This window comes from Allorhizobium sp. GW101-3B10 (genome assembly GCF_059424725.1).
The window spans coordinates 508,617-734,194 of the sequence record NZ_JBWKZR010000001.1 but is presented as its reverse complement, the minus strand read 5'-3'; the positions used below and the strand labels follow the sequence as shown (position 1 = coordinate 734,194).

Genomic DNA, 225,578 nt, shown 5'->3' with positions numbered 1-225,578 from the left:
GCGGCCGCCAGACGCCATCCTCCTGCTCCGGATAGCCGGCGCGCAAGCCCATGACGAAACCGGCGGCAGCAAAATCGGCATGGCCGTCGCAGACATATTGCGACAGCATGCGCCCGCCGCCGGAATAGCCCGAGGCGTAGATGCGGGCCGGATCGACGCAGAAGGTTTCCTTCGCCGCCTCGACCGCGTCGCGGATGAAATCGCCCTCGTCCAGGCCATTGCCGCGGCTCACACCCGGCAGCGGATTGACCCCCGGCACGTTCCACGCATGGGTGCCCGGCACGCTGCCGTCGAGGCTGCCCTGAAGCGCCATGACGACGAAGCCTTCGCGCTCCGCGACCTCGTCCCAGCGGCTGCGGTTCATCTGCCCGTCCGGATGGCTGTTGGAGCCATGGAAGTCGAAAACCAGCGGCAGCTTGCGCTTGCCGTCATAGGCCGAGGGGATGAAATAGACCGCCGAACGGTCGACACCGCCGGACCGGATGTCCAGGTCGTGCCGGCCGGCCGGCAGCGCCGTGCCGCATCCCGAGGCCGATGCGCCTCCCGCAAGACCAAGAAGGGAGAAGATCGCCGTCGCGAGCAGGCCAACGGATTTGCCGCCCCGCCGACGGCGCAAGGCCGTGCTGGTTGTCATGGCTATGCCTTCTGTTAGCAGATACGTGTCCTTACCACGCTGATTCTCAGCATCGACCATATTTCACTAATAATTCATCAACCCTGCTGTGCAGGATCATACCGTCAGGTGGCGCCGCGCTTCCGCCGTGTCCAGCGTTTCGGCCGCGCCTTCGTGAACGATTTCCCCGCGATCCATGATGTAGACATGGTCGGCAAGCTCCCGGCAGAAGTCGAGATATTGCTCGACCAGCAGGATCGCCATGCCGGTCGAATCCCTCAGATATTGGATCGCCCGGCCGATGTCCTTGATGATCGACGGCTGGATACCCTCGGTCGGCTCGTCGAGCACGAGGATCTTCGGCCGCGTCACCATGGCCCGGCCGATGGCGAGCTGCTGCTGCTGACCGCCCGACAGGTCGCCGCCGCGCCGCGACAGCATGGTGTTGAGCACGGGAAAGAGACTGAAGATCTCGTCGGGGATGAACCGCTCCTTGCGCGGCAGCGGCGCATAGCCGGTCTCGAGGTTTTCCTTGACGGTGAGCAGCGGAAAGATTTCCCGCCCCTGCGGCACGTAGCCGACGCCGGCCCGCGCCCGGTTGAACGGCGCCATGCCGTTGAGCGTCACGCCGTCGAAGGCGATCGTGCCGGCCGAGACGCCGTGCTGGCCGGTGACGGCGCGCAAGAGCGACGACTTGCCGACACCGTTTCTCCCGAGCACGCAGGTGATCTTGCCCATCTCCGCCTTGATGGAAACGCCCCGGAGGGCCTGGGCTGCGCCGTAGTGGAGGTTGATGTTGTCGACGACGAGAGCGCTCATGATGCTGTCTCCTTGAGGAAGCCCCTGATTGCGGTGAACATTTCCGCATTGTGTCCGATCCAGACATGGCCGCCGGTCGGGTAGAGAAGCAGTCTTGCGCCCGGCACGCTGGCGGCGATGTGGCGCGCCGCGTCGGCGGTCAGGTAGCGGTCGTCTTCGACCGAAATGGCAAGCGTCGGGGCGGTGATCCGCTCGAGCGGCATCGGCTGGGGATCGCCTGCCAGCCGCATGTCGTTCAGAAGTCCCTGCGCCCGCTCGCTGACTGGCAGGATCGCATCGAGAATCGCCTGCACGCGGCTACGCTCATCTGCGCTGGCGGCGGCCAACAGCGCTGGATCCGTCGCCAGGACCGAGCCGATCATCATCTCGGGCATCGCCGAAATCGCCGCCCAGAAAAGGAAGTCCGACCCGAGGGCCGCCTCGACCACGTGTTGCTGGCCCGGCGACCAGGGGCGCGCCGACGGTCGGTCCGGGACATAGGTGGCAGGAACGACCGGGATCAGCGCCGAACAGCGATCCCGGTGACGGATGGCGAAAGCAATGGCCGAGAGCGCCCCGGCCGAGCCGCCGATGACCGCGATCCTGTCGACGTCGAGCGCATCGAGCAGATCGACAAACGCATCCGCCTGGTTTTCCGAAGAAGGATCGGCCGGAAAGGCCGAGCCGAGATAGCCGAACCGCGACGGGGAAATCACCCGCATGCCAAGTTCGACCAGCGGCGCGGCAAACAGCAAACCCTGATCGCATCCCCCGCCGCTGCCATGGATCATCAGCACCGGAACACCGGTGCCGGCCTCGGCATATTGAAGCGGGCCGAAGCGGCTATTGATCGTCGTGGCGCGATAGCCGGCGATGCGCGCCCGCGCAGCATCGAGGGCCTGCGAATAGCCGCGGTGCAGCCAAGCGGCCGCAAGCCCGGCCGCTGTGCCACCCGCGGCCAAGGCGAAAAGCGTTCTGCGCGTCAACATCGTCCCGATCTCCGCAACCCCATCCACGACGCCCTGCCGCGCCGCAGAGAGCGAGACCAGACTACCAGCGGGGCGGGTGGCAACATTGACCGTGATCAATTTTATCGTCCCAGATAGTTCTCGATCACCTTCGGATCGGCCGAGACAAAATCGATCGAGCCCTCGGCCAGTACCGAACCTTCGGCTAGGCAGGTCACCTTGACGCCGAGATCGCGGATGAAGCCCATGTCGTGTTCGACGACGACGACCGAACGGGTCTTGGCGATCTGCTTGAGCAGGATCGCCGTTTCAGCCGTCTCCGCGTCGGTCATTCCGGCCACCGGCTCGTCGACGAGCAGGAGCTTGGGTTCCTGCGCCAAGAGCATGCCGATCTCCAGCCATTGCTTCTGGCCGTGGCTGAGATTGGCGGCGAGGTCCTTGGCGCGGGCGGTCAGCCGCACCGTTTCGAGGATTTCCTCGATGCGCAGCCTGTCTTCCGAACTCAGCCGGTAGAACAGCGTGCCGAACACGCCGCGGTCACGGTTGAGCGCCAGTTCGAGATTGTCCCACACGGTGTGGCTCTCGAACACGGTCGGCTTCTGGAACTTGCGGCCGATACCGAGCTGGGCGATTTCGGCCTCGTCCTTCTTGGTCAGGTCGACCTCGCCGTTGAAGAAGACCTCGCCGCTATCGGGCCGCGTCTTGCCGGTGATGATATCCATCATCGTCGTCTTGCCGGCGCCGTTCGGGCCGATGATGGCGCGAAGTTCGCCGGGCTCGACGACGAAGGACAGCGAATTCAGCGCCTTGAAGCCGTCGAAGGAGACGGACACGCCATCGAGATAAAGAATGCTCGTCGGTTTCCTGTCGTTCATGACCTTCGCTCCGCCGCCTGGCCGACCGGCAGCGCCGCGTCGGATGCCTTGTCATTGTTGGCGGCATCGTCCGCCGCCTTGCGCTCCCGGCGCACGGCCAGCCGCTGCTGGATCGTGCCGACCACGCCCTTGGGCAGGAACAGCGTCACGCCGATGAACAGGCCGCCGAGCGCGAACAACCAGAGTTCGGGAAAGGCCCCGGTGAAATAGCTCTTGCCCGCATTGACCATCAGCGCGCCGATGATCGGACCGATCAGCGTGCCGCGCCCGCCGACGGCGGTCCACACCACCACTTCGATCGAGTTGCCTGGTGCGAACTCGCCCGGATTGATGATGCCGACCTGCGGCACGAACAGCGCGCCGGCGATCCCCGCCATCATCGCCGAGACGGTGAAGGTGAAGAGCTTGATGTTTTCGACCCGGTAGCCGAGGAAGCGCACGCGGCTTTCGGCATCGCGCACGCCGACCAGAACCTTGCCGAACTTGGAGCGCACGATCGCCGAGGAAATCACCAGGCAGAGCGACAGCATGATCGCAGAGAGCGCGAACAGCACCGCACGCGTCCCGTCGGCCTGGACGTTGAAGCCGATGATTTCCTTGAAGTCAGTGAGGCCGTTATTGCCGCCGAAGCCCATGTCGTTGCGGAAGAAGGCCAAGAGCAGCGCATAGGTCATCGCCTGGGTGATGATCGACAGGTAGACGCCGTTGACGCGGGAGCGGAAAGCAAACCAGCCGAAGACGAAGGCGAGCAGGCCGGGCACGACCAGCACCATGACCATGGCGAACCAGAACATGTCCATGCCGTGCCAGAACCACGGCAGTTCCTTCCAGTTGAGGAAGACCATGAAGTCGGGCAGGACCGGATTGCCGTAGACACCGCGGCTGCCGATCTGGCGCATCAGATACATGCCCATGGCATAGCCGCCGAGCGCGAAGAAGGCGCCGTGGCCGAGCGAGAGAATGCCGCAATAACCCCAGACCAGGTCGAGCGCCAGCGCCAGCAGCGCATAGCAGAGATACTTGCCCATCAGCGACACGGCATAGGTCGGGATATGGAAGAAGCTGTCCGGCGGGGTCAGCAGGTTGAGCGCCGGAACAAGAATCGCCACACCGAGAAGAATGGCGACGGCGGCGACGATCTTGCCTTCGAGTGCCCTGAAGATGAAGCCCGTGATCATGCTTCCACCGCCCTTCCCTTGAGCGCGAAGAGCCCGCGCGGCCGTTTCTGGATGAAGAGAATGATCAGCACGAGCACGAGGATCTTGCCCAGCACCGCGCCGACCGAGGGTTCGAGGAACTTGTTGAGGATGCCGAGCGACAGCGCGCCGACGAACGTGCCCCAGAGATTGCCGACGCCGCCGAACACCACGACCATGAAGCTATCGATGATGTAGGCCTGGCCGAGATTGGGCGAGACATTGTCGATCTGGGAAAGCGCCACCCCGGCAATCCCGGCAATGCCGGAACCGAGCGCGAAGGTGAAGGCATCAACCCAGGGGGTGCGGATGCCCATGGACGACGCCATGCGGCGGTTCTGCGTGACGGCGCGCATCTGCAGGCCGAAGGCCGAGCGCTTCATCAGCGTCAGGAGGGCAAAGAAGATGGTCAGCGAAAAGAGCACGATCCACATGCGGTTCCAGGTGATCGTCAGCCCGCCGAGGGCAAACGAGCCGGACATCCAGGACGGATTGCCGACCTCCTGATTGGTCGGGCCGAAGATGGAGCGGATCGCCTGCTGCAGGATGAGCGAAATGCCCCATGTGGCAAGCAGGGTCTCGAGCGGCCGGCCGTAGAGGAAACGGATGACGCCGCGCTCGATCACGAGGCCGATGACGGCCGTGACGAGGAAGGCGACCGGCAGCGCGATCGCCAGCGACCAGTCGAGCAGGTCCGGATAGGAGGTGCGGATCACCTGCTGGACCATGAAGGTCGAATAGGCGCCGATCATCACCATCTCGCCATGCGCCATGTTGATGATGCCCATCACGCCGAAGGTGATCGCAAGTCCGATGGCCGCCAGCAGCAGGACGGAGCCGAGCGAGATGCCGTACCAGATGTTCTGCGCGGCGTCCCACAGCGCCAGATCACCCTCGATGGCGGCGATCGCCTTGTCGAGATCGGGTTTGAGGCTCTCGTCGATCGACGAGGAGACAGTCATCAGGATGCCGATCGCCTCGCGCCCGCCAAGCGAGGCGACCATGTCGATCGCGGCACGCTTCTCCTCGACGGAACGGCCGGAGGCCAGCAGCGACACGGCGCGCGCCTCTTCCATACGGGCCTTGACTTCCGGATCGGTCTCCTTGGCGAGCGCCGTCTCGACGAGGTCGAGATTTTCCGCGCTCGGCGATTGCAGCACCTGCTGCGCCGCCTGCAGCCGGACCTCACGATCGGGGCTCAGCAGTGTCAGCCCGCCAAGCGCGGAGCGGATGGCGCGGCGCAGCGTGTTGTTGACCTTGATCTTGGTGAAGGCGCCCTTCGGCTCCTCGCCGATCACCTCGCCGGTCAGCGGATCGATGGCGGAGAGCCTGGCGCCGGCGGCCTTGGTGATGACCACGACACCATCCGACTTGCGGACATAGAGATCGCCCTCGGCAAAGGCCTCGAGCGCGGGAACGACGCGGGCATCGCCGGTCGCGGCGATCTGCGTCAAAAGCTCCTCGGCCTGCTTGAAACTGGCCTTGCCGAGCGCGTCGATCAGGTCCTTCGGATCGCTCTGCGCCAGGGAGGGCGCGGCGAAGCCCATCGTCAGCAGGATAAAAATGAACTGTAGCAAGTATCGCATCGTCATCACGCAGCCCCTCGTTCGTGCGCGTTGCCGTTCGCCCGCTCACCTGCGATTTCTAACACTTAGCTACGCTAAGATGTTGAAACCGCTTCCTCTCCCACAAGGGGAGAGGAGAAAGCGGCGAACTCGGCACCCCGCCTCTCCCCTTGTGGGAGAGGATACAAAATCGCGGTCTTAGCGTTAGCTAAGGCGCAGATTTTGTTGGTGAGGGGGAATTACACCCCTCACCGGTCCTTCGGACCACCTTCTCCCCGAAGGGAGAAGGGGATGATCAGCTGCCCTTGCCGCCGCACTTGCCGGTAGCGACGTTGAAGTTGCCGCATTCCATCGGCTTGCGCCAATCGGAGATCAGGTCCTTCGAGTCGGCCAGGTAGTCCGACCATTCGTCGCCGACGACGGCTGGCGTTTCCTGGACGATCTCGAACTGGCCGTCCGCCTGGATTTCGCCGATCAGCACCGGCTTGGTGATGTGGTGGTTCGGCATGACTGTGGAAGTGCCGCCCGACAGGTTCGGAACGGCGACACCGATGATGCTGTCGAGAACAGCGTCGGTGTCGGTGGTGCCGGCGGCCTCGACGGCCTTGACCCAGGCGCTGAAGCCGATATAGGCGGCTTCCATCGGGTCGTTGGTGACGCGCTTGTCGTTCTTGGTGAAGGCGTGCCACTGCTCGATGAACTCGGCATTGACGTCGGCGTCGACGGACTGGAAGTAGTTCCAGGCGGCGAGATGGCCGACCAGCGGTGCGGTGTCGAGACCGGCGAGTTCTTCTTCACCGACCGAGAAGGCGACGACCGGGATGTCTTCAGCCTTGATGCCCTGGTTGCCGAGTTCCTTGTAGAAGGGAACGTTGGCGTCGCCGTTGATGGTCGAGACGACGGCGGTCTTCTTGCCGGCCGAGCCGAACTTCTTGATGTCGGAAACGATCGTCTGCCAGTCGGAATGACCGAACGGCGTGTAGTTGATCATGATGTCCTCTTCGGCAACGCCCTTGGACATCAGATAGGCCTTGAGGATCTTGTTGGTCGTCTGCGGATAGACGTAGTCGGTGCCGGCGAGCACCCAGCGCTCGACGCCTTCCTCGGCTGCCAGGTAGTCGACGGCCGGGATCGCCTGCTGGTTCGGGGCGGCGCCGGTGTAGAAGATGTTGCGCGAGGATTCCTCACCCTCGTACTGGACCGGGTAGAACAGGATCGAATTCAGTTCTTCGAAGACCGGCAGGACCGACTTGCGCGACGACGAGGTCCAGCAGCCGAACACGGCGGCGACCTTGTCCTGGGAAATCAGCTGGCGGGCCTTTTCGGCGAACAGCGGCCAGTCGGAGGCCGGGTCGACGACGACGGCCTCGAGCTTCTTGCCCAGAACGCCGCCCTTCTTGTTCTGCTCTTCGACGAGCATCAGCATGGCATCCTTCAGCGTCGTTTCCGAGATCGCCATGGTGCCGGAAAGCGAATGCAGGACGCCGATCTTGATCGTGTCGTCGGCGGCAAACGCGCCGCTGAATGCCGTCGAGGACAGCATGGCGCCGAGCATCGCGCCGGTGAGTTTTGCCTTCAGTTTCATCTGGTTGAACCCCTCTTCTTGTTCCCGCAACCGGTGGGTAAAGAAAACTTTAACCGTTGCTGGGAGGGACTATCCGATGCTGCGGCGCAAAACCGTATACGTCGTTTGACGTATGCCAGGGGGGAAAGACGGCGCGGGCCGCCGGGACCGCGCAAACGAGAAACGCCGGGCTCCACGTTGGAACCCGGCGCAGCGGCCGCCTGTCAGGCGGCAAAGGAAGATTGACGGCTCAGGCGAGAGACGCGACCGCGTAGGGCCATACCTCGACCAGGCCATGATAGATCATGGTGACGGTGACGTAGGCGATGACGCCAAGGCCGACATAGGCGATCCAGCGATGCCTGTGCAGCAGGCGCGCAACCAGATTGGCGGCGAGGCCCATAAGGCCGATCGACAGGATCAGGCCGATGATCAGGACGCTGGTGTGTTCCTTCGCCGCGCCGGCGACGGCCAGCACATTGTCGAGCGACATGGAAACGTCCGCAACCACGATTTCGGTGGCGGCCATCATGAAGGTCTTCTGCTTGACCGTGAATTCGGTGTCGTCGGTCTCGCCCTGCTTGTGCGGCTCGTGTGCCACCGCACGCAGTTCGGTCCACATCTTCCAGCACACCCAGGCAAGCATCAGGCCGCCGATCAGCTGCAGGCCGACGACGCTGAGCAGATAGGCGGTGGCCGTGGCGAAGGTGACGCGCAGAACGGTCGCCGCGCCGATGCCGACCAGGATGGCCTTCTGCCGCAAGTGGTCCGGCAGACCGGCGGCCGCGAGGCCGATCACGATGGCATTGTCGCCCGCAAGCACGAGATCGACCGCGATCACCTGAAGAAGTGCCGCGAAGCCCGCAGCGGTAAAGATTTCCATCATGACAGTTGGTCCGTCCCCACATTTCAGCAAAGTCTGGACACTCGTTACAATCGGAGTGTCCGGAAAGAAAAGGGGAAATGCGCAACTGAGGCGGAATTTCCGCAGTTTTCACGGTCTGGGGCGCTCTTGCACCCCGTCACGCCGGCATTTCCCGCACCGCCAAACAGGCGGGAGCCACGACCGGGTTACGGCATCTCGCCTTCGCCGACGGGAGCCCTCGCCCCTTGCATTTCCCGCCATTCCCGTGAAAATGCCTATTCTGCAATCACATCCTCAAGAGCGTTAGAAATTAGGCATGGCCGCACGCCAACGCATTATTCCGGTCCGGCGCGAGTACAATCGCTGGGTCGCCAACCAGACGCTGGAAGACTACGCGCTACGCTTCACCGCCAAGAGCGCCCGGCAGTTCTCCTCGAGCCGGATCTCGCAGACGGCGATCGGCGCGATCTCCTTTCTGGCGCTTGAGGCCATCGGCGGCACGATCACGCTCTCCTACGGCACCACCAACGCCTTTTTCGCCATTATCGCCGCCGCCGTCCTGATGCTGCTCGTCGGCCTGCCGATCAGCCGCTACGCGATCCGCCACGGCGTCGACATCGACCTTCTGACCCGCGGCGCCGGCTTCGGCTATATCGGCTCGACGATCACCTCGCTGATCTATGCCAGCTTCACCTTCATGCTGTTCGCCATCGAAGCGTCGATCATGACCGGCGCTCTGGAGCTCGCCTTCGGCATTCCGCTGTGGATCGGCTACATCATCTCGGCCATGGTGGTCATCCCGCTGGTCACCTACGGGGTGCGGCTGATCTCGAAATTCCAGCTGTGGACCCAGCCCTTCTGGATTGTGTTGAACATTTTGCCCTTCATCTTCATCGCCTTGTCCGACTGGGAGAAGATCGATCTCTGGCGCGCCTTCGCCGGCATCGGCCACTCCAATGCGCAGGCCGGAGGGGCAGCCCCCTTCGACCTGATCGAGTTCGGCGCCGCCTCCGCGGTGATCCTCGCACTGATGCCGCAGATCGGCGAACAGGTCGACTTCCTGCGCTTCCTGCCACCCGAGGGCGGGCGCAAGCTGCGTCATCGTTTTGCCGTCTTCCTCGCCGGCTCCGGTTGGGTCGTGCTCGGCGTGCCGAAGCTGCTGGCCGGTTCCTTCCTCGCCGTGCTGACGTTGTCGACCGGCGTTCCCGCCCGCGAGGCGGCCGACCCCGCCCACATGTATCTCGCCGCCTTCGGCTACATGATCCCAAACGAGACGGCAGCCATGCTGCTGATGGCCTGTTTCGTGGTGATCTCGCAGCTCAAGATCAACGTGATGAACGCCTATGCCGGCTCGCTCGCCTGGTCGAACTTCTTCTCGCGGCTGACCCACAGCCATCCCGGCCGCGTCGTCTGGCTGGTGTTCAACGTGGCAATCGCCCTGCTGCTGATGGAGCTCGGCATCTACCGGCTGCTCGAGGAAACGCTCGGCATCTTCTCGATCATCGCCATGAGCTGGCTCTGCACGCTGTCGGCCGACCTTTTCATCAACAAGTCGCTGGGCCTCGCTCCACCCGGCATCGAGTTCAAGCGCGCCCATCTCTACGACATCAATCCGGTCGGCTGCGGCACGCTGGCGCTTTCCGCCGGCATAGCGCTCGCCGCCCATTTCGGCCTGTTCGGGCCGCTGATGGCCTCGCTCGCCACCTATGTGACGCTGATCGCCTTCGTGATCTCGCCGCTGATCGCCTGGGGCACGAAGGGCAAGTACTATCTCGCCCGCAAGCCGCGCCACAGCTGGAAGAACCTCACCTCGATCACCTGCTCGATCTGCGAACACCCGTTCGAGCCGGAGGACATGGCCTGGTGCCCGGCCTATGCCGCGCCGATCTGCTCGCTGTGCTGCTCGCTCGACAGCCGCTGCCACGACATGTGCAAGCCGCACGCCAAGCTCAACGCGCAGGCGACCTTCGTCGCTGCACGCTTCCTGCCCGAACCGGCGCTGGCATGGCTCTCCACCCGCCTCGGCCGCTATGCGGTGACCGCGGTCGTCGCCGTCTCGCTGATCGGCGCGATCCTCGCGCTCATCGCCCACCAGGTCTCCACCGCATCGCCGGAGACGGCCGATGTCGTCAACCGCACGGTGCTGATCGTCTTCATCGTCTCCGCCGTGATCTCCGGCGTGGCCAGCTGGTTCTACGTGCTCGCCCATGACAGCCGGGTGGTGGCGGAAGAGGAATCCTCACGCCAGAACACGCTGCTGCTCAAGGAGATCGCCGCCCATCGCAAGACCGACGCCGCCCTGCAGACGGCCAAGGAAACGGCGGAGGCCGCCAACCGGGCGAAGAGCCGCTATGTCGTCGGCCTGTCCCACGAACTGCGCACCCCGCTCAACGCCGTCCTCGGCTATGCCCAGATCCTCGAGCGCGACGAGACGATCCCGCCTGCCCGCCAATCGGCGATCAAGGTCATCCGCCGTTCCGCCGACCACCTCTCCGGGCTGATCGACGGGCTGCTGGACATTTCCAAGATCGAGGCCGGCCGCCTCCAGGTCTTCTCCAACGAGCTGAACATCCAGGATTTCCTCGACCAACTGGTGGATATGTTCACCCCCCAGGCCGCGGCCAAGGGCCTGACTTTCGAGCATCAGCGCTCGCGCGCCCTGCCGCTCTATGTCCGCACCGACGAGAAGCGGCTGCGCCAGATTCTCGTCAATCTGCTGTCCAACGCCATCAAGTTCACCGAGCAGGGCACGGTGCGCTTCGAGGTCGGCTATCGCAGCCAGGTCGCGACCTTCACCGTGTCCGACACCGGCACCGGTATCGCGGAGAAGGACCTGAAGCGCATCTACGAGCCGTTCCAGCGCGGCGAGGCGGACAATATCCGCCCGCGGCCGGGCCTCGGCCTCGGGCTGACCATCACCAAGCTCCTGACCAATACGCTCGGCGGCGAGATCTCGGTGGAAAGCGAGCGCGACAAGGGCTCGACCTTCAAGGTCCGGCTGATGCTGTCGGCAATCGACCGCCCGAGTACAGCCCCTGCCCCCGAGCGCAAGATCGTTTCCTATACCGGCCCGCGCCGTACCATCGTCGTCGTCGACGACAACGAGGACCATCGCGACCTGATGCGCGAGGTGCTGGGCCCGCTCGACTTCGTCGTGCTGACGGCGGCCGGCGGGCCGGAATGCCTGACGCTGATCGAGGGGGTGCGGCCCGATCTCTTCCTCGTCGACATCCAGATGCCGGGCATGAACGGCTGGCAACTGGTCGAGAAGCTGCGCGGCGCCGGCCAGACGGCGCCGATCATCATGCTGTCGGCCAATATCGGCGATGCACCAGGTCCCGGCGGCGAGGGCCATGATGATGCGATCGCCAAGCCGGTCGACGTGCAGCGGCTGCGCGACAAGCTCGCCATGTATCTCGGCCTCGACTGGATCTATGCCGACGAGCTGGCCGCCCTGCCCGCGTCGGTGCCAGAGGCCGATCGCCCGCTTGCCTCGCCAGGCACCGCCCATCTCGCCGAACTGTCGCGCCTCAGCGAAATCGGCTATGTGCGCGGCATCGAGGCCAAGCTTGCGGACCTGTCGAAAATCGAGGAGAACGGCGCCTTCGTCGACGCCTCGCGCGGTTTCGTCCAGGCCTTCGACCTGGCCGGCTTCGCTGCCTTCCTGAAGGACGTCGACCGCGGGGAGGAAAAGAGCCATGGCTGACGTTAACCGTCCGCGCGACATCGTGCTGCTCGTCGACGACAGCCCCGAGGCGCTCGGTTTCCTGACCGACGCGCTGGAGCAATCCGGCTTCTCCGTGCTGATCGCCACGTCGGGCCAGGCGGCGCTGTCGATCGTCGACAAGATCAGCCCCGACCTCATCCTGCTCGACGCCATGATGCCCGGCATGGACGGCTTCGAGACCTGCCGCAGGCTGAAAGCCGACCCGGTCGTCGCCCAGGTGCCGGTGATCTTCATGACCGGGCTGACCGAGACAGAGCATGTCGTCCACGCGCTCGATTCCGGCGGGGTCGACTACCTGACCAAGCCGATCAACATCGACGAGCTGCGCGCCCGCATTCGGGTCCATCTGTCGAATGCCCGCTCGGCCCAGAGCGCGCGCGTGGCGCTCGATGCGGCGGGACGGCATCTGCTGGCGGTTCGGGCCGACGGCACGATCCACTGGTCGACGCCCCAGGCCACCCGGCTCGCCGACAGCGCCACCGGCAGCGCCAGCGGTCTCGACCTGGTCGCCGGCGCCATTGCCGGCTGGATGGCGCGGCGCGGCGCGCTCGCCCACGGCGCAGAAACCGCCTTCTGCTTCACCCATGCAGGCGGCACCGAGCTGCAGCTCGGCTTCCTTGGCGGGCTCGGCCCGGACGAATATCTGTTCCGCCTCACCGTCGCCAACCGCAAGCACGAGGACGAGATCCTGCGCGGCCAGTTCGGCCTGACGCAGCGCGAGGCCGAGGTGTTGCTATGGATCGCCAAGGGCAAGGCCAATCGCGACATCGCCGATATCCTGGGACTTTCGGCGCGGACCGTGAACAAGCATCTGGAACAGATCTACGTAAAGCTCGGCGTGGAGAACCGTGCTTCCGCGGCCGTCAAGGCGGCGCATGTTCTGCATGTGGATTAGGGGCTGAGTTAACGGCTTGCCCCTCACCCTAACCCTCTCCCGCATGCGGGGAGAGGGGATGCCAAGGCGGTGCCGCTTGTCCCTTCTCCCCGTCGAGACGGGGAGAAGGGACAAGCAGGCGGATGAGGGGCGCCTCTGACACTCCTTCTCGGAACTAGAGCAGTGGTGCCTAACCCCTAAAGCGCCTTGGCCTTCTCGCGCAGCACGTATTTCTGGATCTTGCCGGTCGAGGTCTTCGGCAGTGGCCCGAACACCACCGTCTTCGGCGCCTTGAAATGCGCCATGTTGGCGCGGCAGAATGCAATCAGCTCCTGCTCGGTCACCGTCGCGCCGGGTTTGAGCCCGACGAAGGCGCAAGGGGTTTCGCCCCATTTCTCGTCCGGCCGCGCCACGATCGCGGCTTCCATCACGGCCGGATGGCGATAGAGCACGCCTTCCACCTCGATCGAGGAAATGTTTTCGCCGCCGGAAATGATGATGTCCTTGGAACGGTCCTTGATCTCGATATAGCCGTCCGGATGGCAGACCGCGAGATCGCCCGAGTGGAACCAGCCGCCGGCAAAGGCCTTGGCCGAGGAGGACGGGTTCTTGAGATAACCGCGCATGACATTGTTGCCGCTGAAGAAGATCTCGCCCATGGTCTCGCCATCGCGCGGCACCGGTTCCAGCGTTTCCGGGTCGGCGACCATCAGCCCGTCGAGCACCGAATAGCGCACGCCCTGGCGAGCCTTGAGCCGGGCCTTCTCCGAAATGTCGAGCTCGTTCCACTCGTCATGCCAGGCGCAGACCACGGCCGGGCCGTAGGTTTCGGTAAGGCCATAGGCGTGGGTGACGTCGAAGCCGAGTTCCTCCATCGCCTGGATGACGGCTGCCGGCGGCGCCGCCCCCGCGGTCATCACGCTGACCTTGTGATCAATGCCGGCCTTCATATCGTCCGGCGCGTGGGCGATCAGGTTCAACACGATCGGCGCGCCGCAGAAATGCGTCACCCTCTCGCTCTTGATCAGCTCGTAGATCGGCTCGACGCGCACCGCGCGCAGACACACCGAGGTGCCGGCCGCCGCCGCGATCGTCCACGGGAAGCACCAGCCGTTGCAGTGGAACATTGGCAGGGTCCACAGATAGACCGGGTGATTGGCCATGTTCCAGGTCAGGATATTGCCGATGGCGTTCAGATAGGCGCCGCGGTGATGGTAGACGACGCCCTTCGGGTCGCCGGTGGTGCCGGAGGTGTAGTTGAGGCTGATCGCGTCCCATTCGTCGGCCGGCCGTTCCCAGCGGAAATTGGCGTTGCCATCCGCCAGCAGCTCGTCATAGGTGGCCACGCCGATGCGGTGACCACCCTCGAAGCTCGGGTCGAGAATGTCGATCACCTCGATCGGCCGTCCGGCAATGTGCACGGCGCGCTCGGCGACATCGGCGAATTCCGGATCGACGATCAGCATGCGCGCTTCGCCGTGATTGAGGATGAAGGCGATCGCCTCGGCGTCGAGGCGGGTATTGATCGCATTGAGCACGGCCCCGACCATGGGCACGGCGAAATGGCATTCGAAGATTTCGGGAATGTTGGCGCAGATCACGGCAACCGTATCGCCCTTGCCGATGCCGCGCCCGGAGAGCGCGCTGGCCAGCCGCCGCACCCGGTCATAGGTCTGTGCCCAGTTGCGGCGGACCTCGCCATAGACGATCGCTGTGCGGCCCGGATAGACCGACGCGGCGCGTTCGATGAAGCTGAGCGGCGTCATCTGGCAAAAGTTCGCGGCATTCTTGTCGAGTTCGCGATCGTAGATCCCGTCGCCGGGCGCCACTGCTGAAACCTGCATGCTGGTCGAGCCTCCCACTCCATTCGAGGTGGGCAGTATTACCCAAACAGCCGCCGCCGCAATCCCAATATTCGCGGCATGCGACCAAGGACGGATGCCGCGCGGGATAGTGCCAAAAAACAGATGGCCCGGCACAAGGCCGGGCCATCCGATGCAGGTGATACGGTCAGGCCGAAATCCGGTCGACGCGATTACTTGTTCTGCAGGTAGGTGTACTTGCCGTCGGCACCCTTCTGCCAGGTGTACATGACGTAGTCCGGACGGGTGATGTCGCCCTTGGCGTCGAAGCCGAGTTCGCCGATGACGGTCGTGTACGGACCCTTTTCCTTCAGCGCTGCGGCAACGGCTTCGGCATCGTTCGAGCCGGCCTTCTTGGCGGCTTCGGCGATGACCTGGAGAGCTGCGTAGGAATACAGCGTGTAGGCTTCCGGTTCGAAGCCGGCGTCGCGGAACTTCTTGACGGCTTCGGCAGCGTTCGGGTTCAGGCGCGGATCCGGCGGGAAGGTCATCAGGGTACCGTTGACTGCGTCGCCAGCGATCGAAGCAAGTTCGTTCGAGGTGATGCCGTCGCCCGACATCAGGACAGCCTTGAGGCCGCCGTCAGCCATCTGACGCATGATGAGACCGGCTTCGGTGTGCAGGCCGCCGAAGTAAACGAGCGTTACGCCGGCTTCCTTCATCTTCGAGATCAGAGCCGAGTAGTCCTTGTCGCCGGCGGTGATGCCTTCGTACATGACTTCGGTGATGCCGAGGCCGTTCATGGCCTTCTTGGTCTCGTCGGCAAGGCCCTGGCCGTACGGGGTCTTGTCGTGAACGACGGCAACCTTGCCGTCCTTGAAGTTATCGGCGATGTACTTGCCGGCAACGGCGCCCTGCTGGTCGTCACGGCCGCAAGTACGGAAGGTGTTCCACATGCCGCGCTCGGTGAAGACCGGGTTGGTTGCGGCCGGGGTGATTTCGAGAATGCCGTTTTCGGCGTAGACTTCCGAAGCCGGGATCGAAACGCCCGAGTTGAAGTGACCGACAACGAACTTGACGCCGTCCGCTGCGAACTTGTTGGCAACCGAAACGCCCTGCTTGGCGTCGGAAACGTCGTCGCCGAGGACGATCTTGACCTGTTCGCCGTTGATGCCACCAGCTGCGTTGATGTCGGCAGCAGCCTGTTCAGCACCCTTCTGGAGCTGTGCGCCGAAAGCGGCGTTCGGACCCGTCATCGGGCCGCCGACGCCGACCAGCAGTTCGGCCCAAGCGGTACCGCTGAAGGCAACCATTGCCGTCAGCGCCACGGCCGAAAGAAGAGACTTCTTCATTTTGTTACTCCCAATTTTTTAGGCGGGTTAGGTTTCGAACCCCTGCGCAATACCCACCATGACTGCGCCGGAAAAGCTGTTCCACTCTTATGAAAGCTCACGCTCTTGCCACCCATGTGAGGCAAGAAAAACGCGGCTGTCAATCTTTCTTCTTCCAAGAGAAGGCCGAGGTCTTCTCGTAAAGCCAATAGTAGTTATCGGCCATCTGCGTGGTCCGCCGCGTCCGGAAGCCGGCCGTGGAAAACACAAGCAAAATCAACACGTCAAGCCCGTATAGCAGCGGGCTGAGCATGGGTCCCTGGAACAGCGCGTAATGCAGAAAACGCATCACGAGGCCGAGCAGCAGGGTGTAGACAACGACCGTCGCATAGCCCTGCCAGCCCTCGGCCGTCGCCTTGCCGGCCCGCCATGCGGTCCAGAAGCCGAGGAGAAGAACCAGGACGCGCAAAACGTAGCGGACGCCGGTATCGCTTTCGAAAAACAAGCCTTGCATATTCTATACTCCCTGCCCGCTCAGTGGTGGCCGCCTTCGAGATAGGCTGCCCGGACCTGCGGATCGGCGAGCAGTTCCTTGCCGGTTCCGCTCATGGTGACCTTGCCGTTGACCATGACATAGGCACGGTCGGAGAGCTTGAGCGCCGCGAAGGCGTTCTGCTCGACGAGGAAGACGGTCAGCCCCTCTTCCTTGTTGAGCTTCTTGATCGCTTCGAAGATGCCCTTGACGATCAGCGGCGCAAGGCCGAGCGACGGCTCATCGAGCAACAGCAGCTTCGGCCGGGCCATCAGGGCGCGGCCGATCGACAGCATCTGCTGTTCGCCGCCCGAGAGCGTGCCGCCGCGCTGGCTCTGGCGTTCCTTCAGACGGGGAAACAGCGTGAAGATCTTCTCCACGTCCTCGTTGAAGTGCTTCAGATTGTCGAGGCCGGCGCCCATCTGCAGGTTTTCCAGCACGGTCATGCGCGGGAAGATGCGGCGGCCTTCCGGCGACTGGGCGATGCGGCGGCGGGCGATCAGATGGGTCGGCATCTTGGTGATGTCCGTCCCGTCAAAGGTGATCGTGCCGGTGCGTGCCTGCGGGCTGCCGCAGATGGTCATCATCAACGTCGACTTGCCAGCGCCGTTGGCGCCGATCAGGCTGACGATTTCGCCCTGGCGGACTTCGACATCGACCCCGCTGAGCGCGCGGATATTGCCGTAATAGGTCTCGACGCCCTGTACTTTGAGAAGCGGTTCAGCAGACATCAGACCTGCCCTCCCGCAACGGCTTCGACCTCAGAGATCGCTTCATCCAATTCTTCATCCTCGACACCCAGATAGGCCGCGATGACCTTCGGGTCGTTCTTCACATGATCCGGCGTGCCGTCGGAGATCTTCTGCCCGTATTCCAGCACCACGACGTGGTCGGAGATTTCCATGACCACCGACATGTCGTGCTCGATCAGCAGCACCGAGGTGCCTTCGTCGCGGATGCTGCGCAACAGGGCGTTGAGCGTCAGCGACTCTTTCGGATTGAGACCGGCGGCCGGTTCGTCGAGGCAAAGCAGTTCGGGCTCCGTGCACATGGCGCGGGCGATCTCCAGACGGCGCTGGGCGCCGTACGGCAGATCGCCGGCGGGATCGTCTGCACGCTCCATCAGATCGGCCTTGTCGAGCCAGTATTTGGCCTTCTCGACCGCGGCCGCTGCCGCCCGCTTGTAGGCGGGAAGGCCGAGCAGACCGAGAACGGTATAGCCGGACGCCCGCATCAGGGCGTTGTGCTGGGCGACCAGAAGGTTTTCCAGAACGGTGAGGCCCGAGAACAGCCGGATGTTCTGGAAGGTGCGGGCGACCTTCGCCTTCTTGGTGATCTCGAAGTCGGGCAGACGCTCGAGCAGAAACTCGGGCCCCGCCTTCTGGCGCAGCGTGATCATCCCCATCGTCGGCTTGTAGAAGCCGGTGATGCAGTTGAACACCGTCGTCTTGCCGGCGCCGTTCGGTCCGATCAGCGCGGTGATATCGCCGCGCCGAGCTTCGAAGGAGAAGTCGTTGATGGCCATCAGGCCGCCGAACTTCATCGAGAGATGTTCGACCTTGAGAAGGATGTCGTTGGTCATCGTGTTCGTTCCGGAAGTCATCAGCCGTGACCTTCCTTGGTAAAGCTTCCCGAGACGGCCTTGCTCTCCTTGAGGAAGGCTGTCGGTTGACGCGAGCCGACGAAACCGCGCGGCTTGAACAGCATGACCACGATCATGGCCAGGCCGAAGAGCAGCATGCGGTAAAGCTCCGGCGTGAAGTCAGGCCCGAAGACGTGCTTCAGGAACTCCATTTCGCGCAGCAGTTCCGTGCCGCCGACCATGACGATGGCGGCGATTGCGATACCGGTGAGCGAACCCATGCCGCCGAGAACGACGATGGCGAGGATGACGGCCGATTCCAGGAAGACGAAGCTTTCCGGAGAGACGAAGCCCTGACGGGCGGCGAAGAAGGAGCCGGCGAAACCACCGAACATGGCACCGATGGCGAAGGCCGTCAGCTTGGTCGTCACCGTGTTGATGCCGAGCGAGCGGCAGGCGATCTCGTCTTCACGCAGCGCTTCCCAGGCGCGGCCGATCGGCATGCGGCGAAGCTTGATCGTCACATAGGCGGTCAGCATGCAGAGCGCCAGGATGAGATAGAAGAGGAAGATCTTGTAGTAGGCCGAGGACATCGGCAGATCGAAGAGCTTGGCGAAGCCCGTCGGCGAGGCATCGAACTTGATGCCGAACAGAGTGGCCTTCGGGATGCCGGAGATACCGAACGTACCCTTGGTGACGTCCGTCCAGTTGATCAGCACGAGGCGGATGATTTCACCGAAGGCAAGCGTCACGATGGCAAGGTAGTCGCCCCGAAGCCTGAGGACGGGGAAGCCGAGGATGATGCCCCAGAAGGCTGCGAGAATGCCCGACAGCGGCAGCAGGATCCAGAAGGACAGGCCGAAATGCTGGGACATCAGCGCGTAGGCATAGGCGCCGACAGCGTAGAAGGCGACATAGCCGAGGTCGAGCAGACCGGCCAGACCGACGACGATGTTGAGCCCCCAGGCCAGCATGACGTAGATCAGGATCTGGATACCGAAGTTGTCGACGAACTTCAGCGCACCCTGGATACCGGTCAGCCAGATGATGACCGGCGGGTAGAGCACAAGTGCGAGAAGCGCGATCTTCAGGAAGTGCTGATGGAAGAACGAGGGCTTCGCCTCGACTTCATGCACCGGCATTTCCGAAAGCCGCTCCTTGCGGGCGCGGCTCCACGGATGGAAGAAGCCAACGATCAGGAAGCGGCCGACGGCGGCGACGGCGACGAAGATCGCCAGCAGCCCCCAGCGCGGATACCAGATCGGCGCGTTGTTGATGTCCTGGTCGGTCTTGATGCCGACATAGAGGACGAACAGGCCGAGCGCGAGAACACCCGCGAAGAGGCCTTCCTTGAGCGCGCGCGCAAGGGTACCGGATTGAGACGTGCCGGTCACGTTTGCAGGATTTGCCATGGGATCAGACCTTCTCGACTTCCGGCCGGCCGAGGATACCGGTGGGCTTGAAGATCAGCACGAATGCCAGGAGACCGAAGGTCGCGACATCCTTATAGGCGATGCTGAAATAAGCCGACCAGAGCGACTCGATGAGACCGATCAGCAGACCGCCGAGCACAGCACCGGGAAGCGATCCGATGCCACCGAGAACCGCGGCAGTGAACGCCTTGACGCCCGGAATGAAGCCGTCGTTGAACGAAGCCACGCCGTAGTACATCAGGTACATCGTACCGGCGACCGCAGCGAGTGCCGCACCCATCACGAAGGTGATGGAAATGGTCTTGTCGACGTCAACGCCGAGGAGAGCCGCCATCTTGCGGTCCTGCTCGGTGGCGCGCTGGGCGCGACCGAGCGGCGTCTTGTTGACAATGTACCAGAAGGCGGCGAGCAGCACCGTGGTGATGACGACGATGAGCAACTGCTTCAGCGAGATGGTGATCGCACCGAAGTGGAACACATCATTGACCAGCGCCGGGATCGGCTTGTTGCGCGGCCCCTGCGTGACCTGGATGAAGTTTGACAGGGCGATCGACATGCCGATCGCCGTGATCAGCGGCGCCAGGCGGAAGGATCCGCGCAGCGGCCGATAGGCGACCCGTTCGATCGTCCAGTTCCACAAACCGGTCATCAGCATCGCGATGACCAGCATGATTAGCAGCGCGAGCGCCACCGGAATGCCGGCAAAGAACGATGTCAGGATGAGATACACGATAAGAGCGGCGAAGCCGCCAAGCATGAAAATGTCGCCATGGGCGAAGTTGATCATGCCGATGATGCCGTAAACCATCGTATAGCCGATTGCCACCAGGCCATAGATGGATCCAAGAGTCAGCCCGTTGATGAGCTGCTGGATGAAGTACTCCATTACCAATCCCCCGGACGCAAATTTTTGGAGCGTCCCTTTTTATGTTGTCCCTTAGCGGGGTTCTTAACATGCTCGGATTTGATAGCGTTTTCGGCAAAAATGTGAAGCCAAAAAACTAGGCAGCGCGCATTTTACCGTCAATTGCTCACAGTTTGGTGCTTAAATCGGCAGAATCATCAAAAATGCGGCACAAAATGGCGAAAAATTAGAAGCCACCGTGCTTTTCACTGTCGGGGGTTGGCCCTCATTCGGCCGTGACGGTGGCCGAATTCCGCCTGAAGTGTGATCGCGCCGCCGCTCACAACGGGAGGTCGTACCAACGGAACCGCCACACCGGCGCTAACATAGCCACGAAATCGCCGGCAGGCCAATCACAAAGCGACGGCGAGCATCGCTGAATCCGCCGCGGGCAACCCGAAACGAGAGCCGGGAACGGCCCGCATCGCGATTTCCGCCCACGGTTTCATGACCCGCGCTCATCCCACCACAGAGTCGGCAACGGGAAAGACGGTGCGGCAAAAACCTGTCTTTTCAATGCGGCGTCCGCCATTCGTCCCCGCAGCGACAAACCGGTCCAAAATCTTGGCATCGGATCGGTCGAAGCGGAGAAAGCGATTATGTCGGATACAACGGTCAACCTTGCCCTGCCCTATATCAAGCCGGCACAGGCCCAGAAGCACGTCACCCACAACGAGGCCCTGCAGGTGCTCGATGCCGCGGTCCAGCTGGTGATCGCCGCGCGGCTGGCCAGTCCGCCCGCAACCCCGGTCGAGGGGGAATGCTTCTGGGTTCTGCCGGGAGCGACGGATGCCTGGGCGGGCCGATCGGGACGCCTCGCCTTTCGCCAGGACGAAGCCTGGATCTTCATCGCACCGGGTCTTGGGTGGCGCGCCTTCGATCGTGCGGAGGGACGGCTGAAGGTCTTCTCCGGAACGGACTGGGGCGACATCCCCCTGCCCGCCGCGCCGCAGGTATCCGCACTCGGGATCGACACCACGCCCGATGCGACCAACCGGCTGGCGGTATCGGCGCCGGCCACCCTCTTGACCCATGCCGGCGGCGATCATCGCCTCAAGATCAACAAGGCCGCGGCATCGGATACGGCATCGCTGCTGTTCCAGTCAGGCTGGCAGGGCAAAGCCGAACTGGGTCTCGCCGGAGACGACCGGTTTGCCATCAGGGTCAGCGGCGACGGCACGGCATGGACGACGGCGCTTTCGATTTCGCCTGACGGCATGGTGCGGACGGACAAGCGTCCGCTGGTCCGCGCCTCGCGCGCCGCCGGCAGCCTCTCTCCGTCCGCGGGCATGGTGACGGGCTTCGACGATCTTCATCTGGCGACGGGAGGATTTGCCCTGGGCGCGGCACTGGCGTCCGGTCAGGGGCGTGAACTCGTCGCTCCGGCTGACGGGACCTACCTCCTGACGCTCAACGTCGAGGCACAGACATCATCGGGCCACGGCGTGGTGCTTCAGAGAAACGGGGCAAGTGACATCGTCACGGTTTCCGGCGCGGTCGGCACGCAGTCCTCGACCGCGCTCGCCACGCTGACGCAGGGCGACATTCTGGCGCTTCGCCATTCCGGAAGCGCTCAACTCCTGTTCGGCTATGGCCACACGGAAGTGTCGGCATTCCTGTTGTAGCCGCACGAGGGCAGGACGCGCGGTCGGGTCGCCCCGGCCGCCGAAGGAACCGGCTCGATCAGAGCAGCCGGAAGCGGCAGGCGCGGGCCACCGCCTGCATGCGGTTGACCGAATCCAGCTTGCGCATGGCGCTCTTCAGATAGCTGACGACGGTGTGGCTCGAGATCGACAGGATGATGGCGATCTCGTCGCTGCTCTTGCCGGCGGCCGACCAGCGCAGGCACTCGATCTCCCGGGCCGACAGCTTCTCGCGCGGACCGTCCTTCTGGGCGATCTGGCTGGAACAGCTGTCCAGCAGTTCGAGGCATTCGAAGTAGAAGCTCGCGATCTCCTGGCGGTCCAGTTCGGCCCGCTCGCCCGAAAAGACGAAGAGATAATGGGCAAGCTCGGAATCGTGGATGGCGAAGGCCAGGCTGACGCCCATGCCGAAATCGCGGAATGCGCCGGAGATGCCGCCCTCCGCCTCCTTGTCCTTGCCGTCGGCGAAGACGCTTTCGTCGGACTGAAACGGCAGGATGCTCTGCTTCAGCCGCGCCACCAGCAGGCTCGTGGCGAATTGGTCTTCCGTGCGATAGCGCGCCTTGAGGTCGATCGGCCAGTTGCAGAACAGGATGTTCGCCGAAAATTCCGGCTTGTCGGCCTTCGGAAAGGTGCTCACGAGAAAATAGTCGAAGCCATAGCGCCGACCAAGGGCTGCAAACTGCCGGCCCAGAGGGCAGAGGCCGGCGTCGTCGACCGCGATCGCCGAAACGCCTTTGCCTTCGTCTTCACGGCAGATGGACTCGGACACCCTGAACATTGCGCTCCTTTCGACCGAAGCTATTTCGGCCGCACCTGAGAGAATAAGCATCGAAGAATATGTCTGGAACGGTAGAGAACGGAACTGGCGCCGGTCTTTCGGTTCTGGCTCGGGGCGGGATATTTTCGCACGCCCGGAGTTCACGGCGGTGAATGAATCATCAGACACCCACGTCATTGTCCGGGCCTTTTACTACATTTTTGAATCTGGAATATTTCTAAATCAGCATAACTCCTATGCAGTTGCCGCAAGTTTACGCAACGGCAGACAAGAATCGTGCGCGGCGGCCATTTTCCCTCCGCTGCAGGTCGAGAAAATTATTATCAAATGCTTACAAGGCGCTTAGGCAAATTTTAAAGGTGGGCAGCTACGATGCGCTCGTGTGGTCTTGAGTATGTATAGAGAGTCCAATGACCGAAATGATCCGCCCCCGAGTGAAATATGTCATCGGCCCCGATGGCAGCCCGCTTACCATAGCCGATCTGCCGCCGGCCAATACGCGCCGCTGGGTGATCCGCCGGAAGGCAGAGGTTGTCGCCGCGGTGCGCGGCGGCCTGTTGAGCCTGGAAGAAGCCTGCGAGCGCTATACACTGACGGTCGAGGAATTCCTCTCCTGGCAGTCCTCCATCAACGACCACGGCCTGCCGGGCCTGCGCACCACGCGCATCCAGCAATATCGCCATTGACGAGGATGTCGGGTCGGCGGTAGCCGCCCTTCGCCTCCGATCGAACCATTGTGCGCGCGGGAACCCTTCCTTGCGCGCACTTTGTCTATTCTGCCCGCCCCTGCGTCTGCAGCAGATGGTGAAGCACGCCAGCCAGCAGCGATGACGCCGCGTAGAACCACAGCCCCGGCTGCGTGAAGGCCTCGGCCAGACCGCTGGACTTGGCCGCGAAGATGACGATCGCCACCAGCAACACGTCCATCATCGACCACTTCGACAGGAACGGCACGAGAGCATGCAGCAGTCCGCTGCGCGCACCGGCGCTCGCAGCGGTGAAGGCCTCCGCCCCAAGGCCGACCAGCTTGATCGCCGGAAAGGCGATCGACAGCAGGCCCACCAGCACGGCAAGCTCCGCATTGCCGTCCTGCCAGAGTGCGGCGACGATCTCGACCAAGGACGGATTCTCGGTGAAAAAGTAGAGCTTCTCGAAGCGTACCAGCGGAAGCACGATGCCGAGCGCCAGAAACATCGGGGCCAGCACCAGCATCGCCGCCTTCACCCAGATCATTCCCCATGCCCCTCGATCGAATCGCCACCGGGACGGCCGGCCGCGCACCCGGCCATCATTGCCGTGAAAAGCGACCGGTGTTAAGCCATCGGCATATCGATTTCGAAAGGACACCTATGAATATTGCAAGTGAGGAAGCCGGCTCGGGCGGCCGCTATGTCGGACGGTTCGTCGAAGGAGAGACGCCGGCGGCCATGACCTATTCTCGCGCTTCGCCGAGCCTGATCATCGTCGATCACACCGAAGTGCCCGAGAGCATGCGGGGCAAGGGTGCCGGCCAGGCGCTCGCGTTGTTTGCGATCGAGCAGGCGCGCAACGGCGGCTGGAAGATCATCCCGCTCTGCCCGTTCTTCCGCGCCCAGGCGCAACGTCACCCCGACTGGGCCGACGTCATCAAGTTCTGATTCTGTCCGGCCGGCGACCCGCCGCCCGGACAAGTTTCGACGAACGGGTCGACAGCGGTCGCGGATCTCTCCGCACCGCCACCGGCCGCGCCTTGTCTAGAACGCTCCGGGGCCTAGGCCCGGATACGCATCTGGCCGTCGCGCTCCTCGAGCGCCGCGGCCTTGGCATGTTCGGCCTCGGCTTCCTCGAGCAGAAGCTCGGCCGCTTCCTGCTGAACCTTCAGTTCGCGAATCGAAACCTGGAGATTGTCGGCCCGCTGCCGGGCCGCCTTGGCAAAGGTTGGATAGGCGAAATGGTTCGGATCGGTGATCCCGGACTTCTTCTCCTCGATGGCGATCTGGTTTTCCAGCTCCTTCGCCATCCGCTCGAACTCCGCCATCATTGACTGCAACTGCTGCAATTGCCGACGTTTTTCTGTGACCTGAAATCCTTTCAGGCGCACTAGGCTCTCACGCGACTTCATACGCAATACTCCCGTGATGCGAGACCCCCCGCCACACTTACTGACAAAATGCCAAGCCGCTTTTCCCGACGAATCATTCTCGAAAAAAAACGGCGGCGTTAACAAAAAGCTACCCCTGGTAACCTTTCGTTTACGGGCATCGTTAATGATAGGTGAGATCATTTAAGGGTCAGTAAATGCCACGGCCTTAAAAAGCCCATGACAATGATGAGTCAAATGAATCGGTTAGGGGGAAAATCTCATCTTCTGATTCAATTGTGGCGATGCCGGAAACAGATGAAAAATCAGGAGACTGGTATCTTTGTTTAATAAATTCGATACACCTTGCCAGAAGGAATCAGAATTTGTTAACCATTTGGTGGCAGCCTTCAAATCAGGCAACGACTGGATCCGTATCGCGTAGGGGGCCAAGTACGACCTTTCGGCGGCGGTAAAGGGGATAATTATGCGGGTTCTACTCATTGAAGACGATAGCGCCACGGCGCAGAGCATCGAACTGATGCTCAAATCGGAGAGTTTCAACGTCTACACGACCGACCTGGGCGAGGAAGGCGTGGATCTCGGAAAGCTCTACGACTACGATATCATTCTGCTCGACCTCAACCTCCCGGACATGTCCGGCTACGAAGTGCTGCGCACGCTGCGGCTTTCCAAGGTCAAGACGCCGATCCTCATCCTCTCCGGCATGGCCGGCATCGAGGACAAGGTTCGCGGTCTCGGCTTCGGCGCCGACGATTACATGACCAAGCCGTTCCACAAGGATGAACTGGTCGCGCGCATTCATGCCATCGTCCGCCGTTCCAAGGGCCATGCCCAGTCGATCATCACCACCGGCGAACTGATCGTGAACCTCGACGCCAAGACCGTCGAAGTCGGCGGCCAGCGGGTTCACCTGACCGGCAAGGAATACCAGATGCTGGAGCTGCTTTCGCTCCGCAAGGGTACCACGCTGACCAAGGAAATGTTCCTCAACCACCTTTATGGCGGCATGGACGAACCGGAACTGAAGATCATCGACGTCTTCATCTGCAAGCTCCGCAAGAAGCTCGCCAATGCCGCAGGCGGCGCCAACTACATCGAAACCGTCTGGGGCCGCGGCTATGTGCTGCGCGAGCCGGATGGCGCCGAATACATGGAAACTGCCTGACACCCCGCTTAGGCGCTTCCCCCGCGCTGCATTCGACCTGCCCCTCACCCGGGCAGGTTTTTTGTTTTTGTGTCCCCAGACACTCCCATCCCCACGCCGTCCCAGCGGCCGGCGCGAGGCAATGAAAAACGCCCCGGACGGGCGGGGCGTGGAGTTCAGTGCCGAATTTCGGGGGGTGTCAGGCGGCAATGGCCTTGTCGGTGAACATCTGGGTCAGGATCTTGCGATCGAACGGCTTCAGCAGGAAGTCGTTGGCGCCGGCCCGTTTGCCCGCCATCATCGTCTTCAGGTCGGCCTCGACCACGCAATAATAGATCAGCACGCTCTTGCCGTCCGGCAGCGCGCGAATGTTGGCGATGAGGTCCAGGGCGCCGTCCAGGCCGGCATCGACGATGATGATGTTCGGCAATTCCGTTTCGCTGCGCGTCAGGGCTTCGCGTGCGGTGCCTGCTTCGAGGACGAGAAAACCGATCTCCGACAGGATCTTCTTGCCGACCTTGCGGACCACATCAGAACTGTCCGCAATCATCAAACGCTGCATCGTGAACCCCCATGTCACTACCCTTCCCGTCATAGGAAGCGCGAAACCTGACTGCGACAATAAGCGCTTTCGACTAATGAAACGTTACCGCTTGCGATGCGCCGTGCACGCAAAACGAGAAGCACGCCGACGTGGCGTGCTTCTTCAAGGGGGTGCGATGGCAGTGGAAAGGCGAGCCCGTCAGGCCGCGGCAACGGTTTCCGCGGTGAAGACGATTTCGTCGTCCGTGGCGAAATACTTCAGCTCCATGCCGCATTCGTCAGCGAGCAGGACCGTGTAATAGGGCTGGATAGAATGGGCGTCGATCGCTTCCTCGATGGTGCCGCTGCAGATCTCGGCGAACTTCGGCGGCACCCGCATCATCCGCCCCTTGGCGGTCAGCTTGAACTTGGCCTCGTATTCCGGGTTCTCCAGCGTGATGTCGATCTGGCCGCCCCGCGGGATCGCGCCGTAGGCGACGAGGAAGAGGTTGAGCAGCAGCTTGACCCGGTTCTTCGCGATGATCGCGCGCGGACCGTTCCAGCTGACCTCGGTCTTCTTTTCCGCCGCAGCGAAGTCCTTGGCGGCCTTCTCGGCCTCGCCGGTGTCGATAGAGGCGCCGACCGAGCCCGACGCGCCGAAGGCAAGCCTGGCGAATTTCAGCCGGACCGAGGCGTTGAGCGCGCTGGTACGGATCAGGTCCATCGCGTCGGCGTCGGCACCGCCCTCGTCGAGCAGTTCGAGGCCGTTGTTGATCGCGCCAACTGGCGAAATCACGTCATGGCAGACGCGGCTGCACAACAGCGCCGCGAGGTCGGGACCGGCAAGGGTCAGATTCGGATTTTTCGGCATCGGTCGCTCCTGAAGATCGATCCCCACGGAAGGGCCGGATGCGCAATAGAGGGCGCCCGGTGTGGTCGGATTCCTTTCGGCCATAGTGACACCATATTTGGTAAACCGATTATTAATAGGATGCTCGCTAAATAGCTTTACCCGCATTGGACATGCCAATTGTGCCGATTACGGATGGAGGAGACCCCATGCGCCTTGTGACGACCCGCGATTTCGCCGCCTTCCGGATGTTTCTGGTGGCCATGTTTCTCTCCCTTGCCGGCTTCGGCCTGGCGACCGGGGAAGCGAAAGCCGAAGGCGAATACAGCATTCAGGAAATCGTCGATGCCGGCCACGGCTTCTTCGGTTCGACCAGCGGCGCGCTGGCCAAGGTGATCGAAGAGGCCTTCCAGCAGCACGGCCTGCCGAACGGCTATATCCTCGGCCAGGAAGGCTCCGGCGCCTTCGTCGCCGGCCTGACCTATGGCGAAGGCCAGCTCAACACCAAGAACGCCGGCCAGCACGACGTCTTCTGGCAGGGTCCCTCGCTCGGCATCGACTACGGCGGCAACGGCACGCGCGTGATGATGCTCGTCTACGACCTGCCGTCGGTCGACGGCCTCTTCGCCCGCTATGGCGGCGTCAGCGGATCGGCCTATGTGGTCGCCGGCGTCGGCATGACCGTGCTGAAGAGCCGCAATGTCGTCCTCGTGCCCATCCGCACCGGCCTCGGCGCCCGTCTCGGCGTCAATGTCGGCTATCTGAAGCTCACCCGCGCGCCGACCTGGAATCCCTTCTGAGCCGCACGTCGCAGGGTCCGCGCAAGCTCGCGCCGCTCTTCTCCTGGCGGCAAAAAGATTCATGATCCGCGAAAGCGCGCCGCTTGTCCTGACAGGCGGCGCATGTTTATTGATTGCGGAACTTCGAATAAACTCAGAAGTGGCTGACCCGTGATTGAATACGCCCTGCTTTTTGGATTGGGTTTCCTCGCCGCCGCCCTGCTCGTGATGCTGGTCGCACCGGCCATCCACAAGCGCATCGTGCTCTACACGGAGAACCGGCTCAAGGCCACGATGCCGCTCAGCCCGCAGGAAATTCGCGCGCAGAAGGACATGGTGCGCGCCGTCTACGCCGCCGAGAACGCCAGGACCGCCCAGGAACTGCTGCGCGAGCGCGAGGCCTCCATTGCGCTCAGGCTGGCCAACGAGACGCTTTCCAAAGATGCAAGCCACCTGGTCGCGGACAATCAGGACCTCAGGGCGCAGATCCACGACATGAGTGTCGAGGCCGCGGACTTCCGCTCGAAGATACGGCGCGCCGAGGTCGAAGCCGACAATCTCAAGGAGGCGCTGCGCCGCACGGAGGAGTCCGTCGTGGCCAAGGACCTCGACATCCAGGCGCTCGGCCGGCGCATCGAGCGCATCATGGCGGACGTCGACAATCTGAAGATCGAACGGACGACACGCGAGACCGAAATCGAGAACCTCAAGATGCGGGTCCAGGCCCTGCGCGACGAACGCGAGGAACTGCGCCGCGAGGCCAAGCTGGTGACCAAGCGGGCCAAGGACGCCGAAATCCGGCTTGCACAGGAGGAACACAAGCTGCTGCGGCTCGATGACCGCCTCGCCCGAGAAATGGCCGACAATGTCGACAAGGACGCTCTTCTCGAGCGCCGCGCCAAGGAAATCGCGCGCCTCAAGCAGGGCGTGAAATCAGCCAACAGCCAGGTGCGCGCCGCCGTCAAGTCGTTGCGGGCGGCCAATCTTCCCGTGCCGGATTTCAAGGAGATCGCCATCGCCGACGACGAGCCTGTCGCCGCGGCAGTCGCAACGACTGCGGTTGCCGGCGCCGGAGACCTGGAGGACGAACTGCGCCACCGCCACACCGCGCTGACCGAACGCCTGCTCAAGGCGAAGACGGCGACCAACGACAAGGCTTTGCGCGAAGAGATCGCCGACATCGCCGCCAAGATGGTCGTGCTCACCGCCGCCCGCGAGGGTGAAAAGTCGCCGATCCCGGAACTGCTGCGGGCCAAGTCGGCGAAGGGACCCGGCAAGGGGCTCACCTTGGCCGAACGCGTGCTGGCGATCGATCCGTCGCTGGCCGGCTCGGCTTCGCAGCAGGGACCGCTCGCCGAATAGAACTACACGCCTGCCCGGCGGCAAGCCCCGCCTATCCCTGCAGGCGCCCCATCGACTTCGCCAGGCTGTAGAGGGCAATGCCGCTTGCCGTTCCGACATTCAGGCTGTCGAGACCCGGCATCTGGGCGATCCGCGCCGTGTGGAAACGCTCAAGGATGGACTTGGGCAACCCCTCGCCTTCCGTCCCCATGACCAGCGCCATGCGTCGCGCCGGCGAAATCTCGCCGATCTCGGCCTCCCCGGCCGGAGAAAGCGCCCATATGGCAAATCCCGCCTCCGCAAGAGCGCCGAGCAGCGCCTCGCTGGAGCCGTCCCGCGCATAGGGCATTGTCAGCACCGAGCCCACCGACACACGCAGCGCCTTGCGGTAGAGCGGGTCGCAGCAGGTCTCGTCGAGCAGGACGGCGTCCGCGCCAAAGCCTGCGGCATTGCGAAACAGAGCACCGATATTGTCATGATTGGAAATGCCGCAGCCGACCAGCACCAGCGCGTCCTGCGGCAGGTTCGCGATCAATGCGCCCGTTTCGGCCGTGCCGTCGCGCCGGCCGAGCGCCAGCACGCCGCGATGGAGGTGAAAGCCGGCAATGGCATCGAGCACCGGCGCCTCGGCCACATAGACCGGCACCTCCGCGGGAAAGGCCGCCAGCAGTTCGGACACACCGTCAACCCGGTTGCGCAGCAGCAGCAGCTTCTCCGCCCGGATACCCCGCCCGGCCGCATGCGCAGCGGCGAGCATCCTGAGGACCACCGTGCCCTCGGCGATGAACCGGCCACCGCGACCGGTGAGGTCGCGCTCGCGGATCTGCGAGAACTCGGCGATCCGCGGATCGGCCGGGTCCTCGATGGCGATCAGCCCGCGTTCGCTCATCGACGGCGACGCGCTCAGTTGCCGGACACGGCGACGTCGGCGATGATGCGTCCGACGGAGAGATCATAGACCAGCGCCTTCCTGGCACCGTCGGCCGTCGTGCCGAAGAACAGGATCTGGTTGTTCGACAGGTCTGTCGACAGCACGGTGAAGCCGGCCGGCAGGTTGGCCGTCAGGTTCAGCGGCTGGTCGGCGGGAATGGCAAGGCCGGAGGAAGCCACCGGCGTCTCGCTGCCGTCCGGCCGGGTCACCTTGTAGACGATCGCCGCCAGCACGGCCATGAACATCAACAGCATGATGCCGCCGGAGACCAGTTGCAGCTTCACCATCTTCCGACGGACGTTCTCCATCGCCGGATCGAGCGGCTTTTCTTCCTGTTCGTCGGGTTCGACATGGGCCATGGCGGTCGTCTCTGTTCCTGAAGTCCGCAAGGTCTGGTCTTTTTCCCTGATGCGAACCATTGTTCAGGGAAAAACAGCCATGAAACATGGCTGACGATTGTCGAAGGCTGCAGTCTGTGCCAAGTGGCAGCGAAACCTATGAGCCGCAACGCCGGTGGTTCTACACGCGGGATGACAGAATGACAGACCCCTTTAACGAAGCCGAGCCGGCAAGAAAAGACCTGATTGCCGGGGAAGACGCCGAAGGGCGGCTCGATGCCTGGCTGGCGGCGGCACTTGAGGGCGAGTTCTCGCGCAATCGGGTCAAGGCGCTGATCGAACAGGGCGCGGTCACCATCAACGACGTGGCCGTCACCGAGCCGAAGCGCAAGGTGCGCCCCGGCGACCGGCTGTCGATCGTCCTGCCCGAGCCGGAGGATCCCGAACCGAAAGGCGAGGACATTCCGCTGGAAGTGCTCTACGAGGATGCCGACCTGATCGTCATTGCCAAGCCGCCGGGCCTTGTCGTCCATCCCGGCGCCGGCAACTGGACAGGAACGCTGGTCAATGCCCTCATCCACCATTGCGGCGACAGCCTGTCGGGCATCGGCGGCGTCAAGCGCCCCGGCATCGTCCACCGGCTCGACAAGGACACGTCCGGCGTCATGGTGGTCGCCAAGAACGACCTCGCCCATCGCCACCTTGCCGACCAGTTCGCCGACCATGGCCGCACAGGCCCTCTGGAGCGCGCCTATCAGGCGATCGTCTGGGGCCGTCCGCGCGGCCTCACCGGCACGATCGACGCCCCCTTGGGGCGTGCCGGCGACCGCACCAAGCGCACGGTCAAGAAGGAAGACACCGACGACGCGCGCGAGGCGATCACGCACTACCAGGTGCTCGAACGCTACGGTGAGAAGCCGGACGCGACCTGCATCGCCTCGCTGGTCGAATGCCGCCTGGAGACCGGCCGCACCCACCAGATCCGCGTGCACATGGCCCATATCGGCCACCCGCTGATCGGCGACCAGGACTATGGCGCGGCCTTCAAGACCAAGGCCAACCTGCTGCCCGAGCCCGCCCAGACGACGGTCAAGAACTTCCCGCGCCAGGCCCTGCACGCCTACCTGCTCGCCTTCGAACATCCGACCACCGGCGAGACCATGCATTTCACCGCGCCGATCCCGGCCGACATGCAGGAAATCATCGACGCGCTGCGATCGATCTGAAGGCTCCGCGAGGGTACCCGCCTCTCACGGCCTCGTGATACGAAGGCGCTCTTGTATCCGGGTTTTGCCACACTTATCTGTTAGCCGGGTTTCTGTGGGATTTTGGGAAATCCACGGAAATCAGGCTCGCCCACTCGCCACGGGGGGCCGAAACTTTTAAGGGGGTGCTCTATGGCCCGCAATAATTTGCCTTCCATTACCGCCGGCGAGGCCGGTCTCAATCGTTATCTCGACGAAATCCGCAAGTTCCCGATGCTGGAACCGCAGCAGGAATACATGCTCGCGAAACGCTACGCCGAGCATGGAGACCGCGACGCGGCCCACAAGCTCGTCACCAGCCACCTGCGCCTCGTCGCCAAGATCGCCATGGGTTATCGCGGCTACGGCCTGCCGATCGGCGAAGTCGTGTCCGAGGGCAATGTCGGCCTGATGCAGGCGGTCAAGAAATTTGACCCGGAACGCGGCTTCCGTCTGGCCACTTATGCCATGTGGTGGATCAAGGCATCGATCCAGGAATACATCCTGCGTTCGTGGTCGCTGGTGAAGATGGGCACGACCGCCAACCAGAAGCGGCTGTTCTTCAACCTGCGTCGCCTCAAGGGCAAGATCCAGGCGATCGAGGAAGGAGACCTCAAGCCCGACCAGGTCACCGAGATCGCCACCAAGCTGAAGGTCTCCGAAGAGGAAGTCGTGTCGATGAACCGGCGCCTGTCCGGCGACGCTTCGCTAAACGCACCGATCCGGGCCGCCGAAGGCGAGTCCGGTCAGTGGCAGGACTGGCTGGTCGATGACCATGAAAGCCAGGAAGCGGTGCTGATCGAACAGGACGAGCTCGAGACCCGCCGCCTCATGCTGGCCAGGGCGATGAGCGTGTTGAACGACCGCGAACGCCGCATCTTCCAGGCGCGCCGCCTGGCCGAAGACCCGGTGACGCTCGAAGATCTTTCCGCCGAGTTCGATATCAGCCGCGAACGCGTCCGCCAGATCGAGGTTCGCGCCTTCGAGAAGGTGCAGGAAGCCGTGCAGAAGGAAGCGCTGGAGCGCGCCTCGGCGCTTCGCGTCGTCGAGGCTTGAGCGCGCGGCGGTCAAGCGGTCTACATTGCCGACAAAGAAAAACCCGGGTCTCGCGATCCGGGTTTTTAATGGGTGAGCCAGTGACGGCGAAGGATCAGTTGCCCGGCTTGCCGAGCGCTGCCCATTCCTTGATGACCTGGTCGAACACCGCTTTGCCCGCCGCGCCCTTGTCGAGCGTCAGCAGGGCGCGCCGGCCGTTGCGATAGCTGATCGGCATGTCGATCCATCCGCGGGTCGACAGCAGGTCGAGGTTCGCCTTCATCACGTCTTCGAAATCGTTCAGCGCCACGAGATAGGTATCGTCCGTAACCTTGGCGGAGACGGCGACCAGCGGATCGCCGCGGTCCTGCTCGGTCCGCTTCATGGCGATGCGCTCCAGCTTGTCGATCGCACCGCCTTCGAAATCGGCCGGCAGGGAGAACACGACCTCGATCAGGTGGCTGGCGGGCAGCGAGCTGTCGGCGTTGCGCTTGATGGTGATCAGCGCCGTCAGCCCACGATCCGGAATGGTGATCTTGCCCTGGATCTCGGGATTGGGCTTGCCGTCCTCCCCGGTTTCGCGCAGCGCCGTCCAGGCCACCGTACCGGGCACGGCCGTCGGCGAAGTCTGGCCGAGGCGTTCCTCGTAGAGGAAGACCCGTTCGCCATTGGCGGCCGCAGCAATCGTATCGCCCGCAGCCGGGGTGGTCCCCGCCGGGGTCGTGCCCGCGGGCGTTGCCGCCTGCGGAAGACCGGCATTGGTGCCGACGGCCGGCTGATCTGTCGGATCGACGGTCGAGGCGACGTTCTGCTCGGCAACCGACTTGCCTTCGCTCGAAGGACCGCCCGGTGCCGTGGTGCCCACTCCTTCGTCGACCTCGGTGCCGTCCGGCATGAGGCGCTGGGTGAATTTCTGTCCGGTCACCGAACCGTCGTCCGGCGTGCCGTTGACCGGCGCATTGGTGTCGGCGGCGGGTGTCGGCTCACTCGTCGCGGTCTCGGCCGTCGGCGACGTCTCGGGCGTGGTCGGCTCTGTGACGGCCGGCGTCGAGGATCCGGTCAGGCTGCTGACGAACTGGGTGACCTGATCGCGATAGGTCCAGGCCGCGAAGCCGCCACCGGCGACCAGCGCGATGCCGAGGAGACCCAGGACGATCGGGGCATAGTTGCGGCCCTGCTTCGGTTCGATCCGATAGGCGCGCTGCTGCGATTCGGCGAGGAACGCATCGACGTCCTCGATGCCACGCGTCGGCTGGGCGGGAGCCGCGGCCACGGCCTCTGGCGGCACGCTCGTCGGCGCGACGGGGGGCGGTGCGGTTCCCGCGGCTTCCGCAGCGGGGGTCTTCGGCTTGTCGTATTCCGCAAACCAGTCGGAGAAATCGTCGGCAGCCGGCAGGTCGCGCGACTGGCTGTCAGACGCCGCAGCGACGGGCTCGGCATAGGCCGGGCTTTCCCAGTCGAGAAGGTCGAGCGAGGCCGGCACGGGCGGCTTGGATGTCGCAGCAACGTCCGTCGCAACCGGCGGCGTCCACTCCGAGGTCTCAGCCTGAGGCGCGGTTGCGGCAACCGACCAAGCCGGCGTCTCGGCCGGGATCTCCCAGGATTCGTAGGCCGGCGCCTGCGCCGGTTCCGCCGCGGCTTCCGCCTGCTGCGGCGCGCCCGTGGCCGGGCCAGCGCCGAAATCGGTCCCGCGCGGTGACATCCAGCCGTCATCGCTGGTGAGCGGCATTTCGACGAGGCGATTATAGGCCGGGACGGTCGGGGCAGGTTCGGCGGCAATCGTTTCGGCTTCGGCAATCTCCGCCTCGGCCTCGTCCGCCCTCACCCTCTCGCGATGCTCTTCCGGTTCCTCGTCCGCGACCGGTGCAGCATAGGCCTCTTCCGGCTCGACCTGTGGCGCGGCAGAGTGGTCGACGTCCACATAGACGGGTGCTGCGGGCACGGCCGGCTCCTCGGCCCATTGGACCGTTTCCTCGCGGGCGGGTTGCTCGACGAACGGCTCGGGCGCTGTGGCGGGCTCAGGCTCTGGCTCCTGCGCATAGACGTCTTCCGGCGCGGCCAGGGGCTCCGGTTCGGGTTCGGGTTGCGGCCGGTGTTCCGGCTCTGCCGGTTCGGCCCAGGGATCTTCCACTTCGTCGGCCGGCGTCTGGGTCCCGGCCTGCGGCGCGGCTTCGGCCACGGGCTGCGGTTCCTCGGCAGGAGCCTCGGAAACCGGCGGCTGTTCCTCGCGCCATTCTTCCTCGGCAGCCGCAGGCGTCATCGCCTCCTCGAAGGTGGCGGCGGCTTCCTCGTCCGGCAAGGCCTCGGCGTATTCCGCCTCGACCTCGAGGATGGCGGCATCCAGTTTTGCCAGCTGCCGCTGGAGCATCTGCTCCGGCGGGCGCGGATTCATGTTCTCCAGCTGCCGCAGGACGGCGCTGCGTGCCTTGTCATAGACCTTGGCACGCATCTCAGGTGTATTGTTCGACAGGCCGTCCACGGCACGCCGGATAACCGCTATGAAGTCAGCCATCAGCACTTTCTCGTTGGCACCGGCGCGCGCCGGCGGGCAAAAGCTTAACGAAATCCAAGCTTAGTCTTCAAATGGATCAGTCACAAGTATGGTGTCGTCGCGCTCCGGGCTGGTCGAAAGCAGCGCCACCGGCGCCCCGATCAGTTCTTCGACCTGGCGAACATACTTGATCGCCTGGGCCGGGAGATCGGCCCATTTGCGGGCGCCGACCGTCGATTCCTTCCAGCCTTCCAGCGTGATGTAGATCGGCTCGACACGGGCCTGCGCCGCCTGGGCGGCCGGCAGATGCTCGATTTCCTCGCCATCCAGCTTATAGCCAACGCAGATCTTCAGCTCTTCGAGACCGTCGAGAACGTCGAGCTTGGTCAGCGCGATGCCGGTGATGCCGTTGGTGGCGACCGACTGGCGCACAAGCGCGGCATCGAACCAGCCGCAGCGACGCTTGCGGCCCGTCACGGTGCCGAATTCATGGCCCTTCTCGCCGAGGAACTGGCCGATCTCGTCGGTCAGTTCGGTCGGGAACGGGCCTTCGCCGACGCGAGTCGTGTAGGCCTTGGTGATGCCGAGAATATAGCCCAGCGCGCCCGGGCCCATGCCCGAACCGGCCGAAGCCTGGCCGGCGACAGTGTTCGACGAGGTGACGAAGGGATAGGTGCCGTGGTCGATGTCGAGCAGCGAGCCCTGGGCGCCTTCGAACAGGATGCGCGACCCCTTGCGGCGTTCCTTGTCCAGCATCAGCCAGACGGTGTCGCGGAAGGGCAGCACGCGATCGGCGACGGAGGTCAGTTCCTCCATGATCGTCTTGTGCTCCACTTCGGGCGCGCCGAAGCCGCGACGAAGGGCATTGTGATGCGTGAGAATGCGCTCGACCTTGCCTTCCAGCGCTTCAATGTCGGCGAGGTCCATCAGGCGAATCGCGCGACGGCCGACCTTGTCTTCATAGGCCGGGCCGATGCCGCGGCGGGTGGTGCCGATCTTGGTGCCGCTGTTGGTCGCCGCATCCTCGCGCATGCCGTCGAGTTCGCGATGCAGCGACAGAATCAGCGTCGCGTTGTCGGCGATTCGCAGGTTGTCCGGGGTGACCGTCACGCCCTGCGCCTTCAGCCGCTCGATTTCGGCCAGCAGCGCATGCGGATCGACGACGACGCCGTTGCCGATCACGGCCTTCTTGCCCGGGCGCACGACGCCGGAGGGCAGCAGGGAGAGCTTGTAGCTGATGCCGTCGATCACCAGTGTATGGCCCGCGTTGTGGCCGCCCTGGAACCGGACGACGATATCCGCCCGCTCGGAGAGCCAGTCGACGATCTTGCCCTTGCCCTCGTCTCCCCACTGCGAACCCACAACCACGACATTCGTCATTTCGAAATCCTGTCTATCGCGCAAACGCTCTGCGCCTTATCCAAACCCGCGCATCTATACTGTGTTGTTTTTATGAAATCGACCCGTTTATGAGAGGAGAATCGGCTTTTTGCGTGACAATGCACGGCCCCTCGCCTATCCCATGCGGCAAATCAACGCCTCCTCGCGCCCATCTTCCCAACCCTTCGGTGAAATCCATTGCTTCTCAGAGCCTATTTCTTTCTGACTGTCGCAACGCTTTTCTGGGGTGGAAATACCGTGGTCGGCAAGCTCGCCGTCGGTCATGTGAGCCCGATGGTGCTGAATTTCTCCCGCTGGACGATCGCACTGATCATCATCTGCGCCATCTCGGTTCCGCAACTGAAGAAGGACTGGCCGGCGCTCAGGCGCAACTGGCTGCTGATGCTCGCCTTCGGCGCGATCGGCTATACGGCGTTCAACGGCTTCCTCTATACGGCGCTCAAATACACCAGCGCCGTCAACGGTGCGATCGAGCAGGGCGGCATTCCGGTGCTGATCTTCATCCTCAACTTCCTGCTGTTTCGCATTCCGGTCTCGGCGATCCAGATCGTCGGCTTCGCCATCAGCTTCGTCGGCGTGGCGCTGACGGCGACCCGCGGCGACATCGAGGTGCTCCTTTCGCTGTCGATGAACTTCGGCGACGCGCTGCTTCTGCTCGCCGTCGTCGCCTATGCGGTCTATACCATCGCGCTGCGCTGGCGCCCGCCGATCCACTGGAAGAGCATGATGGCCGGCTCGGCCCTCGGCGCCTCGCTCTCCGCCATCCCGCTGGTCGCCTGGGAAGAGACCAACGGCAACCTGATCCTGCCCGACCTGATCGGCTGGGGCATCATCGCCTATGCCGCGCTCCTGCCCTCGCTGATCTCGCAGGTCTTCTACATCATGGGCGTGGAAGGCATCGGCGCCAACCGGGCCGGCCTTTTCATCAATCTCGTTCCGGTGTTCGGCACGCTGCTGTCGCTCGCCCTGCTCGGCGAGGCGCTCCAGCCGCTGCATCTGATCGCGCTGGCGCTGGTGCTCGGCGGCATCGCCATCGCCGAATGGGGAAAGCCGAAGCTGGCGAGCTGAGACGGCGGCCAAGCCGCGACCCCGCGCCCGCTCCATCTCGCCACATCGCGCGCTTTAAGGCAGCGCCCTGCACGCATTATGATGCTTTTCCAAGCCCGCAATATTGCCTACTCCATTGGCTGACGCTCATATGAGGGAAACAGCCATGGCCAAGCCATTCTTCTGGAACGAACTGAACACCGCCGACTTCGCCGGGCTTTCCCCCGAAACGACCATCGCCATCCTGCCGATCGCCTCGACCGAACAGCACGGCCCCCATCTACCGATCGCCACCGACGTGGCGATTGCCAACGGCATGCTGGCGGAACTGAAGAACCAGCGCCCCGACGACCTCGACTTCCTCGTGCTCCCGACCCAGGAGATCGGCAAGGCCAATGAACACATCTACGGCCCAGGCACCCTGTCCTTCGGCCCCGAGATCCTGATCCCCGCCTGGACGGCGATCGGCAGCAAGGTCGCAGAGGCAGGCATCCGCAAGATGGTCATCGTCAACTCGCATGGCGGCAATGTCGACGTGATGAGCATCGTCGCGCGCGAATTGCGCGTGCGCCACCAGATGGCCGTCGTCTCTACCCAGTGGGGCCGCTTCGGCAATCCGGACGGCATGATCTCGGAACACGAGACCCGATACGGCATCCATGGCGGCGAGGTCGAAACCTCGCTGATGCTCTATTTCCGCCCCGACCTGGTGCGCATGGACAAGGCCGAGAACTTTGTCTCGCGCGCGGAGGAGATGAAGGCGAACTCGAAATACCTGACGCCGCTGCCGCCGCATTCGCTCGCCTGGATCGCCCACGACCTCAATCCGAACGGCGTGGTCGGCGATGCTTCCAAGGGCACGGCGGAAAAGGGCGAACAGATCTGCAAGCACCAGGTGAAGGGTTTCGTCGAGCTGCTGCGCGACCTCACCCGCTACCCCCTGTCGAACCTTTACACGCGTTAGTCCTCGTCACGGACGGCAGAGGCCCGTTCGCCCGGCTTTTCGCTCGGCGGGATATGGCCCTTGCCCTGCAGCTCGAGGACCAGGACCAGCAGTTCCTGCATCAGGTATTCGACGAACAGGCTGGTCGCCGCATCGAGCGGCGCCCGCGCCCGGGCAAAGAGTTTCATCGGCTGGTGACGCAATTGCCCTTCGAGCAGCGGCCGGAACATCAGTTCGCCGGCACGACACTCGCTGATCACGTCGAGCGGGTTGAGCAGCGTCAGGCCGGCCCCGCATTTGACCAGTTGCTTCATCAGCTCGGACGAATTGGTCTCCAGCACCGGCTCGACCGGCAGCGGCACCGGCGCCAGCGCGAGGTCGATGATGTTGCGCAGGCTGGTACCGGATTGCGCGAGCACCAGTTTTTCCTGCACCACGTCGACGAGGTCGATCGGCCCGGCCTCATGCGACAGCGGATGGCCGGGCGGCAGCACGACGCCGACCGGCACGTCGAAATTGGCAAGCGTCCGGATGCCGGGGGTGGCGGGAATGTTGAAGCCAAGGCCGATATCGACCTCGCCGGTCAGCACCGGATTGATGGTCGTCGAACCGCCGTCATTGCGCAATTGGATGCGGACCCGCGGATGCGCTTCGAGGAACCGGGCCAGGATCAGCGGCAGTGGCCCGGAGGCCAGACCGACCGTCGTCACCAGCGTGACCTTGCCGGCCTGCGGCATTTTCAGGCCGCGAATGCGGGATTCGAGCTTTTCATAATTCTTCAGCACGTCGCGGATGTGTTCGACGCAAAGCTCGCCGGCCGCCGTCAGCCGAAGGCCGCGCGGCAACCGCTCGAACAGCGGCGCGCCGAGTTCCTCCTCGAGCGCGAGGATCTGACGGTTGACCGCCGAGGAGGCGACGTTGAGCCGGGCCGCGGCCTTGCGGATCGAGCCGCAGCGGACGATCTCGTTGATGTACTGGAGTTTTCTGGAATGCAGCACGGGTCACCATTGCATAAAATTTGTTCAACAAGCATTATTTGTGCATCGACCTTCGATATGATGCAAAAAAGGCATCAATGCGGACGAATTTTGATGCTTTTCAAAGCGCAAGGCAACCGCTCAAATGAAGGAAATGGAGCCCCATGGCGGAGCTCCAGACCATGGACAGGGGAACCCGATCGATATGCGCGACACTCTCAGCAAGACCACCTTCCTCGCCCTTCTCGGGCTCGGGACGGCGCTTTCGGCTTCGCAGGCCTATGCTCTTGATGAAGTCAGCTACGGCACCAACTGGCTGGCCCAGGCGGAACACGGCGGCTTCTACCAGGCGGTCGCCGACGGCACCTATGAGAAGCATGGCCTCAAGGTCACCATCGTCCAGGGCGGCCCGAACGCCGCCAACCGCGCGCTCCTGATCGCCGGCAAGGTCGATTTCTACATGGGCAGCCCGCTCGGCGAGATGGACGCCGTGAAGGAAGGCATCCCGCTGGTCGACGTCGCCGCAATCTTCCAGAAGGACCCGCAGGTCCTGCTCGCCCATCCCGACCAGGGCGTGGAAAAGTTCGCCGACCTCGCCAAGCTCGAATCGATCTTCATGGGCAAGGACGGCTACGTCACCTATTTCGAGTGGATGAAGAAGAACTACGAAGGCTTCAAGGACGAGCAGTACAAGCCCTACACCTTCAACCCGGCCCCCTTCATCGCCGACGCGAAGTCTGCCCAGCAGGGCTACCTGACCTCGGAACCCTACGAAATCGAGAAGCAGGCCGGCTGGGCGCCGAAGGTCTTCCTGCTCGCCGACAACGGCTACAATCCCTATTCGACGATGATCACCACCACCGCCACCATGGTCGAGACCAAGTCCGACGTGGTCCAGCGCTTCGTCGATGCCTCGCTCGAAGGCTGGTACAACTACCTCTACGGCGACAACAAGGCCGCCAACGACCTCATCAAGAAGGACAATCCGGAAATGACGGATGGCCAGATCGAATACTCGATCGCCAAGATGAAGGAATACGGCATCCTCGAATCCGGCGAAGCGCTGGACAAGGGCATCGGCTGCATGACCGAAGCGCGCTACAAGGAGTTCTTCGACGACATGGTTTCGATCGGCGTCCAGCCTGCCGATCTCGACTACACCAAGGCCTTCACCACCAAATACGTCTGCAAGGGTGTCGGCATGGCGCTGAAGAAGTGACGCGGGGCCCCTCTCCCCAGCGGGGAAAAGGGGCGAACTGATGCGAGGCGATGAGGGGGAGGCCGGAGGCCTTGCTGACGCCCCCCTCATCCGGTCCTTCGGACCACCTTCTCCCCGATGGGGAGAAGCGGGAATGCGCCGATCCCGACCAACAAGAAGCAATCAAGGCCCGCAATGACATCTCCAGACGCCGAGACGGCAACCTCCTCCGCCCAGAACGGCGCATCGCCGGCCGATACGCGGCGGCGCCCGCTCGTCGTCATGGATCAGGTGACGAAGATGTTCTCGAGCGGCACCGTGGCGCTCTCCGACATGTCGCTCACCGTCAACGGCGGCGAGTTCGTCAGCCTGCTTGGCCCGTCGGGCTGCGGCAAGTCGACGGCGCTCCGGATCATCGCCGGGCTCGGCGACGTCTCGAGCGGCACGATCGACTGGCCGAGCTCGCGCATCAATTCCAAGGGCCTGCCGGAAGGCGACATTTCCTTCGTCTTCCAGGAGCCGACGCTGATGCCGTGGCAGACGGTGTTCGGCAATGTTCACCTGCCGCTCAAGCTCAAGGGCATTTCCAAGGCCGCCGCCCGCGACGAGATCATGGCGACGCTGGCGACCGTCGGCCTCAAGGATTTCGCCGACGCCTATCCGCGCGAGCTCTCAGGCGGCATGAAGATGCGTGTCTCGATCGCCCGCGCGCTGGTCACCAAGCCGAAGCTGCTCTTGATGGACGAGCCCTTCGCAGCACTCGACGAAATCACCCGGCAGAAGCTCAACGACGACGTGCTGCGGCTGTGGAAGGAGACCGGCATCACGGTCATCTTCGTCACCCATTCCGTCTTCGAGAGCGCCTATCTCTCCAGCCGCATCGTCGTGATGAAGGCGAGGCCCGGCCGGGTGCACGCCGACTTCCCGCTGCACACCAGCCTCGAACGCGACGCGCATTACCGAACCTCGGAAGAATATCGCCAGGCCTGCGAGACCGTATCGGAGACCCTGCTGGAAGCCATGGGCGGAGAGGACGCACACTGATGACCACGAGCCCCCACTCCCCCGCTGCCATGAAGCCTGCAATGCCGTCGCGGACCCGCGAGACGCTGCTGAAGATCTTCGTGCCGATCCTTGTCGTCTTCACCCTCCTGGCGCTGTGGCACATCGGCGTGACAGTCTCCGGCGTGCCGCAATACATCCTGCCGAGCCCGCTTGCCGCGGCGACCGCGCTGGTCAAGGACTGGGGCACGCTTTCGCCGGCCCTCTGGGTGACCACCAAGATCACGCTCGCCTCATTGGCGCTGGCGCTGATCGGTGGTGTCGGCATTGCCGTCTTCCTCGTCCAGTCGCGGTGGATCGAACTGGCCTTCTATCCGATCACCGTCATTTTGCAGGTGACCCCGATCGTCGCCGTCGCCCCGCTCATCCTCATCTACGCGCCGTCCACCCAGGTGGCACTGCTGATCTGCGCCTTCCTCGTCGCCTTCTTCCCGATCCTCTCCAACATGGTGCAGGGCCTGAAGAGCGTTGACCACAACCTGTTGAACCTCTTTGACCTCTACGGCGCCTCGCGGCTGCAGACCCTGCTTTACCTGAAGCTGCCGGCATCGCTGCCCTATTTCATGACGGGCCTCCGGATCGGCGGCGGCCTTGCCCTGATCGCGGCCGTGGTCGCCGAATTTGCCGCGGGCTCGGCCGGCGCCGGTTCCGGCCTCGCCTTCCGCCTGCTGGAAGCGCAATACCGCCTGAACATTCCCCGGCTCTTCGCCGCCCTCTTCCTGCTGTCCTGCCTCGGCGTGATGATCTTCGCCGTCACCTCGTTCATTTCCTGGCTGGCCCTGCACCGCTGGCACGAAAGCAGCCTCAAGAGAGAAAACTGATGCCGTTTCCCGCCTTTTCCCTGCCCGCCGCCGACCGCTACGTCCTGACGAACGCCACTCTGCCGGCAGTGACCGTCGACGGCTTCGCCGGACCCGCCGGGCGCGAGGGCCTGATCGGCGCGGATATCGTCATCGCAAACGGCAAGATCGAAGCCCTCCTGCCGGCTGGCACCGCCCCCCACGACCTGCCGGCGGCCGATCTCGACGGCGGCATGGCCTGGCCGCGCTTCGCCGACATGCACACCCATCTCGACAAGGGCCATATCTGGGACCGCCGCCCCAACCCGACCGGCGATTTCTCCGGCGCGCTCGATGCGGTCCGCACCGACCGGGAGAGCTGCTGGTCGGCCGCCGACGTGCGCACCCGCATGGAATTCTCGCTGAAGACGGCCTATGCCCACGGAACGGGCCTCATCCGCACCCATCTCGACAGCCTGCCGCCGCAGCATCGCATTTCCTTCGAGGTCTTCTCCGAGATGCGCGACGCCTGGAAGGACAGGATCGCGCTTCAGGCCGTCGCCCTCTTCCCGCTGGACATGATCACCGACGAGGCATTCTTTCGCGACCTGACCGACGTGGTGGCGAGCCATGGCGGACTGCTCGGCGGCGTGACCTATCTGATGCCCAACCTCGAAGCCCATCTCGACAAGCTGTTCCGCACGGCCTCCGAACGCGGCCTCGACATCGACCTGCATGTCGACGAGACCCAGGACCACGAAGTCCTGACCCTGAAGACCATCGCCGAGGCGAAGATCCGCAACGGCTTTGAAGGTGCCGTCACCGTCGGCCATTGCTGCTCGCTCGCCCGCCAGAACGACGAGCTTGCCAAGGCGACGATCGATGTCGTGGCAAAGGCCGGGCTCTCTGTCGTCTCGCTGCCGATGTGCAACATGTACCTGCAGGACCGGGCACCGAACCGCACCCCGCGCTATCGCGGCGTGACCCTGTTTCATGAACTGGCCGAGGCCGGCATCCCGACCGCGATCTCCTCCGACAACACCCGCGACCCGTTCTACGCCTATGGCGACCTCGACCCGGTCGAAGTGTTCCGCGAGGGCGTGCGCATCCTGCACCTCGACCATCCGCTTGACGAGGCTGCGCGCGTCGTCACCCGCTCGCCGGCCGACATCCTCGGCCGGGCCGACCACGGGCGCATCGCCGCTGGCCTCCCGGCCGACCTCGTGCTGTTCTCGGCGCGGCGCTGGAGCGAATTCCTTTCCCGTCCGCAGGCTGACCGCATCGTTGTGCGGAATGGCAAGGGCATCGACCGTAGCCTGCCGGATTATCGTGACCTGGACCCGCTGATGAAAGACTGACCATGCCGGACTACCAGCAGATCAAGAAGGAACTCGAGGGCATCGCGGTTGAAGACAATCCCGCGCTCGTCAAGCAGAAGAGCCGCGACTTCTATTGGTACTCGCCGATCCTGAAAGCCCAGCTCGACAACGTTGTCGGCGACCTCGTCGTTTCGCCGAAGAACGAAGAGGAAGTGATCCGCACGCTGAAGGTCGCCTATGCCCATGGCGTGCCGGTCACGGCCCGCGGCGGCGGCACCGGCAACTACGGCCAGGCCATGCCGCTCTCCGGCGGCATCATCCTCAACCTGCTCAACATGAACAAGATCAAGGCGATCCATCCGGGCCGCGTGATCGCCGAACCCGGCATCATCACCGCCGAGCTCGACCGCCTCACCAAGGCGCATTCCGGCCAGGAGCTGCGCTTCCATCCCTCGACCACCGGCACGGCGACGCTCGCCGGCTTCATCGCCGGCGGCTCCGGCGGCGTCGGCTCGATCACCTGGGGTGGCCTGCGCGACCTCGGCAACATTCTGCGCCTGCGCGTCGTCACCATGGAAGCCGAACCGCGCGTTCTGGAACTCTCGGCCTGGGACCTGCAGAAGGTCTCTCACGCCTACGGCACCAACGGCATCATCACCGAAGTCGAAATGCCGCTCGCTCCGGCCTATGACTGGGTGGACGTCATCGTCGGCTACGACGAGTACATGGACGCCGTGCGCTTCGCCGATGCGCTGACCCACCGCAACGGCATCCTGCTCAAGGAAGTCGCCCCGATCGCCGCTCCGGCGCCATTTGAATACTTCACCCGCCACAAGCCGTGGCTGAAGGAAGGCCAGTCGGTCGTCGTGCTCATGGTCGCGCCGCACTCGATGGAGCCGTTCGCCGCCTATGTCGAGAAGATGAAGGGCGAGATCCGCTTCCGCTCCGACCAGGTCGACAGCATGAAGGGCATTCCCCATGCCTATGAACTGGCCTGGAACCACACCACGCTGCGGGCGCTCAAGATCGATCCGGGCTTCACCTATCTGCAGGTCCAGTATCCCGGTCCCGACCACGTCGAAAAGGTCGGCAAGCTCGCCGCGATCTTCGGCGACGAGGTCATCGGCCATCTCGAATTCATCAAGTTCGACGGCGCCGTCCAGTGCGCCGGCCTGCCCATGGTGCGCTACACCACGCCGGAAAGGCTGGAGGAGATCATCAGGATCCACGAGGATCACGGCTGCCCGATCTTCAATCCCCACCGCTATACGCTGGAAGAAGGCGGCATGAAGCAGACCGACACCGTCCAGCTCGCCTTCAAGAAGGAGACCGACCCGAAGGGCCTGTTGAACCCCGGCAAGATGATCGCCTGGGACAATCCCGATTTCGACTTCAAGGCCGGCAAGAACTACCTCTTCCCCGGCCTCCAGGCATTCCAGGAGGCCTGACACCGCCACGACCCAATCCACTTCCGAAGGTACTCCCGACCGGGGCTGGCACGCCTGCCCCGGTGCATGGAAACAACCATGGTGATCGAGGGCCCGGCTATGGCGGCGGGTTCCCGCTCGTCGGGACAAACGGCGCGGAAAATTTTCACTCAACGCCCGGCGGCCGCGGCCGCCGGGTCACGACATGGAGCTTTTCTGAAATGCGCGTACTCGTTCTACATTCCCATCCGCTCGACGAAAGCTATGGCCGGGCGCTCTATCGTCAGACCTGCGAGAGCCTGACCAAGGCGGGTCACCAGGTCGATGGCTGCAATCTCTACGAAGAAGGCTTCGACCCGGTCCTCTCGGCCCACGACCGCACCGTCTATCACGACTATCCGGAAAACACCGTTCTGGTGAAATCCTATGTCGAGCGGCTGAAGGCGGCGGAAGGCCTGGTCATCGTCACCCCGGTCTGGAATTTCGGCTTCCCCGCCATGCTCAAGGGCTATTTCGATCGCGTCTGGGTCAAGGGCGTGTCCTTCGACCTGGAAGACGGCAGACTGACGCCGACGCTGCGCCACATCAGGAAGCTCGCCGCCGTGATGACCTATGGCGCAACCCCCTGGCGCGCCTTCCTGGTCGGCAATCCGCCGAAGAAGATCGTTACGCGCGTGCTCAGGGCGCAGATCAAGATCGGCGCACCGGTCAGGTACATGGCGCACTACGACATGAACAACTGCACCGACGAGACGCGCGCCGCCTTCCTCGCCAGGGTCCGCCGCGAGATGGAACGTTTCTGATCCGCTGCCGCCCTTGTCCGGCATCTCGTTTTCCGGCAGAAAACTTGTGTTTTGTCAAAGCGAGATGCCCATGGCCGCCCTGATTCCTGCCCTCCGCAACCTCATGTCCCCGCTCAGGCCGCGCGATCCGGAGGAGCATCACCGGGCGGCAACCCCGCTGGAACTGCTGTTTGACCTGGTGTCGGTGATCGCGATCGCGTCAGCGGCCGTGGGTCTCCATCACGGCCTCTCGGAGGGGCACGCGCTCGAGGCGACGATCACCTTCGGCATGGCCTTCTTCGCCGTCTGGTGGGCCTGGATGAATTTCACCTGGTTTGCCTCGGCCTACGACAACGACGACACGACCTACCGACTGCTGACGATGGTCCTCATGGCGGGGTCGCTGGTCATGGCCGCCGGCCTCCCGAGACTGTTCTCCGCAACGCCCGACTTCACCACGGTGATCATCGGCTATGTGGTGATGCGCATCGCCATGGTGGTGCTCTGGCTTCGCGCCGGCTGCGCCGACACGGCCCACCGCAAGACCGCCGTCGCCTATGCGATCGGCATCGCGCTGGTGCAGCTCTACTGGGTGTCGTTCATGCTGGTTCAGCCGCTTTCGAGCGGCCTTTCCTACGGCCTATGGGCAATCGGGGTCTTGCTGGAAATCTCCGTTCCCGCCATCGCCGAATCGCTGACCTCCAGTACGCCCTGGCATCGCCACCACATCATGGAGCGCTACGGCCTGCTCAACATCATCGTCCTGGGGGAAACTCTGCTGGCCGGAACGCTCGCACTGCGCGAGACGGTCGAGCACTTCGATGTCATGCTGGTCCACACCGCGCTTTCCGCCCTGATCATCGTCTTTGCGCTGTGGTGGGTCTATTTCCTGCCCGAGGAACATCTGCCGACGCGATCGCTGCGCCGGGCCCTGGTGTGGGGCTATGGGCACTTCTTCATCTTTGCTTCGGGCGCCGCGGTCGGGGCGGGCTTCGCCGCCCTTGTCGATATCATCACCCATCATTCCAAGGTCTCGCTCATCGCCGGCGAATATGGCGTAGCGATCCCCGTGGCGGCCTATTTCGTCAGCCTCTGGGCGGTCCGCGATCGTTATACCTGCAAGGGTGCCTGTGTCGCCGTCCTGCCCGCTTTCGCCTTGCTGGTTCTCGTCGCGCCGGCCATTGGCCTTGGCCTGGAGGGCGTTGCCGGCGCGGCCGCGATGAGCGCCGTGGTGCGCAGTCGACTGGCACAGCCGGCGCCTGCCGCCCATGAACGCGCGGCGACCAAACCCGTGGGCATCAAGAAGACGTCGAAGGCCAAGGTCCGCGGAACTGGCAAACCCCGCTGACCTGGCGGCAAAATGAGAAGACCGGCCCTCCCGAGGGAGGACCGGCTTTCACACGCGACGGGCAGCAAGAGGGTTTACTGGCCGGCCGGTGCGGGGGTCGTGGACGGAGCCGGAGCAGCGGGTGCCGGGGCAGCTGGAGCCGCATCGGTCGACGGTGCCGGGGTTGCCGGAGCAGCGGGGGTCGCAGGAGCAGCCGGAGCCGGAGCCGCATCAGTGGCCGGGGCCGGAGTGGCCGGGGCCGAGGTGGTCGGTGCGGTCGTATCCGCATCACCGGACTTTCCGGTCAGCGAAAAGTCGGTGAACATGAAGACGGCGCCGATGCCGAGCGCGACGGCGACGAGAAGGGCGATGGCCCAGCCGGCGCTGCTGCTGCGGTCATTGTTGACGACCGTGGTTCCGCGGTCTGCCGTAGTCCGGGTATCCTGCGGCTGGACGGGGCGGGTCGTGGTCGTGGTGGTGTTGCCCGGATATTGATCGGTCATTTGAGGTCTCCTCGGTTTCAGCGCCCGAGATCGAGCGCGTTGGCCGGATCGGGCAAGAAACGCGGCCCGACCCGACGAATGTTCAGTCTGTGCTCAGGAATCGGACGCGGTGCGAATACATCGACCGGCCGATTGTTTCCGGCATCCAGGGGCTCCTCATGAAGCACCGCCTCGACCGTCCAGCCGGCGGCTTGCACCTCGGACTGAACAACGACCGCTCCTGCGGAACGGTCGTTCGATTGCGGCGCGGCCTTCACCGAAAAGGCGATGGAAACACCGATGACTAACGCACTCAGTGCGAGAACCGACGTTTTCATCGCCCACTCCTTGGTCAGGTTGCCGAAAGGGTTGCGGATGATGCCGGGCAGCCAAGCTGTCCGGCATCATTCAGATTGGTTATTCGACGACCTGAACGACCACATGGGTCTGCGGGTCGACGATCACGCGCTGGTTGTTGACCACGGCGTAGGCGTAGGTCGGGTCTTCGGCGACCGGCGTGAGCACGACGGTTTCCGGGATCGGCTTGCCCACCACGACCGGCTGCTCGATGACGACCGTTTCGGCCGGGACCGGCTGCTGGCGCACATAGGTGACCACCTGGGTCGGCGGCGGAGCGATGGCTGTACCGGCGATGGCGCCGACGACACCGCCGACTGCGGCTCCGACCGGACCACCGACGATCGCGCCGGTCACGGCACCACCAGCGGCGCCGGTGACGGTACCTTCCTGGGCAACGGCCGGAGCGGCAACGGAGCCGAGGACGACGGCGGCGACTGCAAACATCTTGGTGTTCATGACGGTATCCTTTCCTGTAAGCGTGTCATTGACCGTAGAACTTGCGGAACGCCCTTTTGTTCCTGCGGCCATTTCTTCAATACGGACAAGGATCGGCATCACCGCCCGGGCATAGCCCCCCGCGCAGTCGCTCACTGGAATTGGAAAGCCGGTAATTCAGGCGCTTCAGGCGAGCTTTGCCGCCGTTACCTCAACCTCGACCAGAAACTCCGGACGGGTGAACCCACCGACGACGATCAGCGTCGAGACCGGCTTGGGTTCCAGCGTGTAACGGTCGCGTACCGCCATGTAGGCGGCAAAATCCTCCCGCCGGGTGACGAAGCCCGAGATGCGGATCACGTCGGCGAAGCTCATGCCGGCTTCGTCGAGGATCGCCTTGATCGCCTCGAAGCACAATTCCGCCTGGCCGGTCACGTCGGACGGAATGCTGTCGTCCGGCCGGATGCCCAATTGCCCGGACGTTACCAGCAGGCTGGCGCCGGGCGGCACCAGCAGCCCGTGATTATACTGGCCGAAGGGCGGACGAACGGAGGGCGGATTGAAGACGCGTTTCATCAGGACAGATACTTCCCTAAGGTTCAGGAGGGGAACGCCCCGCAGTTAATCGGCTTGCGACAGTCGTTGCAAGGTTCGGTCAGCCGCGAGGGCGACGGAAGTCAGCCTTCGTAGCCGTCGAGCATACGGTACCAGGCGATCAGGGCGCCGACACCGATCTGCCGCAGGGCATGCAAGGGGATCGGCCGGATCGGCGAAACCGGAAACGGCAACGCGGCGGGATCGCCATGTTCGATATAGTCGGCGAGGCGCGGCCCGAGCGCCGTCATCAGCCCGACGCCCCTCCCCTGGCAGCCGGCAACCGCGAGCAGCCCCCTCTCCGGTTCATGGACATGCGGCAGATGGTCGGGCGTCATCGCCACCCGGCCAAACCAGCGATGCTCGATGGCAACGCCTTCGAGTTGGGGAAAGAGCCGGATCATCGCCTGCTGCAGATGCCCCCACTCCTTTTCGCTGCGCGGTTCGCTCATTCGGCCACGCCCGCCGAGCACCAGGCGGCCATCCGGGCTCTTGCGGTAGTAGACCGAGATGCGGCGGCTGTCGGAGACGGCCTGCCCGTGCGGCAGGATACTCGCCTGCATCTGGTCCGACAGCGGCACGGTGGCGATCTGGAAGGAATGCAGCGGGACGAGGCTGCGCGCCAGCCCGGGCACCAGCCGGTCGGAATAGGCATTGGTGGCGACGACCACGGCGCGGGCCGTAACCGCGTGACCGGCCGACGTTTCGACCTGCCAGTCGGCGCCTTCGCGCCGCAATCGCGTCGCCTTGACGCTGGTGGCGATCCTGACCCCGACCTCCGCGGCAAGACGCGCGAGCTCAAGGGTGAAGGCCAGCGGATTGATGGTGCCGCCGCGGCGGTCGAGCCAACTGCCCAGATAGCCGTTCACCCCGGTGAGCAGCGCCGTCTCCGCGTCGTTGAGCAGCACGACGTCGGCGCCCCGCGCGCGCCATTGCCGGTTTCGCTCCTCGGCGACGGCCAGCGCCGCGTGGGTATGCACCGCTTGGATCCAGCCGGTCCGGACGTGTTCGACATCGAGCCCTTTCGTCTCGATGAGGTCGAAGACCGCATCCGCGGTCCCCGCGGCGAATTCGATCAGAGCCGTGCCCCGGTCTTCGCCAAAATGCTGGAGCAACGACTCCGGATCGTATTTCAAACCCGGGATCACCTGTCCGCCGTTGAGCCCGGACGCCCCTTCGCCCACGGCGCGTGCCTCGATGACGCGAACCGACATGCCTTTGCAAGCTGCGGCATAGGCCGTCGAAAGTCCCTGCAGGCCGCCACCGACGACGGCCAGGTCGACGCGCTCCGGCGCAGCTATCGGCTGGTCCGGCAGCGGCGCGCGATCGGGCCATCGCCAGACTGGCCTCGAGAAATGCGAGGGGTTCATGCCGCTACGTCCTGAAAAATGCCTTGCAAAGGCAGTGGGCATGCTGGACTCGGCGACATTGAAAATCAATAGAATTTTAGGGAGTATACGGCGTGCACCACACGCTAGAGGGCCGCCACTCGGGGTGCCTCGGGCAACTGCCAATCAATCGGATCGAGCCCGCGCGAGACGAGGAAATCATTCGCCTTCGAAAAGTGGCGGCAACCGAAAAAACCGTTATGGGCGGACAGCGGCGAAGGATGCGGCGCCTTCAGCACGAGGTGGCGCTGGCCGTCGACGAAGGCCGCCTTCTTCTGCGCATAGGAGCCCCAGAGCATGAAGACGACGTTCTCGCACTCGTCATTGACGGCCCGGATGACCGCATCGGTGAAGCGCTCCCAGCCGCGCCCCTGATGCGCGCCGGCGCGCGCCTCCTCGACGGTCAGAACGCTGTTCAAGAGCAGCACGCCCTGCCGCGCCCAGCTTTCGAGAAAGCCGTGCGCTGCGGGCGGAATGCCGAGATCGCTCTGCATCTCCTTGTAAATGTTGACGAGCGAGGGCGGAATGCGCACGCCGGGCTGGACGCTGAAGCACAGGCCATGGGCCTGTCCCGCACCGTGATAGGGATCCTGGCCGAGGATGACGACCCGCACGCGCCCCAGCGGCGTCAGGTCAAGCGCGCGGAAATACTCGGTCCCCTTGGGAAAGATGCGCTTGCCGTTGCCTTTTTCGGCGATCAGAAATTCCCGCAACTGCTGCATGTAGGGGCTTTCGAATTCCCGGCCCAGAGCCTTCTTCCAGCTCTCCTCCAGACGAACATCAGACCCGCTCATTGCCGCACCATGCCTTTTCCGTTTAGATGACCCGGGCCGATTGAAAGCCAGCGGCCGGAGCTGTCAAGCCCGGCCGCGATCGATACGGAGAATTCAGTGGGGAACGACGGTTGAAGGCTCCTGCAATCCTGTGGCAACGCCATCGCCTGCTGCTCGGCGCCTTCTTCGGCGCGACGCTGATCGCGCTGTTCTTCGGCTCCCGCTTCCTGCTGTCGGTCCTCTATTGGAGCGATCCGGCCCATCGCAACCAGCCGCTCGAAGGCTGGATGACGATCGGCTACGTGGCGCATTCCTACGACGTGCCGCGCGACCGGTTGGTCGAGATCCTCGGCCTCCAGCCACCGGACAGTCCCGACAGGAAAGCGCGGCCGACCCTGGAGCGGATCGCCCGCGACCGGGGCCAGCCGCTCGAGGCCTTCGAGAACGACATCGAGGCCGCGATCGCGCGACTGCGTGCCGAAGAGCCGCATAAATGACGGATCAATTGCTGGCGCTGCTCCCGCTCTATGGCCTGCCCCTGCTCGCAGCGGTCACCGGCTTTAGCTGCCTCGGCCTGCCGCTGCCCGCCTCGATCGTCATGATGCTGATGGGCGCCTTCGCCGCCGCCGGCGATTTCAACCTCCTCGCCGTCTTCGCCACGGCCCTTACCGCCTCCGTGCTCGGCGACCAGACCGGCTTTGCCATCGGCCGGCTGGGCGGAGCGGCCATCATAGCGCGGCTGGCGAAGACGCCGTCGCGGCAGGAAACGCTCGCCCGCGCCGAGGCACGGATCAACAGCCACGGCCCCGTCGCGGTCTTTCTCACCCGCTGGCTGCTTGCCCCGCTCGGTCCCTATGTCAACCTGATCGCCGGCGCCACGGCCTTTTCCTGGGCGCGCTTCACGTTCTACGGCGTCACCGGCGAGCTGTTCTGGGTCGGCGGCTATACGGGCCTCGGCGTGATCTTCAGCGACAATGTCATGAATATTGCCGAGATCGTCGGCGACCTGAGCGGCTTCCTCGCTGCCGGCGTCGTCGCGCTGTACCTGGGCTGGCGCATCGTCAAGATCCTGCGACACGACCAAGTGGAAACGAAACCATAGCGCAAGGACGGAACCTTCCCGTCTTGGCGCCCCGACCACGCGGGTCTATGGTTGCCGAACTGTCATATGCCGATGCTATGCGGGAATCGCCCCGCAACGAGGATGTGCCATGACCGTTTTGATCTGGACCTTAGCGATCGCTCTCTCCGTTCATCTCCTCAGCATGCTGATCGTGCTGGTGCGCAAGACACGGACCGAGCCGGAGACGACCGCGACGGTCCGACCTCCCGTCACCATCCTCAGGCCGCTGTGCGGGGTCGAGAACAATCTGGCGGAAACCCTGAATTCCGCCTTTGCCCTCGACTGGCCGAACTACGAGGTGGTCTTCTGCGTCGCCTCGCCGAGCGACCCGGCGATCGAAATCGCACGCGGCTGCATGGCGGCCCATCCCGAAAGCGCCGCGCGCCTGCTGATCGGCGAGGACGTCTTCAGCGTCAACCCGAAGATGAACAACCTGATCAAGGGGTGGCGCTCGGCCCAGCATGACTGGATCGTCATCGCCGACAGCAACGTGCTGATGCCGGCCGACTATCTGCAACGCCTGTTCGCCCGTTGGACCCCGGGCACCGGCCTCGTCTGCTCGCCTCCAATCGGCTCGGCGCCTGAGGGCTTTGCCGCCGAACTGGAATGCGCCTGGCTGAACAGCTTCCAGGCACGCTGGCAATTGCTGGCCGACACCGCAGGCTTCGGTTTCGCCCAGGGCAAGTCCATGCTGCTCAACCGCCAGGTCATGGCGCGGGCCGGCGGGTTCGAACGCCTCGGTGGCGAAATCGCCGAGGATGCGGCGGCAACGCATGTCATCCGCCAGATCGGCCTGAAGGTGAGGCTGGCGCGTGAGCCCTTCGAACAGCCGCTCGGGCGCCGCTCGCTGGCGAGCGTGTGGAAGCGCCAGTTGCGCTGGGCGCGGCTACGCCGCTCGTCCTTCCCGCTTGTCTTCGCGCCGGAACTGCTCGCCGGCGGCGCCCTGCCGATCCTCGCGCTGGCCGGACTCACCGCCTCAGGCGTCTGCTCGCAGCTGACCTTTGCGCTCTATGTGCTCGCCTGGTACGGCGGCGAGATCCTGCTGAGCAAGGCCTTCCACTGGCACATCGGCCGCATGACCCCGCTTGCCATGATCCTGCGCGATCTGGCCCTGCCCGTGCTGTGGGTCGCCGCCTGGTTCGGCGACAGCTTCGTCTGGCGCGGCAATTCGATGACGGTCGCCTCGGGCACCCAGGCCAGGGCACCCGCCACCATGCGCATCCGCCGCCTCGTCGACAAGACGAAGGAACGCGCCAAGGCGCTGGCGACCTTGCGCCACTGAGCCGGATCAATCTGCGGCGCGTGAGCGTGCCAGAGCAGAATGGCGCGAGATCCCGTGGCACAACGGCGGCCCGGACGCAGAACGGGGGCGGCACCGGAAACCGGCCACCGCCCCCGCCCGCAGGGAGGTTCCTGTCAGATCGAACCGGCGCCCATCTGTTCCGCGATATAGTCGGCCTGGCGGATCGCCAGCGTCACGATGGTGAGCGTCGGATTCTCCGCCGCACCCGTGGTGAACTGGCTGCCGTCGGAGACGAACAGGTTCTTGATGTCGTGCGTCTGGCCATGCTTGTTGACCACGCCGTCCTCAGCCTTCTCGCTCATGCGGTTGGTGCCGAGATTGTGGGTCGACGGATAGGGCGGTGTCGGGAAGGCGCGGGTCGCCCCGACCGCCTCGTAGAGCTTGATGCCCTGGCTGTAGGCATGGTCGCGCATCGCCACGTCGTTCGGATGGTCGGTGAAGGACACGTCCGGGATCGGCATGCCGTACTTGTCCTTGAGCTCCTTGTGCAGGGTCACCCGGTTCTGCTCCTGCGGCATGTCTTCGCCGACGATCCACAGACCCGCCATGTTGGCATATTGGTCCATGGCCGAGGCAAACGACCGGCCCCAGCCGCCCGGATCGAGGAAGGCCGCCATGAACGGAATGCCGAGCGCCAGCGTCTCCAGCTCATAGCCGCCGACGAAGCCGCGCGACGGATCATGCCGCGCCTCGTCGCGGATGATGCCGGCCATGGTCGTGCCGCGGTAGAAGTGCACCGGCTTTTCGAACACGGCATAGACCGAACCGGTGGTGTGGCGCATGTAGTTCTTGCCGACCTGGCCGGACGAGTTCGCAAGCCCGTCGGGGAACATGGACGAGGCCGAGTTGAGCAGCAGGCGCGGGCTTTCGATCGAGTTGCCGGCGACGCAGATGATGCGCGCCTTCTGGCTCTTCAGATTGCCGTCCTTGTCGGCATAGACGACCGCCGTCACCTTGCCCGACTTGTCGTGCTCGATCTTGACGACATGCGAATTCGGCCGCACTTCCAGCTTGCCGGTCGCCTCGCCCTTCGGGATTTCGGTGTAGAGCGTCGACCACTTGGCGCCCCATTTGCAGCCCTGGAAGCAGAAACCGGTCTGCTGACAGCTGTTGCGGTCGTCGCGCGGCGCCGAATTGATCGCCATATTGCCGGTGTGACATTCCTTGTAGCCGAGCTTGTCGGCGCCGGCTTTGAGGATCTTGAAGTTGTTGTTGCCCGGCAGGCCCTCGATGCCGTTGGTGCGGGTCACCCCCATCTTGTCCTCGGCCTTGGCATAGTAGGGCTCGAGATCGGCCAGCGTGATCGGCCAGTCGAGCAGGTTCGCGCCCTCGACCTTGCCGTACGTCGTCAGGTCCTTGAACTCGTGCTCCTGGAAGCGCAGCGAAGCGCCCGCCCAGTGGGTGGTGGTGCCACCGACCGCCTTGACGATCCAGGCCGGCAGGTTCGGGAAGTCCTTCGCTACCCGCCAGCCGCCGCCGGTGGTGCGGTTGTCGAGCCAGGCGAGCTGGGAAAAGCTCTCCCATTCGTCGTTGATGAACTCCTCGTATTCGTGCCGGCTGCCGGCTTCGAGGATGACGACGTCGATGCCCTTCTGGGCGAGTTCGTTGCCGAGCGTACCGCCGCCCGCACCCGAACCGATGATGACGACCACGCTGTCGTCGTTGAGATCATAAGGCGCTGCCATGATTTCCTCCCAGGAATGTCAAATCGGCATATCTTCGAGAATGCGCCGCCGTTCCCATCCACGATGGGCCTCCTCGGGCGGCGATACTGTTGTCTTGCGCGAGCGGCGGCGTCTAGAGCCACTCGAGATCGTCGAAGCCGCGCTCGATATAGCCGCCCTTGGAATAGGACTCGCCCTCGTAGCCGAAGATCGGCCACAGCTCCTTCTGGTTATAGAGGCTGACGACGAGGTCGCCGCGCACCGCCTGGAAGAAGGGCGTCGTCTCGATGTCGCGCAGGATGGCGACACGATCGTCCTCCCAGCCGAGGCCGCGATAGCCGACTGGCCCTGCGCGCTTGTCGAGATCGGCGATACCGTCCTCGATCAGCGTCTTGTGGACTTCATCCTTGCCGGCGCGATCGTCCTGCCCCTTGACGGCGATCGCATAGAAGCGGTCGGCCAGCTGGTCGTGCGGATAGATGTCGCGGGCGAGCTTGATCAGCGTCGCCATGGTTTCCGGCTTGAGCGCCTTGGCCTCCAGTGCCCAGGCGGCCTGCGGACAGATCACCGCCGAGCCGCTGATCACCAGCAGCGCGCCGACGCTGCCGCTGCGCTTCAACAGGTCGCGGCGGGAAATCCCATTCGATTTTTCGTAAAGCGTGACCACGTCATTCTCCTCCCAGGATCGTGTGGCATTGGCGGCGGCCCTTCCCTTGCGGGCCGTCGGTGGGCGGCGCGGAGCCCGCGCCCTCCCCTGTCTCGGCAGCGCCCGGCAGGTCCTCCAGCCCGCCGGTCCGCGGCCCTTATTTGAAGCGCCCGTGGCGCTGCAGAACCTCGATCTTGTAGCCGTCGGGGTCCGTCATGAAGAAGAAGCGCGCGAGCAGCGCCCCGTCGCGGTTGAATTCGACGATCTTGCCAGGGGCGAGCCCCAGATCGGTCACCCGTTTGTGCTCGCCGTCGAGATTGGCGACGCTGACGGCGAGGTGGCCATAGCCGGTGCCCAGATCATAGGCCTCTTCCCGCCCCTTGTTGACGGTCAGCTCTAGCTCGAACTCGCTCTCGGCATTGCTAAGATAGATCAGCGTGAAGGTGTCGAAATCGAGCCGTTCGGCAATAGCGAGGCCGAAGGCCTTCCGGTAGAAATCGACGGAACGGGCTTCTTCCATCACGCGGATCATCGAATGGATCATCTTCGCCAAGGGCTGCTCCTCGTATATGGCAAACATCGAATGATCGAAGTTTCCGACACCGGTGGCAAATCGGGTAGCAGCCCGCTACCGCACCGACGATTTTTGCCCGATCGGCCCCGGATTTATTTGCGCCTTGCGCAGAAACCGCCACGTTTTGGGAAATTGACCGGCAATCCATCGGGCCGCATAATGCGTATCAAAAGAAAAGCCGGAGGAGCATGCCATGTGTGAAGTCTTTGCGGGACAGGACCCCGCCCGTTACCGCGCGGTCAACCGGTCGGTCCGGATCGCCGGCCATTCCACCAGCATCCAGATCGAGGCCGCCTTCTGGGACCTGATCGACGAAATCGCCGCCAGCCAGTCGATGTCGACGTCGCGCTTCCTGTCGACGCTCTATGACGAGGCGCTGGAGATCAACGGCGCGGTCTCCAATTTTGCGTCGCTCCTGCGCACCAGCTGTCTGATCTACCTGATGGGCAAGGCACAGCATCCGGAAGCCCGTCACGAGTTCCACATCCTCGCGGCGGAATAAGCGGCACCGCCCGGCCCTTCGCTTCTTAGGCCCGCGGAAGCCAATTCGGTCGCGCCGGCAGACCACGCAGGATGCGCGACCGGCTCGGGTTGCGCACGAGGGAGGCGCGGGCAAGCTCGCCACCTCCATCTTCGTTGACCGTTATCGGCGCGCGAGGCGAGGCCTCAAGCCTTCCTGACCTCGGCGAGAAGCGACTGCGCGCCTTTCGCCAACACCCCCACATCGGTGCCGACAGCGATGAAGCAGGCGCCGGCCTCGCGGGCAAGCTGAATCATCGTCGGATCGGTGGTCATGATGCCGGCCGGCTTGCCGAACGCCACGATCGTGCGGATCAGCGCGTCGACTGCCGTCATGACATCGGGATGGCGCGGATTACCGGTATGGCCCATATCGGCGGCGAGATCAGCGGGGCCGATCAGGACGCCGTCGACGCCCTCGGTGGTGACGATCGCCTCGGCATTGTCGATGCCGAGCCGGCTCTCGATCTGGACGATCAGGCAGATCTGATCGTTGGCGGTCTCCACATAGTCGGCGATCCGGCCGAAATCGGCGGCACGGCCGAGCCCTGCCCCCATGCCGCGAATGCCCTCCGGCGGATAGCGGCAGGCACGGGCGAGCCGCAGCGCCTCCTCGCCCGTCTCCACCATCGGGATCAACAGCGACTGCGCGCCGATGTCCAGCGCCTGCTTGATCAGCCAGGTTTCACCGACCGGAAGCCGGACCACCGGATGGGCCGGATGACGCGCGACCGCCGCGAGTTGCGCGGCCACCAGCGGAATGTCGTTGGGACCGTGTTCCGCATCGATCAGGATCCAGTCGAATCCGGAGCCTGCCGAAACCTCGGCCGCATGCGGGCTCGCCAGCGCGACCCAGAGACCATAGAGCGTCCGGCCATCGAGGATGGCCTGCTTGAAGACATTGACGGGTGCGGGCATGAAGGGATTCTCCTCAGGCAAAATAGCAGCTGACGGTGCCGTGCGGCCCGAAGTCGCTGGTGATGGTGTCGCCGCGCCGGCCCTAGACGGGACGGATGAAGGAACCGGTCGGCACAACCTGTCCGGCTTCGATCTTCGCATCATACTGGTGCAGCCGATTGGCAGGCCAGGCAATGCCGCGGGCCGGAAGATCAAGCACGGCGGCGCCGAGTCGGGTTTCCTCCACTTCCGCATTACGCGAAACGATCGCCTCCATCCAGCGGATGTCGACGTCATCCTCTTGGCATGACGGACCCGGTTGCGGATCGCGCCCTCGATCACCTCCTTCAGCGTCGGTCATCGCGCGCCGAAACGGACCGAAAGATCGAGGGCGCATAAGCGGCGCGGCCGTCGATCGCCAAGCTTGTGAGCTTGGTCGTCATGGTCTTTCCTCCTTCATTCCTCCGGCCAGGATGGGGCGTATTCTCCTCATCCCTGCCGGAACAGTGTCCCGGCGTGCGGGGAGACGGTGGCGGTACCCGGATGCGGGGCGTTCACCCCCGGCCTCACGGCGCAATGGTCGGCTGGGCCTTCACGATCGCCTCACTGACCTCGGTGCCGGCAAACGGACTACCATGCTCGAACCACGCGCGCGGCGCCGGCGCGCGGCTGTCACGCCAGTGGCCGGGCGGGTCGCCGGTGCGCTGCCTGAAGAAGCGCGAGAAATAGGCCGGATCCTTGAAACCGGTCTCGTAGGCGATGTCCTCGACCGTGCGCAGCGTGAAGAGCAGCAGGCGTTTCGCCTCCAGCAGGCGCCGGTCGCTGATCAGTTCCTTGACGCCCTTTCCGTGGACCTCACTCGCCGCCTTGGCCAGCAGATGGGGCGTCGTGCGGAGCATGGCGACATAGTCGCCGACGCTCCGGTCCTCGCGGAAATGCAGGTCGACAAGCCGCTTCAGTTCGCTAGCCAGCGGCACCTGAGCCGAAGACCGCATGATCGCCGCCTGCGAGGAGAGGCGCGCCATATAGGAGAGCACGGCGGTTGCCAGCGGCAGGATGACCTTCTCCATGCCGGGCTGGCCGGTCATGTACTCGTCCCGCGCCATCATCATCAGCGTGCCGATCCGGTCCCAGATCGGGTCCGGGCCTTGCGAGCGCAGCATGACGGGCCTGTCGAGCCCCAGCAGGCTGTTGGCCGCCACCAGCGGCAGCACGCCATCGGCTATCGAGATGACGGCGGCATCGGAATTCGGCCCGACATCGAACCCATGCACGACATTGCTCGGCACGAAACTGATGGCCGGCGCCGAAAAATCCAAGGACTTGTCTTCTATCAGATAGGTTCCACCGCCCCTGATCCAGAACGTCACCTGCGCCATCTGCTCGTGCTTGTGCGGCTCTGCCCGGCCATGATGGATATCCTGCCGCTGCGAAATCAGCTCGACATGGAGGAACCCGATATCGAGCGGGCGCGGTGTCTCACCATAGATGAAGTAGTCGGGAATCTCGTTCACACGTTAAATTCCGGAAAAAGTACAATCGATTTTTCCATTCTGTGCATGGGCCACCCTGACCGCAAGACCTAATTTTCAATCGAGGACCAGGGAGGAAGCCATGAGATCCGAAGACTACCGCGCCGACACCAAGCGCCCGTTCACCGGAGCGGAATATCTCGCCTCGCTCCGCGACGGCCGCGAGGTCTACATCAACGGCGAACGCATCGAGGACGTCACCGCCCATCCGTCAATGCGCAATTCGGCGCGCTCGCTGGCGCGCCTCTACGACGCCCTGCACGATCCGGAAAAGAAGGACCTGCTGACCACGCCCACCGACACTGGCAGTGGCGGCTACACCCACAAGTTCTTCAAGATCGCCCGCTCCGTCGACGATCTGGTCGGCCAGCAGGCGGCGATCACCGAATGGGCCCGCATGTCCTACGGCTGGATGGGCCGCACCGCCGACTACAAGGCGGCGCTGATGAACACGCTGTCCGCCAATGCCGAATGGTATGGCGACTACAAGGACAATGCGATTGCCTGGCACAAGCGCACTCAGGAAGCCGCCCTCTTCCTCAACCATGCCATCGTCAATCCGCCGATCGATCGGCACAAGCCGGCCGAGCACGTCAAGGACGTCTTCGTCCACGTGACGAAGGAAACCGACGCCGGCATCTACGTCTCCGGCGCCAAGGTGGTGGCGACCTCGTCGGCGCTGACGCACTACAACCTGCTGGCCCAGGCTTCGGCGACCGTGACCGAGGACCCTTCGCTGTCGATCACCTTCATCGCGCCGATGAACGCGCCCGGCGTCAAGATGTTCTGCCGCACCTCCTATGAGGAAACCGCGAACACGACGGCCGAGCCCTTCGACTATCCGCTGTCGTCGCGCTTCGACGAAAACGACGCGATCCTCGTGCTCGACAATGTCTTCGTCCCTTGGGAGGACGTCCTGATCTACAAGGACTCCAAGCGCATCCTGTCCTTCACGGTCATGTCCGGCTTCATGCACGGTTACTGCTTCCAGGGCTGCAACCGCTTCGTCGTGAAACTCGAATTCCTGGCCGGCCTGCTGGCCAAGGCGCTGCGCGCCACCGGCGGCGACGCCTTCCGCGGCAACCAGGCCATGCTGGGTGAGGTGATCGCGCTGCGCCACAAGTTCAAGAGCTTCGCCGACACCATGGCCCGAAACCCGATCGAATGGGTGAACGGCACCAAGCTCCCCAACCTCGAAGCGGCGCTGTGCTACCGCACCTTCATGTCGGATGCCTATCCCCGCATCATCGACCTCATCCGCCGCACCGTCGCCTCCGGCCTGATCTACCTGCCCTCTTCGGCCAAGGACTTCGCCAATCCGGAAATCAACCGCTACCTGGCGCAGTATGTGCGCGGCTCGAACGACATGGGCCATATCGAGCGCATCAAGATCATGAAGCTCCTGTGGGATGCGACCGGCACCGAATTCGGCGGCCGCCACGCGCTCTACGAGCTCAACTATGCCGGTGCACCGGAAGACGTGCGGCTGCAGGTGCTGAAGGGAGCGGAAAAGGGCACGATCCTGCGCGACATGGAAGCCCTCGTCGATACCTGCATGAGCGATTACGACGAGAAGGGCTGGACCGGCGACACCTGGCTCGGGCCGATCGGCAAGCAACCGCCGCTGCGCAACGCGGCAGAATAGGGAGGGCGCCATGCCGGCCGGTGTTTCCAGGACCGAGTTCCGCAATGCCATGGCGCGGGTCTGCGCTCCCGTCAACATCGTCACCACCAACGGACCTGCCGGACGCGGCGGGTTCACCGCCACCGCCATGTGCTCCGTCACCGACGAACCGCCGACCCTGCTGGTGTGCATGAACGGCCGTTCGGCCCAGGCTCAGCTCTTCCTCGCGAACAAGCGCTTCTGCGTCAATGTGCTGACCCCGGAGCACCGGGATCTGGCCAACCTGTTCGCCGGCGGCACCGCCGACATGGGCGCCCGCTATGCCGCCGCCAGCTGGATCACGATGGCCGGCGGCACCGAGGCGCTGGCCGATGCCATCGTCTCCTTCGACTGCACGCTCGAGGATGTGCAGCGCGTCGGCACCCACCATGTCTTCATCGGGCGGGTGGAGAGCCTGCGCGCCCGCACCGACGGCAACGCCCTCGCCTATTTCGACCGCAACTATGTGCAGGTCCCGAGCCTGCTGGCGAGTTGAACGGGACCCACCCGGCAGCCCACGAATGCGCGAACGATGAGAGCCGCGGCGATATCCTCGCCGCGGCTCGTCTTTCATTGCCCGTCGATTTCGCCTCAACTGCCGAGATAGTGCGGCAGCCAGAGCGAGATGGCCGGGAAGGCGACCAGCAGCGCCAGCCGCACCAGCTCCATCAGGAAGAACGGGAAGACGCCCTTGAAGGTCTCGCTCATCGGAACGTCCTTGGCGAGCGAACTGATGACGAACACGTTCATGCCCACGGGCGGCGTGATCAACCCGAGCTCGACGACGATCAGCGACAGGATGCCGAACCAGATCTTCACGTCGTTCGGATCCATGCCGAAGTCGAGTTCGCTGATGACCGGCCAGAAGAACGGCATGACCAGCAGGATCATCGACATCGAGTCCATCAGGCAGCCGAGCACGATCAGTGCGAGCAGAAGCAGGACCAGGATCACCATCGGCGACAGGCCGGAATTGACCATCATCTCCGCCGCCGCCTGGGGCACGCCGCCGCGCGACATGAATATCTTCAGAAGCTCCGCGCCAAGCAGGATCAGGTAGATCATGCCGGTCGTCTTGGCAGTCTCGAGCAGCGCCCAGCGGTAATCCTTGAGGCCGACCCCGCGCCTGAGCGAGCCGTAGACGGCGACCAGCGCCACGCCGACCGCCGCCGCAGGCGTCGGGTTGTAGAAGCCGACATAGATGCCGCCGATGACGATGACGAAGATCGCCAGCACCGGCACCACCCCGAAGGTCGCCGACAGCCAGTCGGCCCGCGAAATCTTCTCGCCGGCCGGGCCGGCATCGGGATAGATGCGGACGAAGATGGCAATGGTGATGATGAACAGGGCCACCGCGATCAGGCCGGGGAAGAGTGCCGCCGCAAACATCGCGACGATATTCGCCTCCACGATGATGGCGTAGACGACCAGCACCACCGAGGGCGGAATGAGAATGCCGAGCAGGCCGCCGGCGGCAAGCGTGCCGGTCGCCAGCGAGCCCGAATAGCGATAGCGCTTCAATTCCGGCAGCGCCACCTGGCCCATGGTCGTGGCGGTGGCGAGCGACGAGCCGCAAACGGCGCCGAAACCGGCACAGGCCGCGATCGCCGACATGGCGACACCGCCGCGCATCCGGCCGAACCAGGCGTTCGCCGCCCGGAACAGGTCCTGTGACAAGCCCGCCCGGGTGGCGATGTAGCCCATCAGCACGAACATCGGGATGACCGACATGTCGTATTTGGAAAACTGGCTGAAGCCCAGCGTCTTCAACTGGTTGAGAAATACGTTGGGGCCGTTGAGCGCGATCGTGCCGACAGCGCCGACGACGATCATGGCATAGGCGATCGGCACGCGGATACCGATCAGGAAGATCAGTGCCGCAAGGCCGACGAGCCCGAGAAACAGACTTTGGTCCATCAGTGATACACATTCCTGCTGGGGTGGACGACGTCCTCGTAGCTCTCGATGAGAGTGATCACCGCGGCGGCGGCGACAAGGATGAGGGAGACGACGATCGCGATGAAGGCATAGCCGATCGGGATCTGCAGAATGGCAGTCTGGTAGTCGTATTCGAACTGGTTTTGCGCCCCAAGCCAGGTTCGCCAGGCCATGACCGAAGCGAACACCAGCGCGATGATCGCCGACAGCAAGGCGAGGATCGCCTGACCGCGCCGGCTGAGACCGGAGGTGAAGATGTCGGCCGTCACGTTGGCGTCCGTGATCTGGCAATAGGGGAGGAAGGCGAAGGCAGCGACGGCAATGCCGAGCTCGGTCAGCTCGAAATCGCCCGGCAAGGGATGCCCGAAGGCTCCGGTGATGACGCTGAGCGTCTGGACGGCAACCACGACGAGGGTGAGAACCCCGCCGAGCAATGCCCATCCCTCGATCAGGCGGCAGGTGAGGCCTCTCAGCCCCACCCGTCGGTTGATGATGTTGTTGTCTTCAGAGGCCATCGCACTTACTTCTTGGTGTGGGCGGCGACGGCTTCGCGGGCCTTGACGACGAGCGCTGCACCATCGACGCCCTTGCTCGACACTTCCTGGATCCAGCGGTCGATGACGGGGTTGAGTGCCGTCTCGAAGGCCTTGGTTTCGTCGGCCGTCAGCTGGATATGCTTGTTGCCGCTGTCGATCGCGACCTTGATGCCGGCATTGTCGGAATCACGCCAGACCTGGGCGACCTGGGCGATCCATTCGGGACCGGACTTTTCCATGAAGATCTTCTGGATGTCCTCGGGCAGCGAATCCCAGCGGTCCTGGTTCATCGATACCTGGAACGTGGTATTGCCGAAGCGCGTCATGTCGATGCCTTCGATCTGGTATTCGGTCTGTTCCTGGACGGAGAGAACCGGGATGATTTCCCACGGAATGAACGCACCGTCGACGACGCCCTTCGACAGCGCCTGCGGCAGGTCCGGGACCGGCATGGCGGCAGGGGCGGCGCCGAGCGCCTCGATCACCCAGGCGCCGGTGCGGGTCGGAATGCGCATCTTCTTGCCGGCGAGATCGGCCGGCTTGCGCACTTCGTCCTTGGCCATGTGGATCGCCTGGCCGGCATGGACATGCAGGAACATGACCTTCACGCCCTTGTACTCCGGCGCGAGATATTCGTCGAACATGTCGCGCATGGCGAGGTCGGTGGCCAGGATGTCATTGGTGTGGATGAAGGGCAGTTCGAACACTTCCGTGCGCGGGAAGAGGCCGGGCGTGTAGCCGTTGACCGTCCAGACCAGATCGACGACGCCGTCGCGAACCTGGCTGATCAGTTCCGGCGGAGCGCCGCCGAGCGACATGGACGGATAGATCTCGATCTTGACGCGACCACCCGAGGCCTCCTCGATGCTTTTTGCCCAGGGCTCGAGCATCTTGGTCTGGGCCGGGGACTTCGGCCCGAGAAAATGGTGCAGTTTCAGCGTGACTTCCTGGGCCAGCGCCGAGGCGCTGAGCGCGGCCGTTGCCAGACCGGCAAGCAAGAGTGTCTTTAAGGTATTCATAGGCGTTTTCCTCCCGTTTAAATGCCTGTGATAGCTACCGCCCCTCCCAGGGCGGGTTACCTGTCACGCCACCCGGATATCGAGCAGCGCGGTACGCTTGTTTTCCAGCACCTCGGCGATCGCCGCCTGAAGAGCGGACATGAGTTCGCCACGTTCCGTCACCTTTCGCGCCCAGGCATTGCTGGCCTCGGCGACCTTGGTGAAATCGGGACTCGGCGAAAGGCCGGTGAGCGGCATCCGGTTCGCCTTGGCCGCGTATCCGTCCGGATAGAGCATGGTCACGGACTGCCGCACCGCACCCCACTCGGCATTGTTGAGGATCACGATCAGCACCGGGATTTCGTAGGCTTCCATGATCTGGTGGCAGGCCACCGGATTGGCGAACATGTAGGACCCGTCACCGAGCGTGGCGATGACGAGCCGCTCCGGCTTGGCGAGCTTCATGCCCATGGCGCAGGGCAGCGACCAGCCGAGGCCGCCCGAATGCGGCTCCTGGTACCAGGCCTGCGCATGGTCGAGTGTCATCGGCGCCAGCGGGCAGCCGAGTTCGGAAAGCACTGTGGCCTTCCGGTCGGCGATCGCCTTCGACAGGCAAAACGCGACATGGGCCTTGCTCATCACCGGCCCATCCTCGTCTTCGGCGGCGCAAATCGCCGCCTGGCGGACCGCCCCAGCCCGCGCTTCGACCGTGGCGCGCCGCGCGGCACGCCCCTCCGGGTCCGGATCGCTGCGCGCCCGGAGGGCGGCGAGCAGAGCGGCGATGCCGGACGCGGTTTCGCTCGCAATCGACAGGTCGGAGCGGAAATTGCGCACCGGGAAACGGCTGAACAGAGGATTGGGCCCGAGCTGGATCACCTTTGCGTCGGCGCGCGGCCCATGCATGTCCGGTGCCCAAGGCGCCAGCGCATCGATCACCAGGACGACATCCGCCTCCGACAACCAGGGCTCCGGGCTGAAGCCCGCGAACATCGCATGGTCGGTGGCGATGCCGATCTGCGTCGCCCAGTAGTGCACGACGGGAATGGCATAGTCCTCGGCCAGCGCCGAAAGGGCGGCGAAGCCCGCCTCGTCGCCCGCGCCGCGCTGTACGAAGATCACCGGACGCCTTGCCGAAATCAGCCAGTCGGCCGCCATGCCGATCGCCGCCGCCGGAGCTTCCGCAACGGCTGGCGCCATCAAGGGTCTGTCGGCGATCCCGCTCGCATCGATCTGCTCGGACAGGACCTCGCGCGGCAGGCTGATATAGATCGGCCCCTTCGGCGTCGAATTGGCGATCGCATGGCCGCGGTCCAGGATTTCGGCGATCTGTTCTGGAAAGCGCAGCTCGTAGTCCCACTTGACTGCCTCGCGGACCAACGCTGTCTGGTCGCGCATCTCCTGCCCCCAACCGATCGGCACGGTGCGCGCGCCGAAACGGCCGCGCTCCACGGTCGGCGTGCGGCCCGACATCAGCACCATCGGCACATGATCGGTGGCGGCGTTCAGCGCGCCGATCGCGCCGTTCGCCAGGCCGACATTGGTGTGCAGCATCACCGCCTGCGCCCTGCCCGACAGAAAATAGTAGCCGTGCGCCATGCCGAGCGCGGCATGTTCGTGCGGAATGGTAAGCGCCTGCGGCAGCGCGATGCCGGATGCGGCGGCCTCGGCCAGCCCCTCGATGATCGGCGGAAAATCGGTTCCCGAGTTGGCGAAGACATAGTCGACACCAAGCGTCTTCAAGCGGCTGAAGATGACGCTGCCGGCACTGACCTCCCCGGGCTTTGCATTCCGAACATCCAAAACGCGACCCTCCCAAGCCGGCTTGACATTTCAATAATTGAAATACAAATTTCAATAACTATCACATTCTTGAACTTGAACGTCAAGGCATCGTGATTGATGAGATTTTTGAATGAAAAGATGAGCGCGAGCGATAGAATGGCAACCCCCACCAACAACTCCATCGTCAAGGCCTTCGCCATCCTCGACCTCTTCGACGACCAGCGCGGTGAGGTCACCACGGCCGACGTCTCCGACCTCGTGGGGTTGAACACGATCACGGCGCATCGCTTCCTCAAGACTCTCGTCTCGGTCGGCGCCCTTCACTCGCCCCGCAAGGGCATCTACCGGCCGGGCGGAAAGCTGATCGAATATGGCGAACGGGCCCGGAGTGCACGCCAGCTGGCGGTACAGTTGCAGCCCTTCCTCAACTCACTGGCCAGTGAATCGGGCGAAGGCGCCATGGCCACCACCTTCGACGGGACGATGATAACCTGCATCGCCGCCGCACATTCCAACAATGCCTATGTCTACAGCGCCCGCGTCGGCGCCCGCATGGAGGCCTATGCGACGGCCAACGGCAAGCTCTGGCTTGCCTATTCGGGCCGCGAGGCTGTCGAGAGCTATCTCAACGCCAACAAGCTGGTGCCGCTGTCGCGCGCCACGCTGATCGACCGGGACGCCCTGCTGCGGGAGACGGAAGAGATCAGAAAGAACGGCCATGCGGTGAATCACGGCGAGCGCGAAGCGGGCCTGAGCGCGGTGGCAATGCCGCTCTTTGCTCCGAACGGCGCGATGATTGCCGGCCTTTCGATCTTCGCCCCGATCGCCGCGCTCGATCGGGCGACTGAAGACCGCTTCGTCGCGCTGCTGAGCGCGACCATCAAGGCGGCGGTCAATACCCTCTTCCCACCGGTGGCGGGCTGAGCAACGCCACCCGCAGGGAAAGGCGCCGATTGATATCCGGCGCCCCGTCGTGATACGTGAGCCAACGTTTCTCGACATTGAAAGAATGCCATGCTCCCCTGGATCCAGCTCGATTCCGCCGTCATTCCCGGTGGGGGTGGCGAATTGCGCCTCAAGCAGCGCGGCACTGAGTTCTCGATCATGCTCGGCACCAACGAGCTGATGAACAGCCGCCTGAGCGGTTCGGAAGAGGCGCTGGCGACCCTCGCCTGGCAACAGATCACCCCGCGCAAGCGTCCGCACATCCTGATCGGCGGCCTCGGCATGGGCTTCACCCTGCGCGCCGCCCTCGCCGTCCTGCCGGCCGACGCACGGGTGACGGTCGCCGAACTCGTGCCGGCCGTCGTCGCCTGGGCGCGCGGCCCGATGGCGGAGATCTACAAGGGCAGCCTCGACGATCCTCGCGTCAAGGTGCATGTCGGCGACGTGGCCTCGCTCATTCACACCTACCGCCACAGCTATGACGCGATCCTGCTCGACGTCGATAATGGACCGCAGGGACTGACCCGGTCGGCCAATGACGGTCTCTACGACTATGCCGGCCTGCGTGCGGCCAAGGGAGCGCTGCGTGCCAGGGGCGTCCTGGCCGTCTGGTCTTCAGGGCCCAATCCGGGCTTCACGCGCCGCCTGGGTACCCTCGGCTTCAAGGTCAAGGAAGAGCATGTCCGCGCCGGCAAGAAACGCGGCGCCCGTCACGTCATCTGGCTGGCGAGCACGGATGGCGGCGACGGTCCCGCGCAGCCATAACACCTTGCGGCCACGGACTTCATCACGGCGAGGCCGTCCGGTGTGGGATCAGCCCCAAAGTGCCGGATCCGGCACCTGCATGGTCGAACCCTCGTAGCGGATCGGCACCTCACGGTCGGCGGCGAGCAGCAGCGGACCGTCGAGATCGGCGAATGCCGCCCCTTGCGCGACGAAGAAGGCCGGCGCCATGGCAAGCGAGGTGCCGAGCATGCAGCCGACCATGATGTCGAAGCCCTCGGCGACCGCCGCATCGCGCATCAGAAGCGCCTCGGTCAGCCCGCCGGTCTTGTCGAGTTTGATGTTGATCGCATCATACTTGCCCTTCAGATGAGAAAGCGATGCCCGGTCGTGGCAGCTCTCGTCGGCACAGACCGGCAGCACCCGCTCGATGTCCCGGAGGGCATCGTCCTTGCCGGCCGGCAGCGGCTGTTCGACCAGTGCAACGCCGAGCCTGACAAGCGCCGGCGCGAGCGCCAGGTACTGCTCCACCGTCCAGCCCTCGTTGGCGTCGACGATGATGCGGGAATTGGGCGCGCCGGCCCGCACCGCCTCGATGCGGCCGAAATCGTCGTCCGTACCGAGCTTGACCTTGAGCAGCGGACGTTCCGCATTCTTCGCCGCCGCGTCGCGCATGCTCTCCGGCGTGCCAAGCGACAGGGTGAAGGCCGTCTCGATCGGCTTCGGGACGGTGAGGCCGGCCAGTTGCCAGACCGGTTTGCCGGCGCGCTTGGCTTCGAGGTCCCAGAAGGCGCAGTCGAGCGCATTGCGGGCGGCACCCGGCGCAAGCCGGTCCTCCAACCCCTGCCGGTCGAGACCATCGCGCAGATCGTTCGCCGCGCCGAGGATCGCCTCCATCACCCCGTCGACCGTCTCGCCATAGCGGGCATAGGGCACGCATTCGCCCCGACCGGCATGGACGCCGTCTGAGAGCGTGACGGCCACGACCCGGATTTCCGTGCGCGAGCCGCGCGAGATCGTGAACGTCCCGGCGACCGGAAAGACATCCTCGACGACCGTGAGCCTCAAACCATTCGCCATTTTATCGTGTCTCCTTCGGCGGCACCGAACCCCGTCGCGAATCGGCGCCCCTTGCGCGTTGCGACATTCCTTTCTATATCCGTCAACAATTAGGTCGAGGCCTGAACAGTCGACGGACTGCAATTTGCCCAGATCCCATGCCAGCACGCTGGCGATGGCGAAAGGGCGTCCCGAACCTCGCCTTCGAACGCATCAGATTGGCGGAAAAGCCCGTGAACACGCTGGATTTTGACAAGAAGCCGGAAGATACGCGCGTCGTCGTCGCCATGTCGGGCGGGGTCGACTCCTCGGTCGTGGCCGGGCTGCTGAAACGCGAGGGTTATGACGTTCTCGGCATCACCCTGCAGCTCTACGATCACGGCGCCGCCGTCCACCGCGCCGGCTCCTGCTGCGCCGGCCAGGACATCGACGATGCCCGCCGCGTCTGCGAAACGCTCGGTATCCCCCATTACGTGCTCGACTACGAACAGCGCTTCCGCGACACGGTGATCAACCCGTTCATGGAAAGCTATGTGGCCGGCGAGACGCCGATCCCCTGCGTCGCCTGCAACCAGACCGTCAAGTTCGCCGATCTCCTGGCGACGGCCCGCGAACTCGGCGCCGATGCGCTCGCGACCGGCCATTACATCCGCTCGAAGGCCGTTCCGCTGCCGAACGATCCGGGCCACCGCGCGCTGTTCCGCCCGATCGACAGCGAACGCGACCAGAGCTATTTCCTCTTTGCCACCACGCAGGAGCAGATCGACTATCTGCGCTTCCCGCTCGGCGCCATGTCCAAGGCCGAAACGCGAAAGCTTGCCGAAGACATGGGCCTCGTCGTCGCCCAGAAGGCCGACAGTCAGGACATCTGCTTCGTGCCGCAAGGCAAATATGCCGATGTCATCAACAAGTTGCGACCCGATTCGGCGCTGGCCGGCGAAATCGTCCATCTCGACGGTCGCGTTCTGGGCCACCACGACGGCATCCTCCACTACACGATTGGCCAGCGGAAGGGCCTTGGCGTCGCCACCGGCGAACCGCTGTACGTCGTCTATCTCGACGCCCGTTCGCGCCGGGTCATCGTTGGTCCGCGCGAGGCGCTGGAAACCCATCGCGTCTATCTGCGCGACATCAACTGGCTGGGCGACCACGGGCTGGAAGAAACGGCCCGCGACGGCTTTGCCTGCTTCGCCAAGGTCCGCTCAACCCGTCCGCCCGCCCCGGCCGTGCTGCATGCGGACGAGCGCGGAGTCTATGTCGACCTCGAGATCGGCGAAGCCGGCGTCGCGCCGGGCCAGGCCTGCGTGCTCTATTCGGCGCCGGGTGCGGATGCGCGCGTCTATGGCGGCGGTTTCATCGAGCGGTCGGAACGCGCGCCGAGCGCCGAAAGCCAGCTGAAGGCCCTTCTGGCGAGCCCCGTCGCGGCCTGAAACCGGGGCCGCGCCCAAGTCCACAGAAGTGCTTCGGTTTTTGCTTGCCTCGCGCTTGACACTGGCAGGATCATCGCCTTATAAGCCGCCCATCGCTTCGGACGGCTCCGCTTTTCAGCAGGCCTTCGCGATGTGTGGCGGGGTAGCTCAGGTGGTTAGAGCGTGGGATTCATAACCCCAAGGTCGGCGGTTCAAGTCCGCCTCCCGCTACCAAATCTCTCTCTTTGTAAAACCTAGAATTCCGCACCGAACGCGGCGCGTCGTTCGCCGCGGAGCGCACTTTCACTCGCCTTGATCTCCGGTGCGGAAACGGTCGAAGCCTTTGGCAAACCTGCCATCGTCGAACGGATAGAGCCAGCGGCCGAGCCGCCTGAGCGCGGGGTCGGACTGTTCGCGGAAAAAACCGATCGGGTCGCGGCGATAGCAGGCGGCATCGTCGACATTGCCGATGCGCGCGATGAGCGGCGCGATGACCAGCGGCAGCATGTGGCGCCAACCGAGCATTCCATAGGCACCGAAGGGTCGCCACGGCGCCGACCGACTGCGCGCCGACAGCAGCCGGCGGCTGTCGGCGGGTAGTCCGTTCTGCTGCCATTCGACCATCTCGGCGAGCGTCGTCTCGAAGCACCTCGGCGTGCCGGTGCGCGGATCGAAATAGCGCGGATAGAGCAGATAGACGCCGGCAAACAACGCCTCCAGACTGAGCGTGCGGCCCCGGCGCGGGTTGGGCTGGCGGTCATCTGTCAATCCCCAGCCGGCATAGAAGGGCGAACCTGAGACCGTCAACCGCTTGCCCCGCATCAGCGCTTCGAAACCGGCGAGCGAGGTGATCGTGTAGACGTGATCGACGGCATCGAGCACGTCGGGCAAGGCCATGGGTGCGGTCAGGACATGGCAGAGATCCGCCACCTCGGCCGGATCGGAGCTCGGCTTTCGCACGCCCTTCAGCACGTCCGGATGCGGCTTGTAGAGGATCGTCGCGCCGGGATTTTCCCGCGCCGCCAAACGCACCAGATCGTTGTTGAGGATCGGCCGCTCGGCCCCGTAGCGGATGGAGGCGTCACTTTCGACCTGGCCGACCACCAATACCCTGCGTCCCGGCCCCTGCGGCAGGTCGACCATGCCGCGCGCCGGCTGCCCTCCGTACTTTCCGATGCGATGCTCAAGCATGGCGGCAATCCCGGCCCGCGCCCGCTCGATCAGCGCGGGGTCGGCATCGAAGTCGTAGGTTTTCAGCAGGTCCTCCAGGTCGGACGGTCCCCGGCTGTCGAAGAACGGTCGCTGCCTGTCGATGGTCAGTGAAAACGGCGCGCTCTGGCCGGCACTGCCGCCGACCGAACGCAGGAAACCGTCCTCGATGAAGTGGACCGGTATGTTGCGTCTGGCGCAGAAGTCCGCCGCCGCCTGCGGCAGGTTCGGTCCCCAGACGATCACGTTCGGATTTTCGAGCGCGGCGATCCGCGCCTGCCAGACGTCGACGAACGCCTTGTCGCCGACGAAGAACGGCATGTAATGGAAGTCCCATTCCGGGAAATACGCTTCCAGCACCGACCGCTTCCACTCATGGATATGGAAGGCGACGACGGGCGGGCGATCGGTCGGGGTTCGCGGCATGGGCCGGGTTCAATCCTCGTTGGCGGGCAACCGTTCATAGCCCGACATGGCCGGGTCGACAATTGCTGCGCGCCCATCCTTCCCGCACCCCGTCCGGCCCATGCGAAACCCGGGTTCCGTCCACCCGATCGGGTGGACGACGATCATTAAGGATCCGAAAACCTTTCGTTAAATTTTAAGTAATATCCTCGTGGGCCTGAGTGAGGATGAACGATGCGTGGCGTAATTGTCGTTGGCCTTCTGCTGGCATTGACTGCTTGTGCGAAACCGCCGAGCCAGACCAAGAATGCCTGCGCGATTTTCGAACAGCGTGACGGCCTGTTCAACAACTGGCGGCGTGCAGCCGAAAAGACCGAGCGTGAATACGGCGTTCCGGTGCCGATCCTCATGGCGACGATCTATACCGAATCCGGCTTTCGCCATAACGCCAAGCCGCCGCGCAAGAAGCTGCTGGGCTTCATTCCGTGGAAGCGCAAGTCGAGTGCCTATGGCTATTCGCAGGCGCTCGACGGCACCTGGGATCGTTACCAGCGCGAGACCGGCCGATGGAGCGCACGGCGCACCGACTTCTCCGACGCCATGCAGTTCATCGGCTGGTACCACCGCCAGACGGCGGAGAAGACCGGCATCCCGCTCAACGATCCCTACAAGCTCTACCTCGCCTATCATTCCGGCCATGCCGGCTATGTGCGCGGCAGCTGGCGCACCAATTCGGAGGCGCTCAACGGCGCCAAGCGCTTCACCGACATCACCTATACCTATGCCCGGCAGCTGAAGACCTGCCCGAACTGAGCATCCACCGCCGGAAGACGCGAAAAGGCCCGCGCGAAGCGGGCCTTTTTGTCTGTGGCAAAGGGATCGTTATTCCGGGTCGCCGACGGCCTGGATGGCGGAAATCTGCCAGTCCGTGCCGGGACGCCGAACGAAGGTCCAGATCTCGGTGGATTCCGATACATTGTCCGGATCGCCGCTGACCACCTTGCCGCTGGTGCGGTCGCGCAGCACGTCGATGCTCTCGTAGCGCATGGCGACGGTCGCATAGTCGACATTGCCCTCGCGCCAGCTCTCGGACACGTCGCCCTGGACCAGATGCACGTCACGCACCTCGTTCTTGAGGCCCCTGGTGGCATTCTCGCTGAGTTCCTCGGCGAGATAGGACATGGCTTCCGGCGTGGTGATGCGGCGCAGGCTCGCATAGTCCTCATCGGCATAGGCCGCCTGCATTTCCTTCAACAGCCGCTCGAAACGCTCGAGATCCTTCTGCCCGATGCCGATCTCGTCGGCAGACGCCGAAGGACCGCGCGGCATGGCGGAGGCCGAGGCGGACGAGCCGCCGAGATTGATGCCGCCCATGCGCGGGATCTGGAAGCCAGGGCCTGTCGCCGCATTGCTGCGGGCCGAAGGACCGGCACCAGCGCCCGAATAGGCCGTCTGACGGTTGCCGAACATGCGCATGGCGAAGCGGACGAGGAAGAAAATCAGCACGCCCTGCAGCAAGAGCCCGAGGAAGCCGAAGCCGCCGCCGAAGCCAGAGCCCATCAGCATGCCGAACAGGCCGCCCATGAGCAGGCCGCCCATGAGACCGCCGGCCAGGCCGCCGAACAGGCCGCCGGGGCGTCCTGCCTGGGTCTGAGCGTTCGGCGCGGTAGCCGGCCGCGTGGTCTGGCCCTGCGGCGTCATGGTGCGCTCGATCGGCGCTGCCGGTGCCGGAGCCGTGCGGGTGGCGGCGGGCGCCTGGAAGGTGCGCGTGCCGCGGCTGCCGAAACCACCGCTGGCGCGGCGAGCTTCGGCAAAGTCGGCCAGCGTCAGCATGGTCGCCAGGCCGATCGCCAGAACTCCAAAAAACTTGCCGTAGCGCCGCATTTCATCTCCTCGTTTTCAATGCCTGAGCGGATTTCAACATCCGTTGCGCCTTCATATGGCGTCCCCTCGCGGAGAATTGAAGCCTCGGCCGCCTGTTTTTCGATCACGATCGCGCCATCGGCCAGGTCAGGCCCCAAGCGCCAGCTTGATGGCGTAGGCGACGACCCCGACCGCGAGCACACCGGCAAGCCACAGACCGATGAACCAGCCGAGGCGCTTGATGAGGGAAGCCTGCGCCATCAGTGATAGCCCTCCTCCGGGTCGACCTTGCCGCGGAACACCCAATAGGCATAGGCCGTATAGGCCAGGATGATCGGCACCAGTACCGCCGCTCCGACCAGCAGGAAGGCGAGGCTGGACTGCGGCGCCGCGGCATCCCAGATGGTCAGCGAGGTCGGCACGATATAGGGGTAGAAGCTGATGCCGATGCCCGCATAGCCGAGCACGAACAGCCCGAGTGCGGCGACGAAGGGCTGGGCATCCTTGCCGGCGCGCAGGCCGCTGAGGATCAGGTAGAGGCATCCCAGGACCAGCAGCGGCACGACGAAGGAGAAGACCGCCGTCGGATAGCCGAACCAGCGCTCGAGGTAGAGCGGTTCGAGCCAGGGCGTCCAAAGGCTGAAGACGCCCATCGCCCCGACGGTCGCCAGCGCCGCGCCATAGGCGAGACGCCGTGCCTTCTCCGCCAGCGGGCCGCGTGTCTTCATCACCAGCCAGGTGGCGCCGAGCAGCGCATAACCCAGCACCAGCGCCACGCCGGTCGCGATCGAGAACGGCGTGAACCAGTCCCACCAGCCGCCGGCATAGGCGCGGTCGACGACCGGGATCCCCTGGACGAGGGCGCCGAGCGCCACCCCCTGCGCGAAGGCCGCGATCGTCGAGCCGCCGGCAAAGGCATAGTTCCAGAGATGCTCCGCCCTCTTGGTACGCCAGCGGTATTCGAAGGCGACGCCACGGAAGACCAGCCCGAGCAGCATGGCGATCAGCGGCGCATAGAGCGCCGGCAGGATCGTCGCATAGGCGAGCGGAAAGACCGCCATCAGACCTCCCCCGCCGAGCACCAGCCAGGTCTCGTTGCCGTCCCATACCGGGGCGACCGAATTCATCATCTGGTCGCGGTCGGCCTTCTCGGGAAACAGCGGAAAGAGAATGCCGACCCCGAGGTCGAACCCGTCGAGGATGACATAGGCGAGGACGGCGAAGGCGATGAGGGCCGCCCAGATGAATGCGAGATCAAAGGCCATGCTTGCCTCCCTCGGTTTGCGCCGCCGGCGTGATGCCGGACGTGCGGATCGGTCCGCCGTCGAGATCCGGCATCGGATCGCGCGGCAAGCGCGCCATTAGCCTGAGGATGTAGAAGGTCCCCGCCCCGAAGACGAGGAAGTAGACGATGATGAAGGCGATCAGCGAGGCCGCGACGGCGGGAGCGGCGATCGGCGAAAGAGAATCGGCGGTCAGCAGGTGACCGTAGATCGTATAGGGCTGCCGTCCGACCTCCGTGGTGATCCAGCCGGCCAGCACCGCCACGAATCCGGCCGGCGCCATGGCCAGCGCCACGCGATGCAGCAACCGGTTCTCGAACAACGTGCCGCGCCAGCGACACCAGAGGCTGAACAGGCCCACGCCCAGCATGGCAAAGCCCAATCCCACCATGACCCGGAACGACCAGAACACGACGGCAACCGGCGGCTCCTTGTCGTCGTCGATCGTATCGAGGCCGGCCAGCGGCGCATTGAGATCGTGCTTGAGGATGAGGCTGGAAAGCCTGGGGATCTGCACGGCATAGTCGATCCGCTTCTCCGCCTGGTTCGGCAGACCGAACAGGATGAGCGGCGCGCCGTGCGGATGGCTGTCGAAATGTCCTTCCATGGCCATGACCTTGGCGGGCTGGTGCTCCAGCGTGTTGAGGCCATGGGCATCGCCGACGAGGATCTGGATCGGCGCGACGATCGCCGCCATCCACATCGCCATCGAGAACATGGTACCGGCCCGATCGGGAGAAGTGCGGCGCAGCAGATGGTAGGCGCCAACGCCGCCGACGACGAAGGCGGTCGTCAGATAGGCGGCGATCACCATATGGGTGAGGCGATAGGAGAAGGACGGGTTGAAGACGATCGCCCACCAGTCGACCGGCACAAACTGGCCCACATCGTTGATGGCAAAGCCGGCCGGCGTCTGCATCCAGGAATTGACCGAGAGAATCCAGGTGGCGGAGATGAGCGTGCCGAGCGCGACCATCAGGGTGGCCAGATAGTGCAGTCCCGGGCCGACGCGATGGCGGCCGAACAGCATGACGCCCAGGAAACCGGCTTCGAGGAAGAAGGCCGTCAGCACCTCATAGCCCATCAGCGGCCCGATGACCGGCCCCGCCTTGTCGGAAAAGACGCTCCAATTGGTGCCGAACTGGTAGGACATGACGATGCCGGAAACGACGCCCATACCAAAGGCGACGGCGAAGATCGTCTTCCAGAAGTCGAACAGTTCCAGATAGACCTTGTCCTTCTTCCACAGCCAGAGGCCTTCCAGCACCGCCAGGTAACTGGCAAGTCCGATGGAAAAGGCGGGGAAGATGATATGAAAGGACACGGTAAAGGCAAACTGCAGCCGTGCCAGCAATTGCGCGTCGAAGATCTCGAACATCGTCCTGTCGCTCTCGTTGCCGTCTTGATCGAAGGTCCGAGAAAGCAAATAGGCTTTGTTCCCTTGCGATCAATGCGACAAGCCGCCCTGCGTCAACTTGACTTCCATCAAAACCCACCGGCCCGAAGAACGAAAAAGGGCGCGGACGTTGCCGCCCGCGCCTCTCGTCTGTTCTGGGAGGACCTAAGTTCAGTCGACGTTGAAGCTCAGCGGCTTCGCCTGGCGGATTGCCGAATGGGCGATCAGCTTGTCGAGCACGTCCTGCTTGATCGGTTCATCGACATAGAGCAGCGCGATCGCATCGCCGCCCTGCTTGTCACGGCCGAGCTGGAAGTTGGCGATGTTGACGCCGCCCTCGCCGAGCGTGGTGCCCATGAAGCCGATCATGCCGGGCACGTCGGTGTTGGCGATGTAGATCATGTTGGCACCGACATCGGCGTCCATGTTGATGCCCTTGATCTGGATGAAACGCGGCTTGCCGTCGGAGAAGACCGTGCCGGCGACGGAACGGGTCTGGTTCTCGGTGGTGACCGTCAGCTTGATGTAGCCGTCATAGACGCCGGTCTTGTCTCGCTTGACCTCGGAGAGCACGATGCCCTTTTCCTTGATCATGATCGGCGCCGAAACCATGTTGACGTCGGACACCTGGCTGCGGATCAGGCCGGCCAGCAGCGCCGAGGTCAGCGCCTTGGTGTTCATCTGCGCGGTCTGGCCGTCGTAGAGGATCTCGATTTCCTTGATCGCGCTTTCCGTGACCTGGCCGACGAAGGCGCCGAGCACATCGGCAAGCTTGATGAAGGGCTTGAGGATCGGCGCCTCTTCGGCAGTGATCGACGGCATGTTGATGGCGTTGGAGACGGCACCCTTGATCAGATAGTCCGACATCTGCTCGGCAACCTGAAGGGCGACGTTCTCCTGGGCTTCCGTGGTGGACGCACCGAGATGCGGCGTGCAGACCACGTTCGGCAGGCCGAACAGCGGGCTTTCCGTGGCGGGCTCGACCTCGAACACGTCGAAACCGGCGCCGGCCACATGGCCCGACTTGATGGCTTCGGCAAGCGCCGCTTCGTCGACCAGGCCGCCACGGGCGCAGTTGACGATGCGAACACCCGGCTTGGTCTTGGCCAGCGCTTCCTTGCTGAGGATGCCGCGGGTCTTGTCGGTCATCGGCACATGCAGGGTGATGAAGTCGGCCTTGGCGAGAAGCTCGTCGAGTTCGACCTTGGTGACGCCCATTTCCTCGGCGCGTTCCTTCGACAGGAAGGGATCGTAGGCGAGCACGTGCATCTTCAGGCCGATGGCGCGCGAGCAGACGATCGAACCGATATTGCCGGCACCGATGACGCCGAGCGTCTTGCCGGTGATCTCGACACCCATGAACTTCGACTTTTCCCACTTGCCGGCCTGGGTCGAGGCGTCGGCCGCCGGGATCTGGCGGGCGACGGCGAACATCAGGGCGATGGCGTGTTCGGCGGTGGTGATCGAGTTGCCGAACGGGGTGTTCATGACGATGATACCGCGGCGCGAGGCAGCCGGGATATCGACATTGTCGACGCCGATGCCGGCGCGGCCGATGACCTTCAGGTTGGTCGCGGCGGCGATCAGCTTCTCGGTCGCCTTGGTGGCGGAGCGGATGGCGAGACCGTCGTAATTGCCGATGATCTCGGCGAGCTTTTCCTTGTCCTTGCCGAGCTTCGGCTGGAAATCGACTTCGACGCCGCGGTCACGGAAGATCTGGACGGCGGTTTCCGACAATTCGTCGGATACGAGAACGCGAGGTGCCATGTGAGGCCTCCTTCAAAGGGGTTCAGGTCTGGTACGGGTATGGGAATGGGCGGCCTCGCCTCAAGGGCGAAGCCGGATCAGTCTCAGGCGGCCTTGAGCGCGGCCTTCTGGGTCTCGAAAGCCCAGGTGAGCCAGGGCATCAACGCCGTCATGTCGGCGGTCTCGATCGTCGCGCCGGCCCAGATCCTGAGGCCCGACGGGGCGTCGCGATAGGCGCCGATGTCGAAAGCGACGCCTTCCTTGTCGAGCGCCGTGACCATGCCCTTGGCAAAGGCGGCCTGGGCGTCGGCGTCGAGAGCCGCCACGTCCTTGTCGACGATGGTGAGGCACACCGAGGTGTTGGAGCGGGTCGCCGGAACCTTGGCGAGATTGGCGATCCAGTCATTGGCCTCGACGAAGTCGAACAGCACCTTGGCATTGGCATCGGCCCGCGCCATCAGGCCCTTGAGGCCACCGATCGACTTTGCCCAGAGGAGCGCGTCGATATAGTCCTCGACGCAGAGCATCGACGGGGTGTTGATGGTCTCGCCGGTGAAGATGCCCTCGATCAGCTTGCCGCCCTTGGTCATGCGGAAGATCTTCGGCAGCGGCCAGGCTGGAACATAGGATTCCAGACGCTCGACGGCGCGCGGCGACAGGATCAGCATTCCGTGGCCGCCCTCGCCGCCCAGCACCTTCTGCCAGGAGAAGGTGACGACGTCGAGCTTGGCGAAATCCATGTCCTGGGCGAAAGCGGCCGAAGTGGCGTCGCAGATCGTCAGGCCCTTGCGGTCGGCCGGAATGAAGTCGGCGTTCGGAACGCGGACGCCCGAGGTGGTGCCGTTCCAGGTGAAGACGACGTCGCGGTCGAAATCGACCTGGGCGAGATCGGGAAGCTCGCCGTAGGGCGCTTCGAACTTGCGGATATCCTTGAGCTTCAGCTGCTTGACGACGTCGGTGACCCAGCCGGCGCCGAAGCTTTCCCAGGCCAGCATGTCGACGCCGCGCTCACCGAGCAGCGACCAGAGCGCCATCTCGACGGCGCCGGTGTCGGAGGCCGGAACGATGCCGATGCGGTAGTCCGCAGGCACGTTCAGAATTTCGCGGGTGAGATCGATGGCCTGCTTGAGCTTGGCTTTGCCGACCTTGGCGCGGTGCGAGCGACCGAGCGGGGCATCGGCGAGCGCTTCGAGCGACCAACCGGGGCGCTTCGAGCAAGGGCCAGAAGAAAAATGGGTGTTGTTCGGACGCAGGTCCGGCTTGGCGAGTGTCGTCATCGTGCTACCCTTCCAGGTATATGGCCTCTCGTTGGGGAGAGGTGTCCCGCCGCTGGAACTACGCCTGTGGAAAATCCGCGTCAAGAAAATTCTATGTCGCAGAGAGAAGATTTTTTGGCGCACCGGTGAAACTGCCCCGCCCGGCCGAATTGCAGCCGGAACGCGAAAAGGCCGCCCACTGCCGGGCGGCCTTGTGCAATTCGAAGGGTGGAGAAATTACTTGTAGACGATCGGCTGCGGCGGGGGCTCGTAGGCCACCGGCTGCTCGCAACCACCGAACAGGTAGCGGGCACCGACATGCGCCTCGTGGCTGTAGAAGCCCTTGTCGCGGCCCGGTCCGCCGTTTTCCTCGAAGCCGAACATACCGCCGGCAAGCGTGTGACGGAAGCGGTAGCCGATATCGGCCTTGACGTTGCAGGTGACGTCGATCGAGGCGCCGGCCATCAGCTGATAGGCAAACCGCCAGTTGTGGTAGCCCTTATGGGTGACGGTGTCGTCACAGCCGCCGCCATCGTCCTGGCAGGCGGTGTTGCGCAGCTTGTCCCACTTGACGTAGGCGCCACCGATACCGCCGCCGACGTAAGGCGTGAACATGCCGTAGGTGCCGAGGTCGACATAGGCATTGGCCATCAGGTGATAGGCGCGCATGGCGGAGACGTCGCTCGACGTGCAGGGTTCGAGCGGGCTGCCGCAGGTGCCCGTGGTCGAGCCTTCGAAATCGGACTTGAACATGTAGTCCAGCGTCAGGTCCGTGCGCAGGTAGTTGTTGACCTGGTAACCGACGCCGACGCCGAGCGTGAAGTTGTCCTTCAGGTCGGTGTCGTCAAAATCGACCAGATTGCCGTTGGAGCCCTGGAAGTATTCGGCGCCACGCATCTTGTTGAAGGAATAGCCGACGTCGCCGCGCAGGTACCAGCCGGAAGCCTCCGAAACTTCGACTTCGGGCGCCATGATCGGGGCAGGCTCAGGCTGATAAATGTCCGCAGAATGGGCTGCTGTGCCGGCGAGCAGAACGGCAGCCACGGCGAAAAGGCTCGTCTTCATGGCAAGATACTCCAATATCCATCGTTGTTGCACGGGCCTTGTTGCGGCCGATGTTTTGATCAGGATGGATAATGAAGCAGAAAGGTTAAGGTGCGCTTAACTACGTCTGTTTACCTTGATGATCTACGATATTCTTGCGGACCGGCACGAAACGGTACTTCGAACGCACCCGACGCTCTCCTGTTGCGTCCCGGCATTCGACTGCGACCGCTCCCCCAACACGGCAAAAGGGGCCGGAAGCACGCTTCCGACCCCTTCGATCGAATAGAGAATGACGGTGCGGGAGCTGCTTCAGCTTGCCCGACGCCATTGCTGGGCACACTGGCCGGGCTGGCCGGCGGAATGGCCTCCGCCAAGCGAGAACTGCCCGAGACGCTGGTCCATCTCGCCTGCTTCCTGTGCAAGCCGGTGGATGGCCGCCGTGGTTTCCTCGACCATCGCGGCATTCTGCTGCGTCATGGCATCGAGCTGATTCACCGAGCCGTTGATCTCCGACAGGGTCTGGGCCTCCTCGCGGGTCGAGCTCATGATCTCGCTGATTCGGCCGTTGATCGCCAGGACATGGGAGCCGATGCCCTGCAAGGCGGCGCCGGCCTTCTCGACGAGCGTCACGCCATGGCTGACCTCGGTGGTCGATTTCGCGAGCAGGGCGGCAATCTGCTTGGCCGCAGAAGCCGAACGCTGGGCGAGTTCGCGCACTTCCTGGGCAACCACTGCAAAACCCTTGCCGCTTTCGCCGGCTCTTGCCGCCTCGACACCAGCATTGAGCGCCAGAAGATTGGTCTGGAAGGCGATCTCGTCGATCACGCCGATGATCTGGTTGATCTCGTGCGACGACCCCTGGATCGCCTCCATCGCGGCAATGGTCTCGCGCATGATGAGGCTCGACTGTTCCGTGTCGGTCTTGGCGTTGCGGGCGATCTTCTCCGCATCCTCGGCACGGGCGATCTGGGTGCGCACGCCTTCGGTGATTGCCTTGATGGCGCTGGCCGTCTCGGTCAGCGCCGCCGCCTGGCGTTCGGTGCGTTCCGCCAACTGGTCGGCGCCGGAGCGCATTTCGTCCGAACCTTCGCGCACGGCGACCGAGTTGCCGCCGATGCCGGCCAGCGTGGCGCTGAGCGTGGACAGCGCCTTGTTGAAGTTGTGGCGGAGCGATTCGAGTTCCTGCGGGAAACCGGTGCGGATTTCGAAGGCCAGATCACCGCGCGCCAGCCGGTCCAGACCCTCGTCGAGGGCAGCGACGACCGCCTGCAGGCTCTGGGCTTCCGTCTCGCGTTCCGCCATGCGCTGGCGACGCTCGATGTCGGCGCGTTCGCGTTCGGAGCGGGTTTCGCTTTCGAGACGCTGCTGTTCGATCAGGCCGAGGCGGAAGCGTTCCAGCGCCTTGGCCATGGTGCCGATCTCGTCGCGGCGCTCCTGGTTGGCGACGGCCTCTTCAAGCTTGCCGTTTGCGACGTCACCGGTGACGGTGGCAAGACGGGCGAGCGGCGCGAACAGCCGGCCGGTCAGGTAGCCGGTCGCGATCGCCATGACGGTCAGCACGATGATCGCCGTCACGAACAGCGTCATGGCGATATGCCACGACCCGGCGCCGAGTTCGGCATGCGTCAGGCTCTCGGTGACCAGATACTTGTCGCCGCCGTAGGACACCGGCCGGCCATAGGCATTGGCCGCACCATCGGCACGCTCGAACTTGGAGATGACGATCTTTTCGCCGTTGATCGCGTCGGCGGGAAAGCCGAAGGGCGCCGCGGAAATGTCGGCGAGCTTGCCGTCGGCCGACAGGCTGATGCCGGTTCCATCCTCGGAAAGAATCGCCACCTGTTCGCCGCTATCGCTATCGATGCCCTTGGAGAGGATGCTGGTGATTGCTGTGTCCTTGAGCTGGAACAGGATCGCGCCCTTGAAGGAGCCGAACTTGACCACCGGAACGGCGAAATAAATGTCTGGTGACTGCGGATTGCTGCCGGCCTTCAGACCCGAGAAACGCGTCGGGGCGGCATCTTCGACGGCCTTGCCGGCCTCTTCGACGCTGCGGGCAAAAGCACGCCCTAGACCCGTCTCGGCCAGCGGGCCGCTGGCAACGTTCTCGGCGAACGTCTCGCCCTTCTTGTAGGAATAGATGACGTTGCCGGTCTGGTCGACGATCAGCAGGTCGCGGAACTGGGTGCCCTTGAGGAAGCCGGCGACCTGCGTCTGGACCGTCTCATGGCTGGAATAGTAGAAGCCGCTCGGGCCTTCCGGCTTCAGCAGCTTTTCCAGTTCGGCCGGATTGGGGTTCTTGGTGATGAAGACGTCGCGCAGCTCCTTGCGGGCGTCGCCGGACGTCTTGACGATCGTGTTCCAGCCACTCTTCATCGCGGTGATCGACTGCTGCAGGCTTTCGATCTTGGCGATCGAGGTCGCCTGGTTCTCCAGCTGTGCCAGCTGTTCATTGAGAATGTCGCCGCGGAAAGTCAGCGTGGAGCGCATCGACCGGAAGGTCTGGTCCTCGAACACGGCGCTGGATGTGGAATAGGCGAGAACGTTCAGCAGTCCTACCGACAACACGGTCAGCAGGAGAAAGATGCCGATGACCTTGGAGGACAGCGAGTTGAAACGACTTGTCATCTTGAATCCCGTTTTGCCGCGCCCACTCTGCGCGTAGGTGCCGTTTGAAAGCGACTTGACGGCCAGGAGCACACTCCTCGCCGTCAGATACTCTACGGTCGGGACTTTTCTTTAAACGCCGGTTAAAAAACGCGGCAATTTCTCATCACAAAGTCGAATTAACGTCTTTGCGCCCTCAATCGAGCATTTTTTCGCGGAGATCGGCAAAGATCTCGACGGATCGCAGCCGTTGCTCCACGGAATGGATCGGCATGGAGACGATCAGTTCGTCCGCACCGGTCGCCTTGAGGAATTCCGCAAGCTTGTTCCTGGCCGTCGCCGCAGCGCCGACTACGGCGTAGCGCAGGGTATGCTCGACCCCGTAGCGCTCGACTTCGGTCCAGAACCCCTCCATGGTTTCGATCGGCCGGGGAAACGGCTTGCGCACGTTGCGACGCAGGTTGACGAACTGCTGCTGCGACGAGGTGAACAAATGCTCGGCCTCGGCATCCGTCTCCGCGGCGACGCCCATGATGCCCACCATGACATACGGCTTGTCGAGTTCCTCCGAGGGCTGGAAGCGCTCTCGGTAGATCGAGATCGCCTCCATCAACTGATCGGGAGCGAAGTGCGAGGCAAAGGCGTAAGGCAACCCGAGCGCTGCCGCGAGGTGGGCGCTGTAGAGGCTGGAGCCCAGCAGCCAGAGAGGCACATGACTGCGCATGCCCGGCACAGCGAGCAGGGCCTGGTCCTCGGTCGGCGCGCCGAGCAGACGCCTGAGTTCGATGATGTCGTGCGGGAAACTCTCCGTCCCTGCCTCCATATTGCGCCTCAGCGCCCGGGCGGTGCGCATGTCGGTTCCCGGCGCGCGACCGAGGCCGAGATCGACACGGCCGGGAAACAGCGCCTCGAGTGTGCCGAATTGCTCGGCAATGACCAGCGGCGCATGGTTCGGCAACATGATGCCGCCCGAGCCGATGCGGATGCGCTTCGTCGCCGCGCCGACATGGCCGATCACCACCGAGGTCGCGGCACTGGCGATCCCCGGCATGCCATGGTGCTCGGCCAACCAGAAACGGTTATAGCCGCAATCCTCCGCCTTGACCGCCATGCGCCGGGATGCGTCGAGCGCTTCGGTCACGGTATGGCCCTCCGCGATCGGAGACAGGTCGAGAATGGAAAAGGGGATCATTTGCGAGGGTCCGTCCGGTTCTTGCAGGACCCTCTATGTAGATGCCCGTCCCGCGAAAACCAGAGCCGGAATGACGAGTTTCGTTGACCGTCACTTCAGTGTTTTTGTTTTGTTCACTTAGTTCTGGCAGACCGGCTGGCAGGACGTTAAGGTGACATCATGCAGAACGCGATTCGAATTATCGGCATTGATCCGGGCCTCAGGCGGTGCGGCTGGGGCGTGATCGAAACGCTCGGCAACTCCCTGCGTTTCGTCGCCTCCGGCACCGTGACCTCCGATGGCGACATGGATTTGGCCTCGCGTCTCTGCCAGCTGCATGACGGGCTCTCGGAAGTCGTGCACGCCTACCAACCGCACGAAGCGGCCGTCGAACAGACCTTCGTCAACAAGGACGCGGTGGCCACGCTGAAGCTCGGCCAGGCCCGCGGCATCGCCATGCTGGTTCCGGCCCGGGCCGGGCTGCGGGTTGCCGAATATGCGCCCAATGCAGTGAAGAAGGCAGTCATCGGCGTCGGCCACGGCGAGAAGCAGCAGATCCACATGATGCTGAAGATCCTCATGCCCAAGGCGGAGTTCAAGGGCAATGACGCCGCCGACGCGCTCGCCATCGCCATCTGCCACGCCCACAATCGCGGCGGCGATCGCATGCGCCAGGTGCTGGCCAGCGCCTAGTTTGTTCTTGACTTGTTCCGTCAGTAAGATATTTTCTTACCCTAGAAGGAGCGAGATCATGCGCGTCACATCCAAGGGTCAGGTCACCATACCCCGCGACTTGCGCGAACTGGTCGGCATCGAGCCGAACAGCGAGGTCGTTTTCACCGTCGAAAACGGCAAATTGACCTTGGCGCCCAAAGGCAACCGGCATTCCGATGCCGACCGCACGCGTCTCGCCGCGTTGATGCAAGCGCTTGACGCACTTGAGGGAACCGGTGACCAGACGATCGATGCCGACGCCTTGATGGCCATGACGAGGGATCGCTGATCCATGGCGACATTGGTCGACACGAATGTCCTGGTCGATGTAGCGGTGCGCGACCCGGTCTGGCTCGGCTGGTCGCGCACTGCGCTGACCCGGGCGGCAGCCGAACAGCCGCTGGTGATCAATCCGGTCATCTATGCCGAGTTTTCGGTGCGCTATAACGATATTGAGACGGTCGACCAACTGCTTCCGCAATCCGATTTCCATCGCGAAGGCTTGCCCTGGGCGGCGGCCTTTGCCGCCGGCGTGGCTTTCCGCAGGTACAGCAGGACCGGCGGAGCGCGCGAGCGTGTGCTGCCGGACTTCATGATCGGCGCGCATGCCGCCATTCGCGGCTATTCGATTCTCACGCGCGATCCGAAAGGCTACCGCACCTATTTCCCGATGGTTCCCCTCATCACTCCCGAAACTCATCCCTGACGGACTTCTCCCATGATCGGCAAGCTCAAAGGCACCATCGACGAAATCGGCGACGACTATGCGCTGATCGATGTGCATGGCGTCTGCTACGTTGCCTTCTGCTCCTCGCGCACACTGTCACGCCTCGGCTCGCCGGGCGAGGCCGCGGTGTTGTTCATCGAGACCTATGTCCGTGAGGACCAGTTGAAGCTGTTCGGCTTCATGACGGCGCTCGAGCGCGAATGGTTCAACCTCCTGCAGAGCGTGCAGGGCGTCGGCGCCAAGGTGGCGCTTGCATTGCTGTCCACCCTTACCCCGTCGGAACTCGCCAATGCCATCGCGCTGCAGGACAAGACCGCCGTGTCGCGCGCGCCAGGGGTCGGCCCGAAGGTCGCGGTCCGCATCATCACCGAGCTGAAGAACAAGGCGCCCGCCTTTGCCGGCGAGGCGGCCGCCACCATCGGCCTCAAGCAGGAACTCGGCGAAGGCGTCGCCCCTGCGCCCGTTACCGATGCCGTGTCGGCGCTCACCAATCTCGGCTATTCCCGCGAGCAGGCCGCCAATGCGATCTCCGCCGCCCTGAAGAACGGCGGCGAAGGCGCCGACAGCGCCAAGCTGATCCGCCTGGGGTTGAAGGAGCTGTCGCGGTGATTGCTGGAGAAGGCAAATTGCCTTACTATTCCTGAAAAGTAAGGAGTATCGGATTTGGGCTTTAACATCACTGTCACGGCCAAGGGCCAGATGACCATTCCAAAACACGTTCGGGACGCACTCAACGTCAGGCCCGGCGACAAATGCTACGCCTGGGTCCGAAATGGCGAGATGATCGTTGTACCAAGGAACAAGCCGCTGAGCGAGCTGGCCGGCTTTATGGGCAAGCCGCCATCGGGACGCGAGGCGACCGTGGAGCAGATCGACGCGGCGATCGAGGAGGAGGCCGTTGAGCGCTACGCAAACTCCGGACGCCGGGGCTGAGAGTGATGAGCACGCGACAAGGCATCGATACGAATGTGCTGCTGCGTATCGTGGTCGGCGACAGCCCCGAGCAAATCGGAACGGTTGAGCGGCTGCTGGATCGGTTGCGCGACAGAGAGACCATTTTCGTCAACGTATCGGTCGTTCTGGAGGCAAGCTGGGTCCTGAAACGGTTCTATCGCTTTCCGCGTGACCGTATTCTCGACTTTCTCCAGGCCCTGCTTGAGAGACGCGAATTCGAGATCGCCGACTACGAGGCCGTCGGAAATGCGTTGGATCTCTGCCGGCGCGAGAATGTAGACTTTGCCGATGCGCTTATGGCCGAGATGAACCGGCTGGCCGGCTGCGCAACGACCTTCACCTTCGACAGACACGCTGCGTCCCGCGTACCCGGCATGGAACTCCTCGCATGAGCACCCCAAACCCCATCCTCTCGCCGGACAAGCGGGGCGAAGATCTCGACACGGCGCTGCGCCCGCAGTCGCTCGACGAATTCACCGGCCAGGCGGAAGCGCGCGCCAACCTGAAGATCTTCATCGAGGCGGCGAAGAACCGGGGCGAGGCACTCGACCACGTCTTGTTCGTCGGCCCGCCGGGGCTCGGCAAGACGACGCTAGCCCAGATCATGGCCAAGGAACTCGGCGTCAACTTCCGCTCGACCTCGGGCCCGGTCATCGCCAAGGCCGGCGACCTTGCCGCCCTCCTGACCAATCTCGAAGAGCGCGACGTGCTCTTCATCGACGAGATCCATCGGCTCAACCCGGCGGTTGAGGAAATCCTCTATCCTGCCATGGAGGACTACCAGCTCGACCTGATCATCGGCGAAGGCCCTGCCGCCCGCTCGGTGAAGATCGACCTTTCCAAGTTCACCCTCGTTGCCGCCACCACCCGCCTCGGGCTCTTGACCACGCCGCTGCGCGACCGTTTCGGCATTCCGGTGCGCCTCTCCTTCTACACGGTCGAGGAACTGGAGCTGATCGTGCGGCGCGGCGCCCGGCTGATGGGGCTCGGCATGACGGACGAAGGCGCCCGCGAGATCGCCCGCCGCGCCCGGGGCACGCCGCGCATCGCCGGCCGGCTGCTCCGCCGTGTGCGCGACTTTGCCGAGGTCGCCCGCGCCGAAGCCGTCACCCGCGAGATCGCCGACGAGGCCCTGACCCGGCTCCTGGTCGACAATATGGGCCTCGACCAACTCGACAAGCGCTACCTCAACATGATCGCCGTGAACTTCGGCGGCGGCCCGGTCGGCATCGAGACGATCGCCGCCGGTCTCTCCGAACCGCGCGATGCGATCGAGGACATCATCGAGCCCTACATGATCCAGCAGGGCTTCATCCAGCGCACCCCGCGCGGCCGCGTGCTGACCACCACGGCGTGGAAGCATCTCGGCCTGCAGCCGCCGAAGGATCTGGAGGCCGCCCAGTTCCGCCTGACACTAGAGGAAGACTGATGATCGCGCGGCGCGGCTTCCTCAAGCTTTTTGCCAGCCTTATCATGGGTGGCTTCGGAACCGCCACCTACGCAGTCGGCGTCGAGCCATTGTCACAACCGCGCGTCACCCGCTACGCGCTTACGCCGGCCAGATGGCCGCATGGGCTAAAACTCAGAATCGTCGGCCTTGCCGACTTCCATGCCTGCGAGCCCTGGATGCCGGCGAGCCGCATCGCCACGATCTGCGAACAGGCCAACAGTCTCAACGGAGACATCGTCGTCCTACTCGGCGACTATATGACCAGCATGCGCTTCAACTCCGGCTACGTGAAGCCGGAGCGCTGGGCGGAAGCCTTGGCGCGCCTGCGGGCACCGCTCGGCGTCCATGCCATTCTCGGCAATCATGACTGGTTGAATGACCCCACGGCCCAGGCGGCAGCAATGGGACCGACACTGGCACACAGGGCCCTCGCCGACGTCGGCATCCCGGTTTATGACAACCGTGCTATCCGCATCGAGAAGGATGGGCGACACTTCTGGCTCGCCGGTCTTGCCGACCAGCTCGAACCCGGTTACGCCGCACCCGACGGCTCCGGCTGGATCGATGGCCTGGACGACCTGCCCGCCACAATGGCGCAGATAGACGACGACGGGCCTGTCATTTTGATGGCCCATGAACCGGACATATTCACCGACGTTCCCGGACGGGTGACCCTGACGCTCTCGGGCCATACCCATGGCGGCCAGATCCGCATACTCGGTTATTCGCCGCTCGTGCCGTCGCGCTTCGGAAACCGCTACGCTTATGGACACGTGTTCGAGAACGGCCGTCACCTGATCGTGTCCGCTGGTCTTGGACTTTCCAAATTGCCGGTGCGGCTGGGCGTACCACCCGAGATCGTCGTCGTCGAACTCGGCTAATATCGGTTTGCCGCTCGGGATCGCAATAGCGTGGCAACAGCCGTACCAACGAAGAAGGGACCGTCCATGACCGATGCCCTCGACCCCACCCGCGTCTTCCGCAAGCTCGCCCGCGCCAATGCGCTCGCCAACCTGCGCCTGCACAAGGCCGTGGCGCTTCTGCGACCCGGCGAGTTCGAGGCACAACGCACAAGTTTCTTCCCGTCGATCCGGGCGACGCTCAACCATATCCTGGTCATCGACTGGTTCTATGTCGATGCGCTGGAGGGCGGTACGCTCGGCCCGAAGGCCTGGGAAAAAGAGGAACCCATTGCCGACCCGGCAGAACTGCGCGCCGCACAGGCCGACGTCGACCGCCGCCTTGTTAGGCTCTGCGACAACCTGACGCCAGGCGAGCTCGCCCGCGCCGTCGCGGTCCATCGCGGCAGCCGTATCCAGACCGACCGTCTCGACGACATCCTCAGCCACCTGTTCCAGCACCAGACCCATCATCGCGGCCAGGTCCATGCCATGCTCTCCGGCACAAGCGTGAAACCGCCGCAGCTGGACGAATTCATCGTCGGCGACGACGCGCAAGCGCGGGCTGTGGAAATGGCCGAGCTTGGTTGGAACGAAGCCGATCTGATGGGTTGAACTTCAGGTTCGGCCGCTGTCCATCAGGCAGTGGATCGTGCTTTCCAGCAACGATTCGTCGCCGGGCTTCCAGCCGAGCGCGCGGATTTTCTCCGTCACCATCTCCGCCACGAGCGTTTTGTCTGCCGGCGCGGGCAGTGGATGAGGACATCCGGTCGCCATTTTCACGGCGAAAAGGATCTTACGTGTATCGGTAACGACGTCGGAGACGTTGAATGCCTCGCCGCTCACTCTCGCCGTATCGCTCTCCAGCATCAGGCGCACGGCCTGGCCGACATCCCGGCCATGCACTTCCGATCCGGCCCGCACGGGCACTGCCCTGCCCGCCAAGTAGTCGGCGAACAGTCCTTCCCACTTGTTGGGCCTGAGATCGCCATAGACGCCGGTCAGCCTCAGGCTCGCGCCGGCAAAGCCCGGGCCGGACATATCCGCCAGCACCTGCTCCGCCAGCAATTTGACCTCGCCGTAGAGGCTCGTCGGATGCAGCTCGACCGTCTCGACCAACGGTTCCCCCGGCGCAATGCCGTCATAGACCGCCCGGCTGGACAGGAAGACGACGCGCCGGAGGCCCGCCCGCCTGGCCGCATCGAACAGGTTGATCGTGCCATCGAGATTGAGCCGGCGGAACCGCACCGGATCGTCGCCCTCCCCGCCCCGGTATTTGCCCGTCACGTGATCGAAGGCGGCATGCACGAAGACATAGGTTTCATCGAAGGCCTCGATCGGATCGAGATCGGGATCGAGCGACATCGACCGGAACTTGACGGGCCGGGAGAAGTACCCCGCTGGAGGAACAGAACGCCCGCCGACGGTGACGTCATAGCCGCCCGAAAGCAGCGCTTCGACCACATATCGGCCGACCAGGCCCGTCCCGCCGGAAACAAGAACCTTCATGCCGCCGCTACCGGCACCGGATTGGCAAGCGCCCCCACGTCAGGAATGCCCTCGCCGGCATAATAGGCGTGCCACAGGTCGATCAGAGGCTTGAGCAGCGCCGCCTTCGGGTGATCGGCCTCCCACGGCTTTTCATACTGGTAGTGCAGCACGCCGATCTCTTTCCAGTCCCAGAGTTCCGGCAGGTTGAACCAGACATATTGCAGCATGTTCATGAAAACCGGCAGGCCATGCCAGTCGGGGAAGAAGGTTTCGAGAAATGTCTGGTCGGTACGCCGCCAGAATACGTCCGGCTCATCCAACTGCTTGAGCATGGCGCCGAAGGTGGCGAGCGAAGGCCTGGCGACGAACACACCGGAATTCAGCCGATGGAAATCGGCAAGGCTTTCATAGACGTTCGGCGCCGCGGAGAATTCCGGATAGTCGAACAGCTTGTCGATGTTCTTCAGCACGATCGCGTCCGCATCGATGAAGACGCAGGTGGCGTAGTCGATCAATTGCCAGAGCCTGAGCTTGCAGAAATTGTCGAGCGGCGAGTGGAAGGCCGGCTTGCGTCCCTTGGTGAAGGGCGCATTCGCATGCAGATTGCCGCGCGCATGGCGCAGGTTGAACGCATGCGAGAGCGGCAGGTGGTCGACCTCCACCAGCCGGCAACCGAGCGCTTCCAGCGGCCGGAGGGCACCGGCCTCCACCCCGCCGGTAAAGAGCACGACGATGTCGGCCGGGCTTTCCGTCAGCCGGATCGACCGTGCGAGCGCCACCGCCCCCATCGCGTAGTCGGCATTGGTCACCAGGGTGACGAAGGCATTGCGCGACCCGGCCGTCGTCTCCGGCCGAATGCCGCGCAGCATTTCCGTGCCCATCATCATGACACGGATTTCAGCTTCTTGCCTTCCGGGTCGCGGTTGATCGTCTTGGCGATGTCCTTGGTCCAGGCCGAGACGGCCGGCACGCGCGAACGATCGACGCGATAGGCGAACTTCCGCGCGACGTCGACGATCTCGTCGAGCAGGCCGCCCTTCAGAGTCGTCGGCTCGAGCCCGAGGCCGAGGAACTTCTCGTTCTTGACGATCAGGTCGTTTTCCGGGGCTTCCTTGCGCGGATTGGGCAGCCAGGCGATCTCGGCGCCGGTCATCTTCGAGATCATCTCGGCGAGGTCGCGCACGCGGTGCGTTTCCGTCATCTGGTTGAAGATCTCGACGCGCGAGCCCCGCGCCGGCGGGTTCTTCAGCGCGATCTCGATGCAGCGCACCGAGTCCTGGATATGGATGAAGGCGCGGGTCTGTCCGCCCGTGCCATGCACGGTCAGCGGATAGCCGATCGCCGCCTGGATCAGGAACCGATTGAGGACGGTGCCGTAGTCGCCGTCATAGTCGAAGCGGTTGACGAGCTGCGGATGGCGGCGCGTCTGTTCGGTGTGCGTCCCCCAGACGATGCCCTGGTGCAGGTCGGTGATCCGCAGGCCGTCATTCTTGGCGTAGAACTGAAACAGCAGCTGATCGAGGCACTTCGTCATGTGGTAGATCGAGCCGGGATTGCTCGGGTAGAGGATTTCCTGGGAAACGGTCTCCCCTTGCGTCGTCTCGATGCCGACCGGCAGATAGCCTTCCGGGATCGCCGCGCCGATGGTCGAATAGCCGTAGACGCCCATGGTGCCGAGATGGACGAGGTGCGAATCGAGGTTGAGCTCGGTCAGCGCGTTCAACAGATTGTGCGTGGCGCTCACATTGTTGTTGACCGTGTAGTTCTTGTGGCGGTCGCTCTTCATCGAATAGGGCGCGGCGCGCTGCTCGGCGAAATGGATGATCGCGTCGGGGCGGTTCTCCGCCAGCCAGTTCTTCAGCAGTTCATAGTCCTTGGCGAGATCAATCAGATGGAAATGGATCCGCCGACCGGTCTCCGCATGCCATATGCGGGTGCGCTCCTGGATCGAGTCCATCGGCGTCAGCGACTGCACGCCGAGCTCGGTATCGATCCAGCGGCGCGACAGGTTATCGAGGATATGGACGTCGTGGCCGGCATCGGAGAGGTGCAGGGAAGTCGGCCAGCCAACGAACCCGTCTCCGCCCATGATTGCAATTTTCATATGATAGTCTCCTGTGCCGGTGAGCCCCCAAATCTGATAATGCCAATTTGTGACAGAACTACAATGGGCGAGGAAAGGCTATGTGGCAGTGCGCCTCCGGTTGCCGGGAAAACAAGGTAAGAATATGAATCAAAAGACGATTTCTCTCTGTGGAGAACTGACGGACGAAGGACACCGCCTCACGCAGCGCGTCTATTATGAAGACACGGATTTTTCCGGCCTGGTCTACCACGCCCGCTATCTGCACTTCCTCGAACGCGGCCGAACGGACTATCTGCGCTGCCTCGGCGTCGAACAGAGCGCGCTGATCGGGATTGACGAGGAAGGCCTCGTCTTCGTCGTCCACCGGATGGAAATCGACTTCAAGGCGCCGGCCCGCATGGACGATGTGCTGGAGATCCGGACCGTCACCACCAAGGCCGGCGGCGCCAAGATGGTGCTGGAACAGGAGATCCGCCGCGCCGGCGACCTGCTGATCGCCGCCAGGGTGGTGATTGCCGTGGTCAATCGCATCGGCCGGCCGCGGCGCCTGCCCGAGGGACTGGCCGCCCGTTTCCTCGGCTGACAGGTCGTCGCTCGCCCCTCACGCTAACGGTCCCTTAACGATAATGATGTCTTACTGCCGCCAGGGAATTTTGTGCGGCGCACGCCTTCCTTTGACCAAATTTGAAGGCAAGAAGGCAATCTGGGAGCTTGAAGCGGAATAAGGGCGTTCGGCAACGGCAACCGCACAATTCCGCAACAGAGCTTTTTCACCGCCCGGTCATGTGCCGGGCGTTTGGATTTCGGGGATTTAAAAGCGATGGAAGAAGTAGGTTTGGCAGCGGCGACGCATGACGTGAGCCTTTGGGCCTTGTTCATGCAGGCAGGCTTCGTCGTCAAGTTGGTCATGCTCGGACTGCTCGCCGCCTCGGTCTGGACCTGGGCAATCGTCATCGACAAGTTCTTGAGCTATTCGCGCGCGCGCCGCCAGTTCGACCAGTTCGAACAGGTGTTCTGGTCCGGCCAGTCTCTCGAGGAACTCTACCGGACGCTCGCCGAACGCAGCAATACCGGACTTGCCGCGATGTTCGTCGCCGCCATGCGCGAATGGAAGAAGAGCTTCGAGCGCGGCGCCCGTTCGCCGATCGGCCTGCAGATGCGTATCGACCGCGCCATGGACGTGACGCTCGCGCGCGAATCCGAGACCCTCGAGGCCCGCCTTTCTTCGCTCGCCACCATCGGCTCGGCAGCCCCCTTCGTCGGTCTGTTCGGCACCGTCGTCGGCATCATGACATCGTTCCAGGCAATCGCCGGCTCGAAGTCGACAAACCTTGCAGTCGTCGCCCCCGGTATCGCGGAAGCGCTGCTCGCCACCGCGATCGGCCTTGTCGCCGCTATCCCGGCGGTCATCGCCTACAACAAGTTCTCCGGCGAGGCAGGCAAGCTGACCGCCCGCATGGAGGGTTTCGCCGACGAATTCTCCGCCATTCTTTCGCGCCAGATCGATGAGAAGCTGCAGCCTCGTCAGGCCGCGCAGTAAACGTCCGGCTTAGGAGACGCTTAGTATGGGTATGAATGTTGGATCGAGCGGCGGCGGTGGCCGTCGCGGCGGAAGGCGCGGCGGCAAGAAGGCGCCGATCAGCGAGATCAACGTCACGCCGATGGTCGACGTCATGCTCGTGCTCCTGATCATCTTCATGGTCGCGGCACCGATGATGACGGTCGGCGTGCCGATCGACCTGCCGGAAACCCAGGCCAAGGCGATGAATTCCGACACCCAGCCGATCACCATCTCGGTCAATTCGGCCGGCGAGATCTATCTCCAGGAAACGGCCATCCCCCTCGAAGACGTGGTTGCCAAGCTCGAGGCGATCGCCACCACCGGCTACAACGAGCGCATCTACGTGCGCGGCGATACCGCCGCTGCCTACGGCACCGTCATGCAGGTCATGGCTCGCATATCCGCGGCAGGATTCAAGAATATCGGCCTCGTGACCCTGCAAGAACAGGACAAGTGATCGAACGCGATGAGAGCTAGTCTCATTTCTTCGGCTGTGCTGCACGGGCTGGCGCTTGCTTTCGCGCTGGTCAGCATCAGCGCGCCCGAATCCTTCGACGTCGCGGACGTCGAGGCGTTGCCGGTCGATATCGTGCCGATCTCCGAACTCACCCAGATCCAGCAGGGCGACAAGAGCGCGCCGGTCGCCGAGAAATCGGCACCCGTGCCGACCAAGAAGCCGACCTCCGTTCCCGATGCGCAGAATGTCGGCGAGAACGATGTCGACCTGAAGTCCGTGCCCAAGCCCGTCGAGAAGCCGACCAAGGCCGAATCCTCGGCAGCACCCGAGAAGGTCGAGAAGGTCCAGCCGACCCAGGATGACGTCACCAACGACATCAAGGACATCATCAAGGAAGAAACGGTCGCCGAGCCCACCAAGCCGACCGAGGTCGCCAAGGCCGAACCGCCGAAGCCTGAGGTAACGCCCGAGCCCAAGCCGCCGGCCGAGAGCGAGCCGAAGCCGGAAGAGGCTCAGGCCGAGGAAATTCCGCTGCCCGACAGCGTGCCGGTTCCGACCGCCAAGCCGAAACCCGAAAAGCCGAAGCCGACCGAGGCGAAGCCCGCAGAGACCAAGCCGACCCAGAGTGAGACGGCGAAGGCTGACAACAAGAAGAAGGACGTCAAGACCCAGGAGACGGCGAAGTCGAAATCCGCCAAGGAGAGCGACTTCAACGCCGACGAGGTCGCGGCCCTCCTGAACAAGAACGACCCGACGGCCGGTGGCGCCAAGGCATCGCCGGACAAGGCGGCCTTCGGCGGCAAGAAGACCACCGGCGGCTCGGAGCTCAGCCAGAGCGAGATGGACGCGTTGCGCGGCCAGATCCAGAACAACTGGTCGGTTATTCCGGGCCTCGCCGATGCGGCGGACGTTCGCATCAAGGTGAAATTCCAGCTCGACGAGTCCGGCGAGCTGATCGGCGAACCGGAAGTCACCGCGACCGGCGGAACGCCGCAGACCCAACAGGTGCTGATGGGCGGCGCACGCCGCGCCGTCCTGCGCTCCGCCCCCTTCAAGAACCTTCCCCGGGACAAATACGATGCCTGGTCGGAAGTGATCGTCAATTTCGACCCCAGCGAACTGATGTAAGAGCTGAAAGGCTTGGATCTTATGATGAAACTCAACCTTCTTCGAACCCTGATGGTGATCGTCGGCATGGCCGGCGCTTTTGCCACCCCGGCGAGCGCAGTCGTCGAAATCAACATCAACAAGGGCAATGTCGAGCCGCTGCCGATCGCGATCACCGACTTCGTCTCCGGCGACGGCATCGGCGCCAAGATCGCCGCCGTCGTCGAGGCCGACCTCAAGCGCTCCGGTCTCTTCGCCCCGGTCAACCGCGCGGCCTTCATCGAAAAGATCACCAATCCCGACCAGGCTCCGCGCTTCGAGGACTGGAAGGTGGTCAACGCCCAGGCGCTCGTCGTCGGCCGGATCAGCAAGGAAGGCGACGGTCGTCTTCGCGCCGAGTTCCGCCTGTGGGACACCTTTGCCGGCCAGCAGATGACCGGCCAGCAGTTCTACACCCAGCCGGAAAACTGGCGGCGCGTCGCCCACATCATCGCCGATGCGATCTATGAGCGCATCACGGGCGAAAAGGGTTATTTCGACACCCGCATCGTCTTCGTCTCGGAAAGCGGTCCGAAGACCGATCGCAAGCGCCAGCTCGCCATCATGGACCAGGACGGCGAGAACGTCCGCATGCTGACCGGCTCCAAGGACATCGTCCTGACGCCGCGCTTCTCGCCGAGCCGCCAGGAAGTAACCTACATGTCGTTCGAGGGCCAGCAGCCCCGCGTCTACCTTCTCCAGCTGGAGACCGGGCAGCGCGAAGTGGTCGGCAACTTCCCCGGCATGACCTTCTCGCCGCGTTTCTCGCCCGACGGCCAGCGCGTCATCATGAGCCTGCAGCAGGACGGCAACGCCAACATCTATACGATGGACCTGCGCTCGCGCACCACGACGCGGCTCACCTCGACGGCCGCGATCGACACCTCGCCGTCCTATTCGCCGGACGGCGCCCGGATCGTCTTCGAATCCGACCGCGGCGGCCGCCAGCAGCTCTACGTGATGAACGCCGACGGCTCTGGCCAGCAGCGCATCTCGTTTGGCGACGGCTCCTACTCCACCCCGGTCTGGTCGCCGCGCGGTGACCTCATCGCCTTCACCAAGCAGTCGGGCGGCAAGTTCTCGATCGGCGTGATGAAGACCGACGGCTCGGGCGAGCGCATCCTCACCTCGGGCTTTCACAACGAAGGCCCGACCTGGGCGCCGAACGGCCGCGTCCTGATGTTCTTCCGCCAGTCCGCCGGCTCCGGCGGCCCGCAGCTCTACTCGATCGACCTCACCGGCTACAACGAGCAGCTCGTCAAGACCCCGACCTTCGCCTCCGATCCGGCCTGGTCTCCGCTTCTTGAATAGGCCGCATTCACGCCGCTTTCCTGCCGCAAGGTCCGCACCAACGGCGCCTTGCGGCAGCGATTTGACACTTTCTTAACCATGTTCGTTGGATGCCGGTTAACCTCGAATGGTTAAAGTCCGGCAACCCTAACGGAAGACATCAAGGAGACCGGCTATGAGCCGCATTCACACTCCGGCGAAGAGCCGCATGCAGCAGATCGCCAGCAACCCCGCCGTCCTCGCCATCGCGCTGACCCTGGCGCTTGCCGGCTGCGCCTCGAAGAAGAACCTGCCGAACAGCGCCTCCGACCTCGGCCTCGGCGCCGGTGCGGCGACCCCGGGCTCGACCCAGGACTTCACCGTCAATGTCGGCGACCGCATCTTCTTCGACACCGACTCCACCTCGATCCGCGCCGACGCCCAGCAGACCCTCGACCGCCAGGCCCAGTGGCTTGCCAAGTATCCGAACTACGCGATCACCGTCGAAGGCCATGCCGACGAGCGCGGCACCCGCGAATACAACCTCGCGCTCGGCGCCCGCCGTGCCGCCGTCACCCGCGACTACCTGGCATCGCGCGGTGTTCCGGCGAGCCGCATGAAGACCATCTCCTACGGCAAGGAACGTCCGGTCGCCGTCTGCGACGACATCTCCTGCTGGTCGCAGAACCGCCGCGCCGTCACCGTACTCGGCGGCGCCGGAATGTAATTCCCGCTTCAGGCGGCAGACTTGCGAAAGGCGGCTTCCCCCGGGGAGCCGCCTTTCGGCTTTTCTCCATACTTTGGCCGAACTTCGGTTGCTTTTTGCCGGCAATTGGAAAAAATCTTCCGGTTGCGCCAAACCCGGCGCGACGATTCATGAAGACAGGAACAATGACATGAAAAGACTTGTCATGGCCGCATTGCTCGGGGCGGCGACTGTGGCCGGCCTGCACGGAAACGCCAGTTCGATGCAGCTCCTCGCACCGCGCCCCGCGTCGGAAGCACGGACTGCCGATACCGCAGCCGAGCGCGCGCCGGTGATACTTGCCCAAAGCACCGATCCGTCGATCCGCGTCCTGCAGCTCGAGGAGGAGATCCGCAACCTCAACGGCCGGATCGAGGAAATGAGCTTCCAGATCCTGCAGATGCAGGAGCAGATGCGCAAGACGCAGGAAGACAACGAGTTCCGTTTCCAGGATCTCGAAAAGGGCGGCACCAAGAAGAGCGGCGCCCTCGACACACCGGTCGACGGCGGCGGGCAAGCCGATTCCGTCGCCGGGGTCATCACACAGGATCCGGTACCCGGCAGCAATGCCGGGGCCGACCCGATCGGCCAGCCCGAGCAGGTGCTCGGCTCGATCGAACTCGACCCTCAGGGCGTGCCCAGCGCGGCCACGCTCAACCCGGGTGCGATCGACAACGGATCGACGGCCCTCCCCGGCGTCGAAACCGTCCAGCCGAACCAGACCGCTTCGCTCGGCTCGGAAGGCGACGCCTATCAGGTCGCCTACGGCCATGTCCTGTCCGGCGACTATGCCATGGCGGAGAACGAGCTGAACGGCTTCATCGCCAGCTACCCTCAGAGCGCGAAGATCGCCGACGCCAACTTCTGGCTGGGCGAGGCGCAGTATTCGCAGGGTAAGTTCAACGAATCGGCGAAGACCTTCCTCAACGCCCACCAGGCCTATGGCTCCTCGCCCAAGGCCCCCGAAATGCTCCTGAAGCTCGGCATGTCCCTTGCCGCCCTCGACAACACCGAAACAGCCTGCGCCACGCTGCGCGAAGTGACGAAGCGCTACCCCAAGGCATCGCGTGCCGTGGTTTCCAAGGTCGCATCGGAACAGAAGCGGCTTCGCTGCTGACCGGCCGCGGCACAACCGCCGTGGACACGCCTTCCCCCGCCTCCCCTGAAGACGCCGCCCGCCGGCTCCTGATTTCCCTTCGCAATCCCACCCGCCTTCTCGTCGCCATCTCCGGCGGCAGCGATTCGACCGGCCTGCTGGTCGCTCTGAAGCGCGTGCTTGCCGATTCCGGCAGCCGCCACAGCCTTGTCGCAGCGACCGTCGACCATGCACTCCGCCCCGACTCGTCCGGCGAAGCCCAGGCTGTCGCCCAGCTCTGTGCTTCACTCGACATTCCCCACCGCATCATGACCTGGCATGGCGCCAAGCCCACCAGCGGCATTTCGGCGGCGGCCCGCGAAGCACGCTATCGTCTGCTCGCCGATGCGGCAGCCGATTTCGGGGCCACGGCGATCGTCACGGGCCATACGGCCGACGACCAGGACGAGACGATCGCCATGCGCGCCGCCCGCGCCGAGGACGACAATCTGGGACTCTCCGGCATGGCAGAGGCCATGCTGTACCATCGGCGCATCTGGGTGCTCAGACCCTTTCTTTCCGTGCGACGCGAGGCGATCCGCGACTATCTTTCCGCCACCGGCCTCGGCTGGATCGACGACCCGAGCAATGCCGACCGCCGCTATGAGCGCGTGCGCGTCCGGCAGGACCGCGACGCCGGCGCGAGACCGTCCGCAGACGAAGCCATCGAACGGCGCCGGCAGTTGTCGAAAGGTGCGGCCCTCATGATCGCGCGCTGCGCCATGCTCCATGCCGGTTGTCTCATTGCGCTCGCTCCCGACGCACTGAACGCCGAGCCGAAAATCCTGCGCCATGCACTGGCGACGCTCGTGGCAGTGGCCGGCGGACGGCCCCACCGGCCAAGCCCGGCGGCCATGGACAAGCTGATCCAACTCTTCGCGTCCGGATCGCCGGGCCGGATGACACTGGGACGCGCACTAGTGCAGTGCCGCCGCGACGGCGTCTATCTGCTACGCGAAATCCGCGATGTTTTGCCGCGTCCCGTGCCTGCGCATTCGAGCATCCTTTGGGACGGCCGCTACCGCATCACCAACAGCACCGACGAAGTCTTGCAGGTGGGGCCACACACGGAGCTGCTTCCACCGTCTGAAATCCGCGGGCTGCCGCCTTCGATGCAACGCCACATGGCCCGGATTTCCCCGCAGATCAGGGCGCACGGGGAGACGGAAGCGGGCGCCGACGAGGCTTCGGCCCACGCCACGGTCGAGCCCGCCTTCCCGCTGTTCGACCGCTTCCTCGCGGAAACCGATCTTCCGCTCGCCGATGCGGTCGCCCGCCTCTTTGGACGGAAGGCCTATTTGCCGCCTCCGGCTTAAGCGGTTATTGACGGAAAACGCACTCATACCGCCGCTTTGCCTTGGCAAGGCCCCAGTGCGATCCTATGTTAGTCGACAATCAGGCGGGCTCTTCAGCGCGCAACACATGTTCGGGGAGTTCGATGAACCCAAATTTTCGGAATTTCGCGCTATGGGCGATCATAGCCCTGTTGCTGATCGCCTTGTTCAGCATGTTCCAGACGTCGCCGTCACAGACCAGTTCGCGCGAAATCCCCTATTCGCAGTTTCTCCGCGAAGTGGATGCGGGCCGCGTTCGTGACGTAACCGTCACCGGCAATCGCGTGCTCGGCACCTATGTCGAGAACGGCACCGCCTTTCAGACCTATTCCCCCGTCGTCGATGGCAGCCTGCTGGACAAGCTGCAGTCGAAGAACGTGATGATCGTCGCTCGCCCCGAGACCGACGGTTCCTCCGGTTTCCTGAGCTATATCGGCACTCTCCTGCCCATGCTGCTGATCCTCGGCGTCTGGCTGTTCTTCATGCGGCAGATGCAGGGCGGCGGCCGTGGCGGCGCCATGGGCTTCGGCAAGTCCAAGGCCAAGCTTCTGACCGAAGCGCATGGCCGCGTGACGTTCGAAGACGTCGCCGGCGTGGACGAAGCCAAGCAGGACCTCGAGGAAATCGTCGAATTCCTGCGCGATCCGCAGAAGTTCCAGCGCCTCGGCGGCAAGATCCCGCGCGGCGTGCTGCTGGTCGGCCCTCCGGGCACCGGCAAGACGCTGCTCGCCCGCTCGGTTGCCGGCGAAGCCAACGTGCCCTTCTTCACCATTTCCGGTTCGGACTTCGTCGAAATGTTCGTCGGCGTCGGCGCCAGCCGCGTGCGCGACATGTTCGAGCAGGCCAAGAAGAACGCGCCCTGCATCATCTTCATCGACGAAATCGACGCCGTCGGTCGCCATCGTGGCGCCGGTCTCGGTGGCGGTAACGACGAGCGCGAACAGACCCTCAACCAGCTGCTGGTCGAGATGGACGGTTTCGAAGCCAATGAAGGCGTCATCCTGATCGCTGCGACCAACCGTCCCGATGTTCTCGACCCGGCGCTGATGCGTCCCGGCCGTTTCGACCGCCAGGTCGTCGTGCCGAACCCCGACATCGTCGGCCGCGAGCGCATCCTCAAGGTCCATGCCCGTAACGTCCCGCTCGCTCCGAACGTCGACCTCAAGGTCCTCGCCCGTGGTACGCCCGGCTTCTCCGGTGCGGATCTGATGAACCTCGTCAACGAAGCTGCCCTGATGGCCGCCCGCCGCAACAAGCGCGTCGTCACCATGGCCGAGTTCGAAGACGCCAAGGACAAGATCATGATGGGTGCGGAGCGCCGCTCCTCCGCCATGACCGAAGCCGAAAAGAAACTGACCGCCTATCACGAAGCCGGCCATGCGATCACCGCGCTCAACGTGCCGGTCGCCGACCCGCTGCACAAGGCAACCATCATTCCGCGCGGCCGTGCGCTCGGCATGGTCATGCAGCTGCCCGAGGGCGACCGCTACTCGATGAGCTACAAGTGGATGGTGTCGCGCCTGATCATCATGATGGGCGGCCGCGTTGCCGAGGAACTCACCTTCGGCAAGGAGAACATCACGTCGGGCGCCTCCTCCGACATCGAGCAGGCGACCAAGCTTGCCCGGGCCATGGTCACCCAGTGGGGCTTCTCCGACGTGCTCGGCCAGGTCGCCTATGGCGAGAACCAGCAGGAGGTGTTCCTCGGCCATTCGGTTTCGCAGACCAAGAACGTCTCGGAATCGACTGCCCAGAAGATCGATACCGAAGTGCGTCGCCTGATCGACGAGGCCTATACCGAGGCCCGCCGCATCCTGACCGAAAAGCACGACGACTTCGTCACCATGGCGGAAGGCCTGCTGGAATACGAAACGCTCTCGGGCGAAGAGATCAAGGCGCTTCTGCGCGGCGAAAAGCCGGCGCGCGACATGGGCGACGAAGGTCCGTCCGGACGCGGCTCGGCGGTTCCCTCCACCGGAACCAAGAAGGACGCGCCGAAGGGCGGCGAGCCTGAAAGCGGCCTCGAGCCCCAGCCGCACTGAAGTCGGCGGATAGAATGCAAAGGCCACCCTCCGGCTTCGGAGGGTGGCCTTTTACTTTTCACTCACAAGATGTAAGCGCTGTTGACGCTAATTGACGTGCTCTCCGCCGCGTTTTGTGGCAAGAGCACGCGCATTGGCGTAGCCGGCGCTTGGCCGGTCGGGAATCCAGCGCCTTTCGCCAGCGCCTCGTGACGCCGGCTCGATCATTGCAGGAGAACAGATGACTCGTCGCTATTTCGGCACGGACGGCATTCGCGGCCAGTCCAACAAGTTTCCGATGACCCCCGACCTCGCCATGCGGGTCGGGATTGCGGTCGGCACGATCTTCCGTCGCGGCCACCATCGCCACCGCGTGGTGATCGGCAAGGACACGCGCCTCTCGGGCTACATGCTGGAAAACGCGCTGGTGGCCGGCTTCACCGCCGCGGGCCTCGACGTCTTCCTGCTCGGGCCGATCCCGACGCCCGCCGTCGCCATGCTGACGCGCTCGCTGCGCGCCGATATCGGCGTGATGATCTCCGCCTCGCACAATCCCTTCGCCGACAACGGTATCAAGCTGTTCGGTCCGGACGGCTACAAGCTTTCGGACGAGATCGAGCACCAGATCGAGGCGCTGCTCGACGACGACATCTACGCGCAGCTGGCGCCCGCCCATGAGATCGGCCGGGCCAAGCGCGTCGAGGGCGACATCTATCGCTATATCGAGTTCGTCAAGCGCACGCTGCCCCGCGACGTCACCCTGCATGGCCTGCGCGTCGCCATAGACTGCGCCAACGGTGCCGCCTACAAGGTCGCGCCGCTGGCGCTATGGGAGCTCGGCGCCGACGTCGTCACCATCGGCAATGAGCCGAACGGCACCAATATCAACCTCGAATGCGGCTCCACCCATCCCTCGGCCCTGCAGAAAAAGGTGCATGAAGTGCGCGCCGATATCGGCATCGCCCTCGACGGCGACGCCGACCGCGTCATCATCGTCGACGAGAACGGCACCATCGTCGATGGCGACCAGCTGATGGCGGCAATCGCCGAAACCTGGGCGCAGGACCAGACGCTGAAGGGCGACGGCATCGTCGCCACCGTCATGTCCAATCTCGGCCTCGAACGCTTCCTCTCGGATAAGGGCCTCACGCTCGCCCGCACCAAGGTCGGCGACCGCTATGTCGTCGAGCACATGCGCCAGCACAATTTCAACGTCGGCGGCGAGCAGTCGGGACATATCGTCCTGTCCGATTTCGGCACCACCGGCGATGGCCTGGTCGCAGCGCTGCAGATCCTCGCCTGCGTCAAGCGCACCGGCAAGACGGTGAGCGAGATCTGCCACCGCTTCGAGCCCGTGCCGCAGCTCTTGCGCAATGTCCGCTTCTCCGGCGGCAAGCCCTTGGAAAACGCGACCGTCAAGCAGGCGATCGCCGACGCCGAGAGCGAACTGTCGAGGAACGGCCGGCTGGTCATCCGCCCGTCGGGCACCGAACCGCTGATCCGCGTCATGGCCGAGGGCGACGACCGCGAGCAGGTGGAACGCATCGTCAACGAGCTGGTGAGCGTGATCGGCAGCGTGCGCGGCGAGGCCGCCTGAGCACATCGACGAAGACACGAAAAGATGGCCGGCGGGTCTGACACCTGCCGGCCGATTTCTCTGTGACGAATATGCTGTGCGAAGCTTTGGGCCGACTTACCGCGGCCGGTAGACGGCGCAAAGCTTGTTGCCGTCGGGATCGCGCACATAGGCGAGATACATGGTCCCGAGACCGGACGTCCGCGGCCCGGGTGCGTCCTCGATCGAAGTGCCACCCAGCTCGACCGCGACATCGTGGAACTGCTGAACCTGTTCAGGTGAGTCGCACTTGAAGCCGATCGTGCCGCCATTGGCAAAGGTCGCGGGCTCGCCATTGATCGGCTCGCTGACGCCGAACGAATTGCCGTCATGCCGATAGAACAGCCGAACCTGGCCACCGGCCGCGACGTTGCGCAGCGCTTCGCCGGTACCGAGCACACCCAGGACCGCATCGTAGAAACGCTTGGACCGCTCGATATCGTTGGAACCAACCATGATGTGATTAAACATTGCCTGTCTCCCTTTATGGACGCCACACGCCCGCCGCCGGCAAGGCCGGTGTGAATGCACTTGAAAAACGCGGGGCTTTCCGCATGGCCAGCCGACCCCTCCCCCGATGCGATCAGCGGCCGGCTCCAAAAAACAACCGGCCGAGCATGGCCCGTCCGGCTGCAAAACTGAAAACTCGGAAAGATCAGGCCGAAAGCTTGGCCATGACTTCGTCGGAGACTTCGAAGTTCGAATAGACGTTCTGCACGTCGTCGTCGTCTTCCAGCGTGTCGATCAGCTTCATCAGCGACCGTGCCTTTTCCTCGTCGACCTCGATCGTGTTCTGCGGCTTCCAGATCGCCTTGACGCTTTCCGCCGCACCGAGCACCTCTTCGAGCGCCTTGGACACTTCGTTCATGTCCTCGAAGGCGCAATAGATCGTGTGGCCGTCCTCGTCGCTGGTGACGTCTTCGGCACCGGCCTCGATCGCCGCTTCCATGACCTTGTCGGCATCGCCGACCGAGGCCTTGTAGGTAATCTCGCCGACGTGATCGAAGGAGAAGGACACCGAGCCGGTTTCGCCCAGCGCGCCGCCGGCCTTGGTGAAGGTCGAACGGACGGTGGATGCGGTGCGATTGCGGTTGTCGGTCAGCGTCTCGACGATGACGGCGATGCCGCCCGGACCGTAACCCTCGTACCGGATCGCGTCATAGCTCTCGGCGTCGGCGCCCGACGCCTTCTTGATCGCACGGTCGATATTGTCCTTCGGCATCGACTGGGCCTTGGCGTTCTGCACGGCCAGGCGAAGGGCGGCGTTCATGCTCGGGTCGGGCAGGCCCATCTTGGCCGCAACCGTGATTTCGCGCGCGAGCTTGGAAAACATCTTGGAACGAATACCGTCCTGTTTTCCCTTGCGATGCATGATGTTCTTAAACTGTGAATGGCCAGCCATGGCACCCCTGATCAGGTCTATTTGTGAGGAATGGCGCCTTATACGAGCGAAACCGGCCCTGTTCAAGGGGAAGCCGGAGATTCGCCAACCGTCCTAGCTCCCATCTGGATCCGTGCCGGCAGCGCTTTTGCTGGAACAACTTCGCCGCCCCGTCGTTTCCACTGCCGACACCCGTCAACAACAGGAGATGGTTCATGGCAAGCTTCAGCGAAGCGCGCGAAACCCCGGTCGAGCAGCTGTGGGAGGAGATCGACGATATCCATGCCGGCATGCTCGGGCTCGAAGGCAGCCACATGCACATGCAGCCCATGGCTCCCTTCGCCGATCCGAAGACCAATACGATCTGGTTCTTCGCCAAGACGGATTCGCATCTGGTGCAGGCGCTGAAACCCGGCAGCCGCGCGCATTTCTGCGTCGTCGGCAAGGACCACGACTATCACGCCTGCCTTGGCGGTACGCTCGCGGAACGCAAGGATCCGACCAAGGTCGAGGAATACTGGAGCTCGATCGTCGAAGCCTGGTATGACGGCGGCAGGGACGACCCCAAGCTCACCATGATGGCCCTGAAGCTCGACGACGGCAAGATCTGGGCTTCGACCGGCAATCCTCTGAAATTCGGCTGGGAGATCGCCAGGGCCAATCTGAACGACGACCGGGAACCGGATATCGGCGTCCACCGCCGCATCTCCTTCGGCTGAATCTTCGAAATCCCAAACGACAAACGCCCGGCCAGTGAGCCGGGCGTTCTTGTTTGGGCGATCAGGCGGCCGACGTGGCGGCCTGCCGACCGATCATCGCGCAGATTCCGTGTTCTTCGGCTGTGAACTCGGACCCGATGATCGCGCCGAACGCCGTCGCCGCCTGGTGGCTGCGCGCCGCGGCATCACCAAAGGCGTCGGGGCCGGCCAGCCGGAACGAGACGGCCGACAACGGACCGAACAGAAGCGCCCGTTCCAAATCCGGCCATTCGGCCGGGTCCGGCTCGACCCCGGCATGGACGGCAAACATCAGCGCCGCCGCATTCATTGGCATGCTCGGGGGGCCGGCCCGCATCGCCTTGCTGCGCGCCACCCCTTCGCGCATCTCCGCCTGCGACGGCATCGGCCGCAGGCCGGCGAAGCAATAGCTGATCCATCGGGCCTGAAGTTCGAGCACGGGAAGATAGGGACCGACGAGATCGTAGAGGCCCAGGAAGGCGAGCCCCGGCAGATCCGGATGAAAGCTGTGATCGTGCAGGTCCAGATGGGTGTCGTCCAGATCGACCGCCTTGGCGATATCGGCTCCGAGCCACGGCATGGAGAGGCGATAGCCGGTGCCGAAGACGATGCCGTCCGCATCGAAGGCGGAGCCGTCGTCGAACAACACCCTGCCGCCTTCGATCCTGCGGATCCAGGGCGCGACCGTGATGCGGCCTTCGGCGACGGCCGGCAGGAAATGATGCGACTGGGTAATACCGGCCGCGAAGATATTCTCGTCCGGGGCCGGCGCGCCGAACTGCGCCGGATTGCCCGCAACGCTCAGCACCTTCGCCTTCAACCCGGCCGCCAGCGCCTCCGGCGGCGCCACCGCCCCCAGCAACGCCGAGGCACGATTGAACATCACATGCTCGGTCGGCACGCCGGCAATCAGCTTCGGCAGGACATAACGCTGGCGACGGTTGGCCACCACCACCTTGGCAGCGCCGCCATAGGCAAGCTCCGAGGCGATCTCCAGCGCACTGATCGAACAGCCGGCGACCAGAACCCTGCGGCCACGATAGCGTTCGACACCGTTATACTGGGCCGCATGCACCGCGCCCAGGCTGCCGCTGAAAGTGTCGAGGCCGGGGATCTCTGGGATTTGCGGCGTGCGGTGGCGGCCACTGGCGACGATCACCCGCTTGAACACGTCTTCGCGAATCCGTCCGCCCGCGACCGAGCGCACGAGCCAGCCGCCCTCCGGCGCGCGCTCAAGCGCCTCGATGCGGGTGGAGAGCCGCAGATGCGGCAGAAGGCCAGCGGTGAAGGCGTAGCGCTCCAGATAGTCGAGCATGTCCTCCTGGCTCGGGTAGACCGGCGTGCCGGGCGCATGGTCGAGATCGGAGAAGGCAGTCATCACCCGGCTGGTATTGGTGCGCATGCCCGGCCACGTTGCGCTCGACGCCGAGGCCGAGTTCCACTGGCCGCCGACCCGGGCCGCGGCCTCGAAGATCACCGGCTCGAACCCGTGGGCGCGCAGCCACCGACCCGCGGCCAGGCCACCCGGACCGGCGCCGATGATCGCTACCGAATTCTCCGGCATGATGCTTGTCTGTTTCTCTTGCATGGATTTGCTCCTTGGGCTGTGATGGAGCGTGGCTATAGGCGCTTGCGATACGCACGTTTCCTAAAAGCTTCCTAAGTCGCGGATCGCCTATCCTAAAACCTGCCTAACTGCGATATGGATCGGTCCCCCTCACGGAGAACACCATGCTGGATGCAGAGCTTGCGGCTTTCATCGAGAGCCCGGTCATGCAGATTGTCGGGACGGCGGACGCCACGCGGCGGCCCGGGATCGCGCGCGGCGTCGGCGCTTGGCGTGCAAGAGACCCGGACACCATCGACCTCGTGCTCTCGGCCTGGCAATGGCCGGAAACGGTTGCCAACATCGAGGCGAACGGCCGCATCGCGGTGACGTTTTCCCGTCCTTCCGACTACGTCACCTACCAGATCAAGGGGACGGCGACCCTCAGGCCGGCCGATGACGGGGAGATCGAGCGATCTGCCGGCTACATGGTCGCGATCGTGTCGACACTGATGCGAAACGGCCTCTTGCCGGAGATCATCGCCCCGTGGCTCACCGCCCGAGATGTCGTGGTCGCCACCATCAGGATATCGTCGGTCTATGTGCAGACGCCCGGGGCGCAGGCCGGCACGAAGCGCGCGAGTATTGGCCGATGACGTGGTCGCTCGTCGAACTCGAAGCCTGTTTCGAAGGCGTCATTCCGTCGATCATCTCGACGGCCGATGCCGACGGCATTCCCAACATCTCCTATCTCTCCCAGGTGGTGATCGTCGATGACGATCACGTCGCCCTGTCCAACCAGTTCTTCGCCAAGACCGCCGCCAATATCCGGCTCAATCCGCAGGCCACCCTTCTCGTCGTCGATGGGCACAACGGCGCCCAGTTTCGACTCGACCTCCGATTTGCCTATTCCATGGAAAGCGGCCCCCTGTTCGAGAGACTGGCCCTTCAGGTCGAGGCCAGCAGCGCCCAGGCCGGCATGGCCGACGTCATGCGGTTGCGCCATGTGGATGTCTTCCGGGTTCTCGACATCGTCGACACGCCCTCCCCGACGGCCACACCGGCCAGACGCAGGCCGGAGAGGAACCGCCTCGACGCCACGCGCCACATCGTCGAAAGGATCGCCGCCGAAACGGATGCCGACGGAATCGTCGATGCGACGCTCGGCGGGATCCGCGACGGTCTGGGGTTCCACCATGGCCTGTTCCTGCACTGCTACGCGGACAAGGGCCAGGTCGTGGCGATCGGCAGCACCGGCTACACACCATCCGGCATCGGCGCGGAGGTTCCGCTCGGCGAGGGCCTGATCGGCGCAGCTGCCGAGAGCGGCAAGACGGTCAAGGTCAGCGACCTGAGCCGCATCCGCCGTTTCGGTTCGGCGATCCGCGCGACCACGCCCGACGAAAACCGGACCCGCTCTATTCCCCTGCCCGGCATGGCCGAGGCGATGAGCCAGATTGCCGTGCCGCTGCTGGTGCAGGATGGGGCCGAGGGCGTGCTGTTCTTCGAGAGCGCCGAGAGACTCGCCTTCGGCCGCGACGACGAGGCGGCGCTCGCCATCATCGCCCGCCAGGCGGCGACATCACTGGCGCTCTGCGAACGGCTGTCGCTCGAGGGCGAGAGCGCAGGCCATCGCCCTTCCGGCGCACCGGCCGGCGAAACCCTCATCGACGTCGTCCATCACCGTTTCGACGACAGCGTCTTCGTCAACGGCGACTACGTCATCAAGGGCGTCGCGGGGCGGCTGCTGGTCTTCATGATGGAGCAGAGCCAGGCGAACGGACGCCGGGAATTTTCCAATCGCGAGATCCGGCTGGATGCCACCCTTCGGCTGCCGGACTTCAAGGACAATCTCGAGACCCGCCTGCTGCTCCTGCGAAGAAGGCTTGAGGAAAAGAGCCTTCCGGTCCGCCTGATCCGCCTCGGGCGCGGCAAGATCGGGCTGGAGATCGACGGGAATCTGCGCCTGACACGCCAGTGAGCAAGCGCACATGGCCTGCGCCGCAGATCAGACCCCGCTCAGCACCAGGATCAGCGGCTTTCGCGGCAGGCTGCGCACCGAGACGCTGATCGTGGCGGTGTCGGCAATCTTCCAGTCGAAGCTCGGATCGAACATGGCCAGGAAGGTCTCGATCGGCGGCCCGCGGCGATGCATCGGCAGGATCAGCGCCGAGCGCAGGCGCTTGATGGTATTGCTCATGCTCTGCGCACCCATGGTCAGACCGCCGTCAACCGGCACCATGACGACGTCCAGCCGTCCGATCTCGGCGAAATGCGCGTCGGTCAGTTCGTGGTGCAGATAGCCGAGATGGCCGATGCACAGGCCCGCCACCTCGAAGATGAAGATCGAATTGCCGTTGGGCTCGAACGCCCCGCCCCAACTGCGGATATCGGTCGGCACATTGCGGATATAGGCGTCGCCGATCACGATGCGGTGCTCCGCCTTCTCGCCCGGCCGCGCGTCGTTCCACCCGTGCAACACGGTGGCAATGCCCGGATCGGGCATCAGCGTATAATGATTTGAATGGGCCTTGTTCATCGTCACCACGTCCGGAAGCTGCGCGGTGCGGAGCCAGCCGTTGAAATCGGTGGCGATCGAGATCCCGCCCGGCGTTTCGATCTGGAAGGTCGAATGGCCGAGAAAGCGGATCGTCACCTCCGCGTCGAGGGCCGCGAATTGCGGCCGCAGCGGCTCGGGCTTGAAGGCGGCAAAGGTGGCGGATGGAAGCTCCCCCGCGACCAGCTGACACTGGCTGACCGGCGGCCGATCAGTCTCGGCGACGGCGAACGTCGCAGGAACCGTCATGGCGCAAAGCGAAAGGAACAGTCTCAGCAGCATCGGCCGCTCCCGTACCTCGTTCGGACGGAGAAAGCATGCGGCAGAGCAAAGGCCGGGTAAAGCCGCGAGCCAAGCCCGCGGCCTCACAATGGCGTTACCGGGGCCCCCGTGACGTCAGCGCCAGAAATCCGGAAGAGCCTCGGCAAGCCGCGGACCGAGGCGCAGCGGCGCGATCTTTTCGGCCAGGCCGGTGCGGTCGGAAATTTCCACGCCGACGCCGCAGATTGTCGCCGGACCATGCGCCGCCTCGAAACGGCCCTTCGGCATCTTGGAAATGAACCGGTTCAGTGGCTCTTCCTTCTCCATGCCGAGCGAGGAATCATAGTCGCCGCACATGCCGGCATCCGACATGTAGGCGGTGCCGCCGTTGAGGATCTGGTGGTCGGCGGTCGGCACATGGGTGTGGGTGCCGACGACGAAGCTGGCGCGACCGTCGACGAAATGGCCGAAGCACTGCTTCTCGCTGGTCGCTTCGGCATGGAAGTCGAAGATGATCGCGTCGGCCTGTTCCTTCAGCGGGCAGGCTGCCAGGATCGTCTCGGCCGATTTGAAGGGGTCGTCGAGTTCGGGGTGCATGAACACTCGGCCCATGATGTTGGCAACCAGGATTCGCGCACCATTGCGGGCGTAGAAGATGCCCGAACCCTTGCCCGGCGTGCCGGCCGGATAGTTGGCCGGGCGCAGGAACTGGTCATGCCGCTCGCAGAAGGAAACGGCTTCCTTCTGGTCCCAGACGTGGTTGCCAGTGGTCACCACGTCGGCACCGGCATTGATCGTCTCGAGATAGATGTCCTCGGTGATGCCGAATCCGCCGGCGGCGTTCTCGCCGTTGACGATGACGAAATCCAGCTTCAGGTCGGAGATCAGGCCGGGCAGACGCTCCCACACCGCGGTACGCCCCGTCTTGCCAACCATGTCTCCGAGAAAAAGAAGCCGCATTCCACCTGTCCAATCGCCTTCAGAATGTTCTGAACCCGCTTTCGGTCAGTATGGCCTGCAGCCGGACGTCGTGCGGTTCTGCCGGCACTTCTGCCACCTCCTGGCAGTCGAATGCAATGCCGATAAGCCTGGGATCCCTGCCTTTTTGCAGCAATCGGGCGATCGCACGGTCATAGTGACCCGCACCATAGCCGATGCGGTTACCCAGGGCGTCGAAGGCGGAGAGCGGCACGAGCAGGATCTCGGGGTCGAGGACGGCCGCATCCGGACCCGGCCCACAGGTTCCAAAGCCCGTATCGACGAGTTCCGCACCGGTCACCAGTTCGCGAAAGACGATGGTCATCCTGTCCTGCACGATCGGCAGGCAGAGCCGCGCACCGCGCGCCTTCAGCCGCGCCATCAGCGGACGGATATCGGCCTCCGAGCGGATCGGCAGGAAACCGGAGATGATCGTCCCCGGCTCGAATTCGAAAACGTCGCCGCCGTGGTCTGCCATGCGGACGCTGAACTCGGTGCGGGTTTCCGCCGGAAGCCGATCCCGGGCTGCCAGTCGTTCATTCCGCATTTGGGCCTTGAGGTCTTTGATGTTCATGCGCGCCATGTCCCCGAAATCGGCGGGACGATAGCCGAGATGGCCGGCGTTTCAAAGCCGGCAGGAAAGCAACCGATTCCGCAGGGCAAAATATGCTGCACAGCCGCAGATCGGGAAAGTCAGAATTAACATTTATCAAATAAAACTGAAGGCAAACCACCAAAGGATTTTGACGCATGAAGATATTCTCACGCTTCGGTCTGGTCGGAACCGTCACCGCCATGACGATCCTGATCCTGATGGCTTCGCTCGGCGCGGTGTCCTGGGTGATCTCCGGGAGCATCGCCGCCCGCATCGGTGAACAGGCGATCGCCGGCCAGAATACCAGCCTGAGGACAGCGGCGACCATCGTCGAGCGCGATCTGCCCGGCACCGTGGTGACCTGGGGCAAGGACGGCAATGTGGAGCGCATCGTCACCGCGGCCATCCCGCAGGAATTTGCCGCGCACGACATGATCGACAGCATCGGCCGCATGACCGGACAGACCGCGACGATCTTCGCCTGGGACGGTGAGACCAAGGACTTCTGGCGTCGAACCACCAACATCATCAAGCCGGACGGCAAGCGCGCCGTCGGTACCGCGCTCGGTCAGACCGGCGCCGTCTATCCGGTCGTCACCAAGGGCCAGACCTATCGCGGCGAAGCGGTCATCCTCGACATTCCCTACTATACGATCTACCAGCCGATCTTCTCGCCGGCGGGCGACGTCATCGGCATACTCTATGCCGGCGTGCGCGCTGCCGAGATCGACAACATGGCCAATCAGATGGCGTGGGCGATCGGTCTCACGGCACTGGTCGTGCTGCTCGTCGCAACGGCCCTCGTGGTCCTGGCCGCACGGCGCATCATGGGTCCGCTGCCGCAGCTGACCTCGGTCGCCGACGCCATGGCTTCGGGCCGGCTTGATGCCACGGTGCCGCACAAGGAACTGCGCAACGAGATCGGCGCCCTCGCCCGCGCCCTCGACGTCTTCCGCGGCAGCGCCTTGCAGAAGATCGAACTCGAACGTCAGGCCGCCGACAACGCGACGCTCGGCGAGCAGGAACGCAACGAGCGCGAGGCCGCCAAGGCGCGCGAGGCGCTGGCGGTCCAGCAGGCCGTCGACGCGCTTGCGGGCGGACTGCATCGCCTCAGCGAAGGAGACCTCACCGTCCGCCTCGAACAGACCTTCGAGGGAGGCCTCGACCGGCTGCGCAACGACTTCAACCACTCCGTCGAAAAGCTCAACGGCACGCTCGCCCAGTTGCGCGCCGAAACGCACGGCATCGAGGCAAGCTCCGGCGAAATGCGCTCCGCAAGCGAGGATCTGTCGAAGCGCACCGAGCAGCAGGCCGCCTCGGTCGAAGAGACCTCTGCCGCACTCGACCAGATCACGGCAACCGTCCGCAGCGCCTCCGCCAAGGCCGACGAGGCCGCCACCCTGACGAAGTCGACACGCCAGAGCACGGAAACCTCGGGCCATGTCGTCTCGCAGGCGATCGATGCCATGGGCCGGATCGAAGCCGCGTCGGCGGAGATCTCGAAGATCATCAACGTCATCGACGAAATCGCCTTCCAGACCAACCTCCTGGCGCTCAACGCCGGTGTCGAGGCGGCCCGTGCCGGTGAAGCCGGCAAGGGCTTTGCCGTCGTCGCCCAGGAAGTCAGGGAGTTGGCCCAGCGCTCGGCCAATGCGGCAAAGGACATCAAGGCGCTGATCACCAAGTCGGGCGACGAGGTCGCCGGCGGCGTGTCGCTGGTGCGCAAGACCGGCACTGCGCTTGGCGACATCGCCCAGCAGGTGGCGCAGATCAACGACTACATCGCGGCGATCGCCACGGCGGCGCGCGAACAGTCGGTCGGGCTGCAGGAAATCAACACCTCGATGAACCAGATGGACCAGTTCACCCAGAAGAACGCGGCGATGGTCGAGGAAACCACCGCCGTGACCCATCGCCTCGCCGACAGCGCCACGGCCCTTTCGAGCCTCGTCGGCCAGTTCCGCACCACCGTTGCGGACGCCGCACCGGCCGTTCGGTCACCGAGACCTGCCGCACGCCCGGCCGTTCATTCGGCACCGGCCGCACCCCGGCCGGCCGGTCCCGGTGCGCGGGCCGTCTCGTCGCCGGCGCGCGGCACGGTCGGCACTTTGGCCAAGGCCTTTTCGTCCGGCGGCGCGACCGCGGCAGCGGCGGCATCGGACTGGGAAGAGTTCTGATCGACCACGGTGCGCCAAGAGCGAAACCATGCAACGCCGACGCCTCCCTTGGGATGCGTCGGCGTCCTGCTTTCGACGCGCAGAACCAAGCCTGAATTTTGCAGGTGCGGTGCTGCGCTTTTTCGCTAACATGGCGGCCTGATCGGTGAAACCGCCATGAGGTGCGCATGTTTCTGCTGTCGCATATGCTCAAATCCTTCATCCGCAAGGGCCAGTTGACCGTCATCGATGCCGAGGGAAAGCGGCATGTCTTCGGTGGACGCGAGCCCGGCCCGCAGGTCACCATGCGGCTGACGGATCCGAAGCTCTACCGCTCGCTGGTGTTCAAGGCGGAACTGGTGGCCGGCGAGGCCTATATGGACGGCACCATGCGCTTCGAGGAAGGCTCGAGCCTGCGCGACTTCCTGATGCTGTTCTCGGTGAACCGCCTGTCGCTCGGTTCCTATCCGATCCAGAAGATCCTGCGCGCCGTCAAGATGCGCTTCCGCAAGAGCCTGCAATCGAACCGCAAGGGCGAGGCCCAGCGCAACGTCGCCCACCACTACGACCTCGGCAACGACTTCTACAAACTCTTCCTCGACGACAACATGCTCTATTCCTGCGCCTATTTCCGCGAGGAGGGCGAGACGCTGGAACAGGCGCAGCGCAACAAGCTGAGGCTGCTGGCGGCCAAGCTCAACCTGAAGCCCGGGATGAAGGTGCTCGACATCGGCTGCGGCTGGGGCGATCTCGCGCTCTACCTCGCCCAGCTGGAGGACGTCTCGGTGGTCGGCGTGACGCTGTCGAAGGAGCAGCACGCGCTTGCGACCAAACGCGCGGAAGAGGCCGGCCTTGCCGGCCGCGTGCGGTTCGAGCTCAAGGACTACCGCGATGTCGCAGAAACCTTCGACCGCATCGTCTCGGTCGGCATGTTCGAGCATGTCGGCGTGCAGCACTACGACGAGTTCTTCAAAAAGCTGAACGCGCTGATGCCGGACGACGGCGTCGCCGTGATCCACTCGATCGGCCATATGAGCCCGCCGGGCATGACCAGCCCCTGGCTGCGCAAATACATCTTCCCCGGCGGCTATTCCCCGGCGCTGTCGGAAGTGGTTTCCGTCACCGAGCAGAACAGCCTGTGGGTCACCGACATCGAGGTCCTGCGCCTGCACTACGCGATGACGCTCACGCATTGGTGTAATCGCTTCGAGGCCAACCGCGACAAGGTGGTGGCCATGTATGACGAGCGTTTCGCCCGCATGTGGGAATTCTATCTGATCAGTTGCGAGATGATGTTCCGCGCCGGCAGCCAGATGGTCTTCCACCTGCAGCTGTCGCGCAAGCGCGATGCGGCGCCGATCGTGCGGGACTACGTGACCGACAGGCAGCGCGCCTATATCGAACGTGAGAAGGAATTGGGTATCACCGTCTGAGGTAGGAGATTAGTCGAGCCCGCCATAGGTCTTGACCAGTTCGGCCATCGCGCCTGCCTCGGCGGTCCCCGTACCCCTTAGGCCTTCCGCGACGCCCCGGCGGTCGGGCTCGCCACGGTTCTGGCTGACCTTCCACTTGCCATCGATCGCGGTGATCTCGACCTCGATGCCGACGATGCCCTTCAATTGCGCGGTGATGAACTCGTCGGGCGCATCGCCGACGGCCCAGGGTATCATGCGCTTGCTCTCATGGCCGTCGGTCAGCCTGTCCACCTGCGCCCGGATCCACTGGCTGTCCTCGATCACCCGCACCCTGCCTCTAACCTGGACGATGGCGTAGTTCCAGGTGGGCACGACCTTGCCGGTCTCGCGCTTGGTCTCGTACCAGGATGGCGTGATGTAGTGTTCGGCGCCCTGGAAGACGATCAGCGCCTCCGCGCCCTTGGCCAGTGCCCGCCATTGCGGATTGGCCCTGGCCATATGCGCCTGCAGCGTGCCCAGCCCATGGCTCTCCTTCGCCAGCCGGAAGGGGATCGGATTGGCCATCAGCCCGTCCTCGCCGGACGAAATCAGCAGTCCGAGCGGATGGCTCCGGATGAGGGCATGCTGGACGTCGAGGCGTTCCTCGCGAAAATGGGGTGGCTGGTACATGGAAAGCGTCGGTCCTCAAATGCCTATGGTTCGCTGGCATTTGACGCGGCCGGATTTCTCCCGTCAACCCCTGCCCCGTTTGCGGCGTCAGTTCCAGTGGAGTAGAACAGCGGCCGATTCATCTCACGCTGCACAGCATCTCTGGTTCATTCTCGCTGACTTCGGAGAGACCAATGGGACCACAAACAACGGACACGTCGGGGGAGTAGACTGAATGTTGAAAACTCTGCTGAGAGCATCTGCGCTGGCTGTCATCCTGACGGCAGCAGCTTTCGGCTATTTTACCAAACCATGGCAGTATCCGAAGAGCCTGGCCGAAGCCGTCTGCACTGGCAACATTGTTGGTGCCTTTAGAAGGCTTCACGCGGGCGACCTGCCGGACTCGACAGATCCAGCATGGCCTTATGACGGCAGGGCGATGTTCCTGGCGATCGACAATACCGGATGCCGGAAACCGATGGCATTCGGTCTCGTCGACTTGTTGCATTTCTATGGAGCAGACGTGAACCAGACGACAACTTCCGGCTACACCCTTTTGATGCTGGCGGCGGGCGAGGGAAACGAACCCCTAGCCCGGAAACTGATCCGTTGGGCCGCTCGCGTGGACGAACAAGACAGCACCGGCCAGACCGCTCTCATGTACGCGGCCAAGTCGGGTCATGAAGACATCGGGCGCTTGCTGATCGAGAGTGGAGCAGACGCCGCCATGAGGAGCAAATTAGATAGGACTGCGCTCAATCCGGGCCGTGGACTCCTCAATGCGGAGTGATCGACTTGCATGGAGGAAGCGGACGTTCGAGCTGAACCCTCATCACCATCATTGTGAAGCCTAAAACAACATCAAAGACACAGTAACGTTGGGAGCGGACGATGGCACAGGCGAACGAAAAATGGCTTGAAATTGCCAAGATCCCTCTACCTGAGCGACTATCTCTGCGGAGCATAGCGGCTTCGAACCTAGGTAACGTTGCCGAGAGCCGGATTCGCGATGGCTATACGCAAGAAGAGATAGAGGCCGGTGTGGATATGCTCGACTCGGTCGAGCGTCTTCAACAATGGGAACCCGTCAACCCGAGAAGCATAGCGCTGACCATGTGTCTTGCCATTGGTTGGGACGACAACCCAGGAGCCGACGATTTCAACGTCCATGTCGTCACCAACGACCTCAGATCTCATTTGCCGCGACGATCCAATGCATGGCTATTTGTCGATGTCTTTGATTGGAGAGATGTCCTGTCGAGCTTTCTCAACATCTTGAGGAAATGCGAGCGGTCGACGTGGGAGGAAAGCCTTGTTGAACTCAGAAAGCGCTTCGCTTGGGAGCATGAGTGAACGAGCGAGTTTCGCTAGGATGAGTTCGATCGGGTGTTCCGGTCATGACCAGACCAGTCTGCATCCGTCCCATCGCGGTTCGGCCGCCAACCATCGTTCTTCCGAGAAAAAGTGCGATCCACGGCAACCGATGGAGTTTTACGATCCTGGGTGCCTACAAACGTAGGTGGGCGCCGTGTGTCCAAGCCCACGGGCCTGGCCAGGGACAGCTCCCTTTGGATCGAGTATGGCCCCAGGGATTGTGTTTCCTGTCGTGAGGCGCAGACCGCACATCAGATATAGGTCTAATTCGCGCCGGGCGCCAGTGGCCGCGTTCAATCATTCGCACATTGGAGGAAAGAGCCGCTGCTCAGTGTTCCGGCCGCGCGGCGGGCGCCGGCTTGGCGGTCAGCTTGCGGGTGATCCCGTTCAGCCGCTCGGTCACTTCGGCAAGCGCCGTCGTCAGCATGTCCTCGCGGTGCTGCGCCGCCTCAAGCGCCTCGTCGCGTCCCTCCCGAAACGACGAAAGCTCCTTTTCCATCGCCGCCACGCGACGATTGACCTCCGACAGCTCGTCCATGACCATGATGCCGGCCATCACCGTCAACCTGAGGTCACCGATTTCGCCGAACTGGGTCTTGAGGTGGCTGACATAGCGGTCAAGCTGCGTGGCAAGATCGATCAGATGGCCTTCCTGACCCTCTTCGCAGGCCATGCGGTAGGCTTTGCCGTCGATGGTAACCGTGACCTGTGCCATGCATCTTCCCAATTGGCGCCGAGCTTTCGGCTTCGCCTTTGCCTGATCCTAGCGGTCGAGAACCGCCCGGATCGTTTCCATGGCGGTCACCAACCGCCGCGAAACCTCGCGATTGACCTCTTCCAGCCGGTTCGCCCGGAATTCCGACTGGTCGAGCTCCTGCGCCAGCCGCGAGCGGTCGGCATGCACGCGGCGAACCTCGCTCTCGACCTCGCCGCTTTCGCGCTGCACTTCGATGCGCATGTCGATGGCGTTCTCGAGCCCGGCGATCGCCTGCCTGAGCGCGCCGAGCGCCGCTTCGACCGAATTCCCTGTCGGCATGTTGTTGTCCCGGCTTTCCAGAAGCGGCGTTCGAATCGACCCTGAAGACCCGCTGCTTCGATCCGCGGACAGTAAGCTTCTCGATTGCTGCCCGTCAATAAATGGGGGCGCACCCGGGACCGCCAATCCTGTGGACGACGTCACCCCGGGCTGCCCAAGTCCGGGCGTATCGGTGCTATGCACAGCAAATAGACAAAAGCATGATTTATCGCGCAACAAAAGGCCAGAATACCCGCCATTTATTGACTCGCGCGATTCACCTGCTATGGATCAGCCGCTTTCAGACGGACCGTGCCGAGTACGGTCGTCCCTTGAGACCCGGAACAAGCGGAACAGCCATGATCTCTCCCGAAAAACACAACCGGATGGCCAATGCGATCCGTTTCCTCGCCATGGACGCGGTGGAAAAAGCCAATTCCGGCCACCCCGGCATGCCGATGGGCTGCGCCGACGTCGCCACCGTTCTCTTCACCCGGTATCTGAATTTCGACCCGAAGAACCCGCTCTGGCCCGACCGCGACCGCTTCGTCCTGTCGGCCGGCCACGGCTCCATGCTGCTCTATGCCCTGCTCTATCTGACGGGCTACGAGGACATGACCATCGAGGACATCAAGCAGTTCCGCCAGATGGGCGCCAAGACCGCCGGCCACCCGGAATACGGTCACGCCTCCGGCATCGAGACGACGACCGGCCCGCTCGGCCAGGGCATCGCCAATGCCGTCGGCATGGCCATTGCCGAAAAGAAGCTCGCGAGCGAATTCGGCGCCGAGCTGATGAACCACCATACCTATGCGCTGGTCGGCGACGGGTGCCTCATGGAAGGCATCAGCCAGGAAGCCATTTCGCTGGCCGGCCACCTGAAGCTCAACAAGCTGATCGTGCTGTGGGACGACAACGGCATCTCGATCGACGGCGCGATCTCGCTGGCCGACTCGACCGACCAGCATGCCCGCTTCAAGGCCTCCGGCTGGAACACGCTTTCCGTCGACGGCCATGATCCCGAAGCGATCGCCGCTGCGATCGAGACCGCCAAGACCTCCGACAAGCCTACCCTGATCGCCTGCAAGACGGTCATCGGCTTCGGTTCGCCGAACAAGGCCGGCACCCACAAGGTGCACGGTTCGCCGCTCGGCGCCGACGAGATCGTCGCCACCCGCAAGGCGCTCGGCTGGGCCGAGGAAGCCTTCGTCGTTCCGGCCGACGTGCTCGACACCTGGCGCCTCGCCGGCCTGCGCTCGACCAAGATCCGCAAGGACTGGGAAACCCGCCTCGCCGCCAGCCCGGCCGAGACCAAGGCCGAGTTCACCCGCCGTTTCGCCGGCGACCTGCCGGGCAATTTCGCCACCGCGATCGACGGCTACAAGAAGAAACTCGCCGAAGCCAAGCCGACGGTTGCCACCCGCAAGGCCTCCGAGGACGCGCTGGAAGTCATCAACGGCGTGCTGACCGAGACGCTCGGCGGCTCGGCCGACCTGACCGGCTCGAACAACACCAAGACGAGCCAGACCAAGTCGATCACCCCGAACGACTTCTCCGGCCGTTACATCCACTACGGCATTCGCGAGCACGGCATGGCCGGCGCCATGAACGGGATCGCGCTGCACGGCGGCCTCATCCCCTATTCCGGCGGGTTCCTGATCTTCTCGGACTATTGCCGTCCGTCGATCCGCCTTGCCGCCCTGATGGGCATCCGCGTCATCCACGTGCTGACGCATGACTCCATCGGTCTGGGCGAAGACGGCCCGACCCACCAGCCGGTCGAGCACATGGCGGCACTGCGCGCCATCCCGAACCTGCTGATGTTCCGTCCGGCCGACGCGACCGAAACGGTCGAGTGCTGGCAGATTGCTCTGGAACACAAGCATCGTCCGTCGGGCCTGGCGCTGACCCGCCAGAACCTGATTGCCGCGCGCACCGACTACGAAGAAAAGAACCTCTGCAGCTTCGGCGCCTATGAGCTGGTTTCGGCCAGCGACGCCAAGGTGTCGATTTTCGCCTCCGGCTCGGAAGTCGAGATCGCCCTGAAGGCCCAGCAGATGCTGGCCCAGAAGGGGATTTCCGCCCGCGTCGTCTCCGTTCCCTGCTTCGAACTGTTCTTCGAGCAGCCGGACGCCTATCGCGAAGCGATCATCGGTTCGTCCGCCGTCAACATCGCGGTCGAGGCCGGCATCCGCCAGGGCTGGGACGCGTTCATCGGTTCCGACGGCGCCTTCATCGGCATGAAGTCCTTCGGCGCCTCAGGTCCCTACAAGGAACTCTACAAGCATTTCGGCATCACCCCGGAAGCGGTCGTTGCCGCCGCCGAGGCCAAGCTCGGCTGAGACGACAAATTGTCGCATGGGCGTTCCCGGACGCCCATTCTTCCCATAATCTGAAGCTCTGATCTAAACGCGGGAGTGAATCTATGACTGTGAAAGTTGCCATCAACGGCTTCGGCCGCATCGGCCGCAACGTGCTGCGCGCCATCGTCGAATCCGGCCGTACCGACATCGAAGTCGTCGCCATCAACGACCTCGGCCCGGTCGAGACCAATGCCCACCTGCTGCGCTACGACTCGATCCACGGGAAGTTCCCGGCGGATGTGAAGGTCGAAGGCGACACGATCATCGTCGGCGGCGGCAAGCCGATCAAGGTCACCGCGATCAAGGATCCGGCGACCCTGCCGCACAAGGAACTCGGCGTCGACATCGCCATGGAATGCACCGGCATCTTCACCGCGCGCGACAAGGCCGCCCTGCACCTCCAGGCCGGCGCCAAGCGCGTCATCGTTTCGGCCCCGGCCGAAGGCGCTGACCTGACCGTCGTCTTCGGCGTCAACCACGACAAGCTGACCAAGGATCACCTGGTCATTTCCAACGCCTCGTGCACCACCAACTGCCTCGTGCCGGTGGTCAAGGTTCTGAACGACGCGATCGGCATCGATCATGGCTTCATGACCACGATCCATTCCTACACCGGCGACCAGCCGACCCTCGACACCATGCACAAGGACCTCTACCGCGCCCGTGCAGCGGCCCTGTCGATGATCCCGACCTCGACCGGTGCAGCCAAGGCCGTCGGCCTCGTTCTGCCGGAACTCAAGGGCAAGCTGGACGGCACCTCGATCCGCGTGCCGACCCCGAACGTCTCGGTCGTCGACTTCAAGTTCGTCGCCAAGAAGAACACCACGGTTCAGGAAGTCAACGACGCCATCAAGGCTGCTTCGAACGGTGCGCTGAAGGGCATCCTCGGCTACACCGAAGAGCCGCTGGTCTCGCGCGACTTCAACCATGACAGCCATTCGTCGATCTTCGCCATCGACCAGACCAAGGTGCTCGAAGGCAACTTCGTCCGCATTCTGACCTGGTACGACAACGAGTGGGGCTTCTCGAACCGCATGTCGGACACCGCGGTAGCTCTGGCCAAGCTCATCTGATCGCATAAGAATTAGCGCTCGCTTTAAAAAAGGCGGACCGGAAACCCCGGCCCGCCTTTCAAATTTTTAAGTTCCGCCCTACTCTGATCACGATTGAAGACGATAGGTTTTTCATCTCGTCTTCCGGCAGCCCTGCCAGATCATTCCATCCACGTCACCGGCCTCGCGCGCGGGACGGAAAGCACCGCCGACACCGCGTCGAGCCGCGCCCGTGGTATGACCTGATCCGGTCCTGTCGGACGACGGCGCGGTTGATGAGAGGGGCAAGGGGTGGAAGAATTTTATGCCATGACGCTGGTGGCGACGGCCTTGGTCCTGCTGGCCGCATTCTCCAGCCTGATCGCCTTCCGCTTCGGCGCTCCCCTGCTTCTCCTCTTCCTGCTGATCGGGCTCGCCACCGGCGTCGACGGCCTGGGCATCGAGTTTTCCGACAACGCCTTCGCTTACGCACTGGGATCGATCGCGCTGGCGGTCATCCTGTTCGATTCCGGTTACGGCACGTCCCTGCAGTCCTTCAAATTGTCGGCCACCCCCGCATTGACGCTGGCGACCGGCGGCGTGCTGATCACCGCCGGCTTCTTCGGCCTCGTGGCCCATCTCCTGCTCGACTTCTCCTTTCTCGAAGGCCTGCTGCTGGGCTCGATCGTCGCCTCGACCGATGCAGCGGCGGTGTTCTTCCTGCTGCGCATCGGCGGCATCAACATCCGCGACCGCGTTCGCTCGACGCTCGAGGTGGAATCCGGCACCAACGATCCCATGGCGATCTTCCTCACCATGGCGCTGGTGCAACTGCTGTCCGCCGGCGAAGGCTATTCCGGTTTCGACATGGACCTCTTGCGGCTGTTCGTCGAGCAGATGGGCCTCGGCCTGGCGCTCGGCCTGATCGGCGGCGCGCTGATCGTCTTCGTGCTCAGGCGGATCTCCGTCGAACGCGGCCTTGCCCCGATCTTCATGCTCGCCATGGCGCTGCTGGTCTTCTCCTATACCGGCGCGGTCGGCGGCAGCGGCTTCCTCGCCGTCTACGTGGCGGGCATCTATGCCGGCAGCCAGAAGATCCCGGCGAGCGGCGCGATCACCCGCTTCCAGGACGGCATGACCTGGCTGGCACAGATCGTCATGTTCCTCGTTCTCGGCCTGCTGGCCACGCCGTCACAGTTCCCCTCGATCCTCATCCCCGCCGTCCTGCTCGGCCTCTTCCTCGTCTTCGTCGCGCGTCCGCTGGCGGTCTGGGCCTGTCTGCTGCCCTTCGACTTCACCCAGCGCGAGACCGGCTTCATCGCCTGGGTCGGCCTGCGCGGCGCCGTGTCGATCCTGCTGGCCATCCTGCCGATCCTCGGCAATCTGGAAAAGGGCCAGACCTATTTCAACGTCGCCTTCATCGTGGTGATGATTTCGCTCGTGCTGCAGGGCTGGACCATCAAGCCGGTGGCGCGCAAGCTCGGCCTCATCATCCCGCCGCGCATCGGCGCCATCGACAAACTGGAACTCGACCTGCCGGGCGCCGCCCATCACGAACTCCTCGCCTACCGCGTGGTCGCAGACAGCCCGGTCCTGCGCGGCGAACGCATCCCCCGCTGGGCCATGCCCTCCCTCGTCATCCGCGACGGTAAATCGATGCGCTACCAGTATGCCGGACGCCTGCGCGAGAACGACCAGGTCTATCTCTTCATCGCGCCGGGTTACTCCAAGCTGCTCGACCGCCTGTTCGCCAGCAAGGCGCCGGTGGCCGAGGACGACAGCGAGTTCTTCGGCACCTTCGCCATCTCCCCGAACACCAGGGTCGAAGATCTCAACCAGGCCTATGGACCGCTGAGCATCTCCGAAGCCGACCGCGCCAAGACGGTGGCGGAACTGATCGCCCAGCGCCTGGGCGGACAGGCCGACTATGCCGACCGGGCCCGACTCGGCACCATCGTCCTGATCGTTCGCGACCTGGATGAAACGGGACATATCGCCTCGGTCGGGGTTTCGCTCGAACCCGTGGCCCCTGCCACCAACCTGCCGATCTTCCTGAACATCCGCGAGCTTGCCCACGCGATCCGCGACTATCTGCGCCGGCAGCGCGCCAAGGCCGGCGAAAGCGAAAAATGATCCGGGTCGCCTTGCGCAGCCGTTCAGGCGGTGTAAGGTCCGACCCCGTCAGCCCCATTCCAGCAACACCTTAACGACGGGTATCATCATGCCGGCTTTCAAGACACTCGACGATCTCACCGACATCGCGGGCAAGCGCGTGCTTGTGCGCGTCGACCTCAACGTTCCCGTCGCCGATGGCAAGGTGACGGATGCGACCCGCATCGAGCGCGTCGCCCCGACGATCAAGGAATTGTCGGCCAAGGGCGCCAAGGTCATCCTGCTCGCGCATTTCGGCCGGCCGAAGGGTGAACCGGTCGCCGACCAGTCCCTGTCGCTGATCGCCCCTGCCGTCGAGGAAGTGCTGGACCAGAAGGTCGCCTTCGCCTCGGACTGCATCGGAGCCCCCGCCGCTGATGCCATCGCCAAGATGGAAAACGGCGACATCCTGCTCCTGGAAAACACCCGCTTCCACAAGGGCGAGGAAAAGAACACCCCGGAATTCGTCGCTGAACTCGCCAAGAACGGCGACATCTTCGTCAACGACGCCTTCTCGGCCGCCCACCGGGCGCATGCCTCGACCGAAGGCCTCGCCCACCATATGCCCGCCTATGCCGGACGCACCATGCAGGCCGAACTCGTGGCACTGGAAAAGGGTCTCGGCAAGCCGGCCCGCCCGGTCGTCGCCATCGTCGGCGGCGCCAAGGTCTCGACCAAGATCGACCTCCTGTCCAACCTGGTGAAGAAGGTCGACGCGCTGGTGATCGGCGGCGGCATGGCCAACACCTTCCTCGCGGCCCAGGGCATCAATGTCGGCAAGTCGCTGTGCGAGCACGATCTGGCCGACACCGCCAAGCAGATCATGATCGACGCCGAGACCTCCGGCTGCGCCATCGTGCTCCCGGTCGACGGCGTCGTCGCCCGCGAGTTCAAGGCAGGCGCCGACAACGAGACCGTCGCCATCACCGCCATCCCGGCCGATGCCATGGTCCTCGACGTCGGCCCGAAGTCGGTGGAGACCATCAACGGCTGGATCTCCAAGGCCGAAACGCTGGTCTGGAACGGCCCGCTCGGCGCCTTCGAGATCGCCCCCTTCGACACGGCGACCGTGGCTGCCGCCCGGCACGCCGCGGAACAGACCCGCGCCGGCAAGCTGGTCTCGGTCGCAGGCGGCGGCGATACCGTCTCGGCACTGAACCATGCCGGCGTGGCTGATGACTTCTCCTACGTCTCGACCGCAGGCGGCGCCTTCCTCGAATGGATGGAAGGCAAGGAACTGCCGGGCGTGGCCGTCCTGATCGCCGAGAAGTGATTTGCCATGATGGCGGGCTCCGCGGCCCGCCATCGTTAAGCATCGGCGGATATTTCCAAGACTTTCAAACGATTAAATAGATTTCAATCGTTTCAACATTTTAAGCCGCCATTTTCCTATCGCAAAACTTCTGTTATCCGCCTCATCTAAATTCGGGGATTGGTCAATTCGGCTTTGCCGATTGGTCGTGACATCAAAGAAGACAGGTGAGCGCGTATCGCGCCATTTTTAGGGATAGGAGTGAGATATGGTGGACGCAAAGATGTTGAACAAGATCGGCTCGGCGCCTGGTTTCATCGCGGCACTGGATCAGAGCGGTGGTTCAACACCTGGAGCATTGCGTCTCTACGGCATCTCCGAGTCTGACTATCAGGGTGACGAGGAGATGTTCCGCCTGATGCATGCCATGCGCGTCCGCATCATGAGCGCGCCGGCCTTTACGGGCGACAAGGTGATCGGCGCCATCCTGTTCGAGCGGACCATGGACGGCGACGTCGATGGCCAGGCCGTTCCGTCCTATCTGTGGGAAAAGCGCGGCGTGGTGCCCTTCCTCAAGATCGATAAGGGCCTCGCTGCCGAAGAGAACGGCGTTCAGATGATGAAGCCGATGCCCGACCTGGACGCTCTCCTGATCCGCGGCCGCAACAAGGGAATTTTCGGAACCAAGATGCGCTCGGTCATTGCGCAGGACGACGCGGCCGGCATCACCGCCGTCGTGAAGCAGCAATTCGAGGTGGCACGCCAGATCATCGGCCAGGGCCTCATGCCGATCATCGAGCCGGAAGTCTCCATCAAGAGCCCGACGAAGGTCGAGGCCGAGGCCATTCTCCGCGACGAGATCGCCGCCCAGCTCGACAAGCTCCCCGCAGGCGAAACCGTCATGCTGAAGCTGACCATCCCGACGGTCGCCGATTTCTACGCGCCTCTGGTCGCCCATAAGTCCGTCGTTCGCGTCGTCGCCCTTTCCGGCGGCTACACCACCGCGGACGCCTGCGAAAAGCTCAGCCATAACCACGGCATGATCGCGAGCTTCTCGCGCGCGCTGACGGAAAAACTGCGCGTCTCGATGAGCGACGCAGACTTCAACGCGAGCCTGGCCGAAACGATCGATCAGATCTACGCCGCAAGCGTGAACAAGGCCTGATACAGTCCAGAAGGCGTGAAGAGGTCGCCTGACCGGCGCCTTTCGATGTCAGCCTTTCGAGCCCTGCCAGCAACGCTGGCGGGGCTTTTTCGTGGACGCCAGGCCGGCTCCGCCCCCTTGCCTTCCGCCTGCGGCAAACTATATTTGGTCCTGCTGAGGACGACCTCTCCCCACGACGGGCACTTGACCGGGACGACCCGAACGACCCTCTGCGGGAGAACAAATATGCGCTCGACCAGCGACCGTATCCGCCACGCCGTCAGTTTCGAAATCCTCGCCCTTTTCCTTGTCACGCCGCTGGGCGCCTGGGTCTTTTCCCTGCCGCTCACCGATATCGGCGTCGTCAGCGTCGGCAGCGCGACGATCGCCATGCTGTGGAACTACGTCTACAATATCGGCTTCGACCGCGCGATGCAGCGCATTGCCGGCAGCACCTACAAGTCCGTGCCGATCCGGGTCATGCACGCCGTATTGTTCGAGGCCGGACTGCTTCTCGTGCTCGCGCCCTTCATCGCGTGGTATCTCGGCGTCGGCCTGTGGCACGCAGTGGTGATGGACGTCTCGTTTTCGCTCTTCTACCTTGTCTACGCCTTCGTCTTCAACTGGAGCTATGACCGGCTGTTCCCGCTTCCGGAATGGCAGCAACCCGCACGCTGAGCCTGGAACCAACGGATCAGAAAGGACAAGAAACCATGCGCGACGTCCCCTTCGCCACCGTAGACGTGTTCACCGACCAACGTTTCGCCGGCAATCCACTGGCCGTCATACTCGACGCACGCGGGCTGTCCGACGGCGAAATGCAGCAGATCGCCGCCGAATTCGGTTACTCCGAAACCACCTTCGTTCTGCCGCCACAAGATCCGGCCAATACGGCCAACGTCCGGATATTCACGCCGGCCACCGAAGTTCCGTTCGCCGGACATCCGAATGTCGGAACGGCCTTCGTCCTCGGTAATCTCGGCTCGCTGTTCGGCAGGCCGATCGGAACGCGGCTGCGCTTCGAGGAGAAGGCCGGACTGGTCGAAATCGAACTCGCACGGGACGGCGCGCGCGTCACCGGCGCGACCATTCAGGCTCCCGGTCCGCTCTCCGTCGGCAGCCCTGTGCCGCCGGCCGAACTCGCCCCGTGCATTTCGCTCGATGCCGCGGACCTTGAGACCCGGCATCATGTGCCCGTCTTCGCGTCGGTCGGGCTGAAGTTCATCCTTGCCGAAGTGAAGGATCTCGCCGTACTCGCACGGGCGGCGCCGCGGCTGGAACCGCTCGCCATCTTACATGAGACCTATACCCACGAAGAGACGGACTGCGCCATCTTTCTCTACGCCTGGGTCGGGAGCGACCATGTCCGCGCCCGGATGTTCGCTCCGCTGGACAACGTGCCGGAAGACCCGGCCACGGGTAGCGCCTCGGCGGCCCTTGGCGCCTATCTGGGCTCGCTGGACGCTCAGCCGCGCAATCGGCACCTGCTGATCGAGCAAGGCGTCGAGATGGGCCGTCGCAGCCTCATCCATGTCGATGTGGAAACCAAAGACGGCCGGTTCGATCGCGTCCGCATCACCGGCACTTGCGTCGATGTGATGCGAGGCACGATCACCCTTTGAAAAGCGTCACGGTCGCACGAGCAGCGTCACCGACCAGATGGCGAATGCGATCACGGCAACCTTCCAGAAATCGCTGCGTTTCCTCAGGCCCGGCAGACCGAGCGGCCGGATCACCTGCACCATCATGGCGAGGATGAGAAGAAGGCCGATCACCTTGGTCATGGTTGAATCCTAGCATGCCTGTTCCGGCCCTTGTCACAACGGCGACACTTTTGCCCGCCAGAAGCTTTTCCCGCAAGTACCGATGTCCATTCAGAGATCGGTAGGAACCTTGCCTTAAATTGCGACGTTTCAGGAACCTGTCCGTACAGCTTCCCCAACCCCACTCGATTGCCAAGCCATGCGACGAAACCTCCTGCCAGTCATGGCGCTTCTTCTCGGCACGCTGTTCCTGTTCCTCGGGAACGGCCTGCACGGCCTGCTTCTGCCGGTACGCGGATCCGCGGAGGGCTATTCGAACGAGATCCTCGGCCTGCTCGGCACGTCCTGGGCAACCGGCTTCGTCGCCGGCTGCCTGATTGCGCCGAAGCTCGTCATGCGGGTCGGCCATGTCCGCGCCTTCTCCAGCTTCATCTCGCTGATCGCCATCATCGCGCTGTTGAGCGGCATTCTGGTCGATCCCTATTGGTGGGTGGTCCTGCGCGCCGTGACCGGCTTCTGCATCGCCGGAACCTCCATGATCATCGAGAGCTGGCTGAACGAGCGGGCCACCAACGAGAGCCGCGGCACGATTTTCTCCTTCTACATCTCCGTCACGCTGATCGGCGTGGTGGGCGGCCAGATGCTGGTCGGCATCGTCGATCCGTCGACGACCATCCTGTTCATGATCTGCGGCATTCTCTACTGCCTGGCCATGCTGCCGACGACGGTCTCGACCGCAGCCACGCCGCAGGCGCTCACCTCCGTCAAGCTCAACCTGCCGCGCCTCTACCGCAATTCGCCGGTGTCCTTCGTCGGCATCCTGCTCGTCGGCATCGCCAACGGCGCCTACGGCACGCTCGGGGCCGTTTTCGGCGCCCGCGCCGGCCTGACGCCGAACATGATCGCCATCATGCTGTCCGTCACCATCTTCGTCGGCGCACTCATGCAGTTTCCCGCCGGCAAGGCCTCGGACCGCACCGACCGCCGCTATGTGCTGGCGGCACTCTCGGCTGTCTCCGCCATCGCAGCGCTCCTGCTGATCGTCCTGCGGCCCCAGGACGCCATGACGATGATCATCCTCGTCGCCGTCTACGGTGGTGCCGCCAACGCGCTCTATCCGATTGCCGTCGCCCATGCCAATGACTTCGCCAGTTCGGACGAGTTCGTCCAGGTGTCGGGCGGACTTCTGCTGCTCTACGGCATCGGCACGATCATCGGCCCGACGATCGGCGGCCCGGTCATGACCGAACTTGGCCCCCACGCCCTCTTCGCCGTCACCGCCGTGGCCCACGTACTGCTCACGGCCTATGCCATCTACCGCAGTCGCCTGCGCGCCGCCATACCGTATGCCGAACGCGACAATGTCCCGAACATGCCCGTGTCCGCCTCGCCGATGAGCACGCCCGAGAGCCTTAGCCTCGACCCGCGCGCGGCCCCTCTTCCGCCGCATGCGGAGGAGACCGATTCGAACGAATCACCCTGAACCGGAGAATCGAAATCATGATCTTCGACGACGAACGCCCGAAGAAGCCTGTCGCCCATGACGTGGGCAGCGATCTTTCCGCCCTGTCTGCAGAGGAGTTGCAGGCGCGAATCGACCTGCTGCGCGGGGAAATCGAGCGTCTGGACGCGGAACGCGTCCGCAAGGAGGCTGGGAAACGGGCGGCGGACAGCTTCTTCAAGCCCAAAGTATAGATTATGTATTGGCCGCGTATTTCCGCCCAGATTGGGAATCTATCGCATTTTTCGCTTCATGTTTACCATCCGTTAAGCGTTATATGCGATCGTAAGGCATCCGGTTCTGCCGGGTTCAGGCAGTTTCACCGCGTGGCGAAAGTCTGATTTTTCTCCCTGTTTTACCTTGAGAGCCGCTTTTGCGGCTCTTTTTTTATGTTTTCGGCATCCTATGTCCAAAAGTGTGGGAATTAACCCTTCTTTAATAAACGGCTTGCGCATTTAGGGTATTGGTATCATCGTACGGCCATGAAAAGCGGCAGGAACAAGACAGTGTCCACGCCGTTACCCAGTTAAAGTGATGCGTAATTCAAGGGTGAACCGATGTCTGAACTCGGACTGAACACAGTGAGCTTTGCCGGCCGCGCCGCTGCCTCGACGCAGTTCAAGGCGACCTATGCCGAGGGCATGGGTCTGGTCGAAGAGACCGCTGCCTATCTCGACGGCCCCGGTCGCGCTGCCGCCAAGGTCCTGCCGCGCATGGCCTCGGTTCTCTACGCCGCCGAATCGATGCGCCTCACCACCCGCCTGATGCAGATGGCTTCGTGGCTGCTGCTGCAGCGCGCCGTCAACAACGGCGAGATGAGCCGCGATCAGGTCCTGTCGGAAAAGAGCAAGGTACGCCTCGACGGCTTCAACGTCGATCGCCAGGCTCCGGGCTGGAACGACTTGCCGGAAACCTTCCGCGATCTGGTCGAGCGCTCGCTGCGCCTGCAGAACCGCATCGCCCTGCTCGACCGTGAAATCTATCGCCCGGCTGACGCCCCGGTCGTCCCGGACAACGAGAACAGCGTCCAGGCCCAGCTCGATCTGCTGCGCACGGCCTTCAATCTCAACTGACATCCCGACTTCGCATCAGCACTTTCTTTGGCCCGGCATGCTCACGCATCGCCGGGCATTTCTTTGTTCGCCTGCGATGCGAGCAGAATCCAGGCAACAAAAAAGCCCGGACGAGCCGGGCTTTGATGAAAACGATCGATCGAGGATCGATCAGAGGCCGAGGCCGCCGAAACGCTTCTTGAACTTCGAGAGACGACCGCCGCGGTCCATCAGCTGCTGGTTGCCGCCGGTCCAGGCCGGATGCGAGTTCGGGTCGATTTCGAGGTTCATGACTGCGCCTTCCGAACCCCAGGTAGAACGGGTTTCGTATTCGGTGCCGTCGGTCATGACAACCTTGATGACGTGGTAGTCGGGATGGATATCAGCCTTCATTGCGATCTTCCTGCTGTGCCGGAGGGTCTAAATGTCGCGATTGCGTCATGGAGACCTATTCAATAAACCAAGCCGATGTCCGAACAGGCCACGGCTTCCCAATTCGATGCGGTGCCTATACATGAAGGGCGCAAGGATAACAAGTGCCATGGCACGAAAGCCCGCCAGGCGGGCCGGAGAAGCAAATAGTGTCCGCAATCACCGAAACTGAACAGTCGAAACGCCGCTCGCTCAAGCCCCTGTCGCGCCTCATTCCGTATGTCATGCGCTATCGCAAGCTGGTCGCGGGTGCCCTGTTCTTCCTCGGTCTTGCCGCGGCCACGACCTTAGCCCTGCCCCTCGCCGTGCGCCGCATGGTCGATCACGGCTTCAGCGCCGCCGACGGCGCCTTCATCAACAACTATTTCGGAATGATGGCGGTGCTCGCCATCATTCTCGCGCTCGCCAGCGCCATGCGCTACTATTTCGTCATCACCATCGGCGAGCGTGTGGTCTCCGATCTGCGCCGCGACGTCTTCGCCCACGTGACGAAGCTTTCGCCCGCCTTCTTCGACGTGAACCAGTCCGGCGAGATCGTCTCGCGGCTGACGGCCGACACGACGCAGATCAAGTCCGCCGTCGGCGCGACAGCATCGCTCGCGCTCAGGAACTCCATTCTCTGTCTCGGTGCCATGGGCATGATGATCTATACCAGCCCGCGGCTGTCGATCCTCGTGCTCGCCGCCATCCCGATCATCGTCTTCCCGCTCGTCGCCTTCGGCCGCTCCGTGCGCCGCCGCTCGCGTGCCGCGCAGGACACGCTGGCCGAAGCCTCGGCCTTTGCCGGCGAGACCATCGGTGCGGCCCGGACCGTCCAGGCCTTCAACGCCGAGGGCATCGCCACTGACCGCTACGGTGCGGCCGTCGAGCAGGCCTATGAGGCGGCGCGCGCCGCCATCAAGTCGCGCGCGCTCCTGACCGGCGTCGCCATCACGCTCGTGTTCGGCAGCATCGTCGCGGTGCTCTGGTTCGGCGCCCAGAACGTGCTTGCCGGCACGCTCTCGGCCGGCACGCTCGGCCAGTTCCTGCTCTACTCACTGATCGCCGCCGGTTCGATGGGTACGCTGTCCGAGGTCTGGGGCGAGCTTTCGCAGGCATCCGGCGCCGCCGAACGGCTCGGCGAACTGCTGCAGGAGGTTTCCCAGGTCGCCGCCCCCGCCAATCCGACCCGCCTGCCCGAGCCGCCCATGGGCCGCGTCAGCTTTGGCGACGTGCACTTTGCCTATCCCTCGAGCGCCAGTAAGTCGGCCCTCAAAGGGCTCAGCTTCCGGGTGGAGCCGGGCGAAACGGTAGCGATCGTCGGTCCTTCGGGCGCTGGCAAGAGCACGGTCTTCTCTCTCATCCTGCGCTTCTACGATCCGGTCAGCGGCACCGTTCGGATCGACGATGTCGACGTCCGCAAGGCCGATCCCGAAGAGGTCCGCGCGCGCATCGCCATCGTGCCCCAGGACGTGACGATCTTCGCCGCGTCGATCCACGACAACATCGCCTTCGGCTCGCCGAAGGCCACGCGGCAGATGGTCGAGGCGGCGGCGGAAGCCGCCCAGGCGACCGAATTCATCCTGCGCCTGGAGAACGGCTTCGACACGCAGGTCGGCGAACGCGGCATCACGCTGTCCGGCGGCCAGCGCCAGCGCATCGCGATTGCCCGCGCGCTCTTGCGCGACGCACCACTCCTGCTTCTCGACGAAGCGACCTCGGCGCTCGATGCGGAAAGCGAAACCCTGGTCCAGACGGCGCTGGACGGCCTGATGCAGAACCGCACGACGATCGTCATCGCCCATCGACTGGCGACCGTGCTCAAGGCCGATCGCATCCTCGTGCTCGACGACGGACGTATCGTCGAGGAAGGCACCCATCACAGCCTGATCCAGGAGGGCGGTCTCTACGCCAAGCTGGCGCGGCTGCAGTTCGAGACCGGCGGGCGCGATTTCACCGCGCCGGCCACCGAGTAGTTCCCGGTATTCCGTCGGAGCCCTCAGGCTCCGACGGAGCGGCCGGCGATCCGGCCGGAGAACAGGCAGCCACCGAGAAACGTGCCTTCCAGCGCATTGTAGCCATGGACCCCGCCCCCGCCGAAACCCGCCACCTCGCCCGCGGCATAGAGCCCCGGCACCGGCTTGTTGGTGTCGTCGAGCACCCGTGACGAAAGATCGGTGTGCAGGCCGCCCAGTGTCTTGCGGGTCAGGATATGCAGCCGGACGGCGATCAGCGGACCGGCCTTGGGATCGAGCAGCCGGTGCGGCTTTGCCGTGCGCATGAGCCGGTCGCCAATATAGTTGCGGGCACCGCGAATGGCGGTCACCTGGGCGTCCTTGTTGAAGGCATTGTCGATTTCGCGGTCGCGCGCCTCCACTTGGCTGCGCAGATGGTGGACGCCGATCCGGTGCTCCCCCGTCAGTTCGTTCATGCCCACGACCAGGTCTTCGAGCGTTTCGCGAACCACGAAGTCCTCTCCCTTGTCCATGAAGGCCTGAACCGGTCCGGGCGGGTTCTGGCCGAGGCGCTTCAGCAGCAGCCGGATGTTCTTGTCGGTCAGATCGGGGTTCTGTTCCGAGCCGGAGAGCGCGAATTCCCGCTTGATGATCGCCTTGTTGAGAATGAACCAGCTGTATTCCTCGCCCTTCGCGCGGATCGCCTTCAGCGTCGCCAGCGTGTCGAAGCCCGGTATGGCCGGCGCGGAAAAACGGTTGCCGCTGGCATCGCACCAGAAGGACGAAGGGCCAGGGAGGATGCGGATGCCGTGGTTCGGCCAGATCGGGTCGAAATTGCGGAGGCCTTCGGTATAGTGCCACATGCGGTCGCCGTTGATGATCTCCCCCCCGGCCGCGCGCGCGATGTCCAGCATCCGGCCGTCGACATATTGCGGCACGCCCGCGACCATGGACTTCGGCGGCGGCCCCAGACGCTGGACGGACCAGTTCTTGCGCACCAGGTCATGATTGCCGCCAATACCGCCCGACGAGACGATGACGGCGCCGGCCCTCAGCTCGAATTCGCCGACCACCGCGCGCGACGTCGCCGCGCCACGAGGGGCCGGATCGGTCGCCAGAATACTGCCGCGCGCGCCCTTGACCGCACGGTTGGTGACGATGAGTTGATCGACTTGATGACGGAAGCGGAAGACCAGGTTGCCACGCTGTTCTGCCGCCCGCGCACGCCGGACGAAGGGCGCCAGAACGGCCGGGCCGGTGCCCCAGGTGACATGGAAACGCGGCACGGAATTGCCGTGACCGTCGGCAAGCGAGCCGCCACGCTCGGCCCAGCCGACGACGGGGAACCATCGCACTCCCTGGCGATGCAGCCATTCGCGCTTCTCTCCCGCAGCGAATTCCAGATAGGCCTCGGCCCAATGGCGCGGCCAGTAGTCCTCGACGCGATCGAAACCGGCCGAGCCGAACCAGTCCTGCCGCGCCAGTTCGAAGTTGTCGCGTATGCCGAGGCGCCGTTGTTCGGGACTGTCGATGAAGAACAGACCTCCAAGCGACCAGAAGGCCTGTCCGCCGAGATTCTGCTCCCCCTCCTGGTCGACGACGCAGACCTTGAGCCCGCGTTCGGCGGCTTCGGTCGCAGCCACGAGCCCGGCCAGCCCTCCCCCGATCACCAGCACATCGTAGTTCATCCGGACTCTCCCTCGAATGTCGCCGCTTTTCTTACTTTTACGGGCACGTAAAGAGTCGCACAACCCAGCACTTCTACCAGTGCGGCGGCAGGACGATCATCGCTCGGTGAGCTTGAGTTCGATACGCCGATTCTGGGCTCGGGCTTCCACGCTGTCGCCCTCGGCGATCGGCTGGTTTTCGCCGAATCCGGCTGCCACCAGCCGATTGGACGGGACGCCCTTCGAGATTAGGTATTTGACCACGGAGATGGCGCGCGCGGCCGAGAGCTCCCAGTTGTCGGCATAGCGGCCCGATCCACTCAATGGCACGTTGTCGGTGTGGCCGTCGACGCGCAGCACCCAGTTGATCTCCGGCGGGATTTCCTTGGCGAGATCGAGCAAGGCGCTCGCAAGCTTCGCCATCTCGACTTCGCCCTCCGGATTGAGCACGTTGCCGCCGGACGGGAACAGGACTTCCGACTGGAAGACGAAGCGGTCGCCGACGATGCGGATGTTCTCCCGGTCGGAGAGGATTTCCCGCAGCCGACCGAAGAAGTCCGAACGATAGCGGTTGAGTTCCTGGACGCGCTGGGCGAGCGCGACATTCAGCCGCCGCCCGAGATCGGCGATCTTCACTTGCGCGTTCTGGTCCCGCGCTTCCGACGCCTGCAGCGCCTCCTCAACCGCCGCGATCTGGGCGCGGAGAGCGGCAATCTGCTGGTTGAGCAGGTCGATCTGGCTCATCGCCCGCTCACTCACCTGTTTTTCCGCTTCGAGTTCCTGGCTCAGGCGCCCGAGCTTCTGGTTGGCGACTTCCGTCGAGCCGGAGCCGGCGTCGAGCAATTGCTGCAGCCGGCTGCGTTCGCTCTCGGAAACGGAAAGCGAGGATTGCAGTGTGGCCAGGGTATCCTCGAGATCCTGCTTGCCGCTCTTCTCCAGGGCCAGCAACTGAGTCAGTTCGGCGATCTGGCTGTTCAAGCGGTTGAGCACCTCGTCCTTGCCGGTGATTTCGCGGCTGAGGATGAACTGCGCCAGTACGAAGACGGTGAGCAGGAACATGATGGCGAGGAGCAGCGTCGACAGCGCGTCGACGAAGCCCGGCCAATAGTCTACGCCCCTGTCGCGGCGGCGGTTGCGGCCGAGCGCCATGGCTACTTGCCCCCGCCCAGCTTGTCGTTGAGCTTTTCAAGCGTCTTGCGCATGGCGCGGGCGTCTTCCTGCTGCGCCTCGATCCAGTCGCGCAGCATCTGCTGCTCGTTGCGCATGTTCTTGACCAGTCCCTGGATACCCTCTGCCAGCCCGGCGATGGCGGCCACCGAACGGTCGCCGCCGCCGGCATTCTCACGGCTGGCAATCTTTGCCAGTTGGTCGACCAGCCGTTTGATGTCCTCCGCCGGCACGCCGGTCAGCGTGCCTGCCGGTGCGATGTCGGAATCGACGTCGGTCACCGACGAAAGCCAGTTTTCCAGCTCGGTATAGAACCGATTCTGCGCGCGTCCGGCCTGCAGGTCGAGGAAGCCGAGGATGAGCGAGCCGGAAAGGCCGAGCAGCGAGGACGAGAACGCCGTGCCCATGCCCGACAACGGCCCGGTCAGACCTGTCTTCATCGCCTGCAGCACGTCGGCACTGTCGCCCGCTCCCGGATCGAGCGACTGGATCACCTCGCTGATCGAGGCGATCGTGCCGAGCAGGCCCCAGAACGTGCCGAGAAGGCCGAGGAAGACGAGGAGACCGATCAGATAGCGCGAGGTGTCGCGTGATTCGTCGAGGCGGGTGGCGATCGAATCGAGGATGGAACGCAACGCCGTGGTCGAGATGGCCATCGAACGGCGGCCGCCGATCAGCGCCCGCATCGGCGCCAGCAGCCGCGGATCGCGGCCGACCCTGTCGGCATGGCCGGCAGCGCGGAAGGAATTGAACCAGCGCACCTCGGGCCTGAGCGCCAGCACGTGGTTGAAGACCAGCACGATGCCGACGGCCAGAACCCCCAGGATCAGGCCATTGAGGCCCGGGTTGGTGATGAACGCCGCATGCGCCTGGCGATAGAGGATGGCGGCGATGAATCCGACGATGATCAGGAAGATCACCATCGTCGTGAAGAAGGGCATAGGGCTGGAGAGCTTGTGACCGTATTCGCCCGGCGCGGCTTCCGCCGCCTCCAAATCCGCCAGCTTAACTTTCGCCATGTCGTCCGTAGCCTCCGGTAATCTGTGCGCCGGAGGCTAGTGGAAAATTGCGACGAATTGAAGCTAAAAGCCGCCGACCAGGGTCGACGGCTGTGTACAGGCTCAGGCCTTCGGGATCGGCCGCGCGAGCACTTCGATCAGCTGCTTGCGGATGTATTCGTTGCCGGCGACGACGGTGCCCGTGTGAAACATGTTGGTGCCGTCAAACATGTCGCTGACGAAACCACCAGCCTCGCGGATCAGCAGCAGGCCGGCCGCCATGTCCCACGGGTTGAGCTCGGCTTCCCAGAAGCCGTCGAGCCGGCCGGCGGCCACATAGGCAAAATCGAGCGCTGCCGCACCCATGCGGCGCACGCCGGCGACTTCGCCCATGACATGGCGCAGTTCAATCAGGAACTTGCCGTGTGCACCTCGGCCGAGATGGGGAATACCGCAACCGATGACGCAATCGGACAGCACCTTGCGCGCGGCGACCCGGATGCGACGGTCGTTGAGGAAGGCTCCACCGCCCTTTTCAGCGGTATAGAGCTCGTCGGTCGCCGGATTGAAGATGACGCCGGCGACGACTTCGCCATTGCGCTCGAGCGCGATGGAAACGGCGAACTGCGGAATGCCGTGCAGGAAGTTCGTCGTACCGTCCAGCGGATCGACGATCCAGCGATGGGCGCCGTCGGTGCCCTTGATCTCCTCGCTCTCCTCGCCGAGGAAACCATAGGTCGGACGTGCCTTCAGCAGTTCGTCGCGCACGATCTTCTCGGCCTTGATGTCGGCCTGCGAGACGAAGTCGCTCGGTCCCTTGACCGACACCTGCAGGTTCTGCACCTCGCCGAAATCGCGCGCCAGGGACTTGCCCGCCTTGAGCGCGGACTGAACCATGACATTGAGGAGTGCTGAACGGGCCATTTAGGGTTTCCTTGAAAGTGCGGCATGCGCCGGGAGACGGCGGCAGGAGCGGCGCGATGGTTCTCGGCGGCAGTTTGGGCGGTTCAAGACCACAAAAACAGCCGGAATTCAAGGGGCATCCACCAGCAGCCCCGCGACCGGCGTCCTTACGCAAGCCCGCCCAGGACCCAGGCGGCAAGCGCTGCCGCGCCAGAAAGCGCGGTCGCCGCCCACAGGTGCAGAGAAAAATGCAGGCTGCCGAAAAGGCTCCCATAGACCGCCTTGGCGGCCATGTTGCTTAAGACCGCGATACCGATGGCCTGCGCAGCCAGGCCGACATCCAGCGTCGGCAGCAGGCCCGCCACCGTGACGGTTGCGGCATCGACGTCGGCAAGGGCGGAAAGCGCAGAGGCGAAGATCAGGCCGGCATCGCCGAACTGCTGGGTCGCGGCACGCGCCAGAAAGGCGACGCCTGCCAGAAGCAGGGCCATCTTCGCAACGGCTGCGAGTTCGAACGGATTGGCCGGAATGCCCTGACCCCCGCTCGAAACGTGCTGCCTGGCGAGCACCAGCGCATAGAGCACCAGAACGAAAGCGGCGGCAATCAGCGGCCACAGAAGCGCCGCCAGCAGTGCGGGTGCAAGCGTTGCGACCAGCAGCGCCGTGCGCAGCAGCGACACCGCGCCGGCGCTGATCGCGCCCGCAATCAGCGTCAGCCCCGCCTCGCCGGCGCGGCTGCGGCGGGCAAAGGCGACGGTGGTGCCGGTCGAGGAGACCAGGCCGCCGATCGCGCCGGCCAGGACGTCGCCACGGATCGCGCCGAGCATCCTGACCGCGACATAACCGGCAAAGGAGATCGAGGCGAGCATGATGACGAGCAGGACGATGCTCTTCGGCGACACCCCGCCGAACGGCCCGTACGGCGTATCGGGGATGATCGGCAGCAGCACGAAGGTCATGGCAAGCAGGATGACCGCCGAGCGCAGTTCGATCCATTGCAGGCGCCGGATCGCCGCGTGGAGGAATTCCCGGCTCGCCAGGATGGCGATCAGCGCAGCCCCCCCGGCCGAGGCAAGCGCCATGTCGCCCAGCGCCGCAAGCGCGCCGAGCCCAAAGGTCAGGATGGCGGCGATGACGGATGTGACGCTGTAGGATTTCTCGGCAATCGCCTCGCGCATTTCGAAGACGGCCATGACAGTGGCGATGGCGATCAGGAAGCCGGTGAGCGCGATACCCGGATAGGCCGACGCGACGCCGAAGCTTTTTTCGATCAGTCCGGCAACCCCGCCGGCCATGCCGAACATGGTGAAGGTGCGAATGCCGGCCGTACGCGCGCCCTCTGGCGCGTCCTTTTCGCGCCAGTGGCGCTCGACCCCGACGGCCGCGCCGATGGCGATCGCCAGTCCGAGGCGTTGGTAGAGTTCGACATGGTCCACACCCACCCCCTTGCGCCTGCGGCCGCCGTCAGCCGCGCCGGAACTTGTTCGCCGCGTCGATCGCCTTCTTCTGCTCTTCGTCGGTCAGACCGAGATAAAAATCTTCGAGCGCCGGATCCTTCAGCCCGGCCCGCCGCGACAGGACGTACCACTTGGCCGCCTCGATCGGGTCGGGGCGCGTGCCGAGCGCGTTGACATAGAGATGGGCGATCCGATTCTGTGCGATGACATTGCCGCGATTGGCGGCGGTGTTCAGCCACCGGAAGCCTTCGTCATAGTTGCGTTCGCCGGCGATGCCGTTGACCAGCCAGATGCCGATGTCGAGCTGGGCGGTGTCGAAGCCTGCCTTCGCCGACCGTTCGAGCCAGTAGCGCGCCTTGCTGCGCTTCTCCTGGGGCAGGTCCTTCAGCGATTCGTAGATCTGCGCCACCGCATATTGCGCATCGGCGATACCGCCCTCGGCCGCCTTCTCATAATAGGGCAAAGCCAGGGAGAGACCCTTGGGACCGCGATTGTCGGCAACCAGGGTCTGTGCCCAGTTAAACTGCGCCGAGCCGTTTCCTGCGTCCGCCGCCTTGCGCATATATTCGTCGGCCTTGGCCTTGTCGTGCGGGACGACCTTGCCTTCCATCAAGAGCATTGCGTACTTGAACATGGCGGCCGGATCGCCGCCGGCGGCCGCCTGGCCGTACCAGAAGGCCGCGCCCTTCACGTCCTTCTTGATGCCGAGCCCACGGTCCATCAGCTCGGCAAGCAGGGTCTGTGCCGCGGGATCGCCGAGCTGGGCGCGCGGTAACGCCTTGTCGACCGCCGTCAGGAAGAAGCCCCGCTGGAAGGCACCATAGGCCTCGTCGACTTTCCCCTTGTATTCCGGCTCAGGCGGCAGCTCCGGAAGGGGAGCCCCCATCCGGGCGTAGATGTTGATGCCTTGCGGCTCCTTCTCGCCTTCCGCCGCTTCCCGCTTTTCCGCAGCCTCGGAACCCGGTCGCGCGCTCCGGTCGAGCGTTCCGTCCGCCCCCGCCGGCTGGTCCCCGCGCTCCAGAACCCGCACGTCGGATGGCGCGAGCGGCCGCATCGGCGGACGATCGAAGGCCTGCTGCGCATGCGGGGAATCCGGCACGGCGACGGTGGCTGCGAGGCACGCAGCAAGAGCGAACAGCACGGGCCGATGGAAAAGACTGGAGCGCATGATGCGTATCAATCTTCAAACCGTGGCGCTTTTTCGTCAAGCTCGGCATTCACCCGCGCGACGACCGTCGCAGCAAGGGCCGGATCGGCAAAGACCGCCTCGCGCAGCGCCACGAATTCGACGCCGGCTTCGGCGACGGCAAGCGCGGATGCCGGATCCTGTCCGCCCATGACGATGCTGGGGATAGCGATCATCGACGACCACCATTCGCCGAGCGCGAGGTTCTTCGAATGCGCCTCCGGCTTGATGTCGCCGTCGAGCTTGCCGAAGAAGATATAGTCGGGCTGCACCTCGCCGATCTCCAGCGCATGGTGCCGGTCCATGGCATTGCCGCCACCGACGATCATCTTCGGCGCGTGCTTCTCTTTCGCATCCGCAAGTGCTGCCGCATTGCCGCTGATATGCAGGCCGTCGGCCTTTGCCCGTCCGGCAACCCGGCTGTTGTCGACGACGAGCGCGGCGGCCCCGGCATCCTGGATGAGCGGCACGAGCAGTTCGGCATGCTTCTGGAAGGCCGCGTCATCGAGGCCGTATTGCGGGATGATGACCGACGCGACGTCGCCGCCCTTCAGCGCATCGCCGACCACGCGCGCCTTTTCCTCGGCGCCGGCGATGTCGGGAACGATCAGGACGAGACGGCAGCGATCTTCGGGACTGGTCATGAGTGGATCCGTTTCCGGAAGGACGCAGCTTTCTCCGCGTTCCTCCCTCGTTTTGCGTGAGTAAATCCGATAGACCGGTCCTTCGAAAGGATCAACCGAAACAAATGAGTCCCGATCTGCTGTTCTATGCCGCGGCCATTCCCGCGGTGGCTCTCGTCGGCCTGTCGAAAGGCGGCCTGGGCGGAGCCTTCGCCCTGATCGGCGTGCCCTTGCTCGCCATGGTCGTGCCGCCGATGCAGGCGGCAGCGATCTTCCTGCCCATCCTGCTGGTGATGGATGCGGTGGCGCTTTGGGCCTGGCGGCGCCACAACAACCGCCCTACCCTACTCGCCATGCTGCCCGGCGGCATTCTCGGCATCGCGATCGGCTGGGCGACGTCCGCCTATGTTTCGGTCAACGTCATGCGCCTGCTGCTCGGCGGCATCTCCCTGCTGTTCGCCCTGCGCTATTTCATCGAAGCGGCCCGCAAGACCCCGAAGGCGACGCCCGCCGCTGCACCCGAGCGACCCGTGGCCGCGACCCTGTGGGGCACGCTGTCCGGCTATGGCAGCTTCGTCGCCCATGCCGGCGGCCCGCCGTTCCAGATCTACACCCTGCCACTGCGCCTCGATCCGCTTGCCTATACCGGCACCAGCACCCGCTTCTTCGCCATCATGAATGCGGTCAAGGTGCTGCCATACTTCGCGCTCGGGGAACTGGGCGCCGCAAACCTGACACTGTCGGCGACGCTTCTGCCGATCGCGCTCGTTTCCACCCTCATCGGCGCCCGGCTCGTGCACTATCTGAAGCCTGCCCTTTTCTACCCGCTGATGTACGGCATGGTGCTGATCGCCGGCAGCAAGCTGCTCTATGACGGGGTCACCGGACTATAGGCAAACAGTCCGGCGCGCGGCGTTTGCTGCACCGCACAATGCGCTTGCCGGAACCCCGAGATTGACGTAATCTGAACCTATGTCGAACCTGGACCCTTTCGTCGCGATCGCCGACCCGCACCGCCGGCACCTGCTGGAGGTGTTGCGGCGCGCGCCCACAACGGTCAACGAACTGGCAAGCGGTCTGCCGATCAGCAGACCCGCGGTCTCCCAGCACCTCAAGGCCCTGCTCGACTGCAATCTCGTGACGGTGACGTCGGAGGGAACGCGGCGGATCTACTCGGTCAACCGCCCGGGCTTCGACCGCCTCAACATGTGGCTTGACCAGTTCTGGTCGTAACCTCACCCGCCTAGGCAAAAAGAAGCCCCGAAAACCGTTCTGGTTTCCGGGGCGTTGATCTCATGATATCTCAGTGGATGTTCCGTCGGCCGCAATCTGCCTTGAGGCGATCTCCAGCCGGCGTGCATGGGAAAATCAGTGTCTGGTCGACGCCCTGAGGCGTTCCATTTCGTCCTTGATACGCAACTTGAGCCGCTTGAGTTCGGCGATGTGCTGGTCGTTGATGGAGGGAGACGTAAGAGCGGTATGGAGCTTCTCCTCAAGAGCACCGTGCTTCTTTTCGAGCGATTCAAGATGAGCCTGCATGGTCATTTGACACGTCCTTCCTTTCGCCTACCTCCAGCCCTCACAACGCTGGAGTCTCAGGCTTTGCGAAAGTAATGTGACACGAAGAATGGGTTTTGTCGAAGGCGAAATCGGGGAGAAAGCGCGGCAAATTCGCTGACAGGGATAACTTCCCGTTACCAGTATTTGGTGATAGGAGCTTGCGCGAATCTTGGACGCATCCCACAAAATGGATACGTTGAAAGCGAGAATGGGGACACACTAATGGCCGATCAGGAACAGGCGGACATTCGGCTGGCGCTCGCGCGGCTTCGGCAGGAGCACGAAGACTATGACGCCGCCATCAATGCCATGATCGTCACCGGCTGCGACGCCTTGAGAATCCAGCGGATGAAGAAGAAGAAACTGGGAATCAAGGACAAGTTGACTTCCCTTGAGGACCAGATCATCCCCGACATCATCGCGTGAACAGGCAAGGACCGCCACGATGACCGAAGAACGCCCGCCCGTCGCCATCATCATGGGCAGCCAGTCCGACTGGGAAACCATGAAGAACGCCGCCGATACGCTGGACGTGCTGGGCGTCGGCTACGAGGCGCGCATCGTCTCGGCCCACAGGACCCCCGACCGCCTGGTCGCCTTCGCCAAGGGCGCCCGCGACGAGGGTTTCCAGGTCATCATCGCCGGTGCCGGCGGCGCGGCCCATCTTCCGGGCATGACCGCCGCCATGACACCGCTGCCGGTCTTCGGCGTTCCGGTCCAGTCGAAGGCGCTTTCCGGTCAGGACAGCCTGCTCTCCATCGTTCAGATGCCGGCCGGCATTCCGGTGGGCACGCTTGCCATCGGCAAGGCCGGTGCCGTCAATGCCGCGCTGCTCGCGGCCGCCGTGCTCGCCCTGCATGACGAGGATCTCGCCGAACGGCTCGACGAATGGCGCGCGCGCCAGAGCGCCGCGGTTGCCGAATACCCGATGGACGAAACCCCATGAGCGCCCGCACGATCGGCATCATCGGCGGCGGACAGCTCGGCCGCATGCTCGCCATGGCCGCCGCACGCCTGAACTTCCGCACCGTGATCCTCGAGCCGCAGGCCGGCTGCCCCGCGGCCCAGGTCGCCAACAGCCAGATCACCGCAGCCTACGCCGATCCGCTGGCGCTCGCCGAGCTCGCAGCGGCCTGCGACATCGTCACCTACGAATTCGAGAACGTGCCGGTCGAGGCTGCGGAAACGCTCGCCCGCAACGTGCCGGTCTATCCGCCGCCGCGCGCGCTGGAAGTCGCCCAGGATCGGCTGACGGAAAAGCGCTTCCTGAACGATTGCGGTATCCCGACCGCGCGCTTTCACCCCGTGGACAGCCAGGAAGCGCTGGAAGCCGCCCTTGCCGATTTCGGCGGACACGGCGTGCTGAAGACCCGCCGCCTCGGCTATGACGGCAAGGGACAGCGGGTCTTCCGCTCCCCTGCCGACAGCCCGGAAGGCGCGTTTTCCGCGCTCGGCAACGTGCCGCTGATTCTCGAAAGCTTCGTGCCCTTCGAGCGCGAGATCTCGATCATCGCGGCGCGCGCCATCGATGGGACGGTCGCCGCCTACGACCCCGCTGAGAACGTCCATCGCGACGGCATTCTCGACACCTCGACCCTGCCGGCGCGAATCGGCGCAACAACGGCTGCGGCCGCGCGCGAATCGGCCAGCAAGCTTCTGGCCGCCCTCGATTATGTCGGCGTGGTGGGAATCGAATTCTTCGTGCTGCCCGACGGCAGCCTGGTTGCCAACGAGATCGCCCCGCGCGTCCACAATTCCGGCCACTGGACGGAGGCGGCTTGCGTGGTTTCGCAGTTCGAACAGCACATCCGGGCGATCACCGGCTTGCCGCTCGGCGACACGGCGCGCCATTCCGATTGCGTGATGACCAACCTGATCGGCGACGACCTGAACGACCTTCCCATGTGGCTTTCCAGGCCGAATGTACTGGTCCATCTCTACGGCAAGACCGAAGCCCGGCCCGGCCGCAAGATGGGTCACGTCACCAAAATTACGCGCGCCAAGGGCTGAAAAAGCCGGAAAAATCCGGGTTCTCGCCGTTGAATCAGGGCGGGGCCGGTTGACACGAAGGGTCGGGACGGAGTATCTGCCACCAACCCTTTAAGAGCGCGCCCCGTAGCGCGCTTTTGATTGATCGAGACAATGGCGGGTGAACCATTCGCCGATAACCTTTGCGGACCAGTAAAATGAAGATCAAGAACTCGCTGAAAGCGCTCAAGGCCCGTCATCGCGACAACCGTCTGGTTCGCCGCAAGGGCCGCGTATACATCATCAACAAGCAGAACCCGCGCTTCAAGGCTCGTCAGGGCTGAGGCATGGGCGCCGCTTTCGAGCGGTGCTGCTTCTTCGCCTGACGGGACCTCGCGGTCCAATATCGTCGATAGCGAAGAATTGAGTTTGAAAGCCGGCGCAAGCGGATTACCTTATCCGCATGCGCCGTTTTCGTATTTGTGCCCCACTCATCTCTCTCCTGCTGCTCGCACCCTCCCAAGGGTCGCCTGCCCTGGCGCAGGACGGCGCATCGGAAACCGTATCGCTTGATTCGCCGGCAGCGAGCCAGGCGCCCAAGGGCGTGGACGAACTGATCACCGCACTGAAGCGCGAGCGCGATCCCGAAGCGGCCAATCGCCTCACCGAAGACCTGATGGAGACGTGGAACGACTCGGACAGCGCGACGGTCGATCTGCTGATGCAGTGGGCTCTGACGGCCGCCTCCGAGAAGCGCAACGCCGCGGCGCTGGATTTTCTCGACCAGGCCATTGTGCTGAAACCCGATTTCGTCGGCGCCTGGAACCAGCGGGCGACCCTCCACTACACCATGGGCAATTACAAGAAGGCAGTGTCCGACATCAATCGCGTGCTGGCGCTGGAGCCGCGCCATTTCGGCGCGCTGGCCGGCCTTGCAGCGATCCTCAGCGAGCGCGGCAGCGAAGAGATGGCACTGAAGGCCTGGGAACGCTACCTCGAGATCTACCCCGCCGACCGCCAGGCCCAGGAGATCGTGACCAAGCTCTCGGAAAAACTGGCCGGCAGCCGGACGTGATTCCCCAACGCTACCGCCGCCGATTCGCAGCCCCGCCCTGCGCCATCCCTGCTCACCCGCCCCAGACTCGAACCGCCCGTATCCGCTCCATGCTGCTGACCGCCCTCACCTCCCTCGTCGCCATTGCTTCGGCCTCCGCGGCCGGCACGGCACTGCGCGCCCGCGCCATCGAGGCGGGCGCCACCAATATCGGCACGTCCACCGATGTCGGAGGCTCTTCCATGAACGCGCTGCATGTCCCGGCGGGCGCCGAGGCGGAACTGCCGCCGATCGTCTTCATTCATGGCGCAAGCGGCAATCTGCGCGACCAGGCCACAACCTTCCTCGGTCCTCTCCAGGGCCGCGCCGAGCTGCTCTTCGTCGATCGCCCGGGCCATGGCTATTCCGAACGCGGCGGGCCGGAGAACGCCTTCCCGGACGGTCAGGCGTCAGCCATCGCCCGCCTGATGGAGAAGCGCGGCATCAATCAAGCCATCATCGTCGGCCATTCCTTCGGCGGCGCGATCGCCGCAAGCTTCGGCGTGCTCTATCCGGAAAAGACCGCCGGGCTGCTGTTTCTCGCTCCAGCCACGCATCCCTGGCCGGGCGGCATCGACTGGTACTACAATCTGGCGTCGACGCCGGTGGTGGGCCCTCTGTTCTGCCACACCATTGCGCTGCATGCCGGCATGGCGCGGCTCGAGGCAGCGACCCGCGGCGTCTTTGCCCCCAATCCGCGCCCGGAGACCTATGTCGGCGACACGGCCCCTGCCCTCGTGCTGCGTCCAGCCGCCTTCTGCGCCAACGCCACCGACGTCGCCAATCTTCAGGGCTACGTCACGCGCTTTGCCCCACGCTACCGCGAGATCACGGCGCCGACGGTGATCGTCACGGGCGACAGCGACGACATCGTGCTGGAGGAGATCCATTCGCGCGGGCTGGCGCGCGACATAACCGGCTCCGAACTCGTCTGGATCAAGGGACTGGGCCACAAGCCGGACTATGCGGCACGGGACGTCGCCATCGCCGCGATCGAGAAGATCGCCGGCCGTCAGCGCGACCTGCAGGCCATGGCAAGGGAGCTGGAGCCGCAACTCGCTGCGACCCGTGTTGCCCCGCCGGTCATGCGCCCGGGATTGCAGGCCGGCCAGTAGACCGGACGCGATCAGCCGACCAAAGCCCAAAAGAAAAGCCGCCCGGAGGCGGCTTTCCAAACGGGATGGCCAGAGGACCGTCAGACACCCGACAGGCCGTCCGAACCGATATAGGCGATGCGCAGCATGTTGGTGGCGCCCGGCGTTCCGAGCGGCACGCCGGCGGAGATGATGACGCGGTCGCCCGGCTTGCCGAAACCTTCGGCGACGACGATGCGGCAGGCGCGGTTCACCATGTCGTCGAGATCGGTCGGCTCTTCGGAGACGACGCAGTGCAGGCCCCACACGACCGACAGGCGGCGTGCCGTCTGGATGACCGGTGAAAGGGCGATGATCGGCACTTCGGGACGCTCGCGCGCTGCACGAAGACCGGTATTGCCCGACGAGGTATAACAGACGATCGACGTGAGCTTCAGCGTCTCGGCGATCTGGCGGGCGGCGAGCGAGATCGCGTCCGCGCCGGTCGCTTCCGGCTGGGCGCGCTGGGCGTAGATGATGCCCGGGTAATGCGGCTCGCGCTCAACCGTGCGGGCGATCGACGCCATGGTCGAGACCGCTTCAACCGGATACTGGCCAGAGGCCGATTCGGCCGACAGCATGATGGCATCGGCACCTTCGAACACGGCGGTCGCGACGTCGGAAACTTCGGCGCGGGTTGGCACAGGCGCCGAGATCATCGATTCGAGCATCTGCGTTGCCACGACCACCGGCTTGCCGGCCCGGCGGCAGGCGCGGATCAGCTGCTTCTGCAGGCCGGGAACGGCTTCCAGCGGCATTTCCACGCCGAGGTCGCCACGCGCCACCATCAAAGCGTCGGACAATTCGATGATCTCGTCAATCCGCTCGATCGCCTGCGGCTTTTCGATCTTCGACATCAGGCCGACGCGGCCGCGGGCGATCTTGCGCACTTCGGCAAGGTCTTCCGGGCGCTGGATGAAGGAGAGCGCCACCCAATCGACTTCATTGGTCGCCAGCACGGCATCGAGGTCGGCATGGTCCTTGTCGGTCAAGGCGCCGACGGCCAGCAGCGTGTCGGGCAGGCTGACACCTTTGCGGTCGGAAATCTTCGTGCCGGAAACGACGGTGGTAACGATGCTCTTGCCGTCGCATTTTTCGGCGCGCAGGTGCAGCTTGCCGTCGTCGATCAGCAGACGATGGCCGGGCTTCACCGAGGTGAGGATTTCCGGATGCGGCAGGAAGACGCGCGTGTTGTCGCCCGGCTCGTCCTTGTTGTCGAGCGTGAAGGTCTGGCCCGGCTTCAGCTCCACCGTGGTGTCGGCGAACTTGCCGACGCGCAGCTTCGGCCCCTGCAGGTCGGCGAGAATGCCGATCGGGCGGCCGCATTCGGCTTCGACCGACCGGATCTTGGCGATCAGGCTGCGCATCACATCGTGGCTCGCATGGCTCATGTTGATGCGGAACAGGTCGGCACCCGCCTCATGCAGCTTGCGGATCATCGCTTCGTCGGACGAGGCCGGCCCAAGTGTTGCGAGGATCTTCACTTTGCGATTACGCTTCATCAGTTCTGGCTTTCCTGCGTGCCGGGCGTATCGGAAAGCTGGACCATCCAGCTGCCCTGACGGCCCGTGTCGTATTCCTTGAATCCCATCTGCTGGTAGCCGCGTGCGAAGCAGTCCTGCACGCCGACGATCTTGAACTCGTTCTCGGCGGCGCACATGTTGATGTCGCCCGTCCAGCGTCCGCCGCGGGCAGCATCTTCGGCATAGAGATAGTAGTAGCGTGATTGCAGTTCGCCTTCGATCAGCGTCGCGCAGGTGGAGGCCGGAACCTGCCACCAGCCTTCGGTGATCCAGCCTTCCGTCGCGCGATAGCCGATCGCCACGCCGACAAGGTTCTGCGTACCGTTGCAGACCCTGAATTCGGCATGGGCCGCGCCTGCCGCGAACAGCGGCGCAATCAATGCGCTGGCGATGAGAAATTGTCTGAGATGACGCGCGCTCCCCAGGGCGCTTGGAATTCTATCTTGCTTCAGCACGGTTTCCGCCGGAACTCCATGTTTGTGCGTCGACTGCTTTCTTGCGATGATGGCATAGGAAAGTCAACGCAATTCTAATCGATTATATTTTTGACATAAACCATCGACCGCGATCTTGGCACAAACGTGGCCTGGACGAAAGCTTGCGCTCGCCTTTCCCCCATGTCATCAAGCCGCCACCCCTTTTTCGGCAGTGCCCCATGCAAGACTTCACGCCTTTCGAAATCCTCCCCGGCCGGTATGACAGTGGCCTCGTGCTGCTCGCCGACCATGCGATGAACCGCCTGCCGGAGCGCTATGGCCGCCTGGGTCTTCCCGAGACAGCGTTCTCCCGGCACATCGCCTACGACATCGGCATCGAGGCGCTGACCCGCACGCTTTCCGCAAGGCTCGACGTTCCCACCGTGCTCGGCTGTTTCTCGCGCCTGCTGATCGATCCGAACCGGGGCGAGGACGATCCGACGCTGATCATGAAGATCTCCGATGGCGCGATCATCCCGGGCAATCATCCGATCAGCACCGAGGAATGGAACCACCGCATCGAGGTATTTCATCGCCCCTATCACGATGCCGTCAGCCGGACGATCGCGGCCACGGCCGAGGCGACCGGCCATGCGCCGCTGGTTCTGTCGCTGCATTCCTTCACCCCCGCCTGGAAGGGCGTGCCCCGCCCCTGGCATGCCGCCGTGCTGTGGGATACGGACCACCGCGCCGTCGAGCCCCTGATCCGGCATCTGCGCGCGCCCGGCGACATCGTCGTCGGCGACAACGAGCCCTATGACGGCGCCCTGAAGGGCGACACTATGTACCGCCACTGCATGATGGCAGGCATACCGCACGCGCTGCTGGAAGTACGGCAGAACCTGATCGGCGACGATGCGGGCGTGGCCGCCTGGGCCGACAGGCTCGCGCCAATCTTCGAAAGCCTCAACGCCGATCCGGCGCTGCACCGCTACGAGCTCCATCCGTCGCGCACCGGCGCCTATCCCGAATAGGCGCCCCACGGCGAGGGCCTTCGTTCCCTTGTGGATATGGCGGGATTTTGCCGCAATTGCCTGCCCAATGGATGTCGCGGCGCCGTTCGAAAGGCCGGCGCCGAGCTGACCCGCAACCCGCCGCGCAAGATCGCCGGCAGCCCATCTTGTTGAAGGACGAAAGGCGCGCCACCGGAGCGAGGCGACGGATGCGCAGAAGCCGCATGCGAGAGCAACAAACTGCGCGCCGGAAAAAAGCTCGCACGATAGGTCTTGACGCGAGCCCCGCTTCGCGGCAGGTCAGCCCCACCGAATGAAATTGCCGCTATTCAAGGAGAATGCCCATGTCTGATGCCGCACACGGCGTCGCCCGCGACCAGCTCCGCGCCTTCGTCGAGCGCATCGAGCGCCTCGAAGAAGAAAAGAAAACCATCGCCGACGACATCAAGGACGTCTATGGCGAAGCCAAGTCCATGGGCTTCGACACCAAGATCCTGAAAAAAGTGATCGCGCTGCGCAAGAAGGACGAGCAGGAGCGCATGGAAGAGGATCTCATCCTCGACACCTACTTGCACGCCCTCGGCATGATTGAGACCCCGCCGGAAGCATGATCCGGCCCATCGCTTGCAGAAGACAAAAACCGCCGGATCGCCCGGCGGTTTTTTTTATGGATATGGGATGAGATTGCCGCGCTTACGGGGCGCCGAAGCGGCTCGGATCGACGGCGACCGTACCTTGCTGGAAGCCGACGGGCAGGGCTGCGGTCGGAGCCGACAGCGAACGGCTGACGACGCGCGGCGCCTTGTTGGTCTTTTCGACTTTCTCGAAGCGGTCCTGGTTGAGGGCCCAGTAGGAGATCATGTCTTCGGTCAGGCGGCCGCCGGTCATCGCCATCCGCGCCTTTTCGGCTTCCGCCTGGCTCGGGCGCTTGCCCTTGGTCGGCAGGCCAGCCTCGATGCCATTGGCTGGAATGGCCTTCGGCATGTCGAACCCGTCGCCGAATTCATCCTGGTCGGCGGTTGGCTTGGCCTGGGGATCGACCGACGCGACTTCGACGGCAGGCGCTTCGGTCACCGGTTCGGCGGCGCTTGCGACCGGGACTTCCGGACGCTCCGCCGGCATCGGCATGTTGCTTTCTTCGAGTGCGGCTGCCGCTTCCGGCGAAAGGATGGCCTGCTCGATCTCGTCAGCCTCTGCCTCCGCCTCGCCTTCAGCGCCGGCAAGCAGGGCTTCGGCGACGGCCGGACGCGCGATCGGAACCGGCACGGATGCCGGCTCGCCTTCCTGCGCCCCCGCAAGCGCGGGATCGACAGAGGCCGTCATCAACTCGGACGTATCCGCATCCCCCTTCATGCTGCGCGGGCCGAGAAGCGTGGGAACGGGTATCTTCATGGCCTGGAGGTCGGGAACGCCGGCCTCGACGGCAGGCTCGCCGGACGCGACCTGCGACAGTGCGTCTTCGGCCGGATTGCGCGCCGACGAATAGAGCGCGACGGCCAAGCTGTTGTCGGCGGGGGTCAGCGACGGGCGGGCCGCGGGCACCGGCGCATTGAGCGCGACGGTCGGCTCCGGCATCGTCAGTTCGGCCTGGGGCGGAGGCGGTGCGGCACTTGCCATCATCACCGGCTCGGACGCGGTCACGACCGGCTGCGGCGCGACGGCGGGACGTTCGGCCGGAACGACGACATCTTCCTCTTCGTCCTCGTCGCCGCCGCCGAACAGCATGGCGAGCAGGTTCTTGCGCTTGCCGCCGCCCGACTTTTCGTCGGCGATCAGGATCTGATTGGAGCTGAGCCGCTTCTTGTATTCGGCGAGCGCCTGCTGGTAGCCCGGCAGGGGCTTGCCATCGGAAGGAATGTGGACGGTCTTGCCGTCGGGGAACAGGCGGACCAATTCCTGGCGCGACATGCGCGGCCAGGCGCGGACGCCGGCGACGTCCATGTGGACGAAGGGAGAACCGGAATTGGGGTAATAGCCCACGCCGCCGGCCTGCGCCTTCATCCCCAGCTCGCGCAGCTTCTTCAGGGGGACGCCCGGAATGTAGAAGTCCATCGCCGTGCCACGCATGTGCTGGCTTTCCTTGGCGACGCCTTTCGAGCGCGAGCGCAACATCGAATTGGTTTCCGGAGAACGGTAGCCCGAGACGACGTTGATGTAGCCGCTGCCGCCGGAGCGCTGATAAACCTCCCAAACGAGGTCGAAGAGGCGCGGATCCATCTTGGTCGGCTGATTGCGGCGCCAGTCGCGGACGATGTAGTTGAGCTGCTTCAGGCCCTTGGCGTCGTAGCGGCCATTGCGCTTGAAGGTGATCGCCGCCTTCTCGCCGGTATGAACGAAGTGGATCTTCAGCGTGCGGGTCTCGGCGGAAGCTTTTGTGGCGGCGCCAAAAAGCATCATGCAGCTGACCAGAAACAGGGCGAGAATCGACAGGCCGGACTTCGCGAAGGATCGAGTACGCACAGCCCGAGGACTGCGCCCGATTCCGCCGAGAGGCGCGCTGCGATCATGCGTTGTCAGCAATTCAATCCCCGTCCGAAAGACTACGTCCCGCACCTATCTCAATGACCGCCAAATGCGGTAACACCATGGCAAATCTGCCACACGCGCGCAAGCAATCCATATATAGTGAACGTATGCCTAACAAGTGATTAGCTGTTGGTAAGTGAACAACTTTACCCAACAGTTAACAATGGGGCACGATCGCGGCATCATGCCGCGTGCTTTTGCGGGTCGTCGGGGTCGATTCCGTAGTCCTTGAGCTTGCGATAGAGCGTCGATCGGCCGATCCCGAGCTTGCGCGCCACCTGGCTCATCTGGCCGCGATAGAATTTCAGCGCGAATCGGATCAACTCCTCCTCGATCTCGGCAAGCTTGCGGACATTGCCGGCTTCGTCGATGCTGATGATCACATTGGCGGAGATGTCGCCCGCCGCAGCAGCCCTGGCCGGCGCCGGTGATTCGACGGTCGGTGCCGGGTTCGGTGCATGCACAATGGTTTCCTGGACCGCGACGGCCGCGGCATGTCCAGCATCGGCGGCGCTGCGCGCGCCGGCGGTATCGCCCGACGCACGGACCGAGGCCATGTGCGCCATGATCTGCGGGAAATCGCGCTCGCCGAGAACGGGTCCTTCGGCCAGGACGACCGCCCTGAAGACGGCGTTTTCCAGCTGGCGCGTGTTGCCCGGCCAGTCATAGCCGGTCAAGAGGGCGAGTGCGCTCGCATCGATTGCCAGAGGCTTGGGGAGACGCTGCTCGGACGAGAAACGCTCGACGAAGGCGCGGGCCAGATGGGGGATGTCCTCCTTGCGGCGACGCAACGCGGGGATCGTGATCGGAAAGACGTTGAGGCGATAGTAGAGGTCCTCCCGGAATCGGCTCGCCTTTACCTCCTCGATCAGATCCTTGTTCGTGGCGAGGATCAGCCGGACATTGACCTTGCGCGAGCGCCTTCCGGCGGCGGGCTCGATCTCGCCGCCCTGCACGACGGACAGCAGCCTCGTTTGCACGTGGGCCGGCAGTTCGCTGACCTCTTCGATGAAAAGCGTACCGCCCTCGGCTTCGCTGAACTTGCCGGGAACTTCGCCGGACCCTGCGGGACCGTCCTCGCCGAACAGCACGCCCTCGATCAGGCTGTGCGGAATGACGGCACAGTTGACGGTGACGAAGGGACGGGCGGAGCGTTCGCTGGTCGCATGGATCGCGCGCGCCATCATTTCCTTGCCGACACCGGCCTCGCCCTCCAGCATCACCGGAATGACCGATTGCGCCGCCCGGCGGCCGAGTTCCACCGCGCGCCCCATGGCCGCGCTGGCCGCAACGATGTCACCGAAACCGACGGTGCCCGTGCGGGCGCGGCGAACCGGCTTGCCCTGCGAGCCGCTGCGGGTGAACTTGAGCGCGCTGTCGATCGCAGCCGCGATGCGCTCGATCGAGCAGGGCTTGACGAGAAAGTCGAAGGCGCCGGCCCGCATGGCCTCGACGGCATGATGCGTCGCCCCCTCCGACGTCTGGACGATCACCGGAACGCTGGCATGCAGGTCGCCGAGCGCGCGCAGGAACCCGTTGCCGGCCCTCTCGGGCGCGGAAAGATCGACGAGCACAGCCCCGATCTCGTCGCGATACCTGCGGAACACCTCGAGTCCGGCCTGATCGCTGTCGGCAACGTGCACCGCGTGTCCCAGGGCCTCGATCGCTGCCTTGAGGGAGCGGCGCTGAGCGGCATCGTCATCGATTACAAGGATATGAGGGGTCAAGTTCGAGCTCCCGGATTCATTCTGGCGCTTCATGCGGAATGCGGTCTGCAATCCATGGTGCGGGGGAGCCTGCCAGAAAGGACTGAACATCCAGTTTTGAGAAAAGCTCGCATTTTATCAATTCGATAGCGAAGTTTGGGGCCTTGGCGCACGGGCCATGAGGGAGCGGACGCTTGCCCCGTCGGGCGCGACTGACTACATCTCCCTCTTCGATCAGTTCGGAAAAGGAAGGACCACCATGCCGAGAGATTTCCAACCCGCCCGCGTCCTGTCCGCAGCGCCCGCCGCGGCCGCTGCCCCGCAGGCCGAACTCGGCGACCTTCCCCTCTGGAACCTCACGCATCTCTATCCTTCGCAGACCTCCGACGCTTTCCGCGCCGACCTCGAACGGGCCGCCGCGGATTCGCTGGCCTTCGAGGCGAAGTGGAAGGGCAAGCTCGCCGCGGCCGCGACCACAATCGGCCAGCAAGGGCTCGCCACCGCCCTGCGCGAGATGGAAGCGCTGGAAGACCTGCTCGGCCGGATCGCATCCTATGCCGGCCTCACCTATTATTCCGACATGACCAATGCCGCCAACGGCAAGTTCTTCGGCGACGTTCAGGCCAAGCTGACCGACATCTCGGCGCATCTGCTGTTCTTCCCGCTGGAACTGAACCGGATCGACGACGCCATCGTCGATGCCGGCATGGAAAAGGATCCGGCGCTCGCCCACTTCCGTCCGTGGATCGTCGACCTGCGCAAGGACAAGCCCTTTCAGCTGGAGGACCGCATCGAGCAGTTGTTCCTGGAAAAATCCATGACCGGGGCAGCCGCCTTCAACCGGCTGTTCGACGAGACGCTCGCCTCGCTGCGCTTCAAGGTCGGCGAACAGGAACTGCCGCTCGAAGCCACCCTCAACATGCTGCAGGACGCTGATCCGGCGCTCCGCGAGCAGGCGGCCAAGGCACTGTCGCAGACCTTCAAGGACAACATCCGCATCTTCGTGCTGGTGACCAACACGCTGGCCAAGGACAAGGAAATATCCGACCGCTGGCGCGGCTTCGAGGACATCGCCGACAGCCGCCACCTGGCGAACCGCGTCGAGCGCGAGGTCGTCGATGCGCTGGCCGAGGCCGTTCGCGAAGCCTATCCGCGCCTGTCCCACCGCTACTATGCGATGAAGGCGAAGTGGCTCGGCATGGAGCAGATGAACTCCTGGGACCGCAACGCCCCGCTTCCCGAAACGCCGGACCGGCTGATCCCATGGAACGAGGCGAAGGACACAGTGCTCTCCGCTTACCGTGCTTTCGCGCCGGAAATGGCCGAGATCGCCGGCCGCTTCTTCGACCAGCAGTGGATCGACGCCCCGGCGCGCGCCGGCAAGGCTCCGGGCGCCTTTGCCCACCCGACGGTGCCCTCGGCACACCCTTATGTGCTCCTGAACTATCTCGGCAAGCCGCGCGACGTGATGACCCTTGCCCACGAACTCGGCCACGGCGTGCACCAGGTTCTCGCCGGTGCGCAGGGGCCGCTGATGTGCCAGACGCCTCTGACGCTGGCCGAAACCGCTTCCGTGTTCGGCGAGATGCTGACCTTCCGCACCCTGCTCGACCGCACGGCCGACAAGCGGGAACGCAAGGCCATGCTCGCCCAGAAGGTCGAGGACATGATCAACACGGTCGTGCGCCAGATCGCCTTCTACGAATTCGAGCGCAAGGTGCACACGGCGCGCAAGGAAGGCGAGCTGACGGCGGAGAAGATCGGCGAGCTGTGGCTGTCGGTCCAGTCGGAGAGCCTGGGGCCCGCGATCCGCATTTCGGAAGGCTACGAGAGCTGGTGGGCCTATATCCCCCACTTCATCCACTCGCCCTTCTACGTCTACGCCTATGCCTTCGGCGACTGCCTGGTGAACTCGCTCTACGCCGTCTACCAGAACGCCGAAGAGGGCTTCCAGCAGAAGTATTTCGAGCTCTTGAAGGCCGGCGGCACGAAGCACCATTCGGAACTGCTCGCTCCCTTCGGCCTCGACGCCACCGATCCGTCGTTCTGGGCCAAGGGCCTGTCGATGATAGAAGGCCTGATCGACGAGCTGGAGGCGCTTGATAAGACCTCCTGAACCGGAGAACGCTCAAGGCCCCATGGCTGACCATGCCCCCTATGCCCTGTTCCGCGACGACAAGCGCGGAGAAAGCCTGCTGTTTGCCGATCCGCGCGACATCGTCGTCGCCCGGACGGCCAGCGAGGTGCTGCCCGCCTTCGAGCGTCTCGAGACGGCACGACGGTCGGGCAAATGGCTGGCGGGCTATGTCTCTTACGAGGCGGGCTATGTCTTCGAGGAGAAGCTGAGGCCTCTCGTCGAAGACGGTCGCGAGACGCCGCTGATCGCCATCGGCATTTTCGACGCTCCCGCGCCGTCGGACCATCCGCTTGCGGCACCGGTCGTAACGGACGACGCTCCCTTCATTACCGAGCCGCATGCCGGCTGGGATTTCGCCGCCTATCGCCAGCGCTTCGAACGCCTGCACGATCACCTGCGCCAGGGCGATTGTTACCAGGCGAACCTGACCATGCCGATCGAGGCCCGCTGGCGTGGCGATCCGCGGTCCGCCTTCTGGTCTTTGGTGGCCCGGCAGCCGGTCCACTACGGCGCGCTGATCGATCTCGGCGGGCCGGTGATCCTGTCGCGCTCGCCCGAACTGTTCTTCAAGGTCGACGGCGAGGGCTGGATCGAGACCCATCCGATGAAGGGTACCGCCCCCCGCGGCCTGACACCCGAGGAAGACGAGGCGATCATTGCCGCCATGCTCGCCGACGAGAAGACCCAGGCCGAAAACCGCATGATCGTCGACCTGCTGCGCAACGACATCTCGGCGATCAGCGAGGTCGGCACCCTCTCCGTACCGCGCCTGTTCGAGATAGAGACCTATCCGACCGTGCACCAGATGGTGAGCCATGTCCGGGCACGGCTCGTGGAAGGGATCGGCCTGCCTGAAATCTTCCGCGCCCTCTTCCCCTGCGGCTCGATCACCGGCGCGCCCAAGATGTGGGCGATGCGCATCCTCGCCGAACTCGAGATCGGCCCGCGCGATGTCTACTGCGGCGCCATTGGCTTTTGCGACCCTTCCGGACCCATGCGCTTTTCGGTGGCCATACGAACTCTGACACTGTTCAAAGATCACAGGGCAGTCTTCAATGTCGGCGGCGGCATCGTCTTCGATTCGAAGGCGGAAGCGGAATACGAGGAATGCCTGTTGAAGGCGCGCTTTGCGGTAGGGGATCAATGGATTTCTCGCTGATCGAAACGATGCGATGGCAGCCGGGAGAGGGTTTTCTCCGGGTCGACCAGCATTTGCGGCGTCTTGCGCGATCCGCCGACGCGCTGGGCTTCCGCCAGCCGCAGGATGCGCTGGCCAGGCTGAAGGCCGCGGTCGAGGGCGACAGTCCGCTGCGCGTGCGCCTCACCATGAGCTTTCGCGGCAAGATCGACGTCACCGCGACGCCCTTCGAGCCGCAGTCCGAAGACACCGTCTGGAGGCTCCGCATCGCCGAGACCCGGCTGAAATCCGACGACAGCCTTTACCGCCACAAGACCTCGCGTCGTGAACCCTATGAGGCGGCACGCGCCGAATTCAAGCCGGAAGAAGCCGACGAGGTCCTGCTGCTGAACGAGCGCGGCGAGGTCTGCGAGGGCACCATCACCAATCTCTTCGCCGAGGTCGAGGAAGGCCAGTTCGTCACCCCGGCCCTGTCGAGTGGGCTGCTGCCGGGCATTTTGCGCGCGGAACTCATTCGCGAGCGCAAGGCCAGGAGCGAAGTGCTGCGGCCTGCGGATCTGAAATTTCGCAAGCTTTATGTCGGAAACTCGCTGCGCGGCCTGATCCGCGCCGAACTCGTGGAAGGCGACGCCTGATGTTCATCCTCTCCCTCACCTATGTGAAGCCGCAGGACGAGGCGGACCGCCTGATGGAACCGCACATGGCCTGGGTCCAGCATGGCTACGACAGCGGCATGTTCCTCGCGTCCGGCCGCAAGGTCCCCCGTACAGGCGGCGTCATCCTCGCGAGCGGCGAGCGCGCCGACATCGAGGCCTTCGTCGCGGACGATCCCTTCGCGGTTCACGGCGTGGCGGACTACGACATCACGGAAGTGGCGCTGACCCGGACGGCGGACGGATTGGAAGGCTTGAAAGGGTGAGCGAGCGTCGCGTAGGCGATTGATTCTCGGCGATAATGCGCATATATACACACATCATGGTGTGCCGATGGAGAAGGACTCGCGTAAGATCATCCAGCGCCTCAAAGCCGAAGGCTAGGAGTTGGTTGCGGTTTCCGGATCCCATCACAAATTTCGCAAGAATGGAAAGACGATCATCGTCCCGCACCCAAAGAAGGATCTGCCTTTAGGTACTGCGCGCGCCATTGCAAAGCAGGCAGGCTGGATCTGAAGCCAGGAAGGACAGGTCGACATGCGATACTATGTAGCTCTTGTTCACAAGGATCCCGAAAGCGCCTTCGGTATCAGTTTCCCCGACCTGCCGTCCGTTTTCTCCGCGGCAGACGACGAGGAAGAGATCGTCCCCAATGCGGTCAATGCCCTGCGGCTTTTGGCCGAAGACGAAGAATTGCCCGTCCCCTCCTCCCATGCCGCGATTCTGGCGAGGGCCGATGTCCGGCAGGAACTGAAGCAAGGAGGCTTCCTGATCCGCGTACCCCTGATCGAGGACGATACGCGAACGGTCCGTGCCAACATCACCATGGAAGCAGGCACTCTTGCGGCGATCGACATGGCGGCCAAGGAGCGCGGATTGACGCGTTCCGCATTCCTGGCAAGCTGTGCCCGCAAAGAGATAGAGCGCTCGGCCTAGAGCGGATCGGCAAGGCTCCCATGACCGCACCCACCTACACACCCTATGCCAGCAACACGACCAGGCCCTTTTCCATCGGCCTGTCGGCGCTGGATCCGAAGCGCTGGATCGAGCCGGACGACGATCTCGGGCGCTATCTCGACGAAAAGCGGCGCCTCGAAGAGGAGCATTTCGACGACATCTTCCGCGCTGCGCCGGAGAGCCTCGACGCCCAACAGGAGTGTCTCGATCTGCTGGCGGGCCACCTCGAGCAGTCCCACGGCGACCGCTACAGCCGCTCCGGTTCGGTCATGACCATGGCCGGCCATGCCGTCGATCTGGCCGACGAAAGCCGCCCGCCGCTCCTGCGTGCCGGATCGCTGGTGCAGGACGATCTGGTCATCCTGCGCAAGAAGCCCGACGGCTGGACGATCATCGCCGCTTACCTCGCCTTCCCGTCCTCGTGGTCGCTTGCGGAAAAGTTCATGCGGCCGATGGCGAAGGTCCATGCTCATGTGCCGGGCTTCGAGGGCGGCACGCGCAACGACACGATCATCAACCGCGTGTTCGACAACCTGCAGCCGGACCTGCCGGCCGAACGCTTCAACTGGTCGATCAACTGGCGCTACGCCCTCTATCATCCGGTCAGCATCCGTCCCTCGACCGACCCCGCGTCCGTCGGCATCGATCCGCGCTCGGCCTTCGTCCGCGTCGAGCGCCAGACCCTGCGCAAGCTGCCCATCTCCGGCGACATCGTCTTCACCATCCGCATCTATCTCGACCCCGTCGCGGTCTTCGAACACCATGCCGACGGCGCCCGCATGGCCGAGGGCCTGGCGGCCCAGCTGGAGGCGATGAGCGATGAACAGATCGACTACAAGGGGCTCGCGGAAAAACGCGACGCGCTGGTGCGCTGTCTTCGCTCCGGCGTCTATGCGTGAAAATCCGCCGCGAACCTGCCCCGCGATCGAAAAGCACCCTTTATTGTGTCAGGGTTTTATGATCTAGAACCGCCGATATCAGCGGGCCCGGCCTGCATTGCAAGGAGAAGGAAATGACCAAGCAAACCTATCCGGTGTACGGCGAGATCACCGGCCCGATCGTCATGATCGGCTTTGGTTCGATCGGCCGTGGCACCCTGCCCCTGATCGAACGCCATTTCAAGTTCGACAAGAGCCGGATGGTGGTCATCGATCCCCGTAATGACGAAGCCGAGCTGCTCGCCAAGCATGGCGTGAAGCACATCCAGGCGCACGTCACGAAGGACAATTACAAGCAGTTGCTGAAGCCGCTATTGACCGAAGGCGCCGGCCAGGGCTTCCTCGTCAACCTGTCGGTCGATACCGGCTCGGTCGACCTGATGAAGCTCTGCCGCAAGCTCGACGTCCTCTACATCGACACCGTGGTCGAGCCGTGGCTCGGCTTCTATTTCGACAAGAACATGAAGAATTCCGAGCGCACCAACTATGCGCTGCGCGAAACGCTTCGCGCCGAGAAGAAGAAGAATCCGGGCGGCACCACCGCCGTCTCCACCTGCGGCGCAAACCCGGGCATGGTCTCGTGGTTCGTCAAGCAGGCGCTCGTCAACCTCGCCAACGAAACCGGCCTGAAGTTCGAAGAGCCGACGGCGGACGATCGCGAAGGCTGGGCCAAGCTGATGAAGAAGCTCGGCGTCAAGGGCATCCACATCGCCGAGCGTGACACCCAGCTCACCAAGAATCCGAAGCCGCTCAACGTCTTCTGGAACACCTGGTCGGTCGAGGGCTTCATCTCGGAAGGCCTGCAGCCGGCCGAACTCGGCTGGGGCACCCATGAGAACTGGATGCCGAAGAACGCCAAGAAGCACAAGAAGGGCTGCAAGGCGGCGATCTACCTCGAACAACCGGGCGCCAACACCCGCGTGCGCACCTGGTGCCCGACCCCCGGCCCGCAATACGGCTTCCTCGTCACCCACAACGAGTCGATCTCGATCGCCGACTACTACACCGTCCGCGACAAGGACGGCGAAGTGACCTATCGCCCGACCTGCCATTACGCCTACCATCCGGCCAATGACGCCGTGCTCTCGCTGCACGAGATGTTCGGCAATGGCGGCACGGCCCAGCCGGTGCTGCACGTCCTCGACGAGAACGAACTGGTGGACGGCATCGACGAACTCGGCGTGCTGCTCTACGGCCACGAGAAGAACGCCTACTGGTACGGCTCGCGCCTGTCGCTGGAAGAAACCCGCCGCATCGCGCCCTACCAGAACGCCACCGGCCTGCAGGTCAGCTCTGCCGTTCTCGCCGGCATGGTTTGGGCCCTAGAGAACCCCAAGGCCGGCATCGTCGAAGCCGACGAAGTCGACTACAAGCGCTGCCTCGAAGTGCAGTCGCAGTATCTCGGCCCGGTGGAAGGCCACTACACCGACTGGACTCCGCTCGACGGCCGCCCGGGTCTCTTCCCGGAAGACATCGACACCAAGGATCCCTGGCAGTTCAAGAACATCCTCGTTCGCTGATTCGGCCTGAAGAAAGAACAAGCACGCCCGCTGCCCCAAGCGGCGGGCGTTTTGTTGCCAAATGTCCATAAGTCGCTGCCAATCCTGAATATCCAGGCCTTGGAACGGGCAGCGGCCTTGCTTTCACCATGCCTTCGCGGCATGGTTTGGCAAAATCGTCCAGGCTGTTCCAGACGCCCGGACGGACACGAAATGCGGAGACGGCGATGAAGATCAGGTCCATTGTAACTTTGCTGGCATGCGCGGCAACGCTATCCGCCTGCTATTCGAGCGGTCCTCGGCCGCTGCCGGCGATCAGCCAGGCCCCGACCGTGGACGGCGCCTGGGTCGACACCAACGGCCTGGTATCCACGTTTGCCGGCGGAAGGCTGGAAACGCGCACGACGGACGGAAGCGACAAGGTCATGGCGACGGGCTCCTATACCATGCAGTCCGCGAACGTGGTCGAAATCACCCTGTACTCGAACATCAAGCAGACGACCACACGCGCCAACTGCGCCTTGGTCACCCCGAACCAGCTGAACTGCACCTCCGACGGCGGCGCCCAGTTCTCGCTTGCTCGCCGCGGCTGAGCACAGGTTCCAGCAAGTCTGCACCAACAGCCGGTCGGCGGAAACGCCGGCCGGTTTTGCGTTCCGTCGCCATCGCAGGCCCGGGCGCCCGGCGGATTTGCTCTTGCAGTCATGCCCGCTTGATGAAAACATCCGCCGCCAAAGACTTTGTAAACGCCGCGGGAATGCCGGACGGCCCTCGCGGCCCTATTGCGAAAACAGGAGATAAGCGATGTTGAAACACCTGCGATCTGGCCTCTTGAGCGCCTCCGTGCTCGCCCTATCAGCCAGTGGTGCCCTTGCCGATTTCGAGCTGAACATCCTGCACACCAACGACTTCCATTCGCGTGTCGAGGCGATCAACAAGTACGATTCGACCTGCTCGGCGGAGGAAGCCGGCAAGAACGAGTGCTTCGGCGGCGTCGCCCGCATGAAGACCGCCATCGACACCCGCAAGGCCGAACTCAAGGACGCCAATGTGCTGGTGCTCGACGCCGGCGACCAGTTCCAGGGCTCGCTCTTCTACACCACCTACAAGAGCGCCCCGATCGCCGAGTTCATGAACGGCATCGGCTATGATGCCATGGCGATCGGCAATCACGAATTCGACGACGGTCCGGAAGAGCTGGCCCGCTTCATCGAAGCGCTGAAGTTCCCGATGGTCTCGGGCAATGTGCTGGCCGGCCTCAACACGCCGATCGCCGACAAGTACAAGCCCTACATCATCAAGGAGTTCGGCGGCGAAAAGGTGGCGGTCGTTTCCGTCCTCGCAACCGACACCGACGAAACCTCGTCGCCGGGCGACGACGTGCTCTTCATCGACGAGATCGGTTACCTGAAGGATGCCGTGAAGGAGATCGAGGCGGCCGGCGTCAACAAGATCATCCTGCTCTCGCATGTCGGCTACACCGTCGATCAGCGCATCGCGGCAGCGGTCGACGGCATCGACGTGATCGTCGGCGGTCACAGCCACACGCTCCTCTCCTCGACCGACGAGAAGGCCGCCGGCCCCTATCCGACGCTGGTGAAGAACCCGTCGGGCAAGGACGTGCCGATCGTCACGGCCTATGCCTATTCCAAATATCTTGGCGACCTGAAGGTCGTGTTCGACGATGCCGGCGCGGTGAAGACCGCCGAAGGCGCTCCCAAGCTGCTCGATGCCTCGGTCACGCCGGATGCGGCCTACACCGCCAAGGTGGCCGAACTCGGCGCGCCGATCGAGGAACTGAAGAAGAAGGAGATCGGCGAAACCGCGGCCGTGATCGACGGCTCGCGTGAAGTCTGCCGCGCCGCCGAGTGCTCGATGGGCAACCTCGTCGCCGACGCCATGGTCGACCGCGTCAAGGACCAGGGTGTCACGATCGCCATCCAGAACGGGGGCGGTCTGCGCGCATCGATCGATGCCGGAACAGTCACCATGGGCGAGGCGCTCACCGTCCTGCCCTTCCAGAACACGCTCGCCACCTTCAAGCTCAAGGGCTCCGACATCGTCGCGGCACTGGAGAACGGTCTGAGCCAGATCGAGGACGGCGCCGGGCGCTTCCCGCAGGTCTCCGGCCTGAAATACTCGTTCGACAAGTCCAGGCCGGCTGGCAGCCGCGTGGTCTCGGTCGAGGTCAAGGAAGGCGACGCCTTCGTCGCTCTCGATCCCGAAAAGCTTTACGGCGTCGCCACCAACAACTACATGCGCGCCGGCGGCGACGGCTACAAGATCTTCGCCACGGCCGGCCAGAATGCCTATGACTTCGGTCCGGGCCTCGAGACCGTGCTGGCCGACTTCATCGCCAAGAACAGCCCCTACAAGCCCTACACCGACGGCCGAATCACCGAGGTCGCCGGCGCGGCTGCCCCGGCGGCGACGACCGAGGCTCCGGCAGCCACGACCGCACCGGCCGCGGCCGAAGCGGTCGCGACCGCAGCCAAGAAGTACACGGTTTCGCTCGGCGACAGCCTGTGGAAGATCGCGGTCGCAACCTATGGCGACGGCATGCTGTGGTCGAAGATCGCCGAAGCCAACAAGCTGAAGAACCCCGACCTGATCGGCGTCGGCGAGGAGCTTGAGCTTCCCGCAAAATAAGGCGGTTTGCCGCACCCAGCAGGCCGGCTCGGGGTTTCCCGGGCCGGCTTTTGCTTTCGAGCGTTTCCTGGCTCGATTGAGCATTCTGCCGGAGCAGGTTTTCGTCAGGGCAAAGGCGGTCGGCGAAGACCGTACCCCTTGGTACGTCCGAGACGATCGCTTTGATCCTGTCGGAAAGATGCCCGGCCCTTCGGGTCGGCTGAAACGGCCGCGTGATCACCCGGCCGACTTGGCTGTAGGGCGGGCTACGACGCGCGCCGGCCGGGCGACGACCCGACTCCGTTTGAGCCAACAGAATGCTTCAATCGAGCCAGGAAACGCACTAAGAGATGATCCTTCAGGTGCTCTCCATCGTAGTGGATATCCAGCGTCACCAGCAGGATTTTGAAATGACCGCAGATATGTCCAATCTCCCCGCCGATCACCCGCCCGTCCGTTTCGGCAAGGTCGGTGTGCTTCTCGTCAATCTCGGCACGCCCGACGGCACCGACTACACGTCGATGCGCCGCTATCTGCGGGAATTCCTGACCGACCGGCGCGTCATCGAATGGTCTCCGTGGAAATGGTACCCGATCCTGTTCGGCATCGTGCTCAACACCCGCCCGCAGAAGGTCGGCAAGGCCTATGAGGCGATCTGGAACAAGGACAAGGACGAGAGCTATCTGCGGACCTATACGCGCAGCCAGGCAGAGCTCATGGCCAAAGCGCTGAAAGATTACCCCAACGTCATCGTCGACTGGGCGATGCGCTATGGCCAGCCGTCCATCGCCTCGAAGATTGATGCCCTGCACGCCGCTGGCTGCGAGAAGATCCTGCTCTTCCCGCTCTACCCGCAATATGCCGCCTCGACGACCGCCACGGTCAACGACAAGGCCTTCGAGCACCTGATGAAGATGCGCTGGCAGCCGGCGCTGCGCACCGTGCCGCCCTATCATGACGATCCGGCCTATATCGATGCGCTGGCGGTTTCGGTTGAGAAGAAGCTTGCCACGCTCGACTGGGAGCCGGAGATCCTCGTCACCTCGTTCCACGGCATTCCCCAGTCCTATTTCAGGCAGGGCGACCCCTATCACTGCCACTGCATGAAGACCGGCCGCTTGCTGCGTGAACGCCTCGGCCTGCCGAAGGACAAGTTCATGGTGACCTTCCAGTCCCGCTTCGGGCCGGAAGTGTGGCTGCAGCCCTATACCGACAAGACGATGGAGAAGCTTGCCAAGGATGGCGTCAGGCGCCTCGCCATCATGAATCCCGGCTTCGTTTCCGACTGCCTGGAAACGCTCGAGGAGATCGCCGGCGAGGCAGGCGAGATATTCCACCACAATGGCGGCGAGAAATTCGTCCACATCCCCTGCCTGAACGACAGTCCCGAAGGCATGGGCGTGCTGGAGACCGTCGTCCGCCGCGAGCTCCAGGGCTGGGTGTGATTTGCACCCGTCGCCAGGCGTCGCCGCTAGCGCGCCTGGCCCTCCCCCAGGCGGGGATGCCGCGAGTTCCGACCTGTTAGAAAAAACAGGCTCGGTCGAGCACAAGACGCAACCCAGAAAGGAATTGGCCTTCGGCCGAAAGCTTTCGGAAGCGTGTCACAGATCGTCTCACATGTATGAAAGACGGTCATATTTCAGAGGCTTGCGCCAAGAATGCAGCGCAAGGCTACACCGCCTGCAACCATCCTAAAGTTGCGTCTTTACTTATAAAGAGCGCCCTTCAAAAAGACTAAGCCATTGGTTTTCAATGGTAATTCTCATGGGTAATTTTTAACATTAACGCTAATTTAAAAAGTCACTCCTAGAATTGGCAACAAGAAGGAGAGACTTATGGCAAAACTCAAGACAATTCTGGCCGCCGGGATACTGGCGCTGTCCGTGTCGCAAGCCTTGGCCCAATCGCCTGAGCCCAACATCAAAGCACTGGTCACGCCGGCCGTTCTGGAAGACCTGCGCAAGCTCATCGATTCCGAGATTGTCCAGATCTCGATCAATGCCCAGAACCAGCAGCACCAGAAGCTCGCCCAGTCCGCAATCGACGCCCTTGACGCGCAGTGGCGCGCCGAACGCGAGAAGGACGACAAGCCGCTGATTGCAGCGACCTTGTCCAATCCGCTGTCGGTTTACCTCGCCCGCCTGCAGGGGCGCTCCCTCGGTCTTTACGCCGAAATCTTCGTCATGGACCAGAACGGCCTCAATGTCGGACAGAGTTCGGTGACCAGCGACTTCTGGCAGGGCGACGAGGACAAGTTTCAGAAGACCTTCAACGTTTCCGGAGATGCCGTCTTCATCGACGCGCCGGAATGGGATGACGAATCCAAGATCTGGCGCGGCCAGGTCAGTTTCACAGTGACCCAGGGCGCGGACAAGAAGTCGATCGGTGCGGTCACCGTCGAACTCAATCTGACCGAACTCGAGCGGCGTGCGGCCGTGGGAATCTGAGACCGAGCGAAATCGCAAATGCAGATCGTCGATTGGCAGTCCGTTTCCCAAAGCCCATCCGTGCGATCGTCACATCCCGCGAACCAATTTAGGGTTAGATCATGATCAAGAACATATCTGTCAGCGCCAAGGGCTTCGCGGCATTCGGCATATTGGCGGTCATCGCCATCGGCGCCTCCGGCTTCATCCACACCAGGGCCACGACGGCCACGACTCTGGTCGAAGACAAGCTCGCCATGGGCCAGTTGCTGACCAAGACTGCCGAGCTTTCCGACGACATGGTGCAATCCAACCTGGCACTGAAGAACTTCCTTCTGACCGGCAACCGCGATTTCGTTGCTGAGATGGATCAGTCCTCGACGAAGATCAGCGTTGAAGTGCTGGAGTTGGAAAAACGCTTCGCCGAAGACGCGCCAAGCGAGTTGCCGGCCTTGAAGGAAGCCATCGCCAGGCTTGGTGAATGGCGTGCGACCATTGCCGATCGTCAGATCGCCCTGATGCGTGATCCAATGACCGTCGAACTCGCCCGGGCTATCGAACTGACCGGTGACGGTGCCAGGCTCATTTCTGCTTTCAACGACAGTCTTAAAGTCGCCACCACCGGATTGCAGCAACGCAACGACATCGCCTCGAGCAACGAGACGGCGGCGCTGTCGGCCGTGGAACTGATTAGCCTGCTGGCCTCGGTCCTGGTTGCCCTGGTTGCCGCCCTGATGGGCTTCCTCAACTTCCGGCTCGTGTCGCGCCCGCTGGCTCGCCTTGCCAATGTCACCTCCCGTCTGGCAGACGGCGACCTGAACGTCAGCGTCGACCAGGGCGGCAAGGACGAGATCGGCCAGATGGCCGCGTCCATGCAGGTGTTCCGCGAGGCCGCCATCGCCAACAAGCGCCTGCAGGCGGAGGCCGAGGAAAACCGCCTGCACGCCGAAGCAGACCGGATCGCGGCGCAGCAGCGCGTCGAAGCCGAGGCTGCCGAACGCCTGCGCATCGCGACCTCCGGCCTGGCCAACGGACTGAAGCGTCTGGCCGCCGGCGAACTCTCCTTCCAGCTCGAAGAAGCCTTCGCGCCGGACTTCGAAGCCCTGCGCCACGACTTCAACCAATCGGTCCTGCAGTTGAACACGACGCTCGCGGCGATCACCAACAGCGTCGCCACGATCGAGACGGGCACCCAGGAAATCGCGTCGGGCACCGACCACCTCTCCAAGCGGACGGAACAGCAGGCAGCGGCCCTCGAGCAGACCGCGGCCGCCGTCGAGGAAATCACCGCCAACGTGCTCAATTCGACCAAGCGGACTGAGGAAGCCCGCTCGGTGGCATCGCAGGCCAATTCCTCGGCCAACCAGTCGTCCGAAGTCGTCGGACGGGCCGAAGAGGCCATGCGCAAGATCGAGGAAAGCTCGCGCCAGATCTCCAACATCATCGGCGTGATCGACGAGATCGCCTTCCAGACGAACCTGCTGGCCTTGAATGCCGGTGTCGAGGCGGCACGTGCCGGCGAGGCGGGCAAGGGCTTTGCCGTCGTCGCCCAGGAAGTGCGGGAACTCGCCCAGCGCTCGGCGAACGCGGCAAAGGAAATCAAGGCTTTGATCCACAACTCCTCGACTGAGGTGTCGAGTGGCGTGGACCTGGTCCGCCAGGCGAGCGAGGCCCTGCGGACCATCGGCACCTTCATCGCCGACATGAACACCCATATGGACGCGATCGCCATCTCGGCCAAGGAACAGTCGACCGGCCTCTCCGAAGTCAACCAGGCCGTCAACCAGATGGACCAGACCACGCAGCAGAATGCCGCCATGGTCGAGGAATCGAACGCGGCTTCCGCCGCCCTGGCAAGCGAAGCGGCCAAACTGAGGGAACTGATCTCGCAGTTCACCATCAACGGCGCGGCAACGACCCAGGCGTCGGCCCTGCGCGCAACTGCCCGCAGCATGGCCCAGCCGAGCCGGCCTGCTGCCTCCCGTCCGGTCCAGCACGCCCAGCCGGCCCGCAGCAGCGCGCCCGCCATGCGCAGCCATGGCAATGCGGCCATCGCCAACGACAGCTGGGAAGAGTTCTGAGCCGATCGGAAGACCGGCAGAACATTCACGCCACAGAAGTAGGAAGGGGCCGCGCAGGCAATGCGCGGCCCCTTCCCGTTGAACTTCCCCGTTTGAAACAACGCCCAGGCAAAACGGACGCAACATTTTCAGATCGGACACATCTCCCGGCGAACATGGTCGTGTAGAACCGCTTTTGCCGCCGCTTCATCTTGCTATCGGCCGCCGGATCGCCCACTTGTAATTCAGGTTGCGGCTCGCTCGCCGTCCATGAGGAGAGATTTCCATGCCTTTCGCAGGTCCCGATATCGTCGTTATCGCGCTGGTCGCGCTCGTCATCCTCGTTCTCTTTGCCGGTATCAAGACCGTGCCGCAGGGCTTCCGCTACACGATCGAGCGCTTCGGCCGCTATACGCGCACGCTCGAACCCGGCCTCAACCTGATCGTCCCCTTCATCGAGCGGATCGGCTCCAAGCTCAATGTCATGGAGCAGGTGCTCGACGTTCCGACCCAGGAAGTCATCACCAAGGACAATGCGAGCGTTTCCGCCGATGCGGTCGCCTTCTACCAGATCCTTAATGCCGCCCAGGCGGCCTATCAGGTTGCCGATCTGCAGAACGCCATCCTCAACCTCACCATGACCAATATCCGATCGGTCATGGGCTCGATGGATCTCGACGAACTGCTGTCCAACCGCGAGGTCATCAACGACCGGCTGCTGCGCGTCGTCGACGAGGCCGTCGGCCCCTGGGGCATCAAGGTCACCCGCGTCGAGATCAAGGACATCCAGCCGCCGAAGGATCTGGTGGATGCCATGGGCCGGCAGATGAAGGCCGAGCGCGAAAAGCGCGCCCAGGTGCTGGAAGCCGAAGGTTTCCGTAACGCGCAGATCCTGCGCGCCGAAGGTGCCAAGCAATCCGCCATTCTGCAGGCGGAAGGCCAGCGCGAAGCCGCCTATCGCGAGGCGGAAGCCAGGGAGCGGCTGGCCGAGGCGGAAGCCAAGGCAACGCGCATGGTGTCCGAGGCGATCGCCGCCGGCGACCTCAATGCCATCAACTACTTCGTTGCGCAGAAATACACCGAGGCGATGAGCGCGATCGGCACGGCGCCGAATTCCAAGATCGTGCTGATGCCGATGGAAGCCTCGAGCCTGATCGGTTCGCTCGGCGGGATCGGCGCCATCGCCCGCGAAGTGTTCGGCGAGCAGACCTCGGCACCCAAGCCTCGTCCGGTGGCGCCGCCGGTGCCCCCTGCCCGCACCACGCCGGTGATCAATCCCTTTGCGCCTGAGCGGGAGAACTGAACATGCTGAGCCGCGCGGTCGTCGAACTCGGTCCCTGGAGCTGGTGGCTGCTCGGCCTGCTGCTGCTCGCCGCCGAACTGCTGCTGCCGGGCGTCTTCCTGGTTTGGATCGGTATCGGGGCGCTTGCCACCGGTGTCCTGTCGCTGCTGCTGTGGGAGAGCGCCCTGTGGGGCTGGCAGATCCAGCTGCTCGTCTTCGCGGCGCTAGCAGTTGTCTCGACCCTGCTCGGCCGCAGGTTCCTGTCGAAATCGGATCAGGTAACGGACGAGCCCCTGCTGAACCAGCGCGGCGCGAGCCTCGTCGGCCGCACCGCCACCTTGCAGGAACCCATCGCGGAAGGCCGCGGACGCATCCGCCTGGACGACACCCATTGGCCGGTGCTGGGCCCGGACCTGCCCGTCGGCACCAAGGTCAGGATCGTCTCCTGCAACGGCCGTGATCTGACCGTCGAACCCGCCTGATCAGGCGACGCCGATCCGCAGCAGGTCGTGGAAGTGCACGATGCCGAGCGGCGTGCCGTCTTCTTCGGTGACGAACAGCGCCGAAATGTTGTGCTGGTTGAGGATGCCCATGGCGCTCGTCGCCAGCATCGTGGAATTGACCGTCTTCGGATTGCGCGTCATCACGTCGTCGACGATGCTTTCGCCGAGATTGATGCTGAGGTGACGGGCGATGTCGCCATCCGTGACGATGCCGCACAGCGCACCCGCCTCGTCGATCACGCCGACGCAACCGAACCGCTTCATCGACAGAACGGTAATCGCTTCCGGCATGCCGGTGCCGACCGGAACGAGCGGGATGCTGTCGCCGGTGTGCATGATGTCGGAGACGTGGCTGAGCATGGCACCCAGCTTGCCGCCCGGATGGAACGTGCGGAAATCATGGGCCGTGAAGCCGCGTGCTTCGAGCAGCGCAATGGCCAGCGCATCGCCCATGGCGAGCTGCATGATGGTCGAGGTCGTCGGCGCCAGGCCGTGCGGACAGGCTTCCTGTTCCTTCGGCAGCAGAAGCACGATGTCGGCTTCGCGCGCGAGCGTCGAGGTTGCTCCGGAGGTCAGGGCGATCAGCGGAATGGAGAAGCGCCGCGAATAGGACAGGATGCCATGCAGCTCGGTGCTCTCGCCGCTCCAGGACATGGCCAAAATCACATCGTCGCGGGCGATCATGCCGAGGTCACCGTGATTGGCTTCGACCGGATGGACGAAGAAGGACGGCGTCCCGGTCGAGGCAAAGGTCGCGGCGAGCTTCGTGCCGATATGGCCGCTCTTGCCGACGCCGGTGACGATCACGCGGCCGGAAATTCCGCCGATCACCCTGATGGCGTTGCAAAAGGGACCGGCCAGACTGCCCGTCAGGGCCGCCTCGAGGGCGTCCAGTCCGTTTCGCTCGGTTGAAACCACCCGGAGAGCCGATTCGATGGCTCCAGCTTCGACGAGATTTACAGCGCGCTTGATCATTCCGGTTCTTTAACGCTTTTGTCTGTCGGTGTCCACAATATGACGGAGATTCCCGCCCAGGCTGGGCATGTCATGCACAGCATAGCGGCGAAACATTGCACGTTGCGGCCCGAACAGCTCATTTTGAGCCAACGCTGCGATCGCAACCAAACGTTAACCACAAGGCTTTACGTTTGGGTAAGCATTTCAGCATTGCCGAGCGAAGTCCAGATGGTTCAGAACGCAAAGACCGAAGCGGAAGCTGCGCGCCGCAGGGCTTCCGCCTTGTCGGCCGGTCTCCTGAGCTGTGGCCTGCTCGGCCTTGGCCTGCCCGCCGCCGCGCAGACACTTGCACCGACGACGACGTGGACGCCGCTGCCCAGGAGCAGCACGAACACGACGACGGCCGCCGACCAGACCACGGCCGCGACGACCGATGCCACCGGCGCAACCGGCACCACCGGGACCGGCACGGATCCGACCACCACAGCCACCATCGGAGATCCGAACGGCAACACGCCTCCGCTGGAAGGCGATGCGGCGCTCGACCCGGAACTGGACCCGGATGCCAACGCGCAGCCGCTCGACTTCGGTCGGCAGAACCTGCGCGAGACGACACTCGACGATCCGACGGCGCTCAGGACGCGGCGCGACGCCGAAGTGGCCAGTGACGGGGTCAGGCTCGGCACCATGGTGCTCCGCCCCTCCATCACCGAGAAACTCGTCCACGAGCGCAACAACAGCGGCGGCGAGCGGACCAATCGCACATTCTCCGAAACCGGCCTCAAGGGAAGCCTGACCTCCGACTGGTCGCGCCACGAGCTGACGATCGGCGGCGAAGGCTACTGGCAGAAGAACCTGTCCGGCGAGGGCGCGACCGATCCGCGCGCCAACCTCAATGCCGATCTGCGCCTCGACCTCGCCGACGATACCGTCGCCCATATCAAGGGCGGCTACGCCTTCAGCCGCGAGGACAGCGACGATCCGAACGCCATTTCCGGGGCATCGGTGCAATCGGGAATCCACCAGTATTCCGGCGGCGTATCGGTGGAGCATGACTTCGGCCAGCTGCGCGGCACGATCGCCGCCGATATCACCCGCCTGCAATATTCGGATGCCGAACTCTCCGACGGCACCAGCCTCACCCTCAGCGATCGCGACCGGTGGGCCGGCGAGTTGCGCGGCCGCGTCGGCTACGAGATTTCCCCTGCCCTCACCCCCTTCGTCGAGGTGGCGATCGGCAAGATCACCTACGACGAGAAGCGCGACACGTCGGGCTATGCCCGTTCGGCCGATACCTACGGGGCCAAGGCCGGGATAGCCGCCGATTTCGGTGACAAGCTCAAGGGGGAACTGGGCATCGGCTACGAGCGCCAGCGCTTCGAGGATTCGCGTCTCGACGAACTCGCCGCCCTGACCGTGGACGGCAATGTCACCTGGTCGCCGCGCCAGGGAACGAATGTCGATCTGGGCCTGTCGACGACCATCGATCCCTCGACCACGGCCGGCCTCAACGGCTCGGTGATCTACGCGCTGAATTCCGCCGTGCAGCACCAGCTGCGCAGCAACCTCGTGCTGCGGCTGGCGAATACCGTCGAATGGACGCGCTATCCGAGCAGCGCCTCGTCCGAGGATTCGATGACCTACACCACAGGCGCCGGGCTCACCTGGAGCATCAATCGTTATCTCGACCTGACGACCGATGTCGAATACGAGCGCAAGGAACAGAACGGCTCGTCGGGCAGCGACGTTCTGACCACCTCGATCGGGCTGACGGCCAAGCGATAACCCCGTTTCAGCCAACAAAAAACCGCGCCCTCGACAGGCGCGGTTCGTTTGTCTGGCAGGCCGGACGGCCTACTTCAGCGCCGCAAGCAGCGCCTTCAGCGGTTCCTCGATCATCGGGCGGATGTCGGCGCGTTCGATGGCGAAGGAGACATTGGCCAGGATGAAACCGTCCTTGGCGCCGCAGTCGAAGGTCTCGCCCTTGAAGTGGTAGCCGGCGAAGGCCTGGTCCTTGGCGAGCTTGAGCATACCGTCGGTGAGCTGGATCTCGTTACCGGCGCCCCGTTCCTGCGTCTCGAGGATCGCGAAGATCTCGGGCTGCAGGATATAGCGGCCGTTGATGAAGAAGTTGGACGGCGCCGTACCCTTGGCTGGCTTCTCCACCATTTCGGTGATCTCGAAGCCGCCCTCCAGCGTCTTGCCGACGCCAACAATGCCGTATTTGTGCGCCTGGGACGCGTCGCATTCCTCGACGGCGATGATGTTGCCGCCAGTCTTTTCAAAGAGTTCGACCATGCCCTTGAGGCAGCCCTTTTCGCCGCGCATGATCATGTCCGGCAGCAGCAGGGCAAACGGCTCCGCGCCGACGATGTCGCGGGCGCACCACACGGCATGGCCGAGGCCGAGGGGTTCCTGCTGGCGGGTAAAGCTTGCAGAGCCGGCCTTCGGCAGAAGTCCGGAGAGCAGGGTCAGTTCGGCATTCTTGTTGCGCGCCTTGAGCGTCTGCTCCAGTTCGTACTGAATGTCGAAGTAATCCTCGATCACTCCCTTGCCGCGGCCGGTCACGAAGACAAAATGCTCGATGCCCGCCTCAGCGGCCTCATCGACGACGTATTGAATGACCGGTTTGTCGACGACAGTCAGCATTTCCTTCGGAACGGCCTTCGTGGCCGGAAGAAAACGCGTACCGAGACCGGCGACGGGGAAAACGGCTTTTCGGAGTTTATTACGTTGAACCACACATTCCTCCTCGAGGATTCTGCCAGGGCGCCTTCAATACGCACACGCCCACTACTATATATTCACTACCATTTCGCAAAGGTTTCGCGAGGGCCTGTGCGATGGTAAAGACTTTGTTGACGCTGTTGCCTTAACCTAGGGTGAACAGCCTCCAGACCGGCTGGAAAAGAACCGTAACAGAGCGGGGATGTTCCCATGACGAGTAAAAATCGCAAGCTTCTCGGAGCGATTGCCATTTCCATCGCTGCCGGCCTCATGCCGGGAACGGCCTCGGCGGACGCTGGTTTCAAGAAGTGGATCAACGGCTTCTATTCGACTGCGGCCAAGAACGGCATCAGCCAGAAGACCTACAACCAGGCCTTTGCCGGCGTTTCCGAACCGGATCCCTTCGTTCTGGAAAAGGCGCGCTACCAGCCCGAATTCAAGTCGCAGATCTGGGACTATCTGGATTCGCGGGTCAATCCCTACACCGTCCAGGTCGGGCGCGAGATGGCGGCCAAGTATGGCTCGACGCTGGCGGCGCTGGAGCGCCACTTCGGCGTCGACCGCAACATCCTGCTCGCCATCTGGTCGATGGAGTCCAATTACGGCGCCGCGCTCGAAAGCCCGGACCGGCTGCATCACGTGCCCCGCGCGCTGGCGACCCTCGGCTATGCCGACGCCAAACGCTCGAAGTATGCCAAGAACCAGCTGGTCGCGGCGCTGAAGATGCTGCAGAACGGCGACGTCTCCTCCAAGAACCTGATGGGCTCCTGGGCGGGCGCCATGGGCCATACCCAGTTCATCCCTTCGAGCTATCTGCTCTACGCCATCGACGCTGACGGCAACGGCCGCAAGGACATCTGGCATTCGGTGCCGGACGCGCTGGCCACTTCCGCCAACTTGCTCGCCAAGAACGGCTGGCAGACCGGCAAGACCTGGGGCTACGAGATCGTCGTGCCGAAGGGGGGCCACGCCCATGCCGGCAAGACGAAGACGCTTGCCCAATGGGCGGCTCTCGGCTTCGTGCGGCCGAGCGGCAAGGGCTTCAAGAACGGCGCCGAACGGGCCGAGCTGAAGATGCCGGGCGGCGCCAACGGCCCCGGTTTCCTGATGACCAAGAACTTCTTCACCATCAAGCGCTACAACGCCGCCGACAGCTACGCGCTGGCAGTCGGCCTGCTCGCCGACGAGCTCGCCGGCTATGGCGGCATGAAGCAGGGATGGCCGCGGCCCGACGGCAGCCTCGACATCAAGGAGAAGTTCGAGCTGCAGAGCCGCATGCAGGCGCTCGGCTATTATGACGGCAAGATCGACGGCAATTTCGGCTCGGGCTCGAAGGCGGCGATCGCCGCCATCCAGTCGCGGCTCGGCATGGCCGCGGACGGACAACCCTCGAAGGTTCTTCTGGACAAGCTGCGCAATTGACAAGCGCCCATGCCCGCAGCACATATCCGGTGATCTCGCGTGGGTAGGCGAAACGGACAGGGACGGCGAACGGGATGCGGGAGACACGGCAAAACAGGGCCGCTCTAGGCTGGTTGGTTGGCGCGATTGCGCTTGCCTTCCTCGCCGTGTCGGTGCTGGCGACCCGTGTCGAAGCCCAGCAGACCCGCCAGCCCCGCAACCTGATCGAGCTCTTTTTCGGGCAGCGCGAACCGCGCTATCCGGAGCCCCCGCCACCGCGCAAGGTGAAGACGCCGCGCGCGGTGAAGAAGCAGACGAAGAGCGTCACCAGCATCACCACCGCGCCAGCACCGCCGCCGCCGGCCAAGATAGAAAACGCCCGCAAGGTCCTGGTGATCGGCGACTTCGTCGCCGATGGCCTTGCCACCGGGCTGGTGGAGGCCTTCTCGGCCTCCCCTGGCGTCATGATCGACGAGCGCAGCAATGGTTCGTCCGGCCTGGTGCGCACCGATTATTTCGACTGGCAGACCGAGCTGCCGGCCATGATCGCGGAGGTCAAGCCCGCCGTCGTGATCATCGAGATCGGCGCCAATGACCGCCAGCAGATGACGGCGGCGTCCGGCAAGCTGAATTTCCGCACGCCGGAATGGTTCGAGGAATACGAGCGGCGCGTGACCGCGCTCGGCAAGGTCGTCACCGATGCCAAGATCCCCTTGCTGTGGGTCGGCATGCCGGCCTTTCGGCCGCAGAACATGACGGCGGACGCGCTGACGCTCAACGCCGTCTATCGTCGCGCCGTCGAGCGCATCGGCGGCGAGTTCATCGATGTATGGGAAGGCTTCGTCGACCAGGACGGCCGCTTCATCGTCACCGGCTCGGACATCAACGGCCAGCAGGTCCGTCTGCGCGGCTCGGACGGCATCAACCTGACGGCCGCCGGCAAGCGCAAGCTCGCCTTTTATGTCGAGAAGTCCGCCCGCCGTCTGCTCGGCGACATGACGAGCCCCGATCTCGTCCGGCTCGACGCCAGCAACCTGCCCGAACTGCTGAACCTGCCGCCGTCGGAAATGCAGAATCTGGTCAGAACCCAGCCGATCGACCTGTTCGATCCGGAACTCGACGGCGCGACCGAACTGCTCGGCGCGGCGCCCCTGCCCGTCGCCGCAATGCCGACGCCGCGCGACCAGCTGGTCAAGAACGGCACCCTGCCGCCGCCGCCGTCCGGCCGCGTGGACGACGTGCGTATTCTGCAGACCGGCACCATCCAGAAATGAAAAGGGCCGCGAACGCGGCCCCTCCAAGCTTGTTGATCGCAGCCGCTCAGCGCGGCAGCACGCTTGCGCCCATCAGCGCCTCGTCGATCGCCCGCGCTGCCTGACGGCCCTCGCGGATCGCCCAGACCACCAGCGACTGGCCGCGGCGCACGTCGCCCGCCGTCCACAGCTTGTCGACCGAGGTCTTGTAGTCGCGATCGTTGGCGACGACGTTGGTCGAGCCGCGGCGGTCGGTGTTGAGCGTCAGCTTGCCGTCGAGCTCCTTGACGACGCTGTCGTTGAACGGTCCGCGGAAGCCGATGGCGATGAAGGCGAGATCGGCCTTGATGATGAACTCCGAACCGGCGATCGGCTTGCGCTTGTCGTCGACCTGGCAGCACTTCACGCCGGTGAGTACGCCGTCTTCGCCGACGAATTCGAGCGTGCCGACCTGGAACTCGCGGATCGCGCCTTCGGCCTGGCTCGACGAGGTGCGCATCTTGGTCGCCCAGAACGGCCAGATGGCCAGCTTGTCCTCGGTTTCCGGCGGGCGCGGGCGAATGTCGAGCTGGGTAACCTTCACCGCACCCTGGCGGAAGGCAGTCCCGACGCAGTCGGACGCCGTGTCGCCGCCGCCGACGACGACGACATGCTTGCCGCCGGCGAGGATCGGGTCGGACGGCCAGCCGTTGCTGTCGATGTTCTCGCGGCCGACGCGGCGGTTCTGCTGCACGAGATAGGGCATCGCGTCATAGACGCCGTGGAAGTCGACGCCGGGCATGCCGGCCTCGCGCGGGGTTTCCGAGCCGCCGCAATAGAGCACGGCATCGTAGTCCGCCAGAAGCTTCTCGGTCTTGACGTCGACGCCGACATTGACGCCGCAATGGAAGGTGACGTTCTCGCCTTCCATCTGCTCGACGCGGCGATCGATGAAGTTCTTCTCCATCTTGAAGTCCGGAATGCCGTAGCGCAGCAGCCCGCCGGGCTTGGTCTCGCGCTCGTAAACATGCACTTCATGGCCGGCACGGCCGAGCTGCTGGGCAGCGGCCAGCCCGGACGGACCGGAACCGATGATCGCCACCTTCTTGCCGGTGTGCACGGTTGCCGGCTGCGGCACGATGAAGCCGAGTTCATAGGCCTTGTCGGCAATCGCCTGCTCGACCGTCTTGATGGCCACCGGCGTGTCTTCGAGGTTCAGCGTGCAGGCTTCCTCACACGGAGCGGGACAGACGCGGCCGGTGAATTCCGGGAAGTTGTTGGTCGAGTGGAGGTTGCGGATCGCCTCCTCCCACTTGTTGTTGTAGACGAGGTCGTTCCAGTCCGGGATCTGGTTATGCACCGGGCAGCCGGTCGGACCGTGGCAGTAGGGAATGCCACAATCCATGCAGCGCGCCGCCTGCTTGGTAACCTCGGCATCCGACATCGGGATGGTGAATTCGCGGAAGTGACGGATGCGGTCGGACGCCGGCTGGTACTTCATGACCTGCCGGTCGATTTCCATAAAACCTGTAACCTTGCCCATAATCTGGATCCTGCTCAATATCTCGTGGACGGCACACTCTGGTGCCCGAAGGGTGTCCCGCCGCATGACCGGCGAGACGGCTTCGAAAGGCGGTTATTCCGCCGCGACTCCCATGCGCATGCGTTCCATTTCCTCGAGCGCACGGCGATACTCGACCGGCATGACCTTGCGGAATTTCGGACGGAAGCCTGCCCAGTTGTCGAGGATCTGCTTGGCGCGGGCCGAGCCCGTGTAGTGCAGATGGTTCGAGATCAGCTGGTAGAGGCGTTCCTCGTCGTGTCGGGTCATGTCGCCGGAGACGTCGACGCGGCCCTTGTGCATCAGGTCGCCGCCATGGTGGTGCAACTTCTCCAGCATGTCGTCCTCTTCCGGAACCGGCTCGAGTTCGACCATCGCCATGTTGCAGCGCTTGGCGAAATCGCCGCTCTCGTCGAGCACGTAGGCGACACCGCCCGACATGCCGGCCGCGAAGTTGCGGCCGGTTTCGCCAAGCACGACGACGACGCCGCCGGTCATGTATTCGCAGCCATGATCGCCCACGCCCTCGACCACCGCGACGGCGCCCGAGTTGCGCACGGCGAAGCGCTCGCCAGCCACGCCGCGGAAATAGCACTCGCCGGCGATCGCACCGTAGAGAACCGTGTTGCCGACGATGATCGACTCCTCGGCAACGATCTTCGTGTTCTCCGGCGGGCGCACGATGATGCGGCCGCCCGACAGGCCCTTGCCGACATAGTCATTGCCGTCGCCCACCAGATCGAAGGTGATGCCGCGGGCAAGGAAGGCGCCGAAGGACTGGCCGGCCGTGCCGTTCAGCGTCACATGGATCGTGTCGTCCTTCAGGCCCTTGTGGCCGTAGCGTTTGGCAAGCTCACCCGACAGCATGGCGCCGGCCGAACGGTCGACGTTCTTGATGTCGACGTCGAAGACGACCGGCTGCTTGGCCTCGAGAGCCGGCATCGCCTTTTCGATCATCCTGCGGTCGAGCACGTCGTCGATCGGGTGCTTCTGCCGCTCGGTCCAGTAGGTCGCGGGCTTCGGTGCCGGGACCTTGTGGAAGATCTTCGAGAAGTCGAGACCCTTGGCCTTCCAGTGCGCCAGCATCTCCTCCTTTTCGAGCAGTTCGGAGGCACCGATGATCTCGTCGAGCCGGGCAACGCCCAGCGAAGCGAGGATTTCGCGCACTTCCTCGGCGACGAAGAAGAAGTAGTTGACGACGTGCTCCGGCGTACCCTTGAAGCGCTTTCTCAGGACCGGGTCCTGCGTGGCGACGCCGACGGGACACGTGTTGAGGTGGCACTTGCGCATCATGATGCAGCCGGCGGCGATCAGCGGTGCGGTGGCAAAGCCGAACTCGTCCGCCCCGAGCAGCGCGCCGATGATGACGTCGCGGCCGGTCTTCAGGCCGCCGTCGACCTGCAGCGCGATGCGCGAACGCAGGCCGTTGAGCACCAGCGTCTGCTGGGTCTCGGCAAGGCCGATTTCCCAGGGGGAGCCGGCATGCTTCAGCGAGGTGAGCGGCGATGCGCCCGTGCCGCCGTCGAAACCGGCAATAGTGATGTGGTCGGCGCGCGCCTTGGCGACGCCGGCGGCAACCGTGCCGACGCCGACTTCCGAGACGAGCTTGACCGAGATGTCGGCCACCGGGTTGACGTTCTTCAGGTCGAAGATCAGCTGGGCCAGATCCTCGATCGAATAGATGTCGTGGTGCGGCGGCGGCGAGATCAGGCCGACGCCCGGGGTCGAGTGGCGGGTCTTGGCGATCGTCGCATCGACCTTGTGGCCGGGCAGCTGGCCGCCCTCGCCGGGCTTGGCACCCTGCGCGACCTTGATCTGCAGCACGTCGGCATTGACCAGGTACTCGGTGGTGACCCCGAAGCGGCCGGAGGCCACCTGCTTGATCGCCGAGCGTTCCGGGTTCTGGCTGCCATTGGCAAGCGGCAGGTAACGGTCTGCCTCTTCGCCGCCCTCGCCGGTGTTCGACTTGCCGCCGATCCGGTTCATGGCGACGGCAAGCGTCGTATGCGCCTCACGGCTGATCGAGCCGAAGGACATGGCGCCGGTCGAGAAGCGCTTGACGATCTCGGCGGCCGGCTCGACCTCGTCGATCGAGATCGGCTTGCGGCCGAGCGCCTCGGCGCCCTTGATCTTGAACAGGCCGCGGATGGTGTTGAGCCGCAGCGAACTGTCGTTCACCAGCGCGGCAAACTCGCGGTAGCGATCCTGGCTGTTGCCGCGCACCGCATGCTGCAGAGCCGCGATCGAATCCGGGCTCCAGGCATGGTTTTCTCCGCGCATGCGGTAGGCATATTCGCCACCGATGTCGAGCGTGTTGGCCAGAACCGGATCCTTGCCGAAGGCCGCCTTGTGGCGGGCAACGGTTTCCTCGGCGATCTCGGCAAGGCCGATGCCTTCGATGATCGTCGCGGTGCCGAAGAAATACTTTTCCACCAGTTCCGACGACAGGCCGATCGCGTCGAAGATCTGCGCGCCGCAATAGGACTGGTAGGTCGAGATGCCCATCTTGGACATGACCTTGAGGATGCCCTTCCCGACCGCCTTGATGTAGCGATAGACGACTTCGTCTTCCGAGACTTCCTTCGGGAACTCGCCATGCTTGTGCATGTCGAGCAGCGTGTCGAAGGCGAGATACGGGTTGATCGCCTCGGCGCCGTAGCCGGCGAGACAGCAGAAGTGATGGATTTCGCGCGGTTCGCCCGATTCGACGACGAGGCCGACGGAGGTGCGAAGCCCCTTGCGGATCAGGTGATGGTGCACGGCCGCCGTCGCCAGCAGCGCCGGGATGGCGATGCGGTCCGGACCGACCTGGCGGTCGGACAAGACGATGATGTTGTAGCCGCCCTTGACCGCTGCCTCTGCCCGTTCGCAGAGCCGGTCGAGCATGTCCGGCATGCTTTCGGCGCCGCGATCGGCATCATAGGTGAAGTCGAGCGTCTTGGTGTCGAAGCGGTCTTCCGTGTGACCGATCGAGCGGATCTTCTCCAGGTCGCCATTGGTGAGGATCGGCTGGCGCACTTCGAGCCGCTTGGCATGGGCCATGCCGGCATGGTCGAGAATGTTGGGCCGCGGGCCGATGAACGACACGAGGCTCATGACCAGTTCCTCGCGGATCGGATCGATCGGCGGGTTGGTGACCTGGGCGAAGTTCTGCTTGAAATAGGTGTAGAGCAGCTTCGACTTCTGCGACATGGCGGAAATCGGCGTGTCGGTCCCCATCGATCCGATGGCTTCCTGGCCGGTCGTCGCCATCGGCGACATCAAAAGCTTGGTGTCCTCGCTGGTGTAGCCGAACGCCTGCTGGCGATCGAGCAGCGAGACGTCGCGGCGCAGCGCCCGGGGTTCCACCGGCTTCAGGTCCTCGAGGATCAGCTGGGTCCGGTCGAGCCATTCGCGATAGGGATGGCTCTTGTAGAGCTCCGACTTGATCTCCTCGTCGCCGATGATGCGACCCTTTTCCATGTCGATCAGCAGCATCTTGCCCGGCTGCAGACGCCACTTCTTGACGATCGTCTCCTCCGGCACCGGCAGCGTGCCAGCTTCCGAAGCCATGATGATGCGGTCATCCGTGGTGACAATATAGCGGGCCGGACGCAGACCGTTGCGGTCGAGCGTCGCGCCGATCTGCTTGCCGTCGGTGAAGGCCACGGCGGCCGGGCCGTCCCACGGCTCCATGAGCGCCGCGTGATACTCGTAGAACGCCTTGCGCTCCGGGCTCATCGACTGGTTGCCGGCCCAGGCTTCGGGGATCAGCATCATCACGGCCTGTGCCATGGGATAGCCGCCGCGCATGAGGAATTCGAGCGCGTTGTCGAAGCAGGCGGTGTCCGACTGGCCTTCGTAGGAAATCGGCCAGAGCTTGGAAATGTCGCTGCCGAACAGCGGCGACGAGACCGAAGCCTGGCGCGCCGCCATCCAGTTGACGTTGCCGCGCAGCGTGTTGATTTCGCCGTTATGGGCGACCATGCGGTAGGGATGCGCCAGCTTCCACGACGGGAAGGTGTTGGTCGAAAAGCGCTGGTGGACGAGCGCCACGGCGGATTCGAAACGCGGATCGGCGAGGTCCTTGTAATAGGCGCCGACCTGGAAGGCGAGGAACATGCCCTTGTAGACGATCGTCGAGGACGACAGGGACACCGGATAGAAGCCGGTATCCTCGCCCTTGAACTCGTCATAGATGCGGTTGGAGATGACCTTGCGCAGCAGGAACAGCCGGCGCTCGAAGGTCTCCTGCGTCGCGGCATCGCGGCCGGCGCCGATGAAGACCTGGATATGACGCGGCTCGGTCGCGGCGATGTCCGGCGCCTTCGACAGCGAGGAATTGTCGACCGGCACGTCGCGGTAGCCGATCAGAACCTGGCCCTCGGCCTGACAGACCTCGGCGATGATCTTCTTGAAGTGCGCGATCTGCGTCTCGTCCTGCGGGAAGAAGAAATGCCCGACGGCATATTCGCCGGCCTTCGGCAGGGTAATGCTCTGCTTGGCCATTTCCTCGCGGAAGAAGCGGTCCGGGATCTGCACCAGGATGCCGGCGCCGTCGCCCATCAGGGGATCGGCACCGACGGCGCCGCGATGGGTCAGGTTCTCCAGGATGAACAGGCCGTCCTTGACGATCTGGTGCGACTTGTGGCCCTTCATATGGGCGATGAAGCCGACGCCGCAGGCATCGTGCTCGTTCTTCGGATCATAGAGACCCTGTTTGGCGGGAAGACCATAGGTGGCCGCTCGTGCCGCGCGATCTTCGTTCGCTGCGGTGGATGCCTGCACAATCTCTTCGGATGGCGTCATCTTGGTCATTGCCTTCCCTCCATTTGCGTCCCGGAGCCGGGGTTCAGTCCCGCCAGAACCGCTGGCGTCGATGCCGGCGCAGCCGCTGCATTCTGGAGAGAAAAGCTCTCACCATCATGACAAGCGAACCGAACCGGCTCAAGATCATTGAATTAGGTCAATTGTTCTGACCTATTTTCCATTTTTCTATGACAGAAAGCGCATAGCGGCGCAAGGCGGTTCGGCAAAAAATTGACGCCCATCGGAGCCGAAAGTTACAAGTTCAGGCCGCATTGAGTAATTTAATTACTCGGAAGCGAAAAATTCACCCCGGTTGTTGCGCGCACGTATAATTCCACATCGGTCCGCCGCAGAATGGATTGATCGGGCCGTCGAAATCCCTAATCTGCCGATCACCGATTTCACCCTTCGCAAACGGAATCCCTGCCATGTTCTTCGCCTCCGACAATTGGGCCGGCGCCCATCCGAAGATTGCCGAAAGCCTCGCGCGCGAAGCGGCCGGCTATGCCGCCGCTTACGGCACCAGCGACCTCGACCGGCGCATGGAAGAACGCTTCAACGACCTGTTCCAGCGCGAGGTCGCCGTCTTCTTCGTCGGCACCGGCACGGCCGCCAATTCGCTTGCGCTGGCCGCAGTGGCAAAACCCGGTGGCGTCACTTTCTGCCATTCCGAGGCCCATGTCACGGCCGACGAATGCGGCGCGCCGGAATTCCTCACCGGCGCCTGCCGGCTCTTTCCCGTCCATGGCCCCGGCGGCAAGATGGACAAGGACGCGCTGTCCGCCGCCATCGGCCGATACCCGCCGGGTGCCGTGCACCAGGGACGCCCGATGGCCGTCACCATCACCCAGGCGACGGAATCGGGCACGGTCTATTCACTCGACGAAATCGAGGCGATCGGCGCCGTCGCACGCGCCAACAGCCTGCCACTGCACATGGATGGCGCCCGCTTCGCCAATGCACTGGTCGCCCTCGACGCCAGCCCCGCCGACATGACCTGGAAGCGCGGCGTCGACATCCTGTCCTTCGGCGCCACCAAGAACGGCTGCTGGTGCGCCGAGGCGATCATCTTCCTGAAACCCGAACTGGCGAGCGAAATGCCGTTCATCCGCAAGCGCTCGGCCCAGCTCTTCTCCAAGACGCGTTTCATCTCGGCCCAGCTCGAAGCCTATCTCGAGGGCGGGCTCTGGCTCGATCTGGCGCGCAACGCCAATGCCACGGCCGACCGCCTGCGCGCAGGCATCGGCGCGGCATCGAAAAGCCGGCTGGCCTGGAACACCACGACCAACGAGGTCTTTGCGGTCCTCACCAAGGATGCCGCGGCCCTGGCGGAAAGCCGTGGCGCCAAGTTCTACGACTGGCCCGTACCGGCGGAAACGCCGGACCTGCTGCAGGATAACGAGATGCTGATCCGCCTGGTGACGAGCTTCGCCACCACGGAAGACGACGTCGACCGGTTCCTCGACGTTCTGGCCTGACGTCCACTTCTGAGCGACAGCCATGAAAAAGGGCGGCACCCCATGCGGGGAGCCGCCCTTTTCAATTCTAACCGGCGCGCTTGGATCAGGCGACGCGGGCCTCGATTGCCTTCGGTGCGTTGCCGGCCTCGGCGCTGATCGAAATCCGGCGCGGCTTCATGGCTTCCGGAATGTTGCGCAGAAGGTCAATGTGGAGCAGGCCGTTCTTCAGCGAGGCGCTCTGCACTTCCACATGGTCGGCAAGCTGGAAGCGGCGTTCGAATGCGCGCTTGGCGATGCCGCGATAAAGGAATTCGCTCTGCTCGGCCTTGTCTTCCTCGGCCTTCTCGCCCTTCACGGTCAGCACCTGGGCATGGGCCTCGATCGACAGTTCGGACTCATCGAAACCGGCGACCGCCATGGTGATGCGATAGGTGGTCTCGCCCGTACGTTCGATGTTGTAGGGCGGATAGGTCTGGGCCTGTTCCGGCTGGCCGAGACTGTCCAGCATGGTGAACAGACGGTCGAAGCCGACGGTGGAGCGGTAGAGGGGGGAAAAATCGACGTGACGCATGATGTCCTCCTTGAAGCGACGTTTTGCGGTTTTCTCGTCCGGCGCCCCGTGACCGGCGGCGGCGGAATGGATTGCGATCCCGTGATGGCGACCACGAAAAGGAGATGGGAACCGCGCAATTCGAATTCAAGGCCGTCCCAGGTCGATGAATTCAACGTGAACGGACGGTTCAGCGGCAGCTCAAGGCCCTCGCGCTAGAACTCCACCATCGGATGTCTCATCCCGATGGCCGGAAGAAAACGTCCCTTCCCTTTCGGTCGCCTTTCGCCGGAACCGCGCCCGTGTCCCTTGTGCGGTTCCGGCTTTTTTCTTTGACCTCGCCCGGCCTTCGTCCTATCCGGTTGGGTGAAGCGGCGATTGCGCCCGCGCACGATTCGGTGAATGCGAGCATGGACCCCATCCTTCACGCCACTCCCGGCAATCCGATCCCCGGCACCCCCGTTACCGGCTTCTTCACCGGCCATCGCGGCGTCAAGCTGCGTTATGCGGTCTTCCGCGCGGATGCCCCGGTCGCCAAGGGCACTGTGGTCCTGCTGCACGGACGCAACGAGGCGATCGAGAAATATTTCGAGACCATCCGTGACCTGAATGCCCGCGGCCTGTGGGTTGCGACCTTCGACTTCCGCGGCCAGGGCGGCTCGCAGCGCCTGCTGAAAAATCCCCGCAAGGGCCATGTTCACCGCTTTTCCGACTATGTCCGGGATCTCGAACTCTTCATCGAGCATATCGTCCTGCCCGATACCCGCCTGCCCTTCTTCCTGCTGGCGCATTCGACCGGCGGCCTGATCGCGCTGTCGGCCGCGCCGCGTCTGGCGAACCGCATCGACCGCATGGTTCTGCTCGCCCCCTTCGTCGGCCTCGGCGGGCAGAAGCTGTCGCCGAAGAACATCCACCGGATTTCGCGGCTGGCCACCTTCACCGGCCTCGGGCGCATCTGCCTGACCTCGGACGATCCGACGAAACCCTACGACGACAACCCGCTCACCTCCGACCAGCAGCGTTACCAGCGCAATGTCGACATCCTGAAGGCGCATCCGCATCTGGCGCTGGGGCCGCCGACGGCGCGCTGGCTCTACGAGGCGCAGGAAACGATCAGGCAGGTCTCGTCGCCGAAACATCTGGCCTCGATCACCGTGCCCACCGTGATCGTCGCGCCGGGCAACGATCCCATCGTACCCTTCGCCTATCAGGAGAAGTTGTCGCAGTATTTCCGCGCCGCCCAGTTGGTGCCGGTGCCCGGCAGCCGCCACGAGATCCTGCAGGAACGCGACCGCTTCCGCGCCCAGGCGCTCGCCGCCTTCGACGCCTTCGTTCCCGGGGGAGACCCCGAGCCGGAATCCGCCAATGCGCCCGCCCTTCCGGAATTTTCCGAGGACTGACGTGATTTCAGCAAGGGAATCTCAGTTGTCGCGGAGCATTTCGAGAGCCTGCGCGTGGAGCGCGGCGCTCCCCGCAGCCACGATGCAGCCGCCCGCTTCCGGACGTCCGCCGTCCCAGGTGGTGATCTTGCCGCCCGCCTGTTCGATCAGCGGGATCAGCGCGCCGACGTCGTAAGGTTTCAGCACGGTCTCGATGACAAGATCGACGTGGCCGGCCGCCAGAAGCGCATAGGCATAGCAGTCGATGCCGTAGCGGAAGAGCTTCACCCTGTCCTGCACCGCCTGGAACTTGGCGATTTCCGCCCCCTTGAACAGATGCGGCGAGGTCGTGAACAGGATGGCATTCTCGATGCCGCCGCAGTCGCGTGTGCGGATCTGCCGCTCCCCGTCCGGACCGCTGTACCAGGAGCGCTCGCCGTCGGCGAAATAACGCTCGCCGGTGAACGGCTGGTCCATCAACCCCATGACCGAGCGGCCCTTTTCCTGGAAACCGATCAGTGTTCCCCAGACCGGCACGCCGGAGATGAAGGCGCGCGTCCCGTCGATCGGATCGATCACCCAGACATGGTCGCGGTCGGTGCCGATGTCCTCGTGCTCCTCGCCGAGAATGCCGTGCTCGGGATATTCCGCTTCGATCAGCGTGCGGATCGCCGCTTCTGCCGCCTGGTCGCCCTCGGTCACCGGATCGAAGCCGCCATGCTCCTTGTTGGAGATGCTGAGCGGCGAGCGGAACCGCGGCAGGGTTTCAGCCTTGGCGGCTTCGGCGAGACGATTGAAGAAACTGCGGTCGGGACGCATCGGCTTTTCCGCTGGCTGGAAATGGATCGGACTGCGTTCTCTTAAAGCAGTTTCGCCGATTTGCAATCGCCGGAGGCACCGTGGCTCGTCGGCACGAATTGCGTAAAAAAGCGCCGTGCTCAAAAAAGTGACTGCTGGCGTCTTGACGGTTGTGCGCTGCAACAATAATATGACCTTGCAGTCTCCGGACTGTAAATACCCTCCTTGGGTGTTTCCTCCCTAGACTTAGCCGCGCCAATGGCGCGGTTTTTTTTGATCTGCGGAAGATTTACTCGGCGGCGAGCGCCGTATCGCCGGAATAATCGGCAACGAATTCAGCCATTTGCTGCATGAATACGGCGATCGAGCCGGCCAGCGCGCCGAAATCGCCGCGCTTCGCCAGCGTCGTTTCGTCGACATAGAGCGAGCGGTTCACCTCGATCTGCAGCGCATGCAGGCCGCGGGCCGGACGGCCGTAATGCTCGGTGATGAAGCCGCCGGCATAGGGCTTGTTGCGCACGGCGGCGAAGCCCAGCCCTTCGAGAAATTCCTGCGCGGCGTGGGAAAGTTCGGCCGAAGCGCTGGTACCGTAGCGATCGCCGATGATGAAATCGGGCCGGATGCTGCTGCCGGCGACGCGGATATTGCCTGGCATCGAATGGCAGTCGATCAGCACGCCGAAGCCGAATCGCGCATGGGTGCGCGCGATCAGTTTCCGCAGGCAGGCATGGTAGGGCTTGTAGATCGCCTCGATGCGTTCGAGCGCTTCCGCTACCGGCAGCCGCTTGGCGTAGATCTCGACATTCTCGGCGACGATGCGGGGAATGGTGCCGAGCCCGCCGGCGACGCGCACGGAATTGATGTTGGCAAAGGGCGGCACCGCGTCGGAGAACATGCGCGGGTCGAGTTCGTAGGGCTCGCGATTGACGTCGACGAAGGCGCGCGGGAAATGCGCAAGCAGCAAAGGCGCGCCGAAATCCGGCGCTGCACCGAACAGCTCGTCGACATAATGGTCTTCGGATCGGCGTATGGCGAGGCCGTCGAGGCGCGACTGATCGAGGAAGCCGGGGGAGTACCGCCGCCCGCTATGGGGCGAATTGTAGACGAAGGGAATGGACTGCGTTTCCGGCTCGCGCACCTCGAACAGCTCGAAATCGCCTGTCATCCCGTTCACTGTTCCTCTTTTTTACCAAGTCACAACCTTGTTGCGTCGACCATGTTGCCAGTTGCCCCTGCGAAAGTCCATATTGGCGGCAATGGCGATCGAGCCCGGAAAACCGGTTCTTCACCGGATGTTTACTCGACGAGAGCAGACTTTGAAGCCCGAAAGCCTTCCATGGAAATGAGTGAGTAGCGGACCTCCAATGATTCAGAAAATTCTTCTCGCCGAAGACGACAACGACATGCGCCGGTTCCTGGTGAAGGCACTGGAAAAGGCGGGCTACAAGGTGTCCTCCTTCGACAACGGCGCAAGTGCCTATGACCGCCTTCGGGAAGAACCCTTCTCGCTGCTGCTGACCGACATCGTCATGCCCGAAATGGACGGCATCGAGCTGGCGCGCCGCGCCACCGAACTCGATCCCGATCTCAAGGTGATGTTCATCACCGGCTTTGCCGCGGTCGCCCTCAACGCCGACTCGCAGGCTCCGAAGGACGCCAAGGTGCTTTCCAAGCCTTTCCACCTTCGCGACCTCGTCAACGAAGTCAACAAACTCCTTGCTGCGTAAGGGCTTGCCGAAACGCTGTAAAAAACTCTTCATAAAACCCGAAAAAGCCTATTGACGGGCCCAAGGGTTTTGTGGTCTTAAGCCGCCATCGGATGGGCGTGTAGCTCAGCGGGAGAGCACTACGTTGACATCGTAGGGGTCACAGGTTCAATCCCTGTCACGCCCACCATCCTAATTCAAACAAGGGCTTGCCGAATATTCGGCGAGCCCTTGTTGCGTTTTCGGACCTCGTTTGCGCGCCCCTCGCCGGCGAAAACCGAAGCGGCACCCGCGCTCCTCTCGCACGATCCTGGCGACTTCGCGCTCGACGAAACGGCCTCCGACGGGTGCGTGTCCGATCCGGCGCCCCGCCTTCCGGCAGCACCCCACAAGTTCGCGATACCGAGACCGCCAGCCATGCAGATTTCAGGGGGCAGCGCCGATATCGCCCTTGCCTGCGGCAAGCCGATGAAATCTTATCGCCTTCCCACCTTCCGGCTCTTCAACAGGCAAGCGCACGACACATCATGACCAGCATCGATCTCTCCGGCCTCGAACGGGAAATTCACGCCATACCGCTCAAGTCCAAGGGCCCCGGCGGCGTCGTCGGCGTGGTCAAGGACGGCCGGGTGGTCCTGCGGCAGGCCTGGGGCTTCGCGGACCTGAAGAACCGGCGCCCGATGACCACCGAAACCCTGATGCCGATCTGCTCGATCAGCAAGCAGTTCACCTGCGCCGCACTGCTGGATCTCGCCGGGTCGCCGGAAGACCTGGACGCTCGACTGGCCGACGTGCTTCCCGCCCTCGAGGGCCGGCGGCCGAGCGTCGCCGAACTCTGCCACAACCAGTCGGGGCTTCGGGACTACTGGGCATTGACCGTTCTGCATGGCGCCGATGCCGAAGGCCTCTTCCGCCGCGAGGATGCCAAGGAGCTGTTCCGTCGCATGCGCAGCACGCATTTCGAGCCGGGCAGCCGCTATTCCTATTCCAACGGCAATTTCCGCATCCTCTCCGACCTGATCGAGGATCTGGCCGGCCGGCCGCTCGGCGAGGTCTACCGCTCCCGGATTTTCGACCCGGCGGGAATGCCGACCGCCGCCCTGATCGCCGACACGTCCAGGACCGAGACCGTCGGCTACGAGGGCAATGACACGGTCGGGTTCTTCCCGGCGACCAACCGCATCTACTGGACCGGCGATGCCGGGATCTCGGCTTCGCTCGACGACATGCTGGCCTGGGAGAGCTTCATCGACCGCACCCGCGACGAGCCCGACGGGCTCTATTGCCGCCTGTCGACGCCGCAGACCTTCTCCGACGGAAACCCGGCGCCCTACGGCTTCGGCCTGTCGCACGGCAAGGTCGGCGAGATCGCCACGACCGGCCATGGCGGGGCACTGCGCGGCTTCCGCTGCCACCGGCTCCACGCGGCCTCCGAGCGCCTGTCCGTGGTGGCGATGTTCAACCACGAGGCCGACGCCCACGGCACCGCCGTCCGGCTGATGAAGGCGGCCCTCGGGCAAACCGCTGCACCGTCGACCGGCCAGGAAGCCGGCCCCGGCTGGACCGGCCGTTACCTCGATCCGGAAACGGGCCTGCTGGTCACGGTGGCGAAGAGCCATCGCGGCATCAGCCTGCGCTTTGCCGGGGCCTCCGATGCACTGACGCTCGGCGACGACGGCATCGCCCGGTCCGATGCGGTGGAGCTGTCGCGCGATGGCGACGTCGTGCGCATGCGGCGGCCAAGGGAAAATCTCGACGTCTCCGCGACCCGCCTGTCCGGCGATGCGAAGGGCGACATTGCCGGACGCTTCGTTTCGGCGGAGCTGGATGCCGCGCTGGAGATCGTCGCGACGGGCAGCGCATTCTATGGCGCCTGCGACGGTTTCCTCGGCAAGGGCGAGATGATGCCGCTCTATCCCGTCGCCGAAGACGTCTGGATCATGTCCTGCCGCCGCTCGATGGATGCCCCGGCACCCGGAGACTGGACGATCCAGGTGAGGCGAGATGCATCCGGCGCGGTCAGCGGCTTTACGCTCGGATGCTGGCTGGCCCGCAAGATCGAGTACATCAGGACCGCCTGAGAGGCCGCCCACCGTCGCAGCCGCCCGCAGACAAAAAAGCCCGCCGGCCGCGACTGACTTGCAGTCGTGGCAGGCGGGCAGCTGGTCGGGAGTCCGTCTGTTTCCAAACCCTGTCAGTCCGACCGGTGCCGCCCTCATCGGGCAGCACCGGTCGTCAGCTCAGTTCTTGACCGTGTCTTCGAGGAAGAAGCGGCCGAGCGGGTTCTGGTCGAAGTTCTCGATGCCCTTGCGGGTCACGTTGATATAGGGGCTGTAGTAGAGATCGATCCAGTGGACGTCGTCCTTCGCCATCTTCTGGATGTCGACATACATCGCCTCGCGCTTGACCGGGTCCATCTCGATGCGCGCGGCGGCAACCAGGTCCTTCACCTTGTCGTTCTTGTAGCGCGTCATGTAGTTCATGTTGGAGTCATGGCCCAGCACGAAGGTCGTCTTCTGGTCCGGGTCGAGAATGTCGTTGGTCCAGTACATGACCGACAGGTCGTAGTCGCCGGCCACCAGCATGTCCCAGGTCTGGCTCGGATCCATCTTCTGCAGGTTGACGGTGATGCCCGCCTTCAGCAGTTGCTGCTGCAGGAGAACGGCGATCTGTTCGTCGACCTCGTTGCCGGCATTGACCAGGTAGCTGAGCGTCAGGCCGGAAGCGCCGGCCTGTTCCAGCAGGGCCTTGGCCTTGTCGGGATCATAGGGACGCTGCATGTTGTCGGCGAAGTGATAGAGCGCGCCCTTCGGAATGTAGGAGTTGGCGACCTCTCCGAAGCCGAAGGTGACCGCGTCGACCACCGCCTTCTTGTCGATCGCCAGGTCGAGCGCCTCGCGCACTTCCTTCTTGGCCAGCGCACCATGCTCGTGGTTGATCAGGAGGTGATCCTCGCGGGTGGAGGTGTCGAGGTGAACGGTGAGGTTCGAATCCTTCTTGAGCTCCTCGACGCGGGAGAACGGAACGAAGATCGCCGCATCGAGTTCGCCGGCCTGCACGTTCAGCATGCGGGTATTGTCGTCCGGAACGGAGATCCATTCGACGCCGTCGAGACTGACGCGGTCGGCCTGCCAGAAGTTGGGGTTCTTCTCCAGGATGACCCGGTCGCCGCGACGCCATTCCTTGACGACGAAGGCGCCCGAGGAGGCGGTCGGCAGTTCCCCGAAGGCGTCCTCGCCGGCTTCGACCGCCTTCTTCGACAGGATGGAGACATTGGGCAGCGCCAGGGCCGAGAGGAAGGGCGCGGACGGGGTCTTCAGCTTGACGACCAGCGTGCGGTCGTCGGCGGCTTCGGCCGTATCCACCACCTTGTAGGAATCGCTCCACAGCGACCCCTCGTTGTCACGGATACGCAGCAGGCTGTAGGCCGCGTCTTCCGCCGTGATCGGCGAACCGTCGGAGAACTTCGCATCACGGATCTTGAAGGTATAGGTGAGACCGTCGTCGGAGATCGTCCAGCTCTCGGCGAGACCCGGCTCGAGCTTGGTGCCGGTCTTGTCCACCCGGATCAGCACGTCGAAGACGTTGGAAAACACCCAGTTGTCGACGTTCTGCGCCGTCTTGATCGGATCGAAGGTCGTCGAATCCTCACGACGACCGATGGTCAGAACCCCCGCCGCTTCCGCAAGACTGGCGCCCAGGGACAGGGAGGTCATCACCGTGACCAGCCCGATTTTCATCCATTTGTTCTTCATGCTCTTGTTCCCTTTTTTGGTGGTTTGGTTGATCGAAGGCGTCAGGCGGCAGACGACATTCCAGGCGGGATCACCGCGAGGAGCGGCTTGTCCGGGTCGATGTCGGGAATGGCGCCGATAAGGGCTGCGGTATAGGGGTGCTTGGGATTGGCGAAGACCTCGGTCGACAGGCCCTCTTCGACGATCTCGCCCCGATACATGACGACCACGCGGTCGCAGAGATTGCGCACGATGGCGAGGTCATGGGCGATGAAGAGCAGCGTCAGCGACATCTTCTCCTTCAGCTCGCGGAAGAGGTCGATGATCTGTGCCTGGATGGTGACGTCCAGCGCCGCGACGCACTCGTCGGCGATGACGAGGCGCGGATCGATCGCCAACGCCCGCGCAATGCCGGCGCGCTGGCACTGACCGCCGCTCATGCTGCGCGGCTTGCGGTCGGCAAACTCCCGTTCGAGACCGACGAGGTCGAGCAGTTCACCGATGCGGGCGGGGATGCTCGACGGGTCCTTTCCGTGCACCCTGAGGACCTCGCCCAGCATCTGACCGACCGTCAGGCGCGGGTTGAGGGCGTTGAGCGGATCCTGGAAGACCATGGCCGCCTCGCGCCTGAGCTTCGCGAGCGCCACCCGCGAATTCTGCGCGAGATCGGCGCCGTCGAAGGTGACGTGGCCCGACGACAGCGGCGTCAGGCCGAGAATGGCGCGCGCAAGCGTGCTCTTGCCACTGCCCGATTCCCCGACGATGCCGACGGTCTCTCCGGGCATGACCCGGAGGCTCACGCCCTTGACCGCGCCGACCGTCTTGGCGCCGGCCTTGAACAGCCCGCCGCCGACGGCAAAGCGCACATGCAGGTCGTCGATTTCCAGAAGCGGACGAAGGGGCGCCCCGGCCGGCGTTGCGGGTGCGTGAGCAGGCGCCGGGCCCGGATGATCGGGAAGCGAGGGATGGCTGGCGATCAGGGCCTTGGTGTAAGGATGCTGCGGCGCGGACAGGATCGAACGCTTGTTGCCCTGCTCGACGAGCTGGCCCTGGCGCATCACGGCGATCCGGTCGCAGGTCTGGGCGACGATGCCGAGATCGTGGGTGATGAGGATGATCGACAGTCCGCGGCTTTCGCGCAGGCTCATCAGCAGTTTGAGGATCTGCGCCTGGATGGTCACATCCAGCGCCGTCGTCGGCTCGTCGGCGATCAGGATCTTCGGATTGCACGACAGCGCAGCGCCGATCATGGCGCGCTGGCGCATGCCACCGGAAAACTCGTGCGGGTAGCTGTCATACTGACGGGCGGGATCGGGAAAGCCCACCTGGCCCAAGATCTCGGTGGCAGCCGCGCGGGCCGCACGTGCATCCAATCCCGCGTGGTAGCGCAAACCCTCGGCAATCTGGTCGCCGATCCGCATGACCGGGTCGAGATGGCTGGTGGGGTTCTGGAAGATCATGCCGATCTCGCGTCCACGCACTTTCAGCATCTCCGCCTCGCTGGCGCCGATCAGGTCGCGTCCCTCGAGCAGGACGGAACCGCTTTCGACGGCAAGGCTCGGCGAGGGCAGAAGACCGACCATCGACCGGCAGAGCAGGCTCTTGCCGGACCCGCTTTCGCCGACCAGCCCCAGCACCTCGCCCTTGTGGAGATCGAGCGACACGCCGTTGATCAGCGTGCGCGCCGCATCGCCCAGATGCGCCCTGACCACCAGATCCCGCACGGAAAGCATCGGCGCACTCATTCGTGAACTCCCAGAAGATCGCCAAGCGCATCGCCGAGCAGACTGAAACCGAAAGCGAGCACGACGATGGAAAGGCCCGGGAAGAGCGTGATCCACCAGGCGGTGGTGACGAAGGCCTGGCCCTCGGCGACCATGATGCCCCATTCGGCGAGCGGCGGCTGGACCCCGAGGCCGAGATAGCTGATGGCCGCGCCGCTCAGCAGCACGAGCACGGCATCGGACATGACGAAGACGAGAGAACCGGCAACCGCATTGGGCAGCAGGTGGCGGAACATGATGCGCGTCCGGCTGTAGCCCAGGCTGACGGCGGCGACCGCATAGTCGCTGTTCTTCAAGACGAGGATCTGCGCGCGCACCAGCCGGGCATAGGAAACCCAGCCGACCAGCGCCATGGCAATGTAGAAGCTGCCGAGGCCCGGGCCCAAGATGGCGATGATCGACAACATCAGAACGAGGAACGGGAAGGCCAGGATGATGTCGATCAGGCGCATGAAGACGATGTCGACGATGCCGCCGAAGAAGCCCGCGACCGTGCCGGCGATCGTGCCGATCAGGAAGGGGAAGATGACGCCGATCACCGCGATCTGCAGATCGATCCGGGTGCCCCAGATGACGCGGGAGAGAATGTCGCGGCCGAAATTGTCGGTGCCGAAGGGGTGAAGCAGCGACGGCGCCTGCAATCGCGCATCGGCGGCCTGCGAGATCGCATCATAGGGCGCGATCAGGGGCGCGGCAACGGCGAGGAAGACGAAGAAGGCGAGGATGCCGGCGCCCGCGACAAGCGTCAGTCGCTTGCCGAGAAAACGGCGCCATTGGACGGCGAAGGACGGGGCGAAGGTTTCGGCGCTCATAGCTTCACCCTCGGATCGGCGGCCACCGTGACGATGTCGGCCAGGAAGTTGACGAGCACGGTTGCGCAGGCAAAGACCATGGCGACGCCCTGCACCACCATGTAGTCGCGCGAGAAGATGGCCCGCACCAGCAATTGCCCCATGCCGGGAAGGGCAAAGACGCTCTCGATCACCACCGTGCCGCCAATCAGCCAGCCGATATTGACGGCAAGCAGATTGATGGTGGGCACGAGCGAGTTCGGCACGACATGGCGCCAGAAGACGATGCTCTCCGGCATGCCCCGGGCGCGGGCCGCCGTCGCCACATCGGATTTCAGCCCCTGCACCATGGCCGCGCGTAGGCTGCGCGTCAAAACCGTCGACAGCGACAGGGCGACGGTCAGGCCCGGAAGCGCGAGATGCCAGAGCTTGTCGCCCGGGCTGTTGCCATAGCCCGATACCGGGAAGACGCCGAGCTTGACGCTGAACAGGATGATCAGCATCAGCGCCAGCCAGAAGGGCGGAAAGCCGATGCCGAGCGTCGAGACGACGCGCACCGCGTGATCGGGAACGCCGCCCTGGTTGCGGGCCGCCAGCGCCGCCATCGGCACCGCGATCAGCACGGCCAGCAGGACGCTCACCAGCACCAGCGCCAGCGTCGGCTCGATGCGCGTGGCGATCAGTTTCAGCACGTCGATCTTGTAGAGGATCGACTTGCCCATCTCGCCGCGGCCGAGATTTTCCAGGAAGTAGAAATATTGCAGCCACAGCGGCTCATCGAGGCCGTATTGCGCGCGGATCTTGGCGATCGCCGTCGGCGTCGCACGCGTGCCTAAGAGCACCCGCGCCGGGTCGCCGGGAATGAGGCGCACGAGAATGAACGTGATGACACTGATCCCGAAAAGCACGGGCAGGAACTGCAGCGGACGATAGAGAACGAACTTATAGCGATGCATGGCAGATGCCGTCTCTCCTTGCCGAATTCAGTGCTGGGGGGATGAACATCATCAGTTTGCCCTGTTGCGCGCGAGAAATCCGGTGAGCACCGGATAATACTCCTCGGGATTCTCATAGAACGGCATGTGGCTCGCATTGCGGATCACCTTGAGCTCGGCGCCGGGCAAGGCGATCTTCATGCGCAGTGCGCAAGCCGGGGTCAGTTCGTCGTGCTCGCCGACCGTGATCAGCACCGGAACCTTGATCTTCGGCAGGTCGGGGATCCGGTTCCAGTCCTTGAGATTGCCGGTGTAGAGGAATTCGTTCGGTCCCTGCATGGTCACATAGGGCCCCATGTTCCAGTCGTCGAGCGAGCGCCTGACCGGGGCCGGCCATTCCGGCAGGCGGCAGACATGGCGATAGTTGAGGATGGTGACCGCCGCCATGTATTCGGGATGATCGAAACTGCCCTGAGCCTCGTGCTTCTGCATCATCGCGACCGTCTCGGACCCGAGCGCCGCGCGCAGCCGTTCCAGCTCGACGACGAGATGAGGCATGTCGGCGACGGTATCCTCGAGGATCAGGGTCGCCAGGTTTTCCGGATAGGTCAGCGCATAGTCGATGGCGAGCCAGCCGCCCCAGGAATGGCCGAGCATGTGGACCTTGCCGAGGCCGAGCGCCTTGCGGACCGTTTCCGTTTCCTCGACATAGCGCCCGATGGTCCACAGGGCCTCGTCCTCCGGCCGGTCGGAAGCGCCGGTGCCGAGCTGGTCGAAGGCGACGACGCGGTAGCCGTGGTCCACCAGGCAGGAATGGGCCTCCCGCAGATAGTCGCAGGGCAGGCCCGGACCGCCGTTGAGGCAGAAGATCGTCTCCGCGCCGCTGCCGAAGCTGTAGGCGATCACCCGACGCCCCTCGACATCGACCTCAATGCGCGCGTCCGGCTCCATCTCTCGCCACATATGCCCGTCCCTGCCCTCGAATTCTGATGCCCAACATTTGAGCATGGCTAATTTTTAACGGAATGACGGGTCCACACCAGCTATAAGAAGTGATAGGTTGCCCGGATCGGGATGCTTGCCGGAGCAAGAAATGCTGGACGAAATTGCGGTCCTCAGGGAGAGATTTTCCGCCGCCGGAACGGTGGACGGCAGCGTCGACCAGATGTACGAGACCGCGAAACAGCTCGGTTTCGATGCCCTGATTTACGACTATACGCCGGTCCCCTTCGACTACAACGGCGACATCATGCTCCCGTCGCTGCTGAAGCTGCGCAACATCGCCGACGACATGCCCGATTACTGGTTCAATCGCGGCTATTTCCGCATCGACCCGGTGCAGAGGCTGGCGTGCCGCACCACCGTGCCCTTCTTCTGGAACTACGATCCGGATGCGGCGACCCTGATCAGCCGCTTCATGACCGAGGAGACCGGGCCGGTGGCTCACTATCTGCGGGAGCGGGACATGTCCCGCGGTATCACCGTACCAGTGCATACGCCGCGCGGCGACTATGCGACCGTCACCGCCGTGCATTTTGGCCGGGGCGGCGACTTCTCCCGCGAGGCGCAGCACCATATCGCCGAGTTCAGCCTTGCCGCCCAGGTCTTCCACGAAGCCGCCTATGCGATGTTCGACGCCGGGGCGCGCAGCGTCTCCACGGCGCGCCTGACGGAGCGGGAAAGTGAATGCCTGCGCTATTCGGCGGAAGGCTATTCGGCCAAGGAAATCTCCCGCATCATCGACCGTTCGGTGCCAACGGTCGTCATGCACCTCAACGCCGCCGCCAAGAAGCTCGGCGCCAGGAACCGCACCCAGGCGGTCGTACTCGCCAGCCATTACCGGCTGCTGTAGGGCCGGGCCCACCCTATAACTTCTGATAGCTGCCTGACGCTCTTCCGCTCCGCTATGGTCTCGCGACCCAAGCCGAGGAAGGGAGATGCCCATGACCGACATGAATGCCACCGAAGGCTATCTGCCGTTTCGCGATTATCGCACCTGGTACCGCATCACCGGCACGCTGGATTCCCAGAGGCTGCCGCTGGTCGTCGCCCATGGCGGGCCGGGCTGCACCCACGACTACGTCGATTCCTTCAAGCATATCAGCGACCTCGACGGCCGCGCAGTGATCCACTACGACCAGCTCGGCAACGGCAACTCGACCCGCCTTCCCGACAAGGGTCCGGACTTCTGGACCGTGGAGCTCTTCCTCGAGGAACTCGACGCGCTGCTCGCCCATCTGGGCATCAAGGACCGCTACGCCTTTCTCGGCCAGTCCTGGGGCGGCATGCTGGGCGCCGAGCACGCCGTGCGCCGCCCGGCCGGGCTGAAGGCGCTGGTCATCGCCAATTCGCCGGCGAACATGAAGACCTGGGTGGAGGAGGCAAACCGCCTCAGGCGCGAACTGCCGCAGGACGTGCAGGACACGCTCACCCGCCACGAGACGGCCGGCAACCTGACCGACCCGGACTACATCGCCGCCTCGCGCGTCTTCTACGACCGTCACGTCTGCCGCGTCGTTCCCTGGCCGCCAGAGGTTGCACGCACCTTCGCCATCATGGACGAGGACAATACCGTCTACCGCAACATGAATGGCCCGACCGAATTTCACGTCATCGGCACGATGAAGGACTGGACCATCGAGGACCGCCTCCCCCTCATCGAGGCCCCAACCCTGCTGATCTCGGGGCGATATGACGAAGCGACGCCGGATGTGGTGCGACCTTATGTCGAACGCGTGCCGGGCTGCCAGTGGATCGTGTTCGAGCAATCGAGCCACATGCCGCATGTGGAGGAACAGGACGCCTGCCTGAAGGCCGTGTCCGACTTCCTGAAACCGCTCGACGGCTGACCGCGGGGCAGCGAACCGGCAGGGGCATTTCCCGCAATCGCCCCAATTGCAGCAGGACCTCCGGCACGACCGCTGGAGGTTCTGCTGCGTTTGCCATAGCCGGTGTCACCGACCACCCGCCGTCACGATCGCAGCTGCGGCAACCTTCATGCAGCCCCCTCTGACCGACCCCGCTCTCCGTAAACATCCGAAAATGTGTGACTTCTCCGAATTTCATGTTGCATTTCCAACATCAATATTGTTGGATTTGCCAACTCACGATCCGAATGGGCGCGCCAAATGTTGTATGATGCAGATTTTCTGTCGAGGCTGGAACATGGTCTGAAGTACCTCTCGTCGGTCTGGGGCGTCTCGCCGGAGGCCGACCTCAAGCTCCTGACGATTTCCGAGAACGCCACCTTTCGCATCGCCGACGCCAAGGGCGGGCGCGACCTGATCGTGCGCGTGCATCGGCCCGACTACCATACCGAACAGGAAATCCTCTCCGAACTCGCCTGGATCGAGGCGCTGCGGCAGGACGGCGTGGTCGCCACGCCGCAGCCGATCACGGCCAAGGATGGCAGCCTGCTGCAGGTCTTCTCCGACGGAGAGACCACGCGCCATGCCGTCGCCTTCGAATATATGGCCGGCAAGGAACCGGATGCGGAATCTGACCTGGTCCGGTGGTATGGCGCGCTCGGGGAGATCAACGCCCGCCTGCACGGCCACAGCCGCGGCTGGACCCGGCCGGACCGGTTCGTCCGCAAGACCTGGAACTTCGACCGCATTCTGGGCGAAGGCGCCTATTGGGGCGACTGGCGCGCCGCCTTGGGGTTGACGCCGGAGGGCAGAGAGATCCTCGAGCGCACCCACGCGCTGCTCGAAACCCAGACCGCGGCCTATGGCTACGGCGCCGATCGCTTCGGTCTCGTTCACTGCGACATGCGCGCCGCCAACCTGCTGGTGGAGGGCGACCGGCTGGGCGTGATCGATTTCGACGACTGCGGCCTGTCCTGGTTCGCCTATGACTTCGCCGCCGCGATCAGCTTCATGGAGCATGAGCCCTTCATTCCCGACCTGATGGCGGCCTGGCTCGAAGGCTACCGGCGCGTCGCACCGCTCGATGCCGAACACGAGGCGGCCCTACCGATGTTCATCATGCTCCGCCGCATGCAGCTCACCGCCTGGATCGCCTCGCATGCCGAGACGCCGACGGCCCAGTCCATGGGCACCGCCTATACCGACGGCACCGTGGCGCTCGCCGAGCGCTATCTGGCCGAACACAGTTGAGGAGAGCCCGATGAGCGTCGCCACCAAGGAAATTCTCGACCTCAACCGCTTCGATGCCACCCGCATCGATGGTTTTCCGCCCGAGCTTGCCGAGCGCGTCGCCAAGCGCCAGGCGGCCTTTGGCGCCTCTTCCGTGCTCTTCTACGAACAGCCGATCGAGATGGTGCGGGCCCGGGGCGCCTATATGTATGACGCCGGCGGGCGCCGATATCTCGACGTCTACAACAACGTGCCCTCGGTCGGCCATTGCCACCCACGCGTGGTCGAGGCGGTCGCCCGCCAGGTCGGCGAACTCAACATCCACACGCGTTACCTCAACCGCGTCGTCGAGGCCTATACCGAAAAGCTGCTCTCCAGGTTTCCGCGGAGCCTCAGCAATGTCGTGCTGACCTGCACCGGCAGCGAGAGCAATGATCTGGCCATGCGCATCGCCCGCATCGCCACCGGCGCGGAAGGCTTCATCGTCACCGAGGCCGCCTATCACGGCAATACGGCGCTGGTGACGGAGATTTCCCCCTCCTCGCTGCGCAAGCGCAAACCCGCCCCCTTCGTGGCCATCATCCCGGCGCCCGCCGCGCGCGACGGCAAGAGCGTCGAAGCAAGCTTCGCGGCCTCCGTCGAACAGGCGATCGCCGAGCTCGAATCGCGCGGCATCGGCCTTGCCGCACTGATCATCGACACGATTTTTTCCAGCGACGGCATCTATGCCGATCCGGCCGGCTTCCTCAAAGGGGCGACCGATGCCGTGCACCGCGCCGGCGGCCTGTTGATCGCCGACGAGGTCCAGCCCGGCTTCGGCCGCACCGGCGGCGGCTTGTGGGGGTTCGAGCGCCATGGCGTGACGCCCGACATCGTCACCATGGGCAAGCCCATGGGCAACGGCTTCCCGATGGGCGGGGTCGTCACAAGGCCAGAATTCCTGAAACGGTTCTGCGAGGAGACCGGCTATTTCAACACCTTCGGCGGCAATCCGGTGGCGGCCGCGGCCGGCCATGCCGTGCTGCAGGTGATCGAGGATGAGGGGCTGATCGAGCGGTCCGCCACGGTCGGCGGCTATTTCATGCGATCGCTTGAGGCCTTGCAGGGCACGCATTCCGAGATCGGCGACGCGCGCGGCGCCGGCCTGTTCATCGGCCTCGATTTCACCGACCCGGCGACGGGTGAGCCGGACACGGCACTGGCCACCCATGCGATCAACCAGCTGAAGCACAACGGCATCCTGATCGGAGCGGCGGGCAAATATGGTGCGACGCTGAAGATCCGCCCGCCGCTGTGCTTCTCTAAGGAGGATGCCGACCTCTTCACCGGCACGCTGGACACGATCCTCAAGGCGCGCTGAGACACCTGATACGCCGAAGAAGCCGGGCGCGACATCGTGCCCGGCTTCTTCCGTTGTCAGCCCATGGCTTCGAGCGCGCCAAGCGATTCCGGCAGGATCTGGCCGCCATCGACGACGATCGACTGGCCGGTGATATAGGCGGCCTCTTCTGACGCAAAGAACAGGGCGGCATTGGCAATATCTGCCGGCGTGCCGAGACGGCGGAGCGGCACCGAGGCTTCCATGGCGGCGATATATTCCGGACCGTTGCCTTCGAGGCCTTCCGTCATGATGTTGCCGGGCATCACGGCATTGACGGTGATCTTCTTCGGCGCAAGCTCGATCGCCGCGGTGCGCATGAAGCCGAGCTGGCCGGCCTTGCTCGCCCCGTAATGCGACCAGCCCGGATAACCGGTGATCGGTCCGGTGATCGACGATGTGATGATGATGCGGCCGGAGCCCGCCCTGGTCATCGCCGGCAGCACGGCCGAGACGCTGAGGAAGGTGCTCTTGAGATTGGTCGAGATGACGTGATCGAAATCGGCCGCCGTCATTTCGCCGAGCCTGGCGGCCGGGAAGATGCCGGCATTGGCGCACAGCACGTCGACGCCGCCATAGCGGGCGACGGCCGCCTCGACCATGCCCTTGCAGCCCTCCTCCGTGCTGACATCGGCGGCATATCCCGATGCGTTCGGGCCGATTTCGGCGGCGACCGCGTCGGCATCCGCCTGGCTGCGCGACACGACGAGCACGTTCAACCCGGCCTCCCCGAAGCGCAAAGCGATGCCCTTGCCGATCCCGCGGCTGCCACCCGTGACGATAACTGTTTTACCTTGTAGCGACTTCAACATTTTTGGCTCACTTCGTTGTTCTGGACCAAGGGCACTCGGCCGCCGATATTGCCCGATATTTTTGCGCGAGATTAAAACCTAGCCACTCCTGCATCGGCGATTGCCCAAAAGAAATGCAAAGTAATTCTCGTACATTAGGTGGAATTCGACGGCGGATGCAGGACGTCGGCAGGCGTCATTTCGCTTGCCACATCCTCATTGCGCAATGCACAATGAAGAAGAAAATAGATGTTGTAAACTACACATTTTTGCGACACACTTCCAACATTATAAGTTCACAAGCCGCCACAGCCGGCCAGAAACAGGGGAACGATAATGATGAAACTCTCCAGACGTAACATGATGCAGATGATGGGCGCGGCCGCCTTCTCCGGACCGCTGGCAAGCGCCACGCGCGCCTTTGCCGCGCGCGAGAAGGAACTGAACATCCTCTGCTGGGAAGGCTACAATTCCGCCCAGGTGCTCGACCCGTTCCGCTCCAGCCAGTCGGCGACCGTCAAGGCCGAAAGCCTGACCAACGACCCGACCATGATCAACCGCCTGCGCGCCGGCGAAACCAAGATCTGGGACCTGATCAACGTCAACAATCCCTGGGCCCGCAAGGTCATGGCGCCGGCCGGCCTCATCAAGCCTTTGCCGCGCGCCGAGTTCGAGCCCTATTTCGACACCATGCTGCCGGACTTCAAGGCGCCCTATCGCTGGGCGATGAGCGACGACGGCAAGGATCTGCTGGGCATGGCCCAGCGTTTCGGACCCTACAGCTTCGTCGTCAACACCGACAAGGTCAGCAAGGCGACGGCGGAAGAGCAGGGCTGGGAGCTGTTCAACGACACGGCTCTCGCCGGCAAGTACGGCATCCAGGAATCCGACGACTGGAACGTCTTCAACATCTTCCTGATCGCCGGTATCAATCCGTTCAAGGAGCACACGGAAGAGGAATTCAAGGCCTTCTCCGCGACCGCCGAGAAGGTGTTCAAGGGCGCCAAGATGGTCGGCGACATGGCCTCGCTCAACCAGGCGCTGGTATCCGGCGAAATCGACCTCTACATGACCGGCGGCACCTATTCCGTCTCGCCGGCCCGGGCCGACGGTTATCCGAACCTGCGTGCCATCACCCCGCTCAAGGGCCCGATCGACGGCAAGGGCGGCATTTCCTGGATCGAGATCACCTCCACCGTCAACAATCCGGATCTGTCGCCGCTCGCCATCGAATTCCTCAAATATGTCCAGGATCCGGAAGTCGCCCACACGGTCGCCTTCGCCGAGGGCACGTTCAATCCGGTCAGCCAGATGGGCAATCCGAAGTGCTTCGAACTGTTCACCAAGGACGAGCTGGACGCCATCCAGTGGGACAGCCTTGAAGAGGACATGGCCCGTTCGGCCGAGTACGACATCGTGCCCGACTACGACAAGGCACTGGAACTGATGACGGCGGCCAAGCGCCTGCGCGGCTGAGCCGCGCAAGGTCTGACGGAGCAAACGAAATGAGCCTTGCAATGATCTCGCCCACCCTGACCGACAACCCATCGGAGACCGAAGACGCAGTCCAGGCCACAACGGCACCGGTTCTGCAGCTGGTCGATGTCCGCAAGATCTTCGGCGATTTTGCCGCGGTCGACGGCATCAATGTCGACATCAAGGAGGGCGAGTTCGTCACCATTGTCGGACCCTCCGGGTCCGGCAAAACGACGCTCTTGCGCATGCTGGCCGGCATGGAATCGCCGTCGCAAGGCTACATCACGCTCCGCGGCGAACTGATCAACGACGTGCCGGCCGACAAGCGGCCGACATGTCTTGTCTTCCAGTCGCTGGCGCTCTTCCCGCACAAGACCGTCGGCGAAAACATCGAGTTCCCGCTGAAGGTCCGCAAGATGCCGGCGGCCGAGCGCAAGGCCCGCGCACTCGAACTGATGCGCATGGTGCGCCTGCCCGAGAGCTACTACTCCAAGAACGTGATGCGCTGCTCGGGCGGCGAAAAGCAGCGCGTGGCGCTGGCCCGCGCCTTTGCCTACGACCCGGACGTGCTGTTCTTCGACGAACCGCTGTCGGCGCTCGACTACAAGCTGAAGAAGGTACTGGAGAAGGAACTGAAGGATCTCCACCGCGAGAGCGGAAAGACCTTCGTCTACATTACCCATTCGCTCGAGGAAGCCATGGTGATGTCCGACCGCGTCGGCGTCATGAGCCGCGGCCGCCTCGTGCAGATCGGCACGCCGGAGGAGATCTACACCCGGCCCGCCACCCGTTTCGTCGCCGAGTTCTTCGGCGAGGTGAACAGCTTCGAAGTGAAGCGCGAGGGTCAGGGCGCCTGGACCCTGACCGATGGCAAGCCGATCACGGTGGCCCCGGTCGGCGAAGCGATCGGCGACACGGCCACCGTCATCGTGCGGCCGGAGACCATGCGCTTCGTCACCGGCCCCTCGAGCGCCGACAACCTGATCACCGGCAGGATCTACAACGAATACTCGCTTGGCTCGCGCATGCAGTACCAGGTGCATTCCGGCGAACGGATCTACCTCGTCGAGGCGGCACGCACAGCGGTGGCCGGCATCTCCGCGGGCGACACCGTCACCATCGGCTGGGATGCCCGCGACGCCATTGTGGTGGGAGACTGACATGGCGGTAGCGACCCACGAAGACATGGCAAGCCGTGCAAGCGCCCTGCCCGCGATCCCCGCCGGCCTTCGCGCCGCCGGCCCCGTTGCCATCCTGCTGGTGCTGGGCTTCCTCGCCCCACTGCTGACGGTTGCGGCTTATGCCTTTGCCACGCCGAAGAGCTTCGACGCCTTCAGCTCCTTCACCCTCGCCAATTTCGCGGCGATCTTCGACACCTCCAACACGGTGTGGATGTCGTTTGCCTGGTCGCTTGCCTATGCATTCGCCACCGTGGTGCTTTTGGCAGTGATCGCCTATCCGATCGCCTATGGCCTCAATCGCGTGTTCGGCAAATGGTCGGGCTTCGTCGGCGTGCTTTTCGTCTTCCCGCTCTTCGTCTCGGAAAACGTCCGCCTCTATGGCTGGGTGCTGTTCTTCATCAAGAACGGCGTGCTCGACGGCGGACTGAAATGGCTCGGCTTCTCCGGCGGCCCCGAAGTGCTCTACACGCCCGGCGCCATCCTCTTCGGCATGCTCTATGTCTACCTGCCCTTCATGCTCTTCCCGATGTCGCTCGGCATCGCCATGATCCCCAGGGACCTGGTCGATGCGGCGCGCGACCTTGGGGCCGGCCGCCTGATGATCTGGCGCGAGATCGAACTGCCGCTCGCCATGCCCGGCATCCTGATCGGCATGCTGCTCACCTTCGTGCTCGGCGCCGGCGCCATCGCCGAATCCAAGATCCTAGGCGGCCAGTCGGTCATCACCATCGCCCAGGACATCGAGGTCGCCTTCACCTATGCGCAGAACTGGCCGCTGGGTTCGGCACTCGCCATCCTGCTCGTCATCATCGTCAGCGGGCTTGCCCTCCACGTCCTGTCGAAGCTCGATCTCGACCGCATTCTCGGAAAGAAGTGAGACATGGAAACCCGCTCGCAGATCCGCGCCCGCGCCTTCGTCAAGCTCTGGACCGCATTCGTCGTTCTCGCCATCTACCTGCCGATCGTCTGCGGCGCGCTGGCCGGCCTGTCCAAGGGCCGCTACTTCGCCTTCCCGGTCCGCGTCTTCTCGACCGAATGGTGGAGCAAGACCTTTGCCTCGCTGGAAATCCAGACGCTGGTGCAGAACTCGCTGCTGATCGCCTTCATCGTCACGCTGGTCTCGGTGGTCTTCGCCTTCTTCGGCGCACTCGCCTTCGCCCGTTACGACTGGAAGGGCCGCAAGCTGTTCCAGAAGGCGATCCTCTTGCCCGTCTTCTTTCCGCAGCCGGTGCTGGGGCTCGCCCTCCTCCTGTGGTTCAACGCGCTCGGCATCAATCCGAGCTGGCAGACGGCGGTCGTCGCCCATCTCGTCTGGATCGTGCCGGTGGTCACCCTGGTCATCGCCATCCAGGTCTATTCCCTCGACCCGACGCTCGAAGAGGCCGCCCGCGACCTCGGCGCCAGCCGCTGGTTCATCCTGCGCGAGATCACCCTGCCGATCCTCTGGCCCGGCATCTGGTCGGGCGCGCTCTTTGCCTTCCTGCTGTCCTGGGGCAATTTCCCGCTGTCGCTCTACACGGCGGGCGTCGACTCGACGATCCCGAAATGGCTCTACTCGAAGATGGTCGCCGGCTATTCGCCGATGGTCCCGGCGCTCGGCACGATGAGCACGCTTTCGGCCGCCGCCCTGTTGCTTGCCGGCGGACTTGTCATCATGCTGGTGCGCCGCCGCCAGGCGGAAGCATGAGGATCATCGCATGAGCTGGAAGACCGAACGCCGTTCCTTCTACTACCAGGGGGCCCCGGAGCCCGAGGATCCGGTGCTCGAAAAGGGCAAGGTGGCGCTGCTCGTCATCGACATGCAGAACACCTATCTCGATCGCCCGGACCCTGCGACCCTGTCGGCCGTCGACCTTGCCCGCTATCACGCCTGGACGCCGTTCCATGAGCGGATGCACGGTACCGTCGTCCCCAACAACCAGCGCCTGCTGGAGCGCTTCCGGTCGCTCGGCCTCGACGTGCTCTTCGCCCGCATCGCTTGCCTGCGCACCGATGGCCGTGACCGATCGCTCAGCCAGAAGAAGCCCGGCTGGAACAACCTGCTGCTGCCGAAGGACGAGCAGGCCTCGCAGATCCTGTCGCAGATCGCCCCGCTCGACGGCGAGATCGTCGTCACCAAGACGACCGACAGCGCGCTGACCGGCACCAATCTGAGACTCGTGCTCGCCAATATGGGCATCACCCATGTGGTGTGCACCGGCATCTTCACCGACCAGTGCGTCTCCTCGACGGTGCGCAGCCTCGCCGACGAGAGCTTCGACGTGATCGTCGTCGATGATGCCTGCGCAGCCGGCTCGATGGACCTGCATGTGAGCGAGCTGGAGCGCATCCACATGATCTACGCCAATGTGATGAACACCGACGAGCTGATCGGCTATCTGCCGCCCGCGCAAGGATGAGACAGTCGGGGATGGCGCGCGCCCTGGACTTGTCCCACTTGGCCGTTCCTGACACAACTTGGCCGATGAAAGCGCCCGAAATCCTCTGTGCCGGCAAGACCCTCGCCGTCCGCTTCGCCGCCGAACAGGCGGTGCTCAGCTGGTCCCTGAGCCGGCCGGGCTTTGTCCGCGCCGACACCATCGCCTGGCTGGAAATCTCCGAAGCGGACCTGCCAATCGGCGTCGATCCGGCGGCCCTGCTTACCGACCGGCTGGCGGCGGCGGGCTACGGCGATGCGGTGCAGATGATGACCTCGCGCGACGTGACAAAACACCATCGGGCCGTCCGGCAAAGCGGCGATGCGTCGGCCTTCTGCCTGGCGACCGTCGGCCTTGCCAATGCCGGCCGCGTCGGCGCGGACACGCCCCACTCCGGTCGGACAGGCACGATCAATCTCGCCGCCCATGTCGACCAGCCGCTCGATGAAGCAGGCTTGATCGAGGCCCTGTCGATCGCCACGGAAGCGCGCACCGCAGCGGTGATCGATCTTGGCTGGACCAGGGACGGTCTCGTGGTCACCGGCACGGGAACCGACTGCATCGCCGTCGCCTGCCCGGTCGCCGCTCGGCGCCAGACCTATGCCGGGCTTCACACCGATGTCGGCCGGGCGATCGGCGGCGCGGTCTACGACGCGGTGCTCGCCGGCGGGCGGGAATGGGTAAACGAAAAGACGGACGGGCGGCAGGAGAGCAAGCGGCGATGAAGAAACCGAAGAGCGTGCGCCAGGAGCGCATCCTGACCGAACTCAACCAGGCGCCGAGCCTGCGCGTGGCGGAACTCGCCCGAAGGCTCGACGTCTCGACCGAGACCATCCGCCGCGACCTCGACGAAATGACCGAACAGGGCCTGCTCAACCGCACCTATGGCGGTGCCGTGCGCTCGCTCTCCACCGAACCCTCGGTCACCGAACGCCACACCCTCTTCGTCGCCGAGCGCGAGCGGATCGCCCGGGCGGCGGTGCAGATTCTCAAGGGCGCGCAGGTGCTGATGATCGGCTCGGGCTCGACGACGGTGCACACGGCGCGGCGCATCGCGGTCGAGATGAAGAACATCACCGTGCTCACCCATTCCTTCGGAGTGGCGACCGTGCTCTCCATCAATCCGACGATCAAGGTTGTCATGCTGCCCGGCGACTATCACGCCACCGAAGGCGCGACCGTCGGTGCTCATACCGTTTCCTTCCTCAATTCCTTCTACGCCGACTTTGCCATCCTCGGCGCAAGCGGGCTGGGACCGGACGGACCTTCCGATGCGTTGCTCGAATGCGGCGCGGTCTATACCGCAATGGTCTCACGGGCCGCGCGCACCGTCGTCGTCGCCGACCATTCCAAGCACGACCGGCTCTTTCCGGCGCGCTATGCGCCCTGGCGCGACATCGCGAATGTCGTCACCGACCAGGCGCCGGGCGACGAACTGAAGGAAAGCCTGGACAGCAACGGCGTGAAGCTCACGGTCTGCTGAGAGAAGACGGGTTGCCAGAGGGAGCGATGCCATGACCGACGACACGACCGCACCCGGCAGAAAGCGCGCCCGCGATTTCGGCATTGCCTTCGACGGCACGCCCGGTCCGCTCAACGCCATCACCGACGTCGCCGGTCTCCATGTCGGCTTCTCGACCATCCGCGAGGAGACGCCCCGCCCCGGCCGCAAGCTGCCAGTGCGCACCGGCGTCACCGCCATCCTGCCGCACGCGGCAGCGGATGAACCGGTTCCCGTCTTTGCCGGCATCCATCGCTTCAACGGCAATGGCGAAATGACCGGCTCGCACTGGATCGAGGACGGCGGCTACTTTGTCGGCCCGGTGCTGATCACCAATACCCACAGCGTCGGCATCGCCCATCACGGCGCGGTACGCTGGATGATCGATCGATATGCCGCGACCTATGAAGGCGACGAGCATCTATGGATCATGCCGGTGGTGGCCGAAACCTATGACGGCCTGCTCAACGACATCAACGGCCAGCATGTCACCGTCGACCATGTCTTTGCGGCACTGAACGGTGCTGCATCCGGCCCGGTCGCGGAAGGCAATGTCGGCGGCGGCACCGGCATGATCGCCTACGGTTTCAAGGGCGGCACCGGCACCGCCTCGCGCAGGATCGCCATCGACGGCGAGCCTTTCACGGTCGCAGCCCTGGTGCAGGCCAATCACGGCCAGCGCGATTGGCTGACGATCGGCGGCCTACCGGTCGGCAAGCTCATGCGGCAGGACGCTCCCGATCTTTCCGAACGCGGTTCGATCATCGTGGTGATCGCCACGGACCTGCCGCTCGCGCCTCACCAGTTGCAGAAACTCGCCCGGCGCGGCGCGATCGGCATCGGCCGCAACGGCACGATCGGCGGCAACAATTCCGGCGACATCTTCCTCGCCTTCTCGACCGCCAACCCCCATCCGATGCGCCACAAGGCCGGCCCGATGCTCACGTTGAAAATGGTCAACGACGAGATCCTCGATCCGGTCTACGAGGCCGTGGTTCAAAGCGTCGAGGAGGCCGTGGTCAATGCGATGATCGCGGCGGAGACGACCGGCGGCACGCCGCATGATCGCTACCGCATCGAGGCGATTGACGGCGACAGTGTCGCCAGGCTTTTGGCCCAGAGGACGCCCGGCTGAGGAGAAATCCACCCCTTCATGGGCGCGGATCAGGGCGTGCCCAGCTCAGTCCCCCTGCACCTTCTCAACCTCGTCGCCCACATAGACGATGACATAGCCGCCCGCCGGCGCCGCTTCCGCCGCCCGACGTTTCAGCTGGCCCAAATAGGGCTCCTGCCGCCAGAAATCCGGGTGGCGCGGATCGACGAGAACGGTCAGTTGCGGTCCCTGGGCATAGACCATCATGTGGCAAACCGTCGGGTCCCATTCCGGCCCCCAGTCCCCGTCCGACATCCAGGCACAGAGGAAATCGCGGCAGGTTCCCGGCCGCGCGGCATAGGCCGTGCACCCCTGATCGCGAACGCAATGGCGACAGAGCGTATTGGCCGGCTTGTCCAGCTCGTCGATATCCGGCAGGTCGCAGCACAGCGTGCACGACCGGCAGGAACGCTCGATCAGCGGCAGGTTGGAAACATCAGGCATCGGGTGTCTTCTCATCACGTCGCGCTTCTATCACGCGACGTGCCGCAAGGCATCTCGGTACAAACGCATCCTTTTACGCTCTATGGCCGATGCAGCCCCGCAGCCTATGCCCGCTTCGCCCTACCCCGGTCGCGAGTCCAACGACCTTCTCTCGATGGCATGCGGGGCGGTTGGGCCGCCCCGCATCCGGAACTCAGCGGAGCGCGACGGTGCGGCGCGCCTCGGCAACCGACTCGCGAATCACCCGTGACAGCGTCGTGACGATCTCGCCGAGTTCCTCCTCACTGGCATTGTAGGGCGGCGCGAGGATGACGGTGTCGCCGGCGGTCCCGCCGACATTGCCGGTGCAGGGATAGCAGATCAGGCCGGCATCGAAGGCCCGCCGTCCGATCGCCGCATGCAGGCTGGCATAGGCCGGGAACGGCTCCTTGGTCTGCGGATCGCTCACCAGTTCCAGCCCGATGAAGAAGCCGCGCCCGCGCACGTCGCCCAGCTCGCCGACATCGGCCAGGGCCGAGCGCAGTTCCCGCTGAAGGATGACGCCGCGATCGAGGACCCGTTCGAGCAGGCGGTCGCGCGTGACGATCTTCTGCACGGCGACGCCGGCGGCACAGGCCGCGGTGTGGCCGGTGAAGGTATGGCCGGTCATTGCCCCGCCATGCGCGGCCATCAGCGTCTCGTGCACCTTGTCGCTGTAGAGCGCCGCTCCCAGCGGCTGGTAGCCGGCGGCCAGCCCCTTGGCCACGCTCATGATGTCGGGAAAAATGCCGTCATGTTCCAGCGCCCGCCAGGTTCCGGTGCGACCTGATCCGCACATGACCTCGTCGCCGATCAGCAGCACGCCATACTTGTCGCAGACCGCGCGGATCGCCTTGGCATAGCCTTCGGGCGCCGGCACCACGCCGCCGGCGGCACCGACCACCGGTTCGAAGATGAAGGCCGCGACCTTGTCCGGCCCGATCTCCAGGATCTTGTCTTCCAGTTCCTTAGCCAGATGGGCGACCAGCCCCTCGACGGTGACGCCTTCCGGCGGACGGTAGGCATTGGCGGCAGAAACGAAGGCGACGTCGAGCAGGCTGCCCTCGAAGGAATCGCGCCGGGTCTTGAAGTGCGAGACCGACAGCGCACCGAGCGTATTGCCGTGCCAGGAGCGCTCGCGCGCGATGAACCGGCGGCGGCTCTTCTCGCCCCGGGCCGTATGATACTGCAGCGCGATCTTGAGGCAGGATTCGACTGCTTCCGAACCGCTCGACACATAGATGATGTTGGGGAAATGCCCGCCGGTATTCTGTGTGATGATCTCTGTCAGCTCTTCCACCGCATCCGAGGTGAAGAGATAGCGATAGGCGTGCGCTATGCGGTCGAGCTGCTGCTTCACCGCTTCAGTCACTTCCGGATGCGCGTGTCCCAGGCAATAGACCGCCGGGCCGCCCGAGCCGTCGAGATAGCGCTTCCCTGTCACGTCGTAGAGATAGCTGCCGCGGCCATAGTCGATCTTGGGCAGGGATTGCACACCGTAGCTGCTGCCGGTGCTGGTGATTTTCGGACTGGACATCGTGGCTCTCTTGGGGTTGCGCGGACGGCGTGAACTGGGCGGGCACCGGCACACAGCCGGCCTTTGACGACGCGATGATAGCGCTGCAGTCGTCAGAGGCAAGAGAAATTAAACGAGTGTTCAGTTTTGTCGTGCGCTGTTCGACCCGGCCTCGGTGGCAAGCATGGAATCGGTCCATTGCTCGCAGAGCCCGATCGCCTCCTCCGACGAGAAGGTGTGCGGATTGAGGCACCATTCCAACCACAGCCCGTCATGGATGGCGACGAGCCCGATCGCGGCGAGCCTGAGATCCGGCGTCGGCCGGCCGGACGCTTCCCAGACGGCCGCCAGCAGGGTTTCCAACAGGCGCCGGTATTCGGCATAGGTGCGGTCGTGCACCTCGGTCATGATCGTCGAATGATCGATCATGCCCCAGAACACCACCCAGGTCCTGAGCGTGCTGCGCTCCAGCACCGGCGCCGACAGCGAGGCGCGGAAATAGGCGCTGAGCCGGGCCCGGGGATCGGTCCCCGCCGCTTCCACCTTGTCGCGGATATTGGCGAGCAGGCCGAGCGACAGGGTCTCGTAGGCATGGCCGACGAGCTCGTCCTTGCTGGCGTAGTGATGGTTGATGAGGCCGACGGAAATGCCGGCCTCCTGGCTGATCTTGCGGATTGACAGCCCGGCATGGCCCTCGCGGGCGAGGCAGGCGAGCGTCGCCTCGATCAGCGCCCGGCGACGCTCCTCCGGCAGCTTCCGTTCGAATTTACCAAGCTCGCCCATTCAATGCTCCTCGCCGCCGCTCGCCGCCAGGCCCTATTCCGCGGCACCGATGGTGATCGTCACCGGTTGCAGCCCGTCGATCGCGCCGGTGATCCGGTCGCCCGGGGACACCGGACCGACACCGGCCGGCGTTCCGGTGAAGATGAGATCGCCGGGCACGAGATGATAGAAGCGCGACAGGTGACTGATCAACTCGGGGACAGACCAGACCAGATCGCTCAGATGCGCGTCCTGGCGGATCTCGTCGCCGACCTTCAGCGAGATGCGCTGGGAGCCGACTTCGGGGAAATCGGCGGCCTTGGTGATCTCCGCGATCGGCGCCGACTTCTCGAAGGCCTTGCCGAGCGACCAGGGACGCTGCTTGGCCCGCTCGGCAAGCTGCAGGTCGCGCCGTGTCATGTCGAGGCCGGCGGCATAGCCGTAGATTGCCTTGGCAGCATCCTCGACGCTCACCCGGAAGGCCGGGGCGCCGATCGCCACCACCAGTTCCATCTCGTAGTGAAAATTGGACGTGCCCGGCGGATAGGGAATTTCGCTGCCGGTGGGCACGATCGCCGATGCCGGCTTGGTGAAATAGAAGGGCGTTTCGCGATCGACTTCATAACCCATTTCGGCGGCGTGTTCTGCATAGTTGCGCCCGACGCCGAAAATGCGGTGAACCGGATAGCCGGCCGTCTCGCCCCGCACGGGAACGAGCGGCGTGGCGGGGATTTCGAAAAGTCTCTTCATCATGGTCCTCGCACTCGCTGCTGGCACCGGCCGCGCATCTCATGCGTCGGCCCGTCCCCGACATAAATCAGGAACGCCGGCGCCTCGCCAGTCCCGGTGCTGAAAAATGGCCGTGCCCAATCCACAATCCGCTCCCGGCTCGAACGCCTGCGTTCGCGGCCGGGCGCCGGCGCGCGAAAACGCCGCTCTTTTTTGTTGGCGCGATAAGCGCTAGAGAAAAAGCACAAAATTTTGCGGGGGGAACGCAATCGTGATGCTCGAAATCTATGAGATGCCCGGTCATCTGGTCCGGCGACTGAACCAGGCCGCCGTGTCCGTGTTCATGGACGAAACCGGCAAGAAGGGCTTCGACCTGACGCCTGTTCAATATGCGGCGCTGAGTGCCATCGAGGCAAAACCGGGACTGGACCAGGCGACGCTGGCGAGCCGCATCGCCTATGACCGCGTGACGATCGGTGGGGTGGTCGACAGGCTGGTGCAGAAGGAACTGGTGCGCCGCGAGACCAATCCGAGCGACCGGAGGGCACGCAATCTTTTCGTCACGGAAAAGGGCACGCAGGCGCTGACCGAGATACGCCCCATCGTCAAGGACGTGCAGTCGATCCTGCTCGAAGGGCTGGACGCCGACGAACGCCGGCAGTTCATCGGCTTGCTGCAGAAGGCATGCGAAGCGGTCAACGAGCGTAGCCGCGCGCCGCTCCGCATGACCTGACGCGCTTCGTCCGTCGCCGGGCCATTCACGGCACCAGGACGGCCGCACCCTGGAACCGGCCTGCCCTCAGATCCGCGAGTGCTTCGTTGGCGCGCTCCAGCGGATAGACCGTCGTCGTGGTGGTGACCCCGGCACGAGGCGCAAGTTCGAGAAACTCCACGGCGTCGGCCCGGGTGAGATTGGCGACCGAGAGCACCTGCCGCTCGCCCCACAGGATCGAATAGGGAAACTGCGGGATGTCGCTCATGTGGATGCCGCCGCAGACGACGCGGCCGCCCTTGGCGACGGCCCTCAGCGCCGCTGGCACGAGTTCGCCCACCGGCGCAAAGATGATCGCGGCATCCAGCAGAACCGGCGGACTCTCCTCGGAGCCGCCTGTCCAGACGGCGCCGAGCGAACGGGCGAGCGCCTGCGCCGCCTCATCCCCGGCCCGCGTAAAGGCATAGACCTCGCGTCCCTGATAGACGCAGACCTGCGCGATGATATGGGCCGCCGCGCCGAAACCGTAGATGCCGATCCGCCTGCCTTCGCCCGCCATCTTCAGCGAGCGCCAGCCGATCAGCCCGGCGCACATCAGCGGTGCGGTTGCGACCGGATCGGAGAAGCCGTCGAGCGGAAAGGCGAAGGCGGCATCCGCCACCACATGGCTGGCAAAGCCGCCGTCGCGGGTATAGCCGGTGAAGCCCGGATTGTCGCAGAGGTTCTCCCGCCCGCTGTCGCAATAGCCGCAACAGCCGCAGGCATGGCCGAGCCACGGAATACCGACGCGCCGGCCGAGTGACAGATCGACACCTGCGCCGCAACTGTCGACAATACCGACGATCTCGTGCCCCGGTATGAGAGGCAGCTTGGGCTCCGTCAGGTCGCCGTCGACGACGTGCAGATCGGTGCGGCAGACGGCGCAGGCTTCAACGCGCACGACGATCTCCCCCGGACCGGCCACCGGATCGGGCCGCTCTTCCCGCCTCAAGGGCTCGCGCGGCGCATGCAGCACCATGGCTCTCATATCATCAGTCTCCCGGCCCGGTCGGGCGTGGAAGACCGCGCGCCGATCGTCTATGCTGGATCAGCCTTCATGACACCGTGATCGGAATCAAGTTCTTTTCGCCGACCGCCGCGCCGAAACAGGATGCCGCCATGCCGTCCGCGCCTGCCCCCTTTTCTTTCGAAGCACCGGAAAGACGCGCCTACTGGAGCCGGTCCCAGGCCGATCTCCTTGCTGAACTCGAAACGTCGCCCCGAGGGCTGACGAGCAAGCAGGCCGAGGCGCGGTTGAAGAGCGTAGGCGCCAACGTGTTTCGCGAGGAAGGCCGCTGGTCGGGCTTCAGGATCTTCCTGTCGCAATTCGAAAGCCCGCTCGTGCTGATCCTCGTAGCGGCCGCCGCCATCTCGATCGCCGTCGGCGAGTGGAAGGAGGCGACGATCATCACCATCGTCATCCTCGCCAGCTCGCTTCTGAGCTTCTACCAGGAATATTCGGCCTCGCTGGCCGTGCAGAAGCTGAAGGAACGGATCGCCTTCAAGGTCAAGGTCTGGCGCGACGGCGAGATGCGCCCGCTTGCCGCCAGCGCTCTCGTCCCCGGCGACGTGATCGAGGTGGCCGCCGGTGACCTCATACCCGCCGACTCCGTGGTGATCGAGGCAACCGACCTGCATGTCAGCCAGTCGGCGCTGACCGGCGAGACCTATCCGGTGGAAAAGCGCGCCGGAGAAATCCCGGCCGCAACCACGCTGGCCAACCGCACCAACGTGCTCTTCACCGGCGCCTCGGTGCGCAGCGGCATCGGCCGGGCGGTCGTGGTCGAGACCGGCTCGGCTACCGAATACGGCACGATCGCCGGGCACCTCAGGCTGGAACCGCCGGAGACCGACTTCGCCCGCGGCATCCGCCGTTTCGGCTACCTGATGACCCGCATAACGCTGATCATGGTCGTCGTCATCTTTGCCGGAAACCTCATTCTCGACCGCCCGCTGATCGATTCCCTGCTGTTCGCCCTGGCGATCGCCGTTGGCCTGACGCCGGAACTGCTGCCCGCCATCGTCAGCGTCACCCTGTCGAACGGCGCCCGGCGCATGGCCGACGGCGGCGTGATCGTGCGGCGCCTCGCCTCGATCGAAAACCTCGGCAGCATGAACCTGTTGTGCACCGACAAGACCGGCACGCTGACGGAAGGCGTCGTCCGGCTCGAACGCGCCGAAGGACCGCTCGGCGCCGGCCGCCCCGATCTCATGCGGCTCGCGGCGCTCAACGCCCGCCTGCAGAACGGCATGGCCAATCCGCTCGATGATGCGATCGCGGCCGCGGCGACCGCCCAGGGCATCGATACGGCGGCCACCCGCAAGGTCGCCGAAATCCCCTACGACTTCCTGCGCAAGCGGCTGTCGGTGATCGTCGAAAATGCCGATGCCACAGGACACCTGCTGATCGCCAAGGGCGCGCTCAGCAACGTGCTTGAGACCTGCAGCAAGGTTGAGGACGGCGACGCGGTCCGGCCGCTCGATGCAGAAAGCCGGGCGGCGATCGAGAGCCGTTTCGCCGCCTGGGGCGACGAGGGCTACCGCGTTCTCGGCCTCGCCGTCCGCCACTTCGCAACGCCTGCCGACCGCTACGATCGCGACAGCGAGCAGGACCTCACCTTCGCCGGCTTCCTGCTGTTCAGCGATCCGCCGAAGCCCGGCATCGTGGAAACGCTCTCGGCCCTTGCAACACGCGGCGTCGGCGTCAAGGTGATCACCGGCGACAACCGCTTCGTCGCCGCGCATCTGGCCCGATCCGTCGGATTGAAGGTCGATCACATCCTGACCGGCGAAGAACTGGCGCGCACATCCGACGAGGCGTTGGCCGCACTCGCCGTGCGCACCGACTTGTTCGTCGAGATCGACCCCAACCAGAAGCAGCGCATCATCACGGCGCTGCGCAAGCGCGGCAATGTCGTAGGCTATCTCGGCGACGGCATCAACGATGCGCCAGCGCTCCATGAGGCGGATATCGGTATCTCGGTCGAGGGGGCCGCCGACGTCGCCCAGCAGGCTGCCGACATGGTGCTCATCGACAAGAACCTCGACGTGCTGTTGGAAGGCATCGACAACGGTCGGCGCACCTTCGCCAACACGCTGAAATACATCTCGACCACGACCAGCGCCAATTTCGGCAACATGATCAGCATGTCGGTCGCCTCCTTCGTCCTGCCGTTCCAGCCGCTGCTCGCCAAGCAGATCCTGCTCAACAACTTCCTCTCCGATATTCCCTCTCTGGCGATCGCCAGCGACAATGTCGACGAGGATGCTGTGATCCGCCCGCAGAGCTGGAACATCGCCTATGTCCAGCGCTTCATGGTGGTCTTCGGCCTGATCAGCACCGTCTTCGACATGCTGACCTTCGGCTTCCTGATCATGGTCGCCAGGGAGACCGCTGCCATCTTCCAGACCGCCTGGTTCGTCGAGTCGCTGATCACCGAACTCGCCATCGTGCTGGTGATCCGCACCTCCAAGCCCTTCTGGAAGAGCAAGCCCGGCCACTGGCTGGTGCTGTCGACCGTCGCGGTCATCGTACTTGCACTGGCGGTGCCCTACCTGCCCGGAGCAGACTGGTTCGGCTTCGTGCCGCTGCCGCCGCACGTGCTCGCGGGGCTGGGCGTGATCACGCTCCTCTATCTGCTGGTGTCGGAGATCGCCAAGTACCGGTTCTTCGCCCATGAACACGACCGCTTCCTGCCGAAACGGCGGAGCCGGGCTGAGCGCCCGGTGAGGACCGTGCGCCACCGGCAATGACCGCTTGCGGCGGAGGATCAGCAGCGCTGTGACAGCCGACACCCGGCATCTGCCCAGAGACCGGCCCGCCGCCGCATCGCATCCTGCTCCACGGTGATCAGCCCCGCATCCCGCGCCGCGCGCACATAGCCGGAGGCGACCAGCGTCTCGGCGACCCGATATTGCCCGATCCGACAGTCGATCATCCATGTCTGCAAAGCGATCGACCAGGCCCAGCATTCGAGAAAGCGGCGGTTGATCAGGCTTTTCAGGAAGGCTCTGGACAGGCTGCCGCAAGCCCGGATGCTACCGTCGTCGGCGTGGCAGATGCGCTTCGGGTCGGGCGCTACCACGTCGGCGATGATGAAGATCATGCCGTCCTGTCGGAAGGACCCGCCATCGAAGGCCTGGGCCTGCGGCTTGATGCGGATCCTCATGACGAAGGCGTCGAAGAGACCCGGCACGCGTTCATACTGCTGCCCCGCACGGTCGACCCGGACCGGGCGATCGGTCCAGATCGACTCCTGCGAGCCGGCATAGGGTAGTTCATTCGCCACACAGTCATGCGCGGCGGACAGCGTGAGCAGAACAAGAAGGGTGTTTATCCGATGGATGGCAATCCTCCAGGCCGGCCCGTGTGCCGCGCTGAAATATCGCCAGACCTGCCGGAAGTAGAACAGACACAGGAGACAAGATGCCGAAGGAGTGATGAAATGCAATTTATCATTAATGCCGTCACTCCAAGCTCGCATGCACAATAGCTGGTCAAAAACACCACGATTCTGCACAAATGACCATGACCAGCGGCCCGCGGAACGAAAACATCCGCTGAAACGACGAAGAGACTCTGCCGCGCTGCAGGCCACCTCGGTCGGCGTGGACTTGGAGTTCGCGACAAAAAATGCAACAACCCAGCGATCCGGGCGTTAGGACCATGGGCGAAACCACGCGCAGGCGGGGCAAGGCCGATTCCATGCCGCCCGCTCGTCCGTCCCGCCGCCCATCGTCCGCCAAACCGAAAGGCAAAGCAGAATATGACCGAGAAGATCATACCCGTAATCATGGCGGGGGGAAAAGGCACCCGCCTCTGGCCGCTGTCTCGCGCCACCGCCGCCAAGCAGTTCATCCGCTTCATTGGCGACAAGACGCTTTTCCAGGGCACACTCGACCGTGTCGCCGATCAAAGCCTCTACGAGCCGGCGCTGGTGGTCACCAATGAGGAATTCCGTTTCCTGGTTGCCGAACAGGCCCGCGAGATGGACGCCAAGCTCTGCGGCATCGTGTTGGAGCCGGAAGCGCGCAACACGGCCGCCGCCGTCGCCGTCGCCGCCCTGATCGTCGCCGATCTCTACGGCAGCGACGCGCTCCTGCAGGTCCTCCCGTCCGACCATGACATCGCCACCGACGAGCGCTACCGCACCTGCGTCGCCGCGGCCGCGACCGCCGCGCGCGCCGGCAAGATCGTCACCTTCGGCATCACCCCGACCGAGCCGGCAACCGGCTATGGCTATATCGAGATGGGCGAGCCGCTGACCGCCGGCGCCAACGCCGTCAAGCGCTTCGTCGAAAAGCCCAAGGCCGAGGACGCCGAGAAGATGCTCGCCGCCGGCAACTACTTCTGGAATTCCGGCATGTTCGTCTTCACGGCCGGGCAGATCCTCTCTGAACTGCGCCTGCTGGCACCGGACGTGCTCGTCGCGGCGGAAAAATCGGTGCGCGGCGTGACCAAGGATCTCGATTTCACCCGTCTCGACGCCCAGGCCTTTGCCGAAAGCCCGAGCATCTCGATTGACTACGCGGTGATGGAAAAGACCGCCAATGCCGCCGTGGTTCCCTCGCCGATCAGTTGGTCCGACCTCGGCAGCTGGGATGCCGTGTGGAAGCTCGGCAATGCCGATCCGGACGGCAATGTCGTCAGCGGCAATGCCACATTGGTCAACACCCGCAATTCTCTGGTCATGTCGCGTAACAGCCATCTCGCCGTCCAGGGCATGGATGGCGTGGCGGTGATCGCCAGCGAGGACGCCGTCTATGTCGGCCGCCTCGATGACAGCCAGCAGGTCGGCAACTTGGTCAAGCTTCTGGCCGCCGACAAGAAGACCGCAAGCCTGACGGAAAACCACCCGACCTCGTTGCGCCCCTGGGGCGGCTATACCTCGGTGCTGAACGGCGAACGTTTCCAGGTGAAGCGGCTCTTCGTCCATCCGGGCAAGAAGCTGTCGCTGCAGAAGCATCACCATCGCTCAGAGCACTGGATCTGCGTCAAGGGCGCGGCCGAAGTGACAATCGACGACAAGGTAACCATGCTGCACGAGAACCAGTCGATCTATATCCCGCAAGGGGCCGTGCACCGGCTCGGCAATCCCGGCAAGATCCTGCTCGAACTGATCGAGATCCAGACCGGTTCCTATCTGGGCGAGGACGACATCATCCGCCTGGTCGACGAGTTCGGCCGGAGCTGACCGCCGGCGGACTCCGGACAACCGGCCCAGACAAGTCACGGCCCGCGAGACCCGGTTTCGCGGGCTTTTCCTTTCCCGTTCCAGCGACATTCGAGAGGCAGAACGTCGAAAATGATTGCCAAACGCAGTCTGATCCGTTTATGACTGACCAACCAGTCATAAACGGATCAGACCAATGAACGAGAAAACCCGCAGACGGCGGGACCCCGAAGAACGACGCGCAGAGATTCTCGCAGCCGCCTTCGCGCTCTTTTCCGAGCGCGGCTTTGCCGCGACGCGCATCGAGGACGTGGCCGCCCGCGCCGGCATCGCCAAGGGCACCGTCTACCTGCACTTTCCCGACAAGGAGGCGCTGTTCACCTCGCTCGCCTCGGGCATGGCCTCGCCCATCCTGGCCAATATGCAGGCCATGGCCGCGAATGATGCGATCCCGGGCCGCATGATGATAGCCGGCCTCTATACGCTGGCGCAGAACGAGATCCTCGGCACCGACCGGCGGCACATGCTTCGCCTGCTTCTGTCCGAAGGACAGTTCTTTCCCGCCGTCGCAGAATTCTATCACCGCAATGTGCTGACCGTGGGCCTGCGCCTGTTGCGCCAGGTCCTCGAACGCGCTGCGGAACGGGGCGAGTTGCGCAATCCCAGGATCGCATCGATGCCGCAGATCGTCTTCGCACCCGTGCTGATGTCGATCATCTGGAAGACCCTGTTCGAACCCTACGAACATCTCGACACGCACGCCCTGTTCGACACCTTCCTCGAAACCCTGTTCCTCCCCGCGCAAGGAGACGCGCCATGAAGCGCATCGCCCTCCTGGCGGCCGTCGTCGCGGCCGCGCTCTTCTTCTTCCTGCCGATCTATCTCAACGGCCATGCCGAGCGGCCCTACCAGGGCTGGGTCGAGGCCGACCTGCTGTTCATCGGCCCGGAAACGGCGGGACGGCTCGCCGACGTGACGGTCGAGGAGGGTGATCCCGTCGAAGCGGGAAAACGGCTGTTCAGGCTGGAAGACACCGCCGCCCTGGCAACGGTGTCCGCCAAGGAAGCCAGTCTTGCCGCACTCCAGTCGCAGTATGACCTCGCCATCGTAGCCCAGAAACGCCCCGAAGAGATCACCATTCTCAAGGCCTCCGAGCGCCAGGCCGAGGCCCAGCTTTCGCTCTCCGTGCAGGAACTCGACCGCATGCGGGCGCTGGCCCGCAGCGGCACGGCGACCCGCGCCAACCTGGACGCTGCTATCGCCGCAGAAGCCGCGAACCGTGCGGCGCTCGACAACATTCGTGGACAGGTCGCACTCGCCGGCCTTCCGGCACGCAGCGAAACCATCCGCCAGGCGGAACAGACCATGAGGGCGGCAAAGGCCGAACTCGCTTCTGCCCGCGACGCGCTGACCCGCCTGTCGGTCAAGGCCCCGGCCGCAGGCGCCGTGCAGACACTCTACTACAAGCCCGGCGAAGTCGTGCCGGTCGGGCGCCCGGTCGTCGCCCTTCTCGCACCCGAGGACATCCGCATCCGCTTCTTCGTCGCCGAAGCCGAGATCGCCAGGGTCGCGATCGGCCAGACGGTGCACGTGGCCTGCGACGGCTGCAAGCCGATGGATGCCAGGGTGAGCTTCATCTCCGACAAGGCGGAATACACACCGCCGGAGATCTACAGCCTCGAAGAGCGGGCCAAGCTCGTCTATCGCGTCGAAGCCATCCCGCAGGATCCGACCGGCGTCCGCCCCGGCCTTCCCGTCGACGTGACGCTGGCGCCGCCGGAGAGCCGATGATGAACGCCCCGTCCACCGCGGCCGAACTGGTGATCGACGTCACCGACCTCACCAAGAGCTTCGGCGACCGCGTCGTCGTCGACAAGCTGTCGCTCGAGGTCCGCAAAGGCAGCATCCACGGCTTCCTCGGGCCAAACGGCTCGGGCAAGACAACCACCATCCGCATGCTGTGCGGGCTATTAACCCCCGACAGCGGCAGCGGCACCTGTCTCGGCTATGACATCCTCACCCAGTCGGAGGCGATCCGGCGGCGCGTCGGCTACATGACACAGAAGTTCTCGCTCTACCAGGACCTGTCGATCCGCGAGAACCTCGAATTCGTCGCCCGCGTCTACAATCTCGACGACCCAAGACGGAAGGCGCGCGATGCCATCGAGCGGCTCGGCCTCGGCGGCCGCGAGAACCAGCTCGCCGGCAATCTCTCGGGCGGCTGGAAACAGCGGCTGGCACTCGGCGCCTGCATCCTGCCCGAGCCGGACCTGCTGCTGCTGGACGAGCCGACGGCCGGCGTCGACCCGAAGGCGCGGCGCGAATTCTGGAGCGAGATCCATGCGCTCGCAGCCGAGGGCCTCTCGGTGCTCGTCTCCACCCACTACATGGACGAGGCGGAACGCTGTCACGAGATCGCCTACATGGCCTATGGCAAGCTGCTGGTGCGCGGCACGGTAGACGAGGTGATCGCCTCGACCGGCCTCAACACCTGGAGCGTTTCCGGCCCGGACGTGCACAAGCTTCAGGCCGAGCTGGAACGGAGCCCGGGCATCGACATGGTCGCGCCCTTCGGCACCAGCCTGCATGTCTGCGGCAGAGACGAAGCCCTGCTGCTCTCCGCCATCGCGCCCTTGCGCCAGCGGCCAGGCCTCGTCTGGACCCCGAGCGAGCCGACGCTGGAGGATACCTTCATCGAGCTGATGAACCTGTCGAAGGACAATTTCCAATGAGCACGGCAAGCGTTGGCAACGGTTTCCTGCGCCGGTTCTGGGCGATGACGATCAAGGAATTCATCCAGATGACCCGCGACCGCATCACGCTCGCGACCATGGTGATGATCCCGGTCATGCAGCTCTTCCTCTTCGGCTTCGCCATCAACACCACGCCGCACAACCTGCCGACGGCCGTTCTGATGCGGGAGAACACCGATCTGGGCCGCTCGATCCTCGGCGCGCTGAAGAACACCGACTTCTTCGACATCCGCCAGGTCCTGACCCGCGCCGAGGACATGGACCGGGTGCTGGAATCCGGCAGCGCCCTGTTCGTCGTCGAGATCCCCGAAGGCTTCGAGCGCGCCGTCAGGCGCGGCGAGAACCCGGCCCTGCTGGTCGCAGCCGACGCGACCGATCCGGTGGCCGCAAGCTCGGCCCTCGGGGCCCTCTCCGGCATCATTTCCACCGCCCTCGAACGGGACCGGCATGTGACGATCGCGGAGGCGACCAAGCCACCCTTCACGATCGTCCAGCACCGTCGCTACAATCCGGCCGGCTCCTCGACGCTGAACATCGTTCCGGGCCTGCTCGGCACCATCCTCACCATGACGCTGCTGATCTTCACCGCGCTCTCGGTCACGCGCGAGCTGGAACGCGGCACGATGGAAAACCTTTTGTCCATGCCGATCAAGCCGGTCGAAATCATGCTCGGCAAGATCGCGCCCTACGTCATCATCGGCCTTGCCCAGGCGATCATCATCATCGCCGCCGGCTACTTCGTCTTCCGCGTGCCGATTCTCGGCAGTCCGCTGGCGCTGGCCGCCGTCACCGCCCTCTTCGTCGTCTCCAACCTGTCGATCGGCTACACCTTCTCGACGGTCGCCACCAACCAGCTCCAGGCGGTGCAGATGGCGATGATGTATTTCCTGCCGAACATCCTGCTCTCCGGCTTCATGTTCCCCTTCGCCGGCATGCCGAACTGGGGCCAGTGGATCGGCGAGGCGCTGCCGCTCACCCACTATATCCGCGTGGTGCGGGCCATCATGCTGAAGGGTGCGTCGATCGAGGTGCTTGCCTATGACACGCTGGCGCTGGTGGTGCTGACGACGATCGCCATGACGATTGCCGTCAAACGCTTCCGCCGCACCCTGGATTGAGGCCAGAACTGCGGTGGCGGGATTGGTGGCCGAACCGCAATACCCGCAATGCGCCAAGGCGTTGTGCC

213 protein-coding genes, 2 tRNA genes, 1 other RNA gene and 2 pseudogenes (1 of these 218 only partly in view) are annotated in these 225,578 nt (G+C 64.0%); 120 read left to right on the top strand and 98 right to left on the bottom strand.

Going from position 1 to position 225,578, the window contains the following annotated elements:
• The 8 genes from AC07Y0_RS03435 to AC07Y0_RS03400 all read right to left on the bottom strand — a co-directional run.
• Positions 1-634 carry the 5' portion of a CE1 family esterase gene (locus tag AC07Y0_RS03435; RefSeq protein WP_498674538.1) on the bottom strand. Its footprint begins 512 nt before the window's first position, so 634 of the gene's 1,146 nt are visible here — the first part of the coding sequence; its start codon is at positions 632-634; the stop codon falls past the left edge of the window.
• Between the two features lie 96 nt (positions 635-730).
• Positions 731-1,432, bottom strand: a complete 702-nt coding sequence (gene urtE / locus AC07Y0_RS03430; RefSeq protein ID WP_498674536.1) for an urea ABC transporter ATP-binding subunit UrtE — start codon at positions 1,430-1,432, stop codon at positions 731-733.
• Positions 1,429-2,400 carry an alpha/beta fold hydrolase gene (locus tag AC07Y0_RS03425; RefSeq protein WP_498674534.1) on the bottom strand — a complete coding sequence of 324 codons (972 nt, stop codon included), beginning with the start codon at positions 2,398-2,400 and terminating at the stop codon, positions 1,429-1,431. Before AC07Y0_RS03425 ends, urtE begins: the two co-directional genes overlap by 4 nt.
• 101 nt (positions 2,401-2,501) lie before the next feature.
• Positions 2,502-3,254: an urea ABC transporter ATP-binding protein UrtD gene (gene urtD / locus AC07Y0_RS03420; RefSeq protein WP_498674532.1), complete on the bottom strand. Its 753-nt coding sequence runs from the start codon at positions 3,252-3,254 to the stop codon at positions 2,502-2,504.
• The gene (urtC, locus tag AC07Y0_RS03415; protein ID WP_498674530.1) at positions 3,251-4,432 is read right to left on the bottom strand and encodes an urea ABC transporter permease subunit UrtC; all 1,182 of its coding nucleotides are present in this window, start codon (positions 4,430-4,432) and stop codon (positions 3,251-3,253) included. Before urtC ends, urtD begins: the two co-directional genes overlap by 4 nt.
• Positions 4,429-6,042, bottom strand: a complete 1,614-nt coding sequence (gene urtB, locus AC07Y0_RS03410) for an urea ABC transporter permease subunit UrtB (RefSeq protein WP_498674527.1) — start codon at positions 6,040-6,042, stop codon at positions 4,429-4,431. The genes urtC and urtB overlap by 4 nt, the downstream gene beginning before the upstream one ends.
• A 268-nt stretch (positions 6,043-6,310) precedes the next feature.
• Positions 6,311-7,600 (bottom strand): urea ABC transporter substrate-binding protein, encoded by a 1,290-nt coding sequence (gene urtA / locus AC07Y0_RS03405; protein ID WP_498674525.1) that lies wholly within the window; start codon positions 7,598-7,600, stop codon positions 6,311-6,313.
• 229 nt (positions 7,601-7,829) lie between these two features.
• The gene (locus tag AC07Y0_RS03400) at positions 7,830-8,462 is read right to left on the bottom strand and encodes a TerC family protein (RefSeq protein WP_498680168.1); all 633 of its coding nucleotides are present in this window, start codon (positions 8,460-8,462) and stop codon (positions 7,830-7,832) included.
• Between the two features lie 298 nt (positions 8,463-8,760).
• Between AC07Y0_RS03400 and AC07Y0_RS03395 the strand changes: the two genes are divergently transcribed.
• Both AC07Y0_RS03395 and AC07Y0_RS03390 read left to right on the top strand, forming a co-directional pair.
• Entirely contained in the window at positions 8,761-12,150 is a 3,390-nt protein-coding gene (locus AC07Y0_RS03395; protein ID WP_498674523.1) for a hybrid sensor histidine kinase/response regulator, read from the top strand.
• Entirely contained in the window at positions 12,143-13,066 is a 924-nt protein-coding gene (locus AC07Y0_RS03390; RefSeq protein WP_498674521.1) for a response regulator, read from the top strand. The genes AC07Y0_RS03395 and AC07Y0_RS03390 overlap by 8 nt, the downstream gene beginning before the upstream one ends.
• A 176-nt stretch (positions 13,067-13,242) precedes the next feature.
• On the opposite strand, the gene AC07Y0_RS03385 is transcribed toward AC07Y0_RS03390, so the two are convergent.
• The 7 genes from AC07Y0_RS03385 to AC07Y0_RS03355 all read right to left on the bottom strand — a co-directional run bounded on the left by AC07Y0_RS03385 (position 13,243) and on the right by AC07Y0_RS03355 (position 20,611).
• Entirely contained in the window at positions 13,243-14,889 is a 1,647-nt protein-coding gene (locus AC07Y0_RS03385) for an acyl-CoA synthetase (protein ID WP_498674519.1), read from the bottom strand.
• Between the two features lie 191 nt (positions 14,890-15,080).
• Positions 15,081-16,199, bottom strand: a complete 1,119-nt coding sequence (locus AC07Y0_RS03380) for a branched-chain amino acid ABC transporter substrate-binding protein (RefSeq protein WP_498674517.1) — start codon at positions 16,197-16,199, stop codon at positions 15,081-15,083.
• A 139-nt stretch (positions 16,200-16,338) separates the two neighbouring features.
• Entirely contained in the window at positions 16,339-16,692 is a 354-nt protein-coding gene (locus tag AC07Y0_RS03375) for a DUF6867 family protein (RefSeq protein WP_498674515.1), read from the bottom strand.
• 20 nt (positions 16,693-16,712) lie between these two features.
• Complete coding sequence (locus AC07Y0_RS03370; protein ID WP_028736414.1) at positions 16,713-17,441, bottom strand: ABC transporter ATP-binding protein; 729 nt, start codon at positions 17,439-17,441, stop codon at positions 16,713-16,715.
• Positions 17,441-18,313 carry an ABC transporter ATP-binding protein gene (locus tag AC07Y0_RS03365; protein ID WP_498674513.1) on the bottom strand — a complete coding sequence of 291 codons (873 nt, stop codon included), beginning with the start codon at positions 18,311-18,313 and terminating at the stop codon, positions 17,441-17,443. The genes AC07Y0_RS03370 and AC07Y0_RS03365 overlap by 1 nt, the downstream gene beginning before the upstream one ends.
• Positions 18,313-19,704 (bottom strand): high-affinity branched-chain amino acid ABC transporter permease LivM, encoded by a 1,392-nt coding sequence (livM, locus tag AC07Y0_RS03360; protein ID WP_498674512.1) that lies wholly within the window; start codon positions 19,702-19,704, stop codon positions 18,313-18,315. The genes AC07Y0_RS03365 and livM overlap by 1 nt, the downstream gene beginning before the upstream one ends.
• A gap of 4 nt (positions 19,705-19,708) precedes the next feature.
• Entirely contained in the window at positions 19,709-20,611 is a 903-nt protein-coding gene (locus AC07Y0_RS03355) for a branched-chain amino acid ABC transporter permease (RefSeq protein ID WP_028736417.1), read from the bottom strand.
• A gap of 617 nt (positions 20,612-21,228) precedes the next feature.
• Between AC07Y0_RS03355 and AC07Y0_RS03350 the strand changes: the two genes are divergently transcribed.
• Positions 21,229-22,254: a DUF2793 domain-containing protein gene (locus AC07Y0_RS03350; protein WP_498674509.1), complete on the top strand. Its 1,026-nt coding sequence runs from the start codon at positions 21,229-21,231 to the stop codon at positions 22,252-22,254.
• Positions 22,255-22,312: 58 nt separating this feature from the next.
• Here the strand turns inward: AC07Y0_RS03350 and AC07Y0_RS03345 are convergent, their stop codons facing one another.
• Positions 22,313-23,053: a helix-turn-helix transcriptional regulator gene (locus AC07Y0_RS03345; RefSeq protein WP_498674506.1), complete on the bottom strand. Its 741-nt coding sequence runs from the start codon at positions 23,051-23,053 to the stop codon at positions 22,313-22,315.
• Between the two features lie 410 nt (positions 23,054-23,463).
• On the opposite strand from AC07Y0_RS03345, the gene sciP reads away from it, so the two are divergent.
• Complete coding sequence (gene sciP, locus AC07Y0_RS03340) at positions 23,464-23,739, top strand: CtrA inhibitor SciP (RefSeq protein ID WP_006725852.1); 276 nt, start codon at positions 23,464-23,466, stop codon at positions 23,737-23,739.
• Between the two features lie 85 nt (positions 23,740-23,824).
• Here sciP and AC07Y0_RS03335 read toward each other — a convergent pair whose 3' ends face one another.
• Positions 23,825-24,286 carry a paraquat-inducible protein A gene (locus tag AC07Y0_RS03335; RefSeq protein WP_498674504.1) on the bottom strand — a complete coding sequence of 154 codons (462 nt, stop codon included), beginning with the start codon at positions 24,284-24,286 and terminating at the stop codon, positions 23,825-23,827.
• A gap of 116 nt (positions 24,287-24,402) precedes the next feature.
• Between AC07Y0_RS03335 and AC07Y0_RS03330 the strand changes: the two genes are divergently transcribed.
• Complete coding sequence (locus AC07Y0_RS03330) at positions 24,403-24,690, top strand: GNAT family N-acetyltransferase (protein ID WP_498674502.1); 288 nt, start codon at positions 24,403-24,405, stop codon at positions 24,688-24,690.
• A 113-nt stretch (positions 24,691-24,803) separates the two neighbouring features.
• Here the strand turns inward: AC07Y0_RS03330 and AC07Y0_RS03325 are convergent, their stop codons facing one another.
• The gene (locus AC07Y0_RS03325; RefSeq protein WP_498674500.1) at positions 24,804-25,154 is read right to left on the bottom strand and encodes a flagellar export protein FliJ; all 351 of its coding nucleotides are present in this window, start codon (positions 25,152-25,154) and stop codon (positions 24,804-24,806) included.
• A gap of 445 nt (positions 25,155-25,599) precedes the next feature.
• Between AC07Y0_RS03325 and ctrA the strand changes: the two genes are divergently transcribed.
• Complete coding sequence (gene ctrA, locus AC07Y0_RS03320) at positions 25,600-26,301, top strand: response regulator transcription factor CtrA (RefSeq protein ID WP_028736424.1); 702 nt, start codon at positions 25,600-25,602, stop codon at positions 26,299-26,301.
• Positions 26,302-26,479: 178 nt separating this feature from the next.
• Here ctrA and AC07Y0_RS03315 read toward each other — a convergent pair whose 3' ends face one another.
• Both AC07Y0_RS03315 and chpT read right to left on the bottom strand, forming a co-directional pair.
• A complete protein-coding gene (locus AC07Y0_RS03315; RefSeq protein WP_454746780.1) occupies positions 26,480-26,842 on the bottom strand; it encodes a response regulator in 363 nt (120 codons plus the stop codon).
• A gap of 180 nt (positions 26,843-27,022) precedes the next feature.
• Positions 27,023-27,673 carry a histidine phosphotransferase ChpT gene (gene chpT / locus AC07Y0_RS03310; protein WP_498674498.1) on the bottom strand — a complete coding sequence of 217 codons (651 nt, stop codon included), beginning with the start codon at positions 27,671-27,673 and terminating at the stop codon, positions 27,023-27,025.
• 242 nt (positions 27,674-27,915) lie between these two features.
• Here chpT and AC07Y0_RS03305 point away from each other — a divergent pair, with 242 nt between their 5' ends.
• Together AC07Y0_RS03305 and AC07Y0_RS03300 are read left to right on the top strand one after the other, a co-directional pair.
• Complete coding sequence (locus tag AC07Y0_RS03305; RefSeq protein ID WP_498680167.1) at positions 27,916-28,452, top strand: DUF1134 domain-containing protein; 537 nt, start codon at positions 27,916-27,918, stop codon at positions 28,450-28,452.
• 150 nt (positions 28,453-28,602) lie between these two features.
• The gene (locus AC07Y0_RS03300; protein WP_498674497.1) at positions 28,603-29,793 is read left to right on the top strand and encodes a hypothetical protein; all 1,191 of its coding nucleotides are present in this window, start codon (positions 28,603-28,605) and stop codon (positions 29,791-29,793) included.
• Positions 29,794-29,824: 31 nt separating this feature from the next.
• On the opposite strand, the gene AC07Y0_RS03295 is transcribed toward AC07Y0_RS03300, so the two are convergent.
• Positions 29,825-30,661 (bottom strand): TrmH family RNA methyltransferase, encoded by an 837-nt coding sequence (locus tag AC07Y0_RS03295; RefSeq protein ID WP_498674495.1) that lies wholly within the window; start codon positions 30,659-30,661, stop codon positions 29,825-29,827.
• A gap of 14 nt (positions 30,662-30,675) precedes the next feature.
• Entirely contained in the window at positions 30,676-31,062 is a 387-nt protein-coding gene (locus tag AC07Y0_RS03290; protein WP_498674493.1) for a hypothetical protein, read from the bottom strand.
• Positions 31,063-31,241: 179 nt separating this feature from the next.
• Between AC07Y0_RS03290 and AC07Y0_RS03285 the strand changes: the two genes are divergently transcribed.
• Together AC07Y0_RS03285 and rpoH are read left to right on the top strand one after the other, a co-directional pair.
• Complete coding sequence (locus tag AC07Y0_RS03285; RefSeq protein ID WP_498674490.1) at positions 31,242-32,267, top strand: RluA family pseudouridine synthase; 1,026 nt, start codon at positions 31,242-31,244, stop codon at positions 32,265-32,267.
• A 171-nt stretch (positions 32,268-32,438) separates the two neighbouring features.
• Positions 32,439-33,341, top strand: coding sequence for an RNA polymerase sigma factor RpoH (gene rpoH, locus AC07Y0_RS03280; protein WP_498674487.1), 903 nt, complete (start codon positions 32,439-32,441; stop codon positions 33,339-33,341).
• Between the two features lie 94 nt (positions 33,342-33,435).
• Here rpoH and AC07Y0_RS03275 read toward each other — a convergent pair whose 3' ends face one another.
• Together AC07Y0_RS03275 and AC07Y0_RS03270 are read right to left on the bottom strand one after the other, a co-directional pair.
• Positions 33,436-35,832, bottom strand: coding sequence for a hypothetical protein (locus AC07Y0_RS03275; protein WP_498674485.1), 2,397 nt, complete (start codon positions 35,830-35,832; stop codon positions 33,436-33,438).
• Positions 35,833-35,892: 60 nt separating this feature from the next.
• Positions 35,893-37,191 (bottom strand): adenylosuccinate synthase, encoded by a 1,299-nt coding sequence (locus tag AC07Y0_RS03270; protein WP_498674483.1) that lies wholly within the window; start codon positions 37,189-37,191, stop codon positions 35,893-35,895.
• Positions 37,192-37,389: 198 nt separating this feature from the next.
• On the opposite strand from AC07Y0_RS03270, the gene AC07Y0_RS03265 reads away from it, so the two are divergent.
• On the top strand, positions 37,390-38,280 hold the full coding sequence (locus AC07Y0_RS03265; protein ID WP_498674481.1) for a DMT family transporter: 891 nt from the start codon (positions 37,390-37,392) through the stop codon (positions 38,278-38,280).
• Between the two features lie 145 nt (positions 38,281-38,425).
• Positions 38,426-39,223: a creatininase family protein gene (locus tag AC07Y0_RS03260; RefSeq protein ID WP_498674478.1), complete on the top strand. Its 798-nt coding sequence runs from the start codon at positions 38,426-38,428 to the stop codon at positions 39,221-39,223.
• On the opposite strand, the gene AC07Y0_RS03255 is transcribed toward AC07Y0_RS03260, so the two are convergent.
• Positions 39,220-40,200 (bottom strand): LysR family transcriptional regulator, encoded by a 981-nt coding sequence (locus AC07Y0_RS03255; protein WP_498674476.1) that lies wholly within the window; start codon positions 40,198-40,200, stop codon positions 39,220-39,222. The two genes, AC07Y0_RS03260 and AC07Y0_RS03255, sit on opposite strands and share 4 nt — an antisense overlap.
• A 184-nt stretch (positions 40,201-40,384) precedes the next feature.
• Here AC07Y0_RS03255 and AC07Y0_RS03250 point away from each other — a divergent pair, with 184 nt between their 5' ends.
• The 7 genes from AC07Y0_RS03250 to AC07Y0_RS03220 all read left to right on the top strand — a co-directional run bounded on the left by AC07Y0_RS03250 (position 40,385) and on the right by AC07Y0_RS03220 (position 48,094).
• Positions 40,385-41,398, top strand: coding sequence for an ABC transporter substrate-binding protein (locus AC07Y0_RS03250; RefSeq protein WP_498674474.1), 1,014 nt, complete (start codon positions 40,385-40,387; stop codon positions 41,396-41,398).
• A gap of 174 nt (positions 41,399-41,572) precedes the next feature.
• On the top strand, positions 41,573-42,421 hold the full coding sequence (locus tag AC07Y0_RS03245; RefSeq protein WP_498674472.1) for an ABC transporter ATP-binding protein: 849 nt from the start codon (positions 41,573-41,575) through the stop codon (positions 42,419-42,421).
• A 29-nt stretch (positions 42,422-42,450) separates the two neighbouring features.
• Positions 42,451-43,260 (top strand): ABC transporter permease, encoded by an 810-nt coding sequence (locus tag AC07Y0_RS03240; RefSeq protein ID WP_498680166.1) that lies wholly within the window; start codon positions 42,451-42,453, stop codon positions 43,258-43,260.
• The gene (locus AC07Y0_RS03235; protein ID WP_498674471.1) at positions 43,260-44,576 is read left to right on the top strand and encodes a cytosine deaminase; all 1,317 of its coding nucleotides are present in this window, start codon (positions 43,260-43,262) and stop codon (positions 44,574-44,576) included. The genes AC07Y0_RS03240 and AC07Y0_RS03235 overlap by 1 nt, the downstream gene beginning before the upstream one ends.
• A 2-nt stretch (positions 44,577-44,578) precedes the next feature.
• Entirely contained in the window at positions 44,579-45,985 is a 1,407-nt protein-coding gene (locus AC07Y0_RS03230; RefSeq protein ID WP_498674468.1) for an FAD-binding oxidoreductase, read from the top strand.
• Between the two features lie 200 nt (positions 45,986-46,185).
• Positions 46,186-46,767, top strand: a complete 582-nt coding sequence (locus AC07Y0_RS03225; RefSeq protein WP_498674465.1) for an NAD(P)H-dependent oxidoreductase — start codon at positions 46,186-46,188, stop codon at positions 46,765-46,767.
• A 70-nt stretch (positions 46,768-46,837) separates the two neighbouring features.
• Positions 46,838-48,094 carry a low temperature requirement protein A gene (locus tag AC07Y0_RS03220; RefSeq protein ID WP_498674463.1) on the top strand — a complete coding sequence of 419 codons (1,257 nt, stop codon included), beginning with the start codon at positions 46,838-46,840 and terminating at the stop codon, positions 48,092-48,094.
• 74 nt (positions 48,095-48,168) lie between these two features.
• On the opposite strand, the gene AC07Y0_RS03215 is transcribed toward AC07Y0_RS03220, so the two are convergent.
• From AC07Y0_RS03215 to ung, 6 genes are all read right to left on the bottom strand, one after another.
• Positions 48,169-48,576 carry a hypothetical protein gene (locus AC07Y0_RS03215; RefSeq protein ID WP_498674461.1) on the bottom strand — a complete coding sequence of 136 codons (408 nt, stop codon included), beginning with the start codon at positions 48,574-48,576 and terminating at the stop codon, positions 48,169-48,171.
• A 17-nt stretch (positions 48,577-48,593) separates the two neighbouring features.
• Entirely contained in the window at positions 48,594-48,893 is a 300-nt protein-coding gene (locus AC07Y0_RS03210) for a hypothetical protein (RefSeq protein WP_498674460.1), read from the bottom strand.
• A gap of 79 nt (positions 48,894-48,972) precedes the next feature.
• Positions 48,973-49,371: a DUF1236 domain-containing protein gene (locus tag AC07Y0_RS03205; protein ID WP_498674457.1), complete on the bottom strand. Its 399-nt coding sequence runs from the start codon at positions 49,369-49,371 to the stop codon at positions 48,973-48,975.
• A gap of 165 nt (positions 49,372-49,536) precedes the next feature.
• Positions 49,537-49,926, bottom strand: coding sequence for a RidA family protein (locus AC07Y0_RS03200; protein ID WP_028736446.1), 390 nt, complete (start codon positions 49,924-49,926; stop codon positions 49,537-49,539).
• Between the two features lie 101 nt (positions 49,927-50,027).
• Complete coding sequence (locus tag AC07Y0_RS03195; protein WP_498674455.1) at positions 50,028-51,314, bottom strand: NAD(P)/FAD-dependent oxidoreductase; 1,287 nt, start codon at positions 51,312-51,314, stop codon at positions 50,028-50,030.
• A gap of 104 nt (positions 51,315-51,418) precedes the next feature.
• Positions 51,419-52,126, bottom strand: coding sequence for a uracil-DNA glycosylase (gene ung, locus AC07Y0_RS03190; RefSeq protein WP_498674453.1), 708 nt, complete (start codon positions 52,124-52,126; stop codon positions 51,419-51,421).
• A 110-nt stretch (positions 52,127-52,236) separates the two neighbouring features.
• Here ung and AC07Y0_RS03185 point away from each other — a divergent pair, with 110 nt between their 5' ends.
• The 3 genes from AC07Y0_RS03185 (at position 52,237) to AC07Y0_RS03175 (ending at position 54,510) form a co-directional block, all read left to right on the top strand.
• Positions 52,237-52,602 carry a hypothetical protein gene (locus tag AC07Y0_RS03185; protein ID WP_498674451.1) on the top strand — a complete coding sequence of 122 codons (366 nt, stop codon included), beginning with the start codon at positions 52,237-52,239 and terminating at the stop codon, positions 52,600-52,602.
• On the top strand, positions 52,599-53,207 hold the full coding sequence (locus AC07Y0_RS03180) for a DedA family protein (RefSeq protein ID WP_498674449.1): 609 nt from the start codon (positions 52,599-52,601) through the stop codon (positions 53,205-53,207). Before AC07Y0_RS03185 ends, AC07Y0_RS03180 begins: the two co-directional genes overlap by 4 nt.
• Positions 53,208-53,316: 109 nt before the next feature.
• Positions 53,317-54,510: a ceramide glucosyltransferase gene (locus tag AC07Y0_RS03175; RefSeq protein ID WP_498674446.1), complete on the top strand. Its 1,194-nt coding sequence runs from the start codon at positions 53,317-53,319 to the stop codon at positions 54,508-54,510.
• A gap of 134 nt (positions 54,511-54,644) precedes the next feature.
• Here AC07Y0_RS03175 and AC07Y0_RS03170 read toward each other — a convergent pair whose 3' ends face one another.
• The 3 genes from AC07Y0_RS03170 to AC07Y0_RS03160 form a co-directional block, all read right to left on the bottom strand.
• Positions 54,645-56,216 (bottom strand): GMC family oxidoreductase, encoded by a 1,572-nt coding sequence (locus AC07Y0_RS03170; protein ID WP_498674444.1) that lies wholly within the window; start codon positions 56,214-56,216, stop codon positions 54,645-54,647.
• Between the two features lie 112 nt (positions 56,217-56,328).
• A complete protein-coding gene (locus AC07Y0_RS03165; protein WP_498674442.1) occupies positions 56,329-56,862 on the bottom strand; it encodes a twin-arginine translocation signal domain-containing protein in 534 nt (177 codons plus the stop codon).
• 136 nt (positions 56,863-56,998) lie between these two features.
• The gene (locus tag AC07Y0_RS03160) at positions 56,999-57,394 is read right to left on the bottom strand and encodes a VOC family protein (RefSeq protein ID WP_498674440.1); all 396 of its coding nucleotides are present in this window, start codon (positions 57,392-57,394) and stop codon (positions 56,999-57,001) included.
• 214 nt (positions 57,395-57,608) lie between these two features.
• Between AC07Y0_RS03160 and AC07Y0_RS03155 the strand changes: the two genes are divergently transcribed.
• Positions 57,609-57,917 (top strand): ribbon-helix-helix domain-containing protein, encoded by a 309-nt coding sequence (locus AC07Y0_RS03155; RefSeq protein ID WP_498674438.1) that lies wholly within the window; start codon positions 57,609-57,611, stop codon positions 57,915-57,917.
• 164 nt (positions 57,918-58,081) lie between these two features.
• On the opposite strand, the gene AC07Y0_RS03150 is transcribed toward AC07Y0_RS03155, so the two are convergent.
• The 3 genes and pseudogenes from AC07Y0_RS03150 to AC07Y0_RS03140 form a co-directional block, all read right to left on the bottom strand.
• Positions 58,082-58,852 carry an aldolase/citrate lyase family protein gene (locus AC07Y0_RS03150; RefSeq protein WP_498674437.1) on the bottom strand — a complete coding sequence of 257 codons (771 nt, stop codon included), beginning with the start codon at positions 58,850-58,852 and terminating at the stop codon, positions 58,082-58,084.
• A gap of 13 nt (positions 58,853-58,865) precedes the next feature.
• A pseudogene (locus AC07Y0_RS03145) lies at positions 58,866-59,129 on the bottom strand (2-oxo-hepta-3-ene-1,7-dioic acid hydratase); the annotation flags it as partial.
• Positions 59,130-59,397: 268 nt separating this feature from the next.
• Positions 59,398-60,345, bottom strand: coding sequence for a helix-turn-helix domain-containing protein (locus AC07Y0_RS03140; RefSeq protein ID WP_498674433.1), 948 nt, complete (start codon positions 60,343-60,345; stop codon positions 59,398-59,400).
• Between the two features lie 100 nt (positions 60,346-60,445).
• On the opposite strand from AC07Y0_RS03140, the gene AC07Y0_RS03135 reads away from it, so the two are divergent.
• Entirely contained in the window at positions 60,446-62,008 is a 1,563-nt protein-coding gene (locus AC07Y0_RS03135) for a 4-hydroxyphenylacetate 3-hydroxylase N-terminal domain-containing protein (protein ID WP_498674431.1), read from the top strand.
• Between the two features lie 10 nt (positions 62,009-62,018).
• The gene (locus tag AC07Y0_RS03130; RefSeq protein WP_498674428.1) at positions 62,019-62,522 is read left to right on the top strand and encodes a flavin reductase; all 504 of its coding nucleotides are present in this window, start codon (positions 62,019-62,021) and stop codon (positions 62,520-62,522) included.
• A 95-nt stretch (positions 62,523-62,617) separates the two neighbouring features.
• On the opposite strand, the gene AC07Y0_RS03125 is transcribed toward AC07Y0_RS03130, so the two are convergent.
• The 4 genes from AC07Y0_RS03125 to AC07Y0_RS03110 form a co-directional block, all read right to left on the bottom strand.
• Positions 62,618-63,943 carry a TRAP transporter large permease gene (locus AC07Y0_RS03125; RefSeq protein ID WP_498674427.1) on the bottom strand — a complete coding sequence of 442 codons (1,326 nt, stop codon included), beginning with the start codon at positions 63,941-63,943 and terminating at the stop codon, positions 62,618-62,620.
• The gene (locus tag AC07Y0_RS03120; protein WP_498674425.1) at positions 63,943-64,479 is read right to left on the bottom strand and encodes a TRAP transporter small permease; all 537 of its coding nucleotides are present in this window, start codon (positions 64,477-64,479) and stop codon (positions 63,943-63,945) included. Before AC07Y0_RS03120 ends, AC07Y0_RS03125 begins: the two co-directional genes overlap by 1 nt.
• A 5-nt stretch (positions 64,480-64,484) precedes the next feature.
• Entirely contained in the window at positions 64,485-65,519 is a 1,035-nt protein-coding gene (locus tag AC07Y0_RS03115; RefSeq protein WP_498674423.1) for a TRAP transporter substrate-binding protein, read from the bottom strand.
• Between the two features lie 63 nt (positions 65,520-65,582).
• Complete coding sequence (locus AC07Y0_RS03110; protein WP_498674421.1) at positions 65,583-67,298, bottom strand: thiamine pyrophosphate-requiring protein; 1,716 nt, start codon at positions 67,296-67,298, stop codon at positions 65,583-65,585.
• A 138-nt stretch (positions 67,299-67,436) separates the two neighbouring features.
• On the opposite strand from AC07Y0_RS03110, the gene AC07Y0_RS03105 reads away from it, so the two are divergent.
• Together AC07Y0_RS03105 and AC07Y0_RS03100 are read left to right on the top strand one after the other, a co-directional pair.
• A complete protein-coding gene (locus AC07Y0_RS03105; protein WP_498674419.1) occupies positions 67,437-68,204 on the top strand; it encodes an IclR family transcriptional regulator in 768 nt (255 codons plus the stop codon).
• A gap of 90 nt (positions 68,205-68,294) precedes the next feature.
• Entirely contained in the window at positions 68,295-68,990 is a 696-nt protein-coding gene (locus AC07Y0_RS03100) for a spermidine synthase (protein ID WP_498674418.1), read from the top strand.
• A 48-nt stretch (positions 68,991-69,038) separates the two neighbouring features.
• Here the strand turns inward: AC07Y0_RS03100 and dgcA are convergent, their stop codons facing one another.
• Positions 69,039-70,028 carry an N-acetyl-D-Glu racemase DgcA gene (dgcA, locus tag AC07Y0_RS03095; protein ID WP_498674416.1) on the bottom strand — a complete coding sequence of 330 codons (990 nt, stop codon included), beginning with the start codon at positions 70,026-70,028 and terminating at the stop codon, positions 69,039-69,041.
• A gap of 212 nt (positions 70,029-70,240) precedes the next feature.
• Here dgcA and mnmA point away from each other — a divergent pair, with 212 nt between their 5' ends.
• A complete protein-coding gene (mnmA, locus tag AC07Y0_RS03090) occupies positions 70,241-71,437 on the top strand; it encodes a tRNA 2-thiouridine(34) synthase MnmA (RefSeq protein WP_498674415.1) in 1,197 nt (398 codons plus the stop codon).
• Positions 71,438-71,573: 136 nt separating this feature from the next.
• Positions 71,574-71,650: transfer RNA gene (locus AC07Y0_RS03085), tRNA-Met, on the top strand.
• Between the two features lie 69 nt (positions 71,651-71,719).
• Here AC07Y0_RS03085 and AC07Y0_RS03080 read toward each other — a convergent pair.
• Positions 71,720-73,051, bottom strand: coding sequence for a capsular polysaccharide export protein, LipB/KpsS family (locus tag AC07Y0_RS03080; RefSeq protein ID WP_498674414.1), 1,332 nt, complete (start codon positions 73,049-73,051; stop codon positions 71,720-71,722).
• Positions 73,052-73,264: 213 nt separating this feature from the next.
• On the opposite strand from AC07Y0_RS03080, the gene AC07Y0_RS03075 reads away from it, so the two are divergent.
• Positions 73,265-73,843 (top strand): transglycosylase SLT domain-containing protein, encoded by a 579-nt coding sequence (locus tag AC07Y0_RS03075; protein WP_454746816.1) that lies wholly within the window; start codon positions 73,265-73,267, stop codon positions 73,841-73,843.
• A 69-nt stretch (positions 73,844-73,912) separates the two neighbouring features.
• Here AC07Y0_RS03075 and AC07Y0_RS03070 read toward each other — a convergent pair whose 3' ends face one another.
• From AC07Y0_RS03070 to AC07Y0_RS03030, 9 genes are all read right to left on the bottom strand, one after another.
• Positions 73,913-74,914 carry a Tim44 domain-containing protein gene (locus tag AC07Y0_RS03070; protein ID WP_498674412.1) on the bottom strand — a complete coding sequence of 334 codons (1,002 nt, stop codon included), beginning with the start codon at positions 74,912-74,914 and terminating at the stop codon, positions 73,913-73,915.
• Positions 74,915-75,040: 126 nt separating this feature from the next.
• A complete protein-coding gene (locus tag AC07Y0_RS03065) occupies positions 75,041-75,154 on the bottom strand; it encodes a DUF2474 family protein (RefSeq protein ID WP_498674410.1) in 114 nt (37 codons plus the stop codon).
• Complete coding sequence (gene cydB / locus AC07Y0_RS03060; protein WP_498674408.1) at positions 75,154-76,158, bottom strand: cytochrome d ubiquinol oxidase subunit II; 1,005 nt, start codon at positions 76,156-76,158, stop codon at positions 75,154-75,156. The genes AC07Y0_RS03065 and cydB overlap by 1 nt, the downstream gene beginning before the upstream one ends.
• A complete protein-coding gene (locus AC07Y0_RS03055) occupies positions 76,148-77,554 on the bottom strand; it encodes a cytochrome ubiquinol oxidase subunit I (RefSeq protein ID WP_498680165.1) in 1,407 nt (468 codons plus the stop codon). The genes cydB and AC07Y0_RS03055 overlap by 11 nt, the downstream gene beginning before the upstream one ends.
• A 189-nt stretch (positions 77,555-77,743) precedes the next feature.
• Positions 77,744-79,339 (bottom strand): phosphoglycerate dehydrogenase, encoded by a 1,596-nt coding sequence (gene serA, locus AC07Y0_RS03050; RefSeq protein WP_498674406.1) that lies wholly within the window; start codon positions 79,337-79,339, stop codon positions 77,744-77,746.
• An 83-nt stretch (positions 79,340-79,422) separates the two neighbouring features.
• Positions 79,423-80,595, bottom strand: coding sequence for a phosphoserine transaminase (locus AC07Y0_RS03045; RefSeq protein WP_498674404.1), 1,173 nt, complete (start codon positions 80,593-80,595; stop codon positions 79,423-79,425).
• Between the two features lie 216 nt (positions 80,596-80,811).
• A complete protein-coding gene (locus tag AC07Y0_RS03040; protein WP_498674401.1) occupies positions 80,812-81,639 on the bottom strand; it encodes an outer membrane beta-barrel protein in 828 nt (275 codons plus the stop codon).
• Between the two features lie 291 nt (positions 81,640-81,930).
• Positions 81,931-84,249 (bottom strand): methyl-accepting chemotaxis protein, encoded by a 2,319-nt coding sequence (locus AC07Y0_RS03035; protein WP_498674399.1) that lies wholly within the window; start codon positions 84,247-84,249, stop codon positions 81,931-81,933.
• Positions 84,250-84,424: 175 nt separating this feature from the next.
• Complete coding sequence (locus AC07Y0_RS03030; protein ID WP_498674397.1) at positions 84,425-85,420, bottom strand: LLM class flavin-dependent oxidoreductase; 996 nt, start codon at positions 85,418-85,420, stop codon at positions 84,425-84,427.
• Between the two features lie 159 nt (positions 85,421-85,579).
• On the opposite strand from AC07Y0_RS03030, the gene ruvC reads away from it, so the two are divergent.
• The 9 genes from ruvC to AC07Y0_RS02985 all read left to right on the top strand — a co-directional run bounded on the left by ruvC (position 85,580) and on the right by AC07Y0_RS02985 (position 90,758).
• On the top strand, positions 85,580-86,092 hold the full coding sequence (gene ruvC / locus AC07Y0_RS03025; protein ID WP_154722013.1) for a crossover junction endodeoxyribonuclease RuvC: 513 nt from the start codon (positions 85,580-85,582) through the stop codon (positions 86,090-86,092).
• 58 nt (positions 86,093-86,150) lie between these two features.
• On the top strand, positions 86,151-86,402 hold the full coding sequence (locus tag AC07Y0_RS03020) for an AbrB/MazE/SpoVT family DNA-binding domain-containing protein (protein WP_498674392.1): 252 nt from the start codon (positions 86,151-86,153) through the stop codon (positions 86,400-86,402).
• A 3-nt stretch (positions 86,403-86,405) separates the two neighbouring features.
• Complete coding sequence (locus AC07Y0_RS03015) at positions 86,406-86,819, top strand: type II toxin-antitoxin system VapC family toxin (protein ID WP_498674391.1); 414 nt, start codon at positions 86,406-86,408, stop codon at positions 86,817-86,819.
• 12 nt (positions 86,820-86,831) lie between these two features.
• The gene (ruvA, locus tag AC07Y0_RS03010; protein ID WP_498674390.1) at positions 86,832-87,449 is read left to right on the top strand and encodes a Holliday junction branch migration protein RuvA; all 618 of its coding nucleotides are present in this window, start codon (positions 86,832-86,834) and stop codon (positions 87,447-87,449) included.
• A 54-nt stretch (positions 87,450-87,503) separates the two neighbouring features.
• Complete coding sequence (locus AC07Y0_RS03005) at positions 87,504-87,773, top strand: AbrB/MazE/SpoVT family DNA-binding domain-containing protein (RefSeq protein WP_498674387.1); 270 nt, start codon at positions 87,504-87,506, stop codon at positions 87,771-87,773.
• Between the two features lie 5 nt (positions 87,774-87,778).
• A complete protein-coding gene (locus tag AC07Y0_RS03000) occupies positions 87,779-88,186 on the top strand; it encodes a type II toxin-antitoxin system VapC family toxin (protein WP_498674384.1) in 408 nt (135 codons plus the stop codon).
• Positions 88,183-89,223, top strand: coding sequence for a Holliday junction branch migration DNA helicase RuvB (gene ruvB, locus AC07Y0_RS02995; protein WP_498674382.1), 1,041 nt, complete (start codon positions 88,183-88,185; stop codon positions 89,221-89,223). The genes AC07Y0_RS03000 and ruvB overlap by 4 nt, the downstream gene beginning before the upstream one ends.
• Positions 89,223-90,125 (top strand): metallophosphoesterase, encoded by a 903-nt coding sequence (locus AC07Y0_RS02990; protein WP_498674381.1) that lies wholly within the window; start codon positions 89,223-89,225, stop codon positions 90,123-90,125. Before ruvB ends, AC07Y0_RS02990 begins: the two co-directional genes overlap by 1 nt.
• A 66-nt stretch (positions 90,126-90,191) precedes the next feature.
• Positions 90,192-90,758, top strand: a complete 567-nt coding sequence (locus AC07Y0_RS02985) for a DinB family protein (RefSeq protein ID WP_498674379.1) — start codon at positions 90,192-90,194, stop codon at positions 90,756-90,758.
• Between the two features lie 3 nt (positions 90,759-90,761).
• On the opposite strand, the gene AC07Y0_RS02980 is transcribed toward AC07Y0_RS02985, so the two are convergent.
• Genes AC07Y0_RS02980 through AC07Y0_RS02970 form a run of 3 tightly spaced genes read right to left on the bottom strand, consistent with a single transcriptional unit; the run spans position 90,762 to position 93,738 of the window.
• Complete coding sequence (locus AC07Y0_RS02980) at positions 90,762-91,652, bottom strand: NAD-dependent epimerase/dehydratase family protein (RefSeq protein ID WP_498674377.1); 891 nt, start codon at positions 91,650-91,652, stop codon at positions 90,762-90,764.
• A complete protein-coding gene (locus tag AC07Y0_RS02975; protein WP_498674375.1) occupies positions 91,649-92,521 on the bottom strand; it encodes a glycosyltransferase in 873 nt (290 codons plus the stop codon). The genes AC07Y0_RS02980 and AC07Y0_RS02975 overlap by 4 nt, the downstream gene beginning before the upstream one ends.
• Entirely contained in the window at positions 92,518-93,738 is a 1,221-nt protein-coding gene (locus tag AC07Y0_RS02970) for an NAD-dependent epimerase/dehydratase family protein (protein ID WP_498674373.1), read from the bottom strand. Before AC07Y0_RS02970 ends, AC07Y0_RS02975 begins: the two co-directional genes overlap by 4 nt.
• Before the next feature lie 124 nt (positions 93,739-93,862).
• Between AC07Y0_RS02970 and ybgC the strand changes: the two genes are divergently transcribed.
• From ybgC to glmM, 10 genes are all read left to right on the top strand, one after another.
• Complete coding sequence (ybgC, locus tag AC07Y0_RS02965) at positions 93,863-94,303, top strand: tol-pal system-associated acyl-CoA thioesterase (protein ID WP_498674371.1); 441 nt, start codon at positions 93,863-93,865, stop codon at positions 94,301-94,303.
• 237 nt (positions 94,304-94,540) lie between these two features.
• Positions 94,541-95,260, top strand: a complete 720-nt coding sequence (tolQ, locus tag AC07Y0_RS02960) for a protein TolQ (RefSeq protein ID WP_498674370.1) — start codon at positions 94,541-94,543, stop codon at positions 95,258-95,260.
• A 25-nt stretch (positions 95,261-95,285) separates the two neighbouring features.
• Positions 95,286-95,738, top strand: coding sequence for a protein TolR (tolR, locus tag AC07Y0_RS02955; protein WP_498674367.1), 453 nt, complete (start codon positions 95,286-95,288; stop codon positions 95,736-95,738).
• A 9-nt stretch (positions 95,739-95,747) separates the two neighbouring features.
• A complete protein-coding gene (tolA, locus tag AC07Y0_RS02950; protein WP_498674365.1) occupies positions 95,748-96,866 on the top strand; it encodes a cell envelope integrity protein TolA in 1,119 nt (372 codons plus the stop codon).
• Between the two features lie 21 nt (positions 96,867-96,887).
• Positions 96,888-98,195: a Tol-Pal system beta propeller repeat protein TolB gene (gene tolB, locus AC07Y0_RS02945; protein ID WP_498674364.1), complete on the top strand. Its 1,308-nt coding sequence runs from the start codon at positions 96,888-96,890 to the stop codon at positions 98,193-98,195.
• 154 nt (positions 98,196-98,349) lie between these two features.
• On the top strand, positions 98,350-98,880 hold the full coding sequence (pal, locus tag AC07Y0_RS02940; RefSeq protein ID WP_454746841.1) for a peptidoglycan-associated lipoprotein Pal: 531 nt from the start codon (positions 98,350-98,352) through the stop codon (positions 98,878-98,880).
• 169 nt (positions 98,881-99,049) lie between these two features.
• Positions 99,050-100,015: a tol-pal system protein YbgF gene (gene ybgF / locus AC07Y0_RS02935; RefSeq protein WP_498674362.1), complete on the top strand. Its 966-nt coding sequence runs from the start codon at positions 99,050-99,052 to the stop codon at positions 100,013-100,015.
• A gap of 20 nt (positions 100,016-100,035) precedes the next feature.
• Entirely contained in the window at positions 100,036-101,349 is a 1,314-nt protein-coding gene (gene tilS / locus AC07Y0_RS02930) for a tRNA lysidine(34) synthetase TilS (protein ID WP_498674361.1), read from the top strand.
• A 122-nt stretch (positions 101,350-101,471) separates the two neighbouring features.
• Positions 101,472-103,409, top strand: coding sequence for an ATP-dependent zinc metalloprotease FtsH (gene ftsH, locus AC07Y0_RS02925; protein WP_498674359.1), 1,938 nt, complete (start codon positions 101,472-101,474; stop codon positions 103,407-103,409).
• A 220-nt stretch (positions 103,410-103,629) separates the two neighbouring features.
• Positions 103,630-104,985, top strand: coding sequence for a phosphoglucosamine mutase (gene glmM / locus AC07Y0_RS02920; protein ID WP_498674357.1), 1,356 nt, complete (start codon positions 103,630-103,632; stop codon positions 104,983-104,985).
• Positions 104,986-105,081: 96 nt separating this feature from the next.
• Here the strand turns inward: glmM and AC07Y0_RS02915 are convergent, their stop codons facing one another.
• Positions 105,082-105,474 (bottom strand): VOC family protein, encoded by a 393-nt coding sequence (locus tag AC07Y0_RS02915; protein WP_498674356.1) that lies wholly within the window; start codon positions 105,472-105,474, stop codon positions 105,082-105,084.
• 184 nt (positions 105,475-105,658) lie between these two features.
• Complete coding sequence (locus AC07Y0_RS02910) at positions 105,659-106,405, bottom strand: YebC/PmpR family DNA-binding transcriptional regulator (protein WP_498674355.1); 747 nt, start codon at positions 106,403-106,405, stop codon at positions 105,659-105,661.
• 194 nt (positions 106,406-106,599) lie between these two features.
• Here AC07Y0_RS02910 and AC07Y0_RS02905 point away from each other — a divergent pair, with 194 nt between their 5' ends.
• Positions 106,600-107,103, top strand: coding sequence for a pyridoxamine 5'-phosphate oxidase family protein (locus AC07Y0_RS02905; RefSeq protein WP_498674353.1), 504 nt, complete (start codon positions 106,600-106,602; stop codon positions 107,101-107,103).
• A gap of 61 nt (positions 107,104-107,164) precedes the next feature.
• Here the strand turns inward: AC07Y0_RS02905 and AC07Y0_RS02900 are convergent, their stop codons facing one another.
• Entirely contained in the window at positions 107,165-108,709 is a 1,545-nt protein-coding gene (locus tag AC07Y0_RS02900) for a flavin-containing monooxygenase (protein WP_498674352.1), read from the bottom strand.
• Between the two features lie 143 nt (positions 108,710-108,852).
• Here AC07Y0_RS02900 and AC07Y0_RS02895 point away from each other — a divergent pair, with 143 nt between their 5' ends.
• Together AC07Y0_RS02895 and AC07Y0_RS02890 are read left to right on the top strand one after the other, a co-directional pair.
• Complete coding sequence (locus AC07Y0_RS02895; protein ID WP_498674350.1) at positions 108,853-109,323, top strand: pyridoxamine 5'-phosphate oxidase family protein; 471 nt, start codon at positions 108,853-108,855, stop codon at positions 109,321-109,323.
• Complete coding sequence (locus tag AC07Y0_RS02890; protein WP_498674349.1) at positions 109,320-110,648, top strand: GAF domain-containing protein; 1,329 nt, start codon at positions 109,320-109,322, stop codon at positions 110,646-110,648. Before AC07Y0_RS02895 ends, AC07Y0_RS02890 begins: the two co-directional genes overlap by 4 nt.
• Before the next feature lie 27 nt (positions 110,649-110,675).
• Here the strand turns inward: AC07Y0_RS02890 and AC07Y0_RS02885 are convergent, their stop codons facing one another.
• From AC07Y0_RS02885 to AC07Y0_RS02875, 3 genes are all read right to left on the bottom strand, one after another.
• Positions 110,676-111,506, bottom strand: coding sequence for an MBL fold metallo-hydrolase (locus AC07Y0_RS02885; RefSeq protein ID WP_498674348.1), 831 nt, complete (start codon positions 111,504-111,506; stop codon positions 110,676-110,678).
• Positions 111,507-111,620: 114 nt separating this feature from the next.
• The gene (locus AC07Y0_RS02880) at positions 111,621-112,445 is read right to left on the bottom strand and encodes a TIGR00282 family metallophosphoesterase (protein WP_498674346.1); all 825 of its coding nucleotides are present in this window, start codon (positions 112,443-112,445) and stop codon (positions 111,621-111,623) included.
• 19 nt (positions 112,446-112,464) lie between these two features.
• The gene (locus AC07Y0_RS02875; protein ID WP_498674344.1) at positions 112,465-113,037 is read right to left on the bottom strand and encodes a 5-formyltetrahydrofolate cyclo-ligase; all 573 of its coding nucleotides are present in this window, start codon (positions 113,035-113,037) and stop codon (positions 112,465-112,467) included.
• 176 nt (positions 113,038-113,213) lie between these two features.
• Between AC07Y0_RS02875 and AC07Y0_RS02870 the strand changes: the two genes are divergently transcribed.
• Both AC07Y0_RS02870 and AC07Y0_RS02865 read left to right on the top strand, forming a co-directional pair.
• Positions 113,214-115,235 (top strand): methyl-accepting chemotaxis protein, encoded by a 2,022-nt coding sequence (locus tag AC07Y0_RS02870; RefSeq protein WP_498674342.1) that lies wholly within the window; start codon positions 113,214-113,216, stop codon positions 115,233-115,235.
• A gap of 167 nt (positions 115,236-115,402) precedes the next feature.
• The gene (locus AC07Y0_RS02865; RefSeq protein ID WP_498674341.1) at positions 115,403-116,647 is read left to right on the top strand and encodes a class I SAM-dependent methyltransferase; all 1,245 of its coding nucleotides are present in this window, start codon (positions 115,403-115,405) and stop codon (positions 116,645-116,647) included.
• A gap of 9 nt (positions 116,648-116,656) precedes the next feature.
• Here AC07Y0_RS02865 and AC07Y0_RS02860 read toward each other — a convergent pair whose 3' ends face one another.
• On the bottom strand, positions 116,657-117,298 hold the full coding sequence (locus AC07Y0_RS02860) for an FMN-binding negative transcriptional regulator (RefSeq protein ID WP_498674339.1): 642 nt from the start codon (positions 117,296-117,298) through the stop codon (positions 116,657-116,659).
• A 214-nt stretch (positions 117,299-117,512) separates the two neighbouring features.
• Between AC07Y0_RS02860 and AC07Y0_RS02855 the strand changes: the two genes are divergently transcribed.
• Both AC07Y0_RS02855 and AC07Y0_RS02850 read left to right on the top strand, forming a co-directional pair.
• Positions 117,513-118,067: an ankyrin repeat domain-containing protein gene (locus AC07Y0_RS02855; RefSeq protein ID WP_498674338.1), complete on the top strand. Its 555-nt coding sequence runs from the start codon at positions 117,513-117,515 to the stop codon at positions 118,065-118,067.
• Between the two features lie 101 nt (positions 118,068-118,168).
• Positions 118,169-118,630, top strand: coding sequence for an Imm8 family immunity protein (locus AC07Y0_RS02850; RefSeq protein ID WP_498674334.1), 462 nt, complete (start codon positions 118,169-118,171; stop codon positions 118,628-118,630).
• A 111-nt stretch (positions 118,631-118,741) separates the two neighbouring features.
• On the opposite strand, the gene ssrS is transcribed toward AC07Y0_RS02850, so the two are convergent.
• The 3 genes from ssrS to AC07Y0_RS02835 form a co-directional block, all read right to left on the bottom strand.
• Positions 118,742-118,900, bottom strand: a non-coding RNA gene (ssrS, locus tag AC07Y0_RS02845) — 6S RNA.
• 79 nt (positions 118,901-118,979) lie between these two features.
• On the bottom strand, positions 118,980-119,366 hold the full coding sequence (locus AC07Y0_RS02840; protein ID WP_498674332.1) for a cell division protein ZapA: 387 nt from the start codon (positions 119,364-119,366) through the stop codon (positions 118,980-118,982).
• Between the two features lie 48 nt (positions 119,367-119,414).
• The gene (locus tag AC07Y0_RS02835; RefSeq protein WP_028736502.1) at positions 119,415-119,687 is read right to left on the bottom strand and encodes a DUF4164 domain-containing protein; all 273 of its coding nucleotides are present in this window, start codon (positions 119,685-119,687) and stop codon (positions 119,415-119,417) included.
• Between the two features lie 338 nt (positions 119,688-120,025).
• Between AC07Y0_RS02835 and tkt the strand changes: the two genes are divergently transcribed.
• The 7 genes from tkt to AC07Y0_RS02800 all read left to right on the top strand — a co-directional run bounded on the left by tkt (position 120,026) and on the right by AC07Y0_RS02800 (position 129,229).
• Complete coding sequence (gene tkt, locus AC07Y0_RS02830) at positions 120,026-122,008, top strand: transketolase (RefSeq protein ID WP_498674330.1); 1,983 nt, start codon at positions 120,026-120,028, stop codon at positions 122,006-122,008.
• Between the two features lie 83 nt (positions 122,009-122,091).
• The gene (gene gap, locus AC07Y0_RS02825; protein WP_498674328.1) at positions 122,092-123,102 is read left to right on the top strand and encodes a type I glyceraldehyde-3-phosphate dehydrogenase; all 1,011 of its coding nucleotides are present in this window, start codon (positions 122,092-122,094) and stop codon (positions 123,100-123,102) included.
• Positions 123,103-123,372: 270 nt separating this feature from the next.
• Positions 123,373-125,193, top strand: coding sequence for a potassium/proton antiporter (locus AC07Y0_RS02820; protein WP_498674327.1), 1,821 nt, complete (start codon positions 123,373-123,375; stop codon positions 125,191-125,193).
• An 88-nt stretch (positions 125,194-125,281) separates the two neighbouring features.
• Positions 125,282-126,484 carry a phosphoglycerate kinase gene (locus AC07Y0_RS02815; protein WP_498674324.1) on the top strand — a complete coding sequence of 401 codons (1,203 nt, stop codon included), beginning with the start codon at positions 125,282-125,284 and terminating at the stop codon, positions 126,482-126,484.
• A gap of 247 nt (positions 126,485-126,731) precedes the next feature.
• Complete coding sequence (locus AC07Y0_RS02810) at positions 126,732-127,628, top strand: fructose bisphosphate aldolase (protein WP_498674321.1); 897 nt, start codon at positions 126,732-126,734, stop codon at positions 127,626-127,628.
• A gap of 225 nt (positions 127,629-127,853) precedes the next feature.
• Positions 127,854-128,285 carry a PACE efflux transporter gene (locus AC07Y0_RS02805; RefSeq protein WP_498674319.1) on the top strand — a complete coding sequence of 144 codons (432 nt, stop codon included), beginning with the start codon at positions 127,854-127,856 and terminating at the stop codon, positions 128,283-128,285.
• Positions 128,286-128,320: 35 nt separating this feature from the next.
• On the top strand, positions 128,321-129,229 hold the full coding sequence (locus tag AC07Y0_RS02800; protein ID WP_498674317.1) for a PhzF family phenazine biosynthesis protein: 909 nt from the start codon (positions 128,321-128,323) through the stop codon (positions 129,227-129,229).
• 6 nt (positions 129,230-129,235) lie between these two features.
• On the opposite strand, the gene AC07Y0_RS02795 is transcribed toward AC07Y0_RS02800, so the two are convergent.
• On the bottom strand, positions 129,236-129,391 hold the full coding sequence (locus AC07Y0_RS02795) for a hypothetical protein (RefSeq protein ID WP_498674316.1): 156 nt from the start codon (positions 129,389-129,391) through the stop codon (positions 129,236-129,238).
• A 178-nt stretch (positions 129,392-129,569) separates the two neighbouring features.
• Here AC07Y0_RS02795 and AC07Y0_RS02790 point away from each other — a divergent pair, with 178 nt between their 5' ends.
• From AC07Y0_RS02790 to rcdA, 3 genes are all read left to right on the top strand, one after another.
• The gene (locus AC07Y0_RS02790; protein WP_498674313.1) at positions 129,570-130,853 is read left to right on the top strand and encodes an MFS transporter; all 1,284 of its coding nucleotides are present in this window, start codon (positions 129,570-129,572) and stop codon (positions 130,851-130,853) included.
• Positions 130,854-130,870: 17 nt separating this feature from the next.
• Positions 130,871-131,065, top strand: coding sequence for a DUF1192 domain-containing protein (locus AC07Y0_RS02785; RefSeq protein ID WP_498674311.1), 195 nt, complete (start codon positions 130,871-130,873; stop codon positions 131,063-131,065).
• 363 nt (positions 131,066-131,428) lie between these two features.
• Positions 131,429-131,944 (top strand): protease adaptor protein RcdA, encoded by a 516-nt coding sequence (rcdA, locus tag AC07Y0_RS02780; protein ID WP_498674309.1) that lies wholly within the window; start codon positions 131,429-131,431, stop codon positions 131,942-131,944.
• A gap of 150 nt (positions 131,945-132,094) precedes the next feature.
• On the opposite strand, the gene rpmE is transcribed toward rcdA, so the two are convergent.
• Positions 132,095-132,316, bottom strand: coding sequence for a 50S ribosomal protein L31 (rpmE, locus tag AC07Y0_RS02775; protein WP_028736513.1), 222 nt, complete (start codon positions 132,314-132,316; stop codon positions 132,095-132,097).
• Between the two features lie 188 nt (positions 132,317-132,504).
• Here rpmE and AC07Y0_RS02770 point away from each other — a divergent pair, with 188 nt between their 5' ends.
• Complete coding sequence (locus AC07Y0_RS02770; protein WP_498674306.1) at positions 132,505-134,310, top strand: ABC transporter transmembrane domain-containing protein; 1,806 nt, start codon at positions 132,505-132,507, stop codon at positions 134,308-134,310.
• A 23-nt stretch (positions 134,311-134,333) separates the two neighbouring features.
• On the opposite strand, the gene AC07Y0_RS02765 is transcribed toward AC07Y0_RS02770, so the two are convergent.
• The 7 genes from AC07Y0_RS02765 to AC07Y0_RS02735 form a co-directional block, all read right to left on the bottom strand.
• A complete protein-coding gene (locus AC07Y0_RS02765) occupies positions 134,334-135,977 on the bottom strand; it encodes an FAD-binding dehydrogenase (RefSeq protein WP_498674303.1) in 1,644 nt (547 codons plus the stop codon).
• A gap of 96 nt (positions 135,978-136,073) precedes the next feature.
• Positions 136,074-137,105 carry a peptidoglycan -binding protein gene (locus tag AC07Y0_RS02760; RefSeq protein ID WP_498674299.1) on the bottom strand — a complete coding sequence of 344 codons (1,032 nt, stop codon included), beginning with the start codon at positions 137,103-137,105 and terminating at the stop codon, positions 136,074-136,076.
• Positions 137,106-137,107: 2 nt separating this feature from the next.
• Positions 137,108-138,142: a flagellar motor protein MotA gene (locus tag AC07Y0_RS02755; RefSeq protein ID WP_498674297.1), complete on the bottom strand. Its 1,035-nt coding sequence runs from the start codon at positions 138,140-138,142 to the stop codon at positions 137,108-137,110.
• Positions 138,143-138,244: 102 nt separating this feature from the next.
• Positions 138,245-139,045, bottom strand: coding sequence for an inositol monophosphatase family protein (locus AC07Y0_RS02750; RefSeq protein ID WP_498674295.1), 801 nt, complete (start codon positions 139,043-139,045; stop codon positions 138,245-138,247).
• Positions 139,046-139,191: 146 nt separating this feature from the next.
• Positions 139,192-140,460, bottom strand: a complete 1,269-nt coding sequence (locus AC07Y0_RS02745) for an MgtC/SapB family protein (RefSeq protein WP_498674294.1) — start codon at positions 140,458-140,460, stop codon at positions 139,192-139,194.
• A 28-nt stretch (positions 140,461-140,488) separates the two neighbouring features.
• On the bottom strand, positions 140,489-141,649 hold the full coding sequence (locus tag AC07Y0_RS02740) for a tetratricopeptide repeat protein (RefSeq protein ID WP_498674292.1): 1,161 nt from the start codon (positions 141,647-141,649) through the stop codon (positions 140,489-140,491).
• A gap of 8 nt (positions 141,650-141,657) precedes the next feature.
• Positions 141,658-142,311, bottom strand: coding sequence for a thiamine phosphate synthase (locus AC07Y0_RS02735; protein WP_498674291.1), 654 nt, complete (start codon positions 142,309-142,311; stop codon positions 141,658-141,660).
• Between the two features lie 104 nt (positions 142,312-142,415).
• Here AC07Y0_RS02735 and AC07Y0_RS02730 point away from each other — a divergent pair, with 104 nt between their 5' ends.
• Both AC07Y0_RS02730 and AC07Y0_RS02725 read left to right on the top strand, forming a co-directional pair.
• Entirely contained in the window at positions 142,416-143,183 is a 768-nt protein-coding gene (locus tag AC07Y0_RS02730; protein ID WP_498674289.1) for a sulfite exporter TauE/SafE family protein, read from the top strand.
• Positions 143,184-143,262: 79 nt separating this feature from the next.
• On the top strand, positions 143,263-143,523 hold the full coding sequence (locus tag AC07Y0_RS02725) for an ArsR/SmtB family transcription factor (RefSeq protein WP_498674287.1): 261 nt from the start codon (positions 143,263-143,265) through the stop codon (positions 143,521-143,523).
• A 135-nt stretch (positions 143,524-143,658) separates the two neighbouring features.
• Here AC07Y0_RS02725 and AC07Y0_RS02720 read toward each other — a convergent pair whose 3' ends face one another.
• A complete protein-coding gene (locus AC07Y0_RS02720) occupies positions 143,659-143,835 on the bottom strand; it encodes a YdcH family protein (protein ID WP_037172923.1) in 177 nt (58 codons plus the stop codon).
• A 237-nt stretch (positions 143,836-144,072) separates the two neighbouring features.
• On the opposite strand from AC07Y0_RS02720, the gene AC07Y0_RS02715 reads away from it, so the two are divergent.
• The 6 genes from AC07Y0_RS02715 (at position 144,073) to AC07Y0_RS02690 (ending at position 148,026) form a co-directional block, all read left to right on the top strand.
• Positions 144,073-144,276: a YdcH family protein gene (locus tag AC07Y0_RS02715; RefSeq protein WP_498674285.1), complete on the top strand. Its 204-nt coding sequence runs from the start codon at positions 144,073-144,075 to the stop codon at positions 144,274-144,276.
• Positions 144,277-144,295: 19 nt separating this feature from the next.
• Positions 144,296-144,796 (top strand): 5-(carboxyamino)imidazole ribonucleotide mutase, encoded by a 501-nt coding sequence (gene purE, locus AC07Y0_RS02710; RefSeq protein WP_028736524.1) that lies wholly within the window; start codon positions 144,296-144,298, stop codon positions 144,794-144,796.
• The gene (locus AC07Y0_RS02705) at positions 144,793-145,860 is read left to right on the top strand and encodes a 5-(carboxyamino)imidazole ribonucleotide synthase (protein WP_498674283.1); all 1,068 of its coding nucleotides are present in this window, start codon (positions 144,793-144,795) and stop codon (positions 145,858-145,860) included. The genes purE and AC07Y0_RS02705 overlap by 4 nt, the downstream gene beginning before the upstream one ends.
• Before the next feature lie 176 nt (positions 145,861-146,036).
• Positions 146,037-146,162 (top strand): type B 50S ribosomal protein L36, encoded by a 126-nt coding sequence (gene ykgO / locus AC07Y0_RS02700; protein WP_003497670.1) that lies wholly within the window; start codon positions 146,037-146,039, stop codon positions 146,160-146,162.
• A gap of 119 nt (positions 146,163-146,281) precedes the next feature.
• On the top strand, positions 146,282-146,893 hold the full coding sequence (locus AC07Y0_RS02695; protein ID WP_498674280.1) for a tetratricopeptide repeat protein: 612 nt from the start codon (positions 146,282-146,284) through the stop codon (positions 146,891-146,893).
• 89 nt (positions 146,894-146,982) lie between these two features.
• Positions 146,983-148,026 (top strand): alpha/beta fold hydrolase, encoded by a 1,044-nt coding sequence (locus AC07Y0_RS02690; RefSeq protein ID WP_498674278.1) that lies wholly within the window; start codon positions 146,983-146,985, stop codon positions 148,024-148,026.
• An 80-nt stretch (positions 148,027-148,106) separates the two neighbouring features.
• Here AC07Y0_RS02690 and pyk read toward each other — a convergent pair whose 3' ends face one another.
• Both pyk and AC07Y0_RS02680 read right to left on the bottom strand, forming a co-directional pair.
• Complete coding sequence (gene pyk / locus AC07Y0_RS02685; RefSeq protein ID WP_498674275.1) at positions 148,107-149,546, bottom strand: pyruvate kinase; 1,440 nt, start codon at positions 149,544-149,546, stop codon at positions 148,107-148,109.
• A complete protein-coding gene (locus tag AC07Y0_RS02680) occupies positions 149,546-149,992 on the bottom strand; it encodes a DUF1036 domain-containing protein (RefSeq protein ID WP_454748826.1) in 447 nt (148 codons plus the stop codon). The genes pyk and AC07Y0_RS02680 overlap by 1 nt, the downstream gene beginning before the upstream one ends.
• A 230-nt stretch (positions 149,993-150,222) precedes the next feature.
• On the opposite strand from AC07Y0_RS02680, the gene AC07Y0_RS02675 reads away from it, so the two are divergent.
• The 3 genes from AC07Y0_RS02675 (at position 150,223) to AC07Y0_RS02665 (ending at position 151,607) form a co-directional block, all read left to right on the top strand.
• A complete protein-coding gene (locus AC07Y0_RS02675; protein ID WP_498674272.1) occupies positions 150,223-151,017 on the top strand; it encodes an N-formylglutamate amidohydrolase in 795 nt (264 codons plus the stop codon).
• Between the two features lie 36 nt (positions 151,018-151,053).
• Positions 151,054-151,170 (top strand): hypothetical protein, encoded by a 117-nt coding sequence (locus AC07Y0_RS02670; protein ID WP_498674270.1) that lies wholly within the window; start codon positions 151,054-151,056, stop codon positions 151,168-151,170.
• Between the two features lie 170 nt (positions 151,171-151,340).
• On the top strand, positions 151,341-151,607 hold the full coding sequence (locus AC07Y0_RS02665; RefSeq protein WP_498674268.1) for a DUF2312 domain-containing protein: 267 nt from the start codon (positions 151,341-151,343) through the stop codon (positions 151,605-151,607).
• A gap of 82 nt (positions 151,608-151,689) precedes the next feature.
• Here AC07Y0_RS02665 and AC07Y0_RS02660 read toward each other — a convergent pair whose 3' ends face one another.
• Together AC07Y0_RS02660 and AC07Y0_RS02655 are read right to left on the bottom strand one after the other, a co-directional pair.
• Entirely contained in the window at positions 151,690-153,549 is a 1,860-nt protein-coding gene (locus tag AC07Y0_RS02660) for a peptidoglycan L,D-endopeptidase MepK (protein ID WP_498674266.1), read from the bottom strand.
• Positions 153,550-153,704: 155 nt separating this feature from the next.
• A complete protein-coding gene (locus tag AC07Y0_RS02655) occupies positions 153,705-155,249 on the bottom strand; it encodes a sigma-54-dependent transcriptional regulator (protein WP_498674264.1) in 1,545 nt (514 codons plus the stop codon).
• A gap of 238 nt (positions 155,250-155,487) precedes the next feature.
• Here AC07Y0_RS02655 and AC07Y0_RS02650 point away from each other — a divergent pair, with 238 nt between their 5' ends.
• The 15 genes and pseudogenes from AC07Y0_RS02650 to AC07Y0_RS02580 all read left to right on the top strand — a co-directional run bounded on the left by AC07Y0_RS02650 (position 155,488) and on the right by AC07Y0_RS02580 (position 171,428).
• Entirely contained in the window at positions 155,488-157,344 is a 1,857-nt protein-coding gene (locus AC07Y0_RS02650; RefSeq protein ID WP_498674262.1) for a M3 family oligoendopeptidase, read from the top strand.
• A gap of 22 nt (positions 157,345-157,366) precedes the next feature.
• Complete coding sequence (locus AC07Y0_RS02645) at positions 157,367-158,524, top strand: aminodeoxychorismate synthase component I (RefSeq protein WP_498674259.1); 1,158 nt, start codon at positions 157,367-157,369, stop codon at positions 158,522-158,524.
• Positions 158,509-159,138 (top strand): aminotransferase class IV family protein, encoded by a 630-nt coding sequence (locus tag AC07Y0_RS02640; protein WP_498674257.1) that lies wholly within the window; start codon positions 158,509-158,511, stop codon positions 159,136-159,138. The genes AC07Y0_RS02645 and AC07Y0_RS02640 overlap by 16 nt, the downstream gene beginning before the upstream one ends.
• Positions 159,138-159,422, top strand: a complete 285-nt coding sequence (locus AC07Y0_RS02635) for a YciI family protein (RefSeq protein ID WP_498674255.1) — start codon at positions 159,138-159,140, stop codon at positions 159,420-159,422. The genes AC07Y0_RS02640 and AC07Y0_RS02635 overlap by 1 nt, the downstream gene beginning before the upstream one ends.
• Before the next feature lie 67 nt (positions 159,423-159,489).
• Positions 159,490-159,672: pseudogene (locus tag AC07Y0_RS02630) on the top strand (type II toxin-antitoxin system HicA family toxin).
• 21 nt (positions 159,673-159,693) lie between these two features.
• The gene (locus tag AC07Y0_RS02625; protein WP_498674253.1) at positions 159,694-160,092 is read left to right on the top strand and encodes a type II toxin-antitoxin system HicB family antitoxin; all 399 of its coding nucleotides are present in this window, start codon (positions 159,694-159,696) and stop codon (positions 160,090-160,092) included.
• A 20-nt stretch (positions 160,093-160,112) separates the two neighbouring features.
• Complete coding sequence (locus AC07Y0_RS02620) at positions 160,113-161,012, top strand: heme-dependent oxidative N-demethylase family protein (protein ID WP_498674252.1); 900 nt, start codon at positions 160,113-160,115, stop codon at positions 161,010-161,012.
• A gap of 113 nt (positions 161,013-161,125) precedes the next feature.
• Positions 161,126-162,571, top strand: a complete 1,446-nt coding sequence (locus AC07Y0_RS02615; protein ID WP_498674250.1) for a homospermidine synthase — start codon at positions 161,126-161,128, stop codon at positions 162,569-162,571.
• 206 nt (positions 162,572-162,777) lie between these two features.
• Positions 162,778-163,143, top strand: coding sequence for an outer membrane lipoprotein Omp10 (omp10, locus tag AC07Y0_RS02610; protein WP_498674248.1), 366 nt, complete (start codon positions 162,778-162,780; stop codon positions 163,141-163,143).
• A gap of 211 nt (positions 163,144-163,354) precedes the next feature.
• Positions 163,355-165,199: a 5'-nucleotidase C-terminal domain-containing protein gene (locus AC07Y0_RS02605; RefSeq protein ID WP_498674247.1), complete on the top strand. Its 1,845-nt coding sequence runs from the start codon at positions 163,355-163,357 to the stop codon at positions 165,197-165,199.
• Positions 165,200-165,588: 389 nt separating this feature from the next.
• Positions 165,589-166,623, top strand: coding sequence for a ferrochelatase (gene hemH / locus AC07Y0_RS02600; protein ID WP_498674245.1), 1,035 nt, complete (start codon positions 165,589-165,591; stop codon positions 166,621-166,623).
• Between the two features lie 390 nt (positions 166,624-167,013).
• Positions 167,014-167,625, top strand: a complete 612-nt coding sequence (locus tag AC07Y0_RS02595) for a hypothetical protein (RefSeq protein WP_498674243.1) — start codon at positions 167,014-167,016, stop codon at positions 167,623-167,625.
• A 101-nt stretch (positions 167,626-167,726) separates the two neighbouring features.
• Positions 167,727-169,685: a methyl-accepting chemotaxis protein gene (locus tag AC07Y0_RS02590; RefSeq protein WP_498674241.1), complete on the top strand. Its 1,959-nt coding sequence runs from the start codon at positions 167,727-167,729 to the stop codon at positions 169,683-169,685.
• A 265-nt stretch (positions 169,686-169,950) separates the two neighbouring features.
• Positions 169,951-170,967 (top strand): SPFH domain-containing protein, encoded by a 1,017-nt coding sequence (locus AC07Y0_RS02585; RefSeq protein ID WP_498674239.1) that lies wholly within the window; start codon positions 169,951-169,953, stop codon positions 170,965-170,967.
• Positions 170,968-170,969: 2 nt separating this feature from the next.
• Positions 170,970-171,428: an NfeD family protein gene (locus AC07Y0_RS02580; RefSeq protein WP_498674238.1), complete on the top strand. Its 459-nt coding sequence runs from the start codon at positions 170,970-170,972 to the stop codon at positions 171,426-171,428.
• Here AC07Y0_RS02580 and AC07Y0_RS02575 read toward each other — a convergent pair whose 3' ends face one another.
• Positions 171,429-172,424, bottom strand: a complete 996-nt coding sequence (locus AC07Y0_RS02575) for a KpsF/GutQ family sugar-phosphate isomerase (protein WP_498674236.1) — start codon at positions 172,422-172,424, stop codon at positions 171,429-171,431.
• 210 nt (positions 172,425-172,634) lie between these two features.
• Between AC07Y0_RS02575 and AC07Y0_RS02570 the strand changes: the two genes are divergently transcribed.
• Positions 172,635-174,191, top strand: a complete 1,557-nt coding sequence (locus AC07Y0_RS02570; protein ID WP_498674234.1) for an outer membrane beta-barrel protein — start codon at positions 172,635-172,637, stop codon at positions 174,189-174,191.
• 69 nt (positions 174,192-174,260) lie between these two features.
• Here the strand turns inward: AC07Y0_RS02570 and galU are convergent, their stop codons facing one another.
• Positions 174,261-175,148: a UTP--glucose-1-phosphate uridylyltransferase GalU gene (gene galU / locus AC07Y0_RS02565; RefSeq protein WP_498674232.1), complete on the bottom strand. Its 888-nt coding sequence runs from the start codon at positions 175,146-175,148 to the stop codon at positions 174,261-174,263.
• Between the two features lie 195 nt (positions 175,149-175,343).
• Here galU and AC07Y0_RS02560 point away from each other — a divergent pair, with 195 nt between their 5' ends.
• Both AC07Y0_RS02560 and AC07Y0_RS02555 read left to right on the top strand, forming a co-directional pair.
• A complete protein-coding gene (locus tag AC07Y0_RS02560; protein WP_498674231.1) occupies positions 175,344-176,555 on the top strand; it encodes a lytic murein transglycosylase in 1,212 nt (403 codons plus the stop codon).
• A 74-nt stretch (positions 176,556-176,629) separates the two neighbouring features.
• Positions 176,630-177,808, top strand: a complete 1,179-nt coding sequence (locus tag AC07Y0_RS02555) for an SGNH/GDSL hydrolase family protein (RefSeq protein ID WP_498674229.1) — start codon at positions 176,630-176,632, stop codon at positions 177,806-177,808.
• 46 nt (positions 177,809-177,854) lie between these two features.
• Here AC07Y0_RS02555 and AC07Y0_RS02550 read toward each other — a convergent pair whose 3' ends face one another.
• Positions 177,855-179,309, bottom strand: coding sequence for a glutamate synthase subunit beta (locus AC07Y0_RS02550; protein ID WP_028736553.1), 1,455 nt, complete (start codon positions 179,307-179,309; stop codon positions 177,855-177,857).
• Between the two features lie 93 nt (positions 179,310-179,402).
• A complete protein-coding gene (gene gltB / locus AC07Y0_RS02545) occupies positions 179,403-184,124 on the bottom strand; it encodes a glutamate synthase large subunit (RefSeq protein ID WP_498674227.1) in 4,722 nt (1,573 codons plus the stop codon).
• Between the two features lie 419 nt (positions 184,125-184,543).
• On the opposite strand from gltB, the gene AC07Y0_RS02540 reads away from it, so the two are divergent.
• The gene (locus AC07Y0_RS02540; RefSeq protein WP_498674225.1) at positions 184,544-185,593 is read left to right on the top strand and encodes a threonine aldolase family protein; all 1,050 of its coding nucleotides are present in this window, start codon (positions 184,544-184,546) and stop codon (positions 185,591-185,593) included.
• A gap of 85 nt (positions 185,594-185,678) precedes the next feature.
• On the opposite strand, the gene AC07Y0_RS02535 is transcribed toward AC07Y0_RS02540, so the two are convergent.
• A complete protein-coding gene (locus AC07Y0_RS02535) occupies positions 185,679-186,146 on the bottom strand; it encodes an Hsp20 family protein (RefSeq protein WP_454746905.1) in 468 nt (155 codons plus the stop codon).
• Between the two features lie 389 nt (positions 186,147-186,535).
• Between AC07Y0_RS02535 and AC07Y0_RS02530 the strand changes: the two genes are divergently transcribed.
• Positions 186,536-187,525 (top strand): alpha/beta fold hydrolase, encoded by a 990-nt coding sequence (locus tag AC07Y0_RS02530; protein ID WP_498674224.1) that lies wholly within the window; start codon positions 186,536-186,538, stop codon positions 187,523-187,525.
• Between the two features lie 21 nt (positions 187,526-187,546).
• Here AC07Y0_RS02530 and hisN read toward each other — a convergent pair whose 3' ends face one another.
• Both hisN and AC07Y0_RS02520 read right to left on the bottom strand, forming a co-directional pair.
• Positions 187,547-188,323 carry a histidinol-phosphatase gene (gene hisN / locus AC07Y0_RS02525; RefSeq protein ID WP_498674222.1) on the bottom strand — a complete coding sequence of 259 codons (777 nt, stop codon included), beginning with the start codon at positions 188,321-188,323 and terminating at the stop codon, positions 187,547-187,549.
• A 268-nt stretch (positions 188,324-188,591) separates the two neighbouring features.
• Positions 188,592-189,467, bottom strand: coding sequence for an N-formylglutamate amidohydrolase (locus AC07Y0_RS02520; RefSeq protein ID WP_498680164.1), 876 nt, complete (start codon positions 189,465-189,467; stop codon positions 188,592-188,594).
• Positions 189,468-189,666: 199 nt separating this feature from the next.
• Here AC07Y0_RS02520 and cpdR1 point away from each other — a divergent pair, with 199 nt between their 5' ends.
• The 3 genes from cpdR1 (at position 189,667) to AC07Y0_RS02505 (ending at position 192,089) form a co-directional block, all read left to right on the top strand.
• The gene (cpdR1, locus tag AC07Y0_RS02515; RefSeq protein WP_028736560.1) at positions 189,667-190,029 is read left to right on the top strand and encodes a response regulator CpdR1; all 363 of its coding nucleotides are present in this window, start codon (positions 189,667-189,669) and stop codon (positions 190,027-190,029) included.
• A gap of 94 nt (positions 190,030-190,123) precedes the next feature.
• Positions 190,124-190,198 (top strand) — tRNA-Val (locus AC07Y0_RS02510).
• Positions 190,199-190,535: 337 nt separating this feature from the next.
• Positions 190,536-192,089 carry a D-aminopeptidase gene (locus AC07Y0_RS02505; protein ID WP_498674220.1) on the top strand — a complete coding sequence of 518 codons (1,554 nt, stop codon included), beginning with the start codon at positions 190,536-190,538 and terminating at the stop codon, positions 192,087-192,089.
• Between the two features lie 159 nt (positions 192,090-192,248).
• Here the strand turns inward: AC07Y0_RS02505 and AC07Y0_RS02500 are convergent, their stop codons facing one another.
• Genes AC07Y0_RS02500 through AC07Y0_RS02480 form a run of 5 tightly spaced genes read right to left on the bottom strand, consistent with a single transcriptional unit; the run spans position 192,249 to position 198,215 of the window.
• Positions 192,249-193,763 carry an ABC transporter substrate-binding protein gene (locus AC07Y0_RS02500; RefSeq protein ID WP_498674219.1) on the bottom strand — a complete coding sequence of 505 codons (1,515 nt, stop codon included), beginning with the start codon at positions 193,761-193,763 and terminating at the stop codon, positions 192,249-192,251.
• A 41-nt stretch (positions 193,764-193,804) separates the two neighbouring features.
• Positions 193,805-195,487 (bottom strand): dipeptide ABC transporter ATP-binding protein, encoded by a 1,683-nt coding sequence (locus tag AC07Y0_RS02495; RefSeq protein ID WP_498674218.1) that lies wholly within the window; start codon positions 195,485-195,487, stop codon positions 193,805-193,807.
• Entirely contained in the window at positions 195,484-196,338 is an 855-nt protein-coding gene (locus AC07Y0_RS02490) for an ABC transporter permease (protein WP_498674217.1), read from the bottom strand. Before AC07Y0_RS02490 ends, AC07Y0_RS02495 begins: the two co-directional genes overlap by 4 nt.
• Complete coding sequence (locus tag AC07Y0_RS02485; RefSeq protein ID WP_498674216.1) at positions 196,335-197,273, bottom strand: ABC transporter permease; 939 nt, start codon at positions 197,271-197,273, stop codon at positions 196,335-196,337. Before AC07Y0_RS02485 ends, AC07Y0_RS02490 begins: the two co-directional genes overlap by 4 nt.
• Before the next feature lie 51 nt (positions 197,274-197,324).
• The gene (locus AC07Y0_RS02480; RefSeq protein WP_498674214.1) at positions 197,325-198,215 is read right to left on the bottom strand and encodes a proline iminopeptidase-family hydrolase; all 891 of its coding nucleotides are present in this window, start codon (positions 198,213-198,215) and stop codon (positions 197,325-197,327) included.
• 130 nt (positions 198,216-198,345) lie between these two features.
• Here AC07Y0_RS02480 and AC07Y0_RS02475 point away from each other — a divergent pair, with 130 nt between their 5' ends.
• The 4 genes from AC07Y0_RS02475 (at position 198,346) to AC07Y0_RS02460 (ending at position 202,709) form a co-directional block, all read left to right on the top strand.
• A complete protein-coding gene (locus AC07Y0_RS02475; protein ID WP_498674213.1) occupies positions 198,346-199,104 on the top strand; it encodes a LuxR family transcriptional regulator in 759 nt (252 codons plus the stop codon).
• A gap of 91 nt (positions 199,105-199,195) precedes the next feature.
• Positions 199,196-200,101 (top strand): proline iminopeptidase-family hydrolase, encoded by a 906-nt coding sequence (locus AC07Y0_RS02470; protein ID WP_498674211.1) that lies wholly within the window; start codon positions 199,196-199,198, stop codon positions 200,099-200,101.
• 279 nt (positions 200,102-200,380) lie between these two features.
• On the top strand, positions 200,381-201,370 hold the full coding sequence (locus tag AC07Y0_RS02465; RefSeq protein WP_498674209.1) for a phosphotransferase enzyme family protein: 990 nt from the start codon (positions 200,381-200,383) through the stop codon (positions 201,368-201,370).
• Between the two features lie 10 nt (positions 201,371-201,380).
• A complete protein-coding gene (locus AC07Y0_RS02460; RefSeq protein ID WP_498674207.1) occupies positions 201,381-202,709 on the top strand; it encodes an aspartate aminotransferase family protein in 1,329 nt (442 codons plus the stop codon).
• 56 nt (positions 202,710-202,765) lie between these two features.
• Here AC07Y0_RS02460 and fabG read toward each other — a convergent pair whose 3' ends face one another.
• Entirely contained in the window at positions 202,766-203,539 is a 774-nt protein-coding gene (fabG, locus tag AC07Y0_RS02455) for a 3-oxoacyl-ACP reductase FabG (RefSeq protein WP_498674205.1), read from the bottom strand.
• Between the two features lie 315 nt (positions 203,540-203,854).
• On the opposite strand from fabG, the gene AC07Y0_RS02450 reads away from it, so the two are divergent.
• The 8 genes from AC07Y0_RS02450 (at position 203,855) to AC07Y0_RS02415 (ending at position 211,228) form a co-directional block, all read left to right on the top strand.
• Positions 203,855-204,994, top strand: coding sequence for an ABC transporter substrate-binding protein (locus tag AC07Y0_RS02450; protein WP_498674203.1), 1,140 nt, complete (start codon positions 203,855-203,857; stop codon positions 204,992-204,994).
• A gap of 29 nt (positions 204,995-205,023) precedes the next feature.
• The gene (locus AC07Y0_RS02445; RefSeq protein WP_498674201.1) at positions 205,024-206,154 is read left to right on the top strand and encodes an ABC transporter ATP-binding protein; all 1,131 of its coding nucleotides are present in this window, start codon (positions 205,024-205,026) and stop codon (positions 206,152-206,154) included.
• Position 206,155: 1 nt separating this feature from the next.
• Complete coding sequence (locus tag AC07Y0_RS02440; RefSeq protein ID WP_498674199.1) at positions 206,156-207,052, top strand: ABC transporter permease; 897 nt, start codon at positions 206,156-206,158, stop codon at positions 207,050-207,052.
• A 3-nt stretch (positions 207,053-207,055) separates the two neighbouring features.
• The gene (locus AC07Y0_RS02435; RefSeq protein ID WP_498674198.1) at positions 207,056-207,862 is read left to right on the top strand and encodes an ABC transporter permease; all 807 of its coding nucleotides are present in this window, start codon (positions 207,056-207,058) and stop codon (positions 207,860-207,862) included.
• Between the two features lie 10 nt (positions 207,863-207,872).
• Positions 207,873-208,574, top strand: a complete 702-nt coding sequence (locus AC07Y0_RS02430; RefSeq protein WP_498674196.1) for a cysteine hydrolase family protein — start codon at positions 207,873-207,875, stop codon at positions 208,572-208,574.
• Between the two features lie 65 nt (positions 208,575-208,639).
• Positions 208,640-209,317 (top strand): adenosylcobinamide amidohydrolase, encoded by a 678-nt coding sequence (locus AC07Y0_RS02425; protein WP_498674194.1) that lies wholly within the window; start codon positions 208,640-208,642, stop codon positions 209,315-209,317.
• Positions 209,314-210,075 carry a DeoR/GlpR family DNA-binding transcription regulator gene (locus AC07Y0_RS02420; protein WP_498674192.1) on the top strand — a complete coding sequence of 254 codons (762 nt, stop codon included), beginning with the start codon at positions 209,314-209,316 and terminating at the stop codon, positions 210,073-210,075. Before AC07Y0_RS02425 ends, AC07Y0_RS02420 begins: the two co-directional genes overlap by 4 nt.
• Before the next feature lie 31 nt (positions 210,076-210,106).
• The gene (locus tag AC07Y0_RS02415; protein WP_498674191.1) at positions 210,107-211,228 is read left to right on the top strand and encodes a DmpA family aminopeptidase; all 1,122 of its coding nucleotides are present in this window, start codon (positions 210,107-210,109) and stop codon (positions 211,226-211,228) included.
• 45 nt (positions 211,229-211,273) lie between these two features.
• Here the strand turns inward: AC07Y0_RS02415 and AC07Y0_RS02410 are convergent, their stop codons facing one another.
• From AC07Y0_RS02410 to AC07Y0_RS02395, 4 genes are all read right to left on the bottom strand, one after another.
• Positions 211,274-211,690: a hypothetical protein gene (locus AC07Y0_RS02410; protein WP_498674189.1), complete on the bottom strand. Its 417-nt coding sequence runs from the start codon at positions 211,688-211,690 to the stop codon at positions 211,274-211,276.
• A gap of 193 nt (positions 211,691-211,883) precedes the next feature.
• Entirely contained in the window at positions 211,884-213,245 is a 1,362-nt protein-coding gene (locus tag AC07Y0_RS02405) for an aspartate aminotransferase family protein (protein ID WP_498674187.1), read from the bottom strand.
• A gap of 120 nt (positions 213,246-213,365) precedes the next feature.
• Positions 213,366-214,007, bottom strand: a complete 642-nt coding sequence (locus AC07Y0_RS02400) for a TetR family transcriptional regulator C-terminal domain-containing protein (protein WP_498674185.1) — start codon at positions 214,005-214,007, stop codon at positions 213,366-213,368.
• Positions 214,008-214,040: 33 nt separating this feature from the next.
• Positions 214,041-214,739 (bottom strand): fumarylacetoacetate hydrolase family protein, encoded by a 699-nt coding sequence (locus tag AC07Y0_RS02395; RefSeq protein ID WP_498674183.1) that lies wholly within the window; start codon positions 214,737-214,739, stop codon positions 214,041-214,043.
• A 250-nt stretch (positions 214,740-214,989) separates the two neighbouring features.
• On the opposite strand from AC07Y0_RS02395, the gene AC07Y0_RS02390 reads away from it, so the two are divergent.
• Positions 214,990-215,448 carry a MarR family winged helix-turn-helix transcriptional regulator gene (locus tag AC07Y0_RS02390; RefSeq protein WP_498674182.1) on the top strand — a complete coding sequence of 153 codons (459 nt, stop codon included), beginning with the start codon at positions 214,990-214,992 and terminating at the stop codon, positions 215,446-215,448.
• A 25-nt stretch (positions 215,449-215,473) separates the two neighbouring features.
• Here the strand turns inward: AC07Y0_RS02390 and AC07Y0_RS02385 are convergent, their stop codons facing one another.
• Positions 215,474-216,454, bottom strand: a complete 981-nt coding sequence (locus AC07Y0_RS02385; protein ID WP_498674180.1) for a zinc-dependent alcohol dehydrogenase family protein — start codon at positions 216,452-216,454, stop codon at positions 215,474-215,476.
• Between the two features lie 131 nt (positions 216,455-216,585).
• Here AC07Y0_RS02385 and mgtA point away from each other — a divergent pair, with 131 nt between their 5' ends.
• Entirely contained in the window at positions 216,586-219,219 is a 2,634-nt protein-coding gene (mgtA, locus tag AC07Y0_RS02380) for a magnesium-translocating P-type ATPase (protein ID WP_498674179.1), read from the top strand.
• 17 nt (positions 219,220-219,236) lie between these two features.
• Here the strand turns inward: mgtA and AC07Y0_RS02375 are convergent, their stop codons facing one another.
• Complete coding sequence (locus tag AC07Y0_RS02375; RefSeq protein ID WP_498674177.1) at positions 219,237-219,755, bottom strand: hypothetical protein; 519 nt, start codon at positions 219,753-219,755, stop codon at positions 219,237-219,239.
• Positions 219,756-220,232: 477 nt separating this feature from the next.
• On the opposite strand from AC07Y0_RS02375, the gene AC07Y0_RS02370 reads away from it, so the two are divergent.
• From AC07Y0_RS02370 to AC07Y0_RS02350, 5 genes are all read left to right on the top strand, one after another.
• Positions 220,233-221,660 (top strand): mannose-1-phosphate guanylyltransferase/mannose-6-phosphate isomerase, encoded by a 1,428-nt coding sequence (locus AC07Y0_RS02370; RefSeq protein ID WP_498674175.1) that lies wholly within the window; start codon positions 220,233-220,235, stop codon positions 221,658-221,660.
• A gap of 175 nt (positions 221,661-221,835) precedes the next feature.
• On the top strand, positions 221,836-222,459 hold the full coding sequence (locus AC07Y0_RS02365) for a TetR/AcrR family transcriptional regulator (RefSeq protein ID WP_498674172.1): 624 nt from the start codon (positions 221,836-221,838) through the stop codon (positions 222,457-222,459).
• Positions 222,456-223,430, top strand: coding sequence for an HlyD family secretion protein (locus AC07Y0_RS02360; protein ID WP_498674170.1), 975 nt, complete (start codon positions 222,456-222,458; stop codon positions 223,428-223,430). The genes AC07Y0_RS02365 and AC07Y0_RS02360 overlap by 4 nt, the downstream gene beginning before the upstream one ends.
• Positions 223,430-224,371, top strand: a complete 942-nt coding sequence (locus AC07Y0_RS02355) for an ABC transporter ATP-binding protein (protein WP_498680163.1) — start codon at positions 223,430-223,432, stop codon at positions 224,369-224,371. The genes AC07Y0_RS02360 and AC07Y0_RS02355 overlap by 1 nt, the downstream gene beginning before the upstream one ends.
• Positions 224,368-225,510: an ABC transporter permease gene (locus tag AC07Y0_RS02350; RefSeq protein ID WP_498674168.1), complete on the top strand. Its 1,143-nt coding sequence runs from the start codon at positions 224,368-224,370 to the stop codon at positions 225,508-225,510. Before AC07Y0_RS02355 ends, AC07Y0_RS02350 begins: the two co-directional genes overlap by 4 nt.
• The last annotated feature ends 68 nt before the right edge of the window (positions 225,511-225,578 follow it).

Coding starts and splice junctions, on each gene's coding strand:
- AC07Y0_RS03015 (WP_498674391.1), top strand. CDS start 86,406: ATGGCGACATTGGTCGACACGAATGTCCTGGTCGATGTAGCGGTGCGC.
- AC07Y0_RS02990 (WP_498674381.1), top strand. CDS start 89,223: ATGATCGCGCGGCGCGGCTTCCTCAAGCTTTTTGCCAGCCTTATCATG.
- AC07Y0_RS02350 (WP_498674168.1), top strand. CDS start 224,368: ATGAGCACGGCAAGCGTTGGCAACGGTTTCCTGCGCCGGTTCTGGGCG.
- AC07Y0_RS03325 (WP_498674500.1), bottom strand. CDS start 25,154: ATGAAGTCGCGTGAGAGCCTAGTGCGCCTGAAAGGATTTCAGGTCACA.
- AC07Y0_RS02570 (WP_498674234.1), top strand. CDS start 172,635: ATGGTTCAGAACGCAAAGACCGAAGCGGAAGCTGCGCGCCGCAGGGCT.
- AC07Y0_RS02585 (WP_498674239.1), top strand. CDS start 169,951: ATGCCTTTCGCAGGTCCCGATATCGTCGTTATCGCGCTGGTCGCGCTC.
- AC07Y0_RS02755 (WP_498674297.1), bottom strand. CDS start 138,142: ATGGCGAAAGTTAAGCTGGCGGATTTGGAGGCGGCGGAAGCCGCGCCG.
- rcdA (WP_498674309.1), top strand. CDS start 131,429: ATGTCTGAACTCGGACTGAACACAGTGAGCTTTGCCGGCCGCGCCGCT.
- AC07Y0_RS03055 (WP_498680165.1), bottom strand. CDS start 77,554: ATGTTCGAGATCTTCGACGCGCAATTGCTGGCACGGCTGCAGTTTGCC.
- AC07Y0_RS03275 (WP_498674485.1), bottom strand. CDS start 35,832: ATGGCTGACTTCATAGCGGTTATCCGGCGTGCCGTGGACGGCCTGTCG.
- AC07Y0_RS02435 (WP_498674198.1), top strand. CDS start 207,056: ATGGAAACCCGCTCGCAGATCCGCGCCCGCGCCTTCGTCAAGCTCTGG.
- AC07Y0_RS02405 (WP_498674187.1), bottom strand. CDS start 213,245: ATGTCCAGTCCGAAAATCACCAGCACCGGCAGCAGCTACGGTGTGCAA.
- AC07Y0_RS02555 (WP_498674229.1), top strand. CDS start 176,630: ATGCGGGAGACACGGCAAAACAGGGCCGCTCTAGGCTGGTTGGTTGGC.
- AC07Y0_RS02575 (WP_498674236.1), bottom strand. CDS start 172,424: ATGATCAAGCGCGCTGTAAATCTCGTCGAAGCTGGAGCCATCGAATCG.
- AC07Y0_RS02785 (WP_498674311.1), top strand. CDS start 130,871: ATGATCTTCGACGACGAACGCCCGAAGAAGCCTGTCGCCCATGACGTG.
- AC07Y0_RS02560 (WP_498674231.1), top strand. CDS start 175,344: ATGACGAGTAAAAATCGCAAGCTTCTCGGAGCGATTGCCATTTCCATC.
- AC07Y0_RS02895 (WP_498674350.1), top strand. CDS start 108,853: ATGCTGGATGCAGAGCTTGCGGCTTTCATCGAGAGCCCGGTCATGCAG.
- AC07Y0_RS02730 (WP_498674289.1), top strand. CDS start 142,416: ATGAGTCCCGATCTGCTGTTCTATGCCGCGGCCATTCCCGCGGTGGCT.
- AC07Y0_RS02840 (WP_498674332.1), bottom strand. CDS start 119,366: ATGGCACAGGTCACGGTTACCATCGACGGCAAAGCCTACCGCATGGCC.
- AC07Y0_RS03105 (WP_498674419.1), top strand. CDS start 67,437: ATGGCAACCCCCACCAACAACTCCATCGTCAAGGCCTTCGCCATCCTC.
- AC07Y0_RS02890 (WP_498674349.1), top strand. CDS start 109,320: ATGACGTGGTCGCTCGTCGAACTCGAAGCCTGTTTCGAAGGCGTCATT.
- AC07Y0_RS02740 (WP_498674292.1), bottom strand. CDS start 141,649: ATGCGCTCCAGTCTTTTCCATCGGCCCGTGCTGTTCGCTCTTGCTGCG.
- AC07Y0_RS03245 (WP_498674472.1), top strand. CDS start 41,573: ATGACATCTCCAGACGCCGAGACGGCAACCTCCTCCGCCCAGAACGGC.
- AC07Y0_RS03205 (WP_498674457.1), bottom strand. CDS start 49,371: ATGAACACCAAGATGTTTGCAGTCGCCGCCGTCGTCCTCGGCTCCGTT.
- hemH (WP_498674245.1), top strand. CDS start 165,589: ATGACCGCAGATATGTCCAATCTCCCCGCCGATCACCCGCCCGTCCGT.
- AC07Y0_RS02360 (WP_498674170.1), top strand. CDS start 222,456: ATGAAGCGCATCGCCCTCCTGGCGGCCGTCGTCGCGGCCGCGCTCTTC.
- AC07Y0_RS03115 (WP_498674423.1), bottom strand. CDS start 65,519: ATGAATACCTTAAAGACACTCTTGCTTGCCGGTCTGGCAACGGCCGCG.
- AC07Y0_RS02620 (WP_498674252.1), top strand. CDS start 160,113: ATGACCGCACCCACCTACACACCCTATGCCAGCAACACGACCAGGCCC.
- AC07Y0_RS03295 (WP_498674495.1), bottom strand. CDS start 30,661: ATGAGCGAACGCGGGCTGATCGCCATCGAGGACCCGGCCGATCCGCGG.
- AC07Y0_RS02750 (WP_498674295.1), bottom strand. CDS start 139,045: ATGGCCCGTTCAGCACTCCTCAATGTCATGGTTCAGTCCGCGCTCAAG.
- AC07Y0_RS02865 (WP_498674341.1), top strand. CDS start 115,403: ATGTTTCTGCTGTCGCATATGCTCAAATCCTTCATCCGCAAGGGCCAG.
- AC07Y0_RS02975 (WP_498674375.1), bottom strand. CDS start 92,521: ATGATGATGGGCACGGAAATGCTGCGCGGCATTCGGCCGGAGACGACG.
- AC07Y0_RS03075 (WP_454746816.1), top strand. CDS start 73,265: ATGCGTGGCGTAATTGTCGTTGGCCTTCTGCTGGCATTGACTGCTTGT.
- AC07Y0_RS03270 (WP_498674483.1), bottom strand. CDS start 37,191: ATGACGAATGTCGTGGTTGTGGGTTCGCAGTGGGGAGACGAGGGCAAG.
- AC07Y0_RS03215 (WP_498674461.1), bottom strand. CDS start 48,576: ATGACCGATCAATATCCGGGCAACACCACCACGACCACGACCCGCCCC.
- mgtA (WP_498674179.1), top strand. CDS start 216,586: ATGCCGTCCGCGCCTGCCCCCTTTTCTTTCGAAGCACCGGAAAGACGC.
- AC07Y0_RS02705 (WP_498674283.1), top strand. CDS start 144,793: ATGAGCGCCCGCACGATCGGCATCATCGGCGGCGGACAGCTCGGCCGC.
- AC07Y0_RS02425 (WP_498674194.1), top strand. CDS start 208,640: ATGAAAGCGCCCGAAATCCTCTGTGCCGGCAAGACCCTCGCCGTCCGC.
- urtD (WP_498674532.1), bottom strand. CDS start 3,254: ATGAACGACAGGAAACCGACGAGCATTCTTTATCTCGATGGCGTGTCC.
- AC07Y0_RS03425 (WP_498674534.1), bottom strand. CDS start 2,400: ATGTTGACGCGCAGAACGCTTTTCGCCTTGGCCGCGGGTGGCACAGCG.
- AC07Y0_RS03130 (WP_498674428.1), top strand. CDS start 62,019: ATGCCGGCCGGTGTTTCCAGGACCGAGTTCCGCAATGCCATGGCGCGG.
- AC07Y0_RS02695 (WP_498674280.1), top strand. CDS start 146,282: ATGCGCCGTTTTCGTATTTGTGCCCCACTCATCTCTCTCCTGCTGCTC.
- AC07Y0_RS02760 (WP_498674299.1), bottom strand. CDS start 137,105: ATGGCGCTCGGCCGCAACCGCCGCCGCGACAGGGGCGTAGACTATTGG.
- AC07Y0_RS02445 (WP_498674201.1), top strand. CDS start 205,024: ATGAGCCTTGCAATGATCTCGCCCACCCTGACCGACAACCCATCGGAG.
- AC07Y0_RS02835 (WP_028736502.1), bottom strand. CDS start 119,687: ATGCCGACAGGGAATTCGGTCGAAGCGGCGCTCGGCGCGCTCAGGCAG.
- AC07Y0_RS02985 (WP_498674379.1), top strand. CDS start 90,192: ATGACCGATGCCCTCGACCCCACCCGCGTCTTCCGCAAGCTCGCCCGC.
- AC07Y0_RS03065 (WP_498674410.1), bottom strand. CDS start 75,154: ATGGCGCAGGCTTCCCTCATCAAGCGCCTCGGCTGGTTCATCGGTCTG.
- AC07Y0_RS03150 (WP_498674437.1), bottom strand. CDS start 58,852: ATGCCCGCACCCGTCAATGTCTTCAAGCAGGCCATCCTCGATGGCCGG.
- AC07Y0_RS02880 (WP_498674346.1), bottom strand. CDS start 112,445: ATGCGGCTTCTTTTTCTCGGAGACATGGTTGGCAAGACGGGGCGTACC.
- hisN (WP_498674222.1), bottom strand. CDS start 188,323: ATGCGTCCCGACCGCAGTTTCTTCAATCGTCTCGCCGAAGCCGCCAAG.
- purE (WP_028736524.1), top strand. CDS start 144,296: ATGACCGAAGAACGCCCGCCCGTCGCCATCATCATGGGCAGCCAGTCC.
- AC07Y0_RS02970 (WP_498674373.1), bottom strand. CDS start 93,738: ATGAAAATTGCAATCATGGGCGGAGACGGGTTCGTTGGCTGGCCGACT.
- AC07Y0_RS02605 (WP_498674247.1), top strand. CDS start 163,355: ATGTTGAAACACCTGCGATCTGGCCTCTTGAGCGCCTCCGTGCTCGCC.
- AC07Y0_RS02500 (WP_498674219.1), bottom strand. CDS start 193,763: ATGAAGAACAAATGGATGAAAATCGGGCTGGTCACGGTGATGACCTCC.
- ung (WP_498674453.1), bottom strand. CDS start 52,126: ATGAGCGGGTCTGATGTTCGTCTGGAGGAGAGCTGGAAGAAGGCTCTG.
- AC07Y0_RS03230 (WP_498674468.1), top strand. CDS start 44,579: ATGCCGGACTACCAGCAGATCAAGAAGGAACTCGAGGGCATCGCGGTT.
- AC07Y0_RS03225 (WP_498674465.1), top strand. CDS start 46,186: ATGCGCGTACTCGTTCTACATTCCCATCCGCTCGACGAAAGCTATGGC.
- AC07Y0_RS03195 (WP_498674455.1), bottom strand. CDS start 51,314: ATGAACCCCTCGCATTTCTCGAGGCCAGTCTGGCGATGGCCCGATCGC.
- AC07Y0_RS02915 (WP_498674356.1), bottom strand. CDS start 105,474: ATGTTTAATCACATCATGGTTGGTTCCAACGATATCGAGCGGTCCAAG.
- AC07Y0_RS03380 (WP_498674517.1), bottom strand. CDS start 16,199: ATGAAGAAGTCTCTTCTTTCGGCCGTGGCGCTGACGGCAATGGTTGCC.
- AC07Y0_RS03395 (WP_498674523.1), top strand. CDS start 8,761: ATGGCCGCACGCCAACGCATTATTCCGGTCCGGCGCGAGTACAATCGC.
- AC07Y0_RS03200 (WP_028736446.1), bottom strand. CDS start 49,926: ATGAAACGCGTCTTCAATCCGCCCTCCGTTCGTCCGCCCTTCGGCCAG.
- sciP (WP_006725852.1), top strand. CDS start 23,464: ATGACCGAAATGATCCGCCCCCGAGTGAAATATGTCATCGGCCCCGAT.
- glmM (WP_498674357.1), top strand. CDS start 103,630: ATGACTCGTCGCTATTTCGGCACGGACGGCATTCGCGGCCAGTCCAAC.
- AC07Y0_RS02910 (WP_498674355.1), bottom strand. CDS start 106,405: ATGGCTGGCCATTCACAGTTTAAGAACATCATGCATCGCAAGGGAAAA.
- ftsH (WP_498674359.1), top strand. CDS start 101,472: ATGAACCCAAATTTTCGGAATTTCGCGCTATGGGCGATCATAGCCCTG.
- AC07Y0_RS02595 (WP_498674243.1), top strand. CDS start 167,014: ATGGCAAAACTCAAGACAATTCTGGCCGCCGGGATACTGGCGCTGTCC.
- AC07Y0_RS02430 (WP_498674196.1), top strand. CDS start 207,873: ATGAGCTGGAAGACCGAACGCCGTTCCTTCTACTACCAGGGGGCCCCG.
- AC07Y0_RS03210 (WP_498674460.1), bottom strand. CDS start 48,893: ATGAAAACGTCGGTTCTCGCACTGAGTGCGTTAGTCATCGGTGTTTCC.
- AC07Y0_RS03400 (WP_498680168.1), bottom strand. CDS start 8,462: ATGGAAATCTTTACCGCTGCGGGCTTCGCGGCACTTCTTCAGGTGATC.
- AC07Y0_RS02485 (WP_498674216.1), bottom strand. CDS start 197,273: ATGCATCGCTATAAGTTCGTTCTCTATCGTCCGCTGCAGTTCCTGCCC.
- ruvA (WP_498674390.1), top strand. CDS start 86,832: ATGATCGGCAAGCTCAAAGGCACCATCGACGAAATCGGCGACGACTAT.
- AC07Y0_RS02980 (WP_498674377.1), bottom strand. CDS start 91,652: ATGAAGGTTCTTGTTTCCGGCGGGACGGGCCTGGTCGGCCGATATGTG.
- AC07Y0_RS03315 (WP_454746780.1), bottom strand. CDS start 26,842: ATGCAGCGTTTGATGATTGCGGACAGTTCTGATGTGGTCCGCAAGGTC.
- pal (WP_454746841.1), top strand. CDS start 98,350: ATGAGCCGCATTCACACTCCGGCGAAGAGCCGCATGCAGCAGATCGCC.
- tolQ (WP_498674370.1), top strand. CDS start 94,541: ATGGAAGAAGTAGGTTTGGCAGCGGCGACGCATGACGTGAGCCTTTGG.
- AC07Y0_RS03390 (WP_498674521.1), top strand. CDS start 12,143: ATGGCTGACGTTAACCGTCCGCGCGACATCGTGCTGCTCGTCGACGAC.
- AC07Y0_RS02495 (WP_498674218.1), bottom strand. CDS start 195,487: ATGAGTGCGCCGATGCTTTCCGTGCGGGATCTGGTGGTCAGGGCGCAT.
- AC07Y0_RS03175 (WP_498674446.1), top strand. CDS start 53,317: ATGACCGTTTTGATCTGGACCTTAGCGATCGCTCTCTCCGTTCATCTC.
- cpdR1 (WP_028736560.1), top strand. CDS start 189,667: ATGATTCAGAAAATTCTTCTCGCCGAAGACGACAACGACATGCGCCGG.
- AC07Y0_RS02370 (WP_498674175.1), top strand. CDS start 220,233: ATGACCGAGAAGATCATACCCGTAATCATGGCGGGGGGAAAAGGCACC.
- AC07Y0_RS02875 (WP_498674344.1), bottom strand. CDS start 113,037: ATGAACATCAAAGACCTCAAGGCCCAAATGCGGAATGAACGACTGGCA.
- chpT (WP_498674498.1), bottom strand. CDS start 27,673: ATGCCGAAAAATCCGAATCTGACCCTTGCCGGTCCCGACCTCGCGGCG.
- AC07Y0_RS03355 (WP_028736417.1), bottom strand. CDS start 20,611: ATGGAGTACTTCATCCAGCAGCTCATCAACGGGCTGACTCTTGGATCC.
- AC07Y0_RS03035 (WP_498674399.1), bottom strand. CDS start 84,249: ATGACAAGTCGTTTCAACTCGCTGTCCTCCAAGGTCATCGGCATCTTT.
- AC07Y0_RS02440 (WP_498674199.1), top strand. CDS start 206,156: ATGGCGGTAGCGACCCACGAAGACATGGCAAGCCGTGCAAGCGCCCTG.
- AC07Y0_RS02720 (WP_037172923.1), bottom strand. CDS start 143,835: ATGACCATGCAGGCTCATCTTGAATCGCTCGAAAAGAAGCACGGTGCT.
- AC07Y0_RS02460 (WP_498674207.1), top strand. CDS start 201,381: ATGAGCGTCGCCACCAAGGAAATTCTCGACCTCAACCGCTTCGATGCC.
- AC07Y0_RS02725 (WP_498674287.1), top strand. CDS start 143,263: ATGTCGAACCTGGACCCTTTCGTCGCGATCGCCGACCCGCACCGCCGG.
- AC07Y0_RS02675 (WP_498674272.1), top strand. CDS start 150,223: ATGCAAGACTTCACGCCTTTCGAAATCCTCCCCGGCCGGTATGACAGT.
- AC07Y0_RS02390 (WP_498674182.1), top strand. CDS start 214,990: ATGCTCGAAATCTATGAGATGCCCGGTCATCTGGTCCGGCGACTGAAC.
- cydB (WP_498674408.1), bottom strand. CDS start 76,158: ATGGCCTTTGATCTCGCATTCATCTGGGCGGCCCTCATCGCCTTCGCC.
- AC07Y0_RS03040 (WP_498674401.1), bottom strand. CDS start 81,639: ATGAAGACGAGCCTTTTCGCCGTGGCTGCCGTTCTGCTCGCCGGCACA.
- AC07Y0_RS02420 (WP_498674192.1), top strand. CDS start 209,314: ATGAAGAAACCGAAGAGCGTGCGCCAGGAGCGCATCCTGACCGAACTC.
- AC07Y0_RS02885 (WP_498674348.1), bottom strand. CDS start 111,506: ATGCTGCTGAGACTGTTCCTTTCGCTTTGCGCCATGACGGTTCCTGCG.
- AC07Y0_RS02450 (WP_498674203.1), top strand. CDS start 203,855: ATGATGAAACTCTCCAGACGTAACATGATGCAGATGATGGGCGCGGCC.
- AC07Y0_RS02550 (WP_028736553.1), bottom strand. CDS start 179,309: ATGGGCAAGGTTACAGGTTTTATGGAAATCGACCGGCAGGTCATGAAG.
- AC07Y0_RS02810 (WP_498674321.1), top strand. CDS start 126,732: ATGGTGGACGCAAAGATGTTGAACAAGATCGGCTCGGCGCCTGGTTTC.
- ruvC (WP_154722013.1), top strand. CDS start 85,580: ATGCAGAACGCGATTCGAATTATCGGCATTGATCCGGGCCTCAGGCGG.
- AC07Y0_RS02650 (WP_498674262.1), top strand. CDS start 155,488: ATGCCGAGAGATTTCCAACCCGCCCGCGTCCTGTCCGCAGCGCCCGCC.
- AC07Y0_RS03020 (WP_498674392.1), top strand. CDS start 86,151: ATGCGCGTCACATCCAAGGGTCAGGTCACCATACCCCGCGACTTGCGC.
- AC07Y0_RS02670 (WP_498674270.1), top strand. CDS start 151,054: ATGGCGGGATTTTGCCGCAATTGCCTGCCCAATGGATGTCGCGGCGCC.
- AC07Y0_RS03240 (WP_498680166.1), top strand. CDS start 42,451: ATGAAGCCTGCAATGCCGTCGCGGACCCGCGAGACGCTGCTGAAGATC.
- urtE (WP_498674536.1), bottom strand. CDS start 1,432: ATGAGCGCTCTCGTCGTCGACAACATCAACCTCCACTACGGCGCAGCC.
- urtB (WP_498674527.1), bottom strand. CDS start 6,042: ATGACGATGCGATACTTGCTACAGTTCATTTTTATCCTGCTGACGATG.
- ybgF (WP_498674362.1), top strand. CDS start 99,050: ATGAAAAGACTTGTCATGGCCGCATTGCTCGGGGCGGCGACTGTGGCC.
- rpoH (WP_498674487.1), top strand. CDS start 32,439: ATGGCCCGCAATAATTTGCCTTCCATTACCGCCGGCGAGGCCGGTCTC.
- urtA (WP_498674525.1), bottom strand. CDS start 7,600: ATGAAACTGAAGGCAAAACTCACCGGCGCGATGCTCGGCGCCATGCTG.
- AC07Y0_RS02635 (WP_498674255.1), top strand. CDS start 159,138: ATGTTCATCCTCTCCCTCACCTATGTGAAGCCGCAGGACGAGGCGGAC.
- AC07Y0_RS02400 (WP_498674185.1), bottom strand. CDS start 214,007: ATGGGCGAGCTTGGTAAATTCGAACGGAAGCTGCCGGAGGAGCGTCGC.
- tolR (WP_498674367.1), top strand. CDS start 95,286: ATGGGTATGAATGTTGGATCGAGCGGCGGCGGTGGCCGTCGCGGCGGA.
- AC07Y0_RS03345 (WP_498674506.1), bottom strand. CDS start 23,053: ATGTTCAGGGTGTCCGAGTCCATCTGCCGTGAAGACGAAGGCAAAGGC.
- AC07Y0_RS02475 (WP_498674213.1), top strand. CDS start 198,346: ATGCTGGACGAAATTGCGGTCCTCAGGGAGAGATTTTCCGCCGCCGGA.
- AC07Y0_RS02535 (WP_454746905.1), bottom strand. CDS start 186,146: ATGCGTCACGTCGATTTTTCCCCCCTCTACCGCTCCACCGTCGGCTTC.
- AC07Y0_RS03285 (WP_498674490.1), top strand. CDS start 31,242: ATGACAGACCCCTTTAACGAAGCCGAGCCGGCAAGAAAAGACCTGATT.
- AC07Y0_RS03170 (WP_498674444.1), bottom strand. CDS start 56,216: ATGGCAGCGCCTTATGATCTCAACGACGACAGCGTGGTCGTCATCATC.
- AC07Y0_RS03330 (WP_498674502.1), top strand. CDS start 24,403: ATGAATATTGCAAGTGAGGAAGCCGGCTCGGGCGGCCGCTATGTCGGA.
- AC07Y0_RS02800 (WP_498674317.1), top strand. CDS start 128,321: ATGCGCGACGTCCCCTTCGCCACCGTAGACGTGTTCACCGACCAACGT.
- AC07Y0_RS03375 (WP_498674515.1), bottom strand. CDS start 16,692: ATGCAAGGCTTGTTTTTCGAAAGCGATACCGGCGTCCGCTACGTTTTG.
- fabG (WP_498674205.1), bottom strand. CDS start 203,539: ATGTTGAAGTCGCTACAAGGTAAAACAGTTATCGTCACGGGTGGCAGC.
- AC07Y0_RS03080 (WP_498674414.1), bottom strand. CDS start 73,051: ATGCCGCGAACCCCGACCGATCGCCCGCCCGTCGTCGCCTTCCATATC.
- AC07Y0_RS03000 (WP_498674384.1), top strand. CDS start 87,779: ATGAGCACGCGACAAGGCATCGATACGAATGTGCTGCTGCGTATCGTG.
- AC07Y0_RS03045 (WP_498674404.1), bottom strand. CDS start 80,595: ATGACGACACTCGCCAAGCCGGACCTGCGTCCGAACAACACCCATTTT.
- omp10 (WP_498674248.1), top strand. CDS start 162,778: ATGAAGATCAGGTCCATTGTAACTTTGCTGGCATGCGCGGCAACGCTA.
- AC07Y0_RS02410 (WP_498674189.1), bottom strand. CDS start 211,690: ATGCCTGATGTTTCCAACCTGCCGCTGATCGAGCGTTCCTGCCGGTCG.
- AC07Y0_RS03365 (WP_498674513.1), bottom strand. CDS start 18,313: ATGACTTCCGGAACGAACACGATGACCAACGACATCCTTCTCAAGGTC.
- AC07Y0_RS03120 (WP_498674425.1), bottom strand. CDS start 64,479: ATGGCCTCTGAAGACAACAACATCATCAACCGACGGGTGGGGCTGAGA.
- AC07Y0_RS02365 (WP_498674172.1), top strand. CDS start 221,836: ATGAACGAGAAAACCCGCAGACGGCGGGACCCCGAAGAACGACGCGCA.
- AC07Y0_RS02690 (WP_498674278.1), top strand. CDS start 146,983: ATGCTGCTGACCGCCCTCACCTCCCTCGTCGCCATTGCTTCGGCCTCC.
- AC07Y0_RS02470 (WP_498674211.1), top strand. CDS start 199,196: ATGACCGACATGAATGCCACCGAAGGCTATCTGCCGTTTCGCGATTAT.
- AC07Y0_RS02385 (WP_498674180.1), bottom strand. CDS start 216,454: ATGAGAGCCATGGTGCTGCATGCGCCGCGCGAGCCCTTGAGGCGGGAA.
- AC07Y0_RS02415 (WP_498674191.1), top strand. CDS start 210,107: ATGACCGACGACACGACCGCACCCGGCAGAAAGCGCGCCCGCGATTTC.
- AC07Y0_RS03180 (WP_498674449.1), top strand. CDS start 52,599: ATGACGGATCAATTGCTGGCGCTGCTCCCGCTCTATGGCCTGCCCCTG.
- AC07Y0_RS02640 (WP_498674257.1), top strand. CDS start 158,509: ATGGATTTCTCGCTGATCGAAACGATGCGATGGCAGCCGGGAGAGGGT.
- AC07Y0_RS02905 (WP_498674353.1), top strand. CDS start 106,600: ATGGCAAGCTTCAGCGAAGCGCGCGAAACCCCGGTCGAGCAGCTGTGG.
- AC07Y0_RS02465 (WP_498674209.1), top strand. CDS start 200,381: ATGTTGTATGATGCAGATTTTCTGTCGAGGCTGGAACATGGTCTGAAG.
- AC07Y0_RS02735 (WP_498674291.1), bottom strand. CDS start 142,311: ATGACCAGTCCCGAAGATCGCTGCCGTCTCGTCCTGATCGTTCCCGAC.
- AC07Y0_RS02665 (WP_498674268.1), top strand. CDS start 151,341: ATGTCTGATGCCGCACACGGCGTCGCCCGCGACCAGCTCCGCGCCTTC.
- AC07Y0_RS02530 (WP_498674224.1), top strand. CDS start 186,536: ATGGACCCCATCCTTCACGCCACTCCCGGCAATCCGATCCCCGGCACC.
- AC07Y0_RS02715 (WP_498674285.1), top strand. CDS start 144,073: ATGGCCGATCAGGAACAGGCGGACATTCGGCTGGCGCTCGCGCGGCTT.
- AC07Y0_RS03030 (WP_498674397.1), bottom strand. CDS start 85,420: ATGATCCCCTTTTCCATTCTCGACCTGTCTCCGATCGCGGAGGGCCAT.
- AC07Y0_RS02505 (WP_498674220.1), top strand. CDS start 190,536: ATGACCAGCATCGATCTCTCCGGCCTCGAACGGGAAATTCACGCCATA.
- AC07Y0_RS03125 (WP_498674427.1), bottom strand. CDS start 63,943: ATGGACCAAAGTCTGTTTCTCGGGCTCGTCGGCCTTGCGGCACTGATC.
- tolA (WP_498674365.1), top strand. CDS start 95,748: ATGAGAGCTAGTCTCATTTCTTCGGCTGTGCTGCACGGGCTGGCGCTT.
- AC07Y0_RS03220 (WP_498674463.1), top strand. CDS start 46,838: ATGGCCGCCCTGATTCCTGCCCTCCGCAACCTCATGTCCCCGCTCAGG.
- AC07Y0_RS03135 (WP_498674431.1), top strand. CDS start 60,446: ATGAGATCCGAAGACTACCGCGCCGACACCAAGCGCCCGTTCACCGGA.
- ruvB (WP_498674382.1), top strand. CDS start 88,183: ATGAGCACCCCAAACCCCATCCTCTCGCCGGACAAGCGGGGCGAAGAT.
- AC07Y0_RS02590 (WP_498674241.1), top strand. CDS start 167,727: ATGATCAAGAACATATCTGTCAGCGCCAAGGGCTTCGCGGCATTCGGC.
- AC07Y0_RS03305 (WP_498680167.1), top strand. CDS start 27,916: ATGTTTCTCTCCCTTGCCGGCTTCGGCCTGGCGACCGGGGAAGCGAAA.
- ctrA (WP_028736424.1), top strand. CDS start 25,600: ATGCGGGTTCTACTCATTGAAGACGATAGCGCCACGGCGCAGAGCATC.
- rpmE (WP_028736513.1), bottom strand. CDS start 132,316: ATGAAGGCTGATATCCATCCCGACTACCACGTCATCAAGGTTGTCATG.
- tkt (WP_498674330.1), top strand. CDS start 120,026: ATGATCTCTCCCGAAAAACACAACCGGATGGCCAATGCGATCCGTTTC.
- AC07Y0_RS03100 (WP_498674418.1), top strand. CDS start 68,295: ATGCTCCCCTGGATCCAGCTCGATTCCGCCGTCATTCCCGGTGGGGGT.
- AC07Y0_RS02850 (WP_498674334.1), top strand. CDS start 118,169: ATGGCACAGGCGAACGAAAAATGGCTTGAAATTGCCAAGATCCCTCTA.
- AC07Y0_RS02765 (WP_498674303.1), bottom strand. CDS start 135,977: ATGAACTACGATGTGCTGGTGATCGGGGGAGGGCTGGCCGGGCTCGTG.
- AC07Y0_RS03250 (WP_498674474.1), top strand. CDS start 40,385: ATGCGCGACACTCTCAGCAAGACCACCTTCCTCGCCCTTCTCGGGCTC.
- AC07Y0_RS02900 (WP_498674352.1), bottom strand. CDS start 108,709: ATGCAAGAGAAACAGACAAGCATCATGCCGGAGAATTCGGTAGCGATC.
- AC07Y0_RS02795 (WP_498674316.1), bottom strand. CDS start 129,391: ATGACCAAGGTGATCGGCCTTCTTCTCATCCTCGCCATGATGGTGCAG.
- AC07Y0_RS02480 (WP_498674214.1), bottom strand. CDS start 198,215: ATGTGGCGAGAGATGGAGCCGGACGCGCGCATTGAGGTCGATGTCGAG.
- AC07Y0_RS02815 (WP_498674324.1), top strand. CDS start 125,282: ATGCCGGCTTTCAAGACACTCGACGATCTCACCGACATCGCGGGCAAG.
- AC07Y0_RS02395 (WP_498674183.1), bottom strand. CDS start 214,739: ATGATGAAGAGACTTTTCGAAATCCCCGCCACGCCGCTCGTTCCCGTG.
- AC07Y0_RS02860 (WP_498674339.1), bottom strand. CDS start 117,298: ATGTACCAGCCACCCCATTTTCGCGAGGAACGCCTCGACGTCCAGCAT.
- pyk (WP_498674275.1), bottom strand. CDS start 149,546: ATGAAGCGTAATCGCAAAGTGAAGATCCTCGCAACACTTGGGCCGGCC.
- AC07Y0_RS03290 (WP_498674493.1), bottom strand. CDS start 31,062: ATGGCCCATGTCGAACCCGACGAACAGGAAGAAAAGCCGCTCGATCCG.
- AC07Y0_RS03385 (WP_498674519.1), bottom strand. CDS start 14,889: ATGCAGGTTTCAGCAGTGGCGCCCGGCGACGGGATCTACGATCGCGAA.
- AC07Y0_RS02615 (WP_498674250.1), top strand. CDS start 161,126: ATGACCAAGCAAACCTATCCGGTGTACGGCGAGATCACCGGCCCGATC.
- AC07Y0_RS02625 (WP_498674253.1), top strand. CDS start 159,694: ATGCGATACTATGTAGCTCTTGTTCACAAGGATCCCGAAAGCGCCTTC.
- AC07Y0_RS03335 (WP_498674504.1), bottom strand. CDS start 24,286: ATGATCTGGGTGAAGGCGGCGATGCTGGTGCTGGCCCCGATGTTTCTG.
- serA (WP_498674406.1), bottom strand. CDS start 79,339: ATGGCACCTCGCGTTCTCGTATCCGACGAATTGTCGGAAACCGCCGTC.
- AC07Y0_RS03370 (WP_028736414.1), bottom strand. CDS start 17,441: ATGTCTGCTGAACCGCTTCTCAAAGTACAGGGCGTCGAGACCTATTAC.
- AC07Y0_RS02790 (WP_498674313.1), top strand. CDS start 129,570: ATGCGACGAAACCTCCTGCCAGTCATGGCGCTTCTTCTCGGCACGCTG.
- dgcA (WP_498674416.1), bottom strand. CDS start 70,028: ATGGCGAATGGTTTGAGGCTCACGGTCGTCGAGGATGTCTTTCCGGTC.
- AC07Y0_RS02580 (WP_498674238.1), top strand. CDS start 170,970: ATGCTGAGCCGCGCGGTCGTCGAACTCGGTCCCTGGAGCTGGTGGCTG.
- gltB (WP_498674227.1), bottom strand. CDS start 184,124: ATGACCAAGATGACGCCATCCGAAGAGATTGTGCAGGCATCCACCGCA.
- AC07Y0_RS02870 (WP_498674342.1), top strand. CDS start 113,214: ATGAAGATATTCTCACGCTTCGGTCTGGTCGGAACCGTCACCGCCATG.
- AC07Y0_RS02490 (WP_498674217.1), bottom strand. CDS start 196,338: ATGAGCGCCGAAACCTTCGCCCCGTCCTTCGCCGTCCAATGGCGCCGT.
- urtC (WP_498674530.1), bottom strand. CDS start 4,432: ATGATCACGGGCTTCATCTTCAGGGCACTCGAAGGCAAGATCGTCGCC.
- AC07Y0_RS02805 (WP_498674319.1), top strand. CDS start 127,854: ATGCGCTCGACCAGCGACCGTATCCGCCACGCCGTCAGTTTCGAAATC.
- ybgC (WP_498674371.1), top strand. CDS start 93,863: ATGAATCAAAAGACGATTTCTCTCTGTGGAGAACTGACGGACGAAGGA.
- tolB (WP_498674364.1), top strand. CDS start 96,888: ATGATGAAACTCAACCTTCTTCGAACCCTGATGGTGATCGTCGGCATG.
- AC07Y0_RS03350 (WP_498674509.1), top strand. CDS start 21,229: ATGTCGGATACAACGGTCAACCTTGCCCTGCCCTATATCAAGCCGGCA.
- AC07Y0_RS02355 (WP_498680163.1), top strand. CDS start 223,430: ATGAACGCCCCGTCCACCGCGGCCGAACTGGTGATCGACGTCACCGAC.
- AC07Y0_RS02540 (WP_498674225.1), top strand. CDS start 184,544: ATGTTCTTCGCCTCCGACAATTGGGCCGGCGCCCATCCGAAGATTGCC.
- AC07Y0_RS03235 (WP_498674471.1), top strand. CDS start 43,260: ATGCCGTTTCCCGCCTTTTCCCTGCCCGCCGCCGACCGCTACGTCCTG.
- ykgO (WP_003497670.1), top strand. CDS start 146,037: ATGAAGATCAAGAACTCGCTGAAAGCGCTCAAGGCCCGTCATCGCGAC.
- AC07Y0_RS03155 (WP_498674438.1), top strand. CDS start 57,609: ATGTGTGAAGTCTTTGCGGGACAGGACCCCGCCCGTTACCGCGCGGTC.
- AC07Y0_RS02645 (WP_498674259.1), top strand. CDS start 157,367: ATGGCTGACCATGCCCCCTATGCCCTGTTCCGCGACGACAAGCGCGGA.
- AC07Y0_RS03260 (WP_498674478.1), top strand. CDS start 38,426: ATGGCCAAGCCATTCTTCTGGAACGAACTGAACACCGCCGACTTCGCC.
- AC07Y0_RS02520 (WP_498680164.1), bottom strand. CDS start 189,467: ATGACAGGCGATTTCGAGCTGTTCGAGGTGCGCGAGCCGGAAACGCAG.
- AC07Y0_RS02855 (WP_498674338.1), top strand. CDS start 117,513: ATGTTGAAAACTCTGCTGAGAGCATCTGCGCTGGCTGTCATCCTGACG.
- livM (WP_498674512.1), bottom strand. CDS start 19,704: ATGGCAAATCCTGCAAACGTGACCGGCACGTCTCAATCCGGTACCCTT.
- AC07Y0_RS03070 (WP_498674412.1), bottom strand. CDS start 74,914: ATGCGGCGCTACGGCAAGTTTTTTGGAGTTCTGGCGATCGGCCTGGCG.
- gap (WP_498674328.1), top strand. CDS start 122,092: ATGACTGTGAAAGTTGCCATCAACGGCTTCGGCCGCATCGGCCGCAAC.